Origin of the sequence: Pseudescherichia sp. AS216 (genome assembly GCF_037152055.1) — a bacterium.
In the GTDB taxonomy this organism is placed as follows: Bacteria; Pseudomonadota; Gammaproteobacteria; order Enterobacterales; family Enterobacteriaceae; genus Pseudescherichia.
In genome coordinates this window covers 901,909-1,120,944 of sequence record NZ_JBBCMV010000001.1, presented here as the reverse complement: position 1 = coordinate 1,120,944, position 219,036 = coordinate 901,909, and the positions used below count along the sequence as shown (strand labels likewise).

203 protein-coding genes, 4 tRNA genes, 1 other RNA gene, 2 pseudogenes, 1 CRISPR repeat array and 1 other annotated feature (1 of these 212 only partly in view) are annotated in these 219,036 nt (G+C 55.2%); of the genes and pseudogenes, 92 read left to right on the top strand and 118 right to left on the bottom strand.

All coding sequences use genetic code 11. The features are described 5' to 3' along the window. From WFN61_RS05490 to WFN61_RS05425, 14 genes are all read right to left on the bottom strand, one after another. Positions 1 to 1,484: DUF6531 domain-containing protein (locus WFN61_RS05490; protein ID WP_337038072.1), on the bottom strand; the 1,484-nt coding region annotated here is incomplete at its 3' end. Then, positions 1,481 to 1,927, bottom strand: a complete 447-nt coding sequence (locus tag WFN61_RS05485) for a DUF1795 domain-containing protein (RefSeq protein ID WP_257757500.1) — start codon at positions 1,925 to 1,927, stop codon at positions 1,481 to 1,483. The genes WFN61_RS05485 and WFN61_RS05490, both read right to left, overlap by 4 nt. Before the next feature lie 278 nt (positions 1,928 to 2,205). Beyond that, positions 2,206 to 3,327 carry a hypothetical protein gene (locus WFN61_RS05480; protein WP_337038070.1) on the bottom strand — a complete coding sequence of 374 codons (1,122 nt, stop codon included), beginning with the start codon at positions 3,325 to 3,327 and terminating at the stop codon, positions 2,206 to 2,208. 91 nt (positions 3,328 to 3,418) lie between these two features. After that, positions 3,419 to 3,928 carry a hypothetical protein gene (locus WFN61_RS05475; RefSeq protein WP_337038069.1) on the bottom strand — a complete coding sequence of 170 codons (510 nt, stop codon included), beginning with the start codon at positions 3,926 to 3,928 and terminating at the stop codon, positions 3,419 to 3,421. A 60-nt stretch (positions 3,929 to 3,988) separates the two neighbouring features. Further along, positions 3,989 to 4,567 carry a hypothetical protein gene (locus tag WFN61_RS05470; RefSeq protein WP_312928090.1) on the bottom strand — a complete coding sequence of 193 codons (579 nt, stop codon included), beginning with the start codon at positions 4,565 to 4,567 and terminating at the stop codon, positions 3,989 to 3,991. A 195-nt stretch (positions 4,568 to 4,762) separates the two neighbouring features. Next, on the bottom strand, positions 4,763 to 5,065 hold the full coding sequence (locus WFN61_RS05465) for a hypothetical protein (RefSeq protein WP_337038065.1): 303 nt from the start codon (positions 5,063 to 5,065) through the stop codon (positions 4,763 to 4,765). A 32-nt stretch (positions 5,066 to 5,097) separates the two neighbouring features. Next, complete coding sequence (locus WFN61_RS05460) at positions 5,098 to 5,457, bottom strand: immunity protein Tsi6 family protein (protein ID WP_312928088.1); 360 nt, start codon at positions 5,455 to 5,457, stop codon at positions 5,098 to 5,100. Positions 5,458 to 5,474: 17 nt separating this feature from the next. Further along, positions 5,475 to 5,702: an Imm74 family immunity protein gene (locus WFN61_RS05455; protein WP_238084628.1), complete on the bottom strand. Its 228-nt coding sequence runs from the start codon at positions 5,700 to 5,702 to the stop codon at positions 5,475 to 5,477. A 129-nt stretch (positions 5,703 to 5,831) separates the two neighbouring features. Then, complete coding sequence (locus WFN61_RS05450; RefSeq protein ID WP_337038062.1) at positions 5,832 to 6,575, bottom strand: hypothetical protein; 744 nt, start codon at positions 6,573 to 6,575, stop codon at positions 5,832 to 5,834. A 24-nt stretch (positions 6,576 to 6,599) separates the two neighbouring features. Then, a complete protein-coding gene (locus tag WFN61_RS05445) occupies positions 6,600 to 8,528 on the bottom strand; it encodes a type VI secretion system Vgr family protein (protein ID WP_337038059.1) in 1,929 nt (642 codons plus the stop codon). A 333-nt stretch (positions 8,529 to 8,861) separates the two neighbouring features. After that, the gene (locus WFN61_RS05440; protein ID WP_337038057.1) at positions 8,862 to 10,322 is read right to left on the bottom strand and encodes a mannitol dehydrogenase family protein; all 1,461 of its coding nucleotides are present in this window, start codon (positions 10,320 to 10,322) and stop codon (positions 8,862 to 8,864) included. Positions 10,323 to 10,481: 159 nt separating this feature from the next. Continuing rightward, a complete protein-coding gene (locus tag WFN61_RS05435; RefSeq protein ID WP_257757490.1) occupies positions 10,482 to 11,816 on the bottom strand; it encodes an MFS transporter in 1,335 nt (444 codons plus the stop codon). Between the two features lie 56 nt (positions 11,817 to 11,872). Further along, entirely contained in the window at positions 11,873 to 13,087 is a 1,215-nt protein-coding gene (rspA, locus tag WFN61_RS05430) for a starvation-sensing protein RspA (RefSeq protein WP_042393601.1), read from the bottom strand. A gap of 108 nt (positions 13,088 to 13,195) precedes the next feature. Beyond that, positions 13,196 to 13,522 (bottom strand): YnfA family protein, encoded by a 327-nt coding sequence (locus WFN61_RS05425; RefSeq protein ID WP_312178072.1) that lies wholly within the window; start codon positions 13,520 to 13,522, stop codon positions 13,196 to 13,198. A gap of 106 nt (positions 13,523 to 13,628) precedes the next feature. On the opposite strand from WFN61_RS05425, the gene WFN61_RS05420 reads away from it, so the two are divergent. After that, entirely contained in the window at positions 13,629 to 13,970 is a 342-nt protein-coding gene (locus WFN61_RS05420; protein ID WP_144811666.1) for a DUF1283 family protein, read from the top strand. Positions 13,971 to 13,972: 2 nt separating this feature from the next. Here WFN61_RS05420 and WFN61_RS05415 read toward each other — a convergent pair whose 3' ends face one another. Then, the gene (locus tag WFN61_RS05415; RefSeq protein ID WP_312928623.1) at positions 13,973 to 14,683 is read right to left on the bottom strand and encodes a YnfC family lipoprotein; all 711 of its coding nucleotides are present in this window, start codon (positions 14,681 to 14,683) and stop codon (positions 13,973 to 13,975) included. 258 nt (positions 14,684 to 14,941) lie between these two features. Between WFN61_RS05415 and atzF the strand changes: the two genes are divergently transcribed. The 8 genes from atzF to urtE are packed head-to-tail and all read left to right on the top strand — an operon-like array spanning position 14,942 to position 26,543. Then, positions 14,942 to 16,741, top strand: coding sequence for an allophanate hydrolase (gene atzF / locus WFN61_RS05410; RefSeq protein WP_337038054.1), 1,800 nt, complete (start codon positions 14,942 to 14,944; stop codon positions 16,739 to 16,741). Then, positions 16,734 to 20,354 (top strand): urea carboxylase, encoded by a 3,621-nt coding sequence (gene uca / locus WFN61_RS05405; RefSeq protein WP_337038053.1) that lies wholly within the window; start codon positions 16,734 to 16,736, stop codon positions 20,352 to 20,354. The genes atzF and uca overlap by 8 nt, the downstream gene beginning before the upstream one ends. A 2-nt stretch (positions 20,355 to 20,356) precedes the next feature. Beyond that, positions 20,357 to 21,043, top strand: coding sequence for a GntR family transcriptional regulator (locus WFN61_RS05400; protein ID WP_257757485.1), 687 nt, complete (start codon positions 20,357 to 20,359; stop codon positions 21,041 to 21,043). A gap of 34 nt (positions 21,044 to 21,077) precedes the next feature. Continuing rightward, positions 21,078 to 22,349 (top strand): urea ABC transporter substrate-binding protein, encoded by a 1,272-nt coding sequence (gene urtA / locus WFN61_RS05395; protein ID WP_337038103.1) that lies wholly within the window; start codon positions 21,078 to 21,080, stop codon positions 22,347 to 22,349. Positions 22,350 to 22,408: 59 nt separating this feature from the next. Next, positions 22,409 to 23,983, top strand: coding sequence for an urea ABC transporter permease subunit UrtB (gene urtB / locus WFN61_RS05390; RefSeq protein WP_337038051.1), 1,575 nt, complete (start codon positions 22,409 to 22,411; stop codon positions 23,981 to 23,983). Continuing rightward, positions 23,983 to 25,059 (top strand): urea ABC transporter permease subunit UrtC, encoded by a 1,077-nt coding sequence (gene urtC / locus WFN61_RS05385; RefSeq protein WP_337038049.1) that lies wholly within the window; start codon positions 23,983 to 23,985, stop codon positions 25,057 to 25,059. The genes urtB and urtC overlap by 1 nt, the downstream gene beginning before the upstream one ends. After that, positions 25,052 to 25,843 carry an urea ABC transporter ATP-binding protein UrtD gene (gene urtD / locus WFN61_RS05380; protein WP_144811685.1) on the top strand — a complete coding sequence of 264 codons (792 nt, stop codon included), beginning with the start codon at positions 25,052 to 25,054 and terminating at the stop codon, positions 25,841 to 25,843. The genes urtC and urtD overlap by 8 nt, the downstream gene beginning before the upstream one ends. Position 25,844: 1 nt before the next feature. After that, positions 25,845 to 26,543, top strand: a complete 699-nt coding sequence (gene urtE / locus WFN61_RS05375) for an urea ABC transporter ATP-binding subunit UrtE (protein ID WP_312178065.1) — start codon at positions 25,845 to 25,847, stop codon at positions 26,541 to 26,543. 47 nt (positions 26,544 to 26,590) lie between these two features. On the opposite strand, the gene bioD is transcribed toward urtE, so the two are convergent. The 3 genes from bioD to WFN61_RS05360 all read right to left on the bottom strand — a co-directional run bounded on the left by bioD (position 26,591) and on the right by WFN61_RS05360 (position 29,660). Further along, positions 26,591 to 27,286: a dethiobiotin synthase gene (gene bioD, locus WFN61_RS05370; RefSeq protein WP_312927600.1), complete on the bottom strand. Its 696-nt coding sequence runs from the start codon at positions 27,284 to 27,286 to the stop codon at positions 26,591 to 26,593. Positions 27,287 to 27,411: 125 nt separating this feature from the next. Further along, positions 27,412 to 28,632: a sugar metabolism global transcriptional regulator Mlc gene (gene mlc / locus WFN61_RS05365; protein WP_144811694.1), complete on the bottom strand. Its 1,221-nt coding sequence runs from the start codon at positions 28,630 to 28,632 to the stop codon at positions 27,412 to 27,414. A 107-nt stretch (positions 28,633 to 28,739) separates the two neighbouring features. Next, positions 28,740 to 29,660, bottom strand: coding sequence for a LysR family transcriptional regulator (locus WFN61_RS05360; RefSeq protein WP_257757478.1), 921 nt, complete (start codon positions 29,658 to 29,660; stop codon positions 28,740 to 28,742). A gap of 109 nt (positions 29,661 to 29,769) precedes the next feature. Here WFN61_RS05360 and WFN61_RS05355 point away from each other — a divergent pair, with 109 nt between their 5' ends. From WFN61_RS05355 to WFN61_RS05330, 6 genes are all read left to right on the top strand, one after another. Further along, complete coding sequence (locus tag WFN61_RS05355) at positions 29,770 to 31,026, top strand: MFS transporter (RefSeq protein WP_144811700.1); 1,257 nt, start codon at positions 29,770 to 29,772, stop codon at positions 31,024 to 31,026. Between the two features lie 194 nt (positions 31,027 to 31,220). Next, positions 31,221 to 32,045, top strand: a complete 825-nt coding sequence (locus WFN61_RS05350; protein ID WP_257757477.1) for an RNase A-like domain-containing protein — start codon at positions 31,221 to 31,223, stop codon at positions 32,043 to 32,045. 3 nt (positions 32,046 to 32,048) lie between these two features. After that, on the top strand, positions 32,049 to 32,339 hold the full coding sequence (locus WFN61_RS05345) for a contact-dependent growth inhibition system immunity protein (RefSeq protein ID WP_312633910.1): 291 nt from the start codon (positions 32,049 to 32,051) through the stop codon (positions 32,337 to 32,339). 30 nt (positions 32,340 to 32,369) lie between these two features. After that, positions 32,370 to 33,854: a carboxypeptidase M32 gene (locus WFN61_RS05340; RefSeq protein WP_238084611.1), complete on the top strand. Its 1,485-nt coding sequence runs from the start codon at positions 32,370 to 32,372 to the stop codon at positions 33,852 to 33,854. A gap of 163 nt (positions 33,855 to 34,017) precedes the next feature. Next, complete coding sequence (gene asr / locus WFN61_RS05335; protein WP_072015283.1) at positions 34,018 to 34,359, top strand: acid resistance repetitive basic protein Asr; 342 nt, start codon at positions 34,018 to 34,020, stop codon at positions 34,357 to 34,359. Between the two features lie 235 nt (positions 34,360 to 34,594). Then, a complete protein-coding gene (locus tag WFN61_RS05330; RefSeq protein WP_144811712.1) occupies positions 34,595 to 35,410 on the top strand; it encodes a trypsin-like serine peptidase in 816 nt (271 codons plus the stop codon). Here the strand turns inward: WFN61_RS05330 and WFN61_RS05325 are convergent, their stop codons facing one another. The 4 genes from WFN61_RS05325 to WFN61_RS05310 form a co-directional block, all read right to left on the bottom strand. After that, positions 35,411 to 37,573: a bifunctional diguanylate cyclase/phosphodiesterase gene (locus WFN61_RS05325; RefSeq protein WP_337038037.1), complete on the bottom strand. Its 2,163-nt coding sequence runs from the start codon at positions 37,571 to 37,573 to the stop codon at positions 35,411 to 35,413. 159 nt (positions 37,574 to 37,732) lie between these two features. Continuing rightward, positions 37,733 to 37,873, bottom strand: a complete 141-nt coding sequence (locus WFN61_RS05320) for a hypothetical protein (RefSeq protein WP_312633919.1) — start codon at positions 37,871 to 37,873, stop codon at positions 37,733 to 37,735. 70 nt (positions 37,874 to 37,943) lie between these two features. Continuing rightward, positions 37,944 to 38,366: a hypothetical protein gene (locus tag WFN61_RS05315; RefSeq protein ID WP_337038034.1), complete on the bottom strand. Its 423-nt coding sequence runs from the start codon at positions 38,364 to 38,366 to the stop codon at positions 37,944 to 37,946. Positions 38,367 to 38,523: 157 nt separating this feature from the next. Beyond that, positions 38,524 to 38,763, bottom strand: a complete 240-nt coding sequence (locus WFN61_RS05310) for a hypothetical protein (protein ID WP_144811722.1) — start codon at positions 38,761 to 38,763, stop codon at positions 38,524 to 38,526. A 427-nt stretch (positions 38,764 to 39,190) separates the two neighbouring features. On the opposite strand from WFN61_RS05310, the gene WFN61_RS05305 reads away from it, so the two are divergent. The 3 genes from WFN61_RS05305 (at position 39,191) to WFN61_RS05295 (ending at position 42,573) form a co-directional block, all read left to right on the top strand. Then, entirely contained in the window at positions 39,191 to 40,075 is an 885-nt protein-coding gene (locus tag WFN61_RS05305; RefSeq protein ID WP_257757469.1) for an SDR family oxidoreductase, read from the top strand. Positions 40,076 to 40,125: 50 nt separating this feature from the next. Beyond that, entirely contained in the window at positions 40,126 to 41,961 is a 1,836-nt protein-coding gene (locus WFN61_RS05300) for a glycoside hydrolase family 15 protein (protein ID WP_337038031.1), read from the top strand. Between the two features lie 99 nt (positions 41,962 to 42,060). After that, positions 42,061 to 42,573 carry a ferritin-like domain-containing protein gene (locus WFN61_RS05295; protein WP_042393653.1) on the top strand — a complete coding sequence of 171 codons (513 nt, stop codon included), beginning with the start codon at positions 42,061 to 42,063 and terminating at the stop codon, positions 42,571 to 42,573. Positions 42,574 to 42,758: 185 nt separating this feature from the next. Here the strand turns inward: WFN61_RS05295 and smrA are convergent, their stop codons facing one another. Next, on the bottom strand, positions 42,759 to 43,322 hold the full coding sequence (gene smrA / locus WFN61_RS05290) for a DNA endonuclease SmrA (protein ID WP_144811729.1): 564 nt from the start codon (positions 43,320 to 43,322) through the stop codon (positions 42,759 to 42,761). Between the two features lie 411 nt (positions 43,323 to 43,733). Here smrA and ogt point away from each other — a divergent pair, with 411 nt between their 5' ends. From ogt to uspE, 3 genes are all read left to right on the top strand, one after another. Next, positions 43,734 to 44,249, top strand: coding sequence for a methylated-DNA--[protein]-cysteine S-methyltransferase (ogt, locus tag WFN61_RS05285; RefSeq protein ID WP_144811732.1), 516 nt, complete (start codon positions 43,734 to 43,736; stop codon positions 44,247 to 44,249). Positions 44,250 to 44,443: 194 nt separating this feature from the next. Continuing rightward, the gene (gene fnr / locus WFN61_RS05280) at positions 44,444 to 45,196 is read left to right on the top strand and encodes a fumarate/nitrate reduction transcriptional regulator Fnr (RefSeq protein ID WP_144814560.1); all 753 of its coding nucleotides are present in this window, start codon (positions 44,444 to 44,446) and stop codon (positions 45,194 to 45,196) included. A 143-nt stretch (positions 45,197 to 45,339) separates the two neighbouring features. Continuing rightward, positions 45,340 to 46,290, top strand: a complete 951-nt coding sequence (uspE, locus tag WFN61_RS05275) for a universal stress protein UspE (RefSeq protein ID WP_144811736.1) — start codon at positions 45,340 to 45,342, stop codon at positions 46,288 to 46,290. Positions 46,291 to 46,353: 63 nt separating this feature from the next. Here the strand turns inward: uspE and pntB are convergent, their stop codons facing one another. Together pntB and pntA are read right to left on the bottom strand one after the other, a co-directional pair. Beyond that, positions 46,354 to 47,742, bottom strand: coding sequence for a Re/Si-specific NAD(P)(+) transhydrogenase subunit beta (gene pntB, locus WFN61_RS05270; RefSeq protein ID WP_144811739.1), 1,389 nt, complete (start codon positions 47,740 to 47,742; stop codon positions 46,354 to 46,356). Positions 47,743 to 47,752: 10 nt separating this feature from the next. Beyond that, positions 47,753 to 49,282, bottom strand: a complete 1,530-nt coding sequence (gene pntA / locus WFN61_RS05265) for a Re/Si-specific NAD(P)(+) transhydrogenase subunit alpha (protein ID WP_337038028.1) — start codon at positions 49,280 to 49,282, stop codon at positions 47,753 to 47,755. Positions 49,283 to 49,770: 488 nt separating this feature from the next. Here pntA and ydgH point away from each other — a divergent pair, with 488 nt between their 5' ends. The 3 genes from ydgH (at position 49,771) to folM (ending at position 53,034) form a co-directional block, all read left to right on the top strand. Next, positions 49,771 to 50,715: a DUF1471 family protein YdgH gene (gene ydgH, locus WFN61_RS05260; RefSeq protein WP_144811745.1), complete on the top strand. Its 945-nt coding sequence runs from the start codon at positions 49,771 to 49,773 to the stop codon at positions 50,713 to 50,715. A gap of 176 nt (positions 50,716 to 50,891) precedes the next feature. Further along, positions 50,892 to 52,277: an amino acid permease gene (locus WFN61_RS05255; RefSeq protein WP_144811747.1), complete on the top strand. Its 1,386-nt coding sequence runs from the start codon at positions 50,892 to 50,894 to the stop codon at positions 52,275 to 52,277. Between the two features lie 34 nt (positions 52,278 to 52,311). Then, positions 52,312 to 53,034 carry a dihydromonapterin reductase gene (gene folM / locus WFN61_RS05250; protein WP_144811750.1) on the top strand — a complete coding sequence of 241 codons (723 nt, stop codon included), beginning with the start codon at positions 52,312 to 52,314 and terminating at the stop codon, positions 53,032 to 53,034. Here folM and WFN61_RS05245 read toward each other — a convergent pair. Further along, positions 53,031 to 53,366 (bottom strand): GlpM family protein, encoded by a 336-nt coding sequence (locus tag WFN61_RS05245; protein ID WP_144811753.1) that lies wholly within the window; start codon positions 53,364 to 53,366, stop codon positions 53,031 to 53,033. The two genes, folM and WFN61_RS05245, sit on opposite strands and share 4 nt — an antisense overlap. A 126-nt stretch (positions 53,367 to 53,492) precedes the next feature. Between WFN61_RS05245 and rstA the strand changes: the two genes are divergently transcribed. The 3 genes from rstA to tus all read left to right on the top strand — a co-directional run bounded on the left by rstA (position 53,493) and on the right by tus (position 56,563). Continuing rightward, positions 53,493 to 54,209 carry a two-component system response regulator RstA gene (gene rstA / locus WFN61_RS05240; protein WP_144811757.1) on the top strand — a complete coding sequence of 239 codons (717 nt, stop codon included), beginning with the start codon at positions 53,493 to 53,495 and terminating at the stop codon, positions 54,207 to 54,209. 3 nt (positions 54,210 to 54,212) lie between these two features. Then, positions 54,213 to 55,523, top strand: a complete 1,311-nt coding sequence (rstB, locus tag WFN61_RS05235; RefSeq protein WP_257757461.1) for a two-component system sensor histidine kinase RstB — start codon at positions 54,213 to 54,215, stop codon at positions 55,521 to 55,523. A 110-nt stretch (positions 55,524 to 55,633) separates the two neighbouring features. Beyond that, positions 55,634 to 56,563: a DNA replication terminus site-binding protein gene (gene tus, locus WFN61_RS05230; protein ID WP_257757460.1), complete on the top strand. Its 930-nt coding sequence runs from the start codon at positions 55,634 to 55,636 to the stop codon at positions 56,561 to 56,563. Here tus and fumC read toward each other — a convergent pair. Together fumC and fumA are read right to left on the bottom strand one after the other, a co-directional pair. After that, a complete protein-coding gene (gene fumC / locus WFN61_RS05225; RefSeq protein ID WP_337038026.1) occupies positions 56,560 to 57,963 on the bottom strand; it encodes a class II fumarate hydratase in 1,404 nt (467 codons plus the stop codon). The two genes, tus and fumC, sit on opposite strands and share 4 nt — an antisense overlap. Positions 57,964 to 58,084: 121 nt before the next feature. Beyond that, positions 58,085 to 59,731: a class I fumarate hydratase FumA gene (gene fumA / locus WFN61_RS05220; RefSeq protein ID WP_144811771.1), complete on the bottom strand. Its 1,647-nt coding sequence runs from the start codon at positions 59,729 to 59,731 to the stop codon at positions 58,085 to 58,087. A 197-nt stretch (positions 59,732 to 59,928) separates the two neighbouring features. Here fumA and manA point away from each other — a divergent pair, with 197 nt between their 5' ends. Both manA and WFN61_RS05210 read left to right on the top strand, forming a co-directional pair. Beyond that, a complete protein-coding gene (manA, locus tag WFN61_RS05215) occupies positions 59,929 to 61,107 on the top strand; it encodes a mannose-6-phosphate isomerase (protein WP_257757458.1) in 1,179 nt (392 codons plus the stop codon). Positions 61,108 to 61,204: 97 nt separating this feature from the next. Next, entirely contained in the window at positions 61,205 to 62,884 is a 1,680-nt protein-coding gene (locus tag WFN61_RS05210) for a YdgA family protein (RefSeq protein WP_257757457.1), read from the top strand. A gap of 24 nt (positions 62,885 to 62,908) precedes the next feature. Here the strand turns inward: WFN61_RS05210 and WFN61_RS05205 are convergent, their stop codons facing one another. Further along, complete coding sequence (locus WFN61_RS05205; RefSeq protein WP_257757456.1) at positions 62,909 to 63,937, bottom strand: Mal regulon transcriptional regulator MalI; 1,029 nt, start codon at positions 63,935 to 63,937, stop codon at positions 62,909 to 62,911. Positions 63,938 to 64,110: 173 nt separating this feature from the next. Between WFN61_RS05205 and malX the strand changes: the two genes are divergently transcribed. After that, a complete protein-coding gene (gene malX / locus WFN61_RS05200) occupies positions 64,111 to 65,703 on the top strand; it encodes a maltose/glucose-specific PTS transporter subunit IIBC (RefSeq protein ID WP_312282074.1) in 1,593 nt (530 codons plus the stop codon). Positions 65,704 to 65,714: 11 nt separating this feature from the next. Continuing rightward, positions 65,715 to 66,887, top strand: coding sequence for a MalY/PatB family protein (locus tag WFN61_RS05195; RefSeq protein ID WP_337038021.1), 1,173 nt, complete (start codon positions 65,715 to 65,717; stop codon positions 66,885 to 66,887). Positions 66,888 to 67,041: 154 nt separating this feature from the next. Here WFN61_RS05195 and WFN61_RS05190 read toward each other — a convergent pair whose 3' ends face one another. Continuing rightward, a complete protein-coding gene (locus WFN61_RS05190; protein ID WP_144811791.1) occupies positions 67,042 to 67,791 on the bottom strand; it encodes an alpha/beta fold hydrolase in 750 nt (249 codons plus the stop codon). Positions 67,792 to 68,037: 246 nt separating this feature from the next. On the opposite strand from WFN61_RS05190, the pseudogene WFN61_RS05185 reads away from it, so the two are divergent. Continuing rightward, positions 68,038 to 68,412: pseudogene (locus WFN61_RS05185) on the top strand (integrase); the annotation flags it as partial. On the opposite strand, the pseudogene WFN61_RS05180 reads toward WFN61_RS05185, so the two are convergent. Both WFN61_RS05180 and WFN61_RS05175 read right to left on the bottom strand, forming a co-directional pair. Continuing rightward, positions 68,410 to 68,511, bottom strand: a pseudogene (locus tag WFN61_RS05180) (DMT family transporter); the annotation flags it as partial. The pseudogenes WFN61_RS05185 and WFN61_RS05180 overlap by 3 nt on opposite strands. A gap of 14 nt (positions 68,512 to 68,525) precedes the next feature. After that, on the bottom strand, positions 68,526 to 69,923 hold the full coding sequence (locus WFN61_RS05175) for an amidohydrolase family protein (RefSeq protein WP_312282076.1): 1,398 nt from the start codon (positions 69,921 to 69,923) through the stop codon (positions 68,526 to 68,528). A 133-nt stretch (positions 69,924 to 70,056) separates the two neighbouring features. Here WFN61_RS05175 and WFN61_RS05170 point away from each other — a divergent pair, with 133 nt between their 5' ends. Beyond that, positions 70,057 to 70,941: a LysR family transcriptional regulator gene (locus WFN61_RS05170; protein ID WP_144811796.1), complete on the top strand. Its 885-nt coding sequence runs from the start codon at positions 70,057 to 70,059 to the stop codon at positions 70,939 to 70,941. Positions 70,942 to 71,041: 100 nt separating this feature from the next. Here the strand turns inward: WFN61_RS05170 and WFN61_RS05165 are convergent, their stop codons facing one another. Beyond that, positions 71,042 to 71,986 (bottom strand): YncE family protein, encoded by a 945-nt coding sequence (locus WFN61_RS05165; RefSeq protein ID WP_337038018.1) that lies wholly within the window; start codon positions 71,984 to 71,986, stop codon positions 71,042 to 71,044. A 214-nt stretch (positions 71,987 to 72,200) separates the two neighbouring features. Here WFN61_RS05165 and add point away from each other — a divergent pair, with 214 nt between their 5' ends. Beyond that, positions 72,201 to 73,202 (top strand): adenosine deaminase, encoded by a 1,002-nt coding sequence (gene add / locus WFN61_RS05160; protein WP_257757441.1) that lies wholly within the window; start codon positions 72,201 to 72,203, stop codon positions 73,200 to 73,202. Positions 73,203 to 73,248: 46 nt separating this feature from the next. Here the strand turns inward: add and WFN61_RS05155 are convergent, their stop codons facing one another. Beyond that, positions 73,249 to 74,289, bottom strand: a complete 1,041-nt coding sequence (locus WFN61_RS05155; RefSeq protein WP_144811804.1) for an oxidoreductase — start codon at positions 74,287 to 74,289, stop codon at positions 73,249 to 73,251. Between the two features lie 218 nt (positions 74,290 to 74,507). On the opposite strand from WFN61_RS05155, the gene blr reads away from it, so the two are divergent. From blr to dtpA, 10 genes are all read left to right on the top strand, one after another. Then, entirely contained in the window at positions 74,508 to 74,633 is a 126-nt protein-coding gene (gene blr / locus WFN61_RS05150; protein WP_042393736.1) for a division septum protein Blr, read from the top strand. Positions 74,634 to 74,781: 148 nt separating this feature from the next. After that, on the top strand, positions 74,782 to 75,234 hold the full coding sequence (locus WFN61_RS05145) for a DUF2569 domain-containing protein (RefSeq protein WP_144811807.1): 453 nt from the start codon (positions 74,782 to 74,784) through the stop codon (positions 75,232 to 75,234). Positions 75,235 to 75,312: 78 nt separating this feature from the next. Further along, positions 75,313 to 75,894 (top strand): electron transport complex subunit RsxA, encoded by a 582-nt coding sequence (gene rsxA, locus WFN61_RS05140; RefSeq protein WP_042393740.1) that lies wholly within the window; start codon positions 75,313 to 75,315, stop codon positions 75,892 to 75,894. Then, positions 75,894 to 76,472, top strand: coding sequence for an electron transport complex subunit RsxB (gene rsxB, locus WFN61_RS05135; protein WP_042393745.1), 579 nt, complete (start codon positions 75,894 to 75,896; stop codon positions 76,470 to 76,472). The genes rsxA and rsxB overlap by 1 nt, the downstream gene beginning before the upstream one ends. Then, positions 76,465 to 78,450 carry an electron transport complex subunit RsxC gene (rsxC, locus tag WFN61_RS05130; RefSeq protein WP_337038013.1) on the top strand — a complete coding sequence of 662 codons (1,986 nt, stop codon included), beginning with the start codon at positions 76,465 to 76,467 and terminating at the stop codon, positions 78,448 to 78,450. The genes rsxB and rsxC overlap by 8 nt, the downstream gene beginning before the upstream one ends. Then, positions 78,451 to 79,500: an electron transport complex subunit RsxD gene (gene rsxD, locus WFN61_RS05125; RefSeq protein ID WP_144811812.1), complete on the top strand. Its 1,050-nt coding sequence runs from the start codon at positions 78,451 to 78,453 to the stop codon at positions 79,498 to 79,500. 9 nt (positions 79,501 to 79,509) lie between these two features. Continuing rightward, positions 79,510 to 80,130, top strand: coding sequence for an electron transport complex subunit RsxG (gene rsxG / locus WFN61_RS05120; RefSeq protein ID WP_144811815.1), 621 nt, complete (start codon positions 79,510 to 79,512; stop codon positions 80,128 to 80,130). 3 nt (positions 80,131 to 80,133) lie between these two features. Continuing rightward, positions 80,134 to 80,850, top strand: coding sequence for an electron transport complex subunit E (locus WFN61_RS05115; protein WP_144811818.1), 717 nt, complete (start codon positions 80,134 to 80,136; stop codon positions 80,848 to 80,850). After that, a complete protein-coding gene (gene nth, locus WFN61_RS05110) occupies positions 80,850 to 81,485 on the top strand; it encodes an endonuclease III (RefSeq protein ID WP_312177001.1) in 636 nt (211 codons plus the stop codon). The genes WFN61_RS05115 and nth overlap by 1 nt, the downstream gene beginning before the upstream one ends. A 570-nt stretch (positions 81,486 to 82,055) precedes the next feature. Further along, entirely contained in the window at positions 82,056 to 83,561 is a 1,506-nt protein-coding gene (gene dtpA, locus WFN61_RS05105) for a dipeptide/tripeptide permease DtpA (RefSeq protein WP_144811823.1), read from the top strand. A 178-nt stretch (positions 83,562 to 83,739) separates the two neighbouring features. Here dtpA and tyrS read toward each other — a convergent pair whose 3' ends face one another. The 4 genes from tyrS to anmK form a co-directional block, all read right to left on the bottom strand. After that, a complete protein-coding gene (gene tyrS, locus WFN61_RS05100) occupies positions 83,740 to 85,014 on the bottom strand; it encodes a tyrosine--tRNA ligase (RefSeq protein WP_144811827.1) in 1,275 nt (424 codons plus the stop codon). A gap of 125 nt (positions 85,015 to 85,139) precedes the next feature. Continuing rightward, positions 85,140 to 85,835 carry a pyridoxamine 5'-phosphate oxidase gene (gene pdxH / locus WFN61_RS05095; protein WP_222890398.1) on the bottom strand — a complete coding sequence of 232 codons (696 nt, stop codon included), beginning with the start codon at positions 85,833 to 85,835 and terminating at the stop codon, positions 85,140 to 85,142. A gap of 57 nt (positions 85,836 to 85,892) precedes the next feature. Further along, on the bottom strand, positions 85,893 to 86,219 hold the full coding sequence (gene mliC, locus WFN61_RS05090) for a C-type lysozyme inhibitor (RefSeq protein WP_144811835.1): 327 nt from the start codon (positions 86,217 to 86,219) through the stop codon (positions 85,893 to 85,895). 94 nt (positions 86,220 to 86,313) lie between these two features. Continuing rightward, on the bottom strand, positions 86,314 to 87,438 hold the full coding sequence (gene anmK / locus WFN61_RS05085) for an anhydro-N-acetylmuramic acid kinase (protein ID WP_337038004.1): 1,125 nt from the start codon (positions 87,436 to 87,438) through the stop codon (positions 86,314 to 86,316). A gap of 271 nt (positions 87,439 to 87,709) precedes the next feature. Between anmK and slyB the strand changes: the two genes are divergently transcribed. After that, positions 87,710 to 88,177: an outer membrane lipoprotein SlyB gene (gene slyB, locus WFN61_RS05080; RefSeq protein WP_042393782.1), complete on the top strand. Its 468-nt coding sequence runs from the start codon at positions 87,710 to 87,712 to the stop codon at positions 88,175 to 88,177. Between the two features lie 103 nt (positions 88,178 to 88,280). Here slyB and slyA read toward each other — a convergent pair whose 3' ends face one another. Beyond that, positions 88,281 to 88,721, bottom strand: a complete 441-nt coding sequence (slyA, locus tag WFN61_RS05075; RefSeq protein WP_286172063.1) for a transcriptional regulator SlyA — start codon at positions 88,719 to 88,721, stop codon at positions 88,281 to 88,283. Between the two features lie 190 nt (positions 88,722 to 88,911). Here slyA and WFN61_RS05070 point away from each other — a divergent pair, with 190 nt between their 5' ends. From WFN61_RS05070 to WFN61_RS05060, 3 genes are read left to right on the top strand one after another with little or no spacing between them, the layout of a single operon-like run. Further along, on the top strand, positions 88,912 to 89,148 hold the full coding sequence (locus WFN61_RS05070; RefSeq protein ID WP_144811843.1) for a DUF1656 domain-containing protein: 237 nt from the start codon (positions 88,912 to 88,914) through the stop codon (positions 89,146 to 89,148). A 2-nt stretch (positions 89,149 to 89,150) separates the two neighbouring features. After that, on the top strand, positions 89,151 to 90,011 hold the full coding sequence (locus tag WFN61_RS05065; protein ID WP_337038002.1) for an HlyD family secretion protein: 861 nt from the start codon (positions 89,151 to 89,153) through the stop codon (positions 90,009 to 90,011). Next, on the top strand, positions 90,011 to 92,023 hold the full coding sequence (locus WFN61_RS05060; RefSeq protein WP_436880837.1) for an FUSC family protein: 2,013 nt from the start codon (positions 90,011 to 90,013) through the stop codon (positions 92,021 to 92,023). Before WFN61_RS05065 ends, WFN61_RS05060 begins: the two co-directional genes overlap by 1 nt. On the opposite strand, the gene sodC is transcribed toward WFN61_RS05060, so the two are convergent. The 3 genes from sodC to WFN61_RS05045 all read right to left on the bottom strand — a co-directional run bounded on the left by sodC (position 92,024) and on the right by WFN61_RS05045 (position 93,816). Then, positions 92,024 to 92,545, bottom strand: a complete 522-nt coding sequence (gene sodC, locus WFN61_RS05055; RefSeq protein ID WP_144811850.1) for a superoxide dismutase [Cu-Zn] SodC — start codon at positions 92,543 to 92,545, stop codon at positions 92,024 to 92,026. It lies immediately after the preceding gene. A gap of 80 nt (positions 92,546 to 92,625) precedes the next feature. Next, complete coding sequence (locus WFN61_RS05050; RefSeq protein ID WP_312235485.1) at positions 92,626 to 93,522, bottom strand: aldo/keto reductase; 897 nt, start codon at positions 93,520 to 93,522, stop codon at positions 92,626 to 92,628. A gap of 54 nt (positions 93,523 to 93,576) precedes the next feature. Then, entirely contained in the window at positions 93,577 to 93,816 is a 240-nt protein-coding gene (locus tag WFN61_RS05045; protein ID WP_042393803.1) for a DUF1289 domain-containing protein, read from the bottom strand. A 100-nt stretch (positions 93,817 to 93,916) separates the two neighbouring features. Between WFN61_RS05045 and WFN61_RS05040 the strand changes: the two genes are divergently transcribed. The 4 genes from WFN61_RS05040 (at position 93,917) to rnt (ending at position 96,917) form a co-directional block, all read left to right on the top strand. After that, entirely contained in the window at positions 93,917 to 94,513 is a 597-nt protein-coding gene (locus WFN61_RS05040; protein ID WP_257757424.1) for a TetR/AcrR family transcriptional regulator, read from the top strand. 54 nt (positions 94,514 to 94,567) lie between these two features. After that, a complete protein-coding gene (locus WFN61_RS05035) occupies positions 94,568 to 95,662 on the top strand; it encodes an alkene reductase (protein ID WP_144811858.1) in 1,095 nt (364 codons plus the stop codon). A gap of 94 nt (positions 95,663 to 95,756) precedes the next feature. Then, positions 95,757 to 96,164, top strand: a complete 408-nt coding sequence (gloA, locus tag WFN61_RS05030) for a lactoylglutathione lyase (protein ID WP_144811861.1) — start codon at positions 95,757 to 95,759, stop codon at positions 96,162 to 96,164. Positions 96,165 to 96,266: 102 nt separating this feature from the next. Beyond that, positions 96,267 to 96,917, top strand: coding sequence for a ribonuclease T (gene rnt / locus WFN61_RS05025; protein ID WP_144811863.1), 651 nt, complete (start codon positions 96,267 to 96,269; stop codon positions 96,915 to 96,917). On the opposite strand, the gene WFN61_RS05020 is transcribed toward rnt, so the two are convergent. From WFN61_RS05020 to WFN61_RS04915, 22 genes are all read right to left on the bottom strand, one after another. Continuing rightward, positions 96,859 to 97,944: a VasL domain-containing protein gene (locus tag WFN61_RS05020; RefSeq protein ID WP_337037995.1), complete on the bottom strand. Its 1,086-nt coding sequence runs from the start codon at positions 97,942 to 97,944 to the stop codon at positions 96,859 to 96,861. The genes rnt and WFN61_RS05020 overlap by 59 nt on opposite strands. A 34-nt stretch (positions 97,945 to 97,978) precedes the next feature. Next, entirely contained in the window at positions 97,979 to 98,419 is a 441-nt protein-coding gene (gene tssE, locus WFN61_RS05015; protein ID WP_337037992.1) for a type VI secretion system baseplate subunit TssE, read from the bottom strand. Between the two features lie 2 nt (positions 98,420 to 98,421). Further along, positions 98,422 to 98,961: a type VI secretion system lipoprotein TssJ gene (gene tssJ, locus WFN61_RS05010; RefSeq protein WP_337037989.1), complete on the bottom strand. Its 540-nt coding sequence runs from the start codon at positions 98,959 to 98,961 to the stop codon at positions 98,422 to 98,424. Next, positions 98,939 to 100,024 (bottom strand): type VI secretion system baseplate subunit TssG, encoded by a 1,086-nt coding sequence (gene tssG, locus WFN61_RS05005; protein WP_257757420.1) that lies wholly within the window; start codon positions 100,022 to 100,024, stop codon positions 98,939 to 98,941. Before tssG ends, tssJ begins: the two co-directional genes overlap by 23 nt. After that, entirely contained in the window at positions 99,988 to 101,748 is a 1,761-nt protein-coding gene (gene tssF / locus WFN61_RS05000; protein ID WP_337037985.1) for a type VI secretion system baseplate subunit TssF, read from the bottom strand. Before tssF ends, tssG begins: the two co-directional genes overlap by 37 nt. Before the next feature lie 35 nt (positions 101,749 to 101,783). After that, a complete protein-coding gene (gene tssA, locus WFN61_RS04995; protein WP_337037982.1) occupies positions 101,784 to 103,379 on the bottom strand; it encodes a type VI secretion system protein TssA in 1,596 nt (531 codons plus the stop codon). Beyond that, entirely contained in the window at positions 103,379 to 106,750 is a 3,372-nt protein-coding gene (locus tag WFN61_RS04990) for an ImcF-related family protein (protein ID WP_337037979.1), read from the bottom strand. The genes tssA and WFN61_RS04990 overlap by 1 nt, the downstream gene beginning before the upstream one ends. A gap of 6 nt (positions 106,751 to 106,756) precedes the next feature. Beyond that, positions 106,757 to 108,190, bottom strand: a complete 1,434-nt coding sequence (locus WFN61_RS04985) for a hypothetical protein (protein WP_337037976.1) — start codon at positions 108,188 to 108,190, stop codon at positions 106,757 to 106,759. Then, the gene (locus WFN61_RS04980) at positions 108,190 to 108,450 is read right to left on the bottom strand and encodes a PAAR domain-containing protein (RefSeq protein ID WP_257757415.1); all 261 of its coding nucleotides are present in this window, start codon (positions 108,448 to 108,450) and stop codon (positions 108,190 to 108,192) included. Before WFN61_RS04980 ends, WFN61_RS04985 begins: the two co-directional genes overlap by 1 nt. 167 nt (positions 108,451 to 108,617) lie before the next feature. Continuing rightward, positions 108,618 to 110,543, bottom strand: a complete 1,926-nt coding sequence (locus WFN61_RS04975; RefSeq protein ID WP_436880848.1) for a T6SS effector phospholipase Tle3 domain-containing protein — start codon at positions 110,541 to 110,543, stop codon at positions 108,618 to 108,620. A gap of 68 nt (positions 110,544 to 110,611) precedes the next feature. Next, positions 110,612 to 111,397: a T6SS immunity protein Tli3 family protein gene (locus tag WFN61_RS04970; RefSeq protein WP_257757413.1), complete on the bottom strand. Its 786-nt coding sequence runs from the start codon at positions 111,395 to 111,397 to the stop codon at positions 110,612 to 110,614. Positions 111,398 to 111,436: 39 nt separating this feature from the next. After that, entirely contained in the window at positions 111,437 to 111,988 is a 552-nt protein-coding gene (locus WFN61_RS04965) for a T6SS effector phospholipase Tle3 domain-containing protein (RefSeq protein WP_257757412.1), read from the bottom strand. Beyond that, a complete protein-coding gene (locus tag WFN61_RS04960; RefSeq protein WP_257757411.1) occupies positions 111,985 to 112,755 on the bottom strand; it encodes a T6SS immunity protein Tli3 family protein in 771 nt (256 codons plus the stop codon). Before WFN61_RS04960 ends, WFN61_RS04965 begins: the two co-directional genes overlap by 4 nt. Positions 112,756 to 112,767: 12 nt before the next feature. Continuing rightward, positions 112,768 to 115,257: a type VI secretion system Vgr family protein gene (locus WFN61_RS04955; protein ID WP_337037971.1), complete on the bottom strand. Its 2,490-nt coding sequence runs from the start codon at positions 115,255 to 115,257 to the stop codon at positions 112,768 to 112,770. Beyond that, a complete protein-coding gene (tssH, locus tag WFN61_RS04950; RefSeq protein ID WP_337037969.1) occupies positions 115,250 to 117,856 on the bottom strand; it encodes a type VI secretion system ATPase TssH in 2,607 nt (868 codons plus the stop codon). Before tssH ends, WFN61_RS04955 begins: the two co-directional genes overlap by 8 nt. A 173-nt stretch (positions 117,857 to 118,029) precedes the next feature. Next, entirely contained in the window at positions 118,030 to 118,521 is a 492-nt protein-coding gene (locus tag WFN61_RS04945) for an Hcp family type VI secretion system effector (protein WP_312274251.1), read from the bottom strand. 13 nt (positions 118,522 to 118,534) lie between these two features. Then, complete coding sequence (locus WFN61_RS04940; RefSeq protein WP_312274252.1) at positions 118,535 to 120,241, bottom strand: OmpA family protein; 1,707 nt, start codon at positions 120,239 to 120,241, stop codon at positions 118,535 to 118,537. Continuing rightward, positions 120,238 to 120,906, bottom strand: coding sequence for a type VI secretion system protein TssL, short form (tssL, locus tag WFN61_RS04935; RefSeq protein WP_144811926.1), 669 nt, complete (start codon positions 120,904 to 120,906; stop codon positions 120,238 to 120,240). The genes WFN61_RS04940 and tssL overlap by 4 nt, the downstream gene beginning before the upstream one ends. After that, the gene (tssK, locus tag WFN61_RS04930; protein ID WP_312274253.1) at positions 120,903 to 122,240 is read right to left on the bottom strand and encodes a type VI secretion system baseplate subunit TssK; all 1,338 of its coding nucleotides are present in this window, start codon (positions 122,238 to 122,240) and stop codon (positions 120,903 to 120,905) included. Before tssK ends, tssL begins: the two co-directional genes overlap by 4 nt. Positions 122,241 to 122,255: 15 nt before the next feature. Beyond that, entirely contained in the window at positions 122,256 to 123,806 is a 1,551-nt protein-coding gene (tssC, locus tag WFN61_RS04925; RefSeq protein WP_312777813.1) for a type VI secretion system contractile sheath large subunit, read from the bottom strand. 37 nt (positions 123,807 to 123,843) lie between these two features. Then, on the bottom strand, positions 123,844 to 124,341 hold the full coding sequence (gene tssB, locus WFN61_RS04920; RefSeq protein WP_144811934.1) for a type VI secretion system contractile sheath small subunit: 498 nt from the start codon (positions 124,339 to 124,341) through the stop codon (positions 123,844 to 123,846). A 301-nt stretch (positions 124,342 to 124,642) separates the two neighbouring features. Beyond that, positions 124,643 to 124,990, bottom strand: a complete 348-nt coding sequence (locus WFN61_RS04915) for a Grx4 family monothiol glutaredoxin (RefSeq protein WP_144811938.1) — start codon at positions 124,988 to 124,990, stop codon at positions 124,643 to 124,645. A 335-nt stretch (positions 124,991 to 125,325) separates the two neighbouring features. Between WFN61_RS04915 and WFN61_RS04910 the strand changes: the two genes are divergently transcribed. Then, positions 125,326 to 126,171 (top strand): C40 family peptidase, encoded by an 846-nt coding sequence (locus WFN61_RS04910; RefSeq protein WP_144811941.1) that lies wholly within the window; start codon positions 125,326 to 125,328, stop codon positions 126,169 to 126,171. Between the two features lie 35 nt (positions 126,172 to 126,206). On the opposite strand, the gene WFN61_RS04905 is transcribed toward WFN61_RS04910, so the two are convergent. Beyond that, positions 126,207 to 127,373 carry an MFS transporter gene (locus WFN61_RS04905; protein ID WP_144811943.1) on the bottom strand — a complete coding sequence of 389 codons (1,167 nt, stop codon included), beginning with the start codon at positions 127,371 to 127,373 and terminating at the stop codon, positions 126,207 to 126,209. 182 nt (positions 127,374 to 127,555) lie between these two features. Beyond that, positions 127,556 to 127,645, bottom strand: a complete 90-nt coding sequence (gene cydH / locus WFN61_RS04900; protein WP_103820868.1) for a cytochrome bd-I oxidase subunit CydH — start codon at positions 127,643 to 127,645, stop codon at positions 127,556 to 127,558. Between the two features lie 297 nt (positions 127,646 to 127,942). Here cydH and purR point away from each other — a divergent pair, with 297 nt between their 5' ends. Then, on the top strand, positions 127,943 to 128,968 hold the full coding sequence (gene purR / locus WFN61_RS04895; protein ID WP_144811946.1) for an HTH-type transcriptional repressor PurR: 1,026 nt from the start codon (positions 127,943 to 127,945) through the stop codon (positions 128,966 to 128,968). 32 nt (positions 128,969 to 129,000) lie between these two features. Here purR and punR read toward each other — a convergent pair whose 3' ends face one another. Beyond that, positions 129,001 to 129,912, bottom strand: a complete 912-nt coding sequence (punR, locus tag WFN61_RS04890; protein ID WP_144811950.1) for a DNA-binding transcriptional activator PunR — start codon at positions 129,910 to 129,912, stop codon at positions 129,001 to 129,003. A 135-nt stretch (positions 129,913 to 130,047) separates the two neighbouring features. On the opposite strand from punR, the gene punC reads away from it, so the two are divergent. Both punC and cfa read left to right on the top strand, forming a co-directional pair. Beyond that, complete coding sequence (punC, locus tag WFN61_RS04885; RefSeq protein ID WP_337038100.1) at positions 130,048 to 131,205, top strand: purine nucleoside transporter PunC; 1,158 nt, start codon at positions 130,048 to 130,050, stop codon at positions 131,203 to 131,205. 264 nt (positions 131,206 to 131,469) lie between these two features. Next, the gene (gene cfa / locus WFN61_RS04880; protein WP_144811953.1) at positions 131,470 to 132,618 is read left to right on the top strand and encodes a cyclopropane fatty acyl phospholipid synthase; all 1,149 of its coding nucleotides are present in this window, start codon (positions 131,470 to 131,472) and stop codon (positions 132,616 to 132,618) included. A gap of 52 nt (positions 132,619 to 132,670) precedes the next feature. Here the strand turns inward: cfa and WFN61_RS04875 are convergent, their stop codons facing one another. Then, positions 132,671 to 133,321, bottom strand: coding sequence for a riboflavin synthase subunit alpha (locus tag WFN61_RS04875; protein ID WP_144811956.1), 651 nt, complete (start codon positions 133,319 to 133,321; stop codon positions 132,671 to 132,673). Positions 133,322 to 133,549: 228 nt separating this feature from the next. On the opposite strand from WFN61_RS04875, the gene mdtK reads away from it, so the two are divergent. The 6 genes from mdtK (at position 133,550) to WFN61_RS04845 (ending at position 137,942) form a co-directional block, all read left to right on the top strand. Further along, complete coding sequence (gene mdtK, locus WFN61_RS04870) at positions 133,550 to 134,923, top strand: MdtK family multidrug efflux MATE transporter (protein WP_312634124.1); 1,374 nt, start codon at positions 133,550 to 133,552, stop codon at positions 134,921 to 134,923. A 151-nt stretch (positions 134,924 to 135,074) separates the two neighbouring features. After that, positions 135,075 to 135,151: transfer RNA gene (locus WFN61_RS04865), tRNA-Val, on the top strand. Between the two features lie 8 nt (positions 135,152 to 135,159). Then, positions 135,160 to 135,236, top strand: a tRNA-Val gene (locus tag WFN61_RS04860). Between the two features lie 213 nt (positions 135,237 to 135,449). Beyond that, complete coding sequence (locus tag WFN61_RS04855) at positions 135,450 to 136,436, top strand: Ig-like domain-containing protein (RefSeq protein ID WP_312178409.1); 987 nt, start codon at positions 135,450 to 135,452, stop codon at positions 136,434 to 136,436. A gap of 155 nt (positions 136,437 to 136,591) precedes the next feature. Next, positions 136,592 to 137,710 (top strand): mechanosensitive ion channel family protein, encoded by a 1,119-nt coding sequence (locus tag WFN61_RS04850; protein WP_337037960.1) that lies wholly within the window; start codon positions 136,592 to 136,594, stop codon positions 137,708 to 137,710. Positions 137,711 to 137,801: 91 nt separating this feature from the next. Next, complete coding sequence (locus WFN61_RS04845) at positions 137,802 to 137,942, top strand: hypothetical protein (protein WP_144811972.1); 141 nt, start codon at positions 137,802 to 137,804, stop codon at positions 137,940 to 137,942. A gap of 29 nt (positions 137,943 to 137,971) precedes the next feature. On the opposite strand, the gene WFN61_RS04840 is transcribed toward WFN61_RS04845, so the two are convergent. Next, positions 137,972 to 139,138 (bottom strand): hypothetical protein, encoded by a 1,167-nt coding sequence (locus tag WFN61_RS04840; RefSeq protein WP_337037958.1) that lies wholly within the window; start codon positions 139,136 to 139,138, stop codon positions 137,972 to 137,974. Positions 139,139 to 139,281: 143 nt separating this feature from the next. Here WFN61_RS04840 and WFN61_RS04835 point away from each other — a divergent pair, with 143 nt between their 5' ends. Then, positions 139,282 to 140,736 (top strand): AMP nucleosidase, encoded by a 1,455-nt coding sequence (locus WFN61_RS04835; RefSeq protein WP_144811979.1) that lies wholly within the window; start codon positions 139,282 to 139,284, stop codon positions 140,734 to 140,736. A gap of 43 nt (positions 140,737 to 140,779) precedes the next feature. Here the strand turns inward: WFN61_RS04835 and WFN61_RS04830 are convergent, their stop codons facing one another. Then, positions 140,780 to 141,670 (bottom strand): LysR family transcriptional regulator, encoded by an 891-nt coding sequence (locus WFN61_RS04830; protein ID WP_257757389.1) that lies wholly within the window; start codon positions 141,668 to 141,670, stop codon positions 140,780 to 140,782. Positions 141,671 to 141,820: 150 nt separating this feature from the next. Between WFN61_RS04830 and WFN61_RS04825 the strand changes: the two genes are divergently transcribed. The 4 genes from WFN61_RS04825 to WFN61_RS04810 are packed head-to-tail and all read left to right on the top strand — an operon-like array spanning position 141,821 to position 146,504. Continuing rightward, positions 141,821 to 142,420, top strand: a complete 600-nt coding sequence (locus WFN61_RS04825) for a cysteine hydrolase (RefSeq protein WP_257757387.1) — start codon at positions 141,821 to 141,823, stop codon at positions 142,418 to 142,420. Then, complete coding sequence (gene hypE, locus WFN61_RS04820; protein WP_337037955.1) at positions 142,417 to 143,454, top strand: hydrogenase expression/formation protein HypE; 1,038 nt, start codon at positions 142,417 to 142,419, stop codon at positions 143,452 to 143,454. The genes WFN61_RS04825 and hypE overlap by 4 nt, the downstream gene beginning before the upstream one ends. Continuing rightward, positions 143,426 to 145,804 carry a carbamoyltransferase HypF gene (gene hypF, locus WFN61_RS04815; RefSeq protein WP_312634119.1) on the top strand — a complete coding sequence of 793 codons (2,379 nt, stop codon included), beginning with the start codon at positions 143,426 to 143,428 and terminating at the stop codon, positions 145,802 to 145,804. Before hypE ends, hypF begins: the two co-directional genes overlap by 29 nt. Then, complete coding sequence (locus WFN61_RS04810) at positions 145,797 to 146,504, top strand: HAD family hydrolase (protein WP_312634118.1); 708 nt, start codon at positions 145,797 to 145,799, stop codon at positions 146,502 to 146,504. The genes hypF and WFN61_RS04810 overlap by 8 nt, the downstream gene beginning before the upstream one ends. A gap of 55 nt (positions 146,505 to 146,559) precedes the next feature. Here the strand turns inward: WFN61_RS04810 and WFN61_RS04805 are convergent. Together WFN61_RS04805 and WFN61_RS04800 are read right to left on the bottom strand one after the other, a co-directional pair. Next, positions 146,560 to 146,635, bottom strand: a tRNA-Asn gene (locus WFN61_RS04805). Positions 146,636 to 146,756: 121 nt separating this feature from the next. Continuing rightward, a complete protein-coding gene (locus tag WFN61_RS04800) occupies positions 146,757 to 148,193 on the bottom strand; it encodes an EmmdR/YeeO family multidrug/toxin efflux MATE transporter (protein ID WP_312273857.1) in 1,437 nt (478 codons plus the stop codon). Between the two features lie 205 nt (positions 148,194 to 148,398). On the opposite strand from WFN61_RS04800, the gene WFN61_RS04795 reads away from it, so the two are divergent. Both WFN61_RS04795 and WFN61_RS04790 read left to right on the top strand, forming a co-directional pair. After that, positions 148,399 to 148,474 (top strand) — tRNA-Asn (locus WFN61_RS04795). Between the two features lie 187 nt (positions 148,475 to 148,661). After that, positions 148,662 to 149,141, top strand: coding sequence for a GNAT family N-acetyltransferase (locus WFN61_RS04790; RefSeq protein WP_337037953.1), 480 nt, complete (start codon positions 148,662 to 148,664; stop codon positions 149,139 to 149,141). A gap of 266 nt (positions 149,142 to 149,407) precedes the next feature. Here WFN61_RS04790 and WFN61_RS04785 read toward each other — a convergent pair whose 3' ends face one another. Both WFN61_RS04785 and WFN61_RS04780 read right to left on the bottom strand, forming a co-directional pair. Continuing rightward, the gene (locus tag WFN61_RS04785; protein WP_144811995.1) at positions 149,408 to 149,695 is read right to left on the bottom strand and encodes a phage holin family protein; all 288 of its coding nucleotides are present in this window, start codon (positions 149,693 to 149,695) and stop codon (positions 149,408 to 149,410) included. A gap of 1 nt (position 149,696) precedes the next feature. Next, positions 149,697 to 150,035: a putative holin gene (locus tag WFN61_RS04780; RefSeq protein WP_337037950.1), complete on the bottom strand. Its 339-nt coding sequence runs from the start codon at positions 150,033 to 150,035 to the stop codon at positions 149,697 to 149,699. Positions 150,036 to 150,334: 299 nt separating this feature from the next. Here WFN61_RS04780 and WFN61_RS04775 point away from each other — a divergent pair, with 299 nt between their 5' ends. After that, complete coding sequence (locus WFN61_RS04775; protein WP_312273855.1) at positions 150,335 to 151,186, top strand: LysR family transcriptional regulator; 852 nt, start codon at positions 150,335 to 150,337, stop codon at positions 151,184 to 151,186. 79 nt (positions 151,187 to 151,265) lie between these two features. Here the strand turns inward: WFN61_RS04775 and WFN61_RS04770 are convergent, their stop codons facing one another. Beyond that, entirely contained in the window at positions 151,266 to 151,628 is a 363-nt protein-coding gene (locus WFN61_RS04770; RefSeq protein WP_312274795.1) for a YcbK family protein, read from the bottom strand. 245 nt (positions 151,629 to 151,873) lie between these two features. Between WFN61_RS04770 and ynhH the strand changes: the two genes are divergently transcribed. The 3 genes from ynhH to WFN61_RS04760 all read left to right on the top strand — a co-directional run bounded on the left by ynhH (position 151,874) and on the right by WFN61_RS04760 (position 154,089). Beyond that, a complete protein-coding gene (ynhH, locus tag WFN61_RS20935; protein ID WP_419555672.1) occupies positions 151,874 to 152,125 on the top strand; it encodes a protein YnhH in 252 nt (83 codons plus the stop codon). Positions 152,126 to 152,132: 7 nt separating this feature from the next. Further along, entirely contained in the window at positions 152,133 to 153,545 is a 1,413-nt protein-coding gene (pykF, locus tag WFN61_RS04765; protein ID WP_144812009.1) for a pyruvate kinase PykF, read from the top strand. Between the two features lie 307 nt (positions 153,546 to 153,852). Next, on the top strand, positions 153,853 to 154,089 hold the full coding sequence (locus WFN61_RS04760; protein WP_007374746.1) for a major outer membrane lipoprotein: 237 nt from the start codon (positions 153,853 to 153,855) through the stop codon (positions 154,087 to 154,089). A 68-nt stretch (positions 154,090 to 154,157) separates the two neighbouring features. Here WFN61_RS04760 and ldtE read toward each other — a convergent pair whose 3' ends face one another. The 7 genes from ldtE to sufA all read right to left on the bottom strand — a co-directional run bounded on the left by ldtE (position 154,158) and on the right by sufA (position 160,810). Further along, a complete protein-coding gene (gene ldtE / locus WFN61_RS04755; RefSeq protein WP_337037945.1) occupies positions 154,158 to 155,177 on the bottom strand; it encodes a L,D-transpeptidase LdtE in 1,020 nt (339 codons plus the stop codon). A 99-nt stretch (positions 155,178 to 155,276) separates the two neighbouring features. Further along, a complete protein-coding gene (gene sufE, locus WFN61_RS04750; RefSeq protein ID WP_042394762.1) occupies positions 155,277 to 155,693 on the bottom strand; it encodes a cysteine desulfuration protein SufE in 417 nt (138 codons plus the stop codon). Between the two features lie 13 nt (positions 155,694 to 155,706). After that, the gene (gene sufS / locus WFN61_RS04745) at positions 155,707 to 156,927 is read right to left on the bottom strand and encodes a cysteine desulfurase SufS (RefSeq protein WP_144812016.1); all 1,221 of its coding nucleotides are present in this window, start codon (positions 156,925 to 156,927) and stop codon (positions 155,707 to 155,709) included. Beyond that, positions 156,924 to 158,195 (bottom strand): Fe-S cluster assembly protein SufD, encoded by a 1,272-nt coding sequence (gene sufD / locus WFN61_RS04740; protein WP_337037941.1) that lies wholly within the window; start codon positions 158,193 to 158,195, stop codon positions 156,924 to 156,926. The genes sufS and sufD overlap by 4 nt, the downstream gene beginning before the upstream one ends. After that, positions 158,170 to 158,916 carry a Fe-S cluster assembly ATPase SufC gene (gene sufC / locus WFN61_RS04735; protein ID WP_144812023.1) on the bottom strand — a complete coding sequence of 249 codons (747 nt, stop codon included), beginning with the start codon at positions 158,914 to 158,916 and terminating at the stop codon, positions 158,170 to 158,172. Before sufC ends, sufD begins: the two co-directional genes overlap by 26 nt. 17 nt (positions 158,917 to 158,933) lie before the next feature. Beyond that, on the bottom strand, positions 158,934 to 160,433 hold the full coding sequence (gene sufB / locus WFN61_RS04730; RefSeq protein WP_144812027.1) for a Fe-S cluster assembly protein SufB: 1,500 nt from the start codon (positions 160,431 to 160,433) through the stop codon (positions 158,934 to 158,936). An 8-nt stretch (positions 160,434 to 160,441) separates the two neighbouring features. Next, positions 160,442 to 160,810, bottom strand: a complete 369-nt coding sequence (gene sufA, locus WFN61_RS04725) for a Fe-S cluster assembly scaffold SufA (protein ID WP_042394773.1) — start codon at positions 160,808 to 160,810, stop codon at positions 160,442 to 160,444. A 537-nt stretch (positions 160,811 to 161,347) separates the two neighbouring features. On the opposite strand from sufA, the gene cspE reads away from it, so the two are divergent. Further along, positions 161,348 to 161,560: a transcription antiterminator/RNA stability regulator CspE gene (gene cspE, locus WFN61_RS04720; protein WP_144812031.1), complete on the top strand. Its 213-nt coding sequence runs from the start codon at positions 161,348 to 161,350 to the stop codon at positions 161,558 to 161,560. Positions 161,561 to 161,708: 148 nt separating this feature from the next. On the opposite strand, the gene WFN61_RS04715 is transcribed toward cspE, so the two are convergent. The 10 genes from WFN61_RS04715 to ydiJ form a co-directional block, all read right to left on the bottom strand. Then, on the bottom strand, positions 161,709 to 161,882 hold the full coding sequence (locus WFN61_RS04715; protein WP_144812034.1) for a GnsA/GnsB family addiction module toxin: 174 nt from the start codon (positions 161,880 to 161,882) through the stop codon (positions 161,709 to 161,711). 487 nt (positions 161,883 to 162,369) lie between these two features. Continuing rightward, positions 162,370 to 162,942 carry a type I-F CRISPR-associated endoribonuclease Cas6/Csy4 gene (gene cas6f, locus WFN61_RS04710; RefSeq protein ID WP_312282103.1) on the bottom strand — a complete coding sequence of 191 codons (573 nt, stop codon included), beginning with the start codon at positions 162,940 to 162,942 and terminating at the stop codon, positions 162,370 to 162,372. Between the two features lie 9 nt (positions 162,943 to 162,951). Continuing rightward, a complete protein-coding gene (gene csy3, locus WFN61_RS04705) occupies positions 162,952 to 163,950 on the bottom strand; it encodes a type I-F CRISPR-associated protein Csy3 (protein ID WP_144812042.1) in 999 nt (332 codons plus the stop codon). 11 nt (positions 163,951 to 163,961) lie between these two features. Then, complete coding sequence (gene csy2, locus WFN61_RS04700; protein WP_144812045.1) at positions 163,962 to 164,891, bottom strand: type I-F CRISPR-associated protein Csy2; 930 nt, start codon at positions 164,889 to 164,891, stop codon at positions 163,962 to 163,964. Next, positions 164,884 to 166,212: a type I-F CRISPR-associated protein Csy1 gene (gene csy1 / locus WFN61_RS04695; protein ID WP_312282104.1), complete on the bottom strand. Its 1,329-nt coding sequence runs from the start codon at positions 166,210 to 166,212 to the stop codon at positions 164,884 to 164,886. The genes csy2 and csy1 overlap by 8 nt, the downstream gene beginning before the upstream one ends. A 45-nt stretch (positions 166,213 to 166,257) precedes the next feature. Next, positions 166,258 to 169,503 (bottom strand): type I-F CRISPR-associated helicase Cas3f, encoded by a 3,246-nt coding sequence (cas3f, locus tag WFN61_RS04690; RefSeq protein ID WP_337037937.1) that lies wholly within the window; start codon positions 169,501 to 169,503, stop codon positions 166,258 to 166,260. Next, positions 169,500 to 170,465 (bottom strand): type I-F CRISPR-associated endonuclease Cas1f, encoded by a 966-nt coding sequence (gene cas1f, locus WFN61_RS04685; protein ID WP_436880846.1) that lies wholly within the window; start codon positions 170,463 to 170,465, stop codon positions 169,500 to 169,502. The genes cas3f and cas1f overlap by 4 nt, the downstream gene beginning before the upstream one ends. A gap of 299 nt (positions 170,466 to 170,764) precedes the next feature. After that, positions 170,765 to 172,172: direct repeats of the CRISPR family, unit length 28 nt; unit sequence TTTCTAAGCTGCCTGTGCGGCAGTGAAC. Between the two features lie 179 nt (positions 172,173 to 172,351). Continuing rightward, positions 172,352 to 173,266 (bottom strand): kdo(2)-lipid IV(A) palmitoleoyltransferase, encoded by a 915-nt coding sequence (gene lpxP / locus WFN61_RS04680; protein ID WP_144812057.1) that lies wholly within the window; start codon positions 173,264 to 173,266, stop codon positions 172,352 to 172,354. A gap of 186 nt (positions 173,267 to 173,452) precedes the next feature. Continuing rightward, positions 173,453 to 173,863: a 1,4-dihydroxy-2-naphthoyl-CoA hydrolase gene (gene menI / locus WFN61_RS04675; protein WP_312273793.1), complete on the bottom strand. Its 411-nt coding sequence runs from the start codon at positions 173,861 to 173,863 to the stop codon at positions 173,453 to 173,455. Then, positions 173,860 to 176,916, bottom strand: coding sequence for a D-2-hydroxyglutarate dehydrogenase YdiJ (gene ydiJ, locus WFN61_RS04670; RefSeq protein WP_312274781.1), 3,057 nt, complete (start codon positions 176,914 to 176,916; stop codon positions 173,860 to 173,862). The genes menI and ydiJ overlap by 4 nt, the downstream gene beginning before the upstream one ends. 205 nt (positions 176,917 to 177,121) lie before the next feature. Here ydiJ and ydiK point away from each other — a divergent pair, with 205 nt between their 5' ends. Continuing rightward, positions 177,122 to 178,246, top strand: coding sequence for an AI-2E family transporter YdiK (gene ydiK / locus WFN61_RS04665; protein ID WP_312634035.1), 1,125 nt, complete (start codon positions 177,122 to 177,124; stop codon positions 178,244 to 178,246). Positions 178,247 to 178,440: 194 nt separating this feature from the next. After that, an RNA gene (gene rprA / locus WFN61_RS04660) (antisense sRNA RprA) lies at positions 178,441 to 178,548 on the top strand. A gap of 89 nt (positions 178,549 to 178,637) precedes the next feature. On the opposite strand, the gene WFN61_RS04655 is transcribed toward rprA, so the two are convergent. Together WFN61_RS04655 and ppsA are read right to left on the bottom strand one after the other, a co-directional pair. Further along, positions 178,638 to 179,657 (bottom strand): MFS transporter, encoded by a 1,020-nt coding sequence (locus WFN61_RS04655; protein WP_144812069.1) that lies wholly within the window; start codon positions 179,655 to 179,657, stop codon positions 178,638 to 178,640. Positions 179,658 to 179,878: 221 nt separating this feature from the next. Then, positions 179,879 to 182,254, bottom strand: a complete 2,376-nt coding sequence (ppsA, locus tag WFN61_RS04650) for a phosphoenolpyruvate synthase (protein WP_312178169.1) — start codon at positions 182,252 to 182,254, stop codon at positions 179,879 to 179,881. A gap of 325 nt (positions 182,255 to 182,579) precedes the next feature. Between ppsA and ppsR the strand changes: the two genes are divergently transcribed. Continuing rightward, the gene (ppsR, locus tag WFN61_RS04645; RefSeq protein WP_042394791.1) at positions 182,580 to 183,413 is read left to right on the top strand and encodes a posphoenolpyruvate synthetase regulatory kinase/phosphorylase PpsR; all 834 of its coding nucleotides are present in this window, start codon (positions 182,580 to 182,582) and stop codon (positions 183,411 to 183,413) included. A 154-nt stretch (positions 183,414 to 183,567) separates the two neighbouring features. Continuing rightward, complete coding sequence (gene aroH, locus WFN61_RS04640) at positions 183,568 to 184,614, top strand: 3-deoxy-7-phosphoheptulonate synthase AroH (RefSeq protein ID WP_144812075.1); 1,047 nt, start codon at positions 183,568 to 183,570, stop codon at positions 184,612 to 184,614. A 36-nt stretch (positions 184,615 to 184,650) separates the two neighbouring features. Here aroH and selO read toward each other — a convergent pair whose 3' ends face one another. The 15 genes from selO to fumD form a co-directional block, all read right to left on the bottom strand. Continuing rightward, complete coding sequence (gene selO / locus WFN61_RS04635; RefSeq protein WP_337037930.1) at positions 184,651 to 186,093, bottom strand: protein adenylyltransferase SelO; 1,443 nt, start codon at positions 186,091 to 186,093, stop codon at positions 184,651 to 184,653. Between the two features lie 66 nt (positions 186,094 to 186,159). Beyond that, entirely contained in the window at positions 186,160 to 186,870 is a 711-nt protein-coding gene (locus WFN61_RS04630; RefSeq protein ID WP_337037928.1) for an EAL domain-containing protein, read from the bottom strand. A 205-nt stretch (positions 186,871 to 187,075) separates the two neighbouring features. Beyond that, positions 187,076 to 187,540 carry a C40 family peptidase gene (locus WFN61_RS04625; protein ID WP_144812083.1) on the bottom strand — a complete coding sequence of 155 codons (465 nt, stop codon included), beginning with the start codon at positions 187,538 to 187,540 and terminating at the stop codon, positions 187,076 to 187,078. A gap of 77 nt (positions 187,541 to 187,617) precedes the next feature. Further along, positions 187,618 to 188,355, bottom strand: a complete 738-nt coding sequence (btuD, locus tag WFN61_RS04620) for a vitamin B12 ABC transporter ATP-binding protein BtuD (RefSeq protein WP_374543794.1) — start codon at positions 188,353 to 188,355, stop codon at positions 187,618 to 187,620. 11 nt (positions 188,356 to 188,366) lie between these two features. Next, complete coding sequence (locus WFN61_RS04615) at positions 188,367 to 188,918, bottom strand: glutathione peroxidase (RefSeq protein ID WP_144812089.1); 552 nt, start codon at positions 188,916 to 188,918, stop codon at positions 188,367 to 188,369. Positions 188,919 to 189,059: 141 nt separating this feature from the next. Continuing rightward, positions 189,060 to 190,040 (bottom strand): vitamin B12 ABC transporter permease BtuC, encoded by a 981-nt coding sequence (gene btuC / locus WFN61_RS04610; protein ID WP_257757368.1) that lies wholly within the window; start codon positions 190,038 to 190,040, stop codon positions 189,060 to 189,062. A 100-nt stretch (positions 190,041 to 190,140) separates the two neighbouring features. Next, positions 190,141 to 190,440 carry an integration host factor subunit alpha gene (gene ihfA / locus WFN61_RS04605; RefSeq protein ID WP_006820203.1) on the bottom strand — a complete coding sequence of 100 codons (300 nt, stop codon included), beginning with the start codon at positions 190,438 to 190,440 and terminating at the stop codon, positions 190,141 to 190,143. Positions 190,441 to 190,444: 4 nt separating this feature from the next. Next, positions 190,445 to 192,832, bottom strand: a complete 2,388-nt coding sequence (pheT, locus tag WFN61_RS04600) for a phenylalanine--tRNA ligase subunit beta (protein WP_144812094.1) — start codon at positions 192,830 to 192,832, stop codon at positions 190,445 to 190,447. 15 nt (positions 192,833 to 192,847) lie between these two features. Further along, complete coding sequence (gene pheS, locus WFN61_RS04595) at positions 192,848 to 193,831, bottom strand: phenylalanine--tRNA ligase subunit alpha (protein ID WP_144812097.1); 984 nt, start codon at positions 193,829 to 193,831, stop codon at positions 192,848 to 192,850. Positions 193,832 to 193,894: 63 nt separating this feature from the next. After that, positions 193,895 to 194,018 (bottom strand) — a sequence feature (Phe leader region). Beyond that, on the bottom strand, positions 193,969 to 194,013 hold the full coding sequence (gene pheM / locus WFN61_RS04590) for a pheST operon leader peptide PheM (protein ID WP_001386830.1): 45 nt from the start codon (positions 194,011 to 194,013) through the stop codon (positions 193,969 to 193,971). (Overlaps the previous feature by 45 nt.) Before the next feature lie 59 nt (positions 194,019 to 194,077). Beyond that, positions 194,078 to 194,434 carry a 50S ribosomal protein L20 gene (gene rplT / locus WFN61_RS04585; protein ID WP_007760430.1) on the bottom strand — a complete coding sequence of 119 codons (357 nt, stop codon included), beginning with the start codon at positions 194,432 to 194,434 and terminating at the stop codon, positions 194,078 to 194,080. Positions 194,435 to 194,481: 47 nt separating this feature from the next. Further along, on the bottom strand, positions 194,482 to 194,679 hold the full coding sequence (gene rpmI / locus WFN61_RS04580) for a 50S ribosomal protein L35 (RefSeq protein WP_001124225.1): 198 nt from the start codon (positions 194,677 to 194,679) through the stop codon (positions 194,482 to 194,484). A gap of 93 nt (positions 194,680 to 194,772) precedes the next feature. Further along, on the bottom strand, positions 194,773 to 195,315 hold the full coding sequence (infC, locus tag WFN61_RS04575; RefSeq protein WP_072015308.1) for a translation initiation factor IF-3: 543 nt from the start codon (positions 195,313 to 195,315) through the stop codon (positions 194,773 to 194,775). A gap of 3 nt (positions 195,316 to 195,318) precedes the next feature. Then, a complete protein-coding gene (gene thrS, locus WFN61_RS04570) occupies positions 195,319 to 197,247 on the bottom strand; it encodes a threonine--tRNA ligase (protein ID WP_312273097.1) in 1,929 nt (642 codons plus the stop codon). A 644-nt stretch (positions 197,248 to 197,891) separates the two neighbouring features. Then, a complete protein-coding gene (gene fumD / locus WFN61_RS04565; protein ID WP_144814571.1) occupies positions 197,892 to 198,113 on the bottom strand; it encodes a fumarate hydratase FumD in 222 nt (73 codons plus the stop codon). 206 nt (positions 198,114 to 198,319) lie between these two features. Here fumD and WFN61_RS04560 point away from each other — a divergent pair, with 206 nt between their 5' ends. Next, entirely contained in the window at positions 198,320 to 199,771 is a 1,452-nt protein-coding gene (locus WFN61_RS04560; protein ID WP_337037914.1) for a flagellin N-terminal helical domain-containing protein, read from the top strand. Positions 199,772 to 199,900: 129 nt separating this feature from the next. Here the strand turns inward: WFN61_RS04560 and WFN61_RS04555 are convergent, their stop codons facing one another. Together WFN61_RS04555 and WFN61_RS04550 are read right to left on the bottom strand one after the other, a co-directional pair. Then, positions 199,901 to 200,134 (bottom strand): hypothetical protein, encoded by a 234-nt coding sequence (locus tag WFN61_RS04555; RefSeq protein WP_042394828.1) that lies wholly within the window; start codon positions 200,132 to 200,134, stop codon positions 199,901 to 199,903. 261 nt (positions 200,135 to 200,395) lie between these two features. Continuing rightward, on the bottom strand, positions 200,396 to 201,154 hold the full coding sequence (locus tag WFN61_RS04550) for a DUF481 domain-containing protein (protein WP_337037913.1): 759 nt from the start codon (positions 201,152 to 201,154) through the stop codon (positions 200,396 to 200,398). Between the two features lie 705 nt (positions 201,155 to 201,859). On the opposite strand from WFN61_RS04550, the gene WFN61_RS04545 reads away from it, so the two are divergent. The 6 genes from WFN61_RS04545 (at position 201,860) to WFN61_RS04520 (ending at position 206,458) form a co-directional block, all read left to right on the top strand. Next, on the top strand, positions 201,860 to 203,026 hold the full coding sequence (locus tag WFN61_RS04545; RefSeq protein ID WP_337037912.1) for a hypothetical protein: 1,167 nt from the start codon (positions 201,860 to 201,862) through the stop codon (positions 203,024 to 203,026). A 4-nt stretch (positions 203,027 to 203,030) separates the two neighbouring features. Further along, positions 203,031 to 203,396 carry a hypothetical protein gene (locus WFN61_RS04540; protein WP_337037910.1) on the top strand — a complete coding sequence of 122 codons (366 nt, stop codon included), beginning with the start codon at positions 203,031 to 203,033 and terminating at the stop codon, positions 203,394 to 203,396. Between the two features lie 136 nt (positions 203,397 to 203,532). Next, complete coding sequence (locus WFN61_RS04535) at positions 203,533 to 203,919, top strand: hypothetical protein (RefSeq protein ID WP_257757355.1); 387 nt, start codon at positions 203,533 to 203,535, stop codon at positions 203,917 to 203,919. 303 nt (positions 203,920 to 204,222) lie between these two features. Then, the gene (gene pfkB, locus WFN61_RS04530; RefSeq protein WP_257757354.1) at positions 204,223 to 205,155 is read left to right on the top strand and encodes a 6-phosphofructokinase II; all 933 of its coding nucleotides are present in this window, start codon (positions 204,223 to 204,225) and stop codon (positions 205,153 to 205,155) included. Between the two features lie 45 nt (positions 205,156 to 205,200). Continuing rightward, entirely contained in the window at positions 205,201 to 205,494 is a 294-nt protein-coding gene (gene ghoS / locus WFN61_RS04525) for a type V toxin-antitoxin system endoribonuclease antitoxin GhoS (protein ID WP_144812114.1), read from the top strand. Positions 205,495 to 205,597: 103 nt separating this feature from the next. Further along, positions 205,598 to 206,458, top strand: coding sequence for a fructosamine kinase family protein (locus WFN61_RS04520; RefSeq protein ID WP_144812117.1), 861 nt, complete (start codon positions 205,598 to 205,600; stop codon positions 206,456 to 206,458). Between the two features lie 33 nt (positions 206,459 to 206,491). On the opposite strand, the gene WFN61_RS04515 is transcribed toward WFN61_RS04520, so the two are convergent. Further along, positions 206,492 to 207,028 (bottom strand): YniB family protein, encoded by a 537-nt coding sequence (locus tag WFN61_RS04515; protein ID WP_144812120.1) that lies wholly within the window; start codon positions 207,026 to 207,028, stop codon positions 206,492 to 206,494. A gap of 148 nt (positions 207,029 to 207,176) precedes the next feature. On the opposite strand from WFN61_RS04515, the gene hxpB reads away from it, so the two are divergent. The 3 genes from hxpB (at position 207,177) to WFN61_RS04500 (ending at position 210,085) form a co-directional block, all read left to right on the top strand. After that, positions 207,177 to 207,845, top strand: coding sequence for a hexitol phosphatase HxpB (gene hxpB, locus WFN61_RS04510; RefSeq protein WP_144812123.1), 669 nt, complete (start codon positions 207,177 to 207,179; stop codon positions 207,843 to 207,845). 123 nt (positions 207,846 to 207,968) lie between these two features. Next, positions 207,969 to 208,559: a metal-dependent hydrolase gene (locus WFN61_RS04505; RefSeq protein WP_144814574.1), complete on the top strand. Its 591-nt coding sequence runs from the start codon at positions 207,969 to 207,971 to the stop codon at positions 208,557 to 208,559. 134 nt (positions 208,560 to 208,693) lie between these two features. After that, positions 208,694 to 210,085 (top strand): L-cystine transporter, encoded by a 1,392-nt coding sequence (locus WFN61_RS04500; RefSeq protein WP_144812125.1) that lies wholly within the window; start codon positions 208,694 to 208,696, stop codon positions 210,083 to 210,085. Between the two features lie 53 nt (positions 210,086 to 210,138). Here WFN61_RS04500 and cedA read toward each other — a convergent pair whose 3' ends face one another. Beyond that, positions 210,139 to 210,381: a cell division activator CedA gene (gene cedA / locus WFN61_RS04495; RefSeq protein WP_144812128.1), complete on the bottom strand. Its 243-nt coding sequence runs from the start codon at positions 210,379 to 210,381 to the stop codon at positions 210,139 to 210,141. Positions 210,382 to 210,530: 149 nt separating this feature from the next. Between cedA and katE the strand changes: the two genes are divergently transcribed. Further along, on the top strand, positions 210,531 to 212,789 hold the full coding sequence (gene katE, locus WFN61_RS04490) for a catalase HPII (protein ID WP_337037904.1): 2,259 nt from the start codon (positions 210,531 to 210,533) through the stop codon (positions 212,787 to 212,789). 65 nt (positions 212,790 to 212,854) lie between these two features. Here katE and osmE read toward each other — a convergent pair whose 3' ends face one another. Next, the gene (gene osmE, locus WFN61_RS04485; protein WP_042394854.1) at positions 212,855 to 213,196 is read right to left on the bottom strand and encodes an osmotically-inducible lipoprotein OsmE; all 342 of its coding nucleotides are present in this window, start codon (positions 213,194 to 213,196) and stop codon (positions 212,855 to 212,857) included. 252 nt (positions 213,197 to 213,448) lie between these two features. Between osmE and nadE the strand changes: the two genes are divergently transcribed. Further along, the gene (nadE, locus tag WFN61_RS04480; RefSeq protein ID WP_337037901.1) at positions 213,449 to 214,276 is read left to right on the top strand and encodes an ammonia-dependent NAD(+) synthetase; all 828 of its coding nucleotides are present in this window, start codon (positions 213,449 to 213,451) and stop codon (positions 214,274 to 214,276) included. Between the two features lie 85 nt (positions 214,277 to 214,361). After that, complete coding sequence (gene cho, locus WFN61_RS04475; RefSeq protein ID WP_144812136.1) at positions 214,362 to 215,237, top strand: excinuclease Cho; 876 nt, start codon at positions 214,362 to 214,364, stop codon at positions 215,235 to 215,237. 47 nt (positions 215,238 to 215,284) lie between these two features. Here cho and ves read toward each other — a convergent pair whose 3' ends face one another. After that, a complete protein-coding gene (ves, locus tag WFN61_RS04470) occupies positions 215,285 to 215,842 on the bottom strand; it encodes an environmental stress-induced protein Ves (protein ID WP_313573472.1) in 558 nt (185 codons plus the stop codon). A gap of 292 nt (positions 215,843 to 216,134) precedes the next feature. On the opposite strand from ves, the gene WFN61_RS04465 reads away from it, so the two are divergent. Beyond that, a complete protein-coding gene (locus tag WFN61_RS04465) occupies positions 216,135 to 216,518 on the top strand; it encodes a putative T6SS immunity periplasmic lipoprotein (RefSeq protein WP_337037895.1) in 384 nt (127 codons plus the stop codon). A 78-nt stretch (positions 216,519 to 216,596) separates the two neighbouring features. On the opposite strand, the gene spy is transcribed toward WFN61_RS04465, so the two are convergent. The 3 genes from spy to astB form a co-directional block, all read right to left on the bottom strand. Further along, positions 216,597 to 217,076 carry an ATP-independent periplasmic protein-refolding chaperone Spy gene (gene spy, locus WFN61_RS04460; RefSeq protein WP_144812142.1) on the bottom strand — a complete coding sequence of 160 codons (480 nt, stop codon included), beginning with the start codon at positions 217,074 to 217,076 and terminating at the stop codon, positions 216,597 to 216,599. A 302-nt stretch (positions 217,077 to 217,378) separates the two neighbouring features. Then, a complete protein-coding gene (gene astE, locus WFN61_RS04455; protein WP_337037892.1) occupies positions 217,379 to 218,347 on the bottom strand; it encodes a succinylglutamate desuccinylase in 969 nt (322 codons plus the stop codon). 10 nt (positions 218,348 to 218,357) lie between these two features. Further along, positions 218,358 to 219,036, bottom strand: the 3' portion of a protein-coding gene (astB, locus tag WFN61_RS04450; protein ID WP_337037891.1) for an N-succinylarginine dihydrolase. The gene runs 647 nt beyond the window's last position; the window shows 679 of its 1,326 coding nt (coding positions 648-1,326); its start codon lies off the right edge, out of view — the gene reads right to left on this strand; its stop codon occupies positions 218,358 to 218,360.

Genomic DNA, 219,036 nt, shown 5'->3' with positions numbered 1-219,036 from the left:
GCGGCGTCGGTGGCAGCAGCCAGCTGTCCGCGCGCGTCGTAGCGCCAGCGCATCAGCGGCCACGTTTTATCCCCGCCGGAGTGGGTGGCGGCGGTGACCCGCTGCGGGAAGTGCTCATCCTCATAGTGCAGCGTGACGTCGATGGCCCGGGGTTCGTCATGGAGACTGACCAGGCGGCCCTGTGCATCCCACTCCGTTTCCAGGGCGTTGCCGTACTCATCGCTGAGCGAGGCCAGCCGGAGCAGGCCGGGGTCAGTGCGCACAGGCTTAAACAGCCGCCAGACGGCCCCGTCCTCATCCGCAATCGCCACGTCGCCGTGTGCATTGCGGCGGACCATCACCCCTTCGCTGATGCTGTACAGCGCCTGGTCGACCGCAGGGAGGGTAAAGCGCAGCTCACGCCCGGTCTCATCCCGCCAGGTCACCTCGTTTTCATGCAGCATGAGACAGCTGTCATAGGCGGTGGCCCAGCCCTGACCAAACAGCCCTTCGCGGGTGTTCAGGCTGTTGTAGCTGCGCTGCCAGCGCAGGGGGAAACACCCCGGCAGGGAGAAGTCGAGTTCATGCCCGTCATTGAGCACCTTCACCCCGGTGGCGGCATGTACCGGGTGCGGGGAGGCGAAGAGCGCGTTAACGGCCATATCTGCCAGCATGCCGCCCCCGGCCGCCGCCAGCGCACAGGGCATGTTTTTCAGCATGGTGCCGGGGCGACCGCGGATGAGCGACAGGGCCACCATCGCCAGGGTCAGCCCCGGCACCTTACCGCTTTTAATATCCCGCACCCGCAGCGTTCCGCCGCCGATAATCACATCCGGCGACGCCCCCGACACGGTGCCGCCGCAGGTGGTGCGGTCCCCGGTGCGCACCGCGGGCTGGCCGTTGATAAACACGCTGTCAGACCCCTCCGCCAGATACCGGGGGCCTGCATGTCTGTCACACAGCACCCGGTCCTCTTCCCGCGGCGTGGTGCCCGGGTCGGCGGAGGCCACGGTGGGCTGCCACATCTCCCTGCCCGTCTGCCCGGCGGCAGCGAGCAGCATCCCGCCGTAATCGGCGAAGCTGTCCGGGGACTGCGGCTCCGGCCCGGGCATATCCGCCGGGGTGAGCCAGCCCGCCGCCCGGGCCGCCGGCAGGCCGTTGATAATCACATCCGGCGAGCCGGTAACGATGTTACCCGCCGGCGACGGCGGAAAGAGCCTGTCCCCCAGCCCCGCCGCCGCCTGCGTGATGTCGTCCGTGACACCGGCCAGGTTCGCCAGGACGCCGCCGATGATGCCGCTTAACACGCAGCCGGAGCCGATGGCCGCCACCCCTGCGGCCGCCGCGCCGGTACCCAGCAGCGGGGCGGCCACGGTGGCGGCGGCTGCGACGGCCGAGCCGGCGACGGCATACGCCACGCCCTCTGCCATAATGCCGGTGATATCGGCGAAGACGGCGGAGTGAATAATCTCATCGCCCTGACGGGCCGCGTGGTTGTCGCTCATGATTCAGACGTCCGGGTGCTATTCAGCGTCAGAGTCTGTTTCAGGGCGTCCCAGCGCTCGCCATCTTCGTCAGTGAACGGACGCAGCGCAGAGAGGGTAAAAATCATCAGGACGGGTTTATCCGGCACCTGGACGGCGAGCTGCCGCTGCCACAGGCGCTGCCCGCTACGCTCAAATGTGTTTTCGACTTCTGTCGCAGGGATATTACTATCCGCCCCTGCGGTTACGCGCTGAAAGTCACTCTGGGTAATCTCTTCCATTTGCGTACGCAGCACATCCCACTGCCGGTGAAACTCTTTTTCGGCATCGCTGCCTTCAGGAATAGTGCCCCGGCTGACCACCACGGATAAACCGCTTTCGTCATCGCAAAGAACAGTCATGCTGGTGTCCCGCCATGCGGCAGGAAAAAGGGAAAACGTCCCTTCCTGAAAGGTGTATTTCATAATTTGGTTTTGCTCCTGCGCTAATAATAAAATCCGTCTTATTTAATGCCGGGCATGTCAGAGCGAGACGCTTATTACTACAACAGTTAATAACAAACGGTTAGCGTTTCAATAAACGCTTCAATTGATAAAAAATGCACCTGTACTTTACCCGCTGAGTTTCCCCGCGTTTTGCCTTAAAATGCTATCGCTTTTTATTATTCATTCACCCCCTAAATGGTTTGTGCCATTACTGGGGGGCTAATATCGATGCTTTTATTAATAAGCTTTATGAGAGGTTAGGACTTTCCCGCCTGAAACTGCCGAGTTAAAACATATTTATCTGGCGCGTAATAATTCCCGTTCACTGGCGCTTTAATAAGATGCCACTTCATTTTCACTCCATCAAGCTCAAGTGTCGCGCGGCCATTCTTACCCCCAAATGAGGAATCAAATTTGATCTCTGCCTTCCCATTCTTGACTAAACCATGAATGTTATTCTCTTCATCCCCGGGGCAGTCAATGCGATTTCCGGCTTGCGTGATATAGCAATAGGTTCCGGTCAAGACATTCCCCGTCTGATTTAATGATAAATTCAACGTAGATTGCCCTACATCTTCCCCCTCCCAACGACCGGTAAAATTGCTTTCAGCATTTGCCTTTATCTCTTTTGACCAAATGCCCTTTTCGTTGAGAATGATCTTATTATTGCTGATAACGGTCAGGCTATCATCAACTTTACTCAGCATATAGGCCACCTGCCCGTTCTTGAACTCATAGATGATAATTGGACATGAAGCGGAATCGCACCTCGCCCTTGATGCCTTACCGGTAAGAGTTAACTCCGCACCATCTTTTTTGCGCTTGCCATAATAGGTCGCATCGTTACACTGGCCATCGGGTTGACACTGTGTGGTAATTTTGATGACAAACTTGTCTGAAGTAAAATAGTCCACTTCAGATCCCTTTCCGCGCTTGTCCTCTGCCAGAGTGAAGCTCATACCTTTGAAGCGTGCAGCCCACTCATTGATAGCAGGATGAACATTATGAAGCTCATCATCATTCGTTTTGTAATGAAGGATTTGCGCATCTGGCGTGACCCATCCAGCATAGACTTTACCATTCGGGTAAATAACGAAAGCGGAGGCATTTTCAAGATAGAGATCGTTCAGCCAACCCTCGACAAAAAGCCCGCCGTCCGGCGTCTGATGAGGCTCACCAAAAACGTCAAAATTTTCGATAAAGGCGTTATAGTCCTCACCTAGCGTGTGCTGGAGTTGAGACTGGATCTCTTTATCACTCAAGGAAGCTGATACCTGTTGAAGCTGACTATATATTGTGAGATCGATTGAGCTTAATGCCGCCAGCGGCATAAACAGTAAAGTTGAGAAGAGCGGGAGCAGAGCATACTTCTTAAACATAACTACACCTTCCATGCGTTTTTGAACTGATTTATTCTATCAGTCCGGGGTTGCATTTCTACCCACCTTTAATGGCAACGCATTACTGCTTTTAATCACCTGCAATCACCACCCTGGCCAGACAATCAGGATCTTTTACCGTAAAGCTGAAACTGATTTTTTGCCCATTGATATCCGCAGGCGTACTTAAGCTGGTAACCTCATTTTCCGAGCGCCCACGAGGATAGTCTGTCATGCTTAAATCATGATAATGCTCTTTAACGATCGCAGGCGTAATGCATTGATTTGAAGGAGAAAAAACAAAGAGAGGCGGTATAGCTGGACGATTTTTACTTAAGCGTAATTCAATGGTAGAAATTAGCAGGCCATCCGCAAGCTTGACAGGCTCAGCCGTATAAAAATTTATATACTCATTTTCGTTAGATAATCTGAATGTCAATAATGAGCTATCCAAATTGTCAATAGATAGGCTTTTTATAGCCGAGCTTGCAGCTGGAATAAACTGCCAAATATTTTGCGGCTGCCCTCTTTCCTCTGCCATTCCTGTGCAGGGCAATAGAGCGATGGCTAAGCCTATTTTGAACCCCAGGATAGTTTTCACCCAACCTCCTTCGTTATAATTTTTTACACGCCGCGTGAGAATCATGCTGAGACGACACAATCACTCTGAATCATTATCATAATTCATTGTTATTTTTAGGACTTTATTATTTTTGATTTGAAAAGAAAGCACTTTCGCTCCAACCGCGTACGAGATCCACTCTTCCCCATCATCATGTTGAGCTTGCCCCGTACCATATAATTTTCGCAAATCATCAACGCTTGCGCCAACATGGATTCCTCGAGGGGTAGCAATATCTGGTGCCGTTACGGTAATCTGGGCGACAATGTAATCATCGACGCTTCTTTCGGCCTTATCCCACCAAAGATTAGCACTATAGAGTTCTACACCAGGCTTTTTATGCTGATAAAATTTATAGTTTGTACCATCAAATGGAACCTCACCCACAAAGTTTCCGGCATCTTCTATTGCTGTCTCACGGGCAAGGTTATTGTCCCACCGGTCACCCAATGTGACGGAATGATTATTTATGATTACAGAAAAATCACTTTTGGTTAAGGTATTACTCGAAGGTGCCTCGATGGGCTGTGTAGCCTGGCCTGCGATCGCAACGTTGGGCAGACAGAAGACCATTGAAAACAGAAAAAGATAATTAAATGCGTTTTTAGCTTTTCTCACACTGCGTGTCCTTTAAATTCCACCATTCAACGTAAACCGCACAGTTTAAGCCTGTGCTTAATGTTATTGGCAGCTTGCTATTTTTCGACCATTTTTGACAATTAATAATACCTTGGTGTAATGATCGGCCGATACCTGATGCATCAGACTCCCCTCCAGCTTTGCGCATCCGCGAACCGTTACCGGACCCTGGTATTAAAACAACTGCATCGACTTGACCTTCTGTTCAGGTTGGTTGTCAGGATCGTCATCATCTGTACCTGCCGATGGTAACACGCTAACCGGTTCTGCCAGGAGGACAACCGGAACCGTCACCTTTTTATCGCTGGCGTTTTCGCCATAGCCAGGCGGCCCGGCAAACTGCTTTTCAACAACTTTACCGACGATCGTAACGGTTTCAGGCTCATAGTGGTAGACCGTTTCAGCGCAAAGCGAAGCGCTTGAAAGCAAGAACAGCAATCCTGCCATGCCCTGGGTTTTATATTTTAATGTAAACATCACCTGCCTTTTAATAAGGAATTTTTGAAAGACTACTGGGAGTTGAATTTTTTGTATCGCTTTTGTCTTTTAAGGTACTCCGTATCTTGCTCGTGGGGCAGGATAACCTTTAAGCCCTGTGCCATTTGTGAAGCTATGTAATTTGCATTAGAGAGATGCCCGGCAAGCTCTTCATCGGTAGTATCAAACTCTTTAGATGCTAGTGCACCGAGGTTTAAAGAATGTAACTTACTTTTGTCGCTTTCGGAACCAATCAAAATGCCCTTGATATACTCTAACTGCGCTTTGGCTAACGAGTATAATGAAAAATCTGGCTTACTTGAAATTCGTAGGCTAACCACATGGATAGCATCGTTGATATAATCAAGCGCCGTATAACTTTCTTTATTCATCAAGCACCTCAATCTTATCAGATAAATTGTATAACCATATGCGAATTTGATGTTTTATTTATTACCTCATCTATGTACATTTTCTTCACATCCTCGGTTAGGATAATGTGTTCATAAGGATATTCAAAACGCTGCATTGTCTTTTTTTCTGCGACAAAACCTCCAGCCACCCTTTCCCCTTGCACTTTAATCTTTCTGCCGCCTATATCTAGAACAATGTAAGAACTAGCCCCTGTTATCTTCATTATCAACTGCACCTCATAAAGATTTATTTAACTAGTAATCATCGGGGTATGCTTCCTTAAGCCGATGCTGTTTTTCATTATAGTTCTCTTTTAATCTGTAAGGTTAATCATTATAGGCCGTCTATAATATCACGTTGCGCTGGAGTCAATACTGCTTGAATCAGGACACCATATCAAGTTCACCCACTGACCTGCCTGGTTTACCAGCACTCTCCCCCCTTCACTGACGGTTAATTTCACCGGTTTATAGTCAACTTTGTAACTAACGTTGCCATTAACAAACTCTGCACCTACCACCTCACCTGCTGAGCTTTGCAGCGTCTTACCTTTGAGTGTCATTACGCTGTTATCACTTTTACGCACACCCAAATAAGACACGTCATTACACGGAGCGTTGAAATCACCGCAGTGACTGGTAATCATAACAGTGAATTTCATTGTAGAAAATTCTCGTGTGACCGAAGAGGTAGCAGGGGGCTGCCGGGTGAGAACGTAATTCAAAGGGGCGTAGTAATCGCCACGGACCGGTGGTTTTGTAAGCTGCCACTTCATCTGTTCTCCATTGAGTTCAAGCGCCGCATGACCGTTTTTACCCCCGAATGACGAATTAAACACGACTTCAGCCTTGCCATTTCTGACTATGCCATGAATGTTTATTTCATCATCTGGCGGACAATCAATACGATTACCGGCTTGGGCGATATAACAATAGGTTCCGGTTAATGTGTTATCTTTTTGTCTCAATGATAAATCTAACATTGATAGTTCTTTGTTTTCTCCATGCCATTGGCCAGCGAAGTTAACTTCTGCTATAGCAGGCAAGCTAAAAGCACTTTCTAAAACTAGAAAAATCAAAGAGTTGATGTTTTTCAAACTACCACCTTAAAGCAGCACACCTTAACTCCCCTTTCCCGACCTAAACTTCGCCTGTACCGCCGCCTCGATATTACGTTTATGTCCTGCACCGGGGGCGATAGTTCCTGGCTGTGTGCCGGATACATTGAGGTGAATCTTGCTGCCGGTAGTGATGTACCCTTCCCCCTCAACAAAGAGATTAAACTCTTTGCCGATCAGGTTAATCTGACCGTTGGCGTTCAGCTCAATAGCACTCTCACCGGATACCAGACGCAGCTTCGTACCTGAAGCAATAACATACTGCTCAACGGCAGCATCCAGCTTGCCTTTGCCGGTCAGGATCTCGGTTTCCCCTTTCACTGCCTGAGTCTGGTTAGCCTCAACGCGGTGCAGTTCGTTTTTGCGCACGTAGTGGCTGCGTGCGCCATTAACGCTGTGCGTCTCATCATTTTTGACATGGGTGTCCATATTGCGCTCGGCCTGGATCCACACCTGCTCCTCTCCCGCCCTGTCCTCAAAGCGCAGAACGTTGGCGTTATCCGCAGAGCCATCCTTGGTACGGCTCATGAATCCCATCTGCGTCGCAGCTGCCGGGAGTGTCCACGGGGGCATGCTCGCCTCGTTGTACACCCTGCCGGTGACTAATGGCCGGTCCGGATCGCCGTTGATAAAATCCACCACCACCTCATCGCCCACGCGCGGGATCTGCACCCCGCCATAGCCCTGGCCTGCCCACGCGCTGGAGACGCGCACCCAGCACGAGCTGGTATCATCCCCCTTCGCCAGCCGGTCCCAGTGGAACTTTACCTTCACCCGGCCGTATCTGTCCGTCCAAATGCTCTCGCCCTCTGGTCCCACCACCTTTGCGGTCTGCGGGCCATAGGTACGCGGCCACGGGGTGGTCTGTGCCGGGCGGAACACCACCGACGACGGGATGACCGTAAACTCGGTAGAGTGAACGGTGTCATCTTCAGATCCGCTGGCGTAACGGTTCTCCACAAACTCATAGAGTGCGGAGGTGGTCAGGTACTCGCCGTTGTCGCTGAAGAACGGCGCATCGCTCAGGGTGAAGGTATTTCCCGGTGCAATACCCATAGCCGTGGCGGTGGCATTTATTTGCCGGTGCTCTACCTGCCATCGCTCCTGGCGGATGCGGGCATAAAACTCGCCGTGCCCCTGCTCAACAAAGCGCCCCGGCCAGTCATAGACATCGATGCTCCCCGGCTGCGGCGAGGTCGGGTTCTGCTGCGCCTGGAGCATCCATGCGTTCGGCTTGCGGAAGTCGTAGTCGTCCAGGCTGTAGAGCCCCGGCGTCACGCTGTCTTCCAGTGCCCATTTGCCGATACCCTCTTCGTCCGTGCTGCCGCCCGACGGCGTCACATGGTAGGGGATAATTTCATAACCGCTGAAAGGTTGATGCTGCACAGCTGCATCCGTCAGCACCAGCGTGTGCCTGTCTACCTCGTGACGGAAATGGTAAGCAATACCCTCCAGCTCCATCAGGCGGCTAATAAACGCGAAGCTGCTCTCCTGATACTGTACGCAGTAGTTCCACACCCGGTAGCTGCCGGTGAGTCTGTTTTCCACGCTGACATCAAACTCGCCCAGCAGGGTGGCGATGATGTGCGGCACCGTCTGGCTCTGGAAAATACGCAGGTTGCGGTCACGCTTCATCGGCCACAGATCTGGCTCGACGGTCAACTCGTACTCCGCGTAGCGCGTGCCGGCCAGCTCTACCGCACTCACGCCAGCCTTAGTGATTTTGCCGTTGATATAGCGCGGCGACAGCGGGTTCTGCGCCGGGATGGTGATGGTCACCGGCTGGCCCAGCAGCGTGCTGCGATCCAGACGAGCATCGGTGCCGAGCACGGTCAGCTTTAGGGCGAACAACTCAGACATCGCCTCACGGCCAGAGAGTTTCCAGAAAAGCAGCCCCTCAACGGGAAGCTGAACGGTTATTCGGTTGTGCAAAATTCATGATCCGTTTAAGCAAAATAAAGCGGATCTATACCCTGACCGCCTGACTGGCTGCACCGGCAGGATGTAAGCAGATTATTCCTTTCAGAAGCAGGCCAAAGGTGAAGAGAGGGCTTAAGAGCTGGGTAGGATATCGGAGGAAGAAGACAGACAGGTCACTCAGCAGCCATATACCGCCACACGGCAAATGACAAAAAAGGCTCAGTAGCAACAGCCGTTAATAATTTGATAAATAACGCATTAGGAAATTCTTAGAGGCAAGAAAATCAAAGAAAAATGCCGATCGCTATTAATCGACCGGCATTGCACTATGAAAACTGCTTTTGATTAACGTTGAGCGTACTGCGCGACGGTGGCTTTCGCCCCCTTCGCCAGCAGCTGCTGATAAGCCTGCTGAACCTGTTCCACGAAGGCACGCTCCTGCGGCAGCTCTTTGCCAAAGATCGCCTCGATGCCCAGCAGCGCCATCACGCGGGATTCGCCCTCTTCACTGCCGTTAACCGCCTGCTGAATAGTAGACAGCAGCGGATCGCTGACCTCAATCGCCTGCCCTTGCTCATCTACGCCGCCAACGTAGCGCATCCAGCCCGCCACGCCCAACGCCAGCAGGGAGAAGTCGCTGTTGTGCACCAGATGCCAGCGCACGGAATCCAGCATTCGCTGGGGCAGCTTCTGGCTGCCGTCCATGGCGATCTGCCAGGTGCGGTGGCGCAGCGCCGGGTTGCTGTAGCGGGCAATCAGCTGATCGGCATAGTGAGCCAGATCGACGCCCTTCACCTTCAGCGTCGGAGCCTGCTCGTTTAGCATCAACGTATGCGCAGCGCGGCGATAGTTTTCGTCTTCCATGCACTCGTTGATGTGCTGGTAACCCGCTAAATAGCCGAGGTACGCCAGGAACGAGTGGCTGCCGTTGAGCATTCTCAGCTTCATCTCTTCAAACGGCACTACGTCGGCAACCAGCTCCGCGCCTGCTTTTTCCCATTCCGGGCGTCCGGCAACAAAGTTATCCTCGATCACCCACTGACGGAACGGCTCGCAGGCCACGCCTGCCGGATCGCGTACCCCGGTCAGCTGTTCGATTTTGTCGAGCGTATCGGCCGTTACGGCTGGAACAATACGGTCTACCATAGTAGACGGGAAGGTGACGTTTTGCGCGATCCACTCGCCAAGCTCAGCGTTCACCGCCCGGGCGTAGGCGCAGACCACGTTGCGCACAACGTGACCGTTTTCCGGCATGTTATCGCAGGACATCACGGTAAAGGCTGGCAGGCCAGCGGCTTTACGGCGAGCCAGCGCTTCAACGATAACGCCCGGGGCGGATTTCGGCTGCTGTGGGTTTTGCAGATCGGCGACGATCAATGGATGATCCAGCATCAGCTCACCGGTGGCGGGCGCGTGGCAGTAGCCTTTCTCGGTGATCGTCAGAGAGACAATCGCCACCTGCGGCTCACAGAGTGCGGCAAATACGGTTTCCAGACCGTCGACCTGCGCGTGCAGAGCGCGTTTCACCACCCCGACCACGCGCGCCGTCCATGCGTCGGCAGACATCTCCGCTACGGTATAGAGATTATCCTGCTGCTTAAGATCGGCAATCTGCTGCTCGCCGCCGATCAGGTTGACCTCGCAATATCCCCAGTCGCTGTTGTGCTCTGCCGCCAGGATATCCGTGTAGACCCCCTGGTGGGCGCGGTGAAATGCACCAAAACCTAAATGGACGATACGGGGAACCAGTGTGGTGCGATCGTAGCCTGGCAACGCAGCCTTTGCCGTTAAGAGCGTGTTTTGCATTATATGACCTATGGTTTAATGAGATCAGGACCCATCGAGAGTAACGCTTGTATGGTTGTATGCTTTGACCTGAATTAAGCTTTTGGCAATTGGTATGACATCATAGGAAAGTTATGTGACAGGCGGCATCCTTGCCGCCAAACGAAGTCAGAAACTAGATTAATGTTTTTGCCACTGCTGATATTCGCGTTTTAACCGCTGCGGTGCCGTTTCGGGCATCATGAGTAGACCAATAACAGAGATGACACCCAGAACAACCACATAGGTCGCCAACCCATAGTAGTGACCATCCGTAACCTGCAAAATCTTGACTGCAACTAACCCGAGGATCCCGCTCCCGATGAGTGACCCCATCTGCCAGATTAAGGCGATACCGCTGCAGCGAATATGCGTTGGGAAAAGTTCAGGAAAATAGGAAGCTTGAGGTGCATAGCACATGCTGTGCCCTACGCTAAGTACGAGGATCATCACCAGTTGGGTTAACCAGAAACTATCCTGATTAATCGCAAGGAAGAACGGGACAATCATAATAATCTGCAGCAGTGCACCCATAATATAGACCGGCTTGCGGCCAATTTTATCGCACAGGGATCCCATCAACGGTATGGCAAAGATTTCCAGAATGACCGCGACAATCATGGTTTCCATTAAAATATTGGCATCGAGATTATTAGCCTTACCGTAGGCCAGCACGATGACGGTAAACATGGCGAATGTGCAGGCTTCAATCAGCTTGGCGCAGACCCCTTTTACGACGATCCCTGGGAAATCGCGGATCACTTCCACCAGCGGACGCGACTCTTCGGCTTTGGTTTCACGTATTTGGGCGAAGACCGGTGATTCATCGATTTTAAGACGAATAAACAGGCCAACAATAACCAGTAACAGGCTTAATAAGAAAGGAATGCGCCAGCCATAGTCCATCATCGCTTCCGGAGAGAGTGTTGCGTTGAGTAGCGCAAACAACGCTAACGGCAGCAGGAAGCCTACCGGCGCGCCAATCTGCACCCAGCTGGCAAAGAAGCCGCGATGTTTCGGCTCTGAGTATTCTGCCGTCATCAGTACTGCCCCGGCCTGTTCACCACCAACGCCAAACCCTTGCAGAACGCGAATTAAAATAAGTAACACCGGAGCCCAGACCCCAATTTTTTCATAGGTCGGTAAGAGCCCGATACAGAACGTGCCCAGGCCTACAATCAGGATTGTAATAACCAGCGCTTTCTTACGACCAACCTTATCGCCAATATGCCCGAATACTATCCCTCCTAGCGGTCGTGCTAAAAATCCCACTGCGTAGGTAGCAAATGCCGCCAGTGTGCTAATAAGCGGATCGCTACTTGGGAAAAACAGGTGCCCAAAAAAGAGCACCGCAGCAGTACCGTAGGCGAAGAAATCATAATATTCAGCCGCTGTACCAATTGCCGAGGCAGAGGCAACCCGGCGAATAATCGGCTTGTTATCTACGCCGTTTTTAATATCAACTGAACTCACCATAATATGTACCTATGTAGGGTATAGGGTTAATTAACGTATTGCCGGTGTGATTAAAATTACCAGTTCCACAGGGTGCCGTCTTCGAGGCGGGCGACCGGCAGGTAGGCAGGGTCGTAGGGGTATTTCGCGGCCAGCTTCTCATCGAACTCAATGCCGAGGCCGGGCTTCTCGCCTGGGTGCATATAACCGTTGTCAAAGGTCCAGCTGTGCGGGAAGACCTCCAGCATCTGCTCGGAATAGCCCATGTACTCCTGCACGCCAAAGTTCGGTACCCACAGGTCGAAATGCAGCGCCGCCGCGTGGCAGATCGGCGAGAGATCCGACGGGCCGTGGGAGCCGGTACGTACCTGGTAGAGCGAGGCGAAATCAGCGATACGGCGCATGCCGGTGATGCCGCCCGCATGGGTAATGGTGGTGCGGATATAGTCGATCAGCTGCTCTTCAATGAGCTGCTTACAGTCCCAGATGCTGTTAAAGACCTCACCTACCGCGATGGGGGTTACGGTGTGCTGGCGAATTAAGCGGAAGCAGGCCTGGTTCTCGGCTGGGGTCGGATCCTCCATCCAGAACATACGGAACTCTTCTATGCTCTTGCCAAAACGCGCCGCCTCAATCGGGGTCAGGCGGTGGTGCATATCGTGGAGCAGATGCTCGTTAAAGCCAAACTTGCTGCGCACCGCATCAAACAGCTTCGGCGTAAAGTCGAGATACTTCTCCGTTGACCAGAGCTGCTCTTCCGGCCACTGACCTTTAGTAGCCGGCTCGTAGGCCAGGCCTTTGCCTTTAGACATGCCGTAGGTGGTTTTCATGCCCGGCACGCCGCACTGAACGCGAATAGCTTTGAACCCCATCTCTTTATGGCGGGCGTAATCTTCCAGCACGTCATCAATGCTGTGACCGGTGGTGTGGCAGTAAACCATCACCCCTTCACGAGAGGCACCGCCCAGCAGCTGATAGAGCGGCATATTGGCTGCCTTGGCTTTGATATCCCACAGTGCCATGTCGATAGCCGAGATAGCGGACATGGTGACCGGACCACGACGCCAGTAAGCGCCCTTATAGAAGAACTGCCAGATATCTTCGATGCGGTGTGCGTCGCGGCCAATCAGCTGCGGACAGAGGTGATCCTTAAGATAGGACGCCACGGAGAGCTCGCGTCCGTTTAGCGTGGCATCGCCCAGACCGACAATCCCCTCGTCGGTGGTAATTTTGAGGGTGACAAAATTGCGCCCCGGACAGGTAACAAATACTTCAGCCCCTACAATCTTCATCTTCTGATCCTTTACATCTCGGTTGTGATGGAGAGAATCTACGCAACTGAGCTACTACCATACAAGTATGATAATCACAAAACCTTCGCTGGATCACAAAAAAAGGCGCTATGCGCGCCCCCATCCTGCCACGATAATCAGCATACCGCAGAGCGCCACCAGCGCGCCGAGCCAGTCATAAACGCTGAGCCTGACGCCATCCACCACCCGCAGCCAGATCAGCGCGGTGCAGACGTAGACCCCACCGTAGGCCGCGTAGACCCGGCCGCTGGCGGCCGGATGCAGAGTTAACAGCCAAACAAAGGCCGCCAGCGCCACTCCGGCCGGGATAAGCAGCAGCGGGCTGGCTCCCCGCTTGAGCCACAGCCACGGCAGGAAGCAGCCGAGAATTTCGCACAGCGCGGTAATAAAAAAGAGCAGCGTGGTATGGAGCATGGCGGTGGTAAACATTACGGGCAACGGCCTTATATCGTTTCAGAAGAATGGTGTAGAATAACGGGAGGCGAGCACCACGTCTTCTCTATCGAACCAAGGAATAACAATGAACATGACCTTTAGTAAACGCCTCTGCGTGGCGGCCATGCTGACGCTGGGTGCGGGCATGATGAGTGCCACAGCCAACGCCGATACAAACAAGCTTATCATTGAGTCCGGCGACAGCGCCCAGAGTCGCCAGCAGGCCACAATGGAAAAAGAGCAGTGGAACGATACGCGTAACCTGCGCCACAAGGTGAACACCCGCGTGGAGAAAGAGTTTGATAAGGCCGACGTGGCTTATGATGCTCGCGATAACTGCCAGCAGAGCGCTAACCTCAACGCCTATTGGGAAGAGAATACCCTGCGCTGCCTTGACCGCCGCACCGGGCGGCCAATCGGACGTTAATCTCAGTAGTAGGCAATGGTATTTTTGATCGCGTACTTATGCTCAACGGCAGGGGTTACGCTTTCATCTACGATCGTCAGGGAGCAGCTCACCGGGTTGTCATGACGATCGTATTCGCAGGCCTGCTTCACGCTGCCGATAGGCTTATCGTTCAGCGTACTGACGCCGGTATAGTCGAGCTTCTTACGTCTGTCCGTTGAGGGCGTTGATTCCACGGACAGATGCATCTCTTTACTGGTGGTCGATTTGCCAAGCGGATACCCTTCCGCATCGTACTTGTAGTTAATCTGCAGCTCCTTGCCACGCGCAAGCACCACAAAGCCCTTCTCATCCGTATCCCAGGTCACGCCCGCCGACAGGAATTCGGCCAGCTGGCACTTACCCTGCAAGCGCAGGCGCTTTTCATGGGTCACGGCATCGACATAGAAGTTGGCATTCAGCACCAGCGCCAGCCCGGTGTTGTTATCCACATCCTGAAGCTCCAGCGTATCAAAACAGCCCTCCTGCGAGAGCGTGCCGGTTACGCGTTTAGAGACTTCTCCCTTATCGTTGAGCAGCGTCTGGCTAAAGTCTTTCACCGGGCCACGCAGTGGGTCAAAGTCAAACTCATTGGAGAAGCTGGCCATCTCCGGCGTAAACGACACCGGCGCTTTGCCGTCATCGCATCCGGCCAGCACTGCCGTGACGGCTGCCAGCATCATTAACTTTTTCATAAATTTCCCACCCGTTGCACCTTATTAAAGCATCTTAGCAAATTCAGTAATTTATGTAACATCATCCCTTTGTATTACCCACGTCCTCGCACCGTGACCGCGCGCACCTTTTTTGTTCAACGCTGCGCAGGCCGGGTGCAACCCTAACCTGCGCGCCACGGCACATTATTAAAATGTTATTAATTAACAATAGATTAAAAACTGGCACGCCGCTTGCTATTTGAATTCCATCTTGTATACCAGATGGAATTGCTCACTATGACAACAATGACCGGCCAGACCCTGAGCGGTTGGCAGCAGCAGATCCAGCAGCAGCACGGCGAGGTTTTATCTCTGCTGACGGCGCACCTGGCAACCCTCTCTGCTGACGACAATGCCTGGATCACCCTTGCCACGCCCGAGCAGATCGCCGCCCAGCTGGCAGCGTTAACGCCCCGCTATCAGCAAAACCCGGCGGCGCTGCCGCTGTATGGCATCCCTTTCGCGGTAAAAGATAACATCGACGTCGCCGGATTTCCGACCACGGCGGCCTGCCCGGCGTTTCGCTATATCGCCGAGCAGGATGCGACTACGGTTGCGCAGCTTAAAGCCGCCGGGGCCATTGTCATTGGCAAGACCAATCTCGATCAGTTTGCTACTGGACTGGTAGGCACCCGTTCCCCGTGGGGCGCGGTGAGCAACAGTTTTAATCCGGACTATGTGAGCGGCGGCTCCAGCTCTGGCTCGGCATCGGCAGTGGCCCGCGGTCTGGTCCCCTTCTCCCTGGGAACCGATACCGCAGGCTCCGGCCGGGTGCCCGCCGGTTTCAATAACATCATCGGGTTGAAACCGACTAAAGGCTGGTTCTCCGCCAGCGGCGTGGTTCCAGCCTGCCGCCTTAACGATACCGTATCGGTGTTTGCTCTCACCGTCAGCGATGCCTGGACCGTTGCCGAGGCGGCGGCAGGCTACGACGCCCGTGACGCCTACTCGCGCCGCGCACCGGCCACCGCGCCCGCCGCGCTGCCTGAGCGCCCGCTGTTTGCCATTCCCGACACGCTGCAATTCTTTGGCGACGCCCAGGCCGAAGAGGCGTGGGAGCGCGCCCTGGAGCAGCTCCGCGCCTGTGGCGTAACGCTGAAAACCATCGATTTCACACCGTTCGCCGAGCTGGCCGCCCAGCTCTATCAGGGGCCGTGGGTTGCCGAGCGCACCGCTGCCGTAGGAGAGATCATCGACCGCCCGGAGGAGATGGATCCCACGGTATATCAGATTATTGCCGGGGGTAGCCGCTTTAGCGCGGTAGAAGCCTACAAAGCTGAGTACCTGCGCGCCGAACTGGCCCGCAACATTCAGCAGGCCCTTGCCGAAGTCGACGCGCTGGTCGTGCCTACCTCACCCACCATCCGCAGCAAAGACGAGATGCAGCAGGAGCCGATCCGCTACAACTCGGAGTTTGGCACCTATACCAACTTTACCAACCTGGCCGATCTCAGCGCCCTGGCCCTGCCCGCGCCGTTCCGCGCCGACGGACTGCCCGCCGGGATCACCCTGCTCGCCCCCGCCTGGCACGATCGCGCCTTAGCCAGCTTCGGCATTCGCTGGCAGGCGCAGAGCGGCCTGCCCCTGGGGGCAACTGGCAGCCGACTCCCCGCAGGCCAAGCTCTGCCTCTCTCACAGGATCACGTGCGTGTTGCGGTCGTCGGGGCGCATCTGCGCGGCATGCCGCTTAACCACCAGCTGATTAACCGTAAGGCGGTGTTTGTGGAGGCCAGTGAAACCGCCTCCTGCTACCGCCTCTACGCCCTGGCTAATACCCAACCGGCAAAGCCGGGCCTGGCCCGGGCCAGCAGCGGCGAATCTATTCAGGTTGAGCTGTGGGATATCCCGCTGGCGCGCTTCGGGGAATTTGTTGCCGAGATCCCGGCCCCGCTGGGGATCGGCTCTCTGGAGCTGGCGGATGGCCGCTGGGTGAAAGGCTTTATCTGTGAGGGTGCGGCGCTCGGCGACGCGCAGGACATTACGGCTTACAAAGGCTGGCGGAACTGGCTCGCCAGCAAGGAGATGCAGCATGTTTGATCGCGTACTGATTGCCAACCGGGGCGAAATCGCCTGCCGCGCCATCCGCACCCTGCGCCGTCTGGGGATCGTGAGCATCGCCGTCTATTCCGATGCGGATAAAAACGCCGAACACGTCAAAGCGGCAGATATCGCCCTGCCGCTCGGCGGAGAGAAGGCCAGCGACAGTTATCTGCGCATCGACAGCATTATTGATGCCGCTAAACAAAGCGGCGCGCAGGCTATCTGGCCCGGCTACGGTTTTCTCTCTGAGAGCCTGGCCTTTGCCGACGCCTGCGAGCAGGCGGGCATTGTCTTTGTTGGCCCCACGGCGCAGCAGATTGGTGAGTTTGGCCTCAAACACCGGGCACGGGAGCTGGCCGCGCAGGCTGGCGTGCCGATGACGCCGGGGACGGGTCTGCTGAACAGCCTCGACGAGGCGCTGCTGGCCGCGCAGCAGATTGGCTACCCGGTGATGTTGAAAAGCACCGCGGGCGGCGGCGGGATAGGCTTGACCCGCTGCGCCGACGGCGAGGCGTTGCAGCTGGCGTGGGAGAGCGTCCGCCGTCTGGGCGAGCAGTTCTTCAGCGATGCAGGCGTGTTTATTGAACGCTGCATCGATCGCGCCCGCCACGTCGAGGTGCAGATCTTCGGCGATGGTAACGGCAACGTCGTGGCCCTCGGGGAGCGCGACTGCTCTCTGCAACGCCGCAATCAGAAGGTGGTGGAAGAGACGCCTGCGCCGGGGCTACCGCAGGCGACCCGCTCTGCGCTGCTCGCCTCCGCCGTTGAGCTGGGCAAGCTGGTTAACTACCGCAGCGCGGGCACGGTGGAGTACATCTATGACGCCGGGCAGGATGCGTTCTACTTTCTTGAGGTCAACACCCGCCTACAGGTAGAGCACCCGGTCACTGAGTCCGTTACCGGTCTCGACCTGGTGGAGTGCATGCTGCGCGTTGCCGCCGGAGATACCATCGACTGGGCACGGCTCCAGCGCCCACCGCAGGGCGCGGCGATTGAGGTGCGGCTGTATGCCGAAAATCCGCTGAAGAATTTCCAGCCGAGCCCTGGCGTGCTGACCCACGTGAGCTTCCCGGAGAACGTACGCGTCGACAGCGGCGTCACCACCGGCAGCGAGGTCTCCGCCTTCTACGATCCAATGATCGCCAAGCTGATCGTCCATGCGGATACGCGCGAGGCGGCCCTGCTTACGCTGCGCGAGGCGCTGGACGCCACCCAGCTGCACGGCATCGCCACTAACCTTGACTACCTGCGGCAGATCGTCGCTAGCGAGGCCTTTGTTCAGGGCCGCGTCTGGACGCGGATGCTCGATACCTTTACCCCGTCGATGGCGGCCATTGAGGTATTACAACCCGGTACATGGAGCAGCGTTCAGGATTACCCTGGTCGTCCGGGCTACTGGGACGTCGGCGTCCCGCCCTCGGGCCCGATGGACGATTTTGCCTTCCGCCTGGCTAACCGCATCGTCGGCAACCACGCCTCCGCCGCCGGGCTGGAGTTTACCCTGCAAGGCCCGACGCTGCTGTTTCACAGCGACACCACCATTGCCCTGACGGGGGCCGACTGTCATGCCGAGCTTGACGGCCAGCCGGTGGCGTACTGGCAGCCGGTGGCGGTAAAGGCCGGACAGACGCTGGTGCTGGGCCGCGCCCAGTCCGGGTGTCGCACCTATCTTGCGGTGCGCAACGGTATCGATGTGCCCTGCTATCTCGGCAGCCGGGCGACCTTTGCTCTCGGACAGTTTGGCGGCCACGCCGGACGCACGCTGAAGGTGGCCGACCTGCTGCCTCTCTCCCGTCCTGCGCTGGCCGCCTGCACCACGCCTGCGCCAGAGCGGGATCCGCAGCCGCTGGCCGCCGGGCTGATCCCGGAGTATGGAGAGAGCTGGCACATCGGCGTGCTCTACGGCCCCCACGGCGCACCGGACTTCTTCACCCAGGAATCAATGGATGAGTTCTTCGCCAGCGAGTGGCAGGTGCACTACAACTCTAACCGTCTCGGCGTGCGCCTGAGCGGGCCGAAGCCGTCCTGGACCCGGCCAGACGGCGGCGAGGCGGGCCTGCACCCGTCTAACGTTCACGACTGCGAGTACGCCATCGGTGCGATCAACTTTACCGGCGACTTCCCGGTGATCCTCACCCGCGACGGCCCCAGCCTCGGCGGTTTTGTCTGTCCCGTGACCATCGCCAAAGCGGAGCTGTGGAAGGTAGGCCAGGTGAAGCCAGGGGATCGCCTGCGCTTCTACCCGATTAGCGTTGAAGAGGCGGTGGCGCTGGAGAAGGCCCAGCACCGCATCGTTGAGACGCTGGAGCCTGCCGAAACGCTACCTGAGTTTGCTACCCCGTCGCTGGCGGATCGAGACGGGATCTCCGCCGCCGCGCTGGTCTCTTTACCGGCCAGCGGCACGACGCCCGCTATTTGCTATCGCCAGGCGGGCGATAACTACATCCTGATTGAGTATGGCGAAAACGTTCTCGATCTGGCCCTGCGCCTGCGCGTCAGCCTGCTGATGGAGCAGCTTCAGGCTCTGGCCCATCCGGGCATCAAAGAGCTTTCGCCTGGGGTGCGCTCGCTGCAGATCCGCTACGACAGCCTTGTTATCAGCCAGCCGTCGCTGGTGAAGATGTTGCTGGAAATTGAAGGCCGCCTGGGAGACGTCAGCGAGATGAAGGTGCCGTCGCGCATCGTCTGGATGCCGATGGCCTTTGAGGACAGCGCCACCCTTGGTGCGGTCAGCCGCTACCAGGACACGGTACGGGCCAGCGCCCCATGGCTGCCCAACAACGTTGACTTTATTCAGCGCATTAACGGCCTGGCGGATCGTCACGCGGTGCGCGACACGATTTTCGACGCCAGCTACCTGATCCTCGGCCTCGGCGATGTCTATCTGGGTGCGCCCTGCGCCGTCCCGGTGGATCCGCGCCACCGTCTGCTGAGCTCGAAATATAACCCGGCGCGCACCTTCACCGCCGAGGGCACGGTAGGTATCGGCGGGATGTATATGTGCATCTACGGTATGGACTCCCCCGGCGGCTACCAGCTGGTGGGCCGCACCCTGCCTATCTGGAACAAATTCCTGAAAAACAGCCAGTTCAAGCCGGACGAGCCGTGGCTGCTGCGCTTCTTTGACCAGGTTCGCTTCTACCCGGTCAGCGAGGAGGAGCTGGATCGCCTGCGGGATGATTTCCGCGAAGGCCGGGCCACAATCCGCATCGAGGAGACGGTATTCGACTACGCCGAGCATCTGCGTTTTCTTGCGCAAAACGCACCGGAGATTGCCCAGTTCCGTGAGCGTCAGGCTACCGCCTTTAGCGAAGAGGTTGCCCGCTGGCAGCTGGATGAGCAGGCCCAGCCCGAGGAGATCGTGCTGCCCGCGGCTGAAGAGATAGATGACGGCGCGCTGGCGGTGAACGCCGACATGAACGGCAACGTCTGGAAGGTGCTGGTCCAGCCGGGCGATGAGGTTATCGAAGGCCAGCCGCTGGTGATTGTCGAGGCGATGAAGATGGAGCTGGCGATCCACGCTCCGCAGGCGGGCCGCATCAAGCGTATCAGCTGCCAGCCTGGCCGTCCGGTAAGCCCCGGCGACGCGCTGCTGTGGCTTGAGTCGTGAGCATGAGCGGCAAGCCTGGGCTGGCGGAGCGCATCTACCGCGCGCTGAAAAATGAGATTTTCACTTTTCAGCTGATGCCGGGGGATCGCTTTAGCGAGAGCGAGGTTGCCGGACGGATGGCCGCCAGCCGAACCCCGGTGCGCCAGGCGCTCTACTGGCTAGAGCACGAGGGCTACGTCGAGGTTGCCTCCCGCAGCGGCTGGCAGGTGAAACCGTTCGACTTCGCCTGGTTTGAGGCGCTGTACGATCTGCGGATCGTACTAGAGCGCGAGGCGGTTCGCCGCCTGTGCGGAATGCCCCCCGGCACCTGCGCCGAGCATCTCGCCCCGCTGATTGCGTTTTGGGTCGATGCCCCGCCGCTGGAAGACGGGCTGGCGGTCTCGCCCCACGACGAGCAGTTCCATACCGCGCTGGTGGCGGCAACGGGCAACGGCGAGATGACGCGCGTTCACATCGATCTGACGGAGAAGATCCGCATTATTCGCCATCTCGACTTTACGCGGGACGATCGGGTGGCAGCGACCTATCAAGAACACGGGCGCGTTCTACGCGCCATTTTGACACAGCAGACAGAGGAGGCGCAGCGGATCCTGACCGACCACATATTACAGAGCAAAGCGGTGGTCAGAAAAATCACACTACACAGGCTTCAGCAATCGCGGCTATCGCCGGTTTCATCGCAGATATAACGCAATAATTCTCTTACACTTTTAGGGGTTGATGATGAAAAGACGTTCGTTAATTAAAGCCTTTGCCCTCTCCGCAACCATGGTCGGCATGGGGATCTCCTGGCAGGCCTGGGCCGCCGATACCATCAAGGTCGGCATCATGCACTCGCTCTCCGGCACCATGGCGATCTCCGAAACGCCGCTGAAAAACGTCGCGCTGATGACCATCGATGAGATCAACGCCAACGGCGGCGTGCTGGGGAAAAAGCTGGAGCCGGTGGTGGTCGATCCCGCCTCTAACTGGCCGCTGTTCGCCGAGAAAGCCCGCCAGCTCATCTCCCAGGATAAGGTCGCGGCGGTGTTTGGCTGCTGGACCTCGGTGTCGCGCAAATCGGTGCTGCCGGTCTTCGAGGAGCTGAACGGTCTGCTCTTCTATCCGGTGCAGTACGAGGGCGAAGAGATGTCACCGAACGTCTTCTATACCGGCGCGGCCCCTAACCAGCAGGCGATACCGGCGGTGGAGTATCTGATGAGCGAGGACGGCGGCAGCGCCAAACGCTTCTTCCTGCTGGGCACCGACTACGTCTACCCGCGCACCACCAACAAGATCCTGCGTGCCTTCCTGCACAGCAAAGGCGTGCAGGATAAAGATATCGAAGAGGTCTACACCCCGTTTGGCCACAGCGATTACCAGACCATCGTCGCCAACATCAAGAAGTTCGCCGCCGAGGGCAAAACCGCCGTGGTCTCCACCATCAACGGCGACTCCAACGTGCCGTTCTATAAGGAGCTGGCTAACCAGAGCATCAAGGCCACCGACGTGCCGGTAGTGGCCTTCTCGGTGGGCGAAGAGGAGCTGCGCGGGATCGACACCAAGCCGCTGGTGGGCCATCTGGCGGCATGGAACTACTTTGAATCCGTCGATAATCCAACCAACGCTAAGTTTGTGGCTGACTACAAGGCCTACGCCAAAGCGCATAACCTGCCGAACGCCGATACCGTGGTGACCAACGATCCGATGGAGGCCACCTACGTCGGGCTGCACATGTGGGCCCAGGCGGTAGAGAAAGCGGGCACTACCGACGTGGATAAGGTCCGCGCGGCGATGGCCGGACAGACCTATAAAGCGCCGGACGGCTTCACCCTGACCATGGATAAAACCAACCATCACCTGCACAAACCGGTGATGATCGGCGAGATCGAAGATAACGGCCAGTTCAACGTCGTCTGGCAGACCGAACAGCCGGTTCGCGCCCAGCCGTGGAGCCCGTTTATCGCCGGTAACGATAAAAAGCCGGATACGCCAGTGAAATCCACCGGGCAGTAACCCAGACGCCCGGCGGCATGGGCTGCCGGGCAATGACTCCATCAGCGGAATAAGCGACCATGAAAATAGCCACGCGCTTCGGCCTCTTCTTTGCCTGCTGCCTGCTGTTCATCGGCACGGCCTCTGCCGGACCGGCAAGCGACTACGGCGCTGCCAGCCGCACCCAGCAGGCGCAGCTTTTACAAACCTGGTCCGCCGCACCCGATGCGTCGCGTTTGCCCCTGCTCCAGGCGCTGCGCCAGGAGAACGTGGTTGTCGATAAGCGCGGCCAGCTCTTTACCCTGTCGGGAGAGACCCTGACGCCGCTGGAGGGCAACGCGGCCCCGGAGGGTAATCCGCGCAAACTGTTTATGAACAACCGCATCCGCACCCTGGTGGCTAACGCGCTTGCCGCCCACCAGCTGGTCAGCGAGGATCGTACCCAGCGCCTTGCCGCCGCACATAATCTGCAAAACGACGCCACGGCAGAGCAGCTTCCGCTGCTGCAACAGCGGCTGGCCCAGGAGGAGGATGACGAAGTAAAGGCGACCCTGCTGCTGGCCGTTGCCACTCTCCAGCTCGCCGATGCACATCCGCAGGTGCGCCTGCAGGCGGTTAAACAGCTGGGTGAAAGCAGTGCTCCGCCGATCCAGGCCAGCCTTCAGCGGCTGACCCAGCCACAAAATGAGCCGGACGCCAGCGTGCGCGCCGCCGCCGCCGACAGCCTGAAGCAGATCCAGCAGCGTCTGCGCTGGGGTGACTGGCTGGGGCAGGCCTTCAGCGGCCTGTCGCTGGGATCTATCCTGCTGCTGGCGGCTCTGGGGCTGGCCATTACCTACGGCCTGCTGGGGGTGATCAACATGGCCCACGGCGAGATGCTGATGCTGGGGGCGTACGCCACCTGGCTGGTGCAGGATCTCTTTGCCCGCCTCGCCCCGCAGTGGCTGGCCCTCTATCCCATTGTCGCCCTGCCGGTGGCCTTTTTCATTACCGCCGCGATGGGCATGGCGCTGGAGCGGCTGATCATTCGTCATCTCTATGGCCGTCCGCTGGAGACCCTGCTGGCGACCTGGGGCATCAGCCTGATGCTGATCCAGCTGGTGCGCCTGCTCTTCGGAGCGCAGAACCTGGAGGTGGCTAACCCTGGCTGGCTCTCCGGCGGCTGGGCGGTGCTGCCGAACCTGATCCTCCCATACAACCGCATCGCGGTGATCGTCTTTGTCCTGCTGGTGCTGGCCCTCACCTGGCTGCTGCTCAACAAGACCCGCCTAGGGATGAACGTGCGGGCGGTGACCCAGAACCGGCGGATGGCCGACTGCTGCGGCGTACCCACCGGGCGGGTCGATATGCTGGCCTTCGGGCTGGGCTCCGGCATCGCCGGGCTGGGGGGCGTGGCGCTGTCGCAGCTGGGCAACGTCGGCCCCGAGCTGGGCCAGGGCTATATCATCGACTCATTTTTAGTGGTGGTACTGGGTGGCGTTGGCCAGCTGGCAGGTACGGTGGTGGCGGCCTTTGGCCTCGGCATCATCAACAAGCTGCTAGAGCCGCAGATTGGCGCGGTGCTGGGCAAAATCGCCATCCTGGTACTGATCGTGCTGTTTATTCAGAAACGCCCGCAGGGGCTGTTCGCATTCAAGGGGCGAGTGATCGACTGATGAGCCAACCTATCACCCTGACGCTGGCGCAGCGTGCGCCCCTTCTGACGCGCACCCTGACGCTGGGCATTATCGTCCTGCTGCTGGCCCTGCCTTTTTTGGCCCTGCTACCGCAGGATCATCCCCTGGCGATGTCCGCCTACACCCTGACGCTGGTGGGCAAGATCCTCTGCTACGCCATCGTTGCCGTGGCGCTGGATCTGGTCTGGGGCTACGCTGGCCTGCTGTCGCTGGGGCACGGACTGTTCTTTGCGCTTGGCGGCTACGCGATGGGCATGTACCTGATGCGCCAGGCGGCGGGCGACGGCCTCCCGGCCTTTATGACCTTTCTCTCGTGGAGCGAGATGCCGTGGTTCTGGACCGGCACCCAGCACTTTGCCTGGGCGCTGTGCCTGATCGTGCTGCTGCCGGGCCTGCTGGCGCTGCTGTTTGGCTACTTTGCCTTCCGCTCGCGTATTAAAGACGTCTACTTCTCGATCATGACCCAGGCGCTGACCTATGCCGGGATGCTGCTCTTCTTCCGCAATGAAACCGGCTTCGGGGGTAACAACGGCTTCACCGGCTTTACCACCCTGCTCGGCTTCCCGGTTACCGCTACCGGAACGCGGATCGGCCTGTTTATCGCCACCGTGCTGCTGCTGATCGCCGCGCTGGGCATTGGCATGGCGCTGGCGCGCAGCAAGTTTGGCCGGGTGCTAACTGCGGTGCGCGATGCCGAGAACCGGCTGATGTTTTGCGGTTACGATCCGCAGGGATTCAAGCTCTTTGTCTGGACGCTCTCCGCCGTGCTCTGCGGCCTTGCCGGCGCGCTCTACGTGCCGCAGGTAGGCATTATCAACCCAAGCGAGATGTCGCCCACTAACTCCATCGAAGCCGCCATCTGGGTAGCGCTGGGCGGGCGCGGCACGCTGATCGGGCCGCTGCTGGGCGCGGGCATCGTCAACGGAGCGAAGAGCTTCTTCACCGTGGCCTTCCCGGAGTACTGGCTCTTTTTCCTGGGCCTGATGTTTATCCTCGTCACGCTGTTTTTACCGCGCGGCGTTATTGGTTTGCTGAAGCGGAGAAAGCATGACTGACACCCTTTTTACCCAGCCGCTGCCGCAGGATCGCTACCGGGAGACCACCGACCCGGTGCTGATGCTGGAGAATATCAATGTCTCCTTCGACAGCTTCCGCGCCCTCACCGACCTGACGCTGGCGATTGGCGTTGGCGAGCTGCGCTGCATCATCGGCCCCAACGGCGCAGGCAAAACCACGCTGATGGATGTGATCACCGGCAAGACCCGCCCGGACAGCGGCAGCGTGGTTTACGACCAAAATATCGACCTGACCCAGCTCTCCCCGGTGGAGATTGCCCGCGCGGGCATCGGGCGCAAGTTTCAGAAGCCGACGGTATTTGAGGCGCTGACGGTGGCGGAGAATCTGGAGATTGCCCTGAAAACCGACAAATCAGTCTGGGCCAGTCTGCGGGCGACGCTCAGCGGCGAGCAGCGGGATCGCATCGATGAGACTCTTGAGCTGCTGCGGCTGGCAAATCAGAGCCAGCGTCAGGCGGGGCTGCTCTCCCACGGCCAGAAGCAGTTTCTGGAGATCGGCATGCTGCTGGTACAGGAGCCACACCTGCTGCTGCTCGACGAGCCAGCCGCCGGGCTGACGGACGCCGAGACCGAGTATATCGCCGAACTGTTTCGCACCCTGGCAGGCAAGCACTCCCTGATGGTGGTGGAGCACGATATGGGCTTTGTCGATACCATTGCCGATCACGTTACGGTGCTGCACCAGGGCCAGGTGCTGGCCGAGGGTTCCCTGCGCGACGTGCAGGCGAATGAACAGGTTATTGACGTTTATCTGGGGCGTTAACATGCTGGAAGTGAATGAACTGCATCAATACTACGGCGGAAGCCATATCCTGCGCGGCCTCTCGTTTGCGACGCATCCTGGCGAGGTGACCTGTCTGCTGGGGCGCAACGGCGTGGGGAAAACTACCCTGCTGAAGTGCCTGATGGGACTGATCCCGGCTAAGTCCGGGACCATTAGCTGGCAGGGTAAGCCCATCAATCAGCAGAAACCCCACCAGCGGGTGCGCAGCGGCATGGCCTATGTGCCGCAGGGGCGGGAGATCTTTCCCCGGCTGACGGTTGAGGAGAACCTGCTGATGGGCCTGGCGCGCTTTACCGGTTCGCAGGCCAGGCAGGTTCCCGATGAGATCTACGACCTGTTCCCGGTGCTGCGGGAGATGAAGCACCGGCGCGGGGGCGATCTCTCCGGCGGCCAACAGCAGCAGTTAGCCATTGGCCGGGCGCTGGCCTGTCGGCCCCAGCTGCTGATCCTTGATGAACCGACGGAGGGGATCCAGCCCTCGGTGATCAAGGAGATTGGCGTGGTAATTAAAACCCTGGCCGCGCGCGGCGACATGGCGATCCTGCTGGTAGAGCAGTTTTATGACTTTGCCGCCGAGCTGGCGGACAGCTACCTGGTGATGTCCCGGGGAGCGATCGTTCAGCGCGGCAGAGGCGAAGAGATGGAGAGCCACGGCGTGCGCAATCTGGTGGCGATTTAGCCGCGGCCGTCAGCGTGCTGCTCCCGGAGCGAGCCGCAGTCATCGGATTAGGCCAGCACGCGATCGGCGATCAGCGTTCGGGTCAGCAGGGTTACGTCGATATAGTGCGCCAGGTCGCGCTGCTCGGCGCGGGGCAGATAGGGTAGCTCACCGATCATCGGCGCGGGGATCTTTTTACCCAGCACGTTAATGATCTCAGCATAGTGGGCAAGGCCAGGGTTGATACGGTTAGCGACCCAGCCAATCAGCGGCAGGCCGTCGCTGGCGATCGCCTGAGCGGTCAGCAGAGCATGGTTGATACAGCCCTCCTGGATCCCCACCACCATAATCACCGGCAGCTGCTCCTGCACCACCCAGTCGGAGAGCGGACGCAGATCGTTCATCAGGCTGCGCCAGCCACCGGTGCCTTCGATCACCACGTGATCGACACGGTCAGTCAGGTGTGCAAGCCCTTTGGACAGCAGGCCATAGTTAATGGGGCAGCTGTGGGCCACGCTGCTCTCTTCCTCGCTCAGGGCGATGGGGTTCACCGCCTCGTAGGGTAGCGCCAGGGTCGAGACGTTTTGCAGCACCAGCGCATCTTTGTTGCGCAGGCCCTCAGGCGTCTCTTTACTCCCTTTCGCCACTGGTTTGTAGCCGGCTACGCTTCTGCCGCTGTTTGCCAGCGCCTGCAGAAGTGCGCGGGAGACCACTGTCTTCCCGACAGCCGTATCGGTACCCGTAATAAAGAAACGCTTAAGCATCACTTACTCCACCGTTTTGCCGCGAAAATATACACCACGAAAATAATTCAGAGGAGAAAGTCTAAGTTAAGTCGCCAGGGGCTAATTTGAGGTAGCGCAATTTTTCCTACAACTGTGCAAATTTGTTACCCCTGCAACAGTCGAATCAGCAACGAACCGTTATACATCGCGTCTTTTACCAGCGCGGCACCCGCCATGGTGCCCTGATTAGAGAACTGTGTGCTTTCGACAGTGATGTGTCGGCTATAGGCGGGCAGCGACTGCTGGCGAATGCAGCTGCTAATGGCAGGAAAGAGAATATCGGCGGCCTGGCTCAGGGGGGAACCGATAAGAATTTTTTGCGGATTAAACAGGTTGACCATGATCGCCAGAATGCGCCCGACGTTGGTACCTACGCCGGTGATAATATCCGTCGCCAGCCGATCCCCCTCTCGCGCGGCCTGGCAGAGCGACGCTACGGTAAGCGGCTGACCGTGCAGCTGCGAGCTCATCGACTGGCTCATGCGCTGCTGCGCCAGCTCCAGCACGCTCTCTACGCTGGCGATGGTTTCCAGACAGCCGTGGTTGCCGCAGTAGCAGCGTTTGCCGTAGGGATCGACCTGGGTATGGCCTATCTCAACCAGGCTGCTGCTGCCCGCGTGCAGCAGGCGGCCGTCGGTGATCACCCCCGCGCCAACGTTGTGGTCGATCACCACCTGGATAACATCCCGCGCGCCACGGGATGCGCCAAACAGCGCTTCCGCCATGGTCCAGGCGCTGATGTCATGCTGAATATAGATCGGCACGCCGGTATGGCGCTCAAGGGCCTCCCCCAGCGCCATGTCTTTAACGTCTTCATAGAACGGCATGCGGTGCACGATGCCGTTCTCGGTATCGATGATACCCGGCAAGGTGATGGCGATGGCGGTCAACCGTTCGAGCTTGTTCTGGTGGCGAATAAAGAACTGGTCGATGTGCTGAATAATGCGGCTGGCGAAGGGCGTATCGGCGTGTAAAGGCAGCTCAAGCTGCTCTTCAACCACCAGCTTGCTGCTAAGGTCGCGCAGGGCGAGATGGATCTCCCCCCGGCTGATGCGCAACGAGAGGTAGTGCCAGGCCTCGGTCTCTACCATCAGGCCCACGGCAGGACGCCCTCGGCTGCCTGGATCCTGGATCTCCGTCTCCTGCACCAGGTGCGCTTCTAGCATTTCACGGACAATCTTGGTAATGCTGGCGGGGGCAAGCTGCGCCAGACGCGACAGATCGATACGTGAAACCGGGCCTAGCTGATCGATAAGCCGGTAAACGGCTCCTGCATTAGTCTGCTTAATCTGATCAATATGGCCGGGCGTACTATCAGCAACCACCTCTTGCTCCCTTTATTTTCGCGCTTCGAAATAAACTTTAGGCTATGGTGAAGCAGTTCCTTGAGGCCGTCAAATTTTTGATTAGCCTTGTGATTTACCGCACATTTTCATCCTCTGCGAGATAAATTCTGCTCACTTTTAACGCTTTCCAGCAGCTGCTGCTTGAAATGCAGCGCGGCCGCGCCCTGCTCGTGATGCTTCGACCACACCAGCCACATCTGCGAGACCGCATCGGCTTCGGCAATCGGCAGCCAGCGCATCTCGCTGAGCTGAACCCGACAAAACGACGCGGGCAGGATCGACACGCCCAGTCCAGCGGCCACCAGCCCAATAATGGTCATCGCCTCGCCGACCTCCTGGGCAATACGCGGCACCAGGCCGTAACGGCGCAGCAGGCCAAGGATATCGTCGTACAGTCCCGTCCCGACATGGGGATCGAAAAAGACAAACGGCTCCTTTGCCAATTCGCTCAGCGTAACCCTGGGCTGTGCCGCCAGGGGATGATCGCGCGGAACCATCGCCAGCAGCGGCTCGCGTAGGATCACCTCCCACGCCAGCGTTTCCGGCAGCGCGGTATTGCGCATCAGACCCAGATCCAGGGTTCCCTCGTGCAGAGGGGCAATCTGCTCCCGGGTATTGATCTCTCGGGTTTGCAGATGCACGTCCGGGTAGCGCCGCCGGAAGGTCGAAAGGGTGTCAGAGACTGCTTTAATAAAAGGCGCGGAAGAGGTAAAGCCGACCCGTAGCTCCCCGCTCCGCCCCTGATGCAGCCGGGCGGCGCGGGCGGCAGCGTCATCGACCTGGCTGAGGATCTGTCGGCTGTCGATCAGAAACTGCCTTCCCGCCGGGGTCAGCGCGACGCTGCGGTTGGTCCGGGCCAGCAGTCGGGCACCGACCTGCTGCTCAAGCAGCTGGATCTGCTGGCTGAGCGGCGGCTGGGAAATATTCAGCCGGGCCGCCGCATGGCCAAAATGTAACTCTTCGGCCACGGCAATAAAGTAGCGCAGGTGACGCAGTTCGATATTCATATGTTTAATGTATCATTTGAGATTATTAATATATTAGACAGAATATTTACATTTTCCTACTCTTAGCGGTAATTGCTTACCCGCTGTTATAGACTACTAAGGATCCTCCGTGAGCCGTACTACCGTCGTTGACATCGCCCCGGCGAGCGATGCCGACGTGCAAACCACCGCTGTTCCCGCCACGCCCTATATTAAACGCGGCACTCCCCAGTTTATGCGCGTCACGCTGGCGCTCTTCTCCGCCGGACTGGCGACCTTCGCCCTGCTCTACTGCGTGCAGCCGATCCTGCCGGTACTCTCCCACGAGTTCGGCGTCTCACCGGCCAGCAGCAGTATCTCGCTCTCAATCTCTACCGCCATGCTGGCTATTGGGCTGCTGTTCACCGGCCCGCTCTCGGATGCCATCGGTCGTAAGCCGGTGATGGTCACCGCTCTGCTGCTGGCCTCCTGCTGTACGCTGCTCTCAACGATGATGACCAGCTGGCACGGCATTTTGATCATGCGCGCGCTCATAGGGCTGTCGTTGAGCGGCGTCGCGGCGGTGGGAATGACCTACCTGAGCGAGGAGATCCACCCCAGCGTAGTGGCCTTTTCGATGGGGCTTTACATCAGCGGTAACTCTATCGGCGGTATGAGCGGACGCCTGCTCAGCGGTGTATTTACCGACTTCTTTAGCTGGCGTATCGCCCTGGCGGTTATCGGCTGCTTTGCCCTCGCCTCTGCGCTGATGTTCTGGAAAATTCTTCCGGAGTCGCGTCATTTTCGTCCTGCCTCGCTGCGACCCCGGTCGCTGATGATCAACTTTCGCCTGCACTGGCGCGATCGCGGCCTGCCGCTACTGTTTTTGACCGGCTTCCTGCTGATGGGATCGTTTGTCACTCTGTTTAACTACATTGGCTATCGCCTGATGCAAACCCCGTGGCAGCTCAGCCAGGCAGTGGTAGGCCTGCTTTCGGTGGCTTACCTGACCGGGACCTGGAGCTCGCCCAAAGCTGGGGCGATGACCGCACGCTTTGGCCGTGGGCCGGTGATGCTGGCTTCAACGGGGATTATGCTGGGCGGCGTGCTGCTGACGCTCTTCTCGTCGCTGGGGCTGATTTTTGCCGGCATGCTGCTCTTCTCTGCTGGCTTCTTCGCCGCCCACTCGGTCGCCAGCAGCTGGATCGGTCCGCGAGCGCGCCGGGCTAAAGGCCAGGCCTCATCGCTCTATCTGTTTAGCTATTACCTGGGATCGAGCCTGGCCGGGACGCTGGGTGGTCTGTTCTGGCACAGCTATGGCTGGAACGGCGTCGGCGGTTTTATTGCCATGATGCTGCTGGCCGCGCTGCTGGTGGGCCGTACCCTGCACCGCCGTCTCTCTGCGTAGCTAAACGTATCCTGCCTAAACATGCCGGGCGGCGCTACGCTTGCCCAGCCTACAAACAGCGCCTTACCGTAGGCCCGCGCAAGCGTTTTAGTCACGTCCTTATGTGGTCATTCTTAATAAATAAACCACTTTTTGCATAACGGTAACTCACTAACCTTTTTTATGATCGCGGTAAAGATAACCGGAGTATCTTTATGAGCGATAAATTACAGGTAGTGATGTCACCAGTACAACTGGCCGCAGTGTTGTCGGATAAAACAGTAACTGAAGCGGAAACGCTGCAAAATCGGTTGCTGGGAGGCCTTGGCGTTGCAATGAGTACGGTAGAGCTAGCGGGTGCAGCAATTCTTTGTGCAGCGCCCGATCCTACCACTCTTACCAAGGCGGCCTGCATTGTTGTTGGGGCTCATGGGTTGGATAGTCTTAATGCAGCCATTGACCAAACGCTTACGGGACATGATACCCGGACAACTGCATATCAGTTAGCTGTAGATACTGCGCGTCGCTTTGGCGCAGATGAAAAGACAGCTATAAATATTGGGCTGACTGTCGATATTGCTGTCCCAATTGCTTTTGGTCTTGCCTTAGGTGCTGTACGTGTCGCTTCTGTCCGCATCGGCAGAATAAGGCTTATGGAACATGAATCCGTAGCTGGATACAAACCCGGCGGACATACATTGTCTCGTCATGTGGGATTAAGTGAAGCAGATCTGAGAACGCGCCTGAGGAACAGACCAACACTATCGGGAAGCAGCACTTTTTATAATAAGCATTTAGCAGAGGATGTTATTTCTCGTGCGCTCAAATTCAATGCACCCTACATCACTAACTGGGCAAAAACAGCGAGAGCCAGTTCAAAACTGAATATCGACTTCTTCGCAGGAAGAGAGGTTGGATTTGGCATTGAATCTGCAACAGGTCCTGTAATTAAGTCCTATAAAATGCGTGTCGTGCTTGAACTTCAGATGTATAACGAAAAACCTTACTATGTCCTGACTGCCTTCCCGATACTGAGATAACTGATGATGACTAACTATCTGGATCACCTTATGGGAGCCTACTTCAATCAGGACTATGACCTGTTCGGCGAGACCATAGAAGAAGTTATGGATGAATACCTGAAATGTGAAGGGCCAGATCAGGCCAAAGGATTGATTGCCGACTGTCATTACTTTCTTAACAAAAGTGATGATGTGGAGACAGCGTTTCTTGACCTGTACAGGTTCGACTTCGATCCCGCATTATGGGGTATGACTGCCAGACAATTTCTCACAGTGGTATCAGCGCAGGCGTCCTGTTATCTTGAAATGTAAGCAAATTATATCAGCACAACACGAGGCATAATGGACACCAGCAACTACCAGCAACTGACCCGCACCTTCCAGCGTCTTTACCGTTTCTCCCACCTCTCTTCCATCGCCGGCTGGGACATGATGACCATGATGCCCTCTGCCGGGAGTGCCGCCCGGGGCGAAGCGCTGGCGGAGTTAAGCGTCCTGAAACACCAGATCCTGACGGATAAAAAGGTGGCTCAGTGGCTTGAAGCGGCCGCGCAGGAGGATCTTAACGACGTTGAGCAGGCCAACCTGCGGGAGATGACCCGCCACTATCAGCAGGCGGCGGTACTCCCTGAGTCGCTGGTAGAGGCGAAATCGCTGGCGGGCAGCCGCTGCGAGCACGCCTGGCGTAGCCAGCGCCCGGCGAATGACTGGGAAGGTTTTTCCGCCAATCTTAAAGAGGTGGTCAAGCTCAGTCGTGAAGAGGCGAAGCTGCGTGCGGCCGTAAAAGGCTGCACTCCCTACGACGCGCTGTTGGATCTCTACGAGCCGGATATGACCGCCGCGAAGCTCGACGTGCTGTTTGCCGATCTCAAATCCTGGCTGCCGGATCTGCTTAATCAGGCGGTAGCGAAGCAGGCCCAGCGCCAGCTTATCGCGCCGGTCGGGCCGTTCCCGGTGGAGAAGCAGCGCGAGCTGGGTCTGACGGCAATGCATACTCTGGGCTTTGATTTTGACGCAGGCCGTCTGGATATCAGCGCCCACCCCTTCTGCGGCGGCGTACCGGAGGACGTGCGCATCACCACGCGCTACGACGAGAACGATCTGTTGGGTGCCCTCTTTGGCGTGGTGCATGAAACCGGCCACGCCCGCTACGAGCAGAACCTGCCCCGCACCTGGCTGGGACAGCCGGTTGCCGAGGCTCGCTCGATGGCCGTGCACGAATCGCAGAGTCTGTTCTTTGAGATGCAGCTTGGCCGCAGCAAGGCGTTCTTACAGCGTCTCCTGCCAGCGGTCATCGACCGTTTTGGCGCGCAGCCCGCCTTTAGCGAAGAGAATTTCATCGCCTGGAACCAGCAGGTGCAGCCTGGCCTCATCCGCGTGGATGCTGACGAAGTGAGCTACCCCGCACATGTGATCCTGCGCTATGAGATTGAGCGAGCGCTGATCAACGGTGAGATTGAGGTAGAGGATATTCCGGCTCTGTGGGATGAGAAGATGCAGCACTGGCTGGGCATCTCCACCGTGGGCAACTACCGCGACGGCTGCATGCAGGATATCCACTGGACCGACGGCGGCTTTGGCTATTTCCCATCCTATACCCTTGGCGCTATGTACGCCGCGCAGCTGTTCCACGCTGCACGCACCGCGCTGCCTAACCTTGATGCCGCCATCGCAGAAGGGGATTTCAGCGCCCTGTTCGAGTGGCTGCGGCAGAATATCTGGCAGCACGGCAGCCGCTTTACCACCGCGAAGCTGATTGAATCCGCCACCGGCGAAGCGCTGAACAGCCGCTACTTCCGCCAGCATCTTACCGCCCGCTATCTGTAACTTTTCCGGCCGGGAGCGTCATTCCCGGCCTCTCTCTGCGCGTTGTACATTACGTTACACGCCGATACCAATCACTCACTGAAGCCCCGCATTGAGAAGCCTATAGTCTCTTCAACGGCCCCGCAGTGGGGTTAAATGATGAAACCAATTCGAGGATATCAGAATGAAAAAAGTATTAGCTCTGGTTGTTGCCGCTGCTATGGGTCTCTCTTCTGCTGCGTTCGCTGCTGACACTGCTGCGACCACCGCTGCACCTGCAGCAACCGCTCAGACTCAGAGCGCTGCTCCGGCTGCCAAAACCACCCATCACAAAAAACACCACAAAGCTGCCGCTACCCAGAAAGCGCAGGCTGCTAAAAAGCACCACAAAAAAGCCACTAAACCGGCCGCTGACCAGAGCGCTGCTAAACCAGCCGCTGACCAGAAAGCCCAGGCTGCCAAGAAACACCACAAAAAAGCAGTAAAACACACCGCTGCTAAACCGGCTGCTCAGCCTGCTGCCTAAGTTTGATGCTTACTTCAGCGCCCGCCTGCCGGGCGCTGCTTCTTTCGGAGGATCTATGCTGCAACGCTACCGTTTCGAGCTGATTTTGCTCATGCTGATTGCCTGCGCGCTGGTGTCCCTCCGTTTCTATCTTTCCTGAATGTAGCACGCTGATTTTACTCCCCCTTTCCTCCCGTCCCGTCTATAGTTGTTGCTTAGGGTTTGAATAATCATTATTGCCCCACCAGAGTGTGATATGCATAAATTCGGTATTCTGCTATTGGGTTCGCTTTGTTCATTTTCTTTTTACAGCCATGCCGATGATGATGCCGCCGCTGCCGCTGAGATCAAGACGCTGTTTTTTAATCATGACGACCGGGTCCGGGTGAGTAATCCAACGCAGTCGCCGTGGGACGCTATCGGCCAGCTGGAGACTGCCAGCGGCAATCTCTGCACCGCGACGCTGATTTCGCCCCGCGTAGCGTTGACCGCTGGGCACTGCCTGCTGACGCCCCCCCGTGGCAAGGCTGATAAAGCCGTGGCGCTGCGCTTTGTGGCGCAGAACGGCATCTGGCGTTATGAGATCCATGGTATTGAGGGGCGGGTTGAATCAACCCTGGGTAAGCGCCTTAAGCCTGACGGCGAGGGATGGATTGTTCCGCCTGCCGCCGCGCCGTGGGATTTCGGCCTGATCGTGCTGCGCTATCCGCCGTCGGGTATCACCCCCCTGCCGCTATTTGAAGGGGATCGCGATGCGCTGACCGCCGCGCTAAAAGCTGCCGACCGGAAGGTGACGCAGTCAGGCTACCCGCAGGATCATCTGGACAACCTCTACAGCCATCAAAACTGCGTGGTGACCGGCTGGGCGCAGGATAGCGTGCTCTCTCACCAGTGCGATACCCTGCCTGGCGACAGCGGCTCTCCGCTTATGCTAAAGACGGACGACGGCTGGCGGCTGATTGCGGTACAAAGCTCCGCGCCGGGGGCCAAAGATCGCTGGCGCGCCGATAACCGGGCGATTGCCATCACCGGCTTTCGCGATCGGCTGGATGCCCTGGCGCAAGAGCCGTAGTTAACCCTGGCGGCGCTGACGGTGCTGCCGCAGTGCGTCAATCGGCATTGGCGCGCTAAAGAAGAAGCCCTGAAGCCGATCGCAGCCAGCCAGACTCAGCAGCTTCATCTGTTTTTCGTTCTCAATACCCTCTGCAACCACCGTCATCCCCAGCGCGCTGGCAATACGAATTGTACCGCCCACCAGCGCCGCCGCCTGCTCATCATGATCCACCAGCCCGGCCAGCGACTTGTCTATCTTGATAGTGTCAAAGTTGAAGCGCCGGAGGTAGCCAATGCTGGAGTAGCCGGTACCAAAATCGTCCAGCGCAATGGCCGTTCCCAACGCTTTTAGATTACCGATCGCTGAAAGGGAGCGCTCTGGGTTCTCCAGCACATAGGTTTCGGTGATCTCCAGCTGCAGGCGATGCGCAGGGAAATGGCTATCACGAAGAACGTCTGCTACCTTGTTTTCAAAGTCGGGATCGCGAAACTGCGCCGGGGAGATATTCACCGACAGCTTGAGATCGCTAAGTGGTTGCAGATCCCTACAGGCGCGGCGCAGCACGAACTGTCCCAGGGCGTGGATCAGTCCGCTGGTCTCGGCAATGGTAATAAACGCATCCGGCGGTAGCGCGCCAGCGGGCCGCCGGGGCCAGCGCACCAGCGCCTCCACGCCCACCATATCCTGGCTGCGGGCATCGACAATGGGCTGGTACCAGACGTCAAACTCGTCGCGGAGCAGGCCCTCGCGAATATCGTTTTCAATGGCAACCTTGCGCTCGCGGGCGCTGTTCAGCTCGGCATCGTAGTGGGTGACCTGCGCCTTACCGTTCATTTTTGAATGGTACATAGCAATGTCCGCCCGGCGAAACAGCTCCGAGCTGGTACACTCCAGCAGCGTGCCGCTGGCAATACCAATGCTTGCGCCGATGTAGAGCGTGCGCTCGCTCAGGCGAATCGGCAGATCGAGCATCATCAGCACCTGCTCTGCAAAGCGGCTGGCCTTTTCGCTGGCCCGATCGCCGCTGATGGTCATGGCAAACTCATCTCCACCCATCCGCGCCAGCATGCCGCCGTCAGGGACTTTATCGCTCAGGGATCTGGAAAGCGCTACGATCAGGCGATCGCCAACCTCATGACCATAGATATCGTTGACGTCCTTGAAGCCGTCGAGATCGATAAACACCACGCTGATCGCCTCGTTTGGATTAGCCAGGCTAAGCGCCTCCAGCCGCGCCAGCAGCGCTCGTCGGTTCGGCAAGCGGCTCAGCCAGTCGGTCATGGCGGTGCTGCGGGCCAGCTTCTCCCCCTTTGCCAGCTTATAGAGGCCCGCGCTACTCAGCATGATAAACAGCAGGATCAGAGCAGCGACAAGCAAAACAATCTGGCGGATCTCCCATGCCGCCGCGTGCGCCGCCCTGGCCCCGGGAAGCTGCGGCTCCCAGCTTAAATAGCCCAGCAGATCCCCCGCAGAGCTTTTTAGCGGCACGCTGGAGTCCCGGGTTCGGTTAAGACTGAAACGCAGATTTTCGATCTGGAAGGTATCGCCTAAGGCTTTAAGATTCTGCGTATCAATATGACGCGTAATCACCAGATAACGCCGAATATTGCCGTGTACCTGAAGCGGACTAATTCTGGGCTTGATAAGCCCAATAGCGATAAACGCAATACCATGACGGGTACGGGTAATACCCGCAGTGATATTTTGCTTATTAACCTGAGTAGCGGTGGGTTTATTAACAAGTGCCTTAAAACCTTCGCCGAAAAAATCCAGATTCTTCTCATAAAACGGCTGGCTGCGAAAGGATCCCCATAGCACCTGGTGATGCTCGTCAAGCACGAAGGTGCCATCGTAAAGATTACTGCTCTTATACGCCGCCCCCCAGATATTATCGAGCCAGCGGGTATCAAGCTGCGACTGGTAGACCTCACGTGCGGCATCGTCCCAAACGGCATTATCGATAACCAGCGACGACACGCGATTAATCGAGGTCTGTATTGCACCCTGCACTGACAGCGCCGAGCGATGTTCATCAATTTCGTTAGTTTTGCTGCTGATAAGATGCAGGGAGAGATAGAGCAAGGCCACTACGGAAACAATCAGCCCAATGCCAGCGATAAAAATCAGTATCGATAGCGTTCTTGCGGTGGGGATATTACGCCAGCTTAACGGTTTAAACATTCACCGCCCTCTTATCCGTGTGAACGGCCATCATCTTTTTGTTGGTTTTGTGAGTTAAGCGTAATACAACCAGCCGATTTCGCTGCCCGTTAATCGCGAATACGGATGGCGATCACAGCGGCAGCGAAAGGGCTTAGGAACGGGTTTGGGGGGGCAGCGCTAGCTGGCTTTGAACGGATCCTTATGGTCATCCTGGCTGTCATCACGCTTGCGGGGAAGCTCACCCTGCTTAGCGGGGTTATCCTTGACTGGCTTAGTCTCTTCTGCTTTTAAGGGGAAAGCGTAGTTTTCCGTCATCATGTTCTCCTGTTGTTACTTCACCTAAAGCTTAGTCAACGATTCAGGAACCGGGTAACAGAATCTATTCAGGCTAAACAGGGCGCTTTCGGCCCACGCCTCGGGCAGGAGATACAAGGACATATCCTAAGGCAATAAACTCACGATTATCAATCTTCCTGCTCCCCTGACTATCCTGCTGCCACAGCCCAGTCAGGGCATTAAACACAAGCTGTATCTCGCCCTCTGGGGTATTAACGATATACTTTCCGCTCGGTAAATAACCGCATGAGTAACTAATTCTGCGCATGGGCGGTGCTTTAACGCTATATTCAATTTTACGAAAGCCGGTAGCGGCAGTAGTAAAAAAATAGAATGGCAGGCTGGTTATTTTTAAATCACCCACGTCGGCAATAATTTCGCCATCACGAAACAATCTCAGCGCTTTTAAAACCAGATTAACTGAATGAGATGCCTCATATCCAGGATATTCAGCTTTAAAATAGACGAAATTCATAGATGCCTCTATCACCACTCTTAGCGACCACGTTAAAACAAGATTAGCAATGAAAACGCAACCGCAATGCTTTTTGTTAACGTGGCGTGATAGTCAGGCGAGGATTTCCGCAGCAGCAAGAAAATAGAGGCTACTGCGGTTAAAGCGGGCTACAGGCTCAGGCAACTTTTTCTACGACAGGCGTTTCACACTGGCGCAGGCTGAGTTGCAGATCGTAAATCAGACTTTTTACCATTTCCGGTGACAGGTGGAAAAACTGTGAATCAAAGGTGCTGGCCCCTGCCGTATACGGAGAGGTGCTAAAACCAAATCTTACCACAACGCCGTTATGATCTTCTTCCGGACCGACCTGCCAGCCTACGACAGGAAACGCAGGTAATACGGGCTCTTTGCTCATCCTAAATCTCCTTATAAACGTGATGCAATATTTAACCTTTGCAGCCAATATCTTTAGCGTGGCTTAAGATTCATCTTAAACTCACCCGCGGAATTTCCAGTTTAGCTTAACGTTAGGCAGACACAAGCCGACCACAACAATAATGGCCCTTAAGCGTGTAACCAGGAGCATTCTGAACCCTTTCATGCAAAACGTTAACAGTACTTTCGTATGATTTGCACCTTTCCCTTTTTTATTTAGCACAGACGTTACTGAATTTCAGAGAATTACCTAAAAAGTTTACAATTTAACCCGCTAGCATAATTTCAGCGCCAAAATAACATTTAGGTAAAGTTTTTAAAGTATCGGCATAAATTTTAAAAAAAATAGCGGATCGGCGTATTGCTGACTACGTTTATTACTGGTTCATTCAACGAGACGGATTATTATGACGACACAAGATAACAACCTCCCTCACTATCCACGCCCTCCTTTTGTAGAGCAAACGCAGAAAGTGCCGGGGCTTGCGTCAGAAATGAAGCCGATCCCCGATCATGGTGAAACCAGCTATACCGGTTCGGGTCGTCTGGCAGGTAAAAAAGCACTTATTACCGGCGGTGACTCCGGCATCGGTCGCGCAGTAGCTATTGCCTATGCCCGTGAAGGCGCGGATGTAGCCATTAACTATCTGCCGGAAGAGGAATCTGATGCCGAAGCAGTGATCGCTTTAATTAAGGCTGAAGGTCGTAACGCCGTGGCGCTGCCGGGCGACATTCGCTCAGAAACCTTCTGCCAACAGCTGGTGGTTGAAGCCATCAACAAGCTCGGCGGCCTGGATATTCTGGTCAACAACGCCGGTCACCAGCAGTTCTGCGAATCTATTGAGACGCTGACCACCGAAGCGTTTGATGAAACCTTCAAAACCAACGTCTACGCGCCATTCTGGATCACCAAAGCCGCAGTGCCGCATCTGAAAGAGGGTGCCGTTATTATTAACACCTCTTCCGTTCAGGCCTTCCAGCCGAGCGACATCCTGCTGGACTATGCCCAGACCAAAGCCTGTAACGTTGCGTTTACCAAAGCGCTGGCTAAGCAGCTCGGTCCGAAAGGCATTCGCGTAAACGCCGTTGCGCCGGGGCCATACTGGACGCCGCTGCAGGTATGCGGCGGGCAGCCGCAGGAAAAAGTAAAAGCCTTCGGTGAAACCGCCCCGCTCGGCCGTCCTGGCCAGCCGGTTGAGATCGCCCCGCTGTATGTTCTGTTTGCCTCTGACGAAAGCTCCTTCTCGTCTGGCCAGGTATGGTGCTCAGACGGCGGTACCGGCACGGTGTAATACTTGGGCAGGCCCCGCCTGCCTTGTCGATTTTTGCAGGATAAGTATTAATGAAGAATCAATCTTTATCCCGAAGTGAGCGTGTCGACGGCTATGCAGGCCTCGGCGACTATGCCGCTATTGGCGATGGTCGCTCGGTGGCGTTGATAGCGCCGGATGGTGCCATTGACTGGTGGTGCGCCCCAAATATGGATTCACCCCCGCTGTTCGATCGCATACTGGACGCCAGGTCTGGCGGCTATTTCCAGATCGAGCCGGTCGAAGAGTACCGCATGGAGCGGCAGTACCGGGAAAACAGCAACGTGCTGGAAACCTGTTACACCACTAAAACGGGTAAAGTCAGATTCACCGAATCTCTTAACAGTAATAACGCAGGCCGTCTGCCATGGTGTGAGCTGGCCCGCCGCGTTGAGGGGCTGGAGGGCGAAGTGGAGATGAAGCTGCTCTTTGTCCCCGGTACCGCCGCCTGTACCCGCTCCTCATGGATTGCTGACTCCGCCAAAGGTCATATTGTTCACGTTGGCGATTTGATGGCGATGCTGCGTACCACCTCCGACATTGAAATCACCTGCGTGGACGATCAGGCAATCGAAGGCCTGTTTACCGCAAAAGCGGGCTCGCGTTCGCTGGTGGCCCTGTTGGTGAGTGATAACGAGCCGCTGGCCGTGCCGCCGCTGGAAAAAATCGATGAGCGGATCGACGTCAGCGATAAAAACTGGGCGTCCTGGGCAGAACATCTGAGCTATGAAGGTGTGCATAAGAAGCACGTTGTTCGCTCTGCGCTGGCGCTTAAGTTTCTGCTCTACTCCCCGACCGGCGCACTGGCCGCTGCCCCGACGACCTCCCTGCCGGAGGGCATCGGCGGCGAGAAGAATTACGACTACCGTTACGCCTGGATCCGCGACGCCTGCCTGATCATTCGCGCCTTCGCGTTTATCGGCGCGCTTGAAGAGTGTAAGGCGGCCTTCTCCTGGCTAACCCACACCATCGTGCGTCATGAAGGCAAGCTGCGAGCCTGCTATACCCTGGACGGCGACGTAGTGCCCAATGAGACCTATTTGCCGCTGGAAGGCTACAAGGGATCCCAGCCGGTACGAGTCGGTAATAACGCGCAGAGCCAGCAGCAGCTCAGCATGTTTGGCGACATGCTGGATACCGCCCTGCTGTTCGTTCATGCCGGTCACGTACTGGATCTGACTACCGCCCGTCTGCTGGCTTCTTTAGCTAACGAGTGCGCGGACACCTGGCGTCAGGATGACTGTGGGATATGGGAGCTGCCCGAGCGACGCCACTATACCCACTCCAAAATGGCCTGCTGGGTGACGCTGGACATCGCCGTACGCCTGGCAGAAGACGGCCACATTGAAAAAACGTGGGCTAACCGTTGGACACGCGAACGGGATCGGGTCAGCGCCTGGATTGAAGAGCACTGTTGGTCTGAAAAGAAACGGGCTTATACCTTCTACGCCGGTAGTGACCATCTGGATGCCGCTATGTGCCTGGCGTGGTACTACGGCAGCAAAGTTAACCCAGAGCGGATGAAGTCCACCTATGACGCCATTTACGCGGAGCTGGGACATCATTCGCCGATGCTCTATCGCTACAGCGACGTAGAGAAAGAGGAGAGCACCTTTGTGGCCTGCTCATTCTGGCTGGTAGAGGCATGGGCGCGTCTGGACGATACGCAAAAAGCGTCTGAGTACATGGAAACGATCCTTGGCAACCTGTGCGATCAGGGCAACGTAGAGAACTTTAACGAAATGTTTGATGTGCGCACCGGCGAGTGGCGCGGCAATGTCCCGCAGGGGCTGAGTCACCTCTCGCTGATCTGTGCTGCCGATGCGCTATCACGCTTCCGTGATGGCGAAAAGCAGTGGCACGTCTGACGGATTGAACCAGGACTTCTATACTTCAGAGCGTAAGTGCTCTGTTAAACCCAAAGAAGAGTGCAATAAATTATTGGATCTTACGAGGAGTAATTAACGATGGCGACTAACTACACTGAACACTACCACGATTGGTTACGCGACGCCCATGCTATGGAAAAACAGGCCGAGTCCATGCTGGAAAAAATGGCTGACCGTCTTGAGCACTACCCGGATCTGCGCGCTCGCATCGTACAGCACATCGAAGAAACCCGTCAGCAGCAGAAGCTGGTCGATCAGGTGCTGGCCCGCAATAACATCTCTACCTCAACCCTGAAAGATGCGATGGGTAAACTGTCCGCGATGGGTCAGGCCATTGGCGGTATGATGACGCCGGATGAAGTGGTTAAGGGCGCAATCAGCGGCTACGTTTTCGAGCATTTCGAAATTGCCTGCTACACCTCGCTGATCAGCGCAGCCGAGATGGCCGGTGACCATGAGGGCGCGGCTGTTTTCAAACAGATCCGTGAGCAAGAGATTGCGATGGCAGACTGGTGTCAGACCCACCTGCCTGACGTGACTCAGCAGTTCCTGTCACGCTCTGCCCAGCCTCATACCGAAGCGAAACGCTAACTGTCCCCTGCCCGTTTCACTCTGAAGCGGGCAGTTTTCCTCTGCTTCTGGTTTCGCCCATTCTTATCCTCTGAGCGGCATACATAATATACTGACTCTAATAACGCTGCGTAATTAATGCGCGCGTGATGATTAAGCTATGCGTAAATAACAGTAAAACTGTCTACATTATTATTTCCCGGAGCCTAACGACTGCGCTTAGCATGGCGCTCCCAATTATCCTGTTTTGCCTGAGCGGTTTTACGCAGCGCAATATAACAGGCTCCGCTCCCGCCATGATGCGGTAGCGCCTGGCAAAATGCCTGAACGTCTTCAAATTCCGGCAGCCAGCGTGCAAGATAACTGCGTATAATATTAGCGTGCGACTTATCCTCTCGCCCTTTACCATGAATAATAAGCAAGTTACGCAGGTTATCCTGTCTGGCCTGATGCAGGAAGCTAAAGAGCATCTGTCGGCACTGCTCAACCGGCTGCTTTAACAGGTTAAGGCTGGCCTGCTGGCTGTACTTACCGAGACGCAGCTTATCAATGACACCGCTTTGCAGCCCCTCACGGCGAAACTCCAGCGGCGTCGTCAGCGGCAGCACGTCCAGAAAATCGGTAGTCAGGAAATTTTCCTGCTGTAACAGATCGATACGCGGCGGCGTGCGCGTGTTGCGGCTGGGATGCCAGTGTACGTCGGCACAGCGTTTAAGGGGTTGGACATCCTCCATGGCGTCAAGAAATAGCGATTTGTCGTCAAGGTTCATGGTCACTCCTCGTGCAACGTTTGACAGCTCAGGCGCTACTATAGCCACCCGAGAGGTCGGTCACAACGCTGTTGTTTAATTTCCATCATGTTCCTGATAAGACATGCTGTCTGGCAAACGTACTCAGGTATAAGTACATTAACCGCCACTTAACTAATACCACTATTACAGTAAACAAAATGATTTAACTTAAACCGCTGATAAACTCGTTATCAATCTTTACTGGTATTAGTATTAAAGATGTCTATACTAAAATAAACCCGCCCAAGGAGTGGTAGCGTTAAAATAATGTAAGGATGCACTGCTGTGTGTACTATAGAGTCTGGCGGATGTCGGCAGGCTCTATTTTTTTACGTAAAAATCGGTAAGATAATATCCTATATTGCTAGCCTGCTCATTTAGGATCTTGCCATGTTAACCCTGCTGGAAGACAAAATCGACACGCCCCTCGGCCCGCTTTGGGTTATCTGTGACGAACAGTACCGCCTGCGCGCCGTTGAGTGGGAGGAGCACGCTGACCGCATGGAGCTGCTGCTCAACGTCCACTACCGTAAACCAGGCTATCGCCGGGTCGCGGCCAGCAATCCAGGCGGGCTAAGCGATAAACTCCACGACTACTTTGCCGGTAATCTTAGCGTGATTAACGATCTGCCCACCGAAACCGCCGGCACCCCATTTCAACGGGCGGTATGGAAAGCGCTACGCGAGATCCCCTGCGGTCAGGTCATCCACTACGGCCAGCTGGCTGAGCTGCTGGGTCGCGCTGGCGCAGCACGAGCGGTGGGTGCCGCGAATGGTTCTAACCCTATCAGCATTGTTGTCCCCTGTCATCGGGTGATCGGTCGCAACGGCACCCTGACCGGCTACGCCGGGGGCGTCCAGCGTAAAGAGTGGCTTTTGCGTCATGAAGGCTATCTTTTACTTTAGGAAAAGGGGACTTTTTGTGCCTTTTTTCGCGCCATTAATCGATAAACCCCTAATCAACACAAGGAATTTCAATAAGTTAAACTTATTGATTTTTCAAAGGTTCCAATAATCGCTGTTTGGAGATTAAGCAGACTTACGTGCTCAGCAAAAAGATGTTAAAATTGACCAATATCAATTACGGCCTGAGCAGACCTATGATCCCGGAAAAGCGAATTATTCGACGCATTCAGTCTGGCGGTTGTGCTATCCATTGCCAGGATTGCAGCATCAGCCAGCTTTGTATCCCGTTCACCCTTAATGAACACGAGCTGGACCAGCTTGATAACATCATCGAGCGCAAAAAGCCGATTCAGAAAGGACAAACGCTGTTTAAAGCGGGCGACGAACTGAAATCCCTTTACGCGATCCGCTCCGGTACGATTAAGAGCTATACCATCACCGAACAGGGTGACGAGCAGATCACCGGTTTTCATCTGGCTGGTGATCTCGTGGGCTTCGACGCTATTGGTACCGGCCATCACCCGAGCTTTGCTCAGGCGCTGGAGACCTCAATGGTCTGCGAAATTCCGTTTGAGACGCTGGACGATCTCTCCGGCAAGATGCCCAGTCTGCGTCAGCAGATGATGCGTCTGATGAGCGGCGAGATCAAAGGCGACCAGGATATGATCCTGCTGCTGTCGAAAAAGAATGCGGAAGAGCGCCTGGCGGCCTTTATCTATAACCTCTCTCGCCGGTTTGCCCAGCGCGGTTTCTCACCTCGTGAATTCCGCCTGACCATGACCCGTGGCGATATTGGTAACTATCTGGGCCTCACGGTAGAAACCATCAGCCGTCTGCTGGGCCGTTTCCAGAAAAGCGGTATGCTGGCGGTTAAAGGTAAGTACATTACTATCGAAAACGGCGATATCCTCGCCGAGCTTGCCGGCCACGCGCGCAACGTCGCCTGACGTTTACGCCGCAACTCACCTCTTGCCAGACAGCAATATATTCCGATTTGTTGATCTGGCAAAGGTTAGCCTCTGTTTCATTCTGCACATATAGGTTACTCTTTTAATTACAGACTGCGGTGACAGATGTAAGGAGACCCTGTATGGCCATGTATCAAAATATGCTGGTTGCCATCGATCCCAATCAGGATGACCAGCCAGCGCTACGGCGCGCTGTATATTTGCATCAGAAAATTGGCGGCCGCATCAAAGCCTTTCTGCCGATCTATGACTTCTCATATGAGATGACCACCCTTCTGTCGCCTGACGAACGTACAGCCATGCGTCAGGGCGTCATCAGCCAGCGGACCGCCTGGATCCGCGATCAGGCAAAATATTACATCGATGCCGGGGTGCCGATTGATATTAAAGTGATCTGGCACAACCGCCCTTTCGAAGCCATCATTCAGGAAGTGTTAACCGGACATCACGATCTGGTATTGAAGATGGCCCACCAGCACGACAAGCTGGAGTCGGTGATCTTTACCCCTACCGACTGGCATCTGCTGCGTAAATGCCCCTGCCCAGTGTGGATGGTGAAAGACCAGCCGTGGCCCGAAGGCGGCAAAGCGCTGGTGGCGGTGAATCTGGCCAGTGAGGAGCCGTACCATAACGCGCTCAACGAGAAGCTGGTGCGGGAAACCATCCAGCTCGCCGAGCAGGTGAACCATACGGAAGTGCATCTCATCGGTGCTTACCCTGTCACCCCGATCAATATTGCTATTGAACTGCCGGAATTTGATCCTACCGTCTACAACGACGCTATTCGCGGCCAGCATCTGCTGGCGATGAAAGCCCTGCGCCAGAAGTTCGGCATCTCTGAGAAACTCACCCACGTGGAAAAAGGACTGCCTGAAGAGGTGATCCCGGATCTGACCGAGCATCTGCAGGCTGGGGTCGTTGTGTTGGGAACGGTCGGTCGTACTGGCCTCTCCGCGGCGTTTTTAGGCAACACCGCCGAGCAGGTCATTGATCATCTGCGCTGCGACCTGCTGGTGATTAAGCCCGATGACTACCGCTCGCCGGTTGAGATTGATGACGACGAAGACGATTGAGTCGTTAATCGTTAATGTCATAAAAAAACCGCCATTACGGCGGTTTTTTATTTTATGCGTGTCTTACAACGCCTTGAGGATCGCATCCACGCTCTGCTTAGCATCGCCAAACAGCATCTGGGTGTTCTCTTTAAAGAACAGCGGGTTCTGCACGCCGGCATAGCCGGTGTTCATCGACCGCTTAAACACGATCACGTTCTGCGCCTTCCACACTTCCAGAACCGGCATCCCGGCAATCGGGCTACGCGGATCGTCCAGCGCCGCCGGGTTCACGGTATCGTTCGCGCCAATGACCAGCACCGTATCGGTATCGGAGAAGTCATCGTTGATCTCATCCATCTCCAGTACGATGTCGTACGGTACTTTGGCTTCCGCCAGCAGCACGTTCATATGGCCCGGCAGACGCCCGGCAACCGGATGAATACCAAAGCGAACTTTGATGCCGCGGGCACGCAGCCTCTCCGTGATCTCTGCCACCGGATACTGCGCCTGGGCTACCGCCATGCCGTAGCCTGGGGTAATGATCACCGTGTGCGAATTCTTCAGCAGATCGGCGGTCTCTTCCGCGCTGATTTCGCGGTGCTCGCCTACCTCTGCGTCCTCACCGGTTGAAGAGCCGTCAGTGCCGAAGCCGCCCGCGATCACGCTGATAAACGACCGGTTCATCGCCTTACACATGATGTAGGAGAGGATCGCACCGGAAGACCCCACCAGCGCACCGGTGACAATCAGCAGGTCGTTGCTGAGCATAAAGCCCGCCGCCGCCGCCGCCCACCCGGAGTAGGAGTTGAGCATCGATACCACCACCGGCATATCTGCCCCGCCGATTGACGCCACCAGATGCCAGCCAAACGCCAGCGCGATGATGGTCATCAACAGCAGCGCCAGCACCTGTAGCCCCACGCTCTCGGTGCGGACAAACACCAGCAGCAGCAGGAAGGAGACCACCAGCGCCGCGAGGTTCATCTTATGGCGGTTTGGCAGCATCAGCGGCTTAGAGGAGATCTTGCCGCGCAGCTTGCCGAACGCCACGATAGAGCCAGTAAAGGTCACCGCCCCGATAAAGATGCCGAGGAACACCTCCGTCAGGTGGATATTCACCAGGATCGGCTCAAGGCCCGGCTCGTGGTACAGGTAGCTGTTAAAGCCCACCAGCACCGCTGCCAGACCTACGAAGCTGTGCAGGATTGCCACCAGCTCCGGCATTTCGGTCATCTCAACTCTCTTCGCCAGATGAATACCAATCGCGCCACCGATAATCATCGCGACGATGATCCAGGCGACGTTGCCGGTCTCCGGCCCAAAGATGGTGGCGATCAGCGCAATCGCCATCCCGGCGATGCCAAAGCGGTTTCCCTGCTGAGAGGTTTCATGCTTTGACAGCCCGGCCAGGCTGAAAATAAACAGGATCGCGGCAACAATGTATGCAGCTGTAACTAATCCTCCAGACATGTGCTACCCCTTAGTTCTTCCGGAACATTTTCAGCATACGCTGAGTGACGGTGAAACCACCGAAAATATTGATACTGGCGATCAGCACGGCAATAAAGCTCAGGAAGCTTATCCAGCCGCCGTGACCAATTTGCAGCAGCGCCCCGACCACGATAATACCCGAGATAGCGTTAGTGACCGACATCAGCGGGGTATGCAGCGCATGGGAGACGTTCCAGACCACGTAGTAACCCACCACGCAGGCCAGCGCGAACACGGTAAAGTGACCGAGGAACTCCTTCGGTGCGACATCCGCCAGCCAGCCGAAGAGAATAATCACCAGGGCCATCAGGGCGTATTTGCGCCACGGCGAGGCGGGAGCCTTGGGTTCGTCCAGCACCGGGGCAGCTTTCGCGGCGGCCTGCGGCTGGGCAGAGACCTGAATCGGCGGCGCAGGCCAGGTGGTTTCGCCGTCGCGGATCACCGTTACCCCGCGCACTACCACATCGTCAAAGTCGACGGTGACGTTGCCATCTTTCTCTTTGCAAAGCAGCTTCAGCAGGTTAACCAGGTTAGTCCCGTAGAGCTGGGAGGACTGCGTCGGCAGACGGCCCGGCAGATCGGTATAGCCGATGACCTTTACGCCGTTGGCGGTGGTGAATACCTCGTTGGGCACGGTGTATTCACAGTTGCCGCCGTTCTGCGCGGCCAGGTCGACAATCACGCTGCCCGGATTCATGGAGTCTACCATTTCACGGGTGATCAGCGTCGGGGCCGGTTTGCCTGGGATCAGCGCGGTGGTGACAATGATGTCCACCTCTTTTGCCTGGGCGGCAAACAGCGCCATCTCGGCCTTGATGAAGGCCTCAGACATCACTTTGGCGTAGCCGTCCCCGCTGCCCGCTTCCTCTTTGAAATCCAGCTCAAGGAACTCGGCGCCCATGCTCTGGACCTGCTCTTTCACTTCCGGACGGGTATCAAAGGCGCGCACGATGGCACCGAGGCTGTTGGCTGCGCCGATGGCGGCAAGGCCAGCGACGCCTGCGCCAATAACCATTACCTTGGCAGGCGGCACTTTCCCGGCGGCGGTGATCTGCCCGGTAAAGAAGCGGCCAAACTCGTGGGCAGCCTCAACAATGGCACGGTAACCGGCAATGTTGGCCATCGAGCTGAGCGCATCGAGAGACTGGGCGCGGGAGATACGCGGCACGGAGTCCATCGCCATAACAGTGACGTTACGTGCAGCCAGCTTCTCAAGCAGCTGAGGGTTCTGCGCTGGCCAGATAAAGCTCACCAGCGTCGTGCCCGGATTAAGGCACTCAATTTCATCGTCACCAGGCGCATTCACCTTGAGGATGATATCTGATTGCCAGATCGCATTGCCATCGACAACCTCGGCGCCTGCCTCGGTAAAAGCAGAGTCATCGAAGCTTGCCAGCTTGCCCGCGCCGCTTTCGACCGCGACGGTGAAACCCAGTTTTAGCAGCTGCTCGACCGTTTTCGGTGTTGCCGCCACGCGAGTTTCATTGGCCAACCGCTCTTTTGGTATACCAATACGCATAGTTTTCCCTTCCATCGGTTTTGAATGAGGGTTTGTCAGTTTCTTCACAAATATCAAAAATAAAACCGTAACAAACTTTCTATAACCTACTGAAAATAACGCTTGTGATCTACCGCAACAATTCAGAAATTAAGGTTTTATGAGGTAAAATTGAGCCAGCATGGGTATAAACAGCCCAATTTAACTTTAAATAATAGCGACAGCCCCATATTCCGCTTATACGAGGCGGCAAAACATGATTTATCTCCGGGCCAGATCGCCAATTTAACAAGGTATTAACTTAAAAAAGTCATATGGTTAACCGCTTTTACTGGTCAAGCGTCTGTTTTTTCCACATATCGCATTTTATTATGTCAGCCTGTCCCTCGGTAGCACTGGCGGTGAAAAATCTCGCAGACAGTTGCAAGATTAAAATGCAATAATCATCCACGTTTTCAAGACATCTCTAATACCAGTATCTGGTTTGCGCAAGGCGAAGGACTATTTTTATGAAGCTTAAGAACACCCTCCTGGCAACCGCACTCCTGTCGGCAACGGCCTTGTCGGCGCAGGCCGCGACCGAGTTGACGCCGGAGCAAGCGGAAGCGGTAAAACCTTACGACCGTATCGTGGTCACCGGCCGCTTTAACGCAATCGGTGACGCTGTCACCGCCGTCTCTAACCGTGCTGATAAAGTAGGCGCCGATGCCTTCTTCGTCGTCGATACCTCTGATTTAGGCAATAGCGGCAACTGGCGCGTAACGGCCGATCTTTATAAGAAAGACGCGGCCAAAGCAGAGGCATCGCAAAATCGCGTTATCAACGGCGTGATGGAGTTGCCAAAAGACGAAGCTATCCAGCTGGAGCCGTTCGATACCGTCACCGTTCAGGGTTTCTACCGCAGCCAGCCTGAAGTGAACAGCGCGATCACCAAAGCGGCGAAAGCCAAAGGCGCGGCCTCGTTCTATATTGTACGCCAGGTTGACGCCAATGACGGCGGTAACCAGCGTATCACCGCTTATATCTACAAAGCCGATGCTAAAAAACGCGTTCTGCAAAGCCCGGATGCTATCCCGGCTGACTCTGAAGCAGGCCGCGCTGCGCTGGCGAAAGGTGGTGAAGAGGCGAAGAAAGTAGAGATCCCAGGCGTAGCCACCAGCGCTGCACCGAGCGCAGAAGTGGGCCGCTTCTTTGAAACGCAGTCCTCTAAAGGCGGGCGTTACACTGTCACTCTGCCGGACGGCACTAAAATTGAAGAAGTGAACAAAATCACGGCAGCGCAGATGGTGCCGTTCGACAGCGTTCAGTTCACCGGTAACTATGGCAACATGACCGAAATCTCCTACCAGGTGGCGAAACGCGCCGCGAAGAAAGGCGCGAAGTATTACCACATTACGCGTCAGTGGCAGGAGCGTGGTAACAACATTACCATCAGCGCCGACCTCTACAAATAATTCTCCACAAGGCGGCCTCAGCCGCCTTTTTTTCACATTTCTGCAAATTTCTGCCCTACAGCATTGCATGCGCATCTTCCACTACGTAAAATCCCGCGCCTTAGTATGATCCACGTTATTTATGCGCTCCGGCGAAATAATTATTCTGGATGTGTCGTTTTTTTAACAGGATGCCAATGGAAAAGAAACTTGGCCTGAGCGCGCTGACTGCGCTTGTTTTAAGTTCAATGCTGGGCGCGGGCGTCTTCAGCCTGCCGCAAAACATGGCCGCCGTCGCCAGTCCCGCGGCGCTGATGATCGGCTGGGCCATTACCGGCGTCGGCATTCTGCTGCTGGCCTTCGCCATGCTGCTGCTCACCCGCCTGCGGCCGGACCTTGATGGCGGCATATTCACCTATGCGCGCGAAGGCTTCGGCGAACTGATTGGCTTCTGCTCTGCCTGGGGCTACTGGCTGTGCGCGGTCATCGCTAATGTCTCCTATCTGGTGATTGTCTTTTCGGCGCTGAGCTTCTTTACCGATACACCCGCGCTGCGCCTGTTTGGTGATGGCAATACCTGGCAATCCATCGTCGGGGCCTCCTGTCTGCTGTGGCTCGTCCACGGGCTGGTGCTGCGCGGCGTGCAGACGGCGGCGAGCATTAACCTCGCGGCCACGCTGGCGAAGCTGGTGCCGCTGGGCCTGTTTGTGGTGCTGGCCGGGCTGGCGTTTAACGCCGACAGGTTTAGCCTGGATTTTACCGGGGTAGAGCTTGGCGTGCCGGTGTGGGAGCAGGTGAAAAATACCATGCTCATTACCCTATGGGTCTTTATCGGCGTTGAAGGTGCAGTGGTGGTGTCCGCCAGGGCGCGCAATAAGCAGGACGTAGGCCGGGCGACGCTGATGGCGGTGATCGCCGCTCTGACGGTCTATCTGCTGGTCACCCTGCTGTCGCTGGGAGTGGTACCCCGTCCGCAGCTGGCTGAGATGCGCAATCCTTCAATGGCCGGACTGATGGTCGACATGATGGGCTCCTGGGGTGAGGTGATCATTGCCGCCGGGCTGATCGTCTCGGTCTGTGGAGCCTACCTTAGCTGGACGATTATGGCGGCCGAGGTGCCTCTGCTGGCGGCTAAGTACAAAGCCTTCCCGCGCATTTTTGCTAAGCAGAATGAGAATGGCGCTCCGTCGGCCTCGCTGTGGCTTACTAATGCCAGCGTCCAGATCTGCCTGATCCTGATCTGGCTCACAGGTTCAGATTACAATACGCTTTTAACCATCGCCTCCGAGATGATTCTGGTACCCTATTTCCTGGTGGGTGCCTATCTGTTAAAAGTCGCCCAGCGTCCGCTGCATCAGGCTACGGGTATCGGCGCCTGCATCTATGGCCTATGGTTACTTTATGCCTCAGGGCCGATGCATCTGCTGCTATCGGTAGTGCTCTATGCGCCAGGCCTGCTGGTCTTCATCTATGCACGCCGTACGCATCCGCAGCGCGATTTGTTACAACGTCACGAAATGGTGTTGATGGGGCTGCTATTGATCGCTGCTCTGCCAGCAACCTGGATACTGATGGGGCAGTAACGCTGCCCCTTCGCTGTAAACTAAGGAGATAACGATGGGAAGAAACGACCCCTGCCCGATTTTGATCACTGGCGGCGGCCGCCGTATTGGCCTTGCCATCGCCCACCATTTCCTTAACCATCAGCAGCCGGTTATCGTCAGCTATCGCACCGCCTATCCGGCCATTGACGTCTTACAGGAGGCGGGTGCCATCTGCATTCAGGCAGATTTTTGTCACGACGAGGGTATCCTCGCCTTTGCCGAAGAGGTTAAATCCCATACCCACGGGCTGCGGGGCATTATCCACAATGCCGGGGCATGGGTGCCGGAGAAGCCGGGAGCGCCGATTACCGAGGTGCTCTGCGCGATGATGCAGATCCACGTTCATGCCCCCTATCTGTTGAATCACGCTCTGGAAAGCCTGCTGCGCGGCCACGGTCACGCAGGCGGCGACATCATCCACTTCACCGATTACGTGGTTGAGCGCGGTAGCGACAAGCATATCGCCTATTCGGCCAGTAAGGCGGCGCTGGATAATATGACCCGCTCGTTTGCCCGCAAGCTGGCCCCGGAGGTGAAAGTGAATTCCATCGCCCCGTCGTTGATCCTGTTCAATGAGGGAGATGACGCTGAGTACCGGCAGAAGGCGCTTAATAAGTCGCTGATGAAAATCGCACCCGGCGAGAAAGAGGTGATCGATCTGATTGACTACCTGCTGACCAGCCGATTCGTGACCGGGCGCAGCTTTGCCCTTGATGGGGGACGCCCGCTGCGCTAGTGGAAGCGGCTCCAGCAGAAAATTAACAGCCAGGCGCTGAGGCTCCAGCAGAGTACTGCCGCACCCAGCGCCAGCGGCAGTCGCATAGCGGCGGTGAAATACCAGAGTGACAGCAGGTAGATAAAGTAAGGGATAATCGCCCACATGCCAAACACGATGGTTGTGCGCAGTGCCTCAGTGCCGCGCTCGGACGCGACAATATAGTGCGCGATCAGGGCGAAGGTAGGAAACAGCGGGATCAGCCCGGCAATGTAGTAATTTTTTGTTTTTGCTAACACGCCAATCAGCAAGACCACCAGCGCGCCAATCGCCGCTTTAACCACTAACCCCATGATTTATCCCTGACTCTTTCCCCGATTAAGTCACCAGCATAACGGAACCGCTCCCGTTTATGAAAGATTAATGGAAGCTTCCGGCAAGGCGGTGTATGTTGGCGCTTTTGCCCCTGATGATGACCAATGAATAAGATCGTTTTTGTGGAAGACGACCCGGAAGTGGGTGCGCTGATCGCTGCCTACCTTGGCAAGCACGATATCGACGTTATGCTGGAGACGCGTGGCGATCGCGCCGAAGAGACCATCCTGCGTGAAAACCCTGAGCTTGTGCTACTCGATATCATGCTCCCCGGTAAGGATGGCATGACCCTATGCCGCGACCTGCGTGGGCAGTGGCAGGGTCCGATTGTTTTGCTTACCTCCCTCGACAGCGATATGAACCACATCCTCTCTCTTGAGATGGGGGCCAGCGACTATATACTGAAAACCACGCCGCCCGCCGTACTGCTGGCGCGTCTACGCCTGCACCTGCGTCAGAGCAGCGGCACTGCCCGTCCGGCTGCCACCGCATCGCTTACGCCGCACAACGCGCTGCGTTTTGGCACCTTATCTATCGATCCCGTTAACCGTCAGGTGCTGCTCGCCAACGAGCCGGTCGCCCTCTCAACCGCCGATTTTGACCTGCTGTGGGAGCTGGCCACTCACGCCGGGCAGATCATGGACCGCGATGCGCTGCTGAAAAACCTGCGTGGGGTGAGCTATGACGGCCTGGACCGCAGCGTTGACGTCGCCATCTCGCGCCTGCGCAAAAAGCTGCTGGATAGCGCCACCGAGCCTTACCGAATCAAAACCGTGCGCAACAAGGGCTACCTGTTTGCCCCGCACGCGTGGGATAACTAACGAATGAAGAAGCTTTTCGTCCAGTTTTACCTGCTGCTGTTTGTTTGCTTTCTGGTGATGACCATGCTGGTTGGGCTGGTGTACAAATTTACCGCCGAACGGGCAGGCAGACAGTCACTGGACGACCTGATGAAAAGCTCCCTCTACCTGATGCGCAGTGAGCTGCGGGAGATCCCGCCTCACGAGTGGAGCAAAACTCTGAAGGAGATGGACCTCAATCTCTCGTTTGATATGCGTATCGAGCCGCTGAATAAGTTTCACCTCAGCGCGGCCACCACCCAGCGGCTACGCGAGGGAGACATTGTGGCGCTCGACGAGGAGTATACGTTTATCCAGCGCATCCCCCGCAGCCATTACGTGCTGGCGGTAGGCCCCATCCCCTATCTCTTCTACCTGCACGAGATGCGCCTGTTTGACATCATTCTGATGGTCTTTATTGCCATCTCCCTCGCCTTCCCGGTCTTTATCTGGATGCGCCCCCACTGGCAGGAGATGCTGCGGCTGGAGTCTGCCGCCCAGCGTTTTGGTAGTGGGCACCTGAATGAACGGATCCACTTTGCCAGCGGTTCGAGTTTTGATCGTCTCGGCGTCGCCTTTAACCAGATGGCGGATAACATTAACGCTCTGATTGCCAGCAAGAAGCAGCTTATTGATGGGATTGCCCACGAGCTGCGCACCCCGCTGGTACGCCTGCGCTATCGGCTGGAGATGAGCGATAACCTCACCGAGGCCGAGCGGCTGGCACTGAACCGCGACATCGGTCAGCTTGAAGCGCTGATCGAGGAGCTGCTTACCTATGCTCGCCTCGATCGCCCGCAAAACGAGCTGCATCTCTCTGAGCCGGATCTCCCCCGCTGGGTAGCGAGCTACGTCGATGATGTAACCACTATCAACCCTGCCCGCACGCTGCTGCTGGCGGCTAGCGCTGAGGCGGACTACGGCGCGCTGGATATGCGGCTGATGGAGCGGGTGTTGGATAACCTGGTAAATAACGCCCTGCGCTACAGCGAAAGCACCGTGCAGATTGCTCTCCGACATGACGGCGCACGGGCCAGCCTGATCGTTGAGGATGATGGCCCTGGCATCGAGCCTGAGGCACGGGAACGCATATTTGAGCCTTTTGTCCGGCTCGACCCTAGCCGGGATCGGGCCACCGGCGGCTGTGGCCTGGGATTGGCGATTGTACGCTCTATCGCGCAGGCCATGGGCGGAGAGGTAGTGTGTGATGCCGGGGAATTAGGCGGGGCACGCTTTACCTTCAGCTGGCCGGTGTATCATCTGGTCTCTGTACCTGCCGACATCACCACGGCATAACGCCGGATGGCGGCGGATGCCTTTTCCGGCCTATAAGACCTGTTGGCACAGTGGCCTAACTGCGAGCTGTGTGTTAATATATTAGTATGTTGTAACTAATGGAATTGCCTATGGCCAGCTACGATCTGATTGAGCGTTTAACCAGCACCTTCCGCCACATTGAGCGCGAGCTTGCGGAACTCAAGAGCGAACTGAGCGCGTGTCGGCTGCTGGCCGGGCGGGTATTTGAGCTGCCGGCAGTTACCAAAGAGGCCGAACACGAGCCTCTCACCACTATCCAGGTTAAGCAGCACGTCGGCAAGCGCGCCGCCGAGCGCGCCCTGCACCACTTCTCGCATCTCTTTATTCAGCAGCAGTCGGAGAACCGCAGCAGCAAGGCGGCCGTGCGTCTGCCCGGGGTGATCTGCTTCCAGACCACGCTGGCGACACGCGACAGCCTGGAGAAGCGCATCGGGCAGATTAACAGCCTGAAAACGGCCTTTGAGCGTATCGTTACCGTTGAGTCCGGCCTGCCCTCTGCGGCTCGCTTTGACTGGGTACACCATCATCTGCCGGGGCTGATCACCCTGAATGCTTATCGCACGCTGACCGTCCTGCGCGATCCGGCGACGCTGCGCTTTGGCTGGGCAAACAAGCATATCATCAAGAATTTCACCCGTGATGAGGTGCTGGCCCAGTTGGAGAAGAGCTTAAAAGCGCCGCGGGCGGTGGGCGGCTGGACGCGGGAGCAGTGGCAGGCCCGGCTGGAGCAGGAGTACAACGATATAGCCGCGTTGCCGGAGAAGGCCCGGCTGAAGATCAAGCGCCCGGTGAAAGTCCAGCCCATTGCTCGGGTCTGGTACGCCGGTTCGCAAAAACAGGTCCAGCATGCCTGCCCGACCCCCATCATTGCGTTGATCGCCGAGGAGAACGGTGGTCGGGTGCCGGACATCGGCGAGCTGCTGAACTACGATGCCGACAACGTCCAGCACCGCTATAAACCCGAGGCGCAGCCGCTGACGTTAATCATTCCGCGGCTGCACCTTTACGTGGCGAATTAGCTGCCGGATGGCATGCTGCCCACCATGGTTTCCGGACGCACCCAGGTATCAAACTGCTCCTCGGTCAGGTAGCCCAGCGCCAGCGCCGAGGCCTTCAGCGTCAGGCCCTCTTTGTGCGCCTTCTTGGCGATTTCAGCAGCTTTGTCGTAGCCGATGTGCGTATTCAGGGCCGTCACCAGCATCAACGACTCGTTGAGGAGCTGATCGATACGCGCCCTGTCTGGCTCAATGCCGATGGCGCAGTGCTCGTTGAAGCTCTCCATCCCGTCGGCCAGCAGCCGCACCGATTGCAGGAAGTTATGGATAACCATCGGGCGAAAGACGTTCAGTTCAAAGTTGCCTGACGCGCCGCCCATATTGATTGCGACATCGTTACCCATCACCTGACAGCAGAGCATGGTCAGCGCCTCGCACTGGGTTGGGTTTACCTTACCCGGCATGATGGAGCTTCCCGGCTCGTTTTCCGGAATAGAAATTTCACCGATTCCGCAGCGTGGGCCCGAGGCCAACCAGCGCACGTCGTTAGCGATTTTCATCAGCGAGGCCGCCAGCCCTTTCAGCGCACCGTGGGCATGCACCAGCGCATCGCAGGTTGCCAGCGCCTCGAACTTGTTCGGCGCGGTAATAAACCCCTGACCGGTAATGGCCGCCAGCTCGTCGGCCACGCGGCGGGCATATTCCGGGTGGGTATTTAGCCCGGTGCCTACCGCCGTGCCGCCGAGCGCCAGCCCTGACAGGTGCGGCAGGCTGTTTTCGATATGCTTAAGGTTGTGCTCCAGCATCGCCACCCAGCCGGAGATCTCCTGGCCTAAGGTCAGCGGCGTAGCGTCCTGCAGATGGGTACGGCCAATTTTAACGATATCGGCATAGGCGCGGGATTTTTCCGCCAGGGTGCGGGTCAGCTCCAGCAGAGAGGGGATCAGATCTTCCCGTACAGCGATAACCGAGGCCACGTGCATCGCGGTCGGAAAGACGTCGTTTGAGCTTTGGCTTTTGTTAACGTCGTCGTTAGGGTGCACCTTACGCGCCATTCCGCGCTCACCGCCCAACAGCTCGCTGGCACGGTTCGCCAGCACCTCGTTCATGTTCATATTGCTTTGGGTACCGGAGCCCGTCTGCCAGATCGCTAGTGGAAACTCGTCCGGATGGTCACCGTTCAGCACTTCATCAGCCGCGCTGATAATAGCCTGCGCTTTCTCGACGGCCAACAGGCCCAGATCCTGGTTTACCTTTGCCGCCGCCCGCTTGGTTAAGGCCAGCGCCCGGAGTAGCGAGACCGGCATTTTCTCCGTTGAGATGCGAAAATGCTCAAGCGATCGCTGGGTTTGCGCCCCCCATAGCTTGTCTGCCGGGACGTCGATTGCGCCCATCGAATCTTTCTCACTGCGATGCGAAGTCATACACGCTCCTTGAATAGGTTGTGATGTGGGTAACGACATGCTCACTTGCCCAAAGAGTTATTAGTATTGATGATTTTCAGACGTCAGCAGCAAAAAAAACCGCCCTTTCGGGCGGTCTTGTTTACTTCACGCAGCGGGCACAGGCCGAGGCGTGGATCTGCTGGAAGAAGTCGTTGCCCTTATCATCCACCAGGATGAACGCCGGGAAGTCGACCACTTCAATTTTCCAGATGGCTTCCATACCCAGCTCCGGGTACTCAATGCACTCCAGGCTGCGGATGCTGCCTTGGGCGAGGACCGCCGCCGGGCCGCCAATGCTGCCGAGATAGAACCCGCCGTGCTTGTGACAGGCGTCGGTTACCTGCTGGCTGCGGTTGCCCTTCGCCAACATGATCATACTTCCGCCCTCGGACTGAAGCTGATCGACGTAGGAGTCCATTCGCCCTGCCGTAGTCGGCCCGAGTGAGCCAGAGGCGTAACCATCAGGCGTTTTCGCCGGTCCGGCGTAGTAGATCGGGTGATCTTTGACGTACTGCGGCAGGCCTTCGCCGCGGTCCATGCGCTCTTTCAGCTTGGCGTGGGCGATGTCGCGGGCCACGATGATGGTGCCGCTGAGTGACAGCCGGGTCGACACCGGATACTGGGAAAGCTGCTGCAGGATGTCACGCATCGGACGGTTGAGATCGACGCGCACCGCTTCGCCCTCCCCGGCCTGGCGCAGCGATTCCGGAATGTATTTCCCTGGATTCTGCTCCAGCTTCTCGATCCAGATCCCGTCGCGGTTGATTTTGGCTTTAATATTGCGGTCCGCCGAGCAGGAGACGCCCATGCCCACCGGGCAGGATGCGCCGTGGCGCGGCAGGCGGATCACCCGCACGTCGTGGGCGAAGTATTTGCCGCCGAACTGTGCCCCGAGGCCAAGATCCTGGGCGGCACGCAGCAGCTCATTCTCCAGCGCCACGTCGCGAAACGCCTGGCCGTGCTCGTTGCCTTCGGTAGGCAGACCATCGTAATACTTGGTTGAGGCGAGCTTCACCGTTTTCAGGGTCGCCTCTGCCGAGGTGCCGCCGATCACGAAGGCAATATGGTAAGGCGGGCATGCCGCCGTTCCCAGGGTGCGCATCTTATCGACCAGGTAATCCTTCAGCTTGCCGGGCGTCAGCAGCGCCTTGGTCTCCTGATAGAGATAGGTCTTATTGGCCGAGCCGCCGCCTTTGGCGATGCAGAGAAACTTATACTCGTCGCCATCGACGCTATAGAGATCGATCTGCGCCGGCAGGTTTGTGCCGGTATTGACCTCGCGATACATATCCAGCGCCGCGTTCTGCGAGTAGCGCAGGTTATCTTCGATATAGGTGTTATACACTCCGCGCGCCAGAGCGGCTTCATCACCGCCGCCGGTCCAGACCCGCTGGCCCTTCTTGCCGCTGATAATCGCCGTCCCGGTATCCTGGCAGGTGGGGAGGATACCCTTTGCCGCGATGTCGGAGTTGCGTAAAAACTGTAGCGCCACGTAGCGATCGTTCTCGCTGGCTTCAGGGTCGGCGAGGATGTCCGCCACCTGCTGCTGGTGCGCTGGGCGCAGCATAAACGAAGCGTCGTGGAAGGCCTGCTGCGCCAGCAGGGTCAGCGCCTGCGGTTCAACCTTGAGGATCTGCTGGCCTTCAAACTCCGTTACGGAGACGTGGTCTCGGGTAAGGAGATAGTATTCGGTATCATCCTTTTTGAGGGGAAAAGGATCCTGATAGTGAAAAGGTTTTGTCGACATTTTGCTCTCACTTACTGCGCGGTCTGGTTATGGTCTGGGCACACGTTCCGTTGCCCTGCTTAAAAGCGAGTCTGCATATCCTACACAATTTTTTAACAAAAACTGAGATAAGGACGACTTTTTAAGTTTAGTGATTACATACCATAGGTTTATTGGTTTAATACCCGCAGATCATTCAAACAGTGCAGGGCTTGATAATGCAAAAACTCATTAACTCAGTGCAGAACTATGCCTGGGGAAGTAAAAGTGCGTTAACGGAACTCTATGGGATCGCCAACCCCAACGGTCTGCCGATGGCAGAGCTGTGGATGGGCGCGCATCCCAGGAGCAGCTCAAAAATAGAGGACGCGTCTGGTCAGCCGCAGTCGCTGCGGGAGGTTATTGACCAGGATAAAACGGCGCTGCTGGGCCAGACGGTCGCGGAGCGCTTTGGTGAGCTGCCGTTCCTGTTTAAGGTACTGTGTGCCGACCAGCCGCTCTCTATTCAGGTTCACCCTAATAAGCAGGCCTCGGAAATCGGCTTTGCCAAAGAGAACGCGGCGGGCATTCCACTGGATGCGGCGGAACGCAACTATAAAGATCCTAACCATAAGCCCGAGCTGGTATTTGCCCTGACGCCGTTCCTGGCGATGAACGCCTTTCGCGAATTCAGCGATATCATCTCCCTGCTCCAGCCGGTGGCGGGTGCGCATCAGGCTATCGCCCACTTCCTGGCGCAGCCGGATGCCGACAGTTTAAGCCAGCTCTTTGCCAGCCTGCTCAATATGCAGGGCGAGGAGAAATCACACGCCCTGGCGGTGCTGAAGGCCACGCTGGCAAGCCAGCAGGGCGAGCCGTGGGAGACCATCCGCTTTATCTCTGAGTTCTACCCGGACGACAGCGGTCTCTTCTCCCCTCTGCTGCTTAACGTAGTTAAGCTCAACCCAGGCGAAGCGATGTTCCTGTTTGCTGAGACCCCGCATGCCTACCTGAAAGGCGTGGCGCTGGAGGTCATGGCTAACTCCGATAACGTTCTGCGCGCGGGCCTGACGCCTAAATACATCGATATTCCCGAGCTGGTGGCCAACGTTAAGTTTGTGCCAAAGCCTGCGGCAGAGTTGCTGACTGCGCCTGAACAGCGCGGTGCCGAGCTGGATTTCCCTATTCCGGTCGCCGACTTTGCTTTCTCCCTGCATGACCTCTCCACGTCGGTATCCACGCTTGCGCAGTCGAGCGCGGCGATCCTCTTCTGCGTTGAGGGCGAAGCCGTGCTGAGTAAAGGCGAACAGCAACTGGTGCTTAAGCCGGGCGAATCTGCCTTTGTCAGCGCTGAGGAGTCCCCCATTGAGGCGAGCGGCATTGGCCGCCTGGCCCGGGTGTACAATAAAGTGAACTAAGTACTGACCTTTTTGCACCTTATTGCTAAGCTTAGCAAGACCTTACGACTCTCCAGGCGGCCTCTTCCGCCTGGTTTCATTTTTAGGGATAATCGCTATGAAGAAAACGCTTGTCGCTGCGGGCATTATTGTTGCACTGGGCGTCGTCTGGACGGGAACCGCCTGGTACACGGGTAAACAGCTGGAAAAACATCTTGCCGATATGGTTGCGCAGGCCAACGCCGAGCTTAAGCGCAGTGCGCCGGGCGCAAACCTGGAGGTGTCCTCGCAGAACTACGAGCGTGGCATCTTCAAAAGTCATCTGCAGCTGCTGGTCAAACCGGTTGCAGGTGGAGAGAACGCCTGGCTGAAGCCTGGACAGAGCGTGGTACTGAACGAGACGGTGGATCACGGTCCGTTCCCCTTTGCGCAGCTTAAAACCTTTAATCTGATCCCGGCCATGGCCTCGGTGAAAACCACGCTGGTAAATAACGATGTCTCTAAGCCGCTGTTCGATATGGCCAAAGGCGAGTCGCCGGTAGAGGTAAATACCCGCATCGGCTATGGGGGTGATACCGGCTCCCACATCGCGTTCAAGCCGTTAAGCTATGAGAACGAGGGTGAAAAAGTTGCCTTCAGCGGCGGTGAGTTCCAGCTTGATGCCGATAAAGACGGCAACGCCATCTCCCTTAAGGGCGAGGCGCAGAGCGGTCTGGTTAACACCGTTAACGAGTATGGTCAGCATGTGCAGGTCACCTTCAACAATCTCAAAACCGACGGCGACAGCAAGCGCGCGCAGTTTGATGAGCATCTGGGCAACCAGAAGCTGAGCGTTGAGAAACTGGCCGTTGCCGTGGAAAACAAAGAGATCGCGGTGATGGAAGGCACGGAGGTGACGGTCAAAAACGATCTCGTCAACGACGGCAAAAACATCAACAGCCAGGTCGACTATTCGGTTAACAGCCTGAAGATCCAGAGTCAGGATATGGGCAGCGGCAAGCTGACCGTTAAGTTCGGTCAGATTGACGGCCAGGCATGGCACCAGTTCCGCCAGCAGTACAATGCGCAAAACCAGGCCCTGCTCTCTCAGCCTGATGTCATGAAAGACCCGGCCCTCTATCAACAAAAATCCACCGAGGCGTTCTTTGGCGCCCTGCCGATGCTGTTAAAAGGTGAGCCGGTGATCACCGTTGCCCCACTGAGCTGGAAAAACAGCAAAGGCGAGACAACGTTTAACCTGTCGCTGTTCATGAAGGATCCGGCGGCTACCCCTGCTGCCCCGGCACCACAGACCCTGGCGCAAGAGGTCGATCGCAGCGTGAAGTCGCTGGAGAGCAAGCTGACCATTCCAATGGATATGGCCACCGAGTTTATGACTCAGATTGCTAAGTTGCAGGGCTACCAGCAGGCGGATGCCGAAAAACTGGCGAACCAGCAGGTGAAAGGCCTCGCGGCGATGGGCCAGATGTTCCGCATCACCACGGTGGCGGATAACACCATCAGCACCAGCCTGCAATATGCTAACGGCCAGATCGTCCTGAATGGGCAGAAGATGAGCCTCGATGAGTTTGTCGGCATGTTTGGTATGCCTGAGCTGGGCATTCCTCAGGCGGCTCCTGCGCCAGCCCCGGCTCCTGCTCCACAGGTAGCACCGGAAGCTGCTCCGGCTCCTGCTCCACAGGCGGCACCGGAAGCTGCCCCGGCGCCTGCCCCGCAGGCGGCCCCCGAAGCTGCTCCAGCGCCTGCCCCGCAGGCGGCACCGGAAGCGACGCCACCGGCAGCTGTGCCTCAGCAGTAATCCCCAGGCCCCTCTCTGGAGGGGCTATTTTTTGACAATGAGTCGGGCCTTGAGGGTCTGGCTGCGAGCAAGACTGTCTTCCTTGGCAATACGCTGCATGACCCGTTCCGCCAGGGTATAGCCCATCTCTCGGGCAGGCGTCGTCACCCAGATAATCGGTAGTTCATCCAGCGCGCTCTCAGCGACGTCCGCAAAGGCGGCCAGCGTCACCTGCTGCTCAAAGTAGCTATCCATCCCTGCCTCACCGCTCTGCCGACCGGCCCGCATTAGGCCGAACCAGGCCCCCCGGGCGATGATGTCGTTGTAACAGACCACTGCGCTGATGGTGGGATTATGCCGTAGCAGCGCAGCGACTGCTTCAGCGCTCTGCTTCTGGCTGGTGTCGCACTCCACGACCCAGTCGCTGTGAAAAGGTAAGCCATATTTCAACAGGGTGGCGCAGTAGCCGCCTACTCTCTCTGCTCGCGTCAGCGAGGCGCTGTTGCCCCCCAGCCAGGCAATACGCTGATGACCACGCTGAATCAGATACTCGGTGAGCATCTGGGCCGCCTGCATGTTGTCGGGCCTGACGCAGTCAGCATCGTCAAGATAGCTGGCGCGAGAAGCAAACACGAGCGGAATGCCCTGCTCTGCGGCACACGTCTGCAGCTCACCGCTTACCCCCGCGCCGCCAGCAATGACGACGCCGTCCACCCCCTGTGCCAACAGGGTGTTAAAGCGCTGGAGGAGTTGCTCGCCGCCGTCGCCACCGTGCAGGAGAAACACCATCCGCCCCTGAGCTTCAAGCGCCTCGGTAAGCCCTGCCGTAAGTTCGGCATAAAACGGTGAAGAGAGGTTGCGTACGATCAGGCCAATCACGCCGCTCTGCCCGCCGCGCAGCACGGAAGCCTGCCGGTTGCGGACAAAGCCCAGTCGCTCGATAGTTTGGTTGACGCGCTCGCCGGTTGCCGTAGAGATACGGCCCTTGCCGCTGAGCACCAACGAAACGGTGCTAACGGAAACCCCGGCCGCGACGGCCACATCGTTAATGGTTATTTTTTTTGACGTCATCATAAAAAAACAAATCCCTGGTACTGGCGTAGATAAAACGATTTATCTATATGACATATTTATACACTGAGTTATCGCTCAGCATTGTGATTTGTAGCGCATAAAATTTAGGTAAAACGTTTTATCTTCCCTGCACAACAACCTCATCTGCATCTCTTTTCGACAAGGAGTCGTTTATGACGACGAAAGCCGTACAGAAAATTACGCTGTGGGAATTTTTCCAGCAGTTGGGCAAAACCTTCATGCTGCCCGTGGCGTTACTCTCCTTTTGCGGGATCATGTTAGGCATCGGCAGCTCGCTAAGTAGCCGTGACGTTATGACCCTCATCCCCGTATTGGGCAACCCGGTGTTGCAGGCTATCTTCATCTGGATGAGTAAAATCGGCTCCTTCGCCTTTAGTTTTCTGCCGGTGATGTTCTGCATCGCCATTCCGCTGGGGCTGGCGCGAGAGAATAAAGGCATCGCTGCCTTTGCGGGTTTCGTCGGCTATGCGGTGATGAACCTGGCCGTTAACTTCTGGCTGACGGCAAAAGGTATTCTGCCGACCACCGATGCAGCGCTGCTGAAGGCCTACAATATTCAGAGCGTGCTGGGGATCCAGTCTATTGATACCGGGATCCTCGGCGCGGTCATCGCCGGGGTTATTGTCTGGCTGCTGCATGAACGTTTTCACACTATCAGGCTACCTGACGCGCTCGCATTTTTTGGCGGCACCCGCTTCGTGCCGATTATTACCACCGTGGCAATGGGGCTGGTTGGCCTGGTGATCCCCCTTATCTGGCCCGTCTTCGCCATGGGGATCCGTGGCCTGGGGCAGATCATTAACAGCGCAGGTGATTTTGGCCCAATGATCTTCGGCACCGGTGAGCGACTGCTGCTGCCGTTTGGCTTGCAGCATATTTTGGTTGCCCTGATCCGTTTCACCGACGCAGGCGGCACCCAGGAGGTATGTGGTCATACCGTTAGCGGCGCGCTGACCATCTTCCAGGCCCAGCTAAGCTGCCCGACCATCCACGGTTTTTCTGAAAGCGCCACGCGTTTCCTCTCTCAGGGAAAAATGCCCGCCTTCCTGGGTGGCCTGCCCGGCGCGGCGCTGGCGATGTACCACTGCGCCCGCCCGGAGAACCGTCATAAAATTAAGGGGCTGCTGATTTCCGGCCTGATTGCCTGCGTTGTCGGCGGCACCACGGAGCCGTTAGAGTTCCTGTTCCTGTTCGTCGCTCCGGTGCTCTACCTTATTCACGCCCTGCTCACCGGCCTCGGCTTTACGGTCATGGCCGTGCTCGGCGTCACCATCGGCAACACCGACGGCAACGTGATTGATTTTGTGGTCTTTGGCATTCTGCACGGCCTGGCGACCAAGTGGTATCTCGTGCCGGTAGTTGCCGCCGTCTGGTTTGCGGTGTACTACATCATCTTCCGCTTCGCTATCCTGCATTTTAATTTGAAAACGCCAGGTCGGGATATCGAAACGGCCAGCACCGTGGAGAAGACGATGGCAGGCGCGCTGGGACGTTCGGGCTATAACGTTCCGGCTATCCTCGCCGCGCTGGGCGGCAGTGAAAATATTGTCAGCCTTGATAACTGCATCACCCGCCTGCGGCTGTCCGTTAATGATATGTCGCAGGTGAATGTGCAGGCGCTGAAGGACAATCGCGCCATCGGCGTGGTCCAGCTTAACCAGCACAACTTACAGGTGGTGATTGGGCCGCAGGTCCAGTCGGTAAAAGATGAGATGGAAGCCCTGATGAACTCGGTGCAGGCATAAAGGATAAGGCTATGTTTGATTTTTCAACGGCGATCGATCGGCATGGAACATGGTGTACGCAGTGGGACTACGTGGCCGATCGCTTTGGCGTGGCCGACCTGCTGCCCTTCACCATTTCAGATATGGATTTTGCGACCGCCCCCTGCATTCTTGACGCCATCCAGCGGCGGCTGGCGCACGGGGTGCTGGGCTACAGCCGCTGGAAGAATGAGGATTTCCTTGGTGCGGTTTGCCACTGGTACGGGACCCGCTTTGCCACCGAGATCGACCCTGCGACTATTGTCTACGGGCCGTCGGTGATCTACATGGCCTCGGAGCTGATCCGCCAGTGGTCCGCGCCGGGAGACGCTGTCGCCATCCACACCCCGGCCTACGATGCGTTTTATAAAGCCATTGAGGGAAACCAGCGTCGCGTGCTAAGCGTGCCGCTGGAAAAAACCGCTACCGGCTGGGTCAGCGACGTAGCGGCTTTGGAGGCCGTGCTCGCTCTGCCGGACACGAAAATTCTGCTGCTGTGCAGCCCGCATAATCCTACGGGTAAAGTGTGGACGCGGGAAGAGCTGGAGGCGATGTCCATGCTCTGCGAACGGCATGGCGTCAGGGTGATTAGCGACGAGATCCATATGGATATGGTATGGGGTAAAAAGAAACACACGCCCTGGTGTCAGGTGGGACGAGGCGAGTGGGCACTGCTCACCTCTGGGTCGAAAAGCTTCAATATTCCGGCCCTCACCGGCGCGTACGGCATCATCAGCGACGCGCGCCGCCGTGACGACTACCTTGCCGCGCTCAAGGGCCGGGATGGGCTCTCATCCCCGGCGGTGCTTTCGCTCTGCGCACATATCGCCGCCTACCGGGAGGGCGCGCCCTGGCTGGATGCGCTTCGCACCTACCTGCAGGGTAATATGACGACCATCGCCAGCCAGCTAAATCAGGCGTTTCCCCAGCTTCACTGGCAACCACCCGAAGCAAGCTATCTGGCATGGATCGATCTGCGCCCGCTTAACCTCGACGATCGCGCGTTGCAGGATGTCCTTATCCACCAGCAGAAGGTAGCGATTATGCCCGGATACACCTACGGCCCGGAAGGCAGTGGGTTTGTCCGCCTGAATGCGGGCTGCCCAAGGGAGAAGCTGGACCAGGGCATTGGTAGATTGATTGCAGGGATCCATTCTCTCTTATAACTTAAGCCAGGCAAGGCAAATTCACCTCCAGGCTAACAAGGCCTGCATTGACGTCCGCTTTGTGCCATGAACAGCCCCTCCGTTATCGCCCGGCTCTGAGTATGGTGTTGGGCGCACAAAGCCGCGAAACTCAATTGAGTGCTGAATTTTACTGCTACTCACCGACAAAATTTGACAGTGCAAGAGAAAGATAACCCGGTTGTTCCCATGACATGCAATGCCCACAATCATTAAGGATTACCGTTGAAATCCCTGACTTGACTAAATAATCGACATCGTCGTCTGGTAACGACCATTCACCGAAGATCAGCTGTTTACGCACTGGCAATTTAATAAATCGTTCAAGCCAGTCACCGCCTGCTATCAGACTTGAAGCACCTCGCCAGACCGCCCAAGGGGCATCAACTGCGAGGCTTCCCGCCCAGGGGCCTGATTCGTTTTCAATCATTTGTTTCCAGTGTTTGTTTATGAACTCTTCTTCACTGTGACTGCATATCTGCCGACTGAAAAAACCGCCCCCGGGCCTGAAATTAGGTTCAGATACCACAAGTCCCTCCACGCGATTTGTGATTAAGCCTGCCGCTTCAATACTGATACTCCCCCCCATACTGTGCCCGTAAATAAAACATTTATTCAGCCCTAAATACCCGACTAACTCTGCCACCACACTGGCCTGGTCAGTGATTGAATAGCTGTAATCACGAGGTTTTTCACTGTAGCCACACCCTGGCAAATCTATAAGAATCGCACGTCTTTTATTGAAACGAGGGTCTGTGGCGATAAGTGGATATTCGTACGAAGAAGCACACCCTAGTCCGTGCACAAATATCAGGGGTGTTCCGCTGCCGGGCAGATCCTGCCAGCGGACGAGACAATTTGCAGTGGATGAAAAGAAAGATTCCATAGAGTTATCAATACTGGCTGAGTTTAAAGACGTCAGTATCTTTGCATTGAAGCCCGCAGACAAGGCTCAGATGTACAGGTTTCTGTTATTTACTGACCATCGATGGTCGTGTTTAGACCTGATCCCTTTAAATGAATACACGACTAAGCAAGCAAATTCTCTACGAGTAATGACAGCTACGGATGTCCGCTCCTCGCTCATATGGGACAACCATAATCACATCTCCTAGCCCAAAGGAGATTGAGCATGACAACATCCCTCTGGAACAAGGGCCGTATTATTGGCCAGAAACGGCCTCTTCAGATCTCTCATATCTGGGGAATCCGTATCAGACTTGAGCTGGAAGGAAAAGTACGCGATTTAGCTTTGTTTAACATGGCTCTGGACAGTAAACTTCGGGGCTGTGATCTGGTTAAGCTAAAAGTGTCTGATGTGGCCTTCGGGCACTCTGTTTCGGGCAGAGCGACAGTGCTACAGCAAAAAACGGGAAGCCCCGTTCAGTTTCAACTGACTAAGGGAACCAGAGAGGCTGTAGCAGAGTGAATGAAAATAGCTCATCTACATAGTAGCGACTATCTGTTCCAGCCCCGCGTCGGTTCTTCACGACATATCTCAACCCGGATCACCCCCCAGCCCCCGGGCCAGCTGGCTGTTAAGGGTCGTCTGCAGAGTGATCCCGAGACCAGCGGCAAAAGCGATAACGTAATACATCATGTTCATACGTTTCATACCTGTCAGTGTGTCTGCGTCGGCGGCAGGAAGGTCTCTGCAAAAATGTCAGGTTCATACCCGGCGGCGGAAAACAGATGCGCTCGAGATTCATCAATTGCTGCGCGAAGACGTGTGCTGTCCACGCCCACAACTTTGCCGTGCTGCTTAACGGTGCGTCCGCCGATCATGACGGTATCAATGTTGCTTCTCTCCGTTGCATGCACCACGGTGCCAAAGGCATTCCCGTTCGGGTAGAGGTTAATATCGCCGGCGTTAATCAGGATAAGGTCTGCCTGTTTGCCTGGTGTCAGGCTGCCAATTTTGTCCTGCAGCCCTGCACAGGTAGCGCCATCGACAGTCGCGGCTTTAAGGAGCTGCGCTGCCGGCAGCGTTTTCAGTGAGGGGGCTGAATCGCAGCAGTGCTGCTGGTGCATGCCCATTACTCTTTGCAGGTAAAAGGCCACACGCATCTCCATAAACATGTCGGTACTGTACGACGTTTCGTTATCAACGCTCAGGCCCGGGCTGATGCCATGACGCTGCGCAGCCTCAATGGCAAACATCCCGCTTTCGATGCCATAGTGCGAATCGGAACGGGGGCAGACGTTCACCCGTACACCGGCTTTGCGCAGGATGTCCCATCCCTCATCAGGCAACGCCGTGCAGTGATTGAAAATATTGTCCGGACCCAGCAGCCCCTGCTGATACAACGATTCAAGTTCAGACCCCATCTCAGCACCAAAGAATTCGGTGACTATTGGCAGCCCCAGTCTGCGAGCCTCGGCCCACAACTCCGGCTCAAGCTGGGCCATGACCGCGAGAGAGACGAGGCTTTCAGGGTTGTTGGTGAAATACTTCTCCTGCAGACGCTGCCAGTTTCCCGGCCAGTGCGCTTTATCCCATTCGCCTGCAACGGGTGCACCGGAGGCGTGAATGGCACGAATGCCCGAATCCAGCAGCGCCTCTACGGCGGCGTCAGAGTGTGCAGCGGTGCGACTGTTGTGCGAGTTATCAATGACCGTGGTGATACCCGCATCAATTGCGCCCAGGGCAGTAAGCAGATTACCCACATAGATATCGGCAGGGCGATAATATTTGGCGAAAGAGAAATGCGTGGCGTTGCTGTAGTCATCCAGACAGGTTGCATTAGGGTTGATACGGCGCAGCTGACCTTCCCATGAGTGACGATGTGAATCCACCATTCCCGGCATAGCAATCATGTTCGTGGCATCTATCACGTGGGCATCCTGCGCGTCCACGTTCTGACCCACGGCAGTGATGGTTGAACCACGAATAAGGATGTCGCCGTGCTCAATGTTGCCCACGCTGTCATCCATGCTCAGGATCGTTGCGCCCCGAATCAATGTTAATGGTGGGTTTACAATCTGGTTATTCACAATATTTCTGATGTAATCGGTCATCTGAACAGCCTCTTTCTTAGCAATCTGAAAAACGATACGTCACTCGATTAAAGTGAAAAAGGTGCTTAAATGGTTTTCATAATTCATAATTCACGAATAATAATCTTCACTGACTATCGGCTGAGAGGAAGAAATGGATCGCATTCAGGCTATGCAGGTCTTTTTACGCGTGGCTGAAGCCGGGAGCTTCGTACGGGCAGCAGAAACGCTTTCACTGCCCTCTTCGACGGTGACCAGCACGATAAAAAGTCTTGAAAAGTATTTGCAGGTTCGCCTGCTTAACCGGACAACGAGGCGGGTCAGCCTTACTCCTGAAGGTATGCAGTATCTCGGTGAGTGCAGGGAAATACTTTCCTTAATCGAACATGCAGAATCCGGACTGAAGGATTCCGGAAGGCGGCCCCAGGGACGTTTACGTGTTGATATGCCGGGTGGAGTAGCCCATTTCATCGTTATGCCAAAACTCAAAGATTTTTACCGGCTCTATCCGGATATCTACCTGATGATTGGGGTAAGCGACAGACAGGTAAATCTCGTCCAGGAGGGGGTTGACTGCGTGATCAGAACGGGAGATCTAAATAACTCTACGCTTGTGGCTCGCCCACTTGGCCGGTTTCGGTGGATCACCTGCGCCTCTCCTGACTATCTCAAAGAGTATGGTATTCCTGAAACGCCGGATGATTTGTCAGAGCATCGGGCCATCCACTATTTTTCCGGTTCGGCCAGGCGCTCAAATGAACTGCATTTTGTCCGTGACAGTGAAACTCAGTCTTTACCAGTGAATGGAGATGGTGCTGTTAATGAAACGGGGCTCTATATAAAAATGTGTCTTGAAGGTTTTGGGCTGGCGCAGCTTGCTGAGAATATTGTGTCTGAACATCTGCAGAAGGGGACGCTGGTCGAAGTTCTGGCCGACTGGCAGCCGCCTTCAGTCCCAGTTACCTTGCTGTACCCGCATCAACGCTTCCTTTCTCCCACGGTGCGCGCATTTGCGGACTGGATAGCCGACATCATTTGATATTACCGCTACAATGTTTGAATGTCCGCATTATAACTTTCCGGATCACTACTCAGCCCCTCTTCTGAGGGGCTATTTATTTGCGATAGTGGCGCGGTGCTTAGGCAGTGACTTGCATATATCGACCAATGCCATTGATAGAGAGCATGCCGGTAATTTTCACTGTCGGTGAATCCATAACCATAACGGGCGTGGGTTGAGGGCCATCTGCTTCATATGCCATAGCGTATACGCTACTATCGTCGGGACTCACGCCCACCGAGCTAACGGAAAAAAGTAGCTGAACAGAATCAATTACCTCTGCGCTGGCAAGATCAACGGTATAAACACCTGACGCAAACATCCCAACATATAAATAGAGTTCGCTGGCTGAGAGAGCGAGAGCGCGTGGACTGTCATCTAATACAATATGCTTTATCTCTTTTGTCGCTGTATCAACGGCCGCGATGGAGTTTCCATCTTGATTAGCGACATAAAGGGTTGTGCCCTCTTTAGATAAAACGATATCCATTGGCGAACGTCCTACAAATAGCGCATCCGTAACTAAAGCGCTTTCAACATCGATAATGCCTATCTGATCGGTATTGTAGAGCGCAACATAAACCGTTTTACCATCAGGCGAAACCGTTACGCCTCGGGCGTGGCCGGGAAGCGCGATCCCTGGTAACCTTAAATTATTAACAGTATCAATTATTTCAAGAGTTTTAGTAACATCGCCCGTGACATAAAGTCTGGCTTCATCAGGACTTAACGCCACCTGAAAAGGCGTTATCAATCCACCCTCTGCACTTATAGTCGTAACAGAGCCGGTGACTGTCTGCGTTACTAAATCAACGATAATAATTTGATCGTTAAGGCTGTCTGTAATCCACGCAATAGTATTATTTTTGTTAACGGCGAATCCTTCTGGAGTCATCATCGGGCCAAGGTCTATACTGATAATCTCCTGCCCGGTTAATAAGTCCGTACCTGAAAAATAGCCATGCCCGCCGGTTAATTCGCAGGTTGCCCATAAAACACCTGATGTAGATACAGTATTGTTCATATTCCCACCTTGATAATTTAATTAAATAAATATATTATGAATATTCAACTCATTAACGCAGCTTATTTTTATCTGGAACCAATACACACAGTTTCTCTTAATCAAGAAATGGCGGGCAAAAAACAGTCAAATTTTTCTGGGCGGTGACTATTTTGGGAAGTGTGGTGAACTGCTGTATAATCAATTGCACTTTATCTAAAAAAAGAGTGCAACCATGATTGACGCTAATCTCCCTTTGACCGACATTCACCGCCACCTTGACGGCAACATCCGGGCGCAAACCATTCTTGACCTTGGCCGTGAGTTTTCCCTTACCCTGCCCGCCGACTCGCTTGAATCGCTGCGTCCGCACGTCCAGGTGACCGCTAACGAACCGGATCTGGTGAGCTTCCTGGCAAAACTGGACTGGGGCGTCAAGGTGCTGGCCTCGCTGGAGGCCTGCCGTCGCGTGGCGTTTGAGAACATGGAAGATGCCGCACGTAACGGGCTGCACTATGTTGAGCTGCGCTTCTCCCCCCGCTATATGGCAATGACCCATGGCCTGCCGGTCGCGGGCGTCGTTGAAGCGGTCATTGAGGGCGTGCGTCAGGGCAGTGAGGCCTTTAACGTCCAGGCGCGTCTGATCGGTATTCTGAGCCGCACCTTTGGCGAGGACGCCTGCGTTGAGGAGCTGGAGGCGCTGCTGGCCCACCGCGATGCCATCACCGGGCTGGATTTAGCTGGCGATGAACTGGGCTTTCCCGGCAGCCTGTTCCTGACCCACTTTAACCGTGGCCGCGACGCGGGCTGGCATATTACCGTTCACGCCGGTGAAGCGGCCGGGCCTGAGAGCATCTGGCAGGCGATTCGCGAGCTGGGTGCGGAGCGTATCGGCCATGGCGTTAAGGCTATTGAGGATCGGGCCCTGATGGATTTCCTCGCCGAGCAGCGCATCGGCATTGAGTCCTGTCTGACCTCCAACATCCAGACCAGTACCGTCGCATCGCTGGAGGCGCATCCGCTGAAAACCTTCCTTGAGTACGGTATTCTGGCGACAATTAATACCGACGATCCGGCAGTTCAGGGCGTAGATATTATTCATGAATATCGCGTGGCGGCCCCGCAGGCAGGCCTGAGCCAGGCGCAGATTCGTCAGGCACAAATTAACGGTCTTGAGGTGTCGTTCCTGAGCGCGGCAGAGAAACAGGCGTTAAAAGATAGCCTGCGCACCGCGTAAAATAGTGCCGCCCGGATGGGCGGCACACTGGTTATATCAGGCAGCGTTACGCCAGGCAGAGCGTCGAACGATGTTTGGCTGACTCCATGCCTAACTCGATCAGCTCCATAATCTGAATCGCCTGGCTGGCAGGAACCGGGTTTTCGCCCACGCCGTTCAGCGCATCACGAATACCGGCATAGTAGGCAGGATAGTTCCCCGGTACGGTGAGCCAGCTCTCCTCGACCACCTCTTCCCCCTGCACGCGAGTCAACACGCCGTCGCGCATATCATAGCCCCAGTCCTCCTGCGGCAGACGCTCGCCGTTTTTCAGCCGCTCCTCCTGCGGGTCGAGGCCATACTTGACGTAGCTCCCCCGGGTACCGTGCACGATATAGCGCGCCGACTCCGCCGCCGCCAGCAGCGTTCCATGCAGCACCACTCGGCGCTGAGGATAGCTCAGTACCGCATGGAAATAGTCCGTGGCCTGTGCACCCGGGCGCAGCTGGGCCAGATCGACAGTTAAACTCACCGGCAGGCCAAACAGATTTACCGCCTGGTCGAGCAGATGCGGACCCAGGTCGTACCAGATGCCACTGCCCGGGCCGGCCAGCTCGCGCCAGCGGTTACGTACCTGCGGGCGGAAGCGATCGAAATGTGACTCAAAATAAGTGACTTCACCCAGCGCGCCGTCGGCCAGCAGCGCCTTGAGCGTCAGGAAATCACTGTCCCAGCGGCGGTTGTGGAACACCGAAAGCACGCGCCCCAGCGATTTCGCCAGCGCATCCAGCTCACGGGCCTGTGACAGTGTCACGGTAAAGGGCTTATCCACCACTACATGCTTGCCCGCCTCCAGCGCTGCTTTAGCCAGCGGGAAGTGGGTATCGTTGGGCGTCGGGATGACAATCAGATCGAGAGTCGGATCGTTGAAAAGATGTTTAGGTTCAGAGACGACCGGCACCGTTGGCCAGTCCGCCTTCACTTTCGCCTCATCGCTGCTGGAGATCGCGGCCAGTTCCATGCCCGAGGTGCCGTCAATCAGCGGGGCGTGAAATGTCTTGCTGGCGTAACCGTAGCCAATTAATCCGACCCGAATTTTATCATTCATCGTGCTGCCTCTCATCAGTGCGTGGGGATATTTCAATCCTCAACAAAGTTGTCACAATAATACGTAGTTTATAACTTATCTAAAACATCCTGTAGCACACTTTAACGTTCCAATTGCGAATAGGCCGAAAATATGGTTTGTTACTTGCTGAGGCTTTTTTGCGTCGATACTATGCCATTTCTATATACAGGGAGAAATAGAAAAGTATGTCTGGAATAATGAACCGAATCATTGAATTAGCTGGGTGGGTTGTGCTTGGCGTGAGTGCCATACTGCTGGGGGTTGCCAGCCATATTGATAACTACCAGCCGCCGGAACCTGCCGCTACCGTTCAGGCAAAATAGTGTCCACCCGCGTTATTCTTAAACGCTTGCCGCTGCGCTCATTTGTCGCCGAGTGCGGTAGGAAATAGCGCGGGTAGCATTCGCTGTATAATGCTTTATACTCTCGCCCTGCAAAAGAGACTGAGCCACGCCAGGGGGAGATAACAATATGACCGCAACGCCTGCTGAACGCCCCGCTGAACGCATCGGAGGATGGTTGCTGGCCCCGCTCGCGTGGCTGCTGGTCTCCTTGCTGGGAACGCTGCTGGTGGTAGCACGCTTTGTTGCTGTGCTGCTGACGCCTGAGATGGCCGCCGTACTGAATGGCCAAATCGCCGGAGATAAAGCGCTGTGGTATACCTCGTTTATCTTTGCTGTCGCCATGGGCGGTTACACCCTGTGGCTGACTGTCGCGTTCTTTAAACGCCGTCGGCTGGTGCCGAAGCACTATATTATCTGGCTGCTGGTCACCATTCTGCTCGCGCTGAAGGCGTTTGCGTTTTCGCCGGTGTCGGATACCCTGGCGCTGCGCCAGCTGCTGTTTCCGCTGCTGGCTGCCGCCCTGATCGTGCCCTATTTCAAGCGATCGCAGCGGGTCAAGAAGACCTTCGTAAACCCGTAAATAACCCTATTCGTTGTACTGTTGTCGCCCGAATCGATTTATCCGATAATAGGCGGCTACTTTTTTTCAGGCTGAATAATGACTGATTACCTGTTGCTGTTTGTCGGAACCGTACTGGTTAACAACTTCGTGCTGGTTAAGTTCCTGGGCCTCTGTCCGTTTATGGGGGTCTCCAAAAAGCTGGAGACTGCTATGGGGATGGGGCTGGCGACGACCTTTGTGCTCACGCTGGCCTCTATTTGCGCATGGCTGATCGACACCTTTGTTCTTATTCCGCTCGATCTCATCTATCTGCGCACCCTGGCCTTTATTCTGGTTATCGCCGTCGTGGTGCAGTTCACCGAGATGGTGGTCCGCAAAACCAGCCCGGCGCTCTATCGCCTGCTGGGGATCTTCCTGCCGCTCATCACCACTAACTGTGCGGTGCTGGGCGTGGCGCTGTTGAATATCAACCTCGGCCATAACTTTTTACAGTCGGCGCTCTACGGTTTTTCCGCTGCCGTCGGCTTCTCGCTGGTGATGGTTCTGTTTGCCGCTATTCGCGAACGTCTGGCGGTGGCGGATGTACCGGCACCGTTTCGCGGTAACGCCATCGCGCTGATTACCGCGGGTTTAATGTCTCTGGCCTTTATGGGCTTTAGTGGTCTGGTGAAGCTGTAATGTCTGCTATCTGGATAGCCATTGCGGCCCTGAGCGTGCTCGGGCTGATCTTTGGCCTGATTCTCGGCTACGCCTCGCGCCGTTTTGCGGTGGAGGACGATCCGGTCGTCGAAAAAATTGATAATCTGCTGCCGCAAAGCCAGTGCGGCCAGTGCGGCTACCCCGGCTGTCGCCCCTATGCCGAGGCCGTAGGCAGCCAGGGCGAGAAGATCAACCGCTGTGCGCCTGGCGGCGAAGCGGTAATGCTTAAAATCGCCACGCTGTTAAACGTCGACCCGCAGCCAATTGGTGACGATGCCGAAGCCGCTGAGCCGGTACGTATGCTGGCGGTCATTGATGAACCAAACTGCATTGGCTGCACCAAGTGCATCCAGGCCTGTCCGGTTGACGCCATTGTCGGTGCCACCCGCGCCATGCACACGGTCATCAGCGATCTCTGCACCGGCTGTAATCTCTGTGTTGCTCCGTGCCCGACGCAGTGTATCGACCTGCGTCCTGTCGCGACAACGACTGAAAGCTGGAAATGGGATCTGCAAACCATTCCGGTACGCATTATTCCAGTGGAACAACATGCTTAAGTTATTCTCCGCGTTTAAAAAAGATAAGCTCTGGGATTTCAACGGTGGCATCCATCCGCCGGAGATGAAAACTCAGTCAAACGGTACGCCTCTGCGCCAGCTTCCGCTGGCGGGACGTTTCGTCATTCCTTTGAAGCAGCATATCGGCGCTGAGGGCGAGCTGTGTGTGGCCGTGGGCGATCGCGTTCTGCGCGGCCAGCCGCTGACCCACGGTCGCGGACGTATGCTGCCGGTACACGCCCCCACCTCGGGGACGGTAGTGGAGATCGCCCCCCACTCAACCGCGCATCCGTCGGCGCTGGCCGAGCTGAGCGTCATTATTGATGCTGACGGCGAAGATCGCTGGATTGAGCGCGACGGCTGGAGCGACTATCGCTCCCGTTCCCGTGCCGAACTGATTGAACGTATCCACCAGTTTGGCGTAGCGGGCCTTGGCGGTGCAGGCTTCCCGACCGGTAATAAACTGCTGGGCGGCGGGGATAAAATCGAAACCCTCATCATTAACGCCGCAGAGTGCGAGCCTTATATCACCGCTGACGATCGCCTGATGCAGGACTGCGCCGCGCAGATCGTCGAGGGCATCCGTATCCTTGCGCATATTCTTCAGCCGCGCCAGGTGCTAATCGGCATTGAAGATAACAAACCGCAGGCTATCTCAATGCTGCGTGCGGTGCTGGCCAATGCGCATGACATCATGCTACGTGTGATCCCCACTAAATACCCCTCCGGCGGCGCAAAACAGCTCACGCAGATCCTCACCGGCAAGCAGGTTCCCCACGGCGGCCGTTCGTCGGACATCGGCGTGCTGATGCAAAACGTAGGGACCGCCTTTGCCGTTAAACGGGCGGTCATTGATGGCGAACCCCTGACCGAGCGCGTCGTGACCCTGACCGGCGAAGCCGTTGCGCAGCCGGGTAACGTCTGGGCGCGCCTGGGCACGCCAGTGCGCCACCTGCTTGATGCAGCCGGTTTTTGCCCCTCCGGCGAGCAGCTGGTAATTATGGGCGGGCCGCTGATGGGCTTTACCCTGCCGTGGCTGGACGTGCCGGTGGTCAAAATTACTAACTGCCTGCTGGCCCCATCGGCCAGCGAAATGGGCGAAACCCAGGAAGAGAAAGGCTGCATTCGCTGCAGTGCCTGCGCCGATGCCTGCCCGGCGGATCTGCTCCCGCAGCAGCTCTACTGGTTCAGTAAAGGTCAGCAGCACGATAAAGCTACCGCCCACAATCTGGCGGACTGCATCGAGTGCGGGGCCTGCGCCTGGGTCTGCCCAAGCAATATTCCGCTGGTGCAGTATTTTCGCCAGGAGAAGGCCGAGATCTACGCTATCGCCCAGGAAGAGAAGCGCGCCGCCGAGGCGAAAATCCGTTTTGAAGCGCGTCAGGCCCGTCTGGAGCGCGAGAAAGCGGCACGACTTGAGCGTCATAAGAAGTCCGCTGCCCAACCCGCTGCCAAAGATAAGGATGCGGTGAATGCCGCCCTGGCCCGCGTACGTGAGAAACAGCAGCGCGCCGCCCAGCCAGTGGTGGTTCAGGCCGGTGCCGAGCCGGACAATAGCGCAGTGATTGCCGCTCGCGAAGCCCGCAAGGCCGAGGCCCGCGCGCGTCAGGCAGAGAAAGCCCAACAGCCAGCCGCAGAGACGGCAGCCGAGCCCGTCGACCCGCGTAAAGCCGCCGTCGAGGCCGCTATCGCCCGTGCGAAAGCGCGTAAAGCGGCCCAGACAGCCGCTCCGGAAGCTGCACCTGAACCCGCAGCCGTAGAGCCGGACACCGCGGTTGACCCGCGTAAAGCCGCCGTCGACGCTGCCATCGCCCGCGCAAAAGCGCGTAAAGCACAGCAGCAGGCTGCCGAGAAGGTCGTCAATAAAATAGTAGATACCCCAGCGGCCAATGACGATCCGCGTAAAGCGGCCGTCGCTGCGGCAATTGCCAGGGCTCAGGCTAAAAAAGCCGCAAAACAGGCCGTTAACGAGGAATAGATGGTTTTTCGAATCGCAAGCTCCCCCTATACGCATAATCAGCGCCAGACATCACGGATTATGATGTTGGTTCTGCTCGCGGCCCTGCCCGGTATCGCCGTGCAGACGTGGTTCTTTGGCTGGGGAACGCTGGTGCAGATCGTACTGGCAGGCGTCAGCGCCCTCGTCGCCGAAGGGTTAGTCCTTACGCTGCGTAAACAAAATGCAGGTGCCATCCTCAGGGATAACTCTGCCCTGCTTACCGGCCTGCTGCTGGCGATCAGTATTCCGCCGTTCGCCCCCTGGTGGATGGTGGTTCTGGGTACCGTTTTTGCCGTGATTATTGCCAAGCAGCTCTACGGCGGCCTTGGACATAACCCCTTTAACCCGGCGATGATCGGTTACGTGGTACTGCTGATCTCCTTCCCGGTGCAGATGACGAGCTGGCTACCGCCGCATGAGATTGCCGCCAACGTGCCTGGCTTTATGGACGCGCTGCAGGTTATTTTTACCGGCCACGCGGGCGGTGCCAACATGGATACCCTGCGGATGGGCATCGACGGGGTTAGCCAGGCCACCCCGCTGGACACCTTTAAAACGTCGCTGCATGCAGGCCACAGCGTTGACCAGATTATGCAGTACCCCATCTACAGCGGCATGCTGGCGGGCGCAGGCTGGCAGTGGGTCAACCTTGCCTATCTACTCGGCGGGGTGTTCCTACTGGGGAAAGGTGCTATCCGCTGGCATATTCCGGTTAGCTTCCTTGTGACGCTGGCCTTCTGCGCCACGCTGGGCTGGCTGTTCTCGCCCGAGAGCCTCGCCTCGCCGGTGCTGCATCTCTTCTCTGGCGCGACCATGCTGGGGGCATTCTTTATCCTCACCGATCCGGTCACCGCCTCGACGACCAACAAAGGCCGCCTGATCTTTGGCGCATTGACCGGGGTGCTGGTGTGGCTGATCCGCAGCTTTGGCGGCTACCCGGACGGCGTGGCATTTGCGGTGCTGCTGGCGAATATCACCGTGCCGTTAATTGACTACTACACGCGTCCGCGCGCGTATGGCCATCGCTGAGGAGCAGCCATGTTAAAGACGATGCAGAAACACGGCGTAACGCTGGCCCTTTTCGCCGCCTGCTCTACCGGCCTGACGGCGGCCATCGCCCAGCTGACCAAATCGACCATTGCCGAACAGGCTGCGATTCAGCAGAAGGCGCTGTTTGACCAGGTGGTACCGGACAATATCTATAATAACGATCTTAGCCAGAGCTGTTTTCTGGTTAACGCCCCGGAGCTGGGCAAGGGCGAAAGGCGGATCTATATCGCCCGCCAGGATGACAAGCCCGTGGCGGCGGTGCTGGAAACCACGGCCCCGGACGGGTACTCCGGCGCTATTCAGCTGCTGGTTGGCGCGGATTTTAACGGCACGGTGCTGGGGACGCGGGTCACAGAGCATCATGAGACGCCGGGCCTGGGCGACAAGATCGAACTGCGCCTCTCCAACTGGATCACCTCCTTCAGCGGCAAGACCATTGCCGGTGCGTCTGACAGCCACTGGGCGGTGAAGAAGGACGGCGGCGATTTTGACCAGTTTACCGGCGCGACGATCACCCCCAGGGCGGTAGTGAATGCCGTTAAGCGAGCTGGCCTGTATGCACAAACCCTACCCGCCCAGCTTAATTCCTTACCCTCATGCGGAGAGTAGACCATGAGCGAAATTAAAGACGTTATTGTTCAGGGGCTGTGGAAAAATAACTCGGCGCTGGTACAGCTGCTGGGGATGTGTCCACTGCTGGCAGTAACTTCTACCGCCACTAACGCCCTGGGCCTCGGGCTAGCGACGACGCTGGTGCTGACCTTAACTAACCTGACCATCTCCGCCCTACGCCGCTGGACGCCCTCGGAGATCCGTATTCCGATCTACGTCATGATCATCGCTTCGGTGGTGAGCGCGGTGCAGATGCTGATCAACGCCTATGCCTTTGGTCTCTATCAGTCGCTGGGGATCTTTATCCCGCTGATCGTCACCAACTGCATCGTGGTAGGTCGTGCCGAAGCCTTTGCAGCGAAAAAAGGTCCGGCACTCTCGGCCCTGGACGGCTTTTCCATCGGCATGGGGGCCACCTGCGCCATGTTCGTACTCGGCTCCCTGCGCGAAGTGCTGGGTAACGGCACGCTGTTTGACGGCGCGGATGGTCTGCTGGGCAGCTGGGCGAAGGTGTTACGCATTGAGGTGTTTCATACCGATTCGCCCTTCCTGCTGGCGATGCTCCCTCCAGGCGCGTTTATTGGCTTGGGCATGATGCTGGCAGTGAAGTACCTGATCGATGAGCGGACTAAAAAACGCCAGGCGGCAGCAGTCGTAGCTTCACCTGCCGTCGATACCGCTAATGTAGACACCCCTGCCACGCCCGGGAAGGCCTGATGAACAAAGTAAAACGCCTGGAGATTTTGACCCGTCTTCGGGATAACAACCCGCACCCCACCACCGAGCTGAACTTTAACTCGCCGTTTGAGCTGCTGATTGCGGTTCTGCTCTCGGCCCAGGCCACCGACGTCAGCGTCAATAAGGCAACGGCAAAGCTCTACCCTGTGGCCAACACGCCAGAGGCGATGCTCTCCCTTGGCGTGGAGGGGGTGAAGTCCTATATCAAAACCATCGGCCTGTTTAACAGCAAGGCCGAGAACGTCATTAAAACCTGCCGGATCCTACTGGAGCAGCACGGCGGCGAGGTGCCAGAGGATCGCGCCGCGCTAGAGGCTCTGCCCGGCGTTGGACGCAAGACCGCCAACGTGGTACTGAACACCGCCTTTGGCTGGCCGACTATTGCTGTCGATACGCATATTTTTCGCGTCTGTAATCGAACGCAGTTCGCCCCGGGTAAGAACGTTGAGCAAGTGGAAGAGAAGCTGCTGAAGGTCGTACCGACGGAGTTCAAGGTTGACTGCCACCACTGGCTGATCCTGCATGGCCGCTATACCTGCATCGCCCGTAAACCCCGCTGCGGCTCCTGCATTATCGAGGATCTGTGTGAGTACCGTGACAAAGTTTACGCGTAGTTTACTCCCTCGCTGATTTTCTTTCTTATAACCCCAGCTTATGTTTTCACGCGCCTGCAAAGCGTGATAAAACTCGGCTGGTTATTACTTTTTAAGGTTAATCGTTTTTTTAATACAAAAAATTTCTATACATTTGTGATAGAGATCACTTCACCTGCCATAGGTTAAAAAAATGTTTCAATGATTAGCCTGACACCTGTACCAGACTGCATCCCGTAAGCAATCAGCGGTAGATTAAACCACTGTTTTTAGCAATAGCGGGCCATTACGCTGCTTATAGCGTAAAATAGCAGAACATATCGCCAGACACCCTGACGCGGCGGTTTTATTTAGTGGAAAAAACTATCAAACTGCTAAAGCCGAAATTTAACGCTGAATAACATTCTTCCAACTGGCGCTTTATACCGACCCGTTTATATGTAACAGATTATTACAAAGGTATTGCCTCAGCGTGCTGGATAGGGAACATTACCCGCCGTTTCCCCTCCCTTATAACTATAAGCTCGATGGATTCTGGCCATTGCGCACTGAACACCCCCGTTAATATGGGATGTAAAAAAAGAGGTATATGTGTCGACTGCAAACAACAAACCAACTGAGAGCGTCAGCCTGAACGCTTTCAAACAGCCCAAGGCGTTTTACCTGATCTTCTCCATTGAACTGTGGGAGCGTTTCGGTTTCTACGGACTGCAAGGGATCATGGCGGTATATCTGGTGAAACAGCTGGGTATGTCGGAATCCGACTCGATTACGCTGTTCTCCTCCTTCAGCGCCCTGGTATATGGCCTGGTGGCCATCGGCGGCTGGCTGGGTGATAAGATCCTCGGTACCAAACGCGTGATCCTGCTGGGGGCGATTGTGCTGGCTATCGGCTATGCGCTGGTAGCCTGGTCCGGCCATGATGCGGCTGTTGTCTATATGGGTATGGCGACCATTGCGGTAGGTAACGGCCTGTTCAAGGCGAACCCCTCTTCGCTGCTCTCTACCTGCTATGCGAAAGACGATCCGCGTCTTGATGGCGCTTTCACCATGTACTACATGTCCATCAACATCGGCTCGTTCTTCTCTATGCTGGCGACCCCATGGCTGGCGGCGAAGTTTGGCTGGAGCGTGGCCTTCTCGCTGAGCGTGGTCGGAATGCTGATCACCGTCGTCAACTTTTTATTCTGTAAGCGCTGGGTTAAACAGTACGGATCGAAACCCGACTTCGAACCGCTGCGCGTCGGTAGCCTGCTGGCCACCATCGCTGGCGTTGTCGTCCTGATCGCTGCTGCAACCTGGCTGCTGCACAACCAGGGTATCGCCCGTATGGTACTGGCGGTTGTAGCGCTGGGTATCGTGATCATCTTTGCCAAAGAGACCTTCTCGATGCATGGCGCGGCGCGTCGTAAGATGATCGTGGCCTTCATTCTGATGCTGCAGGCGATTGTGTTCTTCGTTCTCTATAGCCAGATGCCGACCTCACTGAACTTCTTTGCTATTCGCAACGTTGAGCACTCTATTCTGGGTATCGCCTTCGAGCCAGAGCAGTACCAGGCCCTGAACCCGTTCTGGATCATTATTGGTAGCCCGATTCTGGCCGCTATCTATACCAAGATGGGCGACACGCTGCCGATGCCGTTTAAGTTCGCCTTCGGGATGGTGCTCTGCTCAGCCGCGTTCCTGATCCTGCCGCTGGGGGCTAAATTTGCCAGCGACGCCGGGATCGTCTCTGTGAGCTGGCTGATCGCGAGCTACGCCTTCCAGAGCATCGGTGAACTGATGATCTCCGGCCTTGGTCTGGCGATGGTAGCCCAGCTGGTTCCACAGCGTCTGATGGGCTTTATCATGGGTAGTTGGTTCCTGACCACCGCCGGGGCAAACCTGATTGCGGGCTACGTGGCTAACATGATGGCTATCCCGGAAAATGTGACCGATCCGCTGATGTCACTGGACATCTATGGCCGCGTGTTCCTGCAGATTGGTATGGTGACTGCCGTTATTGCGGTGCTGATGCTGCTCACCGCATCAAAGCTGAACCGCATGACGCAGATGGATGAGAAAGAGTTAGCCGAGTCTCAAACAGCCTCCGCGTAACGGTACTGGGAAACGCAAGCCAACAAAAAAGCCGCTGAGAAATCAGCGGCTTTTTTTATTGATGCTGCAACGCCGGGCGCGACGATGCATCTTTTTTCCGGATAGCGAGGATATTCTTCATTTTCTTACCCGGACATAAAAATAAGGGAGTGATTTCTCACTCCCTGTGTTTAGTGCATTACTTCCAGCAGATCAGACAGTAATTTTTCTTACCACGACGCAGCAGCGTATAGCGCCCAAACAGGCGGTCGCTGTCGGTAAAGGTATATTCTGCGTCGGACTGTTTTTCACCGTTGACGGTGACCGCGTTAGAGGCGATGGTCTTGCGAGCCTGGCCACGAGACGGCTGAAGATCAGAATCCACCAGCGCCTGCATCAGATCCGCGCCCTTCTCCATTTCAACCATCGGCACGCCATCCTGGGCCAGCTGCTCGAAGTCAGCCTCGCTCAGATCGCTCAGGGTACCGTTGAACAGGCTGGCGGTGATGCGTTTCGCCGCCTCCAGCCCCTCTTCGCCGTGTACCAGACGGGTCACCTGCTCAGCCAGCACGTACTGGGCGCGCGGCGCTTTACCACTGTTCTTATCTTCCTCTTCCAGAGCGTTGATCTCCGCGATATCCATAAAGGTAAAGAACTTCAGGAAGCGGTAAACGTCAGCATCGGCAGTGTTGATCCAGAACTGGTAGAACTTATACGGGCTGGTTTTCTTCGGATCCAGCCAGACCGCGCCACCCTCGGTTTTACCAAACTTAGTGCCGTCGGCTTTGGTGATCAGCGGAACGGTCAGACCAAAGACCTGGTTCTGATGCAGACGACGGGTCAAGTCGATACCGGAGGTGATGTTACCCCACTGATCGGAACCGCCAATCTGCAGTGCCACGCCGTGCAGCTCGTTCAGGCAGGCAAAATCGTAGCCCTGCAGCAGGTTATAGGAGAACTCGGTAAAAGAGATACCCTGATCGTCACGGTTCAGACGCTGCTTCACCGCCTCTTTGTTGATCATCTGGTTTACAGAGAAGTGCTTCCCGATATCGCGCAGGAAGGTCAGCACGTTCATGCCGCCAAACCAGTCGTAGTTGTTTGCCGCGATGGCCGAGTTGTCACCGCAGTCAAAGTCGAGGAAAGGCGCAACCTGTTTGCGGATCTTATCCACCCACTCCTGGACAGTGTCTTCCGTGTTAAGTTTACGCTCGGCGGCTTTAAAGCTCGGATCGCCAATCAGGCCCGTTGCGCCACCCACCAGCGCCACAGGCTTATGGCCTGCCTGCTGGAAGCGTTTCAGGCATAACAATGGAACCAGATGCCCCAAATGCAAGCTGTCAGCGGTGGGATCGAAGCCGCAATAGAGCGCGATCGGGCCTTGCGCCAGTCGCTCTGCTAACGCATTTTCGTCCGTCACCTGGGCCACGAGCCCCCGCTCTTGCAATTGTTTAATCAAGTTACCGCTTGCCATCAAATTCTCCATGTATCTAACGCTGCACCTCTGCCGGTACACGACTTTTCGCTCGTTACGAAAGAGGGATAGAATAAAGCGCAGGAACCCGGAGTACCAGCGCTTAAATCAACATTTTTCAGCCATTAAGGCGCGAGACGATCGATTTTCCAGCCGCTGTTTTCACGCTGGTATAAAAAACGATCGTGAAGGCGGTGCTGCCCCCCCTGCCAGAACTCCATCTGATCGATGCTGACACGGAATCCGCCCCAGAAGCTCGGCAGCGGGACTTCGCCCTGCTGAAACTTCTGCTTAAGCTCAAGGAACTTGCTTTCGAGGACTCCACGGGCAGAGATGCGGCTGGACTGCTGCGAGACCCATGCGCCAATCTGGCTGTCGCGAGGGCGGCTGTGGAAATACTTCACGACTTCCAGCGTCGAAAGACGCTCTGCTTTGCCAATGACCATCACCTGGCGCTCCAGCATGTGCCAGGGAAACAGCAGGCTGATCTGCGGGTTATTTTCAATATGGTGCGCCTTGCGGCTGCCGAGGTTGGTATAGAACACCAGCCCCTTTTCATCATAGTGTTTGAGCAGAACGATACGCTGGTAAGGCTGCCCCTTCTCATCCACCGTCGCCACCACCATCGCCGTAGGATCGGCAAGACGGGCCTCGCAGGCCTGGGCAAGCCAGCGTTCAAAAAGGTCTAGCGGCTGGGCAGGAAGATCGGTGCGGCGCAGGCCGCCTTTGATGTACTCGCGACGCAGGTGCGCAATGTGCTGCAGCTCGCTGTTATTGGCATCATTGTTGGCTGAGGTGTTGTCTGAATTGTTGTCTGACATGGCGTTCGCTACGTAAAGATTCAGGTGGCGCTATTGTGCGCCGCCTGTGTAAAAATCTCAACGCTGCGGGGTTTGTAGCTGGCAGTTATTCAAGATAATGCGATCGTGCTTGTAAACCGTGGCGTTATCCCCTTTAGACCAGAAGACGTAGATTCCGTCGGTGTAGCGCGCGCCAGAGGCGGAAAGGCCCTGCTGCAACGTCAGCGGCGTATCTTCCAGCATGAAGCTGACCTCCTGACGGGTCTGGTTGAGCTTAACCGTCAACGGTTTTTCATCATCGCACTGGTAGGTCAGCGTGTCGGTGTGCATACGCTCCATAAACTGGTTGTAGGTCGTACATCCGGCAAGCATTACGGGTAATAAAGCAATCAATAATCTTTTCATGATCCGTCCTAAAACATATCCCGGGGCAGATCGTATCACGACTCTGCCCCTGCTTTGTTTTAGTCTAACGTCTCGTTACAAAACAGAATTTAGGTTATGTCTGATTATGCCGTGGATTCGCGGGAAAGATGGCCCCAAGCACGCTGGGCTGCGCGGCGCCGGTCACGGAGGGAAGATTTCCGGGCAGACCGGCGATGGTTCGCCACGCCAGCCAGGCAAAGGCCAGCGCTTCCATATCGTCCCCGCTGATGCCCGCTTCGTCGGTGGTGCCTACCTCAATGCCCGGCAGCAGGCTAGCGAGTCGCGCCACCACCAGCGGATTTCGCCCCCCGCCGCCGCAGACCAGCAGACGCTCGCAGCCGCCGCTCAACAGCACCTGCTCGGCAATGCTGACTGCCGTCAGCTCTGCCAGGGTCGCCTGCACATCGCTGCCTGAGAGCCCTGGGAAATGGGCGAGCTGACGCTCCAGCCAGCCGTAGTTAAAGTACTCCCGTCCGGTGCTTTTCGGTGCCGGGCGGGCAAACCACGGATCGCTGAGCATCTGCTGCAACAGCGGCCGGATGACGTTACCCGCCCTTGCCCACCGGGCGTCCTTATCGTAGGGCTGCCCCTTCTGCCGCCAGATCCACGCATCCATCAGCATATTACCTGGACCGGTGTCGTACCCCCTAACCGGCTGGCCAGGAAAGAGCAGAGAGAGATTGGCAATGCCGCCAATGTTGAGCACCATGCGCCGCTCTACCGGATGCGCCAGCAGCGCCTGATGGAAAGCAGGCACCAGCGGTGCACCCTGCCCGCCGAGGGCAATATCCCGGCGGCGAAAATCGCCCACGACCGTAATTCCGGTGCGGGCGACGATCTGATTATTGTCGCCAATCTGTAGCGTATGCGGCGCGTCGCCCAAGGGCTCATGCCAGACGGTCTGGCCGTGGCAGCCGATGGCGACAATCTCCTGTGGTCGCAGGTTCTCCTGTTTCAGCAGCGCCATTACGGCATCGGCAAACAGTTTGCCCAGCCGGCTGTCCAGCTGTCCCAGCTGAGAGAGCGTCAGCTGTTGACCCTGACAGATAGCGAGTATGGCCTCTTTCAGCGACACGGGAATAGGCCAGCTCAGGCTTGCCTGCTGCGCCACCATGCGATCGTCAATTGCTGCGAGGACAACATCTACCCCATCCAGGCTGGTGCCTGACATGACGCCAATATAGCGACCCGATTTCATATGCCGTCCTTATCTGTCTGCGTGGCTTGAGTTCACGACACCACCTTAAAGCGGTTGCCCCGGATCTGTGTAGCGCTATTTTGATTTTTCAGTCCGAATTTGTACCGGTATGGTTGTCCATTTTTGGCTTGTTTAAGTAAAGTTAAGCTCTGCAACCGTACTATTTTCGCATTGTTTTGGCGGAAGGTGTGACCTGTTATCTTTAAATGCCATATAATTTAAAGATGACGGATGCTCGTCCGAGCGTTTTAGGTGAACAGGAGATTCATAGATGATTTTACGTACACTGGCAGTTTCCCTGATTGGTTTCACTCTGGCAGGCTGTGCGAATGACAGCACCTTGTCAGGGGACGTTTACAGCGCATCCGAAGCTAAACAGGTGCAAAATGTCACTTACGGTACCATTGTCAATGTGCGACAGGTGCAGATTCAGGGCGGGGATGACAATAACGTCATTGGTGCGTTGGGCGGTGCGGTACTGGGTGGTTTCCTCGGTAACACCGTAGGCGGCGGCGCAGGCCGTTCGCTGGCTACCGCCGCAGGTGCCGTAGCAGGTGGCGTGGCCGGTCAAGGCGTACAGGGCGCGGTAAATAAAAGCCAGGGTGTAGAGCTGGAGATCCGCAAAGACGACGGTAACACCATTATGGTGGTGCAGAAACAGGGTAATACCCGCTTCGCGGCTGGCCAGCGTGTGGTTATGGCAAGCAACGGCAGCCAGGTCACTGTCTCTCCACGCTAACTATTCTCAAGGGGTCGCTGTCGCGGCCCTTTCTTTTGCTATCGACTACTATCAAAACGCCCCGCCATAAAAAAGCCCTGCTTTCGCAAGGCCCTTGTCAGCGTTAGTCACGCGCTTGTAACTCAATAATATTATGCTCAAGTCGACCCACCAGACTGATGAGCTGCTCCAGCTCGCTGGCAGAGATACCGGCGAGGATCTCCCCCCGGGTTTTATTGATAACGGACTCCATCTCATCAATGATCGGAGCGGCCTTCTCGGTGAGCTTGATACGTTTTGCACGACGGTCGCTGGCGCAGGTCTGACGAGAGATCAGCCCCTTCTCTTCCAGCTGGTCCAGCGTACGCACCAACGACGGCTGTTCAATGCCGATCGCTTTTGCCAGTTGAATTTGCGACTGTTCGGGCGGCAGCTGATGGATATTATGCAGCGTTACCCAGTGTGTCTGCGTCAATTCCAGAGGTTTTAGGCGATGGTCAATCAATGCACGCCAGATACGTACTAAACGTGCCAGATCAGAACCCAATGGCGATTCCAATTTCATCTCCTTATAATTAGCTTGCTAAGTTATTATGCTGATTTTAGAATAGTGTGCAATATTTATATTTTCAAAACAAACGTCTTGCCTGTTTTACTTATAGCTGACGCGATCAGCTTAGAGCAGAAAAGGAGTGCGTTGGCGAGATTTTGCTAAACCTATAAACAATGATAGTTAATGCAAAGGACTACGATTTGTGACGTTTACGCTTAATGCAACAGGATTGCCCTTACAGGATCTGGTGATCGGCGCATCGCTCTATTTCCCTCCCTTTTTCAAGGCGTTCGCCTGCGGTTTCATTATCTGGCTCGTGGCACATCGTCTGTTGCGCGACTGGATCTATTCGGGGGAAATATGGCATCCCCTGCTGATGGATCTGTCGATCTTTACGCTTTGCGTCTCTCTGAGTTTCGTATTGCTGGTTGCGTGGTGAATATGTCGCTTAAAACAATTAAATATTTTTCAACAGTTGCGATCGCCGTCGTCGCGGTGCTGGCAGGGTGGTGGGTGTGGAGCTACTACATGCAGTCCCCATGGACCCGCGACGGCAAAGTCCGCGCGGAGCAGGTAAGTATAACGCCCCAGGTTTCCGGTAGCATAACCCGACTCACGATTAAAGATAATCAGTTCGTCAACGCTGGCGACCTGCTGCTGACCATTGACAGAACGCCTTTTAACATAGCGATTCTTAATGCGCAAGCCGAGCTGGCTAAAGCGCGATCGGACCTCGCAAAAGCCACCAACGAAGCCAGCCGCCGCCAGCATTTGTCGCGCAACTATATCTCCGCCGAAGATATGGATACTGCCAATCTGAACGTTAAAGCGGCCAAGTCTACCGTTGAAGCGGCCGAAGCGGCTTTGAAAAACGCGCAGTGGCAGCTTGAGCAAACCGACGTTCGCGCTCCGGTGGCAGGCTGGGTAACCAATCTTTCGACCCGCACAGGTGACTACGCTACTACAGGCAAGCCCTTGTTTGCTCTCGTCGATAGCCACTCGTTTTATGTTATGGGTTATTTTGAAGAGACAAAACTGCGCCATATTCGCGAAGGCGCACCGGCCGTTATTACGCTGTATAGCAGCAACGTTAAGTTACAGGGTCACGTATCCAGCATTGGGCGGGCTATCTACGATCAAAGCGTAGAGAGCGATTCGGGCCTGGTACCTGACATCAAGCCCAATGTTCCCTGGGTACGCCTGGCTCAACGCGTGCCGGTGCGCATAGCGTTTGACTCACTGCCCCAGGATATCACGCTGATTTCCGGTACGACGTGCAGCGTTGCAATTGGTCAGCCCTAATGGATGTGTCGTCGTTGAGCTGGCGCAATACCCCCTGGTTTAAGGCGACCAGCGGGCAATGGCGATATGCATTGCGTAACGCCACTGCCATGTGCCTTGCCTTAACGCTCGCCTACTGCTTTAACCTGGATGAGCCATACTGGGCGATGACCTCCGCTGCCGTGGTGAGCTTTCCAACGGTGGGCGGCGTCATCAGTAAAAGCCTCGGGCGTATTGCTGGCAGTCTGTTAGGCGCTACGGCGGCGCTGATCATCGCCGGTAATACCTTAAACGAACCGTGGTTTTTCATGGTCAGCATGGCGGCCTGGCTCGGCCTGTGTACCTGGGCCTGCGCATACTTTACGAATAACGTCGCTTACGCTTTTCAGCTGTCAGGCTATACCGCTGCCATTATTGCCTTCCCGACCGTTAATCTCATTGATACCGTCCAGCTGTGGGATATCGCGCAGGCCCGCGTTTGCGAGGTGGTGTTGGGGATACTTTGCGGCGGAGTGATGATGATGATCCTGCCCAGCACCTCGGATGGCACCACCCTGCTCACTGCGCTGAAAAACATGCATACTCGCTTACTGGAACACGCCGGTCTGCTCTGGCAGCCTGAAACCAACGATGCCATTCGTTCCGCGCATGAGGGGGTCATCAACCAGATCCTGACGATGAATTTGCTACGCATCCAGGCGTTCTGGAGTCATTACCGCTTTCGTCGTCAGAATGCCCTGCTCAACGCCCTGCTGCACCACCAGCTACGGCTGACCAGCGTTATTTCCAGCCTTCGCCGTCTGCTGTTGAACTGGCCCAGCCCGCCGCCCCAGACCCGTGACATCGTTGAACAGCTGCTCTCTGCGCTCGCCACTCCTCGTGTGGATGCTTACCGCATCGCATGCATTATCGCCCCGCTGCGTCCCCACGACGATAGCGACTATCACCACCTCGCCTTCTGGCAACGGTTACGCTATTTCTGCACGCTTTATCTGCAAAGTAGCCGCTGGCTGCGAGCGCTGGAAAACGGCACGCCCGTCTCGTTGCACGCTGCCAGATATCGCCATGGCCTGGCGCGTCATACCGATAGCATGGAAGCCTTATGGAGCGGTACGCGGACCTTCTGTACGTTAATGATGGTGGGGGCATGGAGTATTGGCACGCAGTGGGAGTCCGGTGCGAGTGCGCTATCGCTGGCGGCGATTAGCTGCGTACTCTATTCCATCGTCGCCACGCCGTTTAAATCCCTCACTTTACTGATGCGTACCCTCGTGCTGCTGTCGTTATTCAGCTTTGGGGTGAAATTCGGCCTGATGGTGCAAATAACCGATCTCTGGCAATTCTTACTGTTTCTTTTTCCACTGCTGATAACCATGCAGTTACTGAAACTGCAAATGACAACGCTGGCGGGATTATGGGGGCAGCTGATTGTTTTTATGGGATCGTTTATCGCCGTAACCAATCCGCCGGTATACGACTTTACTGATTTTCTTAATGATAACTCGGCAAAAATCGTCGGGGTGGCGCTCTCCTGGCTGGCGTTCGCTATATTGCGCCCCGGCTCGGACGCCCGGAAAAGCCGCCGCCGTATACGCGCCATGCGTCGCGACTTTGTCGATCAGCTCAGCCAGCGCCCCTTGCAGAGTGAATATGAGTTTGAATCGCTGGCGTATCATCACATCAGTCAGCTCAGCAACAGTCAGGATGCGCTGGCGCGCCGCTGGCTTTTACGTTGGGGGGTAGTGCTGCTCAACTGCTCGCATGTGGTATGGCAGCTTCGCGAATGGGAAACCCGCTCCGATCCCCTTTCCCGGGTCAGAGACATTTGCATTGCACAGTTACGCGATGTGATGAGCGAGCGAGGAGTTAACCAACGTCAATTGGCCAACACGTTACAGCAGCTACAGCGTAGCTGCGACACCTTATCGCACCACCATCAACCCGCGGCCCGAGAGCTGGCGGCGCTTATTTGGCGGCTACAGATCTCACTGTCGCAGCTTGTACAAGCGCCACCGCCGGGGATGCTAACCTAATTAGTTAATCACGCCACAGGCGTAGCGTGCCCCGCCACCGCCTAACGGCTCTGGTTTGTCGGAGTAGTTGTCGCCACCGACGTGGATCATCAGGGCTCTGTTTTTCACCTCATCCAGCTTCTTCAGTCGCGGTGAAACCACAGGCTGGGTGGCTTTACCGTCGTTATTGACCTGAAGTACCGGCAGATCTCCCGTATGACCGGCACCTTCTGGCCCTTCATGTTTACCCGTCGTGTGCGGATCGAGGTGCCCACCGGCCGCTTCAGCCGCCGAGGCCTTACCCTCTTTCATGGCAGGCTCACAGCTCCCCTTGGCGTGAACGTGAAAACCGTGATCGCCAGGCGGGAGCGCTTTAAGATCGGGCGCAAATTCCAGTCCCTTATCCGTTTCGGTAATTTTCACCGTCCCGATGGACTGCCCCACGCCCTGTGAAGTGACAAGGTTCATTTCAACCTCTTCACTGGCAGCCTGCGCACCGGTGCAGGCTAACAGTGTTAATACGGCCAGGCTTAATCGCTTCATATGCTCTCCGGTTATTTGCTGTTATCCCTGAAGTTTAAACCAGAGATGCAGATAACACCGGAGAATCAGATAATCAGCTATCAGGGTACGTCGTACCCCAGCGCGGCTTTGCGGATGCGGAACCACTGTTGGCGGGTAAGCGTGAGCGCCTCAGCGGCAATGGCCGCACGCACGCGCTCGATTTTGCCGGAGCCGATAATCGGCAGCGGCTTCGACGGCAGCGCCATTATCCAGGCATAGACCACCTGTTCAATGGTTTCTGCGTTGATCTCCTGAGCGACCTGAGCCAGCTCGTCGCGCAGCGGCTGGAAAGCCTCATCGCTAAATAACCGCCCACCGCCAAGGCAGGACCATGCCATGGGACGAATGCGCAGTTGCTGCAGCTGGTCGAGCGTGCCGTCAAGCAGCAGCGGCTGGTAAACCGGGGAGATCTCAACCTGATTCGTCGCGAGGGTGAAGGGCAGGCGCGACTGCAATAGCGCAAACTGTGCCGGCGTGAAGTTAGAGACGCCGAAGTGGCGCACCTTGCCGCTCTGGTGGAGCTGAAGAAACGCCTCGGCAATTTCGTCGGCATCCATCAGCGGATCGGGACGGTGGATAAGGAGCAGATCGAGGCGATCGGTCGCCAGGTTTGCCAGGGACTGCTCGGCGCTGTGAATAATATGCTGCTTATCGGTGATGTAGTGGCCGATAACGTGCTCTGGACGCGCGGTGGTGGCAATGCCACATTTTGAGACCACTTCCATACGCTCGCGCAGGTGCGGAGCCAGCTTAAGCGCCTCGCCAAAGGCGGCCTCGCACTGATAGCCGCCGTAGATATCGGCGTGATCGACCGTGGTGACCCCGAGATCCAGATGTGCCTCAATAAAGCTGACCAGCTGGCGTGGGGACATGTTCCACTCCATCAGACGCCAGTAGCCCATGACAAAACGGGAGAACTCTGGCCCCTGAGGGGCGAGGGTAATACGCTGAACCATAACCGCTTCCTTTCTTTGCAAAGAGATAGGCAAAGAGTATACGGAAAACGGCGCTTAAAACAGTGAGGGCTGCTGCGGTTCTTCGCCTGCCGGCTGGCTACCTGCACGCTTTTTACGCAGGGCTCGCTGATGGCAGAGACGTAAAACGTTCTGCTTTTCGCTATCGCTCATGCGCTGCCAGTTAAAGCGCTCATCCCGGCTGCGCAGGCAGCCCCGGCAGTAGCCCTGCTCGTCGGTCTGACAGATTCCCCGGCATGGGCTTACAATGGGGAAAAACTCCAGCTGTTCCGGCACGTCCTTCCTCCTGTTAACGATCAATAGTAACTATTGAAGACGCCCTCAGGCCAGAAAGCAACCCTTGCATTAGACCGAATGGTCTATTACAGTGAGCATTATGAACAGAGATACCGAACATGATACCCGTGAACATTTGCTGGCAACCGGCGAACAGCTCTGCATGCATCGAGGGTTTACCGGCATGGGTCTCAGCGAGCTATTGAAAACGGCAGAAGTGCCGAAGGGCTCGTTTTATCACTACTTTCGCTCAAAAGAGGCGTTTGGCGTGGCCATGCTTGAGCGTCACTATGTTGGCTACCACCAGCGGCTGGCGCACCACTTTGCTCACGGCAACGGTAACTACCGCGATCGGCTGATCGCCTATTTCCAGGAGACGCTGAATCAATTCTCGCAGAAGGGGATCATTAGCGGTTGCCTGACGGTGAAGCTTTCAGCTGAGGTATGCGATCTCTCTGAAGATATGCGCAGCGCAATGGACAGAGGCGCAAGCCGGGTTATCGCCCTGCTGGCCGAGGCGCTGGAGAACGGGCGTCGTTCCCGCTGCCTGGCATTTGAAGGCGATGCCCTGACCCAGGGGCAGGTACTCTATGCCCTGTGGCTGGGAGCCAATTTACAGGCTAAGATTTCCCGCAGTGCCCTACCGCTAGAGAGCGCGGTGGCACATGCTAAAACAATACTTATCACGCCTGAGTAACGCAGGCGTTTTATTTGACCTTTAACTAGTCGACCGGTCTATTCAGGAGATGTTATGTCGAACAAACTGTTTACCCCGCTGAAAGTGGGTGCGATTACTGCGGCGAACCGCGTTTTTATGGCTCCACTGACGCGTCTGCGCAGCATTGAGCCAGGCGATATCCCTACTCCGCTGATGGGTGAATACTACCGTCAGCGCGCCAGCGCCGGGTTAATCATCAGCGAGGCAACGCAGATCTCTGCTCAGGCTAAAGGCTATGCCGGTGCCCCTGGCCTGCACAGCCCTGAGCAGGTTGCGGCGTGGAAAAAGATCACCGACGGCGTTCACGCTGAAAATGGCCACATGGCTGTGCAGCTCTGGCATACCGGCCGTATCTCTCACGCCAGCATCCAGCCGGGCGGCAATGCCCCGGTGGCTCCGTCTGCCATTAACGCCGGGACCCGCACCTCGCTGCGTGACGAGAACGGTAACGCTATTCGCGTCGATACCTCTACGCCTCGCGCGCTGGACATCAGTGAGATCCCGGGCATCGTTGACGATTTCCGCAAGGCCGTCGCTAACGCGCGCGAAGCAGGATTCGACCTGGTAGAGCTGCACTCTGCTCACGGCTACCTGCTGCACCAGTTCCTCTCTCCGTCCGCAAACCACCGCACCGACGAGTACGGCGGCAGCGTTGAGAACCGCGCCCGTCTGGTGCTGGAAGTGGTCGACGCCGTAAGCAAAGAGTGGAGCGCAGAGCGTATCGGCATCCGTCTCTCCCCGATCGGTACGTTCCAGAACACTGACAATGGCGATAACGAAGAGGCGGATGCGCTCTACCTGATCGAAGAGTTAGCTAAGCGCGGCATTGCCTACCTGCACCTTTCCGAGCCGGACTGGGCCGGTGGCCAGCCCTATACCGATGCGTTCCGTGAAAAAGTGCGTGCGCGTTTCCACGGCCCGATCGTGGGCGCCGGTGCCTATACCCCGGAAAAAGCGGAAAACCTGATTGCCAAAGGGCTGATCGATGCGGTGGCCTTTGGTCGCGACTACATCGCTAACCCGGACCTGGTAGAGCGTCTGCAGCGCAAAGCCGAGTTGAACCCGCAGCGCCCGGAGAGTTTCTACGGCGGCGACGCGGAAGGCTACACCGACTACCCGACGCTGTAACCGTCACTGGCATTGATAGCGGCAGGGATCCGCCGCTATACTAAAATAGACTTTATGACTTAAATGCCTGAGCAAAAAAACGAAAGAGGATATTATGCGCTTACTTCACACCATGCTGCGCGTTGGCGACCTGCAACGTTCCATTGAGTTTTATACCAAGGTTCTGGGCATGCAGCTGCTGCGCACCAGCGAAAACACCGAATACAAGTACTCGCTGGCCTTCGTGGGTTACGGCCCGGAGAGCGATGAAGCGGTGATTGAGCTGACCTACAACTGGGGCGTGGATAGCTACGATCTGGGCAACGCCTATGGTCATATCGCTCTGAGCGTAGAAAACGCAGCTGAAGCCTGCGAGCGCATTCGTCAGAACGGTGGCAACGTGACACGCGAAGCCGGTCCGGTTAAGGGCGGCACCACCGTTATTGCGTTTGTTGAAGATCCAGACGGTTATAAAATCGAGCTAATCGAAGAGAAAGACGCGGGCCGCGGCCTGGGTAACTGATCCCTGCGGGCGCACTCTGCGCCCGTTGTTTTATCTGCGCTATGTAATCCCACTCAAAGTTTGCCATAATGCGCGCTGCTTTTTCCTGTATTAAGAGATCCTATGTCCGATAACGCACAGCTCACCGGTCTTTGCGACCGTTTTCGTGGTTTTTACCCTGTCGTAATTGATGTTGAAACCGCCGGGTTTAATGCCAAAACCGATGCGCTACTGGACATTGCCGCCATAACGCTAAAGATGGATAGCGACGGCTGGCTGATGCCTGACAGCACCCTGCACTTCCAGGTTGCGCCTTTTGAAGGTGCCAACCTTGTTCCCGAGGCGCTGGCGTTCAACGGCATCGATCCCAACGATCCGCAGCGCGAGGCGGTCAGTGAATACGATGCGCTACACGCGATTTTCAAGATGGTGCGTAAGGGAATTAAAGATTCCGGCTGCAACCGCGCCATTATGGTGGCCCACAATGCTACCTTCGATCACGGTTTTATGATGGCGGCAGCAGAGCGCGCCTCGCTCAAGCGTAACCCGTTCCACCCCTTTGTGACCTTCGATACCGCTGCCCTCAGCGGGCTGGCACTGGGGCAAACCGTTTTATCAAAAGCCTGTACAGCCGCTGGCCTGTCGTTTGATAGCACCCAGGCCCACTCCGCGCTGTACGATACCGAACAGACCGCGCTGCTGTTTTGTGAGATCGTCAACCGCTGGAAACGGCTCGGTGGCTGGCCGCTGCCGATGGCTGCTGACGAGGCGTAACGCCGCGCGTTAGAGCGAAATAGTAGGTAATGAGCTGCTGTAAGTGCTGCTTCGCCTGCCGTTTTTGCGCATCCGGGATCGTTTCAGGCGTTTGCTGCTCAGACATCAGACGGAGCTGCTCCTCTACCGGCACCGTCTTGTTAAAGGCCAGCGTGGCGGCAAACACCTGTGACTTCAGCTCGCTGACGGTGAGGTATTTTCCCTTTTGACCATCAAGGGCATTGAGCCGCTCGCTCAGGTTTTGTAGCGTTAGCATGCCCTGATGCCAGCCCGTCAGCGATGCATCCGGCGTCCTGCTCAGCGCCCGATCGTACGGCAGCGCAGTGAGCGCATCCGGGCGGATCAGAGAGTACCAGCCCACAAAGCCTATGGCACTCAGCACAAAGGCGGTCAGCATCCCACTCAGGAAAACACCGGCACGTTTTGCTGCAGGTGCTGTTTCGTGGATCACCTCAACGTTTGCACCCTGCGCCTGCGGGATCGTATCCAGCCGTTGCGGCTCGGAAGCACTCTCTACGTGCATTAATGCATGACGTACCTGTTGCAGCAGAGGCGCTATCTGACTTACCTGCTGCAGCGCCTGCCGGGCCAGAATGTCACTTAGCGTTTCCAGCGTCGACTCCAGCTGCTGAAGCTGCGGGTAATCCTCAGCGCTCAGGGTAAAGGTGCGAAACACCTTATGCAGCCGCTGAAACAGCCCACAGAGAATTTCCGCACGCGGCTGTTTGGCCTGAGGCCAGAGCTGCGCCCAACGATGGCCCAGCATTGCCGCAAGCATGTTCAGCCCTTCGTGCATGCCTGCCACCCGCGCCAGATGAGTGCGGGCCAGGGTATACCAGGCCCCTGTCTGCAGCTCAACGCCATTTTTTTCAAACAGCGCAAGGGAGAGCTGCTCTATGCGCTGCCAGTCGATATCAGGCCTGGCGGGATGCGTCAGCTTGCTCATTTCATTGCGCAGCGCAATGAAGTCAGGGAACGGACGCGGATCGTCGCCCGTCCGGACATGTCGGGGTTCTGTGTGTTTCATGATCGATGTATCCGTGAATTGAGTGACGTGTGTTCTAACTGAGATAGTTTTGTTGCTTCAGGTGGCGGATCAATACCCGCCCCTCCGGCATAAACTCGGTGCCATACCGCACGAGCCCGACGCCTCTGAGTTCAGCATCAATGGCATAGCGCAGCTCGCCGGGGATCGTCTGGTCCAGCAGGACAACCCCAATCTTCTTCAGCCGGGGCTCATATTTAAGCAATACGGCTGACAGGGTTCCCATTAGCTGATGCGCGCTTCCCGGCATCCCCTGCAGGATTTTAGTCATGTCCGGCAGACCGTAGTCCGGCAGATGCGCCAGCGTTCCGGCGCGACAGTTCAGGATACGCTGCATGTTGTCCAGCACCGACAGGATCGTCTGGTTCTGCTCACTGACCTGGATCAGGTCGAGATCGCCGGTGAAGTTGCCGTAGAGGATTTCGTAGAGTGAGGGGGCGCTATGGCGTGGCGACATGGTCAGTTATCCTTCAACGGTTGCAGGATCAGCTGGTTATGCCCGGCTTCAATCACCCGGGGCCTGTCCGGATCGAGCTCGTCGCGAGACAATACCCGTTTCCAGCTATTTTTCGCCATCTCCGGCGCGCGGAAAAGCGCTACCACAGCGACAAACTGCGCCTTGTCATCCAGGGGCATATCCAGGCTGACATCCTCTCCTGGCTTCACCACCAGACTGCGGCTGGCAAGAAGATCTGCGCCCGGCGCATCATCACCCTGCGTCAGCAGCTGCGGGTAGACGGTTTTATCAAAGACCTTACGATCCTTAAGCTGGTAGACCCGTACCATCAGCGGCTCCGACAGGGAGGTATTCTCCTGCCCGTCGGTATTCAATGCCTGGCGCGCGGTGATGTCCAGATGCAGGGTTTTCACCTGCTTATAAAAAACAGACTTCACTACGGATGCCGTGCCGTCGCTGAAGCTCTGCGTCAGGCCGCACCCCGCCAGCAACGGTGGCAGCAGCAGCAAAGGGAGTCGTTTAATCAACAGAGTACGCAACACGTCGTATTCCTTGTGGTGTAGCGGCGGGCGACATACCACGGTAACACCCGGCCTCAATGGTGAATGTTGCAGGCAGATCCGGCGGGACGTCATCGCCCTCCATGCCCAGAACGCCGGTCATGCCGAGGACAAAGGGCGTCTCCCCCAGCACCGGGGCGGGCAGCAGCTGTGTGGGAACGGTCAGTTGGATAAGCGCTCTATAGCGCCAGCCAAGGTAGACCCGCAGCAGCACCAGAAAGTCGTCATAGGTCTGCCCCGCCGGCAGCCAGCTCTGCGCCTCCGCGTGGTCTTCGGTATAGAGGGCAATCAACAGCTGGCTGCCAATCTCTGTCGTTTCATCGCCCAGCACCGTATATCCGTCGAGCTGGAAGTCGCTATCGCCGTAAAAACCCAGCGGGTTATCGAGATAAACCGGGCGCGGAGAGTGCGGCATGACGGTCACCTGCGTGCGGGGGGCCAGCAGCCGCACCAGCGCCTGAATCCCCTCTTCGGTACGGCCAGGCAGACGCATCACGCCAAGGAGCGCCAAAAAACGCGATACCGGGGTGGCTATATGGTTATCCGTGCCGGGAATACCCAGACCCATCAGTCCCAGCAGGCTTCGGGAGGTGCGGTCCCTGCCCCCGGCTTCAAAGGTTGCCGGATAGGAATACTTGCGCCAGATACGGTAAAACTGGGTCAGGATGCGGTGGTTAAAGATATCGAGAAACGCTTCCTGCGCCTCATGCCCCTCCCGCCGCTGCGCAATATCATCCAGCCAGGCAGTGGGCAGCGGCGAATCCACACCGTACAGCCCCATAAAGGTGGTGCGCACCGTCGGCGGCGCATCAGGGTTATCCTCATCATATTCCACTGCCTTTAGCTCGCTGACCGGGAAGCCCATCCCCGGATGCGGACGAAAGCGCACCGGGTCGTCCGCCGGGCTCAGCGCGATCCCCAGCGCGGGTGCGTCAGGGCGCGATTTCTCCAGCAGCTGACAGAAACGATAGAAGTTGATGCGGTGGACATCCCGCTCAAGCCCCGGGCTCAACCGGGAATGCGGCGGTTGTGGTTCTCCTGCCATTCAAGACGCTCTCCGGTAGGTTGCACTATCAAAATCAAACGGTTAAAGAGATGGATATCGGTGTACAGGGCAAAGAAGCGGTTGAGCATTTCACCAAACAGGCAGATGTCACCGTGGCCGGCAAAACCGTTGCTGTCCAGCGTCACCTCAACCTGCACGCCTCGCATAAAGTGCCCCTGCTCAAAACGCTCTACCTCGCCGTGTTTGACATCGACAATTGCCGCCAGGCGGCGGCGGTTCATCTCGTTATCCGTCCAGTCATACAACGCCAGCGCACCGCGCAGAACATCAGCGTTATCCATCATCCACAGAAAGCTGCTGCCGAGATGGCTCAGCACCCGCCAGTGAAAGCGGTCCCGATCCGGCGGGTAACACGGCAGCGTGGGCGCACAGAGATTGCGCACATGGATACGCGAGGTGGTGGACTTGACCACCGTATCCAGCAGCGTACTCTGTAACGCCCGACGCGGTAGCTGCCCGTTCGTTCCGGTCAGGCTGAGAGAGAGTTTTTCATCTTCCGGTACGGTATGGTTATCGAACGCCTCACCGCCGAGGATCAGCCAGGTATCGTGCAGCCCGGAAGCACCGCGCTTCACCCGCGTGTGGTAATAATATTCCGGCGCGTCGTGCCGGAGCATGCCCCCTTTATGGCGGAAGCTGGTAAACGGCACATATATTTGATGTCCGGAATGGCGCGACGAGGTCACGGAGTCCACCGAGTAAATCTCCGTATGTCCGTCCTGAATGCGCATCGGGCGCAGCAGGTACTCGGTCTGGAGCATGTCCAGCTGCAGCGGATCAGACTCGAGCGGGAACAGGTTAATCACCGGAGCGCAGTGCAGCCGGATCTGCTTCGCTGAGAAGGAAAACTCATGTGGCCACGCTTGATTCAGCACCAGTTCGATTTCAAACCAGGGAAGGTTTTCCGGAAAGACGACGTTTTCCAGCCCGCGCAGCGCCACGGACATAAACTTCTCGCGAAAGGTAAAATACTCCAGCAGTAGTTGATAGCCGCTGAAGCCGCCGCTTTCCGGCAGCAGCGCCTCATCCTTGCCAAAGCCGCAGACGGCAAAATGGGCGTCCAGCGGCCTGCGGTCGATGTCGCCGGGAAAGCGGATCCCCGCTTTCGCTACGTTGAGCGTGAATGCCTCGTGCAGCGCGCAGGCCAGCGCGGCGTCAGCATTCAGGTATAGCGGGAGGCGGCTTAAATCAATACTTCGCCAGTCTGCCAGCGGTCCGCACTCAAAACGCAGGCGGATCAGCGAGCGCCCGTCCGGCTCTGTGGTGATGCCTGCCTGAGAAAGCGACAGCGGCAACAGCGTCAGCGGCTGGGTGGTGGTGTAGCGGCAGCGGGTTCGCTTTTCACCGATGGGCTGCGAGCGCACCTCAAACCCTCTGGCAACGGTGACGGGCTCCTTCATCTCCCGCCAGTCGGTGGAAAACTCCACGATAGAGAGGGAGGGAATGGTGCGCAGATAGTGCGGCCAGATCATGCTGACCAGCCCACCGGTCAGCTCCGGCAGATCGTCGTCCAGCTTTTCACGCAGCCGCCCCATCAGGAAGGCAAAACCCTCAAACAGCCGTTCCACATAGGGATCGCGGGCACCCGCTTTGTCGAGGTTTAACGCTGCTGCTCGGTCAGGATGGGCGCGGGCAAACTCCTCACCCGCTTCGCGCAGGTAGCGCATTTCAGCGTCAAAATAACGCAGGGTTAAGTCGTCCATTGCATATCTCAGATATCAGGATGTGAATAAAAGCGTCAGCTGCACAGCACGGCAGCTCTTGCGGGATCGAGGGCGATCAGCCCAGCCAGCAACGTCTCCATCTCCGGCTGTAGTCGGATTTTCTCTGCTTCACTACGTCCGGCCTTCATGCGCAACAGTTTCAGCCTTCTCGCCTTCACCTCAAACAACAGTCCCGGCTCCCATTGCGTCAGCGTCAGGGTGGCCGAAAGGGCATCCAGCTCAGCCAGCAGGTGCAGGGCCAGTTCATTTTTGCCCGTCTGCTCGGCAACGCGCGCCATCAGTAAATGCAGCAGCCAGCGGCTGCGCGGCGTGGCGATCCCAGGACGGGCCTGCAGCCAGGCCAGCGCCGCATCGGGGCCGTCGCTGTCGGCAAGCGTGAGCGCTTCCGGCTCCAGGAGCAGGATATCGTCGTCGCCGGATACCATTGCGGACGCCGCCGTCGTGTTGTCCTGCCAGCCCGCAGGGTTATCCGTCACCTGCTGCTGTATCCAGTTGAGGGTCACTTCGTCAGCGAACGGCGTGCCGTCGCTAAAGGCCAGCGTCTCAAGCCCCGGCAGGCGCGAGAGCACGCCTTTCAGGTCAGACTGAATAATGGCGGCCTCGGCTTCCCGCCCGGATTTCAGCAGCGCCTGGTGCAGATACCACTGCACGTCCAGCCACAGGTGATTAGCGCCCCGTGACAGCAGGCTGTCCGCCTCCTCCATGAGTTCACGCCAGCTCTGTTGCAGGTACAGCCGTTTCAACTGGGCTCGCTGTTCCGGCTTGGGCGGTTCGATGCGGGTTTTACCGTCGGCGGAGAGCGGCGGGAGCTGGTGCAGGGTGTCATGCCGAAGATTTTTTATTAGCCGATGGGCGGCCAGCCAGCCGTCCGGCTGGCTTCTCAGGTAGTCTGCCAGGGTGCGCGCCTGGGTAAGCAGCTCCTGACCTGAAGTAATGCCCGCCAACGGCGGCACGCTGCCGAACGGTGGCGCCGTGTGGCTGCCCTCGCTGACGTTCTGTGGCACGACCGCATCCATACCGCCGGATTTCAACAGGCGGGTTTCCAGCGCGCCATACAGGGCACCGAGCTGCGGGTGCTCGTCTGCTGCCGTGTGCTCTACGGCCCGCTCAATCAGCCATAGCGCCCCGGCGAGGCGTCCGGCTTCGGCTTTTGTCACCTCCGGGTAGAGCAGCAGGCTGTCCAGCATCCGGCTGCTTGCCAGCCACTCCAGCGCCGCTTTCCGGCTGCGCTCCCGCTGCGGATGGAGCCCTGTACCAAAGCGCTGCATCAGGCCGGCCAGCAGTTCGATTCCATCCGCCAGCCCCGCCTCCCCGTCACGATGCAACCGCGCCCAGGTGTAATACGTCGCAACACGAATATCCTTGCTGGTGGTCGTCAGCAGCTTTTCCGCCAGCTGGCAAATCAGCGCCGTGTCTGCGCCCGAGAGCTTGTTGACCTCCTCACGCATCTGCTGAAAATCGTCGTCATAGCCGGGGTCGTCGCCGGTGGAATTGTCATCAGACACAGGCTTCAGCCAGTTTTCCCACAGGGCAAGACGGGACTGTGCCTCCTGCGCCTGCGTGTCTGCCCGTAGCTGGCAGGCGGCCAGTAGGGAATCAACGGACGCCATTATTCACTCCTCTCATTTGCATCAACTTCTTTTTCATCCGTCCGTTTTGCATTCAGCGTATCAACGCTGAATATCTGCGCCGGAAGCGTGAAGTTGCGTAGCTTCAGCAGCGCCAATGGGCCGTCGCCAAGCTCCGTGCGCAGCAGCCACTGAAGCTGCCGGTTGTCCGGCGCGGTAAGAGTCAGACGGTAGAGGCCGTCGCTCTCCTTTTGCCGCTTCATCCTCTCCAGAATACGGATAATCCCCCAGGGACCGCTGTCGTTGGCAAACAGCCGTGCGCCTGCCGCCGTGGAGGTCCAGGTCAGCATTGCGCCCGGTTTGTTAATCACCCCCGGCCAGCGGAAGCTCTGCCAGTCAGCAAGCTGGTTGAAATAGTGCAGCGTCTGCCCGTCAAGGGTCAGCTGGGTCTCGACAATCTCCGGCATGGCAACGCCCTGCATCTCAAAACTGATGCCCTGGCTGCCGTCGGTAAACAGAATGTCAGATAACTCGCTCAGCTGATTAATCGCCCTGAGGAATGCCGGACTGAACGCCAGCCCCTGGCTGTGGGCGCTATCTGCCACCCAGGTACTGCCCTCCCGGTGCAGCACGCCACCCAGCTGGCTGGTGAGGAAGCGATCGATACGTCCGCTGTCGCGACGGATAAACGCCGCGAGCATCGGCAGTGAGGCGTCATTTTTGCCTGCGGAAAAGGGATAACGTCCGTCAAAAGCAGCATGCCAGTTAGCCACAATCGAGCGCTGCCACGCCTCGTTCAGGCTGGCCGCCGACGGCTGTAACACCGTCTCCCAGGCTTGGGTCAGCGGCTGGACAAACAGGGTCTGCCCGAAGCCACTCCACTCCTCTCCCAGGCTCGCCGCCATCAGGCTGCCGTACTCCCGGGTGTCGGTCAGATCCACGCTTTTTCCCTGAAATACGGTCTGCGCCAGCTGCTGCATCATCGCCTGCGGATCGGGCGAGCTCGCCACCTGCTGGAGCCTGAGGCGCACGCGGGTCAGGCGGGTTAAATAGGTCTGTAAGCTGAGCGAACTGTCCGCGGCCATCACGTTTTGCGCGCTGTTTTTCCCCATCAGGGCCAGAAGCGGTCCGAACGTGCCGTCCAGGGGGCTTACAGGCCCGGCGGCCTGCTGGTCAATCACCGGTTTATCGCCCTTACCCAGCAAATTTTTCGCCGACTTCACCAGCGAGTCGGATATCGCCTCTCTCTGCTCTCCGGTCTGCCCCTGGTACGCCAGGGTATTCATCAGGGCAATCAAAGGCGACTGGCGGACATCGCTGGCAAGCGTTAACTGGTCGGTGACATCCGCAATAGTGTGCGCCGGGTTTAGCCGGATACTGTTTAAGACGTTCAGCCATGCACCAGAGAAGTCGGCGAAATAGCGCTCCGTCAGGCGCTGCTTCAGCGCCTCTGGGGAAACGTCCCCTGACACGCTTTTCCGGTTATCGCTCAGGACCCAGTCAATCTCGTCGCGGCGGGAGTCCACCGCTTTATCGATCGCGTCCTGAATCCCCCCCTCCCACGCCTGGCGGGTAAACATCCCTGGCACCACCTCTCGGGTGGTAAACAGACGGCTCGCATCGGTCTGCGGTGTCATATCCTCAAGGGTCATGTCGGCGTAGTTCCGGCGCACCTGAGTGAGCATGTTCTCGTACAGGGTGCTCTCAGCATTACGCCGACCGATTTGCTCCAGTAACACCTGGCGCGCCTGCGTCACCAGCGCCGCATCCGGCGTGATTTTCCAGGCTGGCTGTGACGGCAGGTTTTGCATGTACCAGGCCCACAGATCGGGCGCGATGCTCTGCCATATCGGCGAAGAGATGCCGACACGGGTAGGCTGAGCGCCTGTCATCACCCGGGTGTAAAACGCTGCATCCGCTTTGTCCGGACGCGCCATCATCAGATACGCTTTCAGCTGGTCATAACCGGCTTTTGCCCGCCGTGCCCGTTGCGGACTGCGCGGCGGCAGGTTCGCCAGCGTCGTCAGCTGCTGCGTGAGCGCCTGCACCGCCGCATCACGTACCAGGCGGTTGTTCGCCTGCGTGTACCAGGGCATTAGCGCGGTAAAGAGCTGCGCACTGTGATCGAGGCCGAAACGCTGATACCAGGGCGCACCGTGCGCCTGCTGGCTCTGCAGACGTGCGAGATCGTTAAGCAGTACCTGTAAGGCCACCAGTTGCTCATCACTGACGACAGGATGGCTAACCAGCTGCTGCGCCCGTTCCGTGGTGGTCACAATATGCTGGCGGTTAATGATAAAGGAGAGCAGGCTGCCCGTGCCCCACAGGACCACCAGCGTCAGCAGAGTAACGCCTAGCGTACGCTGCCACGGCATCCCTACCTGCACGCCGCGTACTCGTTCACAGTCGGTCATTACCCCCTGCCACGCAGCCGGAGCGGACCAGCTGTGAGGGTGCAGCGCCTCATCCGTTACTTTTTCCCCTGCCTGCGAGGGGCTGAACATCAGGCCGCGCAGCGGAATACGCCTCAGGTGCTCCGTAAGCCACGGCGTCAGCAGCGCACGCCAGCGGGCAATGCCGTTCTCCTCAAGGGAGTGTCCGACCCGCAGCAGAAAATCATGGGCCGGATTGGCGCACAGCTGTTGCATGCCCTGCTGACGCAGGGACGGCAGAATGGCGCAAAGCTGCTGTTCAACCCTCTCTGGCGTGGCCTGCATCGGAAACAGCGCCCCCACCGTCTGGCTAGCACGGCTATCCTGCGGCCACAGCGTGTCGCATACCTGCCACAGGTACACCGGCGGCTGGTAGCGCAACGCCTCCCCAAGCTGTTCGAGCGAGCGAAGCGCGTTATCTAGCGTACCGGCAGTGGCCTGCGCCTCATCAAGCGCCAGCACGATGCCGTCCAGCGGACGGTGACGTCGCAGCTTGCGCAGGGCGGCCAGTCGCTCCGCATCCGCTAACGCCGACAGGCTGCCGCCGTGAATCAGCACCGTCCGATGCCCCTCCAGCCACTGTTTTTCCGCAAGGCCAGGAGCGATGGCGGCTATTTGCGCGGGCTCGCCGCAGACCAGTAAGAGGCGGACTCTGTAGCGCCAGAGAGAGGTGTAGCGGCGGCGAAGGTGTTTATTCAACGAAAAAAAAGAGTCGTTTTGTTTCCTTGTATTAGCCACCTCGCCTGCTGGATAACTGCCATGCGGGATCACCGGCGTATCGTTTTTCAGGAAAGGAATAAGGAAAAAAATCAGCGTGCACAGCGTAACGGTCACAAAAACCGTCCCCAGCAACGCTATCCAGGATGCGTGTTCGCCTATGGCTGCAAAGAAAGGTGATATCTGTGCCAGCAAAAACAGCAGCGCCGACAAAACGGCAAGGACAAAGAGAGTTGCCCCAAGTATGTATAAAAACTTTTTCATGGTGGATTACTCCTTGCGGGCCAGTCCGGCAGCCTGAATAAAGCGGGGGCGTTGCAGAGAAGCTAGGGTGCGGCGCAGAAGAAACACGGCTCCCGGCAGCGTAGCGACCAGTGACAACAGCATACTGAGCACGCCGTACCAGGAAAAAAACCAGTCTGGAAAAAAACGGGCTACGGCAGTGAAAACCGCGATATTGAGCAATATCCCAAGGCAGAGTGACCCTGCTGGATAAGGCATTGGGGAGCGTCGCACTTCTTCATCACGGATCACCGGCAGACTATTACCCACGACCACTGCACAGGCCTGCTTGTTATCCGCCTGTAATAGCCAGTGACTCCCCGGGCCGTAATTGACCATCTCTGTTGCCGCAGCGACCATCAGCCATCCGGCCAGATGACCATAATTTGCGCTGATTTTGGCAAAATCGATAATGCCAGCGGTGGCGATATCCTCATGCAGAGGCAGAGGTAATTCATTAACCACGCGTCCCAGTGCCTGTGCAGATGATCCAGATAACCCGCTGTACCAAACCAGATGCTTTATCCCGGCTGGCTGCTGGGCTATATCGCGCAGCTCGGCTAACTCACGAGGTAACGCACCCGTATTCAGCGGCATAGCGCGAAATACCCGTACCGCATCCCGTTGTTCTGCGGGTTTTAGCATCGCCTCAGGGAACAACATCAGCGCACAGGCAAATTCTGGTAAATTTTCCTCCGGCTGGCGGTAATGTAGTGCCAGTACCAGCACAGGAGCATGTGTAGCCTGTAAACGTTGGTTCCAGTCGTGACACAACAATTCGTCAGGCAAAAACTGAATCGTTGGCGTCCACGGCAACCCTTCGGCTGCCCATAGGCGGGAAAGTGCCTCCTTTTCCCTCTCTTTATCCATAGAAGTTGTCTGTATCAGCACCGTCAACGGCCCGGAAGGATACCGCTGAATAAGTGACGTTCTATGCTGCTGGATTAACTGCTGGCAAAGCTGCTCAAAACGAAAAACACCAGGTATCACAGGCTTATCCGTGGCCAGTGTCAGGGGATGATCGTCATCCTGATGCTCAGTCGCCCCACCCACCAGGCGGGGAAGCAGCTGAGGATCCGCGGTCAGTACCGCATGCCGGACGACGCAAAGATGCTGGTGCGCATAATATTGCCAGGCCAGGCGCGTATCCTGACGCCAGTTATTCCAGTTACAAACCCAATAAGATCGGGCTTCCCACCATAATAGATACAAAGCTATAGCCGTCGATATCCCCACCAGAGTATATGCTGTCAGCGGTAGCCAGTAGCCGCTGGCAAGTGTGGGAAGGCCTCCAATAGGCGAATGCATTACAACATGCACTAACACGACAAATACACCAGCGACAATAAACAACAGACAAATCCATGGCGACCAGGCGGGAGTTTTATCCATGGCGGGAATATTGGGTAAGGACCATCCCATTAATCAATCTCCATATCCGGCAGGCTGGCATACACCACCGAACCACAGGCGCTCTTACAGCCATGCACGACAATTCCCCTACCGTTTTCCTCATAGCTCATATCGCATTCCACAATCGGAGTGGAACCGTGCTCCGGGCAGGATACGATGTCATTCAGTAATGCCGCATTTCTGCCTTCAATTTCAAAGGTGGAAGAAGCAGAAATTACCCGACCGCCGTGAGACGTGGAATCGTTAAGGACTACAATACGTTTGGGCATATAAACTTCCTTGCACTAATTTTTAATAAAATATATTTTCAGGGAGAGAGTTCTTATATCTATAAATCACAATAATAAAATCCAAAAATCGCATAAATTATTTAAATCGACAGTTATTTATTAAGCTGCGAATAGATAAAATCTAATAACTCTTTGAGTAGCACCCCCTACATTTTATTAGTATGCCGAGCTGTTTCTTCAGCTTTTCTCTCTGCCGCAGCCGGATCCGCATCCTGGCGGATAATATCCGGCATCGGCGGAATGGTCAGTTTGCCATGAAAATAATAATCATCACTTTCCAGCCAGTCGGCCTGCCTGCGCAAATCTGCCAGGCTTGCCCTGTCCCATGAGTGCCAGCAGTACCCTACCGGTAAATCGTAAGCCACCACCCGGCTCATAAAACGCTCATCCATGGGCAGGGTGCTGTGGTCCGTCGGACGCTGCACATAGGTCCGCACCTCTTCCAGCATGTCGGCAGTTGACTGCTTCGCATATCCCCGGCGCGTCTCTTTCGAACCCGGTCCCGGCAGTGACCAGGAAGGAGGTTTGCGTACCATCTTCTGGTTAAAGTAACCGTAGAGTGAAATGTAGTAGCGGTAGTCGACATCAACAGGCTTGTGCGTCACCGGGTTAATCTGCCCGTAACCAAAACCCTCCGGGCCGCCCTGCTTTTCAGTGCTGGCGTAATCCTGATCGAAATTCTGCATATCTTCTGCTGTCAGCGGCTGCGGGACCCGGGGCGCATTGATGTTCAGCGTCTGCCCCCGGGGTGGCGCCGGCCAGGTCATCTCCTGAAGCAGCGTGGTGGTGCTGTCCCAGAACGGCCTGCCGTCACCGAGGTTGCCGAAGTGTGTCTGTGCATCCGGCTCTGCGCCGCAGGGGGTGTTGCGTCCCAGCATTCGCACATACAGGGTCTCTCCGGCCATGGCGAACAGAGGATGCGGCGCGCTGTAGTTGCTTTCCGCCGTGTCCGGCAGCCCCTGCCAGCCGATGCTGCGCAGCGGGGCCGAGCCCATCACCCGGTCATGCGGGTTACAGTAAATCCAGGTGGTGCCGTGGTTGTCACGCTCCGGCAGGCCACCGTGCGTTTTACCCTGCGGCGTCCAGCTTTCACCGTCACTGCTGACGCCCGCCAGCAGATGGTCACAGCCCTGCTGCGCCAGGCGGTTTCTGTTTTCCGCCACCTTTTTAACGATATCGGCAAACGTCGCCTCTCTGGCCTCACGGCTGATGATTTCCTTTACCGGATAGGAGATGTAGGTGGTGGGCTCGTTGTCCAGGGCATAGGGTGAATTCATCACAAACAGTGCATCCGGTGCCTCAATGGCCGCCGCAGCCAGGGCAATCATCGTCCCCTGGCTGTGCGACAGGACCGTGACGGTGTCCTCAGGATGTTTGCGGCGGGCAGTTTTTATCAGGTCGGCCAGCCGCCCGGCGGCGTGCGCATAGTAGTGGCGCGGCGGCGCGGCAGTCAGGAGCCGATCCCGCTCGCCATTCATCAGCTGGGTGCTGAACGGAATGGGGATGCCGAGAGCAGCGGGCCAGTTATCGAACCCCTGCTCACTCCACAGGCTCACCAGCTGGTTGCAGCCATTCTGAAAGGGACCGCCGCCCCAGTACCAGGGGCCATTGCTTTTCCGCTCTTCAGGCGAGAGGTCATAGTAGTTATCGCCCCGCTTATTTTTTAGCGGAATGGCATAGCTGTCGGTTTCGTGGTCCGCTGAACGGTAGCCCCAGTAGAAGCGGATAACCGGCGAGCGGCCTTCCCCGCCCTTTTTGATATGCCGCGACCCAGAGATCCATTTCATCCTGTTTCCGTCTGTACCGTAAAAGGTACTCAGCCCACTTTCTTTTTCATCGCAGGGCACCAGATGACCCTCTTCGTATCTATTTTCAATTAGTGCAAACTCACCACTCAGCCCCAGCCGTTCATTAAGACCTTTACATAACGCTGCTTCTGCGTTTTTATACCATTCACCTTCTGAATTAACACCATGCACGAAAATAACCAGTCCCGGTAGCTGTAGCGGCGGTTGCACCTCAGCACGAACCTTAATATTTTTATGCGAAGTCATAGAACGCGCATAGGGCATTCCATTATCAGTAAAAAATATCGGCACTTTGCGTGTCGGGAAAGGGAGTTTATATTTATCGCTCATTATTATTTCCTTAAGGGCTGAACTGGTTCAAGCTTTCTGTCGCACCGCATTTTTATGTCTCCGCTGCGGGGGTAAAGTTTTGATAAGTCGAGCTTGTAAAAACCGTACGGTGGGAGATCTTCCCCTGGCCTGAGTAGCTCATATTCATTGTCTGAACGAACGAATCCTACATCGCTCTTTTTATCAAAGTCCCATCGATCAACAACAGGATATGTTCTGTTAAGCGAGCGATAGTAAATCAGATAAAAACTATTATCAGTAACAATCATGTCATAATCCTTTGTATCGCCTGTAGGATCCTGCGTATAACCACCATATGCAATACCATCCAATATATTCCCACTATCAGTAGTGACCAGAACAGCATTCATACAACCCTTATCTGAACCCATGCAGGCCGCATGGCGTGTATTAATAGTTGCCGGAAACGCAAGATAATCATCACGCGTGGACAGCCAGAACAAGCGACCTTTAAACAAATACCCTGACCCGTCCAGTATTTTGACATGGATCTCTTTTTTCTTATTGTTATAGAATGTTTGTCCATCCTCACACCGTGTATAATTCTCCAGCGTGAAATAGCGGTTGTCATCAATCTGATAAATGATTTGCGGTGGGCCATAGACAGGCGGTGGCGCATTTTTATCTTTTTCCGTCATTACCGTTTCATGCAGGCTCCCTGCCCCCAGACCGAATGCGGCACCTTCGGTAACGCAGCCGCTCAGTGAAAGCAGAGCACCGCCCAGTAGTGATATTCTGACGAAAAATGCAGTTAGTTTATATATCATACTCACGCCTGTTATTTTCATGGGATAATGTGCAAACGGTTAATTCTTTGACAGGCTCACCAGCTGGTTGCAGCCGTTCTGAAAAGGCCCGCCGCCCCAGTACCAGGGACCTCTGGTTTTCCGCTCTTCGGGAGAGAGGTCGTAATAGTTATCGCCTTTTTTATTTTTTAGCGGGATGGCGTAGCGGTCAGTTTCGTGGTCCGCTGAGCGGTACCCCCAGTAGAAACGGATAACCGGGGAGCGACCTTCTTCTTTTATTTTTCGGGGAGGGTCGACCCATACTGTATCGTCATCATTCCAGTGAGGGTCGTAATACTTGTTAGGCTTTAACATTAAACTCTCGCTTTTTTCAGACAAACCAAGACGTATGTTAAGACCGTCACATAATGCATTTTCAGCAAAATTATACCATTCACCCTCAGAGTTAACGCCATGAACAAATATGATCAAACCGGGTAAATGTAAAGGCGGCTGAACTTCGGCATTTACTTTGATGTTCTTATGAGATGTCATTGAATAGGCAAATGGCGTGCCATTATCAGTAGTGTAAACCTCAACTTTCCGGGTCGGTGATGATTTATTAGCACTCATCTTATTGTTGCTCCTGATGGTTGTACTGGCTCCATTGCACGGTTACACACTATTTTCTCCTGTATGACATGAGAAACATCCATCTCAAACTCCCTTTGATATACCGGACCAGAGACTCCCGGGTAGCCTCGTTCTTTCGTTGCCTTTTCATCTGGATGAAATTTCCATCGATCAACTGACCCATTTGTGGGCGTTCTATTTCCATCCCAATAGTTGATCATATAAAATCCCTCATTCGTGACTAACATGTCATAATCTTCCGTATCGCCTGTAGGATCCTGTGTATAACCGCCGTATTCAGCACCGTTGAGCGTCTTCCCACCATCGACTGTGACAATAACTGCATTCATACAGCCCTTATCCGAACCCATACAGGCTGCATAGTTCGTATTAATGGTTGCCGGAAATGCAAGATAATCATCACGTGTGGACAGCCAGAACAAACGGCCCTTAAACAGATACCCTGATCCATTCAGTATTTTGACATGGATCCCTTTTTTCTTATTGTTATAAAATGTCTGTCCGTTATCACACCGGGTATAATTCTCCAGTGTGAAATAGCGGCTGTCATCAATCCGGTAAATAATTTGCGGCGGGCCATAAACAGGCGGCGGCGCATTCTTATCTTTTTCGGTCGTCACCGTTTCATGCAGGCTCCCGGCCCCCAGACCGAATGCGGCACCTTCAGTAACGCAGCCGCTCAGTGAAAGCAAAGCAGCGCTCATTATCGGCAGGAAGATAAATAACCTGGTTAAGTTAAGCGGCATATTTTATCCCTCTTATTTCTTCAGAAGAATTTTCAATCCATCAATGGACTGCGAGCCTATAAGAGAAGAATGTCCTTTCGCATCTGTCACTCCTGTCGTCATGCTTCCATCGGGCAAATGAATTTCATACTTCTGATTTGCTAATATTTTTCCGGATGCAGGATGGGTAATAACAAACCGCTCATTAAAACTCCCCGGTTCAAACGACTTCATTACCCCCTGCATATTTGCAGATCCCTGTTTCGATATACCCTGGTTTTTCACCAGCAGCTTACCCGGCCCGCCAATTTCCACATTACCGCCCCTGATTTTGATATACCCCCCGCCGCATATCAGCGTCAGCTCATCCTGGGCGGTTATGACCAGTTTCTTACCGCTTGATATATGCGTGTCCTGCGTTGACCAGGTGGTGATGTTTCCCCCCTGCGCCTGGATATCCATATCACCCTGCGAGGCAAACCACCTCGCCCCCTGCTGGCTCCAGAGGCTGACTTGCTTTCCCGCGGCCAGCGTAAAATCCTTCTGTACGCCTATGTCCAGCTGCTTACCGGCGACCAGCGTCATATTTTCCTGCGCCGACAGCAGCATATCTTCACCGCTTGCCAGCGCCACACCGTGCGGAGCCGTGCCCAGCAGCACCGCCTGCTGAAGCCGATCGATCTTCTTTTGCAGCAGCCTCTGCTGACGTCCGACATCTGCTGCCAGGGCCTGTGCCTCCTGCGCGCTGGCCGCCAGCGACTGCATTTCCACCAGCGCCGCCGAAAGCCGTGACAGCGCCGGCTCCATCGCCAGCTGCTTTCCCTGCGCCTTCGGCTGTGCATCAGCGGTAATGAATATTCCCTTCCCGGCACGGATAGCCCCGTAGCTGTCCGTACGCAGCTCAATCCCCTCGCCGCGCTGATTTCTCTCGCTGTCCACCAGATGCCCGAGGTTAAGCTGGCTCTTGCCGCCGTACTCGGTGCTGATCTTCACGTGCTCTTTCCCGCGCGTGTCGTCGAGGCGGATCTTGTTGTTCGCCGGGGTTCTCAGCACGTTGCGTTTATAGTTGTAGATGGTGACGTGGTCACCGTGCGCCGAGTCGTGCAGGACGCCGGCGATATAGGGCCGGTCCGGATCGCCCTGTTCAAAGGCTATCGCCACCTCGGTGCCCGCCAGCAGCGGCAGGTGCAGGCCGTATGTGTCCCCGGCATAGGGCCGGGCCTGGCGCACCCACAGGCTCTCTTCACCCGGCGACCAGCGATCGCGGTCAAACAGCAGGCTGACGCGGTAGCGCCCGTCACGGTCGATATGGCCGTAGATATCGTTGATTTTGGTGCTGGTGACGCGTGCAGGCAGCGTCCCCGCCATCACCGGTTTAGCGACGGCGGCCGGGCGGAAGCCGTAACGCTCTGAGAACGGGATCGCGTGAAAGGTGACCTCAAAGCTGCGGTCACGCCGGGCGCGGCTGTGAAGGCGGGTGACCACCACCCCCTGGCGGAAGCTGTCCACCACCTCCTCGCCGCCGGTCACCTTCAGCTCCTGGCCGGGGGCCAGCGTCGCGCAGTTGGTTTCGCCGTTCAGCTGCAGCTGCCCGTTCAGGTAGCGCTCGTGACGGATACGGGCGTAAAACGCCCCGCTCTCCGGCTCCGGGTCACGCTGGTCGCTGTTGCCCGGCGTCAGGTAGTTGTCTCCCCAGTGATACGCCTCGCCGTAGGTGGTGCTGTCACCCTGCGATACATCCGCGCTGAGGTTCATCTCCTCCGGCGCGTTGCGGTAGTTATAGCTGCGGGTAAAAACCGACTTCTCCACCACGTTATGGTGGCTTTTCAGCCCCCACACCGACTCGGTGCCGCGGTCATGCTGGCCGGATGGCGGAACAGACGGCAGCGTCAGCCCCTGTTCGACATAGCGCTGGTCATCATAAAACGCCACCACGTCAATATTGAGCCGGGTGTCAGCCGTAATGCTGTACCAGATCCCCACCTCCGCCAGCAGGCGTGAGATAAAGGTCAGGTCATCCTCGTTGTACTGCATCACCTGCTCACGGCGCGGATACTCATTCGCCAGGGTGAAGACAAAGTCCTCCCCGCGCATGTCGTGGCGGGTGCGCAGGATGTGCTCCACGATACCCGGCACCGACATATCCTGGTAGATCCGGTTCTGGTGGCTTCTTGAAAGCAGGGCCAGACGCGGCTGCAGCGTCAGGCAATAGCGCGTTTCATCGTTTGAGGTGGAGAGACGTTCAAACCCGGTAACCACCCCCTGAAGCGTGCGTACCGGCTGCTGCACCTTTATGCCGTAATCCTGGTCAGCTGGAGCCTGCAGGGTCAGCGACGCGTCCTGCATCAGCATCTGCTGCGGCGTGATGGTCTTGTCCGGGCTGGTGAATTCAACGGTGTAGCGGAACGGTTCGCTCAGCGCTTCATGGCCTTCAAAGCAGAGCACGTCCAGCAGCGCCTGACAGCCCCGGACCTTCAGCAGGTTATGGCTGTGGCTGAATATCAGGGAGGTCGCGTCACTCATGGCTTATTTCCCCTTCGTCGAGATCCAGTCCAATGCCCGCCGCCTCACTCCAGCTCAGCGTCAGGCGCTGCGGCTTCTTGCCCGTCGCCATATGGCTTAACAGCTGCTGACTCAGCACCGGCAGGATCTGCTGATTGAGCAGGCTGTCGACGTTACGCGCCCCGGTATCCGGCAGCAGGCAGGCAGCGGTCAGGGCGTCATACAGGCTCTCATCGATATCCGTTGTCATGCCGTAATGGCGGGCCAGCCGCTGGCTAACCTGGTCAAGCTTCATCCCTACAATGGTGCGCATTGCCTGCTGCCCCAGCGGGCGATAAATCACCGTCTGGAAGCGGCCCAGCAGCGCGGGCTGGAAGTGATCCCGCAGAATGGGGCGAAGCAGTTCGTGCAGGTCGACATCGGTGGCCTCCGGCTGGTCGTCCAGCAGCTGCATGATGTAGTCGCTGCCGAGGTTGGAGGTCATGAGAATAACGGTGTTGCGAAAATCGATCTCCCGCCCTTCGCCGTCGCGCATAAAGCCGCGATCGAACACCTGGTAGAAGAGGTTCATCACGTCCCGGTGCGCCTTCTCTACCTCATCAAGCAGCACCACGCTGTAGGGACGCTTGCGCACGGCCTCAGTCAGAATGCCGCCCTGACCGTAGCCAACGTAGCCCGGCGGGGAGCCTTTCAGCTGGGAGACGGTGTGCGGCTCCTGGTACTCCGAGAGGTTGATGGTGATAAGGGATTTCTCACCGCCGAACAGCGCATCCGCCAGCGCCAGCGCCGTTTCGGTCTTGCCGGTGCCGCTCGGCCCGACCAACAGGAACACGCCCTGCGGCCCGTTCTCCGGTGCAAGCCCGGTTTTGGCGGCACGCAGGCGCTGCGCGATGGCGTTCAGCGCGCCATCCTGGCCGACTACCCGTTTTTCAAGTGCGGCTTCAAGGCTCAGCAGCTCCGTCTGCTCATCCTTCATTAATGAGGAGAGCGGCACCCCGGTCCAGTCAGCGATAACCGTAGCAACGGTGCGCACACCGACGTCAACCTCCAGCAAAGGCTGGTTCTGCTGTACCTCAGCAAACTGATGCCGCAGAGCGGCCAGCTCCCTCTGGCGGGAGATATCCGCCCGGCATGCCAGCAGCTGTTCGCTGAGCGCCAGCTCCTGACCGTACTGCGTCTCCAGCGCGTCAAGCTGCAAAATAATACTCACCTCTTCCCGATCGATAGCCTCCAGCCGTTCGCCATGCGGGCCGCGCCCCACCGCCAGATCTTCCAGCAGCGCCTGTTTTTCCATCTCTAGCGCGGTGATGGCGGATTTCATGCGGATCAGCGGCTCAGGCACGGTATCGAGGTTCATGCGCACCCGGGCGGCGGCGGTGTCGAGCAGATCCACGGCTTTATCCGGCAGCTGACGTCCGGTGAGGTAGCGTCTGGAGAGCGTAACGGCAGCGCGCACCGCTTCGTCAGTGATATGCACCCCGTGGTGCCGGGCGTAGCGGGTTTTCAGGCCACGGAGCATCAGGCAGGCGGTATCGTCGTCCGGCTCATCCACCAACACCCGCTGGAAGCGACGCTCCAGCGCTGCGTCGCGCTCAAAGTACTGCTTGTATTCGCTCCAGGTCGTGGCGGCGATAGTCCGCAGCTCGCCCCGCGCCAGGGCGGGTTTCAGCAGGTTGGCGGCATCCGCGCCACCCGCCTGGTTACCCGCCCCGATAAGGGTGTGCGCCTCGTCGATAAACAGCAGAACCGGCGTGGACGACTGCTGCACCGCGTCGATGACGTTTTTCAGCCGCTGCTCGAACTCGCCCTTAACGCCCGCACCGGCCTGGAGCAGGCCCAGATCAAGCGTGCGCACGCTGACGGTTTTCAGACTCTCCGGCACGTTGCCCTCGGCAATTCTGATTGCCAGCCCTTCCACCAGCGCGGTTTTGCCCACGCCTGGCTCGCCGACGAGGATAGGATTGTTTTTGCGGCGTCTGGAGAGAATATCCACCATCTGGCGGATCTCCGTATCGCGACCATACACCGGATCAATGTGACCCTCGCGCGCCCTGGCGGTGACGTCGAGGGTGAATTTATCCAGCACGTTCTGTAGCGCCGGGTTCAGCTCCCCGTCATGATGTCGCGCCAGCTCCGCTTCCTGCTGAACGTCCGGGCGTTCATCGGACTGCGCATCGAGCAGCGGACGCAGGCGTTCCAGCTGGCTCTGGCCCAGGGTCAGCAGCGGCCACAGGCTGTCGCAGCGCACCAGTTTTGGTTTATCCACCAGGGCCATCAGCAGATGAACGCTGCGAATATGCTCTTCACCTGCCAGCGAGGCCCGCAGCCAGGCGTTCTGCATCAGCGTCTGCGTGCTCTCTGCCAGCTGCGGACGACTGCGTACCGAGCGGGGCAGCGCATTCAGCCAGCCGAGCAGGTCCTGCCACAGGGCGTCCATGTCCCAATCATAGCGGCGCGCCAGCACCGTCAGGTCACCCTCATCCTGCTCCAGCAGTTTCAGCAGCCAGTGCTCCGGCAGAATTTCACCCTGCCCCCGGGTCTGGCACAGGGAGGCGGCACCTTCCATTGCCCGGGCACAGTAGGGGTTGAGACGACGCAGCAGAACAGCGGGATTTTCCATGACTCTCTCTCTTTATCAGTTCCTGGACACGCTACCGCCCATCGCTGTTTCCTGTTGTTCAGGAGACCAGAGCGCACGAGGTCGGTATCAGATTGTGTTTTTGTTTGCTCAGCAGCCCGCAGCTGGCCGCTCAGAAAACAAAAACAGCAGACGGAAAACCGTCTGCCGGGGGCTTATGCAGTAGCGCGTTCGTTCCATGAGTCGGAATGAATGATGTTGCCGTCCTTATAGGTCCAGGTGATTTTTTCGTAACGCAGTTCGATGGTTTCGAGATGGTTATGCTTCTCGTAGGCCGGATCCTTGATGTCGTGCATCTCTGGCGCGACCTTCACCAGCTTGACGTTCTCCAGCTTCGTGTTGAAGTACTCCACCTCCTGGCCCGCATCGTTGATTTTGTACCACTTGAACTCCGCTGATTTGAGGGTTTGCCCGGTGGTCACCGCCTTGTAGAGGTAGGGGCTGGAGGAGTCGATCTCCTTGGTGAACCTGAACGGCGTGTGGATCCGGGTGCCAGTCAGCCTGCCGGTGTTGTTGTCGGTCGGGATATAGAGATCGTGTTTCTGAGCCACCACTTCGATGCTGCCCTCACGATCCTTCACATCGACGGAACCCTTGATGTCCGCACCGCCATCGTCTTTCAGCCACAGATAAACTGGAATTGCCATTGTGTATCTCCACTTATTGCTTATTAGCGTCGCCCTGTTGGGGTGACAAAGGGGGGGTGTCCGGCATCCGGCAGGCATTGGCCTGCGGCACCAGACTGATGTCGACACGCCGGTTCAGCGCCCGGCCTTCCGGGGTGTCATTGGTTGCGACCGGGCGGCTTTCGCCATAGCCCTGTACCGCAAAACAGCTCTCCGGCACGCTGCCCGTGTTACGCATCCAGTTGCGGACCGATTCGGCGCGTTTCAGAGAGAGGATCTGGTTAGGTTTTTCATCCCCGATACTGTCGGTATGGCCTGCGACCACGATCAGCCAGCCGGGCCTGGCCTTAATACCGACCAGCGCATTGACCAGCACCTTTGTGGAGCCGGGTTTCAACTGCCACTGGCCGGTAGCAAACAGCGACATGCTGTCGAGACGTACCGTCTGCGGACCCTGGATCACCTTGTTGATCGCCCGCGGCGGAGGGGGTGGCGGAACATATGTCTGAATGGCGGCCAGCACCGCAGGGCGCAGCCGCTCCCCCCGATAGAGCCCCAGCCCGTAGCGCATCGGCTCGCCGTTACGAGACCAGCTATTGAGTAACGCCACATCGTTACGCAGCCGAGCCACCGCCCTGGCTTTCGGCACGGTGTCCGTCATGCCAATTCGGTAATAGTTCGAGATATCAAAGGCGAGCCGATGCAGCAGCTGACGGTTGTTCCATGCACTGCTGCACAGCGCGACCAGCATGGCCAGAGTGAAGAGAGAGAGCGCCCGGCGCTGCGTCCGGTTACGCGGCGTGATACCGCCACCCTGCGGCAACAGCGGCAGAATAAAATCCGGGAGAGGCGTATCGCCTGGCGATACCGTGCCCGATTGCCAGCCCGGAAGCTGATTGAGCGTGGTACGACGCGCTAGCCAGCAAGACCAGAGAGAGTCTGCCAGCGCAGGCACAGCGGACGACGGAGCCTGGTGGTAGAGCACCATTGCAGGCACCGCAGGCGGCATGTCCGGCGAGTTCGCCGTCAGCGCCGGTAACACCGCCTCCGCCATATAGCGGGCTTGCGCGTTTACTCTCACCTGCGCCCGAAGGCGGGAGGTGCTATCGCCCTGCGAAAGCCAGTGGGTAATGCTGCTCGGGGCGCGATCCGCCAGCCAGACCTGAAGCGCGCGCCCCGCCTGAACTGACTGCCACAGCGTTTCCGCGACGGATGCCCCCGCAACGGCGCTGGTCAGCAGCAGCGGCACCGTGCGCCGGGTATCTCGGCGCACCTGCGCAAGCTGCCAGCGCAGCTCATGCAGACGGGTAATGAGCATCGCTTCATCGTTATGCTGCTGCGGACGGACAACGATCATCACCGCCAGCTGCGCCACCAGCTCCGGGCGCTGCCAGAGCAGATGGCGCACCGTCTGCCGCAGTTGTGCTGTGGACACCTTCACCCAGCAGCCCTGCGCGGTACGGTATAGTGTGCCCTCGCCCGGCCAGTCCAGCGTGTCGCCGCAAACCAGCACCACCGGCAGGCGGTATGGCGCTTCCGGCAGCTCCTTCAGTTCACCCTCACCCTCACCCAAACCACCCGGACGGTGACCAGCAGAAACCAGACCAGCAATAACGACAGTCATTGTCAGCAGAAGGGTAAAACCGCGTTCACCGGCCGTCAGCGGCAGGAACAGCAGGCACAGCAGCGCCGCGAGCAAACCGCCCCACAGCCATACCAGGCGCTGCTGGCGCACGCTCATTTTCCCGCCCCCGGCAGCAGAGATGTCACCAGCCCGTCAAGCCAGTGATTAAGCCCCAGCCATAGCGCCGCCACCGCAATGGCGCACAGACCGATACACACCGGCCAGTGGCGTAACCTCTCACGCACGCCGCGACCGCCGGAAACCGTGGCCAGAAGCGGTACGTTTGACGCAAAACTCAACGGCGGCACGCGCTCGGCCAGCGCCCGAACCATCTGCTCACGAGCGAAGTCGTTCAGCGTGGCATAGCTGCCCTTAAACCCCAGCGCCAGCACCCGATGAAAGCAGGTTAGCACCGCGCTATCCGGCGCGGGCTCACGCAAAACCTGCCGTATTCGCTCGTACAGCGCATCCCCGGCGTCCATGGTGCCGAAGTATTTTGCCTGTAGCGGACGGTCGTACCAGACAATACAGGCATCATCCTCACCTTCTCGTCCCTTGGCGGTTTCATCCAGCAGCGCGCACCAGGCATAGAGAATATGCTGGCGATCGGCCTCGCTCATTCCGGCCTGCTCTAGCTGCGCCGTCACCTGCGTAATATCCTCCACGCAGCGCTGCCAGAGCATCTCCCCTTCGCCCTCAGCCAGCACGGCCCCATAACGCAGCTCGGTGACGATCAGCCAGGTGTTCTCCAGCAGGGTGTCAATATCAATATCCTTTTTCATGAACGCAGCACCGCCCAGAGTTCAAGCTCCGGCTCGCCCAGCAGGCCGGAGACGTAAAACACGCAGCTTCCTTCCGCCAGCATGGCCTGCGCTGCCGGATGGGCCATATCAAGGCTGAAATACTGATTTTCCAGACGCAGCGGGATCGCCGCCGGAACATGGCTCATTGCACGCAGCGGGACACCGGGCTGCGAGCCATTGACCACTCTGTCGACTTCATCGGGGCTGCCCACCTTGCACTGCTGCGGAAACAGCTCCAGCAGCTGCGCTACCGGTAATGCGGAACGCACTGAGAGATAAAAATCGGCATCCTCACGCAGCCTCGGATCGTGCAGGCGGGCATGCCAGCGTTTGCGCCGGGCATCCTTGACCATCTCAATCGCCACGACTCTGGAGGGCAGGCTGGCCTCCAGCAGCACGCCCAGCAGGTCAAACAGCGGCGGGAATACCGCCGTTAACTGCTCGTGACGGTAAACCGGAATATCAGCCGTGGTATGCGCAAGCGAAAAGGTCAGCAGGCTACCGGCCAGCCCCGCCAACACCTCGTAGAGGCGTTCGGGATGCACCTGCGGATGGCGCATAAAATGACTCAGCACCGGCTCCGCATGGTTCAGGGCATTCAGCAGCCAGAACAGCGACACGTCCGCCACCGCAAAGTCCGCCATCCGCTCGTTGCTCTCACGGCGCATCGCCATTAGCCGTTGCAGGCGAATGCACAGCTGATTCAGTAACTGCGCCAGTCGATCCGTTAGCCAGCGGCTGGCCTGGACGCTCAACAGCGGTGGAACAAAGGCGCTGTCCTGCATCCAGTTACCCTGATTGTCACGATACAGGCGGGCAACGGGCAGCGTCTGGTAGTCACCGTTATCCTCGTCCGCCGCACGCAGCGTCAGTTCCGGCAGCATCACCGCGATCTGGCGGCTGTCGTCACCATAACGGTTTCGTACCTCCCGCCAGCCAAGTCGCCAGCGCACCGGGCGCGCCTGTTTATCGTCCGGACGCAGGCAGTTGCCGCCATTTGCATGCTCGTGCGGCAACGCCAGCACCACCGTCAGCTCGCTGCGTTCGGGAAGCACCAGAACTGGCGGCAAGGGATCCGCATTATCGGTATCGATAAGAGTGCCGTCGGCATAACGCACATACAGGTGGCTGGCTTTCAACCGCCCCTGCGCCAGCAGGGAGGCGTCAAATTCCACATACTCTATTCCCCAGGGATTCAGCGCCCCCATCCGGGCGATACTCTCTGCGGACCAGGCGGTAAGCGCCGCCTGATGCTGAAAATGCTGCGGCGAGATCATCTGTCCCCTTGCCCATAGCGGTCGTTCTGTCTTCATCGCACCTCCTGTGCGTTACGCTTTCGCCTTCGGCATCTGAGAGACCAGCGACAGATTGACGTCCATGCCTTCCACCTGGAAATGCGGAACCGCGTAGAGCTTCACGCGGAAGAAACCCGGATTGTCCTCGATATCTTCCACCACCACTTTTGCATCGCGCAGCGGATGCGAGGCCTGTAGGGCATCGCCCGGGTCGGTCATCTCGGTGACCAGACCGCGTACCCAGGTGTTGAGCTCCAGCTCAAGCAGGCGGCGATCCTTAGTGGTTCCGATGTTTTCCCGCTGGATAAGCTTGAGGTAGTGCGCAATACGCGACAGCAGGAAGATGTATGGCAGGCGGGCATTGATGCGGCTGTTGGCCGTGGCATCTGCCGTGTCATACAGCGCCGGTTTTTGGGTGGAGTTCGCCGAGAAGAAGCAGGCGTAGTCGCGGTTCTTGTAGTAGGAGAGCGGGATGAAACCAAGATTGGCGAACTCAAACTCGCGGGTTTCCGGGATCATCACCTCAGAGGGGATCTTCACCTGGTTACCGGTGCCGAGATCGTACAGATGGATAGGCAGGTCCTGCACGGCACCGCCAGCCTGTGGGCCACGGATCTGCACGCACCAGCCGTTATTGATGAAGCTTTTCACCATATTGGCGGCGAACGCGAACGAGGCGTTGGTCCACAGGTATTTGTCGTGATCCGGGCCTTTGACCTGCTCAACGTAGTTGAAGCTGCGCACCGGAACGGTATCCGGGCCGTACGGCAGACGTCCCAGCACGCGCGGCATCACCAGACCGAGGTAGCGAGAGTCATCGGTTTCGCGGAAGGATTTCCATTTGATGTACTCCGCGCGGTCGAAGTAGTTACCGATATCCTTGATGGCTGCCACCTGCTCCATATTCTCTTTTAAGAAGAATGTCGGCCCTGCGGAGCCAATAAACGGCATGTGGGCGGCGGCGGAAACCTTCGAGATGTTACGCATCAGCGCCACATCCTGCGCGGAGGCATCGAACTCCCAGGCGGAGATGACGGCGGCAATGGGTTCTCCGCCGGGGGTGTCGTATTCCGCGATATAGGTCTGCTTGTACAGCCCGCTCTGGATGATTTCCGGGGAGTCCTCGAAGTCCTGGCGCAGCTCCTCTTTGGATAAGTCGAGCAGTTCCAGCTTGACGTTCTGGCGAAAGTCGGTTTTATCCACCAGCGATTTCAGGCCCCGCCAGATGCTCTCCGTGCGCTGAAAAGCGTCATGATGCATGACCTCATCAAGCTGACGGCCAATCTGAAAATCCAGCTCCGCAATATGGTGGTCGAGGATGGTTTTATCCAGCTTCTCTACCCTCTGCCCGGAATTTTGCAGACACTGCATAAATACTTTTACTGCGGCAGTGACGCGCGCATCCGCAGAGGTTTCGGCCATCACGGTATTATCATCAAACCCGTTTACATCACCGAGTTCAGCTACCGGCGTTAAATTAATTTTTTCAAACAGGGAGGCATATACCCCACCCTGTGGCAGCGTTTTTTCAACAGTGGCGCTGCCCACCCCGTTTTTCGATTCTTTATTAACTGACATAAGCATTTACTCGTTATTATTCCGTTAAAAGACGATTTGATAATTAAGCGCGGATCGGGGCGAGCGCATTCAGCTCACTGCGTAGCTCATCGGAGAGCGTCGGGTCTTTTAAAATAGTTTCGAGTTCTTTTCGGAAAGTGGCGTTATCAAGCAGATTAGATTTCAAGTCGCGTAGCAGGTTACGCATAGAGAGCATGGCCCGCAGCTGGGGTATCTGGCGCGCCACGGCCTCGGGCTCAAAGTCCTTCATCTGCTGAAAAGAGAGCTGCACGTTCTCTTCTGAGCCGTCGTCCACGAGGGTGTTTTTAACGGTGAGATTGATTCGAGGATTAAGATCGGCCAGGACGCTGTTAAAATTATTTTTGTTGATGTTTATTTTATCACGCTCGGAAAGCGGGCCTTCAGCCTTGCCATTGCTGAAATCACCCACGCTCAGGAGCTTTAACGGCAGCTCAACTTTTTTCTGAGCACCCCCCGTAACAAGATCCAACTTTATATTGACGCGCGCACGAGGTATCTCGTTCTGAAATGATTCAGACATATATATTTATCTCCTGAATTAATTAAGAGCCCTGGCGGGTTATAATTCCGCTAGGTAAACGGACGCATTACTATTTACGCCTAATTCAGCACAGCGTAAAGCAAAGAAAGCGCCCTTTTATAAAATTCGGAATTTGACTCGAGAGATAATTAAAATATTAAAAATTGAAACAATCGGAAATGATATAGGGTATTTAATTTACCGCTGATATAAATGCATCAGGGTATGTAAAAAAAAGCCAGGCAGTTGTTTAACTGTCTGGCTTCATCTGTTCGAAAGGCGTTTATGCAAGAGGTAACGCTTACTCTGCGTCTGGCTCTTCGGTTTTGTGCTTCGCAGCCGTCTCTTTGATCAGCGACTGCAGCTCACCGCGCTGGTACATCTCGATGATGATATCGCAGCCGCCAACCAGTTCGCCGTCTACCCACAGCTGCGGGAAGGTCGGCCAGTTAGCGTATTTTGGCAGCTCTGCGCGGATGTCCGGGTTCTGCAGGATATCAACATAGGCAAAACGCTCGCCGCACGCGGAGAGCGCCTGCACGGCCTGGGCGGAGAAGCCGCAGCTCGGCAGCTTAGGGGAGCCTTTCATATACAGAAGGATCGGGTTTTCAGCGATCTGCTGCTGAATTTTCTCTACGGTTGTGCTCATTGTCTTACTTCCTTAACGTCTTACGGCGTGGTGTGACATTCTAGCTTTTCACACCAGCAGGTAAAATAACATTTTGTTCACCAACCGTTAGTTTATCGCCTGAAGGGTAAAGTTGCCGTAAAAATTGTGCTGCTTAGCGCCAGGGCCCTCACAACTGGTCATCTCGTGAGCGTTAAAGCGCGATAACTGATGCTTTTTTTTGCGCTTGCTAACGAAACAGCGCTGTGATGGAAAAAGTTTATTAACTTTTTGCCATTTTATGCTTTAGAATCGACGAGTTTTGTAAATCACACGCATGTCGTATTCGTTACTTGACTGACTCAGGGGATTGCTCAGTGGCGCGGATAAATAAAATCTCGATCACGCTCTGTGCTTTAGTTTTTGCCTCGCTGACGTTCTCGCCGCTGGCCGGGGCGTCAGAACAGGCGCGGCCCTCTGCCGTGCAAAAAACGCATTTGGCAAAAGCATCAGAGCGAAAGAGTAAAAGCACTAACCAAAAGACTTCAAAGAAAAGCAGTGGCACTGCAAAAAACACAACGAAAAAAACCAGCACCAAGGCAAGCACCGCTAAAACCGCCTCCTCCAGCACCAAGCGCGCGTCAAGCAGCGCCAAAGCCAGTAAAATCGCCTCTCGCCACACAAAAACCAGCCCGGATAAAATTGCCTCCGTCGCTATCGCGGAAAAATGCACTGCGCGCAAAGGCCACAAGGCACGCTGCGTGAAGGTAAAGGGCGGCAAGCCAGAGACGCTGGCGGATCTGCATAAGGCGCGGATGCAAAAAGCGCAGAAAACCGCCATGAATAAACTGATGGATCAGATCGGCAAGCCTTATCGCTGGGGTGGGTCCTCCCCGCGTACCGGCTTTGACTGTAGCGGTCTGGTCTATTACGCCTATAAAGATCTGGTCAAGTTCCGCATCCCACGGACGGCCAATGAGATGTATCACCTGCGTGATGCTTCCCCGGTCAACACCGGTGAGTTGCAGAGCGGCGATCTGGTCTTCTTCCGTACCCAGGGTCGCGGCACAGCCGATCACGTCGGCGTCTACGTCGGTAACGGTAAATTCATCCAGTCTCCGCGCAGCGGCCAGGATATTCAGATCACCTCCCTGAGCGAAGATTACTGGCAGCGCCACTACGTGGGCGCGCGCCGGGTGATGACCTCTAAAACCCTTCGTTAATCTTTAGCCCTGCCATTGTCTGGCAGGGCTTTTCATTACTCCACCGCGTATTCGCGTTCGACGTTGCCACGCCCGGAGATCAGCACCAGCAGCAGCGCCAGCACCGCAATCAGCGCCCCGGTCACCGGTACCACGCTATATCCCAGCCCGCCGGAGATCACCGCCCCACCTGCCGCTGCGCCCAGCGCATTGCCCAGGTTGAAGGCACCGATGTTCACTGAGGACGACAGGCCTGGCGCCTCATGGGCCACGCGCATCACGCGCATTTGCAGCGGTGGCACCACGGCAAAGGTCGCTGCACCCCAGATGACCATGCTCACCGCCGCGCCCAGCTCGTTACGTGCCAGCAGCGGGATTGCCAGCATGATAACGATCAGCAGCAGGAAAAAACCTTTAAGAGTACCGTTTACGGAGCGATCCGCCAGCTTGCCACCCAGATAGTTGCCGATGGAGAAACCGACCCCAATCAGCACCAGCATGGCAGTAACAAACAACGGCGTGGCATGGGTAATCTCATGCAGTACCGGTGCGATGTAGGTATAGAGCGTAAACATCGCCCCCGCGCCGAGCACGGTGGTCAGTAAAGCCGACAGCACCTGGGGACGTACCAGCACGGCCAGCTCTTTGCGTACATCCGGACGCTGCCCGGCGCTGCCTTTTGGCAGAGAGAAGAACAGGCTCAGCATCGAGATCACACCGAGGCCCGCCGTGGCAAGAAACGACATTCGCCAGCCGATGGTTTCACCCAGCCATGTCGCCGCCGGCACGCCGCCGATGTTGGCGATGGTCAGCCCCATAAACATGGTAGCCACCGCGCTGGCCTGCTTCTCTTTGGGCACAACGCTGGCTGCCACCACCGATCCCAACCCAAAGAAGGCCCCGTGATTAAGGCTGGTGAGAATGCGCGACAGCATCAGGGTGGTGTAGTCAGGAGAGAGTGCGGACAGCACGTTGCCCAGGGTAAAGATGGCCATCAGGAAGATCAGCGCGCTACGGCGCGCACGATGGGAGAGCAGCAGCGTCATCAGCGGCGCACCCACCATCACGCCAATGGCATAGGCGCTAATAAGCATCCCCGCTGCCGGTATAGAGACATCTACCCCACGAGCGATCGTCGGCAGCAGGCCCATCGGGGAGAACTCGGTGGTACCGATGCCAAATGCCCCAATCGCCAGGGCCAGCAGGGGAAAGTTGATTTTCATATTTTGACTCCAGAATTGCCGTGTCGACAGGCGACACCGTCACAGAAGCCAAAAGCATGACATTTATCACAAAAAAACAGAAGTTATCAAACTAACAAAAGTTTATTGCCATTTTGATAACAATTGGGCGGGGTAAAGGTAGACATTAAACAGAGGGAGAGAGGCCCCTCCCCCATGCTGAATCAATTTAACGCAGCGGTCAGCGCACCCGCAACAATCAGGCCCAGCACAACAACGGTGGTCATCAGGGAAAACTTCAGATCTGCACTCATCAATTTCTCTCCATTCTTATTACCCCACAAAAAGTGAGCCTGCGCATTTTTACACATTTATGGGCAAAAATCTTCTTTGATTTGGGGTGATATGCGTTTTAACGCTTCCCCTTTTCATCAAGATAAGACAAAATTCCACGCTAAATTTATTCGCGTACCGGCCATAGACCCCTCCTGACGTTCCGTGTCGTTTTCCCGGCGAATCGCATCTCCAAAAGTTGCGTGCAGGCTGAGTAGAGGCAAACGTTTACCTACACTATTTTCAGGAGCTTACGTCGTGGTTTGGAGTGACATTGAATGGCAACTATAAAAGACGTAGCGAAACGAGCAAACGTTTCCACCACAACCGTATCACATGTTATTAACAAAACCCGCTTTGTGGCAGAAGAGACGCGTAATGCGGTGTGGGCAGCTATTAAAGAGCTGCACTACTCACCCAGCGCCGTGGCCCGCAGCCTGAAGGTTAACCATACCAAATCGATTGGCCTGCTGGCGACCAGCAGCGAAGCGCCCTACTTTGCCGAGATTATCGAAGCGGTAGAGAAAAACTGCTTCCAGAAAGGCTATACCCTTATCCTGGGTAATGCCTGGAACAACCTGGAGAAGCAGGGTGCCTATCTGTCGATGATGGCGCAAAAGCGCGTCGATGGCCTGCTGGTGATGTGCTCTGAATACCCCGCCCCGCTGCTCAGCATGCTGGAGGAGTATCGCCATATTCCCATGGTCGTCATGGACTGGGGCGAGGCAAAAGCAGACTTTACCGACTCGGTGATCGATAACGCCTTCGAAGGCGGGTATATGGCTGGCCGTTACCTGGTCGAGCGCGGCCATCGTGAGATTGGCGTGATCCCTGGCCCGCTTGAGCGCAACACCGGCGCGGGTCGTCTGGCTGGCTTTATGAAAGCCATGGAAGAGGCGCTGATCAGCGTGCCGGAAAACTGGATTGTGCAGGGCGACTTTGAACCTGAGTCCGGCTACCGGGCGATGCAGCAGATCCTCTCTCAGCCGCACCGCCCTACTGCCGTGTTCTGCGGCGGCGATGTGATGGCAATGGGTGCGCTCTGCGCCGTCGACGAGATGGGCCTGCGCGTGCCGCAGGATGTATCGCTGATCGGCTATGATAACGTGCGTAACGCGCGGTTCTTCACCCCTGCGCTGACCACCATCCACCAGCCCAAAGACTCGCTGGGGGAAACCGCCTTTAATATGCTGATGGACCGCATTGTGAATAAGCGTGAAGAGTCACAGTCGATTGAGGTTCATCCTCGGCTGATCGAGCGCCGCTCGGTCGCTGACGGTCCCTTCCGCGACTATCGCCGTTAAGATCCCGCCGCGATAAAACCTACGGGAGCCGATCACTCCGGCTCCCGCAGCCACTCCCGATTAAGCGTTTCGCTATCGCCTAAGTAGTCCAGCAGCCAGCCCAGCGCGGGCGAGTTGTCGTTTTGCTGCCAGGTCAGGCAGCAGGCGGCATCTGGAAACGGCTCTTCCAGCTGGAGCTCCACCCACTCACCGCGATCGAGCCACGGCCGTGCAAAATGGCCCGGCACCATACCGATGCACAGTCCGGCGCTCAGACACTCTGCGGAAGAGGTCCAGTCCGGCACCACCATTCGCCGCTGATTGTCCAGCAGCCAGGTGATCCTCTTGGGCAGCAGACGGGATGTATCTTCCCACACCAGCGACGGCCAGCCGCGCAGGAGATCGTCACTCAGCGGGCCACCCCTGCCCGCCAGCGGGTGATGAGCGGCCACGACGCAGCGCCAGTTGAGCATCCCCATATCGCGAAAGGCAAAGCGCCCGCCTACCGGTATGGCCTGAGTCGCACCGATAGCCAGCTCTACGCGCCCATCGGCCAGCGCATCCCAGACGCCATTAAACACCTCTTGCGACACAAGCAGCTCCACGTCTGAAAAGTGGCGGTAGAAGTCGACGATCATCTGCCGGGTGCGTTCAGGACGCACAATATTATCGACGGCAATCGCGAGCTGCCCGCGCCAGCCGTTGGCTATCTGCTGACACTGCTGTCGGGTGACCTGCATTTTTTTGATGACAGACCGCCCCTCCTGCAAAAACCAGCTGCCGGCAGGGGTCAACACGACATCCCGATGACGTCGTTCGAACAAAGGCACGGCAAGCCACTCTTCCAGCTGACGAACGGTATAGCTGATTGCAGAGGGAACCCGGTGCAGCTCCTGGGCGGCGGCGCTAAAGCTGCCGGTACGGGCGACGGTATCTACGACTTCAAGGGAGTAATCTGACCACATATTCTGCCTGCAAAAAATTTGAATGCACCGCGCAAATATTACCGTTTCACAACCGACAATGCACTGCCTACACTTTGCCGCTTTGCGATCTGTCCTGTTCACCTGTCGTGTAAAAGATAATAAGAAGGAATGATGATGTTACCTGGTAAAGGATTTTTAGTTTGGCTGGCGGGATTAAGCGTGCTGGGCTTTCTGGCAACGGATATGTATCTGCCGGCGTTTACTGCTATTCAGCAGGATCTCAATACGCCTGCATCGGCCGTGAGCGCCAGCCTGAGCCTGTTTCTGGCCGGTTTCGCCCTTGCCCAGCTGGTATGGGGCCCACTCTCCGATCGCTTTGGCCGCAGGCCAATACTGCTTTGCGGGCTGGGGCTGTTTGCTTTCGGCTGCCTCGGCATGCTGTGGGTGCGTGACGCCACCACGCTGCTGGTGCTGCGTTTTGTTCAGGCCGTAGGGGTCTGTGCTGCGGCGGTTAGCTGGCAGACGCTGGTAACGGACTACTATCCGGCTCAGCGGGTTAACCGGATTTTTGCCACCATCATGCCGCTGGTAGGGCTGTCACCTGCCCTTGCGCCGCTGCTGGGAAGCTGGATCCTTGCCCACTCCCACTGGCAGACGATCTTCATGGTGCTGTTTGTTATCACGCTGCTGCTGATGCTGCCCGCGCTGCGCCTTAAAAAACCGGTCAAAAAACAGCACCCGCACGCGACGCCCGTCACCTTTGGGCTGCTGTTACGCTCCCGCTTTTACTGCGGAAACGTCACCATCTACGCCGCCTGCTCGGCCAGCTTTTTCGCCTGGCTGACCGGCTCGCCGTTTATCCTGAGCGCGCTGGGCTATGGTCCCACGGCGATTGGGTTGAGCTATGTCCCGCAGACCATCGCCTTTCTGCTGGGCGGTTACGGCTGTCGCGCCGCGCTGCAACGCTGGCAGGGGCCACGTATGCTGCCCTGGCTGCTGGCGCTCTACGCCCTGAGCGTGGTTGCCGTCTGGCTGGTCTCCTTTATACCGCAGGTTTCATTAACGCTGCTGCTGGTGCCGTTCTGTGTCATGGCGATGGCTAACGGTGCGATCTATCCCATTGTTGTAGCCCAGGCATTGAGTCCGTTTCCACAGGGCGCGGGACGCGCGGCAGCACTGCAAAATACCCTCCAGCTGGGCCTCTGCTTCTTCGCCAGCCTGCTGGTTTCAACGCTTATCGCTACGCCTCTGCTCACCACGACCAGCGTTATGCTGTTGACCGCGCTGCTTGCCGGGCTGGGCTATTGGGTGCAAAAACAGGCAATAAAATAATTAGTTAACTAACCATAATCGGTTGAACCAGCCGTTTTTGCGTCCTATACTCAATTCGATAATTCTTAATAGCAAAAATATGTATTGGCAGGCGTCGGAGTACGCCTGTTCTTCCATGGACGGCATTTTCGGCAAGGGCTATCTCCCTTCCTCTGTTCTACGTCGGATATCAAGCTCACGGCCCGTTCCGTGGGATTTCTCACAAACCGTTAAACGCGTCTACGCTGTTTGAAGGTTCTGATCACATAGGGTGATGGAGAAGCTATGAGTTCATCGTGTATAGAAGAAGTCAACATACAGAGCGATAACTGGTTCCGTATCGCAAACGAACTGTTAAGCCGTGCGGGCATTAACATTAACGGTACCGCCCCGTCGGATATCCGGGTTAAAAATCCCCGTTTTTTTAAGCGCGTGTTAAAAGAGGGCTCGCTTGGGCTGGGGGAGAGCTATATGGACGGCTGGTGGGAGTGTGACCGGCTGGATATGTTCTTTAGCAAGGTTCTCCGCGCCGGTCTGGATAAGCAGATGCCGCGCCACCTCAAAGATACCCTTCGTATTGCAGCAGCGCGGGTGCTTAACCTGCAAAGTCAGAAGCGTGCCTGGATAGTTGGCAAAGAGCATTACGATCTGGGTAACGATCTCTTCAGCCGCATGCTCGATCCCTATATGCAGTACTCGTGTGCCTACTGGAAAGAGGCCCAGACCCTGGAAGCCGCACAGCAGGCCAAGCTGCGGCTAATCTGTGAAAAATTGCAGTTGCAGCCCGGCATGCGCGTGCTTGATATCGGCTGCGGCTGGGGTGGTCTGGCTTACTTTATGGCTAAAAACTATGGCGTCAGCGTGACCGGCGTTACCATCTCGGCAGAGCAGCAAAAGATGGCCCAGTCCCGCTGCGAGGGGCTGGATGTGACCATTCTGCTAAAGGATTATCGCGATCTAAAAGATCAGTTTGACCGCGTGGTCTCGGTCGGCATGTTTGAGCACGTGGGTCCAAAAAACTATGCCACCTATTTTGAGGTGGTCGATCGCAACCTCAAGCCAGAGGGTCTGTTCCTGCTCCACACGATTGGCGCGAAAATAAGCGATAACAACGTTGACCCGTGGATCGATAAGTATATCTTCCCGAACGGCTGCCTGCCATCGGTGCGCCAGATTGCCACGGCCAGCGAGCCTCATTTCATCATGGAGGACTGGCATAACTTTGGCACTGATTACGATACCACGCTGATGGCCTGGCACGAGCGTTTTCTGGCTGCCTGGCCGGAGATTGCTGATAACTACTCTGAACGCTTTAAGCGCATGTTCAGCTACTACCTGAATGCCTGTGCGGGTGCGTTTCGTGCGCGGGATATTCAGCTTTGGCAGGTGGTATTCAGCCGCGGCGTCGAAAACGGCCTGCGCGTGGCGCGCTAATATATACTGATAAAAAACCCCGGCATGCCGGGGTTTTTTATCTTTTTACTCGTTACTCGTCGCTGCCGCTAACCGAGGCGGCAATCATCGCTGCTTCCCGACTGGCCAATACGCGTTCGACCGTATCGACAATGGCCTGGGTCTGCGGGTCGATCTCAATATTGACCTTATGCCCCAGCTTTTTATTGCCCAGCGTAGTGCGCTCCAACGTTTCGGGGATCAGATGCACACAGAAACGTGTCGGCGTGACCTCCCCCACCGTCAGGCTAATACCATCCACGCCAACGTAGCCTTTATAAAGAATATATTTCATCAGGTTGGCGTCCTGAACTTTAAACCAGATTTGACGATTATTTTCTGAGGCCAGAATTTTCACTACCTCTGCGGTGGTAATAATATGCCCTGACATCAGATGGCCGCCAATTTCATCGCTGAACTTCGCTGCACGCTCAACGTTCACCTCGCCGCCAACGCTCAGTTCACCCAGGTTGGTAATACGCAGCGTCTCTTTCATCAGGTCAAAGCTTACCAGCGGGCCGTTGATGCTGGTGACGGTCAGGCAGCAACCGTTGTGCGCCACAGACGCACCGGTCTCCAGCCCCGGCAGCATCGCCTCAGGCAGTTCGACGACGTGGGTGCGGAAGTTGGGTTTCTCATCAATGGACACGATTTTTGCCGTGCCCTGTACAATACCAGTAAACATGCCTACAACTCCTGTAACCATTAATTCGGCGCAAGCCGTTTTGATAATTGCACAATAACAGGTGGAAAAAGAGGTTGCCAGCGCTGCACCCGCCCAGACTGTTTTTTCTCTGGCATATTCGCTGTTCCCCGTTACAATGGTCTGGCTATTTATCCTGCAATTTCTTCTTGCTGCCTGTTACGGCGGCTTTTTCATGCTTCCCTATAACAACAATATACAGGTGTTTCCGTGCAGAAGTATTATATCGAAGCACGCCAGCTGCTGGCGCTGGCTATCCCGGTGATCCTTGCCCAGGTTGCACAAACCGCGATGGGATTTGTAGATACCATTATGGCGGGCGGCTACAGCGCCACCGATATGGCGGCCGTCGCCATCGGCACGTCCATCTGGCTTCCGGCCATCCTTTTTGGCCACGGCCTGCTGCTGGCCCTGACCCCGATTATCGCTCAGCTCAACGGCTCAGGCCGTCGGGATCGCATTGCCGAACAGGTGCGCCAGGGCTTTTGGCTGGCCGGCTTTGTCTCGGTGTTAATCATGGTCGTCCTCTGGAATGCCGGTCATATTATTCATGCCATGCATAACATTGACCCAGAACTGGCGGATAAAGCCGCACGCTACCTCCGTGCCCTGCTCTGCGGCACGCCGGGCTACCTTTTCTTCCAGGTGGCGCGTAACCAGTGCGAGGGGCTGGCAAAGACCAAACCCGGCATGGTGTTTGGCTTTATCGGCCTGCTGGTGAATATCCCGGTTAACTATATCTTTATCTACGGCCACTTTGGCATGCCAGAACTGGGCGGCGTCGGCTGCGGTGTCGCCACCGCGGCGGTCTATTGGGTGATGTTTATCTGTATGCTCTCCTACATCAAACGCGCCCGCTCCATGCGTGATATCCGCCAGGACCAGCACTTTACGAAACCCGACTTCAGCCTCCTTAAACGTCTGGTGCAGCTTGGCCTGCCGATCGCACTGGCGCTGTTCTTTGAGGTGACGCTGTTTGCCGTAGTGGCGCTGCTGGTCTCTCCGCTGGGTATTGTTAACGTAGCGGGACATCAGATTGCCCTCAACTTTAGCTCGCTGATGTTTGTCCTGCCGCTGTCGCTGGCAGCGGCGGTAACCATCCGCGTCGGTTTTCGCCTCGGGCAGGGTTCAACCCTGGAGGCGCAGACTGCCGCGCGAACGGGTTTGGGCGTTGGCGTGTGCATGGCGGTGCTTACCGCAATCTTTACCGTATCGCTGCGAGAGCATATCGCCCTGCTCTACAACGATAATCCCGAGGTAGTGCATCTGGCGGCCCAGCTGATGATGCTGGCGGCCATCTATCAGATCTCTGACTCTATTCAGGTGGTGGGCAGCGGCATTCTGCGTGGCTACAAAGATACTCGCTCGATCTTTTTTATCACTTTCACCGCCTACTGGGTGCTGGGGCTTCCGAGCGGCTATGTGCTGGCGCTGACCGATCTGGTGGTCGATCGCATGGGTCCGGCGGGCTTCTGGATGGGCTTTATTATCGGCCTGACCTCGGCGGCGATCCTGATGATGCTGCGGATGCGCTTCCTGCAGCGTCAGCCTTCCAGCGTGATCCTTCAGCGCGCCGCGCGATAATTCACCGCCAGCCGCCTGCCGGCGGCTGTTTTATCAACGTTTTGCGCAGTTGTTCCGCAATCGCGTGAAATCAGTAATAAAAGTGCTTTTTTCTGCTTGCCAGAGCCGCCGCCTGCCGCTAATATTCGTCCCCGTTGTCACACACAACGTTGCGTTCATAGCTCAGTTGGTTAGAGCACCACCTTGACATGGTGGGGGTCGTTGGTTCGAGTCCAATTGAACGCACCATCCTATATGCGTCTGTAGCTCAGTTGGTTAGAGCACCACCTTGACATGGTGGGGGTCGATGGTTCGAGTCCATTCAGACGCACCAAATCCCTGGCAGTACCCTTTTCAGCTTTATCTCTTACTCATTCTCAATGAAAAAAGTCTGTACTCACTCTTTTACCCTTAAGCTTCATTTATCTTTTTAAAATATTATCTGCTCTTTTTTTAACCGTTCTATAGGCACCTCCATGGATATAGTTTCAGCGTTCCGCAGAAAAGCTCTGCTCACTGGAACATTTATTCATTAAGAGGATTAACTATGAACACAGCTACTGCTACGAATACGATTGCAGCAATCACCGCCGAGCCGCTGAATACCAGACCTGGTGACACTATTATCTTAACGGCCACGGTGCTGGATGACGCTGGCCTACCGGTCTCCGGCGTTACCGTAACCTGGGTTGAACAGCGCACCCAGGTCAAAACTGAAGCCACCACTGACTCATCTGGTCAGGCAACACAGCAGGTAACAAGCGATACCCCCGCAGTTATTGTATATGCAGCCTTTATTGATGATGTCTCAACCGCTGCCCTGACGGAAGCCTGTTTTTATGACGCTAACGTTCCGCCCGTATATGTGCCTAACGGCATGGACGGCGAGCTGGATAAATATGATATTGCCCAGCAGGTTCAGGTCGTTATTGATGCTTTCTCGGCTATTCGGCTCAGAGATAAAGTGGTTTTTTGGTGGGACAATATTCATCGCTATTCAACGGAAATCCACAGCCTTACGGATGATTTTCCGATAGTTATTGATATTACTGATACATTCCCCCCCGCCTGTCTGGCAGATGGAACCTACGAGCTGTTTTATCAGTACTATGATAAAGAAGGTAACGGAGGGGCATCCGTTCCGTGGCGTGTCACCGTTACCGGTGGCGGGATGACGCCGACCCTGCCCGCACCGACGTTTCCTGAAGGTGCAGACGGCTGGATCAACATAAACGAAGCCAGCGACGGGACTCAGCTTAACATCGCTTACAACGACCTTGCCTCAAATGACCAGCTTAGCGTGACCTGGCAGGTTGCGGACGAACAGGGTATTCAGATTACCTCTATAAATATTCCCTATATCGTTACCGCCGATAACGTTGCGGAGGGCTACTGCCTGGTTGACATCCCGGCGGAGGCTATCCCAGGCGTTCAACGCGGCTCAGCGCAGGCGTGGTATGTGATGACGCCAGCTAACGGTGATGACGTTCAGTCTTCTGCCGTGGGTAAAGTCGGCGTCGATACGGTTGCGTAACCTGACTGTCAAACCGTGTTTATCTTCGATTAACTCCTGTTCTGCCAGGCAGGTTGTTTCCCCGCCTGGCTATAAGTTCACCAGACCGAATGCACCTCGCTTTTCTCCTCCGGCAGCTATACTGTAGCGTTTCTGTGCTTAGAAACGGAGGTAAAATGGAGTATCTGGCACGACTAAATATCGTTACGGTGTTGATGTCACCCGCGTTTTGGATCAATCTGGCTATCGTCTTTTTCGTCACCCTCATTACCTACTGGCTGACCAACCGGCTGCTTAGTTTTGTCTATAAGACTATCCAGCAGGCCAGTAAAAAAGAGGGCAACAGCACCCACTCACGCTTTATCGCCTTCGATATCCTTAAGCGCACCAACAAGCTACTGCTCTTTATCGCAGCCTTTCTGTTTAGCCTGCGCTTCGTCGATCTCCCCGATCGCCTGTTCTCAACGATCTCCCACATCTGGTTCTTTGTCATCGCTATCCAGATTGCTATCTGGCTCGATCAGGGCGTGCAATCCTGGATGCGCCATCTGCTCTATGCGCCAGGATCGAATAAAAATCCGGTGACGATGGTTATTCTGGGTATGATCCTGCGCGTCGTGGTCTGGTCAATGATGCTGCTGTCGATTCTGGCGAATATTGGGGTCGATATTACTGCCCTGGTTGCCAGCCTTGGCGTTGGCGGTATTGCTATCGCGCTGGCGGTCCAGACCGTGCTGAGCGATGTTTTCGCCTCTCTGTCGATCGGCTTCGATAAGCCTTTTGAAATTGGCGACTTTGTGGTGTTTAACGACGTGGCCGGTACCATTGAGCATATCGGGCTAAAAACCACCCGTATCCGCAGCCTCAGCGGGGAGCAGATTGTCTGCGCCAACGCCCAGCTGCTGCAGCAGACCATTCATAACTACAAGCGTATGCAGACCCGCCGTATCGTTTTCACCTTTGGCGTGGCGCTCGCCACCCCGCCGGAAAAGCTGCGCACTGTAGGTGATATGGTTAAAACCATTATTAATGAGGTGGGTGAGACAAAGTTCGACCGTGCCCACCTGCTGGCGTTTAATGCGGATCGCCTGACCTTTGAAGTCGTGCATATTGTTAATACGGCGGATTACAACAAGTACATGGATATTCAGCAGGAGATCAATATCCGTATTATTGAAAAGCTGAATGAAAATGAGATTGAGCTGGCGCTGCCTAGCCTGGTGGTCAGAACGCCCGCCCAGCCTGAAGCGATGCCGTTCCCGGTTGCAATGCAGCGCTGGCCTAAAGAGGCCTGATTCAGGGGCTGGTTAGCATTTCTCGCCATCCCGAACGGATGGCATATAATGCTAAAGTAACAAATCAATCGGCTTTTAAAAGGGGTAGCTAATGGAAATTGATCTCGACAACCTGGAGTTTGCCGGGCTTGACGAAGCGCAGGAGCGCAATGCAGAACGTCTGGAAGACGCGGATAAAAAAGCGCAGGCGATCGTCGCCGATGATGACTGCGGCGACGCCTGCAAAATCTGATACTCAAACCGGCCGCTCAGGCCGGTTTTTTATATGTGAACGGGGCAGACGGCGGCGAATTCAGGATGTTGCTCCGGCTCTGGCTTATACTGCTCCAGCCGCTCGAAAAGCGTTTGCACCACCTCTAGCCGCTCCCGCTGCGTGGCATACTCCTGCTGCTGAACAGCATTCTGGGTCAGGATCTCTACTAGCGCTTTCGCCTCCTCAGCCGCTGCGCTGCGCATAGCCGGTGGATAGACAGGGTTTAGCGCAATATCGATATCCATATCCGCCTGCAGCTGGTTGCTATTGACAACGACGCGGCTTGCCGGCGGGAAGGCTTCAGACACCAGACGGTGACTCAAGGCGACCAGTTTAATGTTGTAATCCTGCCGGGGACGATCTGCAGGCCGGGCTAAATCAACGAGCTGGACGATACCGGCCGCGAAGGCAATCGCCTCGCGATCCGGTGGATCGCGCTGGGCCTCAGCCAACGACAGCATTAGAAAAGCAAGCCCCGCCGCCTGTTTAGACTGTACTCCTGCACGCTCGGCTGAAGCGAACCCCAGTCCCAGCACCACTAACCGTCGCGCCAGGCGCAGGTTAGCATCATCCAACCCCGTATCGCTTTTTAACAGCGGGTAGCGCTCAATAAAACCCAGCATCGCCTCCATACCGGCCCCCGCTGGCAGAGCACGATCGAGGCCATTTTCCAGTAGATGAATACGCTGCCTCGCTACGGTACACAGCAACTGAGCGATATTGAGGTCAGCGCTGGCGGTTTCTGGATGAGGGGGAAAGCAGACCCTCTGATAGTGCAACGTGGTGAGCCTGTCCGCTTCTTCGCTTACCGGGTCCGTAAACGCCTGGTTATCTGCATCGCTGGCCCAGGCCAGGGCGAAACGCGCTTCCGCCAGCAGCAAGGCCGGGGGCGCAGCCATCTCTTCAATTTGTGTCAGCGCAATATCCGCCTGCTGACGGTATGCCGCTCTGTCCAAACCGGCCTCGGCTACCACCTCGCCAGCCTGGTAGACGCGATCCAGCAGGCAACGTCCACGCCCTGCCTCATCAAGACTACTGCTGCACGCCGCGGGCGGCTCCGGCGGGTAGTGGCCGTAGGCATGATGAGCGTGTAGAGAGAACATAACCAACAGGAATAGCGCCACGATCTTCTGGCATCCATGCTGAATAGTGAAGAGACATTCTATAATCGACATCAAAGGAGATCCGGCAGCGATCGATCACAGGAGTATAGGCAGGCAGAGCGTGGCTAAAGTATGAAATTATCCCACCCTTTTGTTTCATATTCCTGTGACATACTATCGTGTATGTCAGCACACCTGCGAACAAGGAGATAACGATGCATAACATGGGTGAAGGTTTGACGCCTGAACAGGCCCTGGAGAAGCTTGACGCGCTGTATGAGGAGTCGGTCAATGCGCTACGCAACGCTATTGGCCTGTATATAGAAGAGGGTTCCCTGCCCGATACCCTGACGCGTGCTCAAGGCAAATTTGTCTATCCCGAGCTCTCTGTCTCCTGGGATGGCAATACCACCAATCCGCCTAAAACCCGCGCCTACGGTCGCTTTACTCACTCGGGCCGCTATACCACCACGATCACCCGTCCGGGCCTGTTTCGCACCTACCTGCTGGAACAGTTAACGCTGCTGTACAATGACTATGGCGCGCAAATCGAAGTTGGCCCCTCCCAGCATGAGATCCCCTATCCGTACGTGATTGACGGCTCTGCCCTGACGCTGGATCGCTCCATGAGCGCCGGACTGACCCGCCACTTCCCGACAACCGAGCTGGCACAGATTGGCGATGAGACCGCGGATGGGCTGTTCCACCCTACCGAGCTCTATCCGCTATCGCACTTCGATGCCCGCCGGGTCGATTTCTCACTGGCCCGCCTGCGTCACTACACCGGCACGCCTGTCGAGCACTTCCAGCCTTTCGTGCTGTTTACCAACTACACCCGCTACGTAGATGAGTTTGTGCGCTGGGGCTGTAGCCAGATCCTCGATCCCGACAGCCCCTATATTGCGCTCTCCTGCGCGGGCGGGGTCTGGATCACCGCCGAGACCGAAGCACCGGAAGAAGCCATTTCCGATCTGGCATGGAAAAAGCACCAGATGCCCGCCTGGCACCTGATTACTGCCGATGGCGAAGGCATTACTTTGGTGAATATTGGTGTCGGCCCGTCTAACGCGAAGACCATCTGCGATCACCTTGCCGTACTGCGGCCCGCATTATGGCTGATGATTGGCCACTGCGGCGGCCTGCGTGAAAGCCAGTCCATCGGGGACTACGTGCTGGCGCACGCCTACCTGCGGGACGATCACGTTCTGGATGCGGTGCTGCCGCCGGATATTCCCATCCCGAGCATTGCCGAAGTACAGCGCGCCCTCTATGACGCCACCAAAACGGTCAGCGGCATGCCTGGTGAAGAGGTTAAGCAGCGGCTGCGTACCGGGACGGTGGTCACTACTGACGATCGCAACTGGGAGCTGCGCTACAGCGCTTCCGCCCTGCGCTTTAACCTGAGCCGCGCAGTAGCGATCGATATGGAGAGCGCCACCATCGCCGCCCAGGGCTACCGCTTCCGTGTTCCCTACGGCACGCTGCTCTGCGTCTCTGACAAGCCGCTGCACGGTGAGATCAAGCTGCCGGGCCAGGCCAACCGTTTTTACGAGGGGGCGATTTCCGAGCACTTACAGATAGGCATCCGGGCAATTGACCTGCTGCGCGCCGAAGGCGACCGCCTGCACTCGCGCAAACTGCGAACCTTTAACGAGCCGCCGTTCCGGTAAACAGAGCGCAAAAGCCTGCTTTTTTGCGGGCTTTTCTTTGTTTTTACCGCTCGTTTACCGTATTGCCCGTCACAACATACTGTAAAAAATCATCACGCAAGGCGCTTTTCTTTTTTGCATTCCAGGCAACACCAATATTCCAGTGGATCTGATTTTCCGGCGGCACCAGCAGTTTTACGCCAGCGGGTAAAAAATGCTGAACGCTCTTCGGCAAAAAAGCGATACCGTTGCCACCGGCAACCAGCGCCAAAAGTGTGGGTATATCCTCCGTTACCGTGGCGGGCCTGACGTTAAACTGGTTACATTGGAGAAACGCTGCCGTCTGTTCTGCAAGGCACGGGCCGGAAGAGGGATGCAGTTGGAGTAGCGTATAGGTTGATAAAGCATGCTGAATATTCCACGGTTCAATATGGCTTTCTGCCGGGATGGCCAGAGCCAGCGTCTCCTTGTGAATTATTATTGAAGAGAGGCCTTCGGTTACCGGCATTCGCACAAAACCGACATGCAGGCTGCCATCCAATAACATTTTCATCTGCACGCTGGAGGGGAGCTGATTGATGACCACATCACATTGAGGAAACTGCTGATGGAATCGATTTATCCATATGGGAACTTTATGGAATGATGAAATACCAAACCCCAACGCTATTTTTTCCTGCCTTTGTGCCGTCAGCTCTTTTGCATAATCAAGGAAGTCAATGTGGGACTGTAGGAGCGCATTTGCCTTAGCAAAAAGCAGTGTTCCGAAGTCAGTCAGGGTTGCGCCATGGCGACCACGAAGGAAAAGGTTCCCGCCGGTCAGTTTTTCAAGCGTTTGTATCTGCTTAGAGAGCGCGGGCTGGGTGAGGAAAAGCGTTTTTGCAGCATGGCTATAACTTTTGTTTTCCGCCAGCGTAATAAAAGCACGCAGTAATTTTATATCTATTCCTTTCATTTATTGAACCCTCAATAAAATGGAATTATACAGCCCCTTATAACAGGCATATGATAACTATTTTAGGTGATAATTGAATCTAATTTTCACTTATCGCAGTAAGATCGTTACCCGAATTAATTACCTTCATGAATGCAAAGGGATATAATCATGCCAAATGTTGCTGTTCTCACCAATGATCTACAATACGAGTTTACCTATAAAATCAGCCTCTTACCTCAAGAACTGGACCGAAAAATCGCTGATTTTAATCACTTTCTTAATAACATCCGAAAACTCGACCAAACAGTCATTCATCTACAACTCATTAATGATCCTGACGATCCCACAGTGCAACGACGCTATAAAAATCGTGAAGCCGGTATTCCCGCCATCGCAGGCAGACCTGAAAACCAAATTATTGATGCTATTTATCATCCTTCGGATCTGATAATTGTAAAAGGAAGAGACAGCGGTTTCTTTAATAATAATCTTGACGAAACGTTGCAGCAGCTTGGGGTAAAAACCGTCATAGTGACGGGTTTGCAAACACATGTTTGTGTGCAAACAACGGCCGCAGATGCTTTTTTCCGCGGATATAATGTCTGGATTCCTAATGATTGCGTTTTCGCCCCCTCAGCAGAGGATACCGCACGGGCTTTAGAGTGGCTTGCGGATTACTGCGCGACAGTTGCGCCATCCGCTGAAATTCTTTCCCTGTTGGAGAGATATAACGATCTTCCGGAACGCGGTGAAAGGAGTGCCTCATGAACAGGCATCCTACGCAAGTAGAGAGACCCATTGAGAAGATAGTGCTGGATCATGGTACAGGCGCCCGTCTCAGCCGCGAACTGGTCGAGAAGATCGCAGCAATTCTTGGTGACACCTACCTGGGAACAATGGAGGATAGTGCCTTACTTACGCTACCCTGCCAACATATTGCCTTCACAACGGACTCTTTTGTTGTTACTCCCTTTATTTTTGGCAACGGCGATATCGGTAAAATTGCCGTTTGCGGCACCGTCAACGATCTTGCCGTGAGTGGAGCACGCCCACTCTACTTGACGCTCAGTCTCATTATTGAGGCTGGAATGTTGATGTCTGATTTTGACACCATTATTAAGTCGGTACGTGATACGGCTATTGCGGCAGGGATCAAGATCGTTGCTGGCGATACCAAAGTTGTCGGTAAGGGGGAGGCCGACCGGATCTTCATCAACACCGCCGGCGTAGGTGTTATTGAAAACAACGTCTTTTCTATTAAAAACGTGCGTCCTGGACAGAAAATTATACTGAGTGGCTATATTGGCAACCATTCAATTCACCTGTTATCCATGCGTGAAGGACTTGGATTCGAAAGGAATATTCTTAGCGACTGCGCCCCTCTTAACCATCTGATCCAGCGGCTCGTTGATTCCATTCCTGCAGGAAAAATAGCTTCGATGAGGGACGTGACGCGTGGAGGCCTCTCCGCCGTCCTCCATGAACACGCCCGTGCCGCAAATCACGAGATTCGCTGTGACCGTCGCGCATTACCGATCCAACCTGAAGCGGCTATGGCCGCAGATATGCTGAGCGTGGATGTCATCAATCTTGCCAATGAAGGGTGCCTTTGTCTATTTGTCGAACCTGACATCGCAGAAAAAATCCTCATGCTACTGCAGGCACACCCACTCGGACAAAAAGCAGCGATCGTTGGCGAAGTCATGCCAGTTCCTGAGGCGAAAGTGTGCATGATTGAACCGGATGGGACCCTGACGACTATAGAGGAGCTATATGGTGCCGAATTACCACGACTCTGCTGAGCAATCCAACGCGAGAGAAACCCGGCGTTATCGCATCTGCGGTATTGTACAAGGGGTGGGGTTCCGTCCTTTTGTTCACCGGCTGGCGCGAACTTTTGACGCCACAGGCTGGGTACTTAATGACTCAGAGGGAGTGCTGCTTGAGCTACAAGCAACACCGGTAAATATTTCCTGCATAATGGATGAGCTGGTATTGAGTCCACCGCCGCTGGCCAGAATTAGCAGCATTAAAGAGGTAGAAGCAGAAGATCCTGGCCAGTGCTATGAGGCATTCACTATTCGTAAGAGCCGCCAGCTAACGAATATGGACACCATTATTCCCCCCGACTCTAACGTCTGTCAGGATTGCCTTAACGAAATGCGCGATCCAAACAACTCCCGCTATCGTTACGCGTTTATTAACTGTACGAACTGTGGGCCGCGTTACTCCATTATAAAAGCGATGCCTTACGATCGCACCCAGACGACAATGCGCATTTTCGCTATGTGTCCGGCCTGTCAACGTGAATATAATGACATTGAGAGTCGCCGCTATCATGCACAGCCTAATGCCTGTTCCGTATGTGGCCCTAAGCTGCAACTGGTCTCGCAGAAGGGAACGCCAATCAATACCCATGATATCGTCAGATTTGCCATAGCAAAATTGCGTGAAGGGGCAATTCTCGCCATTAAGAGTCTGGGAGGTTTTCACCTTGTTGTTGACGGCAATAATGAGAACGCCGTAAAGATGTTGAGAATACGTAAACGCAGAGATGCGAAGCCTTTTGCCGTTATGGTGGCTGACATTGAGCAGGCTTTACGCATTGCCGATATTAGCCTTCATGAAAAAGCACTGCTGGAGAGCGTGGAACGCCCCATCGTACTACTACGCAAACGCCAGCCTGGACTTCCTGAGGCCATCGCTCCGCATAACCCCAATATCGGGATCATGTTACCCTCCACGCCTCTGCAATATTTGATGCTGGAGGATCCCAGCCTGTCCGCACTGGTCATGACCAGCGGCAATATTTCAGGTCATCCCATCGTCTTTAATAATGCCCAGGCGCTCGAGCAGCTCGGTGGTATAGCCGACTACTTTATTCTTAACGATCGTGATATTCATACGCGCATAGATGACTCCGTCGTTCGCGTCATGGCGCATCGTGATACGGAAAAATGTACTCACCTATATCTTCGCCGCTCCCGTGGCTATGCTCCCTATCCTATCCACCTTGCCTATGATGTGGGCACGATCGTTGCGCTTGGAGCTGAGTTAAAAACCACCGTCAGTATTGCTAAAGGCAATAAGGTATTCATGAGCCAGCATATTGGCGATCTCAAAAATGATCTTACCGCTACATCGCATATCGACTGTATCAATCATCTGCAAAAGCTGCTTGGTATTGAGGCCTCGACGTTAGCCTGCGATCTTCACCCTGCATTTCGCTCAACGCGGAGCGCAATGAACCAATCGCAGCGTCGTGTTATTCAGGTCCAGCATCATCATGCCCATATGGCTTCCTGCATGGCTGATAATGGGCTATCCGGAAAGACTATTGGCGTAATATTTGACGGCACGGGTTATGGCATCGACGGGACTATTTGGGGAGGCGAATTTCTTATCGGAGATACGAGAAGCGTCGATCGCGCGGCGCACCTTCGTCATATAGCCCTACCGGGAGGGGATAACGCGATCAAAGAGCCTGTCCGGGTGGCTATTTCATTATTAACCGAGATCTATGGTGAATCCCTTCCCGAATACCCTCTTCCCGGCTTAAGAAGTTTATCATTCGAACAACGAGCAATATACGCAAAGATGGCAGCAAGGAAATTCAATGCGCCTGTAACCAGCAGTATGGGCAGGCTTTTCGATGGAGTCTCCGCATTGATGGGCGTCTGCACGCATATTGAATATGAAGCGCAGGCAGCCATTGAACTGGAAGCACTGCTGCAACGCGATCTTAAGATGGGACAGCCCTTTAGCGTTGACATTGTGGAACGTAATGGCTGTTACGAAATAGATTATCGCCCAATGATAAATGAGCTGGTTTTGGCTCTAATGTCAGTCCGTCCGGACCTGGCTGAACTGAGCCGGCGCTTTCATTCCACCATTGTAGAGACGATCACAGCTGTCTGTATGCAACTGTCAACACGCTCAAATACCAGGCAGATTGTTCTAAGCGGAGGGGTATTCTGTAATGAATTCCTGCTTATCAATGCCATGGAGAGATTGAACGCCGCCGGGCTGGATCCTTACTGCCATCAACGCGTTCCCACCAATGATGGCGGTATTTCATTGGGGCAAGTTGTCGTAGCCTCAAGTCTGGTTGGAACATACGATACGCATAACAAGGAAATCGCCCATGTCTAATTATATCCCCTGTGCAGCAGCCGTACTGTTTGATATGGACGGCGTTCTTATCGATTCAAATGCGGTAATAGAGAGAGCCTGGCGTGAAGCAGCGGAGATGTTTGGCAAGATGATATCTGCAGACGATATTGTCAAACATATTCATGGGCAGCCTGGTCCGCATACTATCCAGGCGCTGTTTAGCGACCTGTCGCTGAAGGATCGAGAAAGGGTACAGGCGCATATTATTCATGTTGAAAATACGGCGGACTACGAACCGATCCCTGGTGTAGCGCAGTTGATTACCGCCCTGGATGCAGCAAGAATCAAGGTTGGCATTGTGACCAGCGGCTGGAGAGAGAAAATTGATCGGGTAACGGCCATGCTCGGCGTTCAGGCCTGCATCTCTGTCGTTGTCGAACGTGACGATGTGGCGCGAGGTAAGCCGTTCCCCGATCCCTATCTTCTCGCTGCCGAACGACTGGCTATGCCCGCCGGGAAAACGGTTGTGTTTGAAGACTCAAGAAGCGGCGTGACCTCAGCTGTTGCTGCGGGTGCTTTTTGCGTTGGCATTGGGGGAGTTGAACTGGTGGCGTGCGGTGCCAGACTTACGATCCCCGATTTCACCAGGGTTGAAGTCATCCCACGACTGGACGGAAACGCCGCAGTTTCGTTTTACCCAGGTTGTATAGTAGTAATGGAGACAGCTGACATACCATAGGGAAATCAAAACAGCAAAAAGCAAAAAGCCCGCTAAAAAGCGGGCTTCTTTAATTTGGCTCCTCTGACTGGACTCGAACCAGTGACATACGGATTAACAGTCCGCCGTTCTACCGACTGAACTACAGAGGAATCGTGTGAACGGGGCGAATATTAACGACGAGGCGTGGCCTTGTCAAAGGGTGATTTAAAAAAATCGACCGATTGCCCAATAATTCCCCAAGTGGCACAATAATCCGTTGTGCCCGCCTGGTTACTGTCCATCCAGCCGCTTAACCCGCGGGTACTTCCACAGCCAGCGACCGCTGACCATACGCCAGTAAAAGAACACCCCGCGCACCGCCCAGTCGAGGAACATCCCCAGCCAGACGCCGACCACGCCCATACCCAGCACAACGCCCAATGTATAGCCTGCCACCACGCGGCAGCCCCACATGCCGAGCATAGACACCCACATCGCGAAGCGCGCGTCACGAGCCCCCTTCTGCCCCGCCGGCAGCACCCACGATGCCGCCCAGATAGGCATAAAGGCCGCGTTAAGCCAAAGCAGAACTTTCACGACCTCCTGCACATCCTGTTCCGGGGTATAGAACGAGGCCAGCAGGCCGGCAAACGGCGCGCTAAACCAGGCGATAGCGGTCAGGCCGATCGTCGATAGCCAGAAAACATGGCGCAGCTGGCGCTCGGCCTGGCCAATCTGCCCTTTACCCAGCCGCCTGCCGGTAATGATTGTTGAGGCGGAGCCCAGCGCGTTCCCCGGCAGGTTGATCAGCGCCGCCACGGAGAAGGCAATAAAGTTACCGGCGATGACGTTGGTCCCCATTCCGGCCACGAAGATCTGCGTCAGCAGCTTGCCGCTGTTAAAGAGTACCGACTCAATGCTTGCCGGGACGCCAATACCCATCACTTCCCAGACGATGGCAAAGTTCAGCGGCTTAAAGTAGCTTTTAAGCGTGATGCGCAGCGCCGGGTTAAAGCCGATCATCAGCACCCAAATAATCGCCACCGCGCCGATGTAGCGAGAGATCGTCAGGCCCAGCCCGGCACCGGCAAAGCCTAGCCCCGGCCAGGAGAAGACACCGTAGATCAGCGCGCTGCTGATAATGATATTGAGAATGTTCATGCCGCCATTAATCATCAGCGGAATTTTGGTATTCCCGGCCCCACGCAGCGCCCCGCTGCCAATAAGCGCAATCGCTGCCGCCGGATAGCTAAGCACCGTCAGTTCCAGATAGGTCAGCGCTAGCGCTTTAACCTGCGGGGTCGCCTCCCCTGCAACGACATCAATAATCTGCGCGCCAAAGTAGTGGATCACCGCCGCCAGCACGGCGGCAAAGAGGGTCATGATCACCAGCGACTGCCGCGCTGCTGCTCTTGCGCGCCGTCGGTCGCGTTTGCCCAGGCTGAAGGCGACCACGACGGTGGTCCCCAGATCGATCGCGGCAAAAAAGGCCATCACCACCATATTAAAGCTATCCGCCAGGCCGACACCGGCCATCGCCTCTTTACCTAACCAGCTGACCAGAAAGGTGCTAAGCACTCCCATCAGCAGTACGCAGGTGTTCTCCAGAAAGATGGGTATCGCCAGCGGGGTGATCTCACGCCAGAAGAGAACGCGATAACTTTTGCGTTTTTTATACCAGGACGTGCGTACGACGGCCTGTCGTAGAGCGGCATTGACGTTCAAAATGGACCTTAGCGAGAGTGCGAGAGAGAGAAAGTTGAAACCTCATTTCAAATGATGAGGGAGAAATGCCGATCCTGCAAAGTATTTTGCGGCTATTTTGTTGCCAAAAACATCAGAGTGGCGAGAGAAGCAGCAGACGAACCTCATTGATTCAAATGACGTTTGACAAAATTTTTTTAGCCGCTAATATTCGCTGCGTTCACACGATTCCTCTGTAGTTCAGTCGGTAGAACGGCGGACTGTTAATCCGTATGTCACTGGTTCGAGTCCAGTCAGAGGAGCCAAATTAAAGAAGCCCGCTTTTTAGCGGGCTTTTTGCTTTTTTCTATCCTCAGAGTTTGTCTCTTCACACCAGCAGACTGCGCAGCGATATTAATCCCTTTTTTAGCCACGCTGTTGTGCCTCGCTGAGCGCTTCGCTTATGCTAGGCAGCATCAATTTGATCTATTGCTATAAATCACAGGAAAACGGATGAGTATCACGATTCGTCAGGCCCGCCCGACAGATGCAAACACTATCTACACCATGATCTATGAGCTGGCAGTATATGAAAAAGCGCCGGAAGAGGTGGTGACCACACCTGAAGAGATCGGCGAAACGTTGTTTGGCCCGGAGAGTAAAACCGAAGCCTTAATCTGTGAGATTGATGGTGAGACGGTGGGCTATGCCGTTTTCTTCACCAGCTACTCGACATGGCTCGGCCGAAACGGTATTTATCTGGAAGATCTCTACGTTTCACCCAAATTCCGTGGTAGAGGCGCAGGAAAAACAGTGCTGAAGCATATTGCCCAGTGTGCAGTTGCCCGCCAGTGTGGCCGTCTTGAGTGGAGCGTGCTCGACTGGAACAAACCCTCTATCGATTTTTACCTCAGCACCGGCGCGCTTCCGCAGAGCGAGTGGGTACGCTACCGCCTCGATGGCGATGCGCTGCTTAAGTTTGCTGAAGCGTAAATCAGATATCTGGCCCCTATTTTTAGGCTCAGCGCTGCACCCAACAGCGGCTGGGCTGTTTTGAGTCAATGCTTGCCCGCGACAATACCAGAACTAACGGTTGAAAGCTCAACGGGACACTCATGGTATTTACGTTAGCGCTTATTTAATGATGCCAGGTGTTGCTGTGCAGCTATTCATCGAGCCAGGGCAGCATAATCTCATCTGCTGTTTGATTCTGCACAAAATGAGTTAGATAGCTATTAACGACTCCCGTAAAAGTGGGGTTACCTGTCTGACTGGCTTCGATGCCCCTTTATCATAAGCGCAAGATCGCCATCGGCAGAAAATAGTGCGATGCAGAAAACAATATTGATAACGGCCTGTGCCAGCTCAGCCAGTTTGAAATACCCTTGAAAAACCCAGACGATGAGCGCACTACAGGCCACGGCTAAAGTCCATGCTGCCCATGAGTAGGCCGGATGCTGAGGTGACCGAGTCGCATAGATAAAAACAATCTTCGCGATTATCATCCCTGCCACAAGGATATTAATTATATAACTATAATAAAGCATATTATTTTTTACCTTTTACAAAACCGCGATCGAAAATTGATCCCATCTTTTTCGGACGGGTGCTTAAATACATGAGTAATCGTACCGCTGCTGCGGCACCTATCACGGCACCAACTCCAGGCGGAACATCAAGCGCTAACCCTAATAGCTTACCACTTAGCAGGGATAATAGCTGCGCACAAAAACCTGAGCAGGTAAGGCCAACGATCATAGATGCGGCAAACAGTAAAATACGCGCCCAGACAGCAAAGTCGATCGCCGAGACCACAAATATAATGCTACCAGCAAAAGCAGCTATAAAAATATCTGCGTCATGGCCAATAATAGTTGAGAGAGCCATAATTATTGAGACCTGTGATGGCGTTGGGCCATTAGTAATTATAAATAAGTTATTATTGCATTATCTTAACCCTGCCCTTCCTTAGGCTGACAAAGCCAATGATATTGCTATTGCGGCCGTATAGTGCTCATAAAAAGAGCAAAGTTAATCCAAAAGTAATCATCTTCCTGCTCATTTTTAATGTTTATTGTTCGATAACAATGGACATATCAATAACATTACAATTATAAAGCAATACGGTTTTGGATGAGCGAACGATGTTTTGACACTACTCTTATAGCCTCACAGGAGATTGCCGAATGGGCGTATTACTTGCTAAAAAAATGAAATATTTTATGGTTACGATGGAGGAGCGCAATTTTGCTAAAGCAGCTGAAGCCCTTTGCATAACACGTTCTCCCCTGAGCAAGGCAATTTTTGAACTTGAAGACTACCTTGGAGGCAAGCTGTTCAACCGCACCTACAACAGTCTTGAACCAACGGACCTTGCCGTTGAATATTATCAGAAGTGTAAGCCTATTTACGAAATGATACTGGCCCTTGAAAACGAATGCCGCTCGGGTAGCAATGAAAGTCCGCTAACGCTGCTGTTTGATATTAGCATGCCAGAACTACTCTACCAACAGATTATCATGGCGTTGAAAAGTGAAAACATTTCTTTTAATTGTGAACGTTATGTTGTCAACTTGAATGACATTGATGAAATAGCACGCAAAAATACGCTTGTTATATCATTGAGGGAGATTAGCCCTAATGCCAGCTGTGAAGTTGATAGATGGCAGGGAGATGAGTTAGTCATCTGCATGTCTGACAATTACCTGTCTAATAACAATAAAACCGGTATTTTTATCTGGAAAGATCGCTCAACTTCCTATCTTCAACGCAGCTTTTATCTTCTGGCTAAAGATCATATGCCTGACATCACGTTTATTGAACACAATTTCAACCTTACAGGGTTGCTATATAATGTACGTACGGGAAAAGGGTGTTCATTTCTGACCAGGAAAATGGCCACCATGTTTAAAGTCGACGGCGTCATCTGTTTACCCATAAAAGATCGCCGACCAATTATTTATTTGTATCATGGCAACAATAAGAAAAGCACTCACTATATCGCTCAAATCAAAAGAGTCATAAATATTTTCATTTAGGAATATCGGCTTGTTTATACATATGAAGCGAGTAGCCCACTCGCTTCGGTAAAATCTAAAAAATACGCATCATTGAATATTAGTTGCTACGCCTATCCCAATGCGCCGGGATGTTACGAACATCCACATGGGTAAATGTATCATAGCGGCCAATTGAACATGCACTGTGCACTCTCTCCAGATATTCCGCCACGGCGTCAGGCGATATATTCATGACTTTAATATCAGCAGCCATCCCTTTAGTATGCTGACTCTTTTTAGCCCCACCTATTTTTTGGTTATAATCCGGACAACGGCACGCTGAATTTATCACTACCGGCATAGTAAAATAGCAGCGAACATCTTCAAGTATCTCATTGAGTCTCTTATCAACTGCGGCAAATCCGCAACCGCAGTGGCAAGCAAACTCCCGACGATCGAAATGCGTAGATATATCTCCCATAGGCTCTCCAGGTGTAGACTACGTTAATGAGGGGTGTAAGTCAGACTAACCGTTAATAAATATTAAATATTGAACAGACTTAAAAATGCTGAAAAGTAAAAACAGGAGCGCAAAAAAAAGACAGTTTAGTTGCAGGGTCAGGGGACAGAGCGGGACTTTGTCAATATGTGAATACTTAACACCTTGGTCACACTTCGTTGTGAAACTGCCCATAACCTTTTTGAAACGCTGTTTTCATTTTCCTTTTGCTCTCTTTTCAGCGTATAATAGGTGTCTGGTCGCTATTGAATGGTTTCAGCTCATTGAACTGTAAAATTCAACTATCACATCGCATACTCCCGTTTTGGGCTGGAACTCAAGCACACATTACTCTGCACGCTCTTTTGATGTCACCTATCCTTACGCTGTGGCATCGCAGCTTTCGCAACACAGGTTTGACTCCGCGGTGGTGCGCCCCCGGAGCACTATTCTCCTATCCTTCACAACTTAAAGACTAAGACTGTCATGAAAAAGACCAAAATTGTTTGCACCATCGGCCCGAAAACCGAATCCGAAGAGATGTTAACCAAGATGCTGGACGCCGGCATGAACGTCATGCGTCTCAACTTCTCTCACGGTGACTATGCAGAACACGGTCAGCGCATCCAGAACCTGCGCAACGTGATGAGCAAAACCGGTAAAAAAGCCGCGATTTTGCTGGATACCAAAGGGCCGGAAATTCGCACCATTAAACTGGAAGGCGGTAACGACGTCTCCCTGAAAGCGGGCCAGACCTTCACCTTCACTACCGATAAATCCGTTGTTGGTAACAGCGACATCGTTGCTGTGACCTATGAAGGTTTCACCACTGACCTCGCGGTTGGCAACACCGTGCTGGTTGACGATGGCCTGATCGGTATGGAAGTGACCGCTATCGAAGGCAACAACGTTGTTTGTAAAGTGCTGAACAACGGCGACCTCGGCGAAAACAAAGGTGTTAACCTGCCGGGCGTCTCTATCGCCCTGCCTGCCCTTGCGGAAAAAGACAAACAGGATCTGATCTTCGGTTGCGAGCAAGGCGTTGACTTTGTTGCAGCGTCCTTTATCCGTAAACGTTCCGACGTAGTTGAAATTCGTGAGCACCTGAAGGCGCACGGCGGCGAAAACATTCAGATCATCTCCAAGATTGAAAACCAGGAAGGTCTGAACAACTTCGACGAAATCCTCGAAGCCTCTGACGGCATCATGGTTGCCCGTGGCGACCTGGGCGTTGAGATCCCGGTTGAAGAGGTGATCTTCGCCCAGAAGATGATGATCGAAAAATGTATCCGTGCACGTAAAGTGGTGATCACCGCCACCCAGATGCTGGATTCCATGATCAAGAACCCGCGTCCGACTCGCGCTGAAGCTGGCGACGTCGCCAACGCCATCCTCGACGGTACCGATGCTGTGATGCTCTCCGGTGAGTCGGCTAAGGGTAAGTACCCGCTGGAAGCAGTGACCATCATGGCGACCATCTGTGAGCGTACAGACCGCGTGATGACCAGCCGTCTGGACTTCAACAACGACAGCCGCAAGCTGCGTATCACCGAAGCCGTTTGCCGTGGTGCGGTAGAAACCGCTGAAAAACTGGAAGCACCGCTGATCGTGGTCGCAACCCAGGGTGGTAAATCTGCCCGCGCGGTACGTAAATACTTCCCGGATGCCACCATTCTGGCGCTGACCACTAACGAACTGACCGCTCGTCAGCTGGTGCTGAGCAAAGGCGTTGTCGCGCAGCTGGTGAACGAGATCGCCTCTACGGATGATTTCTACCTGCAGGGTAAAGAGATCGCCCTGGCGAGCGGCCTGGCGCAGAAAGGCGACGTGGTTGTAATGGTTTCCGGTGCGCTGGTTCCGAGCGGTACAACTAATACAGCATCTGTGCATGTACTGTAATTATTAACAGCTCTATTAATTTGCACTAAAAGCGCCTTCCGGGCGCTTTTTTTATTCCCCCAGAGACCCTCTCATTAGGAATGCAAATCGGATTAGACTATTTAACGTCGTATTTCATAAGATATATCCGATGAAAATGGTCTGTTTTCACACAGCTTTTTTACCATTTTCGCCAAAGTCGGTGCATCTTTGAGCGAACGATCAAATTTAGGTGTATTCCCAGCAAAAAAATATTCTCAACATAAAAAAGTTTGTGTAATACTTGTAACGCTACATGGAGATTAACTCAATCTAGAGGGTATTAATAATGAATCGTACTAAACTGGTACTGGGCGCGGTAATCCTGGGTTCTACTCTGCTGGCAGGTTGCTCCAGCAACGCTAAAATCGACCAGCTGTCTTCTGACGTTCAGACTCTGAACGCTAAAGTTGACCAGCTGAGCAACGACGTGAACGCAATCCGTTCTGACGTTCAGGCTGCTAAAGACGACGCAGCTCGCGCTAACCAGCGTCTGGACAACCAGGCTCACTCTTACCGTAAGTAAGAGTTCCTGTAATAAAATGGCGCACAGTGTGCGCCATTTTTTTTGCCTGTCATTCAGTCGCCTTCTGACTACTGTGTCATTGTTACTCCCGCCCCTTCGCTCTCTGCTCCGGTCACTGACGGCGTCTGGCTATTGTGTGCTGACAGCACCGCCGCCGGGCCAGATGCGCCCTTTGCAACCGGTACGTTCACCGGATACCCTGCACGCCGCAGCATGGCTTTATCAACTGCGGATTGATCGCCTCCCGCCTGACGAATAGCGTCGCTAAAGGTCGCTGTCAGAGTGATTGGCACGGTTTGCGTGTTCTCCTCTGGCTGCTGCGAGAGCGGGCGATGCACCTCAATATACTGCTTGCCGTCAGGCTCAACGGAGTACTTCACCGGCTCATTGATAATACGTACCGGCATGCCCGTAGAGGCTTGAGAGAAGAGCGCCTGGATATCGGGTGCAGCCATACGGATACAGCCAGAGCTGACGCGTAGCCCAACGCTGTCAGGCGCGCTGGTACCATGGATCAGGTACTCACCCCTTCCCTCTGCCAAACGCAGCGCAAAGCGTCCCAGCGGGTTATTTGGCCCGGCAGGGACTACGGCGGGTAGTGTAATGCCTTTGGCAAGCGAGCGCGCCCGTATGCCCGCAGGTGGTGTCCAGGTAGGGTTGGGTATCTTCTGGCTTATCCTGGTCAGCGTGACGGGTGTTTCAAGCCCCTGCTGGCCGATGCCGATAGGGTAAACCTGGACGCTGTTTTCACCCGGCGGATAGAAATAGAGCCGTAGTTCGGCCAGATTGACCACTATCCCCTCCCGAGGCGTATCCGGCAGCAGCATCTGCGTAGGGATGGTCATCACCGTGCCAGGCCTTGGTACAGGCGCGATGGTGTTGTTAGCTTCAATAAGCAACATCGCAGGCGTGTCGAAGTGACGACCGATCGCCTGAAGATTACGATCCTGAGGCTGCACGGTATAGGTCTGGTTTTGACCGATAAGACGGCTACCCGGCGGCGGCAGTAAATAGTCTGCTGCCTGGGCAGTTTGAATAGCGCTAAATGCGCTGATAATGCTCACTGTTATTAGAGACGCGCGTTTCATACAGAGTTTCCCGTATTCACTGGCCCAGCGCCAGAAAGCTGAAAATTACGCGAGGAGAAAAGTCACCTCGCGTAACAGGATGAAAGCTATAAAAACAGTTTAGCTAATGTTGGCGGCTTTGTTACGAATTGCGCGGATCATCGCTTCCAGTCCCTGGGAGCGAGAGGGGGTCAAATGCTGGGCAAGGGCCATTTTTTCAAACCACGGGCGGACGTCAAAAGCGACAATATCCTGCGCCGTCATCTGCTGATAGAGAATAAAGACGACGGCAATCAGGCCTTTTACAATGGCCGCGTCGCTATCGCCCTGTAGTTCAATAATGCCGCTCTCATTTTGCTGCATTACGATCCAGACCTGGCTCTGACAGCCCTGAATCGTGTTTTCTGCGCTGTGCGCCTGCTCGCTCAAGGCAGGCAGACGCTGGCCCAGCTCGATAATATACAGATACTTCTCTTCCCAGTTAGCGCAGCGCGTAAAGTTACGCAGCAGCCGCTCTTTATCGGGTAATTCAGCCATAACCGCTCCTTTGTTAGCCCAGCAGCTGATGAATGCGTTTCAGCCCGGCTACCAGACGATCCACCTCTTCCTGCGTATTGTAAATAGCCAGCGATGCACGACACATGGCTGGAACGTTATAAAACGCCATCAGCGGCATCGCACAGTGATGACCGGTACGCACCGCCACGCCGTAATTATCGAGGAAGCTTCCGACGTCATAGGCGTGATGCTTACCTAAATTGAACGCAATGACGCCCTGACGCTGCGCGGGACCGTACAGAGTGATATCCGGCACGGTGGCCATCTCAGCCAGCGCATACCTCATTAGAGATTGCTCGTAAGCCTGGATGTTATCGAGACCCAGCGTGCTAACGTACTCGATGGCGGCACCGAGAGCGATAATCCCCCCGGTATTCGGCGTACCGGCCTCAAAGCGCCACGGCGCGCGGGCATAGGTCGTGCCGTCGGTCAGGCTGACGGTCGCGATCATTGACCCGCCCCCTTCCCACGGCGGCATAGCCTGAAGGATATCCTCTTTGACATACAGAATGCCGATACCGGTAGGCCCGTAGAGCTTATGCGCGGAAAAGGCATAGAAGTCGCAGTCCAGCGCCTGGACGTCAACGGTATGGTGGATCACCGCCTGAGCACCGTCCACCAGCACCTTAGCACCATGCTGGTGAGCAAGCGCAGTCATCTCGGCGATGGGGTTTTCTGTGCCCAGCACGTTAGACACCTGGGTAATTGCCAACAGGCGGGTGCGATCGTCAAGCAGCTCGCGCCAGACGTCCAGCTGCAGCGTCCCGTCGGGATTGAGCGGGATGACCCGTAGCTCAGCACCGGTACGCTCACACAGCATCTGCCACGGCACGATATTGGCATGGTGCTCCATCATCGTAATGATGATGTTGTCCCCGGCGCGGATCTGGCTGCTGCCCCAGCTGTTAGCCACAAGGTTAATCGCTTCGGTGGTGCCGCGGACAAAGACGAGCTCCTCTGCTGACCGGGCATTCAGGAAACCGGCCGCCTGGGCGCGTACGTTCTCCATCCGCTGCGTTGCCTCCGCGCTCAGGGTATGGATCCCCCGATGCACGGCCGCATAACCGTGACGATAGAACTCGGCCTCGGCGTCGATAACCTGATTGGGTTTCTGCGCGCTGGCAGCGCTGTCCAGATACGCCAGCGGCACGCCATTCACTTCACGCGACAGGACGGGGAAATCTGCCCGCACATCGCTCACGGAATAACTCATGCGTTGCCCCCTGCAAGGCGCTGACCAATACGGCTCAACACCTGCTGCTTAAGCGCCTCGTCACTGATGGCTTCCGTCAGTTCAGCGGCAAAGGCGTAGATAATCATCTGCTGCGCGGCCTGTTGCTCAATGCCGCGTGAGCGCAGGTAAAACATCTGTTCATCATCAATGCGGCCAACGGTTGCACCGTGGCTACACTTCACGTCGTCGGCATAGATCTCCAGCTGCGGCTTGGTATCGACCTCCGCCAGCCGGCCCAGCAGCAGATTATTATTGGTCATCTGCCCGTCGGTTTTAATGGCGTGCTGAGCCACGTTGATCATGCCGTTAAACACCGCGCGGCCTTTGTCACTAACGATGGTTTTGTGCAGCTGGCGGCTGTTACAGAAGCCTTTGTTGTGCTCAAGCCAGGTACGGGTATCACATACTTCGTTATTCACCGGCATCACCAGGCTATTGATGCGCAGAGTGGTATTTTCACCGTTAAGCTGGGTGCTGGTATGGTGGCGCAGCACGGCCCCGCCGAGCAGAAAACTGTGGCTCCAGGCAGCGGCATCGGCGGCCATAAAGAGATCGTTATGGGCAAAGTGGTAGCTACCCGCGTTCTCAAAAGCCAGCTTCACATGGTGCAGCTGCGCGTTGGCCCCGACGTTCATCGTCAGGCGTGAGCCGGTAAAATGTCCCCTGTCGTTGAGACTGACGTAGTGCTCATAGAGGGTGGCCTCAGCGCTCTCTGCCAGCTCAATATGGTGCCGGTAGTGGACAGTATTCATTTCGTCCCCGTCCAGCCCCTGGGTAATGTGCATCAACAGCAGCGGCTTAGAGGGCCGTTGATTACGCGCCACGTGAATATGCGTCACGCTCGTTGACAGGCTTTCAGTGAGATGTAAAAACACCTCTGGCTGCACCGGCGCGGGCAATGCGCTGCGCTCATCGTTGATCGATACGCTATACCCGCTGCCGTCGAGGCTGTCGCTAAGATCAGCATCAAACTGTCCGTCGACGAATACCAGCCGCAGCGCATCTATCGGCAGCGCCAGGGCATCGCGCTGCTCTGCGCTGACGTGGCTGCTTTTCGCGACAAACTGGTGCTTCAACAGACCGTCGAGGGCCGTATATTTCCAGTCCTCATGTTTGCGCGTCGGCAGGCCAAGACGCAGCATCTGCTGCAGGTGCTGTTGGGCCTGCTCAGAACGGTTCCCGCCCTGAGCTTCAAACAGATGATGCCACTGCTGCAGCGCGTTACTGCTGTTCTGTAAGCCAGCCATAGCCCTGCTCCTCCAGCTGTTTGACCAGCGTAAAATCGCCTGATTTCACAATGCGGCCCTGATAAAGGACATGCACGTAATCCGGTTTGATGTAGTCAAGGATGCGCTGGTAGTGCGTCACGATGATAAAGGCGCGCTTGTCGTCGCGCAGGGAGTTCACACCCTCAGCGACAATCTTCAGCGCGTCAATGTCCAGGCCGGAGTCCGTTTCATCAAGAATGCACAGCTCAGGCTCAAGCACCGCCATCTGCAAAATGTCATTGCGCTTCTTTTCACCGCCGGAGAAGCCAACGTTGACCGAACGCGTGAGCAGATCTTCCGGCATCTTCAGCAGCTTGATCTTCTCTTCCATCAGATCCTGGAAGTCGAAACGGTCCAGCTCCTCCTGACCCCGGTGCTTGCGCACGGCGTTAAGGGCGGTCTGCAGGAAGAACTGATTGCTGACGCCGGGGATCTCCACCGGATACTGAAACGCCATAAAGACGCCCTCGCCTGCGCGCTCCTCGGGATCCAGCTCCAGCAGATCTTTACCTTTAAACTCAACGCTGCCGCCGGTGACTTCATAATCTTCCCGCCCGGCCAGGGTCGCCGACAGCGTGCTTTTACCGGAGCCGTTGGGTCCCATAATGGCATGTACCTCGCCGGGCCGAACCTCGAGGCTCAGACCGCGCAGGATCTCTTTATCTTCAACGGATACCTGTAAATCTTTAATACTTAACATAGGGATTCCCTTATTCCTTAACCGACGCTGTGTTCAAGGCTAATTGCCAGCAGTTTTTGTGCTTCTACGGCAAACTCCAGCGGCAGCTCGGAGAAGACATCTTTACAGAAGCCGTTAACAATCATGGAAATCGCATCCTCTTCGCTAATGCCGCGCTGCAGGCAGTAGAAGAGCTGATCCTCACCAATGCGCGAGGTGGTCGCCTCATGCTCTAGCTGAGCGCTGTTGTTGCGGCATTCCACATAGGGGAAGGTGTGCGCCCCACAGTCAGGTCCAATCAGCATTGAGTCACACTGGGTAAAGTTACGTGCGTTGGTGGCTGTCGGCATGATTTTCACCAGCCCGCGATAGCTGTTCTGGCTTTGCCCCGCCGAGATCCCCTTCGAGATGATCGTCGACCTGGTGTTCTTACCAATGTGGATCATCTTGGTGCCGGTATCAGCCTGCTGGTGGCCGCTAGTCAGCGCCACGGAGTAGAATTCGCCGATAGAGTTATCGCCGCGCAGGATAACGCTGGGGTATTTCCAGGTGATCGCCGAGCCGGTTTCAGACTGCGTCCAGGACATTTTGCTGTTTTCACCTTCACACAGCGCACGCTTGGTCACGAAGTTCAGAATACCGCCGGTATTGTTATCCCCCGGGAACCAGTTCTGCACGGTGGAGTATTTCACCTCCGCGTCTTTATGGATGATCACCTCTACTACCGCAGCATGAAGCTGATAGCTATCGCGCACCGGTGCCGAGCAGCCCTCAATATAGCTCACATAGCTACCCTCATCGGCTACCAGAATGGTACGCTCGAACTGACCCGTTTTCTCCGCATTGATACGGAAATAGGTTGAGAGCTCCATCGGGCAGTGCACGCCTTTCGGCACGTAGATGAAGGTGCCATCGGAGGCGACGGCCGCGTTCAGGGCGGCAAAGAAGTTATCGTTGCCGGGTACGACCGTACCGAGGTATTTCTTCACCAGCTCGGGGTGATCGTGGATAGCCTCACCGAAAGAGCAGAAGATAATCCCCTGCTCCGACAGTTTCTCCCGATAGGTTGTCGCCACCGAAACGGAGTCAAAGATGGCGTCCACCGCCACCTCGCGCCCTTCACGCACCGGTACACCCAGCTGATTAAACGCCTCTTCGACTTCATTGGTCAGGAAGGCATTCGCGCCGGTCTGCTGAACCGCTCCCGGCTCAGACGCGCAGGTATCGTCGCAGTTTCCGCAAGAGGGCGCGGAGTAGTAGCTGTAATCCTGGTAGTTGAGCTTGTCATAGTGAGCCTTGAGCCAGTGCGGCTCCTCCATGGTCAGCCAGGCCCGAAACGCATTCAGGCGGAACTCAAGCATCCATTCAGGTTCATTTCGTTTGGCCGAAATAGCCCGCACCACATCTTCATTGATGCCGTGGGCCATCTCGTCGGTCTGTAACCGGGTAAAAAAGCCCTCTTTATAGTTAAGGGGGCCTGACCAGGTCTGGACATCGTCCATTGCTTCAGTTTTATGAGACTCAACATTACGAGACATAGTACCGCCTATACCCCAAAGCTTTCACCACAGCCGCATTCGTGCTGAGCTTTCGGATTATAAAATTTAAATATCTGGTTTAATCCTTCGCGCACATAGTCGACGGTGGTTCCATCAATAAACGGCATGGCCTGTAAGGGAACATACAGGTGTGCGCCGTCGCGCTCAAAGAGCAGATCGTCTTCCGCAGGTTCGGTCACGGTATCCAGTACATAGCCAAACCCTGCGCAGCCCGTCTGTTTGATGCCAAGACGTACGCCGCGCAGCTCGGGCTGCTTACTGGTCAGGGCGCGAATGTGCTCCGCCGCTGCAGGGGTCAGAATCAAACCCTGCCAGCCAGGATTGTTTGGATCGAAAGTCCCTGAATGCAATTCCATAGGTCTACCTCACATGATGACGTCAGCAGGACATAACGCTATGTTAGTGATAATGATTATCACTTCAACCTCTAATCCGCAGGGTTATTCGCGTTAAAGGCCCTTTTTGTACACTTCTATTAAGCATAGACCCTGCTGCCAGGCTTAACACGAAAGGATGCCAGCTAATAATAGATTGAATTTTATGCTTATTTTATAAAAAACGGCTAATGAAGAGTCAAATTTGAAACATGCATAGGTAATACCTATTTATGCGATTAGCGGTAAAAAAGTTGCCAGCCATGCAGCCATCTGGGCATTTAAGCGCTTAAAATAAAAAAATATAAACATTGCGCAATTAATTCCCGTGTGGCCTAATGCCTTCATCGGTTTGGAAAACAGACCTTATGAAAGCAGTTTTAGTAAAGCAGTCCTCAGTTCAAGTGTTATCTAAAGATACCCTTCTTCATGAGCCTCCTCCTAAGTGCCAAATAAGTCACTCTCTAAATACAGGCCATCATCGCCACGCTTAGTGGCTCATTAATTAAGGAAGTATCTATGTCTAATAAAATGACTGGTTTAGTAAAATGGTTTAACGCAGATAAAGGTTTTGGTTTCATCACCCCGAACGACGGCAGCAAAGATGTATTCGTACACTTCTCTGCTATCCAGGGTGATAACTACAAAACGCTTGATGAAGGCCAGCAAGTCTCCTTCACCATTGAAAATGGCGCTAAAGGCCCTGCGGCTGGCAACGTCACAGCGCTGTAATCTGCGCTGGTTATCAGCGCCGTTTACGACAGCGATGAAGGCGATAGCCTGAGCAGTTAAGCTCTGCTGATAATAAAAATAAACCCGCCCTGTGCGGGTTTTTTATTACCGTTAAAATGCCGCTAAAGCAAACATTTCAAAGCCTTCCTTAAATCAGCTTAATTTTAACCTCGTAACCTTCAAGACCCGTCATCGTTTCGTTAGCAACAAACTCAATCTCAGCCACTTCCTGTCCTGACTTTTTACGTAACTCAGCAATTTTTTTGGCAATGAGAGCCGCTATTTCCGCTTCGGCCTTTTGTTTCTGATCGTCAATGTTCATCCTAACCTCCTCTGATTTTTCTAAGCCACAAATGCACCAGCAGGATAACTGGCCTACAGAGGCTACATAACTAATTATAAATTATGGCTAAGATCCTTGCTGACGTTTAAGAATCTTCACAGTTATTGATGGGTTTTGCCTTGTCAGGGGGCCAATGCCACTAGCAGTGCGCAGGAATAGTTAAGCAATATTTAATCATTTATCGGTAAATGTTTAAAAAGGTGCTAAGGTAGAGATCACCTTCAACGGGCTGGAGGGGTTATCCCCAACATCAAATTTAAGTGTCCCGTCTGCAATGGCGCTAAGTTTCTCTTCACGACTTTTTGCCCCGACAAAAGCTGCCCTCAGGGAACCGTCTGTTCCGTTTGCGGACTACCATTCACTGTCAAAACGATCATCCCGAAAAGACGGCGATGGAACAAAGTAGCTTGATTCAGGCCTCATTAGAGGCCTGACTGTTCTCTGCTACGCTTCTGCTTCCCCTCGTTTATCCGATTGCGTCAGCCTTGAACCATGGAATGGTTGTTACCGTGCTTAAGCCATAGCTGCCGAATGTGCCTGCTGTAGGGTTATTCTGGATGTTACCGTGGCAGATAAATAACCTAAAGTGCTGACCAGTAGAGTGACTTTTCAGCTGGATAAAAGGCAAATCGCAATGCTGGTTTCGTCGCTCTATAAGCTGCTGGGCGGCCTCCGCCTCGGTTAACCACCCTTTGCTTACAGAGCGGCGCATGAGCCGCTCACTACTACTTTTGACCTGTACCCGGCTGACTGTTCTCCAGCCAACTACATCAGGCACAGCGGAGATGGGCTTTACTATGCAGTAATCACTTAAGCCTGCTAACCATTGTGTTGTCTCCAGCTCAACCAGTATTTCCTGATGACCATGTAAACGAAGCACCGCACCGGGTGTTTTCGCATGTTCAGGAAAGCTCACACCTATATCTCCTTTTTTACGTGCGCTAAGAGCCAGATGCATCTTCATAAACAGCGCTGACATAAGCGTTTGCTCTGTAAATTCCGGGTCAGCCAGCAGACAAATATCTTGATAGCTTTCCATCGCCTCTCCTTATTCTGCTTTTTCACCAAACACACCGCCACGAATCAGTACCGCCATGACAAAATGTTGTTGACGTTCGGAGGGTATATCACCTTCGGTGACCCACTTATCGAGAAGCGTATAAAAATCGAGTTTATCTTTTGGCTGCCGGCAGGCGATCCCGCGGCTGGTTACCGAACCATAAGGCTCAACGGCGATAGCCCCAAGTGAGTCAGCAAGTAGATGCCACGTATCAATCGTGCGCAGCGCATTACCCACCTTTTGTGAATGCAACGCAGCAATATCATTTACCTGATATAGCACTTTGCCTTTTTTACTGTTGCCGTCAAGAACAAGCTCCTGGGATGGAAATACTTCCTGGCCCTGCCCTAAACGTACATATGCTTCAACGTTAAGCAGCACAAAGCTTTCACCGGCTAACCCGCTGGCAATCTCGTTGGCAAGCTCCAGCACATCATCATTATTACGTGTTGAGAAATCACGTAGTGAAAAATCATGGGCGTTGAACTCCCAGGTTCTACTCCCTTTGACAACAACACGGATATGCTCGGCTCCGATGCGGTTGCGCCATAAGAATCGCCCGTTTGCCAGGTTTGTTGCATAGCGCAGTGCCAGCTCATTAAAGCCAAATTCAGAAATATAGCCTTCTATCGTCGCTTGTAATGCTTCCTGATATGGTCTGTCGTTACATACAGAAGGCGTTGCAAGGTTGCCCAATATACGTAATGAGAAACACATTTTTAATGTGTCAGCGTCTGCTGGCAGTGACGCCACGTCTACTGTCTGTAAATTCGCTTTTTGTATTTCCGCATCTAGCTTTGCCGGATCGCTGGTTAGCGCATTCTTTAGTCGATTGGAGATCGTGCCCCGGACCGCTTTTTCCTGTACGCGAACAGGTTGCCAACTATTACCACCCCAGTTACCTGAAAACAGAACCGCATCTGAATTAGCGAGTTTGCGTTCAAACGCAAGAACCGATGCGGTTTTAATAACAGACGTTTTTGCCATGTTTGAGTCCCTTAAAAAGTGTCAAAATAGTTTTCTTTGTTATCATCATTGTCGGATAAGTTATGATTACGACAGTAATATCCGTTGTCAGTGGTGTGATAACGCCAAAGCAGCGCATCGATATTTTTTATACGGTGCACACCTCTCCACTCCCCAATGCCATAAACCGCTTCTGCAAAGCTAAACGGAGTATCTCTGTCACGAGTATGTAATACTGCCCCTGCCTCATAGAGGGGCGATATGCGCTGCCAGCCAATCATGAGCGGCACCAAAAACCCTGGTTTCGGCTTCGGCTGATAATGCCAGGCCACTCTATCTTCACCCTGCGTATTTTGAGCTGCGGCCATTTTCAGCCCAGCAAAATCGAGCCATGCATCAAGCATCTCCCTCTCAGGATCGTGCCGTTTAATCTCTGTAAAATGTTCTGCGAGCCATGAAGAGCGATCGTGCAGTGCGAAGCCGGGCATTAGGCCAAAAAGCATTGATTTTACCTGGCTAAGGGCGCACACCTGTACAGTACGCAAACTGGTGATCGTACCGCCCGCGAGCTTTTGCATCTGGCAAAGGGTTTGCAGATGCTGGGCAAGTTCATGCATGCCAATATCCCCATTGGCAATATCGCCATGACACTCCATCACCAGTGACACGGTAAGATGCATTCGACCCTCTTCATTAAACGAGGCTGTCTTCCCTTCACGTGTTAACGGGTTGCGGGTTAATGCAAACTGATAATCACGTCCGGATGAGTAAGCATGTAGCTGATAACGATGGCAAATCACGCCACATGCTTCCAGCCGTAGCCCGTGGCTAACCTCAAGCTTGCGTGAGAGCGCGTGCATATAACCCAGAAAATGGGTTATAGCCGGAAAACCCCAGGTTAACCCGGCGACCGCATTGGCGTTTTCGACATCCAGCCATGGCAAAATAATCGCGTTACGCATAGCGATAACTCCTTAACGCTTGTTCCATTTCTCTGAGCCGATAACGAAACAGCGGTTGGCTTTGCCACGCCTGCTGCTCCGTTTTGCCTACTAATAAACCGGCATGTCGCAGATGCCCGTTTAGCCACAGCGCAAAATCCTCAGCAATGGCGTCCTGCCAGTCACCATTTTCACGATCGCGTTGAAACTGTGTGTCCTTTTCTGCCCGCCAGGGATCGAGCCAAAGGCGCTGATGTGCCCTCAACTGACAATCACTATCCTGTGTCCAACCGCTCCACTCAGGACGCTGAATATCAGAAGCGATATTGAAAAGGGTATCGATTATTTGATCGATATAGCGGTTACGCTTATGCCGTAGCGCTTCAGTGTTCCGGTCGCCCGCGCTAAGTAAAAGATCGATTAACTGGCGTCGAGTTTGCCACGTCGCCCTATCCAGTTTTCCTCTACTGAAAAGTGTTTTAATACCATAAGGGGGCCTATCCTGATTTTGCCACTGCGGCGCTGCGCAGGACAGAAGCCACATACGCCCTCTGCGACGGCTATTAAGCGCCGAAATATTTTGTGGCTTTGTACCACCAAAATTGAGTACGGCTGTGTCAGGAAAAGAGATGACAGGGTGAGGATGGCTTCTTTTCTCACGTAGCGCTTTTCTGGCCGCCAGGCCTTCCTCGCCAAAACGCAGCGCGACTAACTTCTGATACAGAGCCTGAGCAAGAGAAGAGGAAAATAACGGGCCTAAGAGATGATAACTATCGCTTACCGGGAAGAAGATCTGTTTGGCTAACTTATGTGATGAGAGCTGTCCAGGTGCCAAAGCACAAGAGAAACCCGCTATCCAATGAGCAAGCTCGCTTTCATTCTCCGCAAAAAACGCCAGGATACTGTAATCTTCGCGTTGTAAATAACTCAACAATGAGTCACCGTCACACTCTGTTTGCAGCAGTTTCGCGATATCCAATGCCGCCGAATTTCCCACCGCATCTGCCTCGGGCTTCGCTAGCGTTGCGGTGGAGAGGTATCCTTCCCCGTCAGTTGCTGTACTAAACATACTGCTGCTCTTTGAATCACTATGCGTAAATTTCGCCGCATGGGTAACAAAGTTAAGCTGTCCTGCACGCCTGGCAGCGTCAGTAAGCCAGGCTCGGGTTTGATAATGTTGCTCAAGCTCTCTACGTTCCTGTAGAAGCAACGACGCCAGCTCGGCTATGTCATCTTTTGCTGCTGCGGCCAGACTTTTTGCCCCTGCTTTGTCAACGCTTTCCAGCTTCGCTTGTCGTCGTCCAGCAATGTAGTTTTCAATGAATTCACATAATTCGTTCACTCATCACTTTCCTTATATGGCTTAGAACTAGTTGATGTCGTACCGCTATGAAAGAGCATGGAAGACACCTAATAGAGGATGCCAAAACCACACTTCTCCGGCGGTAACATTGCTACGCAGGTTTATTTCACCGAATCGCTCAGATACCCTACTCAATGCGTGATTCGTCGACTCGGCCAGACCGCGCATCACCCTGGCATAATCAATATCAATCCACGGCCAAACGCCTTTCGCCTGCTCAAGCGGATAAAAACGGAACACCCCAGGATCCTTCCAGCCTACGGCACCGTCGTCGCGTGCCATAAAACGTGGTTCATCAACGTCGTCCTGCATATAGAGGAAAAATTGACTTTCATTCTGAGACCGACGAAATGGGGTACGGCGCTGTAGCTCTCCACTCCACTGCAGCGGCAGACGCCACCACTGCGCCGCAACGGGATAATCCTCACTACGTCCTAATAGCTCTTCCCAAAGCCGAGCATGCTCAAGGCTAACCAAACTGTCGAAACGTTGATTTTTTTTACAGGCGACCTGACTATCCAGAATGCGGGGGATGGCGTTAATAAGTTGATAGCAATCCGGATGTAGAATTTCTGTAAGGTCGTGACTAGAAAGCAGAAAGCGGGCAGATTCAAATCCTGGCTGACAATATGCAGGTGAGCGTTCACGCAAGGCGCGAATGTTTTTATTTAGGATCAGCATATTGGGGCTTTCGGGCTGCTTTTGTCGGTGGCGCTGTATCCTGCCAGCAAACTGGATAAGCGAACGCATTGATGAGGGTTCAATTATTCCCCAGTCCGCATCCCAGTCACGGCCCACTTCAACTACGGAGGTCGCGAGAACAACAAAGAGATGATGTTTTGCTTCTCCCTGCCTCAGGGCTTGCTTGACCTCGGGTAAATGCCAGACAATCTGCGGATCATGCCGGGTGAAAGCTGAATCAAGTCGTTGCTCAATATATGCACGTATCGCTAACGGATGCTGGCTATGGTAAACGCAGTAATGGATATGATATCCCTCTGGTGAGGGTGTACTCATGAGCTTTTTAGCGACGGCAACGAGCGGCACTATATTAGCCATACGCACCAGACCGAACGAGATGCAGTGTCCTTTCGCATCACACTGTTGATGCAAATTGTGCAGATTGATTATTTCATGATGCAGCGTGTCGGCATAAGCAGTGATGACTGAACCGGCATCTGCCGACGATGACGTAACAGAGGCTATTTGAGCCCGCCGCAGAACAGGCTTATCCGGCAAACGCATTGCCCGCCGTTGAGCAAAGCGACAATGCGCATCATAGAAGTCAGCTGCAACACTAAACTCGCCAGAACAAGCGTCATCTTCATCAAACCATGCGCAGCAAACGTTCAGAGATGCGCCTGGTTCACCACAGGCGAGTTTCCATGCGTTACGGCCCGTGCAGTATGCAGCAAAAAGTGCCTGCACCAATGCAGGAGGCAACGTTGCCGATGAGAGGAGAACGCGGCCCCCCAACATACCTGTCCAGTTAACCAGTCGACATAGCGCATGCTGATCGGCAATATCAAAATCATCAGGCTCATCAAGCACCAGATCGCTGGTCAGTAGACGCAGCATAGGGGCTATCTGGCGTCCTCCGCGCACACCTTCCGTAGCAGGCATCAGGTGGTCAATCGTGGCTACCAGCACGGGAGCATTAATGAGTTTGCTGAGCTTGTTATCGCGCTCGAAAAGGTGGCGCAAAGGTCCGGTGCTCACTACCCCGTCGTAATGGACATACTGGTGCTGTTCGAAAAAATCCTCGGCGCTACTACTGTTTTCATCCGGTACCGACTCTGTATAAAGCTCTCTGACCGCATTCGATCCCACCAGTACCGCAAGATCGTCCTCTCCAAGGCCGAGTCGTTTTTTTAATGCTGAGCCAGTTTGTAGAGTTAATGTGCGCAGACCAAGTGCAACGGTAAAGCGGCACCCCTGCTGCTCCTGCGCCAGCGCGTACATGATTCTGGCATTGGCCAGCGTCTTTCCGCAGCCTGTAGATGCCATATTGATGCCAAAAAAGCCCTGTTGTTGCGAAGCATCACGCAGGCTCAGCGCGAGATCCCATGCACGGTTTTGCCAGCGAAAGCGCTCTCCGGTAGCGCGCTCACGGAAACCTTTATGACGAGTAATAGCTGGAAGCTGATGGCGCAACAGAGGCAATGTGCGGCCGAGTAAAAGCGCATGATGGGCCACACCGACGTTATGCTCATCTAGCTTTTGCTTGAGCTGGCCCGTTGTACGATCGGTATTAGCCCACAGAGCTAAAGTAGGATCCTGCCAGGCCTGGGTAGCTTCGCTTGCCGAGTAGTGATGGTCGGAAAGCATGAGACTGAGGCGAGCCAGGTGGACAGTAAAGGTATTGGATAATACTCCGAATTCATGCACTGAAACCGCATGTAGAGCGCGCTTCGCAAGCTGACGCGCCTTTTCCCGCCATGTTTTGCTGCGTAATGGCGTCCCGTGCGGGAAAGTCCATACCCATTTAAAATCATCGGTGCACCAGTCGCTGTTAAGATGATTTTTTGCACTCCATAGCGTATTGAGCTGATGCGTTAGCCAGTTTTTTCCCGCCTGTAGCGAAGGATCGTTCTCACCCAAATATTGCGGCAACCGATGGTGCGAAAGAATAAGCCAGGCGATAGATTGACCCAGCGGCGGTAAAGAGAGAAACGGGCTATCAGACCACGATGCAGTATCCTTTTTCAGCCGCTCAAGCATGAGCGTCTCATCCTGGGTCGTTAGAGTCCCCAGGCGTACTAACCACTGTGCATCGCTTTGTTCACCAACGAATGCCTGAAACAGGCGAACTGAAATCCACTCGTGACGAAAGGGCTGAAATCTTTTTTTACCTTTGCCGTTGATCGTTAGCTGAAATAATTTTCCACTCTTACCAAAATCATGGAATAGTCCCGCAATAGCTGCAAGAACTGCGCTCGACTCTGCGCTACGCCATGCTAATTCGTGCTGATTGCGCAAAATATCACGCGAGGTTTTATTAGTTGGAACCGCGCCCGTAGAATTAAAGCGCCGAATATTACCTACGATCCATAAGAGTTCGTTCTGCCCACTCTGTTTAATCCAATGACAGGCAACGGCCGTATTTTTGCGGGCTGTTTTCCGCAGTAAACGACGCAGTGTTTCAAGCCCCTCCAGAGTGATGGCGGTTTGCCAGCTGGCATCGCCCTTCCGTTCAGCGAACTGATCTAAAATATGACAGGTTTGCTCACGTGCCTTTTTGCTACACTGGGAAATCAGCAATATATTCATACGACAACACAACTATTGTTAAGCGCTGTGTTCTGCATGGACGTAATTAAGAGATCTAGCGCCTTCGCTTGCTGAAATCCCGTTATACAACGCTGACGAAATGCCTGTTCATCCTCGCCGGACATGGCAGCGATAAATGCCTGAGGCAATACCAACGCATCTTTGATAAGATCTGCCAGATCGAAAACTAAGCCACCGCGTCGTGTTTTTCCGTGCAGTACCGCTAAACTTTGAGGAATACCCGTCACCCACGTTGCGACAGCAGCCATCCCATAGGCAAGATAGTTGCCATGGTCGAGAAATCGATTAGCGGGATCGCTACCGCCACCCCGTTTTGCTCGACTGAATTCACCATACTGTGCTGCCTGACTTGCTAATTTATAAAGCATTTTAGTGAGATGCGCTTCCTGCAGCATAACTTCATTCTGAGAGGTTGCTACCGCTATCCCGTTGCGAAAACGGAGAAGTTGCTCCCCTAACATGTTTGCGCTAACGCTAAAGTAATTTTCACGCTGCATTCTGGCGCTTAACCAATGACGCTCTATTTGATCGATACGAATTTGCTGGAATTGTTTCGCCGCTGCCAGGCGTTTATCTTCATTAAACCAGAATGATACCCAGCCCTGAAGATATTCAGTCGGACGATATTCGCTTTGCGGCGTTAGCCAGGAGACATCAATATCCACTTCATTACCCGCATACAGCGGCGTGCCACCCCCGCCACAAAAACCCACCAGTACCCCAGCTCTGGCGAACTCGCGCATCGCAGCCTGCGTGATAGATGTACCCGTGCCCAGCATAATAACGGTCGTATTCGCAATAGGGATGTTCCAGTATAAAGATGCTTTGCCCTCATCCGTCACATACTCTACGCGACCGCCATTCACCAGCACTCGGCAGTATTGCAAATAGTAAATATCTGCCCGCTTAGAATGCAGGATTGTTTTTAAATCTGACGGCATAATAGTTGCTGGCATTCCACGACCTTCGTTAGCGAATGATAGACATAAATTATATAACCATAATAAAGCAGCGATTATAATAGATGCCATATATCATTGTTTGTATGAACGTAAAAACAGTGTTGAATGTATATTAACCCTCAGCACGACAGCGAATTTTATTTAGCCCGTTTATGCATCGTCAAACCTTTCTGAATAGCGTGGAACTCTAACCACATTGTTTTATTTAGTTACCTTTCTTTATAGGTTGTCTGTGCGGAAGTAAATGTCGCTGGCATTACTCTTGAGACAGGGGAATATTTCTCAGCTGCCCGTACAGCAGTGAACTACAGCCGCCACACCGATGCGGGACGCTGTAATCTCTAAGCTGCCTGTGCGGCAGTGGACGCATCTGGCACCACGACAGGCTGCACCGGCGGTTTCTAAGCTGCCTGTGCGGCAGTGAACCTCGAACTGCTTGCAGAGCGTGAGGCTGATAATTTCTAAGCTGCCTGTGCGGCAGTGAACTTAACGCCGTTTAATTCATAACTGTTTAACTCTTTCTAAGCTGCCTGTGCGGCAGTGAACCAGGTTAGCGCCATGCCAAACTGAGCGCACCATTTCTAAGTTGCCTGTGCGGCAATGAACCAAGTTTGCGTAGCTCAGGTTTGCGGAGCTCATTTCTAAGCTGCCTGTGCGGCAGTGAACCAACCCGGCGGAACTCGATCACCCACACCCACTTTCTAAGCTGCCTGTGCGGCAGTGAACGGCCAGCAGAGATTTTCGTTTCTCTGGAGTTATTTCTAAGCTGCCTGTGCGGCAGTGAACTGTTTCTGATTTTGAACTCGTTTTTTACCGATTTTCTAAGCTGCCTGTGCGGCAGTGAACTAACCGGTCCGGCATCCGCTGTTTTGGGTGTTTTTCTAAGCTGCCTGTGCGGCAGTGAACCTCTCCGCTCTTTGGCGGCTCCTGCGGCGCTGTTTCTAAGCTGCCTGTGCGGCAGTGAACGGTTCGTCGTAATGCTCTGGCAATGCGTTGGATTTCTAAGCTGCCTGTGCGGCAGTGAACATTACTACGGGATAAATGTTGCGAGGTTAATATTTCTAAGCTGCCTGTGCGGCAGTGAACCAGATCCGCCGCCCAACGAAACACTACCCGATTTTCTAAGCTGCCTGTGCGGCAGTGAACACGGTTGGGGATAAAATTGGCGACATTACAGATTTCTAAGCTGCCTGTGCGGCAGTGAACCGTCGCGATTGACGTTACTGATGCAACTGTTGTTTCTAAGCTGCCTGTGCGGCAGTGAACAAAGTGAGCACGAAGGGTTCTTCACCCTGGCTTTTCTAAGCTGCCTGTGCGGCAGTGAACGTTGCGCAATTATTAACTACGATAATGATTTTTTTCTAAGCTGCCTGTGCGGCAGTGAACTATTTTAAGAGCATTTCCTGAGCATTCAGCGATTTCTAAGCTGCCTGTGCGGCAGTGAACCCTACAGTTGAGAAATTGCTGACGCTGAGCACTTTCTAAGCTGCCTGTGCGGCAGTGAACATTTTTCGGCAGGAGTAATCGCGCCACCAGCATTTCTAAGCTGCCTGTGCGGCAGTGAACCACAATATGGGGGAGGTTGCGCGGTTGTTGCATTTCTAAGCTGCCTGTGCGGCAGTGAACTTAGACCGTCGCCGACCCCTGTAAATGAGTCATTTCTAAGCTGCCTGTGCGGCAGTGAACAAGAGCCGCTTTACTCTAGCTCATTGAATTGCTGTAAAAAAGGCTTATAAATGCGATTTTACCCTTTTTTCCTGAAGGTCCATCGATCTCACAAAATCAATTACTTAAGAAAGGGATAAATAAAAGGGTTTTGAATAAACCGCCCGCATCAGCAGGCAGTTTTCAGAAGATGTAGAAGATCAAAGATAGAGCGAGGCTTCGCCCATAGGGCGGGTTTTAAAGCGGCGATGGATCCACAGATACTGCTCGGGGGCGCGCATAATTTCCCGCTCGATCACCCGGTTCATATAGCTGGCGGCTTCAAACTCATTTTCTACCGGATAGTCGGTTAACGCCTTGCCGATATGCAGCTGGTAGCCGGAGCCATCCGGTTTACGAATCATCGTTACCGTCAGCATCGCCGAGCCTGAAAGGCGGGACAGCACATAGGTGCCGTTAGTCGTAGCGGCGTTAACGGAGAAGAACGGCGCAAAGGTGCTGCCTTTGCGGCCATAGTCCTGATCCGGCGCAAACCACACTGCTTCACCTTTTCGCAGCGCGCTGACCAGCCCCTTCAGGTTACGACGGTCGATCATCGATTTGTTCGAGCGCATACGTCCCCGGGTCTGCACCCACTCCATCACCGGGCTGTTGTGCTGGCGATAGGTGGCCATCATCGGCTGGCACAGCCCCATGACGCGACCGCCCAGCTCCAGCGACATAAAGTGCACGCCAACGACCATCACACCGTGGTGTTTAGTCTGGGCTTCAACCAGATTCTGATAGCCTTCCACGTCGAACCAGCGGCGTACGCGCTTGTCCGACCAGAACCAGGCCATACCGGTCTCGATCAGCCCCATGCCTAATGACATGAAGTTTCGGTTGATGAGCGTTTCGCGTAGAGCGGGCGTCATCTCAGGGAAACAGAGCTCAAGGTTGCGCTGGGCAATGCTTTCCCGCCGCTTTAAAAACGGACGCGCGATGCGGCCAAGGCCAGTACCGAAGCGGTGAAGGACAGGATAAGGCAGTTGAACCAGAAGCCACAGAATGGCAAGACCAAACCAGGTCAACCAGTGACGGGGATGAAGAAAAGCGAGTTTAAATGAAGCGATCATAACGTTGTTACCTTTTAAGCTTATAATAAGTAGCGCTTTAGGAAACAACGAATCCCTTCATTAGGTCATTCAGCGTTACGTCTCCTGATTGGACACCGTCTTTCTCAGGAGATTCAATAGCGCCTAGTGTACCACGATTTTAAATAATCACCTTGCGGACTTAATAAATTTGGTCTACCCGATAACTTATACCACGGCGGTGGTCAGCCGCGATGAGCAGCACAGTCGATTTTGCTCATCAAAGATATCAATCTGCCAGACCTGATGGCGACCGCCGGTGTGCAACGCGGAACAGACGCCCCGCACCCGGCCGCTGCGTACGGCGCGAATATGGTTTGCGTTGACCTCAATCCCTACCACGCTATGCTCACCCTCGGTGCAGAGATAGCCCGCCACCGAACCGAGGGTTTCTGCCAGCACCACCGACGCGCCGCCGTGCAGCAGGCCAAAGGGCTGATGCGTGCGGGCGTCGACGGGCATCGAAGCCTCGAGCACATCGTCACCGATGCGCTCGAAACAGATATCCAGCAGCCCTACCATATTGCCCTCGCCCATCGCGTTGAGCGCGTCGAGGGTAGCCGTACGTTTCCAGATCATCCCATTATCTCCAGCAGTGCCTGTAGCGGATGGCGCACGCCGCTGCCCTCGATGCGTTTCACCTGGCTGCGACAGGAGTAGCCCGTCGCCAGGCAGCGGTTACGCGGCAGGCGCTGCATGGCCTGATGCCAGGACAGCTCGTAAATGCCCAGCGAGTTAGCGTGATTTTTCATCTCGTGGCCGTAGGTACCGGCCATCCCGCAGCAGCCGACGCTGACGTTTTCAAGCTTAGCGCCAAAGCGTGCAAAAATTGTTGCCCACTGTGCAGGCGCACCCGGCAGCGCGGTCACCTCCGTGCAGTGGCCAAACAGATACCATGCCTCGCCGCCTGGGATCCGCTCTTCATGAGAGGCCAATGCGGCGGGCAGCCACTCGTGCACCAGCTGAACGTTAAACTCTCCCCGCTTGTCACCTAACGTCTGCTTGTACTCATCGCGATAACAGAGCACCAGCGCTGGATCAACGCCCACCATCGGCATGCCCAGCTGCGCCACGCGCGTGAGGAAGTCAGAGGTTTTCTGCGCCGTTTTTGCAAAGCGCGTCAGGAAGCCTTTGATATGCTGCGCCTTACCGTTTGGGGAGAACGGCAGCACTACCGGCTGGTAGCCCAGCCTCTCAACCAGACGGACAAAATCGCTCACCACCTGCGCGTCGTAGTAGCTGGTAAAGGGATCCTGCACCACCAGCACCGTTTTAGCTCGCTCCTCCTCGCTAAGCTGCTCCAGCTCGTCGAGCGTCATGTTTGCCGAGCGGTGACCCACCATCTGCTGTTGCAGGGAAGGCACCGACAGCAGAGGCAGATCCACCATCCCAATATGGGTAGCGGACAGGGATCGCACCCAGGGCTGGCTCATAAAGAAGTTAAAGGTTTTCGGCGCTCGGGCCATCAGCGGCGCATAGCTCTCGACGCTGGCGATAACGTGGTCGCTGAGCGGGCGCAGATAGCGAGTGTGATAAAGCTGCAGGAAGCGCGAGCGAAACTCCGGCACGTCAATTTTAATCGGGCACTGGGTAGAGCAGGCTTTGCACGCCAGACAGCCGGACATCGCCTCTTTCACCTCATGCGAGAAGTCATACTCACCGTGGCGGGCATGCCAGCTGTTGCGGGTACGCTCGATCAGGCCTCGCAGACTGGCGCGTTTTCCCGGCAGCTCCTTCTCTAACTTGATGGGATCGATACCACGATCCGCCAGCAGCCGCAGCCATTCGCGTACCAGCGTGGCCCGGCCTTTAGGAGAGTGGATGCGGTTGCTGGTGATTTTCATCGACGGGCACATTGGGCTTTTGGCATCAAAGTTAAAGCACAGCCCGTTGCCGTTGCACTCCATCGCGCCACGCCATGAGGCGCGTACGCTACCAGGGATCTGCCGGTCAAAGGTGCCGCGCTTCACGGCATCGACCTGCATCATCGGCGCATCGAGGCCCGCAGGCGGGCAGATTTTACCCGGATTGAGTCGGTTCTGTGGATCGAACGCGGCCTTAACTTTGCGCAGTTCGCCATAGAGCTGCTCGCCAAAGAACGCCGGACTGTATTCCGCACGGAAGCCCTTGCCGTGCTCGCCCCAGAGCAGGCCACCGTACTTCGCCGTCAGGGCCACCACCTCGTCGGAGATCCTTTTCATCAGCATCTCTTGCTGCGGGTCGCACATATCCAGCGCCGGACGCACGTGCAACACCCCCGCATCCACGTGGCCAAACATGCCGTAGTTCAGCCCGTGGCTGTCGAGCAGGGCACGAAACTCAACGATGTAGTCCGCCAGATGCTCCGGCGGCACGCAGGTATCCTCTGCAAAGGGGATCGGCTTCGCCGCGCCTTTGGCATTTCCCAGCAGGCCGACCGCTTTTTTACGCATCGCATAGATACGCTCAATTCCCGCCAGCTCGCTGCATACCTGCCAGCCAATCACTCCGCCCTCCTGAGCAGCGATCAGCTCATCCAGACGCTGGCAAAGGGCATGGACCCGCGCGTCAATCAGCTCGGCATCATCGCCGGCAAACTCAACGATGTTCAGCCCCAGCATGGTTTTATCCGGCACATCGGTAATTAAATCGTGCACCGAGTGCCAGACAATATCCTCCCGCGCCAGGTTAAGCACCGTAGAGTCAACGGTCTCAACCGACAGCGCCTGCGCCTCAACCATAAACGGCGCATTGCGAAGCGCCGAGTTAAAGGAGTCATACTTAACGTTGACCAGCCGACGCACCTTCGGCAGCGGCGTGATATCCAGCCGCGCCTCGGTAATAAAGGCCAGCGTGCCCTCCGAACCGGTCAGAATGCGGGTAAGATCAAAGGTCGTCATCTCATCGTTGAAAACGTGGCGCAGATCGTACCCGGTCAGGAACCGGTTCAGCTTAGGAAACTTATCGATAACAAGCTGACGATTATCGAAGCAGCTGTCATAGACCGTTTTATAGATCCGCCCCTGTGCCGTTTGCGCCTGCCCAAGCGTACGCGCCAGCTCCAGCGACACCGGCTGCGTATCCAGCAGATCGCCGCCCAGCAGCACGGCTCGCACCCCCAGCACGTGGTCGGAAGTTTTACCGTAGACCAGCGAGCCCTGCCCGGAGGCGTCGGTATTGATCATGCCGCCCAGCGTGGCGCGGTTGCTGGTGGAAAGCTCCGGGGCGAAGAAGAAGCCGTACGGTTTTAAAAACTGGTTTAGCTGATCCTTGATCACGCCCGCTTCTACCCGTACCCAACCCTCTTCAGGATTGATCTCAAGGATACGGTTCATATAGCGAGAGAGATCGACAATAATGCCGTGGTTGAGCGCCTGGCCGTTAGTGCCCGTACCGCCGCCGCGCGGCGTAAAGACCAGCGACTGGAAGCGGGCCTCACCGGCAAGACGGGTGATCAGGGAGACATCGGCAGTAGAACGGGGGAATACCACCGCATCGGGAAGCAGCTGGTAAATACTGTTATCGGTCGCCATGGTCAGCCGGTCGGCGTAATCCGTGGCGGTATCACCTGTAAAACCCTGTTGCTCCAGTGCCTGCAAAAAATTGAGCACCAGCTGAACGACGCCGGGTGCTTGAGAAATCTGTGGGATCATTACCGTTGACCCTGCCTGACTGTTAATGTTGTAAGTGTATCGTTTGCGTTGTGATTTATCGTTGTATCACATTTTTTTACGCTACGCCCATGTGAATTACGGGCAAAATAGCGCGGGCAAAATACGCTGAAATTCACAGCCGTACTCTTGTATAAATCAAACGCTGCGCCGACGGTTCGGCGAATAAAAAAGGTGGATAGATTTTATGATCACTAGTCGTCAGCGCGGGGATGTGGCTCAGATCCTGCTCTCGGTGCTGTTTTTAGCCGTTATGATCGTTGCCTGTTTATGGATAGTGCAACCTTTTATCCTTAGCTTTGCATGGGCGGGGACTATCGTTATTGCGACCTGGCCGCTGTTTTTACGCTTTCAGCGCGTGCTGGCGGGCCGTCGCTCCCTGGCGGTGCTGTGCATGACGCTGATCTTAATCCTGGTATTTGTTATTCCGATTGCCCTGCTGGTTAACAGCCTCGTTGACGGCAGCGGCCCGGTGATCCGCGCGATTAGCTCCGGCGACCTGACGCCGCCGGATTTAGCCTGGCTTAAGAGCATTCCGCTGGTAGGCCATAACCTCTATCTCGGCTGGCATAACCTGCTGGATATGGGGGGCAGCGCGATTATGGCCAAGGTGCGGCCCTATTTGGGTGCCACTACGACCTGGTTTGTCGGACAGGCAGCGCACATTGGACGCTTTATGATGCACTGTGCGCTAATGCTTCTGTTCAGCGCCCTGCTGTTCTGGCGCGGTGAGCGGGTCGCTCAGGGTATTCGCCACTTTGCTACCCGTCTCGCCGGCAGGCGGGGCGATACCGCCGTGCTGCTGGCAGCCCAGGCTATCCGCGCCGTCGCCCTTGGCGTGGTGGTTACCGCGCTGGTGCAGGCGGTGCTGGGCGGCATTGGGCTGGCAATCAGCGGCGTGCCCTATCCAACCCTGTTTACGGTGGTGATGATCCTCTCCTGCCTCGTGCAGATTGGTCCGTTGCCGGTGCTTATTCCTGCCATTATCTGGCTCTACTGGAGCGGAGATACGACCTGGGGCACGGTCCTGCTGGTTTGGAGCTGCGTAGTCGGTACGCTGGATAACGTTATCCGTCCGGTGCTGATCCGCATGGGTGCTGATTTGCCGTTAATTCTTATCCTCTCGGGCGTCATTGGCGGACTCATCGCCTTTGGCATGATCGGTCTGTTTATCGGTCCGGTTCTGCTCGCCGTGTCATGGCGTCTTTTTGATGCATGGGTAAAAGAAGTTCCTGCTCCCGGCGACGTTAGCGATAATTTGCTGGAAAAGGTGAACGAGCGCGAAGTTCATAATAAAGTGCATAATAAATAACCAGTAAGCGGGGAAACCCGCTTTACTATTAAGCCACGCTTATCAATTATTTATATTTCCTTTCTGGTCGGACCGTGCAACCCACTATATATACGCTATATCTCTCATTTCACTTGTCGCAAAATCGTTACTTATGATTAACTATTGAGACGAATCTGATCGACTCAAAATTAGGGGATGCCTACTATTAAGTCACGGTTATAAATCAAGGCTTTGATTTATAAGCATGGAAATCCCCTGAGTGAAACAACGAATTGCTGTGTGTAGTCTTTGCCCATCTCCCACGATGGGCTTTTTTTTAAGCTAAATTCCACCACTGAAAATTGTGCTGAAACCAGGCATAAAAAAAGCCAGACCGAAGCCTGGCTTTACGTTTAAATAACCATCGATATTATCTGCGACGTTCGTTTGCCGTTACCTGACGCGGCTGAGTACGACGTCCTACCATACCCATAGCACCGGCCAGTACCGCTTCAATCAGCAGCATAAAGAAGGTGAACCAGCTGGCTTTAGCCGTCGCAGCTGCCGCTTTCTCACCCGCTTCACGGGCTTTTTGCTCGGCCTGCGCTTTCAGCTCGTCAAATTTCGCCCGCGCTTCCTGATAGCTCTTTTCCGTCTGGGCAACAATCTGTTCCGCTTCGGCATCAGATTTACCGGTACGCGCCTGAATAATATTTTTCAGCGCTTCGCGGTCGGCTGCCTGGAAGGTACTCTGATTTCTGTCGATTAAGCCTTTAATAAAACCGGCGACATCGGTATCAGCCGTCTGCGGCGTGTTAGCCGTTGCTGCCGCCTGGTTCTGAGCATTATTCGCTTCATTCTGCGCCTGATTTTGCAGCGCCTCTGGCTGCAGCTCCGGTTTCCCGGTCTGTCGCAGCGTTGTTTCAAGCTCATCTTGTAAACTATCGAGGTTAATATTGTTCTCTGCGAGTTTCTCTTTCGCCATATCCTTAACCGACGGTGCAACCGCCGTGACGCCACTGCCTACCGCCTGTAAACCGGCCCCCAATATATTCATGGCACCGGTGACCGCGCTATTTGCCAGCATAATGACGAACCAGGCGCTAATGAGAGTATTGACGCCAAACATCAGCAGACCATGCAACGCCCCCTCTCGCTGTGCCAGCCTGCCGCTGGCATAGGCCCCTGCGGCAATGGCGATCAGCATGCTTAAGCCCGTCCAGATGGCCGCGCCCATGCCGATACCGCCCATCGGATCTTGCTCTTCCAGAGGGTCGATAGTGCTGGCACCAATCGCGGTGCCAAGAATAGAAAGAATTAAGTAGAGCACCATTGAAATAATGACGCCGGCAAACACTGCACTCCAGGAAATACGTTTTAGGGGGACGCCTCTACCCGGCGTATATACGTCATCGTAATCGTTTCTGACATGTACATGTTGATCGGCCATCTTTTCTTCTCCCTTATAACCTTACGGCTTATGTCGCAATTTTCGACGGTTAAAAAAAATAGAGCTGGAATGGCTTCAGCTTTAGCCTCTGTAAGGGTAGTTCGGCATGGATAAATAAACCAAGGTGTCGTCACATCAGCAGAAATTCTTTCGACCAAATAAAAATCTGTAACGAATAAAAAAGCCTCCCAGGTGGGAGGCTTTAAGAGAACGATGGCGTTTTACTTGATTTCAGCGAGGCTCAGCCAGGTCTGAACCACGGTATCCGGGTTCAACGACAGGCTGTCGATGCCCTCTTCCATCAGCCATGCGGCAAAGTCCTCGTGGTCGGATGGGCCCTGACCACAAATGCCTACATACTTGCCCTCTTTTTTCGCCGCGCGGATCGCCATCGACAGCAGCGCTTTAACTGCCTCGTTGCGTTCGTCAAACAGTTCTGAGACCACGCCGGAGTCGCGATCGAGGCCCAGAGTCAGCTGCGTCATATCATTCGAGCCGATGGAGAAGCCGTCAAAATGTTCAAGGAACTGCTCTGCCAGCAGGGCGTTGGACGGGATCTCGCACATCATGATCACTTTCAGCCCGTCTTCACCGCGCTTAAGGCCCTGACGCGCCAGCTCGTCCACCACCGCTTTCGCCTGGTCAACGGTGCGCACGAAGGGGATCATAATTTCGACGTTAGTGAGACCCATATCGTTACGCACGTATTTTACCGCCTCGCACTCCAGCGCAAAGCAGTCGCGGAAGCTGTCAGAGACGTAGCGGCCCGCGCCACGGAAGCCCAGCATCGGGTTCTCCTCTTCCGGCTCGTAGCGCTCTCCGCCCACCAGGTTGGCATACTCGTTGGATTTAAAATCAGAGAGCCGCACGATAACGCGCTTCGGCCAGAACGCCGCGCCGAGGGTGGCAATGCCTTCGCTCAGACGACCGACATAGAACGCCTTAGGCGAATCGTAGCCTTTCATCATCTCGCGGATCTCTTTTTGCAGCTCTGGGGTCTGATCGTCAAACTCCAGCAGCGCCCGCGGATGCACGCCGATCATGCGGTTGATGATGAACTCCAGACGCGCCAGACCTACCCCTTCGTTTGGCAGGCAGGCGAAGTCAAACGCGCGATCCGGGTTGCCGACGTTCATCATGATCTTCAGCGGCAGGTCAGGCATGGTATCAACGCTGGAGCTTTTCACGCTGAAGTCGAGCATCTCGGCATAAACATAGCCGGTATCGCCTTCGGCACAGGAGACGGTGACCTTCTCGCCATCGCGAATGCGGTCGGTGGCGTCACCGCAGCCCACGACGGCCGGAATGCCAAGCTCGCGGGCGATAATCGCCGCATGGCAGGTACGTCCGCCGCGGTTGGTGACAATCGCCGCGGCTTTTTTCATGATCGGTTCCCAATCTGGGTCGGTCATGTCGGTTACCAGCACGTCGCCGGGCTGAATGCGGTTCATTTCGCTGATATCGTGGATGACCTTCACCGGCCCTGCGCCAATGCGGTGGCCGATTGCCCGGCCTTCAACCACCACTTTGCCCTGGTCATGAAGCGTATAGCGCTCCATGACCTGGCCCCGGGAACGCACGGTTTCCGGGCGGGCCTGCACAATATAGAGCTTGCCGGTATGGCCATCTTTGGCCCACTCGATATCCATCGGGCGACCGTAGTGTTGCTCGATCAGCACCGCCTGCTTCGCCAGCGCCTGAACCTCATCATCGGTCAACGAGAACAGATCGCGATCGGCCTCTGGCACGTCTTCAATACGCACCTGCTTGCCGTGCTCCTGGCTTGGGGCGTAGACCATGCGGATCTTTTTTGATCCCATAGTGCGCCGCACGATGGCCGGACGATCGTTTGCCAGCGTCGGCTTGTGAACATAGAACTCGTCCGGATTGACCGCCCCTTGCACGACCATTTCGCCAAGGCCCCAGGCAGAGGTGATGAACACCACCTGATCGAAGCCGGACTCGGTATCGATGGAGAACATAACGCCGGAGGAGGCTAAATCGGAGCGCACCATGCGCTGCACGCCTGCGGAGAGCGCCACGCCACGGTGGTCATAGCCCTGATGTACGCGATAAGAGATAGCGCGATCGTTAAACAGCGAGGCAAACACGTGTTTTACCGCCACCAGCACCGCATCGTAGCCCTGGACATTGAGGAAGGTTTCCTGCTGTCCGGCAAACGAGGCATCCGGCATATCTTCCGCCGTGGCAGAGGAGCGCACGGCAAACGATGCTTCGGCGTCGCCTTCCGAGAGTTGGTTATAGGCGTCATGGATAGCGTGTTCCAGCTCTGGCGTGAAAGGCGTATCAATGATCCACTGCCGGATCTGCGCCCCGGCTTTCGCCAGTTCGCCAACGTCATCAATGTCCGTGTTATCCAGCAGCTCATAGATACGCTGGTTGACGCCGCTTTGGTCAAGAAACTGATTAAAAGCATCCGCCGTGGTGGCGAATCCGTTCGGGACCGATACCCCTGTTTCAGACAGATTGGTGATCATCTCACCCAGAGAGGCATTTTTGCCCCCCACGCGGTCAACATCGTTCATACCGAGTTGGTTATACCAGAGCACCAGCGGTGACGAGCCATTGTTGGACATCGGACAATCCTTTTTTGATATATGATTGAGTCAATAACTCCTGACGTACCTATTTATCCTGGCATACCTGGCTCGCTTAAAAAAACGGTGAATCGTTCAAGCAAATTTATTTTTCTATTTTTCGGACAGTTTCACGCTATTTTGTAACTTCATGATTTGTTTGCACTCTTTTTGAAACGTGCTCTGCACATGAAAAACAAAAGTGAAATGGACATTTCAGTAAAAATAAAAACAGCATTTCATTTTTTATAGATGCGAGTGGCGCAGTAGTATGGTACATAAATTAATTCAGGCTTTAACACCATCATGCTATGGGGGGATAAAAATGGAAAATTCAGTGGATCGGCAGGTGTTTTATATTTCTGACGGCACGGCCATTACGGCAGAGGTTCTCGGGCATGCGGTCATGTCGCAGTTTCCCGTTGCCGTGCACAGCATCACGCTGCCATTTGTGGAAAACGTCCAGCGCGCAAATGCGGTCAAGGAGCAGATTGACGCCATTTTTCAGCAGACCGGCGTGCGCCCTCTGGTCTTCTACTCTATTGTGACACCCGAGATCCGCAGCATCATTACCCAGAGCCAGGGTTTCTGCCAGGATATCGTTCAGGCGCTGGTGGCTCCGCTCCAGCAGGAGCTTAAGCTCGATCCGACGCCGATCACCCACCGCACCCACGGCCTCAATCCGGGAAACCTGACGCGGTACGATGCCCGCATCGCGGCCATTGATTACACCCTTGCCCACGATGACGGTATCTCGATGCGCAACCTTGAACAGGCGCAGGTCATTTTGCTGGGCGTGTCCCGCTGCGGTAAAACGCCTACCAGCCTCTATCTGGCGATGCAGTTTGGCATTCGCGCCGCCAACTATCCCTTCATTGCCGATGACATGGATAACCTGGTACTGCCCGCTGCGCTAAAGCCGCTGCAGCACAAGCTGTTTGGCCTGACCATCAACGCAGAACGTCTGGCAGCGATCCGTGAGGAGCGCGTGGAGAACAGCCGCTACGCATCCATGCGTCAGTGTCGGCTGGAGCTGGCCGAGGTAGAGGCCCTCTATCGTAAAAACAATATTCCCTACCTCAACAGCACCAACTATTCGGTTGAGGAGATCGCCACCAAGATACTCGACATTATGAAGTTGAATCGCAGCATGTACTAATTAGCTAGTACAGGACGCCGTTTTCCGTTATCATTGCCCGCAGATTTGTGATGCGCATCACCCTCATACTTGAAAACATCAAGGATTGGTTTATCGTGATGCCCATTACTTCCGGCACTTTTGCCGTTGAAGCCGCCAATTTCTGAGATAAGTCATGAACAAAACTGATGAACTCCGCACTGCGCGCATTGAGAGCCTGGTGACGCCAGCCGAACTGGCCGAGCGGTATCCTCTCTCCCAACAGGTTGCGGAACATGTTAACGCTGCGCGTCGGCGAATTGAGAAAATCTTAAACGGTGAAGATCGCCGTCTGCTGGTGATCGTAGGACCCTGCTCCATCCACGATCTTGATGCCGCGCTCGAGTATGCTCGCCGGTTACAGGCGCTGCGCGAAAAGCATCAGGATACGCTTGAGATCGTCATGCGTACCTATTTTGAGAAACCCCGCACCGTTGTGGGCTGGAAGGGTCTGATCTCCGATCCCGATCTCAACGGCAGCTATCGGGTTAATCACGGCATGGAGCTGGCGCGGAAGCTGCTGCTTCAGGTGAACGAGCTGGGCGTTCCGACCGCCACCGAATTTCTCGATATGGTGACCGGACAGTTTATTGCCGATCTTATTAGCTGGGGCGCAATCGGGGCGCGCACCACCGAAAGCCAGATCCACCGAGAGATGGCGTCGGCGCTCTCCTGCCCGGTAGGCTTCAAAAACGGTACGGATGGCAACACCCGCATTGCGGTTGACGCTATCCGCGCCTCGCGGGCGAGTCATATGTTCCTCTCGCCGGATAAAAATGGGCAGATGACCATCTACCAGACCAGCGGTAATCCTTACGGGCATATCATTATGCGCGGCGGAAAAACGCCTAACTACCACGCTGAGGCCATTGCCGAGGCCTGCGATACGCTGAGCGAGTTCTCTCTGCCCGAACATCTGGTGGTGGATTTTAGCCACGGCAACTGCCAGAAGCAGCATCGCCGCCAGCTAGAGGTATGTGACGACATTTGTCAGCAGATCCGTAACGGCTCAACGGCCATCGCTGGGATCATGGCGGAGAGTTTCCTGCAGGAAGGAACGCAGAAGATTGTTGCCGGACAGCCGCTCACCTATGGCCAGTCCATTACCGACCCGTGCCTGCACTGGGAAGACACGGCTCTGCTGGTAGAAAAGCTCTCTGCCGCGGTGTCCACCCGTCTTTGACATCCTGCCCGCCACAGCTGCGGCGGGCACTCTCTTTTAGCTTGAACAGCTCACTTCCAGATGTTTGCCCCAGTCGGGCGGCCGGCTAATATAGTCATCGCTACGATCGCTAAAGGGATCGCGTAATGCCTGGTGCAACCGCTCCAGCTCCTGGGTATCGCCCTTCTCGGCGTCGCTGATAGCCCGCTGGGCCAGCCAGTTACGCAGCACCAGCGCAGGATTCACGCCTTTCATCTGCCGCTGACGTTCAGCATCGTCGATCTGCTCGCCCTGCAACCGCGTACGATAGGTGCTAAACCAGGTATCAAACGCGCCGCGATCGATAAACTCATCGCGCAGCGGCGAACTGGCGCTGTGCTGCTCGGTGGTGCTCAGCATACGGAACGTGCGGGTATAGTCGCTTCCCTCCCGCGCCATCAGGGCAAAGAGCGTGTTCAGCAGCTCGTTATCGCCGCGCTGCTCGGTGAACAGCCCTAGCTTGCTACGCAGAAGCTTCCCGTACTGCTCCAGCAGCACCTGCTGATACTCATCCAGCACGCTGTTCAGGGTATCGACATCGATAAAGGGCGATAGCGTCTGGGCAAGACGCTGGAGATTCCACAGGCCGACCGCAGGCTGATTATCAAAACGGTAGCGGCCCTGATAGTCAGAGTGATTACAGATAAACCCTGGCTGATAGTCATCCAGAAAACCGAACGGGCCGTAGTCGATGGTCAGGCCCAGTATCGACATATTGTCGGTATTCATAACGCCGTGAGCAAAACCGACCGCCTGCCACTGGGCAATCAACGTCGCGGTACGCGCTACCACATCCCGCAGCCAGAGCACATATTTGTCGCTCTCATCAGCAAGGTGCGGCCAGTGGTGACGAATGGCGAAATCTGCCAGCTGGCGAACCTTCTCTGGCTCGCGGCGGTAGTAGAAATGCTCGAAATGACCGAAGCGCAGATGGCTCTCGGCAATGCGCATCAGCATTGCACCCTGCTCGGTGGTTTCCCGTGCCACGGGCGTATCACTGGTCGCTATCGCCAGCGCCCGGGTGGTGGGGATCCCCAGGTAGTGCATCGCCTCTGACGCCAGGCTTTCGCGAATGGTCGAGCGCAGCACGGCGCGCCCATCGCCCATCCGGGAGTAAGGCGTCTTTCCGGCTCCTTTAAGATGCCAGTCGACGGTTTTGCCATCAGCCAACAGCTGCTCGCCGAGCAGGATGCCGCGACCATCACCTAGCTGACCGGCCCAGACGCCAAACTGATGGCCGCTGTAGACCTGCGCCAGAGGGGACATGCCCGGCAGCAGCGTTTCACCACCCCAGACGCCTGCTCCTTCCTCAGGAGTAAAGAGCGCATCGGGTATGCCCAGATCCTGGGCCAGCGCAGCGTTATGCCATAGCACGCGCGCGTTACGCAGCGGCGTAGGAGAAAGCGAGGTGTAAAATCCCGGCAGCTCATCGCGCCAGCGTGTCGTAAACGTAAGGGTCATGGATCCTCCTTTTACTGTAGTGTAGAGGGTATCAGGAGGAATAAACACAGGCAGAGTGCACGGGTATCACTTCACCAGGTCGGTAATCTGCTCCGGGAGCACCGGCGGCCACAGGCTTCCCTGCATAGCGCTAAAGGCAAACGGCCTCACTTTCTTCAGCATCTGCTCACTATCTATCCCCGCAATCATTATTGAACGGCAGTAGGGTTCAACCTGGGTGATAATCGCCTGCATAAAAGGCTGAAACGATGGCGACTTAAGACGCTGTGAAACAAAATGCTTATCCAGCCTAACGCGAGCAAAAAGACCCTCAAATACGGCTCGGGTTGATGCCGCTCCCGCGCCGAAATTTGCCAGAACAAGAGAGAACCTGCTGCTTAATTGAGACAGCAAACTATTCTCACTTTCACTGTTTAAGTTAAGATAATTCTCATTAACCATAAACTCAATAAATGGATACCGATTAACAGACGCCGCTAAATCATCATCCTTTAACAATCTTTCTACAACTGCTGGTGTAATATTAATCCATGCGGCAATCTGATGCTGAATAAAGAAATGCTGACATACGCTGAGTAATTGTAGCTGTTCAATAAATAGCATTTCGGACTGCTGTGGTGTTAAGTGAGGCAAAATCAGCTCTGCGGGCGCCTGTGCCTCACGGTTGACGCCTACAAAGTTAACGGCGATCTCCAGTCCCTGCAATTCGCCCTCGGCATTACGGGCCGGATTGAAAAGCAGCTCTGAGCGCCATGTTTTGTCGAGTGTAATAATCATTATCCCTATACCTAATCCAGAAATGAATAAGACTATCCTTAGCCAGCATTAAAGATTATCCTGGGAACACGATAAGCGCCAGCAGATAAAACTGGATTAATAAAATAGTTGATAACTATTAGTGACCTCATTAATTAGTATTATTTAATAAAAAACGGAGCCTGTTAGCTCCGTTTTTTATTAGCACCCTGCAGGGTTGTGCCGGTTAAATTCGGCGCGCCTGCCAGAATTTTTTACGCCAGTAGACGTTATCAAGCGAGGATTTCATCACTCCACGGCTGGTGGAAGCATGAATAAACTGGTTATCAGTGTCGTAGATGCCAACGTGCAGGCCGCTCTCCCCCGACCCGGTTTTGAAGAACACCAGGTCTCCGGGCAACAGGTCATCTTTGTCTATCTCGGTGCCGATCCTGGCCTGTTGGCGCGTCTCTCGGGGCAGACGCAGATCAAACCGATCCCGGAAGGTCATCAGTACAAAGCCAGAACAATCGATCCCACCCCGGCTCATACCGCCGTAACGGTACGGCGTGCCCCGCCAGTGGCTAAGCTGATCGTTAAGGTTGGCGATAACGGTGATCGAGTCTGCCAGCCGTGGATTCGGCGGTGGGGCCCGGTGGTGGCTACATCCAGCTAACAAAAGCACGGCGGCGAAAAAAAACCATAGGCGCATGCGGGGCGGATCCTCTGCTTTATTATTTTTCCAGTAATGTAGCGTGACGGGAAAGCGCCGCGCAATATGCTCTGTGTTTACAACGTAGAAATAAGTACGCTATGCCCCTCAACGTCAAGACGGCGAAAAGGCATACCGTAGGCCTGGGCCAGCCTGGGCGGCGTTAGCACGCTATCGCGCGGACCGCTGGCAATCAGCTCACCGTTGCGCAGCAGCCATGCCTGGTGAGCATGGCGCAGGGTATGATTCAGATCGTGGCTGCTCGTCACCACGGTAATACCCGCCTGATAGAGCGTATTCAACAGGCGGTCGAGCGCCGCCTGCTGGGCCACGTCCAGACTGTTCATCGGCTCATCCAGCAGCAGTAGCTGCCCCTCAGGGTTGCCTTCAGGGTGGATCTGCAAAATCACCGCGGCCAACCGTACCCGCTGCCACTCACCGCCTGAAAGCTGATTTGCCTTGCGTCCGAGCTTATCATCGAGCCCCAGCGCCCCGGCGACGTCATGCAGTAACGCAGTGTGGCTGCGATCGCGCTGGTGCAGGGTTAGATAGTGCCACACCGGCATGGCAAAGGGGGGCGTTTGCTGCTGAGCAAGGTAGGCGCGACGCCGGGCCAGCGCGGTAGCGTGCCAGTCATTGAGCGGCATGCCGCTGAGCGTGATGCTACCCGGCCCGCTTGTCAGCCCGGCCATTCGCGCCAGCAGGGTACTCTTCCCGGCGCCGTTTGGTCCCACCAGATGCAGAATTTCTCCGGCATTGACCGTGACCGTGACGGGCCCCAGCCTGCCGGATTCCGCTACATCCTGTAGCGTCATTAATGCGTTCACTATTTTGCTAATGCCAGCTTGATGGCTTCCATCACGATAGGATCTTCCGGCGTCATATCCGGCGCAAAGCGCTGGACGACCTGCCCATCACGGCCAATCAGGAATTTTTCAAAGTTCCACAGGATATCGTCAGGATAGAGCGGTGCACGCCCTTTGCTGGCGAGACGCTCGTAAAATCCGCTGCTCTCCGGCGCAACGGCAGTTGGCGCAGCAGCGATCAGCTTCTGATAGAGCGGATGACGATTCTCACCGTTGACGTCAATTTTGCTGAACATCGGGAAGGTAACGCCATAGGTCGTGCTGCAGAAGGTTTTGATCTCCTCTTCGCTGCCCGGCTCCTGGCCTAAAAACTGGTTGCAGGGGAAGCCCAGCACCACAAAACCGTCTTTCTCCCAGGCCTTTTGAATGTTCTCCAGCTGCTCATACTGTGCCGTCAGGCCGCATTTAGACGCTACGTTGACCACCAGCAGCACCTTGCCCTGGTAATCAGCAAGCGTGGTCTTCTCGCCATCAATCGTCGTCACATCAGTGTTTAGAATATCGTGTTGCATAGCATCCCCTTAGTTATCAAACGCGCCAGCGGTTCAGTCGCTGGCCTTTAATAATAGACAATATGACGACGTCTACTCATGCGCAATTTTATCGTAAAAGTTTCTTCGCGATAGGGAGTTAAGTGCGGTGCGAGTGCGCTCTTACCTCGCGGCCTTCAGCAGCAGCCAGATAAACACCGGCGCGCCTAGCGTTGCGGTGACCACACCGATAGGCAGCTCTGCCGCGTTGAGCGCTTGACGGGCAACAATATCCGCAAACAGCAGCGCGCTTGCCCCTGCCAGCGCACAGCCGGGCAGCAGCACGCGATGATCGGTCAGACCGCAGAGGCGCAGGATATGGGGGATCACCAGGCCAATAAAACCGATTGACCCGGCCAGCGCTACGCTGACCCCGACCATCCAACCGATGGCAACCACCAGCACGTTGCGCCAGAACCACAGCGGCAGACCAAGCTGGCGGGCGGATGTTTCCCCCAGCGCCAACATGTTCAGCGGCTGCGACTGCAGACAAACCCAACCCATGACCGGCAGCAGGGCCAGCATCAGCCACCCCTGCTGCCAGTCAACGCCGCCGAATCCGCCCATCATCCAGTACATGAGCTGGCGCAGATCGAAGGAGGTCGAGAAGTAGATGGCCCACGTCATTAGCGCGCTGCAGATAATGCCCAGCGCAACGCCCGCCAGCAGCAGGCGGCTGATAGAGAGGTGACGACGGGCGAAGTGCAGCAGGATCAGCGTAATAATCAGCGCTCCGGCAATGGCGCACAGGCCGAGTGCCCAGGTAGGCAGCGCCCCCTGCCCCAGCATAACGGCGGCAATCAGACCCACGCCCGCGCCGTTCGAGACGCCAAGCAGCCCCGGCTCCGCCAGCGGATTTTCAAACAGCGCCTGCATCACGGTACCGCACAGCGCCAGCGCCGCACCAACCAGCACCACCGCAAGGGTTCGGGGAAGACGGATCTGCCAGACGAAAAGTTGCCCGCGGGCGCTGAGCCAGTCGCCAGGGGCAATCCATTGTTCGCCTGCGCAGAGGCTCACCACGATAGCAAACAGCAGAAGGAGTATGAGTCCGCCAAGCCAGCGGGCGTGGCGTTGGGTCTGTTGGTGGGCAAGTGCGAGCATAGGATCCATCCTGCTTATCGTCGTGGAGGTGATTTTAAGATGCAGAGCGGTTGGTGGAAAGAAAAAAGGCCGCACGGGCGGCCTTTTTGGTTAGTTCAGATTACTCTGCTTTGGGCGAAGCGTTTTCGACACGGCTTTTCAATTTCTGACCGGGTCTGAAGGTCACCACGCGCCGGGCTGTAATGGGAATATCCTCGCCCGTTTTCGGGTTACGTCCCGGGCGTTGGTTCTTATCACGCAGATCAAAGTTACCAAAACCGGAGAGTTTTACCTGCTCACCATTTTCCAGAGCGCGACGGATCTCTTCGAAAAATAGCTCTACCAGCTCTTTGGCATCCCGTTTGCTAAGCCCAAGCTTATCAAACAGATATTCTGACATTTCAGCTTTTGTAAGCGCCATAGGTTCAATCCCTCAATGATGCCTGGAATCGCTCTTTTAATGCCTCTACACATCTGGCAACGGTAGCGGCAATCTCCTCTTCTTCGAGTGTACGGCCGGTATCCTGAAGGATCAGGGTGATAGCGAGGCTCTTATAGCCCTCCGCTACGCCCTTGCCGCGGTACACATCAAACAAGTTTACGCCAACTACCTGATTTACGCCAACTTTCTTACACTCAGCCAAAACATCTGCTGCGGGGACGTTTTCTGTGACCACAACCGCAATATCGCGACGGTTTGCCGGGAAGCGTGAAACCTCCCGCGCCTGCGAAATTACGCGGTCTGCAATGGCGTTCCACTCGAGCTCAAACACCAGCGTCCGACCGTTCAGATCCAGTTTACGTTCCAGCTCAGGATGCACAACCCCAATAAAACCAATACGTTCGCCTTTCAGATAAATCGCGGCGGACTGGCCCGGGTGAAGGGCCGGATTGGCTTCCGCTTTAAACTGAATGTCGCCCAGCTTGCCAGTGAGATCGAGAATGGATTCCAGATCGCCTTTTAAATCATAGAAATCGACGCTCTCTTTTGCCAGGTTCCAGTGCTCTTCGTAGCGGCTTCCGGTAATAACTCCGGCCAGCATCACATCCTGACGGATCCCCAGATTGGCCTGGGTATCCGGTACAAAGCGCAGCCCGGTCTCAAAAATACGTACGCGGCTCTGCTGACGGTTCTGGTTATAGACCACCGTCCCCAGCAGACCGGTCCACAGCGACAGGCGCATGGCCGACATTTCGCTGGAGATAGGGCTTGGCAGGATCAGCGCCTCTTCGCCCGGATGGATCAGCTGCTGCAGTTTCGGATCCACGAAGCTGTAGGTGATCACTTCCTGGTAGCCTTTGTCGATCAGCATGGTTTTCACCCGCTTCATCGACAGGTCCGCTTCGCGGTGGCTGCCCATAATCAGACCTGCCTGTACCGGGGCATCAGGAATGTTGTTGTAGCCGTAGATGCGGGCCACCTCTTCCACCAGGTCCTCTTCGATCTCCATATCGAAACGCCAGCTTGGGGCCACGGCCTGCCACTCATCCTGACCTTCGGTCACTTCACAGCCCAGGCGCTTGAGGATGTCGCCTACCTGCTCATCGGCAATGTGGTGGCCAATCAGGCGATCCAGCTTGCTGCGGCGCAGGGTGATAGTTGCACGCTTCGGCAGCGCGGCCTCGCTGGTGACATCGATAACCGGACCGGCTTCACCGCCGCAGATATCCAGCAGCAGGCGCGTCGCACGCTCCATCGCTTTGTACTGCAGCGCCGGGTCAACGCCACGCTCGTAGCGGTGGGAGGCGTCGGTGTGCAGGCCGTGACGACGGGCGCGACCGGTGATAGAGAGCGGGCTGAAGAAGGCGCACTCCAGCAGTACGTCCTGCGTTTCGCCATTCACACCAGAGTGCTCGCCACCAAAGATACCGCCCATGGCCAGGGCTTTGTTGTGGTCGGCAATCACCAGCGTATCGGACTGCAATTTAGCTTCGCTACCGTCGAGCAGCACCAGCGTCTCGTTCTCTTGCGCCATCCGAACAACGATCCCGCCCTCAATGCGGCCCAGATCGAAGGCGTGCATCGGCTGACCCAGCTCCAGCAGGACGAAGTTAGTGACGTCTACCACAGCGTCAATAGAGCGGATACCGCAGCGACGCAGCTTCTCACGCATCCACAGCGGGGTTGGCGCGGTGACGTCGATACCCTTGACCACGCGGCCCAGGTAGCGCGGGCAGGCGTCGGCGGCTTCAATGCGGATAGGCAGCGTATCGTTAATCGTTGCGGCAACCGGGGCAATCTCAGGCTCGGTCAGCGGCAGCGCGTTCAGCACGGCCACGTCGCGCGCGACGCCGATAATGCCTAAGCAGTCGGCGCGGTTCGGGGTGACGCTGATCTCAATGGTATTATCATCGAGCTTCAGGTAGTCGCGAATATCGGTGCCGATCGGTGCATCCGCTGGCAGTTCAATGATCCCGCTGTGATCGTCGGAAATACCCAGCTCGGAGAAGGAGCAGAGCATCCCTTCTGATGGCTCGCCGCGCAGTTTAGCGGCTTTGATTTTGAAATCACCCGGCAGCACCGCGCCGATGGTCGCTACCGCGACTTTCAGTCCCTGACGGCAATTTGGCGCGCCACAGACGATATCAAGCAGGCGCTCACCGCCAACGTTAACCTTGGTCACGCGCAGTTTGTCGGCGTTCGGGTGCTGACCGCACTCGACCACTTCGCCCACCACCACGCCGTTAAAGCTGCCGGCCACGGCGTCAACGCCGTCTACTTCCAGGCCTGCCATCGTAATTTGATCGGAGAGCGCTTCGCTATCGACCGCCGGGTTAACCCATTCACGTAACCACAGTTCACTGAATTTCATTATTTTTTCCTGCCTTTATTTAAACTGTTTAAGGAAACGCAAATCGTTTTCGAAGAACGCGCGTAAGTCGGTAACGCCATAGCGCAGCATGGTCAGACGCTCCATACCCATGCCAAACGCGAAGCCAGAGTAAACTTCAGGATCGATGCCCACGTTGCGCAGCACGTTCGGATGCACCATACCGCAGCCCAGCACCTCCAGCCATTTGCCATTTTTACCCATTACGTCCACCTCAGCGGAGGGCTCGGTAAACGGGAAGTAGGACGGACGGAAACGTACCTGCAGATCTTCCTCAAAGAAGTTATTCAGGAAGTCGTGCAGGGTGCCTTTCAGATTGGTAAAGCTAATGTTTTTATCAACGATCAGCCCTTCCATCTGGTGGAACATTGGGGTGTGGGTCTGATCGTAGTCGTTACGATAGACGCGGCCCGGGGCGATAATGCGGATTGGCGGCTGCTGGTTTTCCATGGTACGGATCTGCACCCCAGAGGTCTGGGTACGCAGCAGTCGGGTAGCGTCAAACCAGAAGGTGTCATGGTCAGCGCGCGCCGGGTGATGTCCCGGAATGTTCAGGGCGTCAAAGTTATGGTAGTCGTCTTCGATTTCCGGACCGGTTGCCACGGTAAAGCCCAGCTCGCCGAAGAAGTTCTCAATACGGTCGATGGTACGGGTGACCGGATGCAGACCGCCGTTCTCAATGCGGCGGCCCGGCAGAGAGATGTCGATGGTCTCTGCTGCCAGACGCGCGTTCAGCGCTGCGCTCTCAAGAGCTTCTTTGCGGGCGTTGAGCGCCTGCTGTACCTGCTCTTTGGCTTCGTTAATCACCGCACCGGCGGCTGGACGCTCTTCAGGCGGCAGCTCACGCAGGGTTGTCATCTGAAGGGTCAGCTGCCCTTTTTTGCCCAGATATTCAACGCGCACATTATCTAATGCGGCAATATCTGAAGCCTCGTTAATGGCTGCCGTGGCGTTGGCAACCAGCTCTGCGAGATGTGACATGGTTTTCCTCATTATGTCGGTGCAGACACCGTTATGGTGATCTCATATTTTTTACATACAGGCATAAAAAAAGCCTCCCTGGGGAGGCTTTCTGGCGCTGTTTTTCGTTTCTTCTTTCACGCGCAAGCCCCCTGGGATCAGGTGCTAAAGTAAAAAAAGAAGCGGAAAATAGCAGCATTCATGCTTGCGTTACCTTGTGTGGAAAGGAATAAAAAGAGGGAGCCAGGCTCCCTCTCTCTAACTGGCTTATGCCAGAGCTGCTTTCGCTTTTTCGACCAGGGCAGAGAATGCCACTTTGTCGAATACAGCGATGTCAGCCAGGATCTTACGGTCGATTTCAACAGAGGCTTTTTTCAGGCCGTTGATGAATTTGCTGTAAGAAATACCGTTCTGACGTGCTGCTGCGTTGATACGCGCAATCCACAGTTGACGGAACTGACGCTTTTTCTGACGACGGTCACGATAAGCGTACTGACCTGCTTTGATAACAGCCTGGAAGGCAACGCGGTATACGCGTGAACGCGCACCGTAGTAGCCTTTAGCTTGTTTCAAAATTTTCTTGTGACGTGCACGTGCCATTACACCACGTTTTACGCGAGCCATGATGCTCTCCTGTATCTATTCTTAAAAAAGGTTAAAAGGTAAACGACTTATGCGTACGGCAGGCACGCGATGACCAGGCCCAGATCGCCTTTAGAAACCATGGCTTTCGGACGCAGGTGACGTTTACGCTTGGTAGCTTTTTTGGTCAGAATATGACGCAGGTTAGCGTGCTTGTGCTTAAAACCACCTTTACCGGTTTTTTTAAAGCGCTTAGCAGCACCGCGTACGGTCTTAATCTTTGGCATTTTAATAATTTCCACTTCGCATTGTTAATAAACGAAACAAAGGCGAACCAGACCCGTGAGCTTGTGGCCCACAGGTATGATTACTTGATGGCCTTACTGTTTCTTCTTCGGAGCAAGCACCATGATCATCTGGCGGCCTTCGATCTTCGTAGGGAAGGATTCGACTACTGCCAGTTCAACCAGATCTTCTTTCACGCGGTTAAGCACTTCCATACCGATCTGTTGGTGGGCCATCTCACGACCGCGGAAACGCAGTGTGATCTTGGCCTTGTCGCCCTCTTCGAGAAAGCGAATCAGGCTGCGGAGTTTTACCTGATAGTCGCCTTCATCTGTACCAGGTCGGAACTTAATTTCCTTAACCTGGATAACTTTTTGCTTCTTCTTCTGTTCCTTAGAAGATTTGCTCTTTTCATAGAGGAACTTGCCGTAATCCATTATACGGCAAACGGGCGGCTCGGCGTTAGGGCTAATTTCAACTAAATCTGCCCCGGCTTCTTCAGCTTTTTCCAGAGCTTCTCTTAGACTCACAATGCCAAGCGGCTCGCCTTCCAGATCTGTTAAGCGAACTTCTGTGGCGCGAATCTCGCCATTGATACGATTCGGACGCGCCGTTTGAACTCGTTTTCCGCCTTTAATACCTTATTCCTCCAGTTGTTGAAGACTGCGGCTGCGAATCTCTTGTTGCAGCTTCTCGATAACGTCATTTACGTCCAGGCTACCCAAGTCTTTACCACGACGGGTACGCACGGCTACTTTGCCGGCCTCAACCTCTTTGTCACCACAAACCAGCATATAAGGGACACGACGTAAAGTGTGCTCGCGGATTTTAAAGCCTATCTTCTCGTTTCTCAAGTCCGCTTTTACTCGAATGCCCGCATTTTGTAGTTTCTGCGTCAATTCATTAACGTAATCGGCCTGAGAATCGGTAATGTTCATCACAACTACCTGCACCGGCGCAAGCCAGGTGGGGAAGAAGCCCGCAAACTCTTCGGTCAGGATGCCGATAAAGCGCTCCAGAGACCCAAGAATGGCGCGGTGAATCATCACTGGCACCTGACGCTCGTTGTTTTCGCCTACGTAGGAGGCGCTCAAACGAGACGGCAGGGAGAAGTCCAGCTGTACCGTTCCGCACTGCCATGCACGATCGAGGCAGTCATACAGCGTAAATTCAATTTTCGGACCGTAGAACGCGCCTTCACCCAGCTGATACTCAAACGGGATGTTGTTCTCTTCCAGCGCGACTGCTAAATCCGCCTCAGCACGATCCCACATCTCGTCGCTGCCGATACGCTTTTCCGGACGAGTGGAGAGTTTGACGACGATCTTCTCGAAGCCAAAGGTGCTGTACATATCGTAGACCATACGAATACAGGCGTTCACTTCATCACGCACCTGCTCTTCTGTACAGAAGATGTGGGCGTCATCCTGAGTGAACCCGCGTACGCGCATCAGGCCATGCAACGCGCCCGACGGCTCGTTGCGGTGGCAGCTACCAAACTCTGCCATACGTAATGGCAGGTCGCGGTACGATTTTAGACCCTGATTGAAAATTTGCACGTGACCAGGGCAGTTCATAGGTTTGATGCAGTACTCACGGTTCTCAGACGAGGTGGTGAACATGGCATCTTTGTAGTTGTCCCAGTGGCCGGTTTTTTCCCACAGCACACGGTCCATCATGAACGGGCCTTTTACTTCCTGGTACTGGTACGCTTTCAGCTTGGAGCGAACAAACGTCTCCAGCTCACGGAAGATAGTCCAGCCATCATTATGCCAGAAAACCATGCCCGGTGCCTCTTCCTGCATGTGATACAGGTCGAGCTGCTTACCAATTTTACGGTGGTCGCGTTTCGCGGCCTCTTCCAGACGCTGCAGATAAGCGTTAAGCGCTTTTTTATCTGCCCACGCCGTGCCGTAGATACGCTGCAGCATCTTGTTGTTGCTGTCGCCGCGCCAGTAGGCTCCTGCGATTTTCATCAGTTTAAAGTGATGGCAGAAGCGCATGTTCGGCACGTGCGGACCGCGGCACATGTCGATGTACTCTTCATGATGATACAGGCCGGGCTTATCATCATGGGCGATGTTCTCATCAAGAATGGTGACCTTGTAGCTTTCGCCGCGCGCAACGAAGGTTTCACGCGCTTCGTGCCAGCTTACCTTTTTCTTGATAACGTTATAGTTCGTTTCGGCGAGCTCGTGCATACGTTTTTCGAGCGCGTCGACATCTTCCTGGGTCAGCGTATGGTCAAGATCGATATCGTAGTAGAAGCCGTTATCAACAACCGGACCGATAGCCATTTTGGCATGGGGCCACAGCTGTTTGATGGCATGACCTAACAGGTGCGCGCAGGAGTGGCGGATAATTTCCAGACCATCCTCATCTTTGGCGGTAATGATCGCCAGCTGCGCATCGTTTTCGATAAGATCGCTGGCATCCACCAGCTCGCCATTCACGCGACCCGCAATGCAGGCTTTCGCGAGTCCTGGGCCGATATCAAGGGCAACATCCATTGGACTAACGGGGCGATCAAACTGGCGTTGGCTGCCGTCAGGAAGGGTAATTACAGGCATGTGAGATCCTTAATTTGCAGTGGTGACCCGCACGAAAGGTCACATACAAAACTATTTTCAAATTATTATCAACGACTTAAAGCAGGTTTTCGTCTTCACTCTGACAAACTTGTACAGAAAACACGCTGCACCCTACTCGGCTGTTGATAAGCTCACCCCTGATACTACACGTCTAATCAGTGAGTTAAAAGGCTGGCGTTGCATTCAATTTGCTCTAGCAGGCTATTTATCTATTTCAGCAGGCAACCGGCGAGTTGTCATAATTGTGTAAAATTAAATAAGGAAAAGCCTTAGCAATAAAATTAATAAGGCTGCTAAAAGCATTACGCCTGGCGTAGAGAAAGATTGCCAAAAAAACACGCTATTTATCGGACGATATATCCCTGGTACGCAAATAGACGTGCTAGGGTAGTGTTTCCACTTAACGGACCGGAGGGGTTATTCCAAACCTCAAATTTCAGTGTCCAGTCTGCAATGGTTTTAGGTTTCGGTTTTCAATGTACAACGCTGAAAAAAAGCTTCCTCATGGCGCAATATGTGCAACCTGTGGGGAACGACTTACTGCATCGATGTGCATTCCCGCAGCCAGGTTAATGAGTAAAGTGACAGGTTAAATAAAGGCTTCGTAAGAGGCCTTTTGCTGTTCAGGCTTTACTCTCAGGAACAAGCGCGTTAATGACCGTCTCCATTGCCTGACGCGTCAGCTCGCTACGTTTAATTCGCTGGTTAGCCAGGGCCGTACGCAGCACACCAGCAATAACAATATGCTTCGGCTCCTGGCCTAAATCGCGCATCTCCAGCACAACCTTACCCACCACGCGGCACATCTCATCGTACAACTCGCTCTCTTTTGCCTGGTTACCCATGGTGCTCTCTCTGTTTGTTGCTGAATTTAAAGGCATAGCACATAGAAAAACCCTGCAAACGTCAAGCGATCCGGCGCACTATACCGATATTTAGACGGTTACGTGTTGGGTGCTACCGTTTTTCGTTGACTCTATTGGTATAAAGTTAAGCCAAATTTTGCCGATGATATAGCCTACATTGGGCAAACAGCATCGCGACACGACACATGCAATCGATAAATCATAACGGTATTGCAGGCCTCAGTCTGAAAGCCCGGCCGGGAACCGCTTCGATCCTTCAGCAATCGATCGAACGGCTCGCGTCCGGACTGCGGATTAATGGTGCAAAGGATGATGCCGCAGGTCTCGCTATTGCCAACCGGATGGGCGCAAACATAAACGCTGATACCGTGGTTTCCCGTGGGCTTGATGACGCCATCAGCCTCGCGCAAACCGCAGAGAGCAGTCTCGGCTCAATAAGCTCCATGCTCATTCGCGCCAAAGGTCTGGCTATTCAGTCGATCAACGACTCGCTCTCGGAGAGCGATCGCGCCAGTATCCAAAACGAATTTGCCAGCATTCTCGCCGGAATCGACAGTATCTCTGAAGGTACCGAGATCTTTGGCCTCTATCCGCTGGCGACGGAAAACCCTGAGCTGCCGCCAGCGTTGCTGGGTAACGTTGCACCGGTAAATACCAAGTTCCCGGTGGCAAACAAAGATTACTCCTTCACCTCCGGCATTATTCCGCTGGCCTATATTCCGGCCGGTTCGACCAATATCGCCATTACCATTAACTCCCTTGGTGCAGATGATGATATTCAACTCTTTACCCGCGACGGTAAACATCTGGCAGGCACGCCAATTAACGGTAGCGATGCGGACTATACCTGGGTGAGTAACAGCATCAACGATACCGCCAGCGCCAATACGCGCCTGCTCTCCCAGGCCAATGGCTTCCAGAGCGGTGCCACCTACGATGACTCTCTGCTGATTGAGGGCGGCGCAGCATGGGATATTAACGGCAGCGACTCCCTAAGCTATAACGGTATGAACATCACCTATAGCGGCGATGGCGATCGCTATGAGGACAGCACTACCGGCGGCTTTAACGACGGTAACAACGGTACAAACCTGCTGGAACGGGTCACTATCGACAATGTGAGTGAAGATTTGATCGTCGTCGTGGTAGGGAACGGTTCGTTCACCAGCAAGCTGACGTGGGGAAATCTGGAAGCGCCGACGGCCCAGCCTGCTTCGCCGCCGAAAAAGAGTATCCCTTATCAGGTGGTTACCAGTGCCACCTTTGGTGATGAAATCCGATCAACAACGCTGGAGCCTACCCCTGCGGATACCAAAACGCTTGGTATCAATGACGCCCGGCTGGATACCGTCCAGTCGGCTCGCTCGTCAATGGGTAAACTCGATAATGCGCTGGCTAAAGTAGATGGTTATCGCTCGCAGTATGGCGCGGCAATCAACCGCTTTGAATCCAGCAAGTCGGTGCTGGCACAGCAGAAGGTGGCGACGCAATCCGCGCAGAGCCGTATCCAGGATGCTGATTATGCACTGGAAACCAGCAAGATGATCAAAGCGCAAATTTTGCAGGAGAGCCAAAATGCGGTGCTGAAAATAGCGAACCAGGCACCTGAAAATCTACTTTCATTATTACGCGGATAAACACGCTAATTAGAAAAGTTTACACAGAATGACAGATATAAAAAAACCGGGACAGCATGCTCCGGTTTTTTGCTTAATCAGGCAGATACCTGAAGATAAAATAGCGGGATAGATTAAACGCTAACAATATTAATACCATTCGCCGGCAACAAGGGTCTTGGCGTTGAAGGCATCATCCGTAGAGCGTCCGGTATTTTGCGAACCAGGCTGAATATTCGAGCCAGCCTCCGTATCCGTGACACTGAACGTTGCGCTTGGGTAGGTGGTTTGACTGGCAGTGTTATAGCTTGGCTGAGCCGCGAAAGCGCCAAAAGAGAGTGCAGAAAGCACCGTGGCGGCAGCGAGTGTTTTGATTGTTTTCATGATCTTTCTTCTCTATTTGAATTAATACATTACTGCGAAGGCTTTTTTTTGCCTGTGCGTAAAGTGTAGATCTAGATCACACTTTTGCCTAGTCAGTTTATTTATCAAAAAGTGTCAAATAAATTGAAGGTGTTACTGCAGATGAAATTAAGGAGAGAAAAAGGAGAAACGCTTTTCCCAGGGAAATAAAACATTGTTGCAGGGTTTAATAGCACGACGTGTTAATGCTGAAGCGGGCCGGAATAACCGGCCCAAAATCAATTACATTTTGTAGCCCAGCGAAACGACGGTGCGACGATCGGTGTGCTCCGGCGCGGATGCCGGCGGCTCAGAGTTCCACGTCACGTTGTAGGCCACCTTCAGCCCAAAGTGCTCGTTGATCGCCACGTTGAGCGCGGTCTCGGAGTTTAACGTCGTATCGTCTGCGCCAAATACCGATACACCTTGGGTAAATTTGGCGTTATCGGTGAACTGCCAGGTATACGCGCCGGAAGCATAGCCCAGCGGCTGGGTTTCGCTGTCGCCGTCGGTATACTCGTCATAGCGGACACCCGGACCGAATTCAAAGCGCAGGCTGTGCACCGGACCATTCAGGAACTGGCGACCGTAACCGGCGGTGAGAATATCACGCTGGCGATAGCCGTTGTAGCGGTCGGTAAGCCAGCTCGCCTGGCCAAAAAGATAGTCAGCGTCGGTCACGTTATAACGCGCACGACCACCCGCTGCATACTTTTCTGAAGAGCGCTCATCGTTAGAAGAGGTATTGCTGGCGTTTCCCCAAAGTGACCATGCGGTCGTATTGCCGTACCAGGTCAGCGTTGAGTCAGCGGTCAGGGAGGAACTTTTCGTATTACCTGCCTGGTTCAGGTAGCCTGCATTCACATTACCTTCGAAGGGTTTCTGTGCTGATGAGGGATCGTCCATGACAGTAAAAACGGTATCATCTGCGGCAGCATTCATCGACGCAAGCACGCCTCCCGCCAGGATAACAACAGCGGGTACTGTCTTCAAAAGCTTCATTTTGGTTCTCTAAAATACAACTCAAGGGTTTAGCAGATATTTGCTGCGGCATATACTACTACCGAGTCGAAACAAAGATGAAGGTTCTTTTTACTCGTAGGAAAATTATTATACTTGCTTTTTGGGCTGTAATGATCAAAAGCCTTGCTGCTCAACCTTCACAGGCCCATACGCCGTTACTTCGGCCCACTCCCCTCATAATTGAGAATTCAGATTTTACTGAGAAACTCACAGCCTATTCTATCACAACCTTGAGTACTTCCATTCGAAGCTTTTCAAGGAAAATAACGGTAGCTATGAGTATTCTGGTTTGCTGTCGCAAAAAACCATCACGAAGCCTGAACACATCATCATAAATCCATTAATTTACAGTGATTTAATCTTTTTTCTCGCCTGTAAATTACGAGTGAAATGATAGTAAAAAACAATTAATAAACTGAAATCAATAGAACAAAAGAAGGCAAACAAGCACGAATTGCTAAAAAATCATAGTGAATAATCTTCAAGTGTGATACCCGTCAAATTTTGTTCCTAATCAATATTTATCTTCTTTCGATTCGTAAAATAAACGCCTTTGATTTCACATAAGTGACAAAAACGCATATTAACAAAGACATTGTGTCTTTATTAATCAACTCAACCTGGATGGAGTTTACCTCTAAGAGAATAGTGACATGCCTATTCACTTAACTAACCTGGAAAATGATGATGAAGCTTAAAATTACGTTGGTTGCCGGAATGGTTGCCATGTCTTTCAACTCTACTGCCAGCACATTTGATGCTGCTGTGAGTGTTCACAATCAGGCACAGACTAACCTCCAGGGTGCAAAGTCTTATCGTGACCAGGCTGCACTCAGAGCTGCGGCAGCTCAACAGAATTACACTAACAACCCTACCCGTAATAATGGGATAATCGCTGCTAATCACGCGTCTGCGTATGGTGACGCTGCTATTAATGCGTCTAAAAAGCAAGCCATTGCTGACCACATAGCTGCCAATGTGACCGGTTCTTCTCTTCGCGATCAGATTTCACAGCAGCAAGCGCGTTCTGGTATGTCTAACCAGACACCACCTACCCCAGCCTCACAGCTCCCTGCTCAACCATCCGTTGACCCGGCTGCGTACAGAAGCGTTGTGACCGATGCTCAAGCAAGAGTTATCAGTAGTCAGACACCACCTGCACCGGCCTCACAACCCGCTGCTCAACCATCCGTTGACCCGACTACGTACAGAAGTGTTGTTACTGATGCTCAAGCAAGAGTTATTAATAGTCAGACACCACCTGCACCGGCCTCACAACCCGCTGCTCAACCATCCGTTGACCCGTCTGCATACAGAAATGCCATCATCGCTGCACAGGCAAAAGTGATTGGTAGCCAGACACCAGCCATGCCGACGCAAACAACGCAGATCACGGGAACAAGCTACCGCTCAGGAATAGTGGCAATGCAATCTGTTGCAATGTCAAACATTGCTCAGTCTAACCCATCGGTACCGCCCCCATCTGTAATCAGCATTGAAAAGAGCGCTACCCCTGCTGCAACCGGTTCAATAAATAGTGATGCTGGCGCTCTGAAACCGACAACTCCTGTCAGCGTAACGGTGAATGGTGTAACTCAGATCACAACCGCTGGTGAAATCGCCAAAATTGATCCGAGCGTACAAGTCTCTGTCCCACATATTGACGCCATTATTGGCAGCCCTAACTGCAATGCAAACGGCCATGACAAATCTTCATCCGTTCGTGGTGGCACCGGCAACGGTGGTCAGAATGCAGCTAATACACGTTCAGGTGTATCTCACGGATTCGGTGACAATCATGTCGGTGGTGGTTCTGCTCAGTCTGGTTCACGCAACATAGGTCACTGGTAACACTATGCGATCGATGATGATAGCTCTGATGATGTTGAGCACTACGGCTTATGCTCAGACTGAACAGCAAAACCTTGCTCAGCTAGCTGATGAACTTGCTGGATGTGCAATTTCTACAGGTGATAGCGACAGCTACCGAGGAGAATTTGAAAAAGCTGCGGCTCAATTCCTGAAAGGAGACCGTCACGATATTAACCAAATGACCGCTCCGCACTTTACTCAGGCACTCGAAGCAGAGTCTGTGGATCCTACTGTCTCATCTCTGTGGAGAATGACCACAGAGAGATATACAGAAGCGTTTGCTGCTCATCCTGGCATTGATCTGAAGAAGTTCACCAAAGGGTGTGAAGAGCGTCTGGTCAATCTGTGAGTTGGAATACTTTCTGTACTAACTTATAGGCTCTGCGTAACAACAATATGCGTCATCAGTATTGTCATAATTGCTGCTCTTGCGGCTTACATGCTGATGATTTTCCCAATAAGCCATGATGATAGTGATTAAAAATATGAAGAAAGTTCTATGTATTACTCTGCTGGCGCTGTTCTCTTCTCAAGCCCTGGCAATCTCTGAAGGATACCGTCAACAGCTTCAGAAAAGTGGCTGCACTCAGATGACTGATGGCAATGGTTGCGACATTCACAAATCGAAAGCTGAGAATGCTGCTGCTGCGAAGAAAGCTGTGAAGCATAAATTCAGCCTCGATCAGATAAGCTCTGAGGTTGATTCGGTTATCGGAAAACGTTCAAACGTAGCTGATGAATATCTGTTTAATCAGGGCTGGCGTTTATCCGGTGACCACGAATACACCAAAGCTGGCTGGAAAATGCGAACAGTGGTAGATCCTAAGCAGGACTATAAAGTTGTGAATGCTCAGATCATCGGTAAAGAGTGATATAATCCCTCTGCGAATTAAACTCCAGGCTGCTCGAAAGAGTGGCCTTTTTTATTGACTGCATATAAGCCGAAAATTAGAGTTAAATTCATTTATTTAAAAATTTATACCAACTAGCTAAAGGTTGTAACCATGACACACTTTTTCGAAACCAGCCATTGAGGCATCACCTCAGAGGGTGAACTCAAAAATGCGCTTGCCCAACCTGTTGCCATTATTTATTTGAAAAATCATGCTGTTATTTACTTTCCCTTCCCGTGATTTAGTGCCAGGCTTAGGGCAACCATGCGAAAGGAGATGAAAATGACAGCAGTCTATACTCTGACCCTGGCCCCGTCGCTGGACAGCGCGACGCTGACTCCCCAGATCTATCCCGAAGGCAAGCTACGCTGCACCTCGCCGGTTTTTGAACCCGGCGGCGGCGGCATTAACGTGGCGCGCGCCATCGTGCATCTTGGCGGACGCGCCACGGCCATCTTTCCCGCAGGCGGCGCGACAGGGGAACATCTCGCCACCCTGCTGGCCGATGAAAGGGTCACCACAATAAAGGTCGCGACCCATGACTGGACGCGGCAGAACCTGCACGTTCATGTTGAATCCAGCGGCGAGCAGTACCGCTTTGTCATGCCCGGGGCTGCGCTGAGTGACGATGAGTTCCGCCAGCTTGAAGAGCAGGTGCTGACTATAGAGCAGGGATCGCTACTGGTGATCAGTGGCAGCCTGCCGCCAGGCGTCCCGGTAGAAAAGATGAGCCAGCTGATTAAGGCTGCGCAGAACAACGGCATTCGCTGCATCATTGACAGCTCCGGTGACGCGCTGGCCGCGGCGCTGGAGATTGGCGGCATCGAGCTGGTGAAGCCGAACCAGAAAGAGCTGGCGGCGCTGGTCAACCGGGACCTCACTCAGCCTGACGACGTCCGCAAGGCCGCCCAGGAGCTGGTCAACAGCGGCAAGGCAAAACGTGTGGTGGTCTCCCTCGGTCCGCAGGGCGCGCTGGGCGTAGATGAGCAGCAGTGCGTGCAGGTGGTTCCTCCCCCGGTTAAAAGCCAGAGTACAGTGGGCGCAGGTGACAGTATGGTCGGTGCGATGACCCTGAAGCTGGCGGAAAATGCCTCGCTGGAGGATATGGTGCGCTTCGGGGTTGCCGCCGGCAGTGCCGCCACCATCAACCACGGTACGCGTCTCTGCGCGCAAGAAGACACACAAAAAATATATGATTATCTTTGCCAGAAATGATAATCGTCTATCCTGAAAAATAGTGCGATAACAATGAGGTGAGCTATGGCCAGTGGGGATATCACTCGCTACGTAATAACGGTAAAGTTTCACGAGCATAGTTTGACTGAAATCAACGAGCTTAATAACACCTTCACGCTTGCCGGGTATCTCCTGACCCTGAGCGATGACGAGGGCAAGGTTCATGAACTGGGCACCAATACGTTTGGCCTGGTCAGCCCGCTGAATGAAGATGATATTAAAGAACAGGCGTTAGCGCTGGCGGAAAGCGCCATCGATCAACGACCTGAGATTGACGTTACGACCTGGGAGAACTGGCTGAAGACGCAGCAGCAATAAGTGCGATCGCGCCTGCCTGGCTTCCAGGCTGTGCGCGAAATCGTATTTTATGCTGCGTTAGCGCGCTAACCTTTAATCTGGCAGATTGCAGGGGAGAGAGAGCATGTGGCAAGCGGTGAATCGTCTGTTAAACGAGCAGCTTGGTGAAGGTGAAATTGAGCTGCGCAATGAGCTGCCGGGTGGAGAGATCCATGCCGCATGGCACATTCGCTTCGGTGGTCGCGATCTGTTTGTGAAGTGTGATGCGCGCGAGATGCTGCCCATCTTCACCGCCGAAGCGGATCAGCTTGAACTTCTGGCGCGCAGCCATACGGTCAGCGTCCCGGAGGTGGCGGCGGTAGGCAGCGATCGCGACTACAGTTTTCTGATCATGGCCTACCTCCCTGCCCGCCCGCTGGATGCGCATAACGCCTTTCTACTCGGCCAGCAGTTGGCCCGGCTACACCAGTGGAGCGAGCAGCCGCAGTTCGGCCTCGACTTCGACAACGATCTCTCTACCACGCCGCAGCCAAACGCCTGGCAGCGCCGCTGGTCAACATTTTTCGCCGAGCAACGGATCGGCTGGCAGCTTGAGCTGGCGGCGGAAAAAGGTCTCGCCTTTGGCAATATCGATGCCATCGTCGAACATATTCAGCAGCGCCTTGCCGCCCACCAGCCGCAGCCCTCTCTGCTGCATGGCGACCTGTGGTCAAATAACTGTGCGCTGGGCCCCAACGGCCCCTACATTTTTGACCCAGCCTGCTACTGGGGGGACAGAGAGTGCGATCTGGCGATGCTGCCGCTGCATCCGGAGCAGCCGCCACAGATCTATGACGGCTATCAGTCGGTGCTGCCTCTGCCAAACGATTTCCTGGAGCGTCAGCCCATCTACCAGCTCTACACGCTGTTTAATCGGGCGATCCTCTTTGGCGGGCAGCATCTGGTGACGGCTCAGCAGGCGTTGGACAGGATCCTGGCCGCGTAATCGGCGCGGCCAACAGCCCAATTGACGTCCCGGCTACATAAACCCGAGCAGGGTAAAGAAGAAGTAGCCAGCAATGATGACAATCACCGGCAGCACGTACAGCGGGAAGATTTGCAGGAAGATGGTATGACGCGGCACAACGATACGCGACTCGATCTGTTCGCGGGTTAGGCCGTCCGCTCCCTTCGCCTTCTCAAGGATGAGCTGATCTTCAACCCCCTCACGCAGGAAGCGGGTCTGACGGCTCATGCGCGCCCCGGAGGCCTGTAGCGCCAGGCCGACAAATATCAGGGCGTAGATAATCCAGAAGCCGATATTCAGCTGGTGGTGAAAATCCGGCGTCGGCGAGTTGTACCAGAAAACATTGAGAAACGGCGTATTGAAACGCATCATCTCAATCATGACATGGGCGAAATCCAGCATCACGGCGTTGATCCCCGGCTGCTTCTCGCTGTGATCGTACATAAATTTGAATACGGAAATCAGGGTGGAAACCACCGCCGGGATAAAAATTACCCATCCCAGAACGCGCTTGAGCACGGCAATGCGTCCAGCTTGTTGATACGTCATGAATTCCCCTTGTTTAAGACGTTCTATTTGCGGGTTAAGTCTACCTTCTGAACGGGATTTTCGCCCGCCTTTAAAAGCGTTATCCTCGTCCAACAGCCATAATGAACGTTCATTTGTCTATTTATTCCACTCATAAGGAGAGGTTGTTATGTCAACCCCGCGTCAGATCCTCGCCGCTATTTTTGATATGGATGGCTTGCTTATCGACTCCGAGCCGCTTTGGGACCGGGCCGAGCTGGAGGTGATATCCAGTCTGGGCGTCGATGTTACCCGTCGCCATGAGATGCCTGATACGTTGGGCCTGCGTATCGATATGGTGGTCGATCTCTGGTACGCCATGCAGCCCTGGAGCGGACCGGGGAAACAGGAGGTGACAGACAGGATCATCCAGCGCGCTATCTCCCTGGTTGATGAGCAACGTCCGCTGCTGCCCGGGGTGCGTGAGGCGCTGGCGCTGTGTAAAGCGAAAGGGTTAAAAGTCGGCCTGGCATCCGCTTCGCCGCTCTATATGCTGGAGAAAGTCCTGTCGCTTTTCGAGCTGAGCGACTACTTTGATGCCCTGGCGTCGGCGCAGACGCTTCCCTACAGCAAACCCCATCCGCAGGTCTACCTCGACTGTGCGGCAAAGCTCGGCGTCGATCCTCTCTCCTGTGTAGCGCTGGAGGACTCGGTCAACGGAATGATTGCGGCAAAAGCGGCCCGTATGCGCGCCATCGTTGTGCCTGCGGAGGAGAACCGCCACGATCCGCGCTATGCGTTGGCAAACATCAAGCTTGAGTCGCTAGCCCAGCTTACGGAGCACGATTTGCGCGGATAACGCGCATTTTGCCCCCCTGAGAAAAAAAATATAAAACGGTGACAAAGTGTTACACCGTCACCTCTTCCGCCTACTGTACAAAAACCCTATACTGTATACTTCGACAGTTGAGTGAGTATGATCATGACGGCGGAAGGACACCTCCTTTTTTCCATTGCCTGCGCGGTGTTTGCCAAAAACGCCGAGCTTACCCCTGTGCTTGCGCAAGGGGACTGGTGGCATGTCATTCCCTCAGCCATTGTCACCTGCCTGCTCCCGGATATCGATCATCCGAAATCGTTTCTTGGCCAGCGCCTGAAGTGGATCTCGAAACCGATCGCCCGGGCCTTTGGCCACCGCGGCTTTACGCATAGCCTGCTGGCGGTGTTTATTGCCGTAACGCTTTTCTATCTTAAAGTGCCTGATAGCTGGTTTATCCCTGCCGATGTTTTGCAGGGCATGGTGCTGGGCTACCTGAGCCATATTCTGGCCGATATGCTGACTCCCGCCGGCGTACCGCTGCTCTGGCCCTGTCGCTGGCGCTTCCGCCTGCCTATTCTTCGGCCGCAGCGCGGTAACCAGCTTGAGCGCGTGCTCTGTATGGTGTTGTTTACCTATGCCGTCTGGATGCCGCAGAGCGTACCCGATAACAGCGCCGTGCGCTGGTCTTCTCAGGTTATCAATACCGTGCAAGGTGAGTTCACTCGCTTTATAAATCAGCAATCCGGTCATTAGCCAGACGAATTTGGCCATTTTCTTATAACCCATTCCATTTGGATATAAGACCTAAATCACACTTCTGCTAACCTTGGCGGCAACAGGGCGGCATGCACGCGCCGCCTGATAAAAAACCGTTCAGGAGATCTGAAATGAATTTCCCTTTAATTGCGAACATCGTGGTGTTCGTCGCCTTGCTATTTGTGCTGGCGCAGACGCGCCACAAGCAGTGGAGTCTGGCAAAGAAAGTGCTGGTCGGTCTGGCGATCGGCGTGGTGTTTGGTCTGGTGCTGCAAGCAATCTATGGTGCAGAGAGCCAGGTGCTGAAAGATTCTATCCAGTGGTTTAACGTAGTCGGTAACGGCTATGTCCAGCTGCTGCAGATGATCGTGATGCCGCTGGTATTTGCCTCGATTCTCAGCGCGGTGGCCCGTCTGCATAACGCCTCCCAGCTGGGTAAAATCAGCGTATTAACCATCGGTACGCTGCTGTTTACCACGCTGATCGCGGCGCTGGTCGGGGTGCTGGTAACGAACCTGTTTGGCCTCACCGCCGAAGGGCTGGTACAGGGTACGGCCGAGACCGCGCGCCTGAACGCCATTCAGAGCAACTACGCGGGCAAGGTCGCCGATCTGAGCGTGCCGCAGCTGCTGCTCTCCTTCGTGCCGAAAAATCCGTTTGCCGATCTGACCGGGGCTAACCCGACCTCCATCATCAGCGTGGTAATTTTTGCCGCCTTCCTGGGCGTGGCGGCACTGAAGCTGCTGAAGGACGATGCGCCGAAGGGCCAGCGCGTGCTGACCGCTATCGATACCCTGCAGAGCTGGGTGATGAAGCTGGTACGCCTGGTGATGCAGCTGACGCCGTACGGCGTGCTGGCGTTGATGACCAAAGTCGTGGCAGGCTCCAACCTGCAAGACATTATCAAGCTGGGCAGCTTTGTGGTCGCCTCCTACCTGGGGCTGGGGATCATGTTTGTTGTACACGCGATCCTGCTGGCGGTGAACGGCGTGAGTCCGCTGAAATACTTCCGTAAAGTCTGGCCGGTGCTGACCTTTGCCTTCACCAGCCGCTCCAGCGCCGCCTCCATTCCGCTGAACGTGGAAGCGCAGACCCGTCGTCTGGGCGTGCCGGAGTCTATCGCCAGCTTCTCAGCCTCCTTCGGTGCCACTATCGGCCAGAACGGCTGCGCCGGTCTCTACCCGGCTATGCTGGCGGTGATGGTTGCTCCTACGGTGGGCATTAACCCACTGGATCCGCTCTGGATCGCAACCCTGGTAGGCATGGTTACCATCAGCTCGGCTGGTGTGGCGGGCGTGGGCGGCGGTGCTACCTTTGCGGCGCTGATTGTCCTGCCTGCGATGGGTCTGCCGGTCACCCTGGTGGCGCTGCTGATCTCCGTTGAGCCGCTGATCGATATGGGTCGTACCGCGCTGAACGTTAGCGGGTCAATGACCGCCGGGACGCTCACCAGCCAGTGGCTGAAGCAGACCGATAAAGAGGTGTTGAATAGCGAAGAGAGTGCCGAACTGGCGCATCGCTAAACCTCATGCACCCGGCGGCATTCGCTGCCGGGCTTCTTTTTTCAAGACCAACGCTACGCCTCGTCAATCTCCCCTTCCTGACGCATCTGCTCTGCCCAACGCTGAGCCGCCTCCGGCATGCTAAACGTCGGTGAACGACGGAAATGCTCCCCCATCAGCACAAACGCCACATACTTACCACGCAGCAGCCAGACATCACGAAACCCCTCCACTTTATTGGCGTGATCGGGTGGCGCAGGCTCCACGCGGGGTACGTAGCTGATAACAGGGCGATTATTTTGACGAAACGGTTTCATAAGCGAGAGTTCACTAAAGCAAATTGCAGATACGGGCAGCCACTATGATAGCCGATCTCACGGTAAAAACACGGTGTTGCTCTATAGTTATAAGGGTTTTGACGTTACATCGGCCACCCTTTCAGCAATGAAAACAGGAGATGAGCACAATGTCGCATAATGAGAAAAACCCACACGGCCATCAATCCCCGGTCCACGATCCCAGTGAGTCCCGACCGGGCCTTGACTCCCTGGCCCCCGAAGATAACTCCCACCGCCCCGATCCCCGCCCCACCCCGCCTGGAGAGCAGCCAACCGCCCCCGGCAGCCTTAAGGCCCCCGATACGCATAATGAGAAGCTCACCGCTCTGGAGACCTTCCGTAAAGGCAGCGACGGTTTTCCCCTGACCACCAACCAGGGAGTACGCATCAGCGACGATCAAAACTCCCTGCGCGCGGGCAATCGCGGCCCGACGCTGCTGGAGGATTTTATCCTGCGGGAGAAAATTACCCATTTTGACCACGAGCGTATTCCGGAGCGTATCGTCCACGCCCGCGGCTCGGCAGCGCACGGCTACTTTCAGCCCTACAAGAGCCTGAAGGATATTACTAAAGCAGATTTCCTCAGCGATCCCGAAAAGATCACCCCGGTCTTTGTCCGCTTCTCTACGGTGCAGGGCGGCGCGGGCTCGGCGGATACCGTGCGTGACATTCGCGGCTTCGCTACCAAATTCTATACCGAAGAGGGGATCTTCGACCTGGTTGGCAACAACACGCCGATATTTTTTATTCAGGATGCGCACAAGTTTCCAGACTTCGTCCACGCGGTGAAGCCGGAGCCGCACTGGGCCATTCCGCAGGGGCAGAGCGCCCATGACACCTTCTGGGACTACGTCTCATTACAGCCAGAGACCCTGCACAACGTGATGTGGGCCATGTCCGATCGCGGTATTCCCCGCAGCTACCGTACCATGGAGGGCTTCGGCATCCACACCTTCCGCCTGGTGAACGCCGAAGGCAAAGGAACCTTTGTCCGCTTCCACTGGAAGCCGGTGGCGGGTAAAGCCTCGCTGGTGTGGGACGAGTCGCAGAAGCTCACCGGCCGCGACCCCGATTTTCATCGCCGCGATCTGTGGGAGGCCATTGAAGCGGGCGATTTCCCCGAGTACGAACTGGGGCTACAGCTGATCCCGGAAGAGGACGAGTTCAAGTTTGATTTTGACCTCCTCGACCCTACCAAGCTGATCCCCGAGGCGCTGGTGCCGGTTCAGCGGGTAGGTAAAATGGTACTCAATCGCAACCCAGATAACTTCTTTGCCGAAAACGAACAGGCGGCGTTTCATCCGGGCCATATTGTCCCCGGCCTGGATTTTACTAACGATCCGCTGCTGCAGGGGCGTCTCTTCTCCTATACCGATACGCAGATCAGCCGCCTTGGCGGGCCAAACTTCCATGAGATCCCTATTAACCGCCCAACCTGTCCGTACCATAACTTCCAGCGCGACGGCATGCACCGCATGGATATCGACACCAACCCGGCGAACTACGAGCCGAACTCAATCAACGATAACTGGCCGCGGGAAACACCTCCCGGCCCGAAACGCGGCGGCTTTGAGTCCTATCAGGAGCGGATAGAGGGCAATAAGATCCGCGAGCGCAGTCCGTCGTTTGGCGAATACTATGCCCACCCGCGCCTGTTCTGGCAAAGTCAGACCCCGCACGAGCAGCAGCACATTATTGATGCCTTTAGCTTCGAGCTGAGCAAAGTGGTGCGCGAGTACATTCGCGAGCGGGTTGTCGATCAGCTGGCCTGCATCGATACCACACTGGCGCAGGCGGTGGCGAAAAATCTGGGTATCTCCCTGACGGATGAGCAGCTCAACGTTACCCTGCCCAAAGAGGTTAACGGGGTAGCAAGCGATCCGTCGCTAAGCCTCTACGCCCAGCCGGACGCCAGCGTTAAGGGCCGCGTAGTCGCCATCCTGCTTAACGATAAGGTGGTTGCCAGCGAGCTCTTGAGCATCCTGCAGGGGCTGCGGGCGAAAGGCGTACACGCCAAACTGCTCTATTCGCGGATGGGAGAAGTGACAGCGGACGATGGTTCAAGCCTGTCGGTAGCGGGCACCTTTGCCGGATCGCCCTCGGTAACCGTAGATGCAGTTATCGTTCCCGGCGGTGACGTCAGCACTCTGCTGAACAACGGTGATGTCGCCTACTACCTGCTGGAGGCCTATAAGCACCTGAAGGTGATTGCCCTGGCAGGCGATGCGCGTCAGTTCAAACAGACGCTGAAGGTCGATGCACAAGGCGAAGCGGGCATTGTCGAAGCGGATGACGCAGCTGGCTCCTTTATCGATGATTTCCTGACCCAGCTGGCCGCACATCGCGTCTGGTCCCGGAGCGGCAAAATCAGCGCTATCCCGGCCTGATAAAGGTAGCGGCATAAAAAAACCGGCGCTTACGCCGGTTTTTTCTTGCTCAGGCTAAAATAGCATTACTTTTTCGGGGCCTGCGGGTCGGTATCGTACTCCGCACAGGTCTGATAACCCGAATTCATAACGTGGCCGGTGTCGTCCAGCGCCACAAAGTAGGTTTCGGTTTTACCATCGCGCTGACCCAGGATATAGGTCTGGCAGGTACCACGAGCGTGAATCATGGTCACTTCTGAGGACGGCTTACCAGCGACCTGCATAACCTGCGCACGGCTCATGCCTTTTTTAACGTCTTTCACTACCGGCGTGGTGACCTGATCTTTAGTACGATCGTAAGCAGTACACCCTGCCAGCATTGCCATAACTGCTGCTGCACCCATAATTCCTGCGAGTTTCATATTCATAATCCTTCCTCTTGTTATCCGCTGTTGTATCAGCGCGTTATCTAAGCCTGGAATATAAAATTACTTTTTTCAACCCATCGAACAGGATGACATAACTTTCGGAAAATTCTAATAAAACTGCTATAAGATACTAAACCGACGCAAATTACAGCACTCGATGGCGATAGCCTTGTCGTTTCAGTGCCAACGGGTTAGCTTTATGAGAGAGCGATATTGCCACTGGCCCGGCAGGCCACTAACGGAGGATGATTAATGACTCTGCAACAAGAAATTATTGAAGCGCTTGGCGTCAAGCCAACGGTAAATGCGGAAGAGGAAGTTCGCCGCAGCGTAGATTTTCTCAAAGCCTATCTTAAAGCGCACCCGTTTTTAAAAACTCTGGTACTGGGCATTAGCGGCGGTCAGGATTCGACCCTTGCCGGCAAGCTGAGCCAGCTGGCCATCAGTGAACTGCGCCAGGAGACGGGCAACGAAGCATTGCAGTTTATTGCCGTGCGTCTGCCCTACGGCGTGCAGTTTGACGAGCAGGATTGCCAGGACGCGATCAACTTTATTAAGCCGGATCGTGTCCTGACCGTTAACATCAAATCCGCGGTGCTGGCCAGCGAGCAGGCCCTGCGCGAAGCGGGCATTGAGCTGTCTGATTTTGTTCGCGGCAATGAAAAAGCGCGTGAGCGTATGAAGGCCCAATACAGCATTGCCGGCATGACCGGCGGCGTCGTCATTGGTACCGACCATGCCGCAGAAGCGGTAACCGGGTTTTACACCAAGTACGGCGATGGCGGTACGGATATCAACCCGCTGTTCCGTCTGAACAAGCGCCAGGGTAAACAGCTGCTGGCGCATCTGGGCTGTCCGGAGCATCTCTACAAAAAAGCGCCGACGGCGGATCTGGAAGACGATCGCCCCTCCCTGCCGGATGAAGCCGCGCTGGGCGTTACCTATGAAAACATTGATGATTATCTGGAAGGCAAAACGCTGGATGAAGGCACCGCCCGCATTATCGAGGGCTGGTACCTGAAAACCGAGCATAAGCGCCGTCCGCCGATCACGGTTTTTGACAACTTCTGGAAAAAATAAATTCCTCAGGCGGCGTAAGCCGCCTCTTTTTTCACCAGCCATAGCCTGCTACACTGGATAAGTAACCAGTATCAGGAGTTTATCTGTGGCAAGGCGTCAATCTGCCCCACGTCTGGATTTTGAGGCGGCGGCTATCTACGAGTATCCCGAACATTTACGACCGTGGCTTGAAGCGTTACCTAAGCATCCCGGCGTCTATTTTTTCCATGGCGAAAGCGAAGCGATGCCGCTCTACATCGGTAAGAGCATCAATATTCGCAGCCGCGTGCTCTCCCATCTGCGCACTGCCGATGAGGCCGCCATGCTGCGCCAGTCCCGGCGCATTACCTGGGTGCGTACCGCCGGTGAAATTGGTGCCCTGCTGCTGGAAGCGCAGCTGATTAAAGAGCAGCAGCCGCTGTTCAATAAACGGCTGCGGCGCAATCGCCAGCTCTGCTCTCTGCTGCTGGCGGGGGAAAAACCGCAGGTTGTCTATGCTCGCGAGGTCGATTTCTCGGCACAGCCGGGGCTGTACGGTCTCTTCGCTAACCGCCGGGCGGCGTTGCAAACGCTGCAAAGCATCGCCGATGAGCAAAAGCTCTGCTACGGCCTGCTGGGGCTGGAGTCGCTGACCCGAGGCCGAGGCTGTTTTCGCTCAGCGCTCAACCGCTGTGCGGGGGCGTGCTGCGGTAAAGAGAGCGTAGAGGCGCACAACCAGCGCCTGATTGACGCGCTTGAGCGCACGCGACTGGTGTGCTGGCCGTGGCGCGGCCCGGTTGCGCTAAAAGAGAGCAGCGGAGAGATGACCCAGTACCATATCATCCATAACTGGCTATGGCTGGGTTCGGTAGATTCCCTTGACGAGGCGGCCAGCCTGCCGCGTCCGCAGGCAAGCTTCGATCAGGATGGCTATAAGATCCTCTGCAAGCCGCTGATTACTGGCCTGCACGATATTACCGAGCTGCCCTGGCCCACAGAATAACCTCTGCCCGCCTGCCGTAGCGTCAACGGCAGGCGAACGGTTATGGCTTAGTGGCCCGGCAGCCAGGTAATTTCGCTAAACAGCAGCTGGCCCTCAGACTTCAACAGCCGCAGCGTGTGGTGCCCCTCCTGCCACCAGGCTCCCTGATCGGCAGTCAGCAGCTTATCCCCCAGCTGCCACGCTCCGCTTAAAACAAACACCACCCCACCCCGTGAGGCAAAGGTTGTAAAGGTGCGATCGGCAACGCGCACTTTCGCCTGACAGCGATCCCGGCGGGTCATGATATTAAAATCCATCGACATCTGACCGTCGGAAAGCTGCGCCTTTACCGGCTGCTCGCCAGCAAAGGTAAAGGGCTGCAGACGCTTAAGCGTGTGGTTAAAGGCGCTGCCGCCGTCGAGCGTCACCTCTCCCCCTTCAATCAGGGTGATCACCCGATCTACGCCGGTAAACTGGGGAAAACCGCCGTTGCTGGCCAGGGAGGCAATGCTGGCGCGCCAGTCGAAATCACGGGTTGCAGCCGGGAAGCAGCAAATTTCACGGGTCTCGCCTGCACCATTACGCCACAGGCTGACCGGCATTTTACGAATATCAAAGTATTCCATTATCACCCTCAATGACGCGCACGCGCGTCCGCGCAACGGTCAAGGCCGCCACGCTTTTTTGTTATGGATTGCTGTTCTGAATGAGCATACCGTTTCGTTAACGGCTAACAAAGAGGGGAACAAAGAAAAAACCGCCAGGCCTGTCCACAGCCCGATGGGGGATGTGAACAAGACCGGCGGTCATAAAAGAAGATGATGATTTTTTAGTCGTTACAAAAAACATTGTTAATTTTACTAACTTTAACCACTCAATCTGTGTGCCTATAGTATTTCTTTACATGGAGCAAAACAGATGCCAGTTAATACTACGATACGCCCTACGTCAGGAACGCCTATACCTCCTGGCGGAGTGCGGCAGCTTACGGTCGTTACTCTATGCATTCTCTTGACCGGATGCCCAGGAGGGCCAAGGGCACCTGAGCCACGCAATACATTTATCAATGGCGATACCCTCTGCTTCAGCGTCGATAGCAAAGATGTGTTGGACTACTACCGGATAGAATCAAATGAAAGCGGTCATTATGAAGTGGTTGCCAACTCTGGCCAAGAGAGGCTCAATGTCTCTTATCCACGGGACTGCATTAAATTTAGCTTTAAGACAGGCTACAACTATGCCATCTCATACGGACTTAATGGTAAAAACTATATTCACGAGATGAGTTCACAATCGTTTTAAAAGAAAAAACCGCCGGGCCTGTCCACAGCCCGATGGGGGATGTGAACAAGACCGGCGGTCTTGAGAAAGTGTGCTGAGTTACTCAGCAGACTCAGGCATTTTACCTTCTGGCGCTTTACGTTCTGTCAGACGCTTCTCAAAATTGGCATTAAACTGCTTTTTCTGCTCTGGCGTCAGGATGTTATAGATTTTGTTCTGGGTTTCCATATGCGCCAGCATACGGGCTTTGTTCTGCTCGGCCATTTTGTCAATCTGTGCTTCAGCTTTCGCCTTGTCGAAGGTGTCGCTGGCAATGATGCTATGGGCAGCGCGGCGCTCATCCAGAGAAGGACGCTTCATCTGGTCACGCTGGCTCTTCATGATCTCACGGATCTGCTGTTTCTGCGCGTCGGTCAGGTTGAGGTCTTTAAACATCATATCGTGATGCGGACCCATTTTGCCTTTATGGTGCATTGCTGCGCCGTTGTCCGCTGCGGCGGTGGTTTCGGCAGCGTGAGCCAGGTTAGCAGCGCCGAACGCCAGGGTAGAGGCAACAAACAGAGCGGTTAATTTACGCATAGTCTTCATCCTTCTTTCAGTTATTCTTACTTACGGCACGTTGCCGTGTTGACGAGATTAACTTTACGACCTTTTTCGTCAATTAATCAGTGCAACGGTAAAACAGTGAAAGTATAAAAAACATTTTCTGCGCAATTGTGAAGACAATATGGAAAAAAGATGGAGAGGTGTAGCAAAAATATTCAAGCAGATGATTTTGAAGGGAATATGGAGGAGCATACTCCTCCATCGATTATTAATAAAGCAGTTTTGTAAGAATAGTCTGCAATAATATCTTAGGCTGACTTTCTATTTCATTCTCTCTACTCCATCCGCACCAGCATTAAACCTGCCCGCAGGCCAGGGGCGACGTTTGGGTTCGGAAATAATACATATTCCGTCTCGTGTTGAACCACGTAGCGCGTCTCGCCCTCTTCTGCCAGCAGCGTACCGGCACTAAACGGCGTGAAGTTGATCGTCTGGGCAGGCATGCAGAGACGGAAACGCTCCCCGAGGCGCGTAATCTGCTGGGCAACCCGATAGCGCAGCACCGGCGCATGCGGGCTCATCCAGGGCGTTTCGCTGAGCAGCGCTGCCAGCGCATCACGGGTTACAGCGAACTGGCTCAGATCGTTCTCACCAAAGGGAAGCGCTTTTCCTAACTCAAGGGTGCAGGCCAGGGCGTTAAAGCGCTCGCAGCTAAAATGGGTAAAGGTGCCCCCCGGCGACTGGTGAAAGACCAGCGCCTCCAGCCCCGCCCCTTCCAGCCAGTGCAGGAATGCTTCATCCCACGGTGTTGTACGGGCGGGTAAAACGCCGAAGCGCGGGTGGTGAGAGCCGCGGATCGCGGTATGCAGATCGAGATGCCAGCGCGTCTCTGTCCTGCTATCAGTAAAAAAGCGATCCACGGCCTGCTCAAGCTGCTCAGCTCGTTCGGTCTCAAGGCTGGGGTGATACTTCTGCCAGCGTTGTCCAAACAGGCGGTTGAGATCGACATGCAGATAGCGCTGATGGGTACGCAGCGCGTCGGGGTTGCCTAATATCACCAGCATGCGCCAGCGCAGCGCCAGTGAACCGGTGAACAACGCGGCCAGCAGGTCATCAACGATCTCTACCGGCGCAGTTTCATTCCCATGAATGCCCACCGAGAGCACCATAGCGCGATCCACGGGCTGATGCGGCGTGAGTTCCAACAGCCCCTCACCGTGCCAGCGCCAGCTAAAGGTGACAGTGTCACCTTTCGTTTTATCGGGATGTGTCCCAGCCAACGTTAAAGCGAGAAAATCGTGCATTGCATCTCCCTTAACGCTGGAAAGCGTAGACTGAGCCAAGATTCAGCAGCTGAGAGAGCTGGTCTAACGCCTCCCTGCCCTCACGCAGCAGCTGCGGATCGGCAAGGTCAGCCTGAGTCAGGCGATCGCGATAGTAGCGATCTACCCAGCCATTAAGTTGATTAAAAAGCGTGTCATTCATCATCACTGCGGGGTTAACCGCCTGCCGCTCCGCCTCCGTTAGTACCACGCGCAGGCGCAGGCAAGCCGGACCACCGCCGTTAGCCATGCTTTCACGCAGATCGAATACCTTTAGCTCATGGATAGGATTATCCTCTGCCAGCAGGCCGTTGAGATAGCGCCAGACGCCTGCATGCTGCTGCGACTCCTGGGGCACGACCAGCACCATTGACCCATCCTCCCGGCTCAGGAGCTGGCTGTTGAACAGATAGGTCGCCACAGCATCTTTCACCGATACTGCCTCCTCCGGCACCTGAATTGCCTGAAATCCCGGCACCCGCTCCGCCAGATGGCTCATCAGTCCACACTGCTTAACAAAAGCCCGTTCGTGGCAGAACAGTACCTGACGGTTGCTTACCGCAATCACATCGTTGTGAAACACCCCCTCGTCAATGACCGTAGGGTTTTGCTGGGCGAACATCACCCGATCCGGATTAACCTGATTAAGGCGCGCCACCGCCTGACTCGCC

Excerpts from the sequence above, each read along its gene's own strand:
- WFN61_RS05435 (WP_257757490.1), bottom strand. The coding sequence starts at position 11,816 with ATGGTGAGTTCAGTTGATATTAAAAACGGCGTAGATAACAAGCCGATT.
- sufB (WP_144812027.1), bottom strand. The coding sequence starts at position 160,433 with ATGTCTCGTAATGTTGAGTCTCATAAAACTGAAGCAATGGACGATGTC.
- uca (WP_337038053.1), top strand. The coding sequence starts at position 16,734 with ATGTTTGATCGCGTACTGATTGCCAACCGGGGCGAAATCGCCTGCCGC.
- sufD (WP_337037941.1), bottom strand. The coding sequence starts at position 158,195 with ATGGCTGGCTTACAGAACAGCAGTAACGCGCTGCAGCAGTGGCATCAT.
- WFN61_RS05485 (WP_257757500.1), bottom strand. The coding sequence starts at position 1,927 with ATGAAATACACCTTTCAGGAAGGGACGTTTTCCCTTTTTCCTGCCGCA.
- hxpB (WP_144812123.1), top strand. The coding sequence starts at position 207,177 with ATGTCAACCCCGCGTCAGATCCTCGCCGCTATTTTTGATATGGATGGC.
- WFN61_RS04790 (WP_337037953.1), top strand. The coding sequence starts at position 148,662 with ATGAGTATCACGATTCGTCAGGCCCGCCCGACAGATGCAAACACTATC.
- cas1f (WP_436880846.1), bottom strand. The coding sequence starts at position 170,465 with ATGCCGTCAGATTTAAAAACAATCCTGCATTCTAAGCGGGCAGATATT.
- WFN61_RS04550 (WP_337037913.1), bottom strand. The coding sequence starts at position 201,154 with ATGAAGCTTTTGAAGACAGTACCCGCTGTTGTTATCCTGGCGGGAGGC.
- WFN61_RS04905 (WP_144811943.1), bottom strand. The coding sequence starts at position 127,373 with ATGAAAATCAACTTTCCCCTGCTGGCCCTGGCGATTGGGGCATTTGGC.
- WFN61_RS05415 (WP_312928623.1), bottom strand. The coding sequence starts at position 14,683 with ATGAAAAAGTTAATGATGCTGGCAGCCGTCACGGCAGTGCTGGCCGGA.
- WFN61_RS04825 (WP_257757387.1), top strand. The coding sequence starts at position 141,821 with ATGCCAAATGTTGCTGTTCTCACCAATGATCTACAATACGAGTTTACC.
- btuC (WP_257757368.1), bottom strand. The coding sequence starts at position 190,040 with ATGCTCGCACTTGCCCACCAACAGACCCAACGCCACGCCCGCTGGCTT.
- WFN61_RS05050 (WP_312235485.1), bottom strand. The coding sequence starts at position 93,522 with ATGGTTCAGCGTATTACCCTCGCCCCTCAGGGGCCAGAGTTCTCCCGT.
- WFN61_RS05315 (WP_337038034.1), bottom strand. The coding sequence starts at position 38,366 with ATGAATTTCGTCTATTTTAAAGCTGAATATCCTGGATATGAGGCATCT.
- rsxC (WP_337038013.1), top strand. The coding sequence starts at position 76,465 with ATGCTTAAGTTATTCTCCGCGTTTAAAAAAGATAAGCTCTGGGATTTC.
- tssC (WP_312777813.1), bottom strand. The coding sequence starts at position 123,806 with ATGCTTATGTCAGTTAATAAAGAATCGAAAAACGGGGTGGGCAGCGCC.
- urtC (WP_337038049.1), top strand. The coding sequence starts at position 23,983 with ATGAGCCAACCTATCACCCTGACGCTGGCGCAGCGTGCGCCCCTTCTG.
- spy (WP_144812142.1), bottom strand. The coding sequence starts at position 217,076 with ATGCGTAAATTAACCGCTCTGTTTGTTGCCTCTACCCTGGCGTTCGGC.
- tssL (WP_144811926.1), bottom strand. The coding sequence starts at position 120,906 with ATGAAAAAGGATATTGATATTGACACCCTGCTGGAGAACACCTGGCTG.
- tyrS (WP_144811827.1), bottom strand. The coding sequence starts at position 85,014 with ATGGCAAGCGGTAACTTGATTAAACAATTGCAAGAGCGGGGGCTCGTG.
- tssE (WP_337037992.1), bottom strand. The coding sequence starts at position 98,419 with ATGTCGCCACGCCATAGCGCCCCCTCACTCTACGAAATCCTCTACGGC.
- WFN61_RS04945 (WP_312274251.1), bottom strand. The coding sequence starts at position 118,521 with ATGGCAATTCCAGTTTATCTGTGGCTGAAAGACGATGGCGGTGCGGAC.
- WFN61_RS05175 (WP_312282076.1), bottom strand. The coding sequence starts at position 69,923 with ATGACCGATTACATCAGAAATATTGTGAATAACCAGATTGTAAACCCA.
- sodC (WP_144811850.1), bottom strand. The coding sequence starts at position 92,545 with ATGAAGCGATTAAGCCTGGCCGTATTAACACTGTTAGCCTGCACCGGT.
- urtA (WP_337038103.1), top strand. The coding sequence starts at position 21,078 with ATGAAAAGACGTTCGTTAATTAAAGCCTTTGCCCTCTCCGCAACCATG.
- WFN61_RS04840 (WP_337037958.1), bottom strand. The coding sequence starts at position 139,138 with ATGTCGATTATAGAATGTCTCTTCACTATTCAGCATGGATGCCAGAAG.
- WFN61_RS04985 (WP_337037976.1), bottom strand. The coding sequence starts at position 108,190 with ATGGGATGGTCCTTACCCAATATTCCCGCCATGGATAAAACTCCCGCC.
- tus (WP_257757460.1), top strand. The coding sequence starts at position 55,634 with ATGGCCAGCTACGATCTGATTGAGCGTTTAACCAGCACCTTCCGCCAC.
- tssG (WP_257757420.1), bottom strand. The coding sequence starts at position 100,024 with ATGGCAGGAGAACCACAACCGCCGCATTCCCGGTTGAGCCCGGGGCTT.
- blr (WP_042393736.1), top strand. The coding sequence starts at position 74,508 with ATGAACCGAATCATTGAATTAGCTGGGTGGGTTGTGCTTGGCGTGAGT.
- btuD (WP_374543794.1), bottom strand. The coding sequence starts at position 188,355 with ATGACGCTACAGGATGTAGCGGAATCCGGCAGGCTGGGGCCCGTCACG.
- WFN61_RS05300 (WP_337038031.1), top strand. The coding sequence starts at position 40,126 with ATGAAGAATCAATCTTTATCCCGAAGTGAGCGTGTCGACGGCTATGCA.
- WFN61_RS05065 (WP_337038002.1), top strand. The coding sequence starts at position 89,151 with ATGTCGCTTAAAACAATTAAATATTTTTCAACAGTTGCGATCGCCGTC.
- rsxG (WP_144811815.1), top strand. The coding sequence starts at position 79,510 with ATGTTAAAGACGATGCAGAAACACGGCGTAACGCTGGCCCTTTTCGCC.
- WFN61_RS05465 (WP_337038065.1), bottom strand. The coding sequence starts at position 5,065 with ATGTTTACATTAAAATATAAAACCCAGGGCATGGCAGGATTGCTGTTC.
- fnr (WP_144814560.1), top strand. The coding sequence starts at position 44,444 with ATGATCCCGGAAAAGCGAATTATTCGACGCATTCAGTCTGGCGGTTGT.
- anmK (WP_337038004.1), bottom strand. The coding sequence starts at position 87,438 with ATGAAATCGGGTCGCTATATTGGCGTCATGTCAGGCACCAGCCTGGAT.
- rsxD (WP_144811812.1), top strand. The coding sequence starts at position 78,451 with ATGGTTTTTCGAATCGCAAGCTCCCCCTATACGCATAATCAGCGCCAG.
- WFN61_RS04875 (WP_144811956.1), bottom strand. The coding sequence starts at position 133,321 with ATGTTTACTGGTATTGTACAGGGCACGGCAAAAATCGTGTCCATTGAT.
- WFN61_RS04505 (WP_144814574.1), top strand. The coding sequence starts at position 207,969 with ATGACGGCGGAAGGACACCTCCTTTTTTCCATTGCCTGCGCGGTGTTT.
- WFN61_RS04515 (WP_144812120.1), bottom strand. The coding sequence starts at position 207,028 with ATGACGTATCAACAAGCTGGACGCATTGCCGTGCTCAAGCGCGTTCTG.
- tssB (WP_144811934.1), bottom strand. The coding sequence starts at position 124,341 with ATGTCTGAATCATTTCAGAACGAGATACCTCGTGCGCGCGTCAATATA.
- WFN61_RS05310 (WP_144811722.1), bottom strand. The coding sequence starts at position 38,763 with ATGAGCAAAGAGCCCGTATTACCTGCGTTTCCTGTCGTAGGCTGGCAG.
- ogt (WP_144811732.1), top strand. The coding sequence starts at position 43,734 with ATGTTAACCCTGCTGGAAGACAAAATCGACACGCCCCTCGGCCCGCTT.
- tssH (WP_337037969.1), bottom strand. The coding sequence starts at position 117,856 with ATGGAAAATCCCGCTGTTCTGCTGCGTCGTCTCAACCCCTACTGTGCC.
- fumC (WP_337038026.1), bottom strand. The coding sequence starts at position 57,963 with ATGACTTCGCATCGCAGTGAGAAAGATTCGATGGGCGCAATCGACGTC.
- WFN61_RS05020 (WP_337037995.1), bottom strand. The coding sequence starts at position 97,944 with ATGAAACACACAGAACCCCGACATGTCCGGACGGGCGACGATCCGCGT.
- WFN61_RS04785 (WP_144811995.1), bottom strand. The coding sequence starts at position 149,695 with ATGCTTTATTATAGTTATATAATTAATATCCTTGTGGCAGGGATGATA.
- osmE (WP_042394854.1), bottom strand. The coding sequence starts at position 213,196 with ATGAATATGAAACTCGCAGGAATTATGGGTGCAGCAGCAGTTATGGCA.
- WFN61_RS04835 (WP_144811979.1), top strand. The coding sequence starts at position 139,282 with ATGCATAACATGGGTGAAGGTTTGACGCCTGAACAGGCCCTGGAGAAG.
- pheS (WP_144812097.1), bottom strand. The coding sequence starts at position 193,831 with ATGTCACATCTCGCAGAGCTGGTTGCCAACGCCACGGCAGCCATTAAC.
- WFN61_RS04855 (WP_312178409.1), top strand. The coding sequence starts at position 135,450 with ATGAACACAGCTACTGCTACGAATACGATTGCAGCAATCACCGCCGAG.
- WFN61_RS05255 (WP_144811747.1), top strand. The coding sequence starts at position 50,892 with ATGGAAAAGAAACTTGGCCTGAGCGCGCTGACTGCGCTTGTTTTAAGT.
- WFN61_RS04540 (WP_337037910.1), top strand. The coding sequence starts at position 203,031 with ATGCGATCGATGATGATAGCTCTGATGATGTTGAGCACTACGGCTTAT.
- pdxH (WP_222890398.1), bottom strand. The coding sequence starts at position 85,835 with ATGTCAGACAACAATTCAGACAACACCTCAGCCAACAATGATGCCAAT.
- manA (WP_257757458.1), top strand. The coding sequence starts at position 59,929 with ATGCAAAAACTCATTAACTCAGTGCAGAACTATGCCTGGGGAAGTAAA.
- WFN61_RS05040 (WP_257757424.1), top strand. The coding sequence starts at position 93,917 with ATGAACAGAGATACCGAACATGATACCCGTGAACATTTGCTGGCAACC.
- cas6f (WP_312282103.1), bottom strand. The coding sequence starts at position 162,942 with ATGGAAAGCTATCAAGATATTTGTCTGCTGGCTGACCCGGAATTTACA.
- rsxA (WP_042393740.1), top strand. The coding sequence starts at position 75,313 with ATGACTGATTACCTGTTGCTGTTTGTCGGAACCGTACTGGTTAACAAC.
- ydiK (WP_312634035.1), top strand. The coding sequence starts at position 177,122 with ATGATCACTAGTCGTCAGCGCGGGGATGTGGCTCAGATCCTGCTCTCG.
- sufC (WP_144812023.1), bottom strand. The coding sequence starts at position 158,916 with ATGTTAAGTATTAAAGATTTACAGGTATCCGTTGAAGATAAAGAGATC.
- hypF (WP_312634119.1), top strand. The coding sequence starts at position 143,426 with ATGGTGCCGAATTACCACGACTCTGCTGAGCAATCCAACGCGAGAGAA.
- tssK (WP_312274253.1), bottom strand. The coding sequence starts at position 122,240 with ATGAAGACAGAACGACCGCTATGGGCAAGGGGACAGATGATCTCGCCG.
- WFN61_RS04545 (WP_337037912.1), top strand. The coding sequence starts at position 201,860 with ATGATGAAGCTTAAAATTACGTTGGTTGCCGGAATGGTTGCCATGTCT.
- urtD (WP_144811685.1), top strand. The coding sequence starts at position 25,052 with ATGACTGACACCCTTTTTACCCAGCCGCTGCCGCAGGATCGCTACCGG.
- asr (WP_072015283.1), top strand. The coding sequence starts at position 34,018 with ATGAAAAAAGTATTAGCTCTGGTTGTTGCCGCTGCTATGGGTCTCTCT.
- WFN61_RS05245 (WP_144811753.1), bottom strand. The coding sequence starts at position 53,366 with ATGGGGTTAGTGGTTAAAGCGGCGATTGGCGCGCTGGTGGTCTTGCTG.
- ydiJ (WP_312274781.1), bottom strand. The coding sequence starts at position 176,916 with ATGATCCCACAGATTTCTCAAGCACCCGGCGTCGTTCAGCTGGTGCTC.
- csy3 (WP_144812042.1), bottom strand. The coding sequence starts at position 163,950 with ATGGCAAAAACGTCTGTTATTAAAACCGCATCGGTTCTTGCGTTTGAA.
- punR (WP_144811950.1), bottom strand. The coding sequence starts at position 129,912 with ATGTGGTCAGATTACTCCCTTGAAGTCGTAGATACCGTCGCCCGTACC.
- punC (WP_337038100.1), top strand. The coding sequence starts at position 130,048 with ATGTTACCTGGTAAAGGATTTTTAGTTTGGCTGGCGGGATTAAGCGTG.
- WFN61_RS04625 (WP_144812083.1), bottom strand. The coding sequence starts at position 187,540 with ATGCGCCTATGGTTTTTTTTCGCCGCCGTGCTTTTGTTAGCTGGATGT.
- WFN61_RS05340 (WP_238084611.1), top strand. The coding sequence starts at position 32,370 with ATGGACACCAGCAACTACCAGCAACTGACCCGCACCTTCCAGCGTCTT.
- cspE (WP_144812031.1), top strand. The coding sequence starts at position 161,348 with ATGTCTAATAAAATGACTGGTTTAGTAAAATGGTTTAACGCAGATAAA.
- mliC (WP_144811835.1), bottom strand. The coding sequence starts at position 86,219 with ATGAAAAGATTATTGATTGCTTTATTACCCGTAATGCTTGCCGGATGT.
- WFN61_RS05460 (WP_312928088.1), bottom strand. The coding sequence starts at position 5,457 with ATGAATAAAGAAAGTTATACGGCGCTTGATTATATCAACGATGCTATC.
- rpmI (WP_001124225.1), bottom strand. The coding sequence starts at position 194,679 with ATGCCAAAGATTAAGACCGTACGCGGTGCTGCTAAGCGCTTTAAAAAA.
- ydgH (WP_144811745.1), top strand. The coding sequence starts at position 49,771 with ATGAAGCTTAAGAACACCCTCCTGGCAACCGCACTCCTGTCGGCAACG.
- astE (WP_337037892.1), bottom strand. The coding sequence starts at position 218,347 with ATGCACGATTTTCTCGCTTTAACGTTGGCTGGGACACATCCCGATAAA.
- urtE (WP_312178065.1), top strand. The coding sequence starts at position 25,845 with ATGCTGGAAGTGAATGAACTGCATCAATACTACGGCGGAAGCCATATC.
- WFN61_RS05145 (WP_144811807.1), top strand. The coding sequence starts at position 74,782 with ATGACCGCAACGCCTGCTGAACGCCCCGCTGAACGCATCGGAGGATGG.
- WFN61_RS04630 (WP_337037928.1), bottom strand. The coding sequence starts at position 186,870 with ATGATTATTACACTCGACAAAACATGGCGCTCAGAGCTGCTTTTCAAT.
- WFN61_RS05330 (WP_144811712.1), top strand. The coding sequence starts at position 34,595 with ATGCATAAATTCGGTATTCTGCTATTGGGTTCGCTTTGTTCATTTTCT.
- slyB (WP_042393782.1), top strand. The coding sequence starts at position 87,710 with ATGATTTTACGTACACTGGCAGTTTCCCTGATTGGTTTCACTCTGGCA.
- WFN61_RS04655 (WP_144812069.1), bottom strand. The coding sequence starts at position 179,657 with ATGGCCGATCAACATGTACATGTCAGAAACGATTACGATGACGTATAT.
- WFN61_RS04775 (WP_312273855.1), top strand. The coding sequence starts at position 150,335 with ATGGGCGTATTACTTGCTAAAAAAATGAAATATTTTATGGTTACGATG.
- WFN61_RS05035 (WP_144811858.1), top strand. The coding sequence starts at position 94,568 with ATGTCGAACAAACTGTTTACCCCGCTGAAAGTGGGTGCGATTACTGCG.
- add (WP_257757441.1), top strand. The coding sequence starts at position 72,201 with ATGATTGACGCTAATCTCCCTTTGACCGACATTCACCGCCACCTTGAC.
- WFN61_RS04760 (WP_007374746.1), top strand. The coding sequence starts at position 153,853 with ATGAATCGTACTAAACTGGTACTGGGCGCGGTAATCCTGGGTTCTACT.
- WFN61_RS05060 (WP_436880837.1), top strand. The coding sequence starts at position 90,011 with ATGGATGTGTCGTCGTTGAGCTGGCGCAATACCCCCTGGTTTAAGGCG.
- WFN61_RS05155 (WP_144811804.1), bottom strand. The coding sequence starts at position 74,289 with ATGAATGATAAAATTCGGGTCGGATTAATTGGCTACGGTTACGCCAGC.
- WFN61_RS04810 (WP_312634118.1), top strand. The coding sequence starts at position 145,797 with ATGTCTAATTATATCCCCTGTGCAGCAGCCGTACTGTTTGATATGGAC.
- WFN61_RS04980 (WP_257757415.1), bottom strand. The coding sequence starts at position 108,450 with ATGCCCAAACGTATTGTAGTCCTTAACGATTCCACGTCTCACGGCGGT.
- pntA (WP_337038028.1), bottom strand. The coding sequence starts at position 49,282 with ATGCGTATTGGTATACCAAAAGAGCGGTTGGCCAATGAAACTCGCGTG.
- selO (WP_337037930.1), bottom strand. The coding sequence starts at position 186,093 with ATGACCCTTACGTTTACGACACGCTGGCGCGATGAGCTGCCGGGATTT.
- aroH (WP_144812075.1), top strand. The coding sequence starts at position 183,568 with ATGAACAAAACTGATGAACTCCGCACTGCGCGCATTGAGAGCCTGGTG.
- WFN61_RS05190 (WP_144811791.1), bottom strand. The coding sequence starts at position 67,791 with ATGGAATCTTTCTTTTCATCCACTGCAAATTGTCTCGTCCGCTGGCAG.
- malX (WP_312282074.1), top strand. The coding sequence starts at position 64,111 with ATGACGACGAAAGCCGTACAGAAAATTACGCTGTGGGAATTTTTCCAG.
- ppsR (WP_042394791.1), top strand. The coding sequence starts at position 182,580 with ATGGAAAATTCAGTGGATCGGCAGGTGTTTTATATTTCTGACGGCACG.
- slyA (WP_286172063.1), bottom strand. The coding sequence starts at position 88,721 with ATGAAATTGGAATCGCCATTGGGTTCTGATCTGGCACGTTTAGTACGT.
- WFN61_RS05210 (WP_257757457.1), top strand. The coding sequence starts at position 61,205 with ATGAAGAAAACGCTTGTCGCTGCGGGCATTATTGTTGCACTGGGCGTC.
- WFN61_RS05305 (WP_257757469.1), top strand. The coding sequence starts at position 39,191 with ATGACGACACAAGATAACAACCTCCCTCACTATCCACGCCCTCCTTTT.
- lpxP (WP_144812057.1), bottom strand. The coding sequence starts at position 173,266 with ATGATCGCTTCATTTAAACTCGCTTTTCTTCATCCCCGTCACTGGTTG.
- WFN61_RS05400 (WP_257757485.1), top strand. The coding sequence starts at position 20,357 with ATGAGCGGCAAGCCTGGGCTGGCGGAGCGCATCTACCGCGCGCTGAAA.
- rspA (WP_042393601.1), bottom strand. The coding sequence starts at position 13,087 with ATGAAGATTGTAGGGGCTGAAGTATTTGTTACCTGTCCGGGGCGCAAT.
- WFN61_RS05195 (WP_337038021.1), top strand. The coding sequence starts at position 65,715 with ATGTTTGATTTTTCAACGGCGATCGATCGGCATGGAACATGGTGTACG.
- sufA (WP_042394773.1), bottom strand. The coding sequence starts at position 160,810 with ATGGAATTGCATTCAGGGACTTTCGATCCAAACAATCCTGGCTGGCAG.
- WFN61_RS05170 (WP_144811796.1), top strand. The coding sequence starts at position 70,057 with ATGGATCGCATTCAGGCTATGCAGGTCTTTTTACGCGTGGCTGAAGCC.
- ldtE (WP_337037945.1), bottom strand. The coding sequence starts at position 155,177 with ATGAAACGCGCGTCTCTAATAACAGTGAGCATTATCAGCGCATTTAGC.
- ghoS (WP_144812114.1), top strand. The coding sequence starts at position 205,201 with ATGGCCAGTGGGGATATCACTCGCTACGTAATAACGGTAAAGTTTCAC.
- WFN61_RS04770 (WP_312274795.1), bottom strand. The coding sequence starts at position 151,628 with ATGGGAGATATATCTACGCATTTCGATCGTCGGGAGTTTGCTTGCCAC.
- WFN61_RS04845 (WP_144811972.1), top strand. The coding sequence starts at position 137,802 with ATGGAAATTGATCTCGACAACCTGGAGTTTGCCGGGCTTGACGAAGCG.
- WFN61_RS04830 (WP_257757389.1), bottom strand. The coding sequence starts at position 141,670 with ATGAAAGGAATAGATATAAAATTACTGCGTGCTTTTATTACGCTGGCG.
- WFN61_RS05360 (WP_257757478.1), bottom strand. The coding sequence starts at position 29,660 with ATGAATATCGAACTGCGTCACCTGCGCTACTTTATTGCCGTGGCCGAA.
- WFN61_RS05455 (WP_238084628.1), bottom strand. The coding sequence starts at position 5,702 with ATGAAGATAACAGGGGCTAGTTCTTACATTGTTCTAGATATAGGCGGC.
- smrA (WP_144811729.1), bottom strand. The coding sequence starts at position 43,322 with ATGAACCTTGACGACAAATCGCTATTTCTTGACGCCATGGAGGATGTC.
- pheT (WP_144812094.1), bottom strand. The coding sequence starts at position 192,832 with ATGAAATTCAGTGAACTGTGGTTACGTGAATGGGTTAACCCGGCGGTC.
- bioD (WP_312927600.1), bottom strand. The coding sequence starts at position 27,286 with ATGCTTAAGCGTTTCTTTATTACGGGTACCGATACGGCTGTCGGGAAG.
- fumA (WP_144811771.1), bottom strand. The coding sequence starts at position 59,731 with ATGTCGACAAAACCTTTTCACTATCAGGATCCTTTTCCCCTCAAAAAG.
- uspE (WP_144811736.1), top strand. The coding sequence starts at position 45,340 with ATGGCCATGTATCAAAATATGCTGGTTGCCATCGATCCCAATCAGGAT.
- rsxB (WP_042393745.1), top strand. The coding sequence starts at position 75,894 with ATGTCTGCTATCTGGATAGCCATTGCGGCCCTGAGCGTGCTCGGGCTG.
- tssA (WP_337037982.1), bottom strand. The coding sequence starts at position 103,379 with ATGGCGTCCGTTGATTCCCTACTGGCCGCCTGCCAGCTACGGGCAGAC.
- WFN61_RS04975 (WP_436880848.1), bottom strand. The coding sequence starts at position 110,543 with ATGCCCTATGCGCGTTCTATGACTTCGCATAAAAATATTAAGGTTCGT.
- WFN61_RS05345 (WP_312633910.1), top strand. The coding sequence starts at position 32,049 with ATGATGACTAACTATCTGGATCACCTTATGGGAGCCTACTTCAATCAG.
- WFN61_RS05420 (WP_144811666.1), top strand. The coding sequence starts at position 13,629 with ATGAACATGACCTTTAGTAAACGCCTCTGCGTGGCGGCCATGCTGACG.
- WFN61_RS04465 (WP_337037895.1), top strand. The coding sequence starts at position 216,135 with ATGCCAGTTAATACTACGATACGCCCTACGTCAGGAACGCCTATACCT.
- WFN61_RS04915 (WP_144811938.1), bottom strand. The coding sequence starts at position 124,990 with ATGAGCACAACCGTAGAGAAAATTCAGCAGCAGATCGCTGAAAACCCG.
- WFN61_RS05325 (WP_337038037.1), bottom strand. The coding sequence starts at position 37,573 with ATGTTTAAACCGTTAAGCTGGCGTAATATCCCCACCGCAAGAACGCTA.
- rnt (WP_144811863.1), top strand. The coding sequence starts at position 96,267 with ATGTCCGATAACGCACAGCTCACCGGTCTTTGCGACCGTTTTCGTGGT.
- ihfA (WP_006820203.1), bottom strand. The coding sequence starts at position 190,440 with ATGGCGCTTACAAAAGCTGAAATGTCAGAATATCTGTTTGATAAGCTT.
- ves (WP_313573472.1), bottom strand. The coding sequence starts at position 215,842 with ATGGAATACTTTGATATTCGTAAAATGCCGGTCAGCCTGTGGCGTAAT.
- WFN61_RS04560 (WP_337037914.1), top strand. The coding sequence starts at position 198,320 with ATGCAATCGATAAATCATAACGGTATTGCAGGCCTCAGTCTGAAAGCC.
- WFN61_RS04940 (WP_312274252.1), bottom strand. The coding sequence starts at position 120,241 with ATGAGCGTGCGCCAGCAGCGCCTGGTATGGCTGTGGGGCGGTTTGCTC.
- sufS (WP_144812016.1), bottom strand. The coding sequence starts at position 156,927 with ATGAGTTATTCCGTGAGCGATGTGCGGGCAGATTTCCCCGTCCTGTCG.
- nadE (WP_337037901.1), top strand. The coding sequence starts at position 213,449 with ATGACTCTGCAACAAGAAATTATTGAAGCGCTTGGCGTCAAGCCAACG.
- nth (WP_312177001.1), top strand. The coding sequence starts at position 80,850 with ATGAACAAAGTAAAACGCCTGGAGATTTTGACCCGTCTTCGGGATAAC.
- pfkB (WP_257757354.1), top strand. The coding sequence starts at position 204,223 with ATGACAGCAGTCTATACTCTGACCCTGGCCCCGTCGCTGGACAGCGCG.
- WFN61_RS04780 (WP_337037950.1), bottom strand. The coding sequence starts at position 150,035 with ATGGCTCTCTCAACTATTATTGGCCATGACGCAGATATTTTTATAGCT.
- WFN61_RS04555 (WP_042394828.1), bottom strand. The coding sequence starts at position 200,134 with ATGAAAACAATCAAAACACTCGCTGCCGCCACGGTGCTTTCTGCACTC.
- urtB (WP_337038051.1), top strand. The coding sequence starts at position 22,409 with ATGAAAATAGCCACGCGCTTCGGCCTCTTCTTTGCCTGCTGCCTGCTG.
- WFN61_RS04970 (WP_257757413.1), bottom strand. The coding sequence starts at position 111,397 with ATGATATATAAACTAACTGCATTTTTCGTCAGAATATCACTACTGGGC.
- fumD (WP_144814571.1), bottom strand. The coding sequence starts at position 198,113 with ATGGGTAACCAGGCAAAAGAGAGCGAGTTGTACGATGAGATGTGCCGC.
- sufE (WP_042394762.1), bottom strand. The coding sequence starts at position 155,693 with ATGGCTGAATTACCCGATAAAGAGCGGCTGCTGCGTAACTTTACGCGC.
- WFN61_RS05165 (WP_337038018.1), bottom strand. The coding sequence starts at position 71,986 with ATGAACAATACTGTATCTACATCAGGTGTTTTATGGGCAACCTGCGAA.
- WFN61_RS05350 (WP_257757477.1), top strand. The coding sequence starts at position 31,221 with ATGAGCGATAAATTACAGGTAGTGATGTCACCAGTACAACTGGCCGCA.
- WFN61_RS04960 (WP_257757411.1), bottom strand. The coding sequence starts at position 112,755 with ATGCCGCTTAACTTAACCAGGTTATTTATCTTCCTGCCGATAATGAGC.
- WFN61_RS04535 (WP_257757355.1), top strand. The coding sequence starts at position 203,533 with ATGAAGAAAGTTCTATGTATTACTCTGCTGGCGCTGTTCTCTTCTCAA.
- WFN61_RS04500 (WP_144812125.1), top strand. The coding sequence starts at position 208,694 with ATGAATTTCCCTTTAATTGCGAACATCGTGGTGTTCGTCGCCTTGCTA.
- WFN61_RS05320 (WP_312633919.1), bottom strand. The coding sequence starts at position 37,873 with ATGATGACGGAAAACTACGCTTTCCCCTTAAAAGCAGAAGAGACTAAG.
- WFN61_RS05440 (WP_337038057.1), bottom strand. The coding sequence starts at position 10,322 with ATGCAAAACACGCTCTTAACGGCAAAGGCTGCGTTGCCAGGCTACGAT.
- atzF (WP_337038054.1), top strand. The coding sequence starts at position 14,942 with ATGACAACAATGACCGGCCAGACCCTGAGCGGTTGGCAGCAGCAGATC.
- tssF (WP_337037985.1), bottom strand. The coding sequence starts at position 101,748 with ATGGACGACTTAACCCTGCGTTATTTTGACGCTGAAATGCGCTACCTG.
- WFN61_RS05480 (WP_337038070.1), bottom strand. The coding sequence starts at position 3,327 with ATGTTTAAGAAGTATGCTCTGCTCCCGCTCTTCTCAACTTTACTGTTT.
- katE (WP_337037904.1), top strand. The coding sequence starts at position 210,531 with ATGTCGCATAATGAGAAAAACCCACACGGCCATCAATCCCCGGTCCAC.
- WFN61_RS04520 (WP_144812117.1), top strand. The coding sequence starts at position 205,598 with ATGTGGCAAGCGGTGAATCGTCTGTTAAACGAGCAGCTTGGTGAAGGT.
- pykF (WP_144812009.1), top strand. The coding sequence starts at position 152,133 with ATGAAAAAGACCAAAATTGTTTGCACCATCGGCCCGAAAACCGAATCC.
- rstA (WP_144811757.1), top strand. The coding sequence starts at position 53,493 with ATGAATAAGATCGTTTTTGTGGAAGACGACCCGGAAGTGGGTGCGCTG.
- menI (WP_312273793.1), bottom strand. The coding sequence starts at position 173,863 with ATGATCTGGAAACGTACGGCTACCCTCGACGCGCTCAACGCGATGGGC.
- ppsA (WP_312178169.1), bottom strand. The coding sequence starts at position 182,254 with ATGTCCAACAATGGCTCGTCACCGCTGGTGCTCTGGTATAACCAACTC.
- WFN61_RS04955 (WP_337037971.1), bottom strand. The coding sequence starts at position 115,257 with ATGAGTGACGCGACCTCCCTGATATTCAGCCACAGCCATAACCTGCTG.
- thrS (WP_312273097.1), bottom strand. The coding sequence starts at position 197,247 with ATGCCTGTAATTACCCTTCCTGACGGCAGCCAACGCCAGTTTGATCGC.
- WFN61_RS04965 (WP_257757412.1), bottom strand. The coding sequence starts at position 111,988 with ATGAGTGCTAATAAATCATCACCGACCCGGAAAGTTGAGGTTTACACT.
- cedA (WP_144812128.1), bottom strand. The coding sequence starts at position 210,381 with ATGAAACCGTTTCGTCAAAATAATCGCCCTGTTATCAGCTACGTACCC.
- WFN61_RS04990 (WP_337037979.1), bottom strand. The coding sequence starts at position 106,750 with ATGAAAAAGTTTTTATACATACTTGGGGCAACTCTCTTTGTCCTTGCC.
- WFN61_RS05295 (WP_042393653.1), top strand. The coding sequence starts at position 42,061 with ATGGCGACTAACTACACTGAACACTACCACGATTGGTTACGCGACGCC.
- WFN61_RS04615 (WP_144812089.1), bottom strand. The coding sequence starts at position 188,918 with ATGCAACACGATATTCTAAACACTGATGTGACGACGATTGATGGCGAG.
- WFN61_RS04850 (WP_337037960.1), top strand. The coding sequence starts at position 136,592 with ATGGAGTATCTGGCACGACTAAATATCGTTACGGTGTTGATGTCACCC.
- csy2 (WP_144812045.1), bottom strand. The coding sequence starts at position 164,891 with ATGCGTAACGCGATTATTTTGCCATGGCTGGATGTCGAAAACGCCAAT.
- WFN61_RS04715 (WP_144812034.1), bottom strand. The coding sequence starts at position 161,882 with ATGAACATTGACGATCAGAAACAAAAGGCCGAAGCGGAAATAGCGGCT.
- WFN61_RS05115 (WP_144811818.1), top strand. The coding sequence starts at position 80,134 with ATGAGCGAAATTAAAGACGTTATTGTTCAGGGGCTGTGGAAAAATAAC.
- WFN61_RS05425 (WP_312178072.1), bottom strand. The coding sequence starts at position 13,522 with ATGCTCCATACCACGCTGCTCTTTTTTATTACCGCGCTGTGCGAAATT.
- rplT (WP_007760430.1), bottom strand. The coding sequence starts at position 194,434 with ATGGCTCGCGTAAAACGTGGTGTAATGGCACGTGCACGTCACAAGAAA.
- hypE (WP_337037955.1), top strand. The coding sequence starts at position 142,417 with ATGAACAGGCATCCTACGCAAGTAGAGAGACCCATTGAGAAGATAGTG.
- WFN61_RS05205 (WP_257757456.1), bottom strand. The coding sequence starts at position 63,937 with ATGATGACGTCAAAAAAAATAACCATTAACGATGTGGCCGTCGCGGCC.
- pntB (WP_144811739.1), bottom strand. The coding sequence starts at position 47,742 with ATGTCTGGAGGATTAGTTACAGCTGCATACATTGTTGCCGCGATCCTG.
- purR (WP_144811946.1), top strand. The coding sequence starts at position 127,943 with ATGGCAACTATAAAAGACGTAGCGAAACGAGCAAACGTTTCCACCACA.
- gloA (WP_144811861.1), top strand. The coding sequence starts at position 95,757 with ATGCGCTTACTTCACACCATGCTGCGCGTTGGCGACCTGCAACGTTCC.
- folM (WP_144811750.1), top strand. The coding sequence starts at position 52,312 with ATGGGAAGAAACGACCCCTGCCCGATTTTGATCACTGGCGGCGGCCGC.
- rstB (WP_257757461.1), top strand. The coding sequence starts at position 54,213 with ATGAAGAAGCTTTTCGTCCAGTTTTACCTGCTGCTGTTTGTTTGCTTT.
- cfa (WP_144811953.1), top strand. The coding sequence starts at position 131,470 with ATGAGTTCATCGTGTATAGAAGAAGTCAACATACAGAGCGATAACTGG.
- cas3f (WP_337037937.1), bottom strand. The coding sequence starts at position 169,503 with ATGAATATATTGCTGATTTCCCAGTGTAGCAAAAAGGCACGTGAGCAA.
- cydH (WP_103820868.1), bottom strand. The coding sequence starts at position 127,645 with ATGAGTGCAGATCTGAAGTTTTCCCTGATGACCACCGTTGTTGTGCTG.